Annotated in this window: 216 protein-coding genes and 6 tRNA genes (1 of these 222 cut by a window edge); 156 read left to right on the top strand and 66 right to left on the bottom strand. The window is 53.1% G+C overall.

Features of this window, described 5'->3' with window-relative positions; genetic code table 11:
- The 20 genes from rseP to rpoS form a co-directional block, all read left to right on the top strand.
- Positions 1-580, top strand: partial view of an RIP metalloprotease RseP gene (gene rseP / locus QKW35_RS01110; RefSeq protein ID WP_282350232.1) — the 3' portion only. The gene continues 776 nt to the left of window position 1, outside the view; the window shows 580 of its 1,356 coding nt (coding positions 777-1,356); its start codon lies beyond the left edge, outside the window; the stop codon is at positions 578-580.
- 51 nt (positions 581-631) lie between these two features.
- Complete coding sequence (bamA, locus tag QKW35_RS01105; protein ID WP_282350231.1) at positions 632-2,956, top strand: outer membrane protein assembly factor BamA; 2,325 nt, start codon at positions 632-634, stop codon at positions 2,954-2,956.
- 9 nt (positions 2,957-2,965) lie between these two features.
- Positions 2,966-3,463 carry an OmpH/Skp family outer membrane protein gene (locus QKW35_RS01100; RefSeq protein WP_282350230.1) on the top strand — a complete coding sequence of 166 codons (498 nt, stop codon included), beginning with the start codon at positions 2,966-2,968 and terminating at the stop codon, positions 3,461-3,463.
- The gene (gene lpxD / locus QKW35_RS01095; RefSeq protein ID WP_282350229.1) at positions 3,463-4,503 is read left to right on the top strand and encodes a UDP-3-O-(3-hydroxymyristoyl)glucosamine N-acyltransferase; all 1,041 of its coding nucleotides are present in this window, start codon (positions 3,463-3,465) and stop codon (positions 4,501-4,503) included. The genes QKW35_RS01100 and lpxD overlap by 1 nt, the downstream gene beginning before the upstream one ends.
- Positions 4,504-4,509: 6 nt before the next feature.
- Positions 4,510-4,947 (top strand): 3-hydroxyacyl-ACP dehydratase FabZ, encoded by a 438-nt coding sequence (fabZ, locus tag QKW35_RS01090; protein ID WP_282350228.1) that lies wholly within the window; start codon positions 4,510-4,512, stop codon positions 4,945-4,947.
- A gap of 2 nt (positions 4,948-4,949) precedes the next feature.
- Positions 4,950-5,720: an acyl-ACP--UDP-N-acetylglucosamine O-acyltransferase gene (gene lpxA, locus QKW35_RS01085; RefSeq protein ID WP_345774471.1), complete on the top strand. Its 771-nt coding sequence runs from the start codon at positions 4,950-4,952 to the stop codon at positions 5,718-5,720.
- A 9-nt stretch (positions 5,721-5,729) separates the two neighbouring features.
- Positions 5,730-6,887, top strand: coding sequence for a lipid-A-disaccharide synthase (gene lpxB / locus QKW35_RS01080; protein ID WP_282350227.1), 1,158 nt, complete (start codon positions 5,730-5,732; stop codon positions 6,885-6,887).
- The gene (rnhB, locus tag QKW35_RS01075) at positions 6,887-7,483 is read left to right on the top strand and encodes a ribonuclease HII (RefSeq protein WP_282350226.1); all 597 of its coding nucleotides are present in this window, start codon (positions 6,887-6,889) and stop codon (positions 7,481-7,483) included. The genes lpxB and rnhB overlap by 1 nt, the downstream gene beginning before the upstream one ends.
- A gap of 13 nt (positions 7,484-7,496) precedes the next feature.
- The gene (gene dnaE / locus QKW35_RS01070; protein WP_282350225.1) at positions 7,497-10,988 is read left to right on the top strand and encodes a DNA polymerase III subunit alpha; all 3,492 of its coding nucleotides are present in this window, start codon (positions 7,497-7,499) and stop codon (positions 10,986-10,988) included.
- Between the two features lie 145 nt (positions 10,989-11,133).
- Positions 11,134-12,096, top strand: a complete 963-nt coding sequence (accA, locus tag QKW35_RS01065) for an acetyl-CoA carboxylase carboxyl transferase subunit alpha (protein WP_282350224.1) — start codon at positions 11,134-11,136, stop codon at positions 12,094-12,096.
- Between the two features lie 20 nt (positions 12,097-12,116).
- Positions 12,117-13,427: a tRNA lysidine(34) synthetase TilS gene (gene tilS, locus QKW35_RS01060; RefSeq protein ID WP_282350223.1), complete on the top strand. Its 1,311-nt coding sequence runs from the start codon at positions 12,117-12,119 to the stop codon at positions 13,425-13,427.
- Positions 13,428-13,481: 54 nt separating this feature from the next.
- Positions 13,482-15,110, top strand: coding sequence for a CTP synthase (pyrG, locus tag QKW35_RS01055; RefSeq protein WP_282350221.1), 1,629 nt, complete (start codon positions 13,482-13,484; stop codon positions 15,108-15,110).
- A 30-nt stretch (positions 15,111-15,140) separates the two neighbouring features.
- Entirely contained in the window at positions 15,141-16,436 is a 1,296-nt protein-coding gene (gene eno, locus QKW35_RS01050) for a phosphopyruvate hydratase (RefSeq protein WP_282350219.1), read from the top strand.
- 59 nt (positions 16,437-16,495) lie between these two features.
- Entirely contained in the window at positions 16,496-16,795 is a 300-nt protein-coding gene (gene ftsB, locus QKW35_RS01045) for a cell division protein FtsB (RefSeq protein WP_425607981.1), read from the top strand.
- On the top strand, positions 16,792-17,838 hold the full coding sequence (gene truD / locus QKW35_RS01040; protein WP_282350218.1) for a tRNA pseudouridine(13) synthase TruD: 1,047 nt from the start codon (positions 16,792-16,794) through the stop codon (positions 17,836-17,838). Before ftsB ends, truD begins: the two co-directional genes overlap by 4 nt.
- On the top strand, positions 17,835-18,584 hold the full coding sequence (gene surE / locus QKW35_RS01035) for a 5'/3'-nucleotidase SurE (RefSeq protein WP_282350217.1): 750 nt from the start codon (positions 17,835-17,837) through the stop codon (positions 18,582-18,584). The genes truD and surE overlap by 4 nt, the downstream gene beginning before the upstream one ends.
- Positions 18,585-18,610: 26 nt before the next feature.
- Positions 18,611-19,246 (top strand): protein-L-isoaspartate(D-aspartate) O-methyltransferase, encoded by a 636-nt coding sequence (locus QKW35_RS01030; protein ID WP_282350216.1) that lies wholly within the window; start codon positions 18,611-18,613, stop codon positions 19,244-19,246.
- Between the two features lie 2 nt (positions 19,247-19,248).
- Positions 19,249-20,208: a polyprenyl-phosphate transporter gene (locus QKW35_RS01025; RefSeq protein ID WP_282350215.1), complete on the top strand. Its 960-nt coding sequence runs from the start codon at positions 19,249-19,251 to the stop codon at positions 20,206-20,208.
- A 3-nt stretch (positions 20,209-20,211) separates the two neighbouring features.
- Positions 20,212-21,051: a peptidoglycan DD-metalloendopeptidase family protein gene (locus QKW35_RS01020; protein ID WP_282350214.1), complete on the top strand. Its 840-nt coding sequence runs from the start codon at positions 20,212-20,214 to the stop codon at positions 21,049-21,051.
- Between the two features lie 63 nt (positions 21,052-21,114).
- Positions 21,115-22,149, top strand: a complete 1,035-nt coding sequence (rpoS, locus tag QKW35_RS01015) for an RNA polymerase sigma factor RpoS (RefSeq protein ID WP_282350213.1) — start codon at positions 21,115-21,117, stop codon at positions 22,147-22,149.
- An 85-nt stretch (positions 22,150-22,234) separates the two neighbouring features.
- Here rpoS and fdxA read toward each other — a convergent pair whose 3' ends face one another.
- The gene (fdxA, locus tag QKW35_RS01010) at positions 22,235-22,558 is read right to left on the bottom strand and encodes a ferredoxin FdxA (RefSeq protein WP_282350212.1); all 324 of its coding nucleotides are present in this window, start codon (positions 22,556-22,558) and stop codon (positions 22,235-22,237) included.
- Positions 22,559-22,646: 88 nt separating this feature from the next.
- A complete protein-coding gene (mutS, locus tag QKW35_RS01005; RefSeq protein ID WP_425607980.1) occupies positions 22,647-25,196 on the bottom strand; it encodes a DNA mismatch repair protein MutS in 2,550 nt (849 codons plus the stop codon).
- Positions 25,197-25,317: 121 nt separating this feature from the next.
- Between mutS and QKW35_RS01000 the strand changes: the two genes are divergently transcribed.
- The 14 genes from QKW35_RS01000 (at position 25,318) to QKW35_RS00935 (ending at position 37,588) form a co-directional block, all read left to right on the top strand.
- Positions 25,318-25,803, top strand: a complete 486-nt coding sequence (locus tag QKW35_RS01000) for a CinA family protein (RefSeq protein ID WP_282350209.1) — start codon at positions 25,318-25,320, stop codon at positions 25,801-25,803.
- A gap of 83 nt (positions 25,804-25,886) precedes the next feature.
- Entirely contained in the window at positions 25,887-26,930 is a 1,044-nt protein-coding gene (gene recA / locus QKW35_RS00995) for a recombinase RecA (RefSeq protein ID WP_282350207.1), read from the top strand.
- An 89-nt stretch (positions 26,931-27,019) separates the two neighbouring features.
- A complete protein-coding gene (locus QKW35_RS00990) occupies positions 27,020-27,478 on the top strand; it encodes a regulatory protein RecX (RefSeq protein WP_282350206.1) in 459 nt (152 codons plus the stop codon).
- A gap of 250 nt (positions 27,479-27,728) precedes the next feature.
- On the top strand, positions 27,729-30,323 hold the full coding sequence (alaS, locus tag QKW35_RS00985; RefSeq protein ID WP_282350396.1) for an alanine--tRNA ligase: 2,595 nt from the start codon (positions 27,729-27,731) through the stop codon (positions 30,321-30,323).
- A gap of 45 nt (positions 30,324-30,368) precedes the next feature.
- Complete coding sequence (locus tag QKW35_RS00980; RefSeq protein ID WP_282350205.1) at positions 30,369-31,604, top strand: aspartate kinase; 1,236 nt, start codon at positions 30,369-30,371, stop codon at positions 31,602-31,604.
- Between the two features lie 144 nt (positions 31,605-31,748).
- Entirely contained in the window at positions 31,749-31,937 is a 189-nt protein-coding gene (gene csrA, locus QKW35_RS00975) for a carbon storage regulator CsrA (RefSeq protein ID WP_193951617.1), read from the top strand.
- Positions 31,938-31,997: 60 nt separating this feature from the next.
- Positions 31,998-32,085 (top strand) — tRNA-Ser (locus tag QKW35_RS00970).
- Positions 32,086-32,088: 3 nt separating this feature from the next.
- Positions 32,089-32,165, top strand: a tRNA-Arg gene (locus QKW35_RS00965).
- 25 nt (positions 32,166-32,190) lie between these two features.
- Positions 32,191-32,267 (top strand) — tRNA-Arg (locus tag QKW35_RS00960).
- Between the two features lie 42 nt (positions 32,268-32,309).
- Positions 32,310-32,386, top strand: a tRNA-Arg gene (locus QKW35_RS00955).
- A gap of 76 nt (positions 32,387-32,462) precedes the next feature.
- Entirely contained in the window at positions 32,463-33,923 is a 1,461-nt protein-coding gene (gene thiI, locus QKW35_RS00950; RefSeq protein WP_282350203.1) for a tRNA uracil 4-sulfurtransferase ThiI, read from the top strand.
- Positions 33,924-34,188: 265 nt separating this feature from the next.
- Positions 34,189-34,434 carry an OadG family protein gene (locus QKW35_RS00945; RefSeq protein ID WP_282350201.1) on the top strand — a complete coding sequence of 82 codons (246 nt, stop codon included), beginning with the start codon at positions 34,189-34,191 and terminating at the stop codon, positions 34,432-34,434.
- 54 nt (positions 34,435-34,488) lie between these two features.
- Positions 34,489-36,273 (top strand): sodium-extruding oxaloacetate decarboxylase subunit alpha, encoded by a 1,785-nt coding sequence (gene oadA, locus QKW35_RS00940; RefSeq protein ID WP_282350200.1) that lies wholly within the window; start codon positions 34,489-34,491, stop codon positions 36,271-36,273.
- A 13-nt stretch (positions 36,274-36,286) separates the two neighbouring features.
- A complete protein-coding gene (locus QKW35_RS00935) occupies positions 36,287-37,588 on the top strand; it encodes a sodium ion-translocating decarboxylase subunit beta (RefSeq protein WP_282350198.1) in 1,302 nt (433 codons plus the stop codon).
- Between the two features lie 97 nt (positions 37,589-37,685).
- Here QKW35_RS00935 and QKW35_RS00930 read toward each other — a convergent pair whose 3' ends face one another.
- A complete protein-coding gene (locus QKW35_RS00930) occupies positions 37,686-38,609 on the bottom strand; it encodes a histone deacetylase family protein (protein WP_282350197.1) in 924 nt (307 codons plus the stop codon).
- A gap of 290 nt (positions 38,610-38,899) precedes the next feature.
- Here QKW35_RS00930 and QKW35_RS00925 point away from each other — a divergent pair, with 290 nt between their 5' ends.
- Positions 38,900-40,510, top strand: coding sequence for a response regulator (locus QKW35_RS00925; protein ID WP_282350196.1), 1,611 nt, complete (start codon positions 38,900-38,902; stop codon positions 40,508-40,510).
- A 12-nt stretch (positions 40,511-40,522) separates the two neighbouring features.
- Here QKW35_RS00925 and QKW35_RS00920 read toward each other — a convergent pair.
- From QKW35_RS00920 to flgA, 4 genes are all read right to left on the bottom strand, one after another.
- Positions 40,523-40,599, bottom strand: a tRNA-Arg gene (locus QKW35_RS00920).
- 74 nt (positions 40,600-40,673) lie between these two features.
- Positions 40,674-41,159, bottom strand: a complete 486-nt coding sequence (locus tag QKW35_RS00915) for a flagella synthesis protein FlgN (protein WP_282350395.1) — start codon at positions 41,157-41,159, stop codon at positions 40,674-40,676.
- Between the two features lie 9 nt (positions 41,160-41,168).
- Entirely contained in the window at positions 41,169-41,486 is a 318-nt protein-coding gene (gene flgM / locus QKW35_RS00910; RefSeq protein ID WP_282350195.1) for a flagellar biosynthesis anti-sigma factor FlgM, read from the bottom strand.
- Between the two features lie 110 nt (positions 41,487-41,596).
- Positions 41,597-42,289: a flagellar basal body P-ring formation chaperone FlgA gene (gene flgA, locus QKW35_RS00905; protein WP_282350194.1), complete on the bottom strand. Its 693-nt coding sequence runs from the start codon at positions 42,287-42,289 to the stop codon at positions 41,597-41,599.
- A gap of 64 nt (positions 42,290-42,353) precedes the next feature.
- Here flgA and QKW35_RS00900 point away from each other — a divergent pair, with 64 nt between their 5' ends.
- The 13 genes from QKW35_RS00900 (at position 42,354) to flgL (ending at position 56,816) form a co-directional block, all read left to right on the top strand.
- Entirely contained in the window at positions 42,354-43,295 is a 942-nt protein-coding gene (locus tag QKW35_RS00900) for a chemotaxis protein CheV (protein ID WP_282350193.1), read from the top strand.
- A gap of 4 nt (positions 43,296-43,299) precedes the next feature.
- Complete coding sequence (locus QKW35_RS00895) at positions 43,300-44,169, top strand: CheR family methyltransferase (protein ID WP_282350192.1); 870 nt, start codon at positions 43,300-43,302, stop codon at positions 44,167-44,169.
- Between the two features lie 158 nt (positions 44,170-44,327).
- Positions 44,328-44,726 carry a flagellar basal body rod protein FlgB gene (gene flgB / locus QKW35_RS00890; RefSeq protein WP_282350191.1) on the top strand — a complete coding sequence of 133 codons (399 nt, stop codon included), beginning with the start codon at positions 44,328-44,330 and terminating at the stop codon, positions 44,724-44,726.
- Between the two features lie 2 nt (positions 44,727-44,728).
- The gene (flgC, locus tag QKW35_RS00885) at positions 44,729-45,160 is read left to right on the top strand and encodes a flagellar basal body rod protein FlgC (RefSeq protein WP_282350190.1); all 432 of its coding nucleotides are present in this window, start codon (positions 44,729-44,731) and stop codon (positions 45,158-45,160) included.
- Between the two features lie 27 nt (positions 45,161-45,187).
- On the top strand, positions 45,188-45,874 hold the full coding sequence (locus QKW35_RS00880; protein WP_282350189.1) for a flagellar hook assembly protein FlgD: 687 nt from the start codon (positions 45,188-45,190) through the stop codon (positions 45,872-45,874).
- A 9-nt stretch (positions 45,875-45,883) separates the two neighbouring features.
- Positions 45,884-48,337: a flagellar hook-basal body complex protein gene (locus QKW35_RS00875; RefSeq protein ID WP_282350188.1), complete on the top strand. Its 2,454-nt coding sequence runs from the start codon at positions 45,884-45,886 to the stop codon at positions 48,335-48,337.
- A 110-nt stretch (positions 48,338-48,447) separates the two neighbouring features.
- Positions 48,448-49,191, top strand: coding sequence for a flagellar basal-body rod protein FlgF (gene flgF, locus QKW35_RS00870; RefSeq protein WP_282350187.1), 744 nt, complete (start codon positions 48,448-48,450; stop codon positions 49,189-49,191).
- Positions 49,192-49,219: 28 nt separating this feature from the next.
- Positions 49,220-50,005 carry a flagellar basal-body rod protein FlgG gene (flgG, locus tag QKW35_RS00865; RefSeq protein ID WP_282350186.1) on the top strand — a complete coding sequence of 262 codons (786 nt, stop codon included), beginning with the start codon at positions 49,220-49,222 and terminating at the stop codon, positions 50,003-50,005.
- Between the two features lie 25 nt (positions 50,006-50,030).
- A complete protein-coding gene (flgH, locus tag QKW35_RS00860; RefSeq protein WP_282350394.1) occupies positions 50,031-50,714 on the top strand; it encodes a flagellar basal body L-ring protein FlgH in 684 nt (227 codons plus the stop codon).
- 11 nt (positions 50,715-50,725) lie between these two features.
- Complete coding sequence (locus QKW35_RS00855) at positions 50,726-51,817, top strand: flagellar basal body P-ring protein FlgI (RefSeq protein WP_282350185.1); 1,092 nt, start codon at positions 50,726-50,728, stop codon at positions 51,815-51,817.
- Between the two features lie 2 nt (positions 51,818-51,819).
- Positions 51,820-52,902: a flagellar assembly peptidoglycan hydrolase FlgJ gene (gene flgJ, locus QKW35_RS00850; protein WP_282350184.1), complete on the top strand. Its 1,083-nt coding sequence runs from the start codon at positions 51,820-51,822 to the stop codon at positions 52,900-52,902.
- 72 nt (positions 52,903-52,974) lie between these two features.
- Positions 52,975-55,020, top strand: coding sequence for a flagellar hook-associated protein FlgK (flgK, locus tag QKW35_RS00845; protein ID WP_282350183.1), 2,046 nt, complete (start codon positions 52,975-52,977; stop codon positions 55,018-55,020).
- Positions 55,021-55,025: 5 nt separating this feature from the next.
- Positions 55,026-56,816, top strand: a complete 1,791-nt coding sequence (gene flgL, locus QKW35_RS00840; protein ID WP_282350182.1) for a flagellar hook-associated protein FlgL — start codon at positions 55,026-55,028, stop codon at positions 56,814-56,816.
- A gap of 25 nt (positions 56,817-56,841) precedes the next feature.
- Here flgL and fliT read toward each other — a convergent pair whose 3' ends face one another.
- A complete protein-coding gene (gene fliT, locus QKW35_RS00835) occupies positions 56,842-57,162 on the bottom strand; it encodes a flagellar protein FliT (RefSeq protein WP_282350181.1) in 321 nt (106 codons plus the stop codon).
- Between the two features lie 222 nt (positions 57,163-57,384).
- On the opposite strand from fliT, the gene QKW35_RS00830 reads away from it, so the two are divergent.
- The 6 genes from QKW35_RS00830 to QKW35_RS00805 all read left to right on the top strand — a co-directional run bounded on the left by QKW35_RS00830 (position 57,385) and on the right by QKW35_RS00805 (position 64,550).
- Positions 57,385-59,448 (top strand): flagellin N-terminal helical domain-containing protein, encoded by a 2,064-nt coding sequence (locus QKW35_RS00830; RefSeq protein WP_282350180.1) that lies wholly within the window; start codon positions 57,385-57,387, stop codon positions 59,446-59,448.
- A 69-nt stretch (positions 59,449-59,517) separates the two neighbouring features.
- The gene (locus QKW35_RS00825; RefSeq protein ID WP_282350179.1) at positions 59,518-59,910 is read left to right on the top strand and encodes a flagellar protein FlaG; all 393 of its coding nucleotides are present in this window, start codon (positions 59,518-59,520) and stop codon (positions 59,908-59,910) included.
- 37 nt (positions 59,911-59,947) lie between these two features.
- A complete protein-coding gene (gene fliD / locus QKW35_RS00820; RefSeq protein ID WP_282350178.1) occupies positions 59,948-61,990 on the top strand; it encodes a flagellar filament capping protein FliD in 2,043 nt (680 codons plus the stop codon).
- A 66-nt stretch (positions 61,991-62,056) separates the two neighbouring features.
- Positions 62,057-62,452: a flagellar export chaperone FliS gene (gene fliS, locus QKW35_RS00815; RefSeq protein WP_282350177.1), complete on the top strand. Its 396-nt coding sequence runs from the start codon at positions 62,057-62,059 to the stop codon at positions 62,450-62,452.
- A gap of 48 nt (positions 62,453-62,500) precedes the next feature.
- Positions 62,501-63,655, top strand: coding sequence for a polysaccharide pyruvyl transferase family protein (locus QKW35_RS00810; protein ID WP_282350176.1), 1,155 nt, complete (start codon positions 62,501-62,503; stop codon positions 63,653-63,655).
- Positions 63,656-63,833: 178 nt separating this feature from the next.
- Entirely contained in the window at positions 63,834-64,550 is a 717-nt protein-coding gene (locus tag QKW35_RS00805; protein ID WP_282350175.1) for a class I SAM-dependent methyltransferase, read from the top strand.
- Between the two features lie 61 nt (positions 64,551-64,611).
- Here the strand turns inward: QKW35_RS00805 and QKW35_RS00800 are convergent, their stop codons facing one another.
- The 3 genes from QKW35_RS00800 to QKW35_RS00790 are packed head-to-tail and all read right to left on the bottom strand — an operon-like array spanning position 64,612 to position 69,628.
- Positions 64,612-66,852: an N-acetylneuraminate synthase family protein gene (locus tag QKW35_RS00800; RefSeq protein WP_282350174.1), complete on the bottom strand. Its 2,241-nt coding sequence runs from the start codon at positions 66,850-66,852 to the stop codon at positions 64,612-64,614.
- A complete protein-coding gene (locus QKW35_RS00795) occupies positions 66,849-67,553 on the bottom strand; it encodes an acylneuraminate cytidylyltransferase family protein (protein WP_282350173.1) in 705 nt (234 codons plus the stop codon). Before QKW35_RS00795 ends, QKW35_RS00800 begins: the two co-directional genes overlap by 4 nt.
- A gap of 5 nt (positions 67,554-67,558) precedes the next feature.
- The gene (locus QKW35_RS00790) at positions 67,559-69,628 is read right to left on the bottom strand and encodes a motility associated factor glycosyltransferase family protein (protein ID WP_282350172.1); all 2,070 of its coding nucleotides are present in this window, start codon (positions 69,626-69,628) and stop codon (positions 67,559-67,561) included.
- Positions 69,629-69,864: 236 nt separating this feature from the next.
- Between QKW35_RS00790 and QKW35_RS00785 the strand changes: the two genes are divergently transcribed.
- The 5 genes from QKW35_RS00785 (at position 69,865) to QKW35_RS00765 (ending at position 77,189) form a co-directional block, all read left to right on the top strand.
- Complete coding sequence (locus QKW35_RS00785) at positions 69,865-71,304, top strand: sigma-54 interaction domain-containing protein (RefSeq protein WP_282350171.1); 1,440 nt, start codon at positions 69,865-69,867, stop codon at positions 71,302-71,304.
- 6 nt (positions 71,305-71,310) lie between these two features.
- The gene (locus QKW35_RS00780) at positions 71,311-72,402 is read left to right on the top strand and encodes a sensor histidine kinase (protein ID WP_282350169.1); all 1,092 of its coding nucleotides are present in this window, start codon (positions 71,311-71,313) and stop codon (positions 72,400-72,402) included.
- Positions 72,403-72,437: 35 nt separating this feature from the next.
- Complete coding sequence (locus QKW35_RS00775) at positions 72,438-73,814, top strand: sigma-54-dependent transcriptional regulator (protein ID WP_282350167.1); 1,377 nt, start codon at positions 72,438-72,440, stop codon at positions 73,812-73,814.
- Between the two features lie 339 nt (positions 73,815-74,153).
- The gene (acs, locus tag QKW35_RS00770; RefSeq protein ID WP_282350166.1) at positions 74,154-76,106 is read left to right on the top strand and encodes an acetate--CoA ligase; all 1,953 of its coding nucleotides are present in this window, start codon (positions 74,154-74,156) and stop codon (positions 76,104-76,106) included.
- A 417-nt stretch (positions 76,107-76,523) separates the two neighbouring features.
- On the top strand, positions 76,524-77,189 hold the full coding sequence (locus QKW35_RS00765; protein ID WP_282350165.1) for a response regulator transcription factor: 666 nt from the start codon (positions 76,524-76,526) through the stop codon (positions 77,187-77,189).
- 91 nt (positions 77,190-77,280) lie between these two features.
- Here QKW35_RS00765 and QKW35_RS00760 read toward each other — a convergent pair whose 3' ends face one another.
- On the bottom strand, positions 77,281-81,219 hold the full coding sequence (locus tag QKW35_RS00760) for a hybrid sensor histidine kinase/response regulator (RefSeq protein WP_282350164.1): 3,939 nt from the start codon (positions 81,217-81,219) through the stop codon (positions 77,281-77,283).
- Between the two features lie 446 nt (positions 81,220-81,665).
- On the opposite strand from QKW35_RS00760, the gene QKW35_RS00755 reads away from it, so the two are divergent.
- The 32 genes from QKW35_RS00755 to QKW35_RS00600 all read left to right on the top strand — a co-directional run bounded on the left by QKW35_RS00755 (position 81,666) and on the right by QKW35_RS00600 (position 113,572).
- Complete coding sequence (locus QKW35_RS00755) at positions 81,666-81,926, top strand: DUF4212 domain-containing protein (RefSeq protein ID WP_282350163.1); 261 nt, start codon at positions 81,666-81,668, stop codon at positions 81,924-81,926.
- Between the two features lie 36 nt (positions 81,927-81,962).
- Entirely contained in the window at positions 81,963-83,771 is a 1,809-nt protein-coding gene (locus QKW35_RS00750) for a sodium:solute symporter family protein (RefSeq protein ID WP_282350162.1), read from the top strand.
- Positions 83,772-83,850: 79 nt separating this feature from the next.
- On the top strand, positions 83,851-85,683 hold the full coding sequence (locus QKW35_RS00745; protein ID WP_282350161.1) for a putative nucleotidyltransferase substrate binding domain-containing protein: 1,833 nt from the start codon (positions 83,851-83,853) through the stop codon (positions 85,681-85,683).
- A 3-nt stretch (positions 85,684-85,686) separates the two neighbouring features.
- Positions 85,687-86,316: a 3'-5' exonuclease gene (locus QKW35_RS00740; protein WP_282350160.1), complete on the top strand. Its 630-nt coding sequence runs from the start codon at positions 85,687-85,689 to the stop codon at positions 86,314-86,316.
- Positions 86,317-86,497: 181 nt separating this feature from the next.
- Positions 86,498-86,851: a flagellar hook-basal body complex protein FliE gene (fliE, locus tag QKW35_RS00735; protein WP_282350159.1), complete on the top strand. Its 354-nt coding sequence runs from the start codon at positions 86,498-86,500 to the stop codon at positions 86,849-86,851.
- A gap of 25 nt (positions 86,852-86,876) precedes the next feature.
- Positions 86,877-88,553 (top strand): flagellar basal-body MS-ring/collar protein FliF, encoded by a 1,677-nt coding sequence (gene fliF / locus QKW35_RS00730; RefSeq protein ID WP_282350158.1) that lies wholly within the window; start codon positions 86,877-86,879, stop codon positions 88,551-88,553.
- Positions 88,546-89,559, top strand: coding sequence for a flagellar motor switch protein FliG (gene fliG, locus QKW35_RS00725; protein WP_282350157.1), 1,014 nt, complete (start codon positions 88,546-88,548; stop codon positions 89,557-89,559). Before fliF ends, fliG begins: the two co-directional genes overlap by 8 nt.
- Positions 89,559-90,359 (top strand): FliH/SctL family protein, encoded by an 801-nt coding sequence (locus tag QKW35_RS00720; protein WP_282350156.1) that lies wholly within the window; start codon positions 89,559-89,561, stop codon positions 90,357-90,359. Before fliG ends, QKW35_RS00720 begins: the two co-directional genes overlap by 1 nt.
- Complete coding sequence (fliI, locus tag QKW35_RS00715) at positions 90,359-91,726, top strand: flagellar protein export ATPase FliI (protein WP_282350155.1); 1,368 nt, start codon at positions 90,359-90,361, stop codon at positions 91,724-91,726. Before QKW35_RS00720 ends, fliI begins: the two co-directional genes overlap by 1 nt.
- Positions 91,727-92,170 carry a flagellar export protein FliJ gene (fliJ, locus tag QKW35_RS00710; protein ID WP_282350153.1) on the top strand — a complete coding sequence of 148 codons (444 nt, stop codon included), beginning with the start codon at positions 91,727-91,729 and terminating at the stop codon, positions 92,168-92,170. It begins immediately after the preceding gene.
- A gap of 73 nt (positions 92,171-92,243) precedes the next feature.
- Positions 92,244-94,127 (top strand): flagellar hook-length control protein FliK, encoded by a 1,884-nt coding sequence (locus QKW35_RS00705; protein ID WP_282350152.1) that lies wholly within the window; start codon positions 92,244-92,246, stop codon positions 94,125-94,127.
- A gap of 98 nt (positions 94,128-94,225) precedes the next feature.
- Complete coding sequence (locus tag QKW35_RS00700; protein WP_282350151.1) at positions 94,226-94,777, top strand: flagellar basal body-associated FliL family protein; 552 nt, start codon at positions 94,226-94,228, stop codon at positions 94,775-94,777.
- 7 nt (positions 94,778-94,784) lie between these two features.
- Positions 94,785-95,777: a flagellar motor switch protein FliM gene (fliM, locus tag QKW35_RS00695; protein WP_282350150.1), complete on the top strand. Its 993-nt coding sequence runs from the start codon at positions 94,785-94,787 to the stop codon at positions 95,775-95,777.
- Between the two features lie 27 nt (positions 95,778-95,804).
- Positions 95,805-96,221 (top strand): flagellar motor switch protein FliN, encoded by a 417-nt coding sequence (fliN, locus tag QKW35_RS00690; RefSeq protein WP_282350149.1) that lies wholly within the window; start codon positions 95,805-95,807, stop codon positions 96,219-96,221.
- A 55-nt stretch (positions 96,222-96,276) separates the two neighbouring features.
- Positions 96,277-96,693, top strand: a complete 417-nt coding sequence (gene fliO / locus QKW35_RS00685; protein ID WP_282350148.1) for a flagellar biosynthetic protein FliO — start codon at positions 96,277-96,279, stop codon at positions 96,691-96,693.
- 5 nt (positions 96,694-96,698) lie between these two features.
- A complete protein-coding gene (gene fliP, locus QKW35_RS00680; RefSeq protein ID WP_425607983.1) occupies positions 96,699-97,430 on the top strand; it encodes a flagellar type III secretion system pore protein FliP in 732 nt (243 codons plus the stop codon).
- Between the two features lie 11 nt (positions 97,431-97,441).
- Positions 97,442-97,711 (top strand): flagellar biosynthesis protein FliQ, encoded by a 270-nt coding sequence (fliQ, locus tag QKW35_RS00675; protein ID WP_282350145.1) that lies wholly within the window; start codon positions 97,442-97,444, stop codon positions 97,709-97,711.
- Between the two features lie 4 nt (positions 97,712-97,715).
- Positions 97,716-98,492, top strand: a complete 777-nt coding sequence (gene fliR, locus QKW35_RS00670) for a flagellar biosynthetic protein FliR (RefSeq protein WP_282350144.1) — start codon at positions 97,716-97,718, stop codon at positions 98,490-98,492.
- 5 nt (positions 98,493-98,497) lie between these two features.
- On the top strand, positions 98,498-99,637 hold the full coding sequence (gene flhB, locus QKW35_RS00665) for a flagellar biosynthesis protein FlhB (RefSeq protein ID WP_282350142.1): 1,140 nt from the start codon (positions 98,498-98,500) through the stop codon (positions 99,635-99,637).
- Between the two features lie 147 nt (positions 99,638-99,784).
- Entirely contained in the window at positions 99,785-101,905 is a 2,121-nt protein-coding gene (gene flhA, locus QKW35_RS00660; RefSeq protein ID WP_282350141.1) for a flagellar biosynthesis protein FlhA, read from the top strand.
- Between the two features lie 37 nt (positions 101,906-101,942).
- The gene (gene flhF / locus QKW35_RS00655; RefSeq protein WP_282350140.1) at positions 101,943-103,388 is read left to right on the top strand and encodes a flagellar biosynthesis GTPase FlhF; all 1,446 of its coding nucleotides are present in this window, start codon (positions 101,943-101,945) and stop codon (positions 103,386-103,388) included.
- A 24-nt stretch (positions 103,389-103,412) separates the two neighbouring features.
- Entirely contained in the window at positions 103,413-104,225 is an 813-nt protein-coding gene (locus QKW35_RS00650) for a MinD/ParA family protein (protein WP_282350139.1), read from the top strand.
- A gap of 24 nt (positions 104,226-104,249) precedes the next feature.
- Entirely contained in the window at positions 104,250-104,960 is a 711-nt protein-coding gene (locus tag QKW35_RS00645) for an RNA polymerase sigma factor FliA (RefSeq protein WP_282350138.1), read from the top strand.
- A gap of 112 nt (positions 104,961-105,072) precedes the next feature.
- On the top strand, positions 105,073-105,447 hold the full coding sequence (gene cheY, locus QKW35_RS00640) for a chemotaxis response regulator CheY (protein ID WP_345774472.1): 375 nt from the start codon (positions 105,073-105,075) through the stop codon (positions 105,445-105,447).
- A 53-nt stretch (positions 105,448-105,500) separates the two neighbouring features.
- A complete protein-coding gene (locus QKW35_RS00635) occupies positions 105,501-106,178 on the top strand; it encodes a protein phosphatase CheZ (RefSeq protein WP_282350136.1) in 678 nt (225 codons plus the stop codon).
- Positions 106,179-106,191: 13 nt separating this feature from the next.
- Positions 106,192-108,327 carry a chemotaxis protein CheA gene (locus QKW35_RS00630; protein WP_282350135.1) on the top strand — a complete coding sequence of 712 codons (2,136 nt, stop codon included), beginning with the start codon at positions 106,192-106,194 and terminating at the stop codon, positions 108,325-108,327.
- 20 nt (positions 108,328-108,347) lie between these two features.
- Complete coding sequence (locus tag QKW35_RS00625) at positions 108,348-109,520, top strand: protein-glutamate methylesterase/protein-glutamine glutaminase (protein ID WP_345774469.1); 1,173 nt, start codon at positions 108,348-108,350, stop codon at positions 109,518-109,520.
- On the top strand, positions 109,520-110,260 hold the full coding sequence (locus tag QKW35_RS00620) for a flagellar motor protein (protein ID WP_282350134.1): 741 nt from the start codon (positions 109,520-109,522) through the stop codon (positions 110,258-110,260). The genes QKW35_RS00625 and QKW35_RS00620 overlap by 1 nt, the downstream gene beginning before the upstream one ends.
- 3 nt (positions 110,261-110,263) lie before the next feature.
- Positions 110,264-111,205, top strand: coding sequence for a flagellar motor protein MotD (gene motD / locus QKW35_RS00615; RefSeq protein WP_282350133.1), 942 nt, complete (start codon positions 110,264-110,266; stop codon positions 111,203-111,205).
- A 6-nt stretch (positions 111,206-111,211) separates the two neighbouring features.
- The gene (locus tag QKW35_RS00610; RefSeq protein ID WP_282350132.1) at positions 111,212-112,000 is read left to right on the top strand and encodes a ParA family protein; all 789 of its coding nucleotides are present in this window, start codon (positions 111,212-111,214) and stop codon (positions 111,998-112,000) included.
- A complete protein-coding gene (locus tag QKW35_RS00605; RefSeq protein WP_282350131.1) occupies positions 111,997-113,091 on the top strand; it encodes a chemotaxis protein CheW in 1,095 nt (364 codons plus the stop codon). The genes QKW35_RS00610 and QKW35_RS00605 overlap by 4 nt, the downstream gene beginning before the upstream one ends.
- 73 nt (positions 113,092-113,164) lie before the next feature.
- Positions 113,165-113,572: a DUF2802 domain-containing protein gene (locus QKW35_RS00600; RefSeq protein ID WP_282350130.1), complete on the top strand. Its 408-nt coding sequence runs from the start codon at positions 113,165-113,167 to the stop codon at positions 113,570-113,572.
- A 36-nt stretch (positions 113,573-113,608) separates the two neighbouring features.
- Here the strand turns inward: QKW35_RS00600 and QKW35_RS00595 are convergent, their stop codons facing one another.
- Positions 113,609-113,878, bottom strand: a complete 270-nt coding sequence (locus tag QKW35_RS00595) for an EscU/YscU/HrcU family type III secretion system export apparatus switch protein (RefSeq protein WP_282350129.1) — start codon at positions 113,876-113,878, stop codon at positions 113,609-113,611.
- Entirely contained in the window at positions 113,875-115,962 is a 2,088-nt protein-coding gene (gene fliK, locus QKW35_RS00590; RefSeq protein WP_282350128.1) for a flagellar hook-length control protein FliK, read from the bottom strand. Before fliK ends, QKW35_RS00595 begins: the two co-directional genes overlap by 4 nt.
- Before the next feature lie 130 nt (positions 115,963-116,092).
- Here fliK and ccmA point away from each other — a divergent pair, with 130 nt between their 5' ends.
- Genes ccmA through QKW35_RS00525 form a run of 13 tightly spaced genes read left to right on the top strand, consistent with a single transcriptional unit; the run spans position 116,093 to position 128,227 of the window.
- Complete coding sequence (gene ccmA, locus QKW35_RS00585; protein WP_282350127.1) at positions 116,093-116,734, top strand: cytochrome c biogenesis heme-transporting ATPase CcmA; 642 nt, start codon at positions 116,093-116,095, stop codon at positions 116,732-116,734.
- The gene (gene ccmB / locus QKW35_RS00580; protein WP_425607979.1) at positions 116,731-117,450 is read left to right on the top strand and encodes a heme exporter protein CcmB; all 720 of its coding nucleotides are present in this window, start codon (positions 116,731-116,733) and stop codon (positions 117,448-117,450) included. The genes ccmA and ccmB overlap by 4 nt, the downstream gene beginning before the upstream one ends.
- 8 nt (positions 117,451-117,458) lie before the next feature.
- Positions 117,459-118,217 (top strand): heme ABC transporter permease, encoded by a 759-nt coding sequence (locus QKW35_RS00575; RefSeq protein ID WP_282350126.1) that lies wholly within the window; start codon positions 117,459-117,461, stop codon positions 118,215-118,217.
- A 7-nt stretch (positions 118,218-118,224) separates the two neighbouring features.
- Positions 118,225-118,404 carry a heme exporter protein CcmD gene (gene ccmD / locus QKW35_RS00570; protein WP_282350125.1) on the top strand — a complete coding sequence of 60 codons (180 nt, stop codon included), beginning with the start codon at positions 118,225-118,227 and terminating at the stop codon, positions 118,402-118,404.
- On the top strand, positions 118,401-118,862 hold the full coding sequence (ccmE, locus tag QKW35_RS00565; protein ID WP_282350124.1) for a cytochrome c maturation protein CcmE: 462 nt from the start codon (positions 118,401-118,403) through the stop codon (positions 118,860-118,862). The genes ccmD and ccmE overlap by 4 nt, the downstream gene beginning before the upstream one ends.
- Positions 118,859-120,838: a heme lyase CcmF/NrfE family subunit gene (locus QKW35_RS00560; protein ID WP_282350122.1), complete on the top strand. Its 1,980-nt coding sequence runs from the start codon at positions 118,859-118,861 to the stop codon at positions 120,836-120,838. Before ccmE ends, QKW35_RS00560 begins: the two co-directional genes overlap by 4 nt.
- A 12-nt stretch (positions 120,839-120,850) precedes the next feature.
- A complete protein-coding gene (locus tag QKW35_RS00555; protein ID WP_282350121.1) occupies positions 120,851-121,393 on the top strand; it encodes a DsbE family thiol:disulfide interchange protein in 543 nt (180 codons plus the stop codon).
- Positions 121,390-121,860, top strand: coding sequence for a cytochrome c-type biogenesis protein (locus QKW35_RS00550; protein ID WP_282350120.1), 471 nt, complete (start codon positions 121,390-121,392; stop codon positions 121,858-121,860). The genes QKW35_RS00555 and QKW35_RS00550 overlap by 4 nt, the downstream gene beginning before the upstream one ends.
- Positions 121,857-123,113, top strand: coding sequence for a c-type cytochrome biogenesis protein CcmI (gene ccmI / locus QKW35_RS00545; protein ID WP_282350119.1), 1,257 nt, complete (start codon positions 121,857-121,859; stop codon positions 123,111-123,113). The genes QKW35_RS00550 and ccmI overlap by 4 nt, the downstream gene beginning before the upstream one ends.
- 53 nt (positions 123,114-123,166) lie before the next feature.
- Entirely contained in the window at positions 123,167-124,873 is a 1,707-nt protein-coding gene (gene zipA, locus QKW35_RS00540; RefSeq protein WP_282350118.1) for a cell division protein ZipA, read from the top strand.
- A 60-nt stretch (positions 124,874-124,933) separates the two neighbouring features.
- Positions 124,934-127,294 (top strand): NAD-dependent DNA ligase LigA, encoded by a 2,361-nt coding sequence (gene ligA / locus QKW35_RS00535; RefSeq protein WP_282350117.1) that lies wholly within the window; start codon positions 124,934-124,936, stop codon positions 127,292-127,294.
- Positions 127,291-127,503 carry a YheU family protein gene (locus tag QKW35_RS00530; protein ID WP_282350116.1) on the top strand — a complete coding sequence of 71 codons (213 nt, stop codon included), beginning with the start codon at positions 127,291-127,293 and terminating at the stop codon, positions 127,501-127,503. Before ligA ends, QKW35_RS00530 begins: the two co-directional genes overlap by 4 nt.
- A 40-nt stretch (positions 127,504-127,543) precedes the next feature.
- Positions 127,544-128,227 (top strand): DUF4126 domain-containing protein, encoded by a 684-nt coding sequence (locus QKW35_RS00525; RefSeq protein WP_282350115.1) that lies wholly within the window; start codon positions 127,544-127,546, stop codon positions 128,225-128,227.
- Here QKW35_RS00525 and QKW35_RS00520 read toward each other — a convergent pair.
- The 11 genes from QKW35_RS00520 to rpsU form a co-directional block, all read right to left on the bottom strand.
- Entirely contained in the window at positions 128,196-128,849 is a 654-nt protein-coding gene (locus QKW35_RS00520) for a CBS domain-containing protein (protein ID WP_282350114.1), read from the bottom strand. The genes QKW35_RS00525 and QKW35_RS00520 overlap by 32 nt on opposite strands.
- Positions 128,850-128,876: 27 nt before the next feature.
- Positions 128,877-130,850 (bottom strand): bifunctional tRNA (5-methylaminomethyl-2-thiouridine)(34)-methyltransferase MnmC2/FAD-dependent 5-carboxymethylaminomethyl-2-thiouridine(34) oxidoreductase MnmC1, encoded by a 1,974-nt coding sequence (mnmC, locus tag QKW35_RS00515; protein WP_282350113.1) that lies wholly within the window; start codon positions 130,848-130,850, stop codon positions 128,877-128,879.
- Between the two features lie 121 nt (positions 130,851-130,971).
- Positions 130,972-132,240, bottom strand: a complete 1,269-nt coding sequence (locus QKW35_RS00510; protein WP_282350112.1) for a nucleotide sugar dehydrogenase — start codon at positions 132,238-132,240, stop codon at positions 130,972-130,974.
- Between the two features lie 3 nt (positions 132,241-132,243).
- A complete protein-coding gene (pgi, locus tag QKW35_RS00505) occupies positions 132,244-133,893 on the bottom strand; it encodes a glucose-6-phosphate isomerase (RefSeq protein ID WP_282350111.1) in 1,650 nt (549 codons plus the stop codon).
- 3 nt (positions 133,894-133,896) lie between these two features.
- The gene (gene galU, locus QKW35_RS00500) at positions 133,897-134,775 is read right to left on the bottom strand and encodes a UTP--glucose-1-phosphate uridylyltransferase GalU (RefSeq protein WP_282350110.1); all 879 of its coding nucleotides are present in this window, start codon (positions 134,773-134,775) and stop codon (positions 133,897-133,899) included.
- Between the two features lie 996 nt (positions 134,776-135,771).
- On the bottom strand, positions 135,772-137,118 hold the full coding sequence (locus QKW35_RS00495; RefSeq protein WP_282350109.1) for a UDP-glucose dehydrogenase family protein: 1,347 nt from the start codon (positions 137,116-137,118) through the stop codon (positions 135,772-135,774).
- Between the two features lie 552 nt (positions 137,119-137,670).
- Positions 137,671-137,747: transfer RNA gene (locus QKW35_RS00490), tRNA-Ile, on the bottom strand.
- A gap of 64 nt (positions 137,748-137,811) precedes the next feature.
- On the bottom strand, positions 137,812-139,641 hold the full coding sequence (gene rpoD / locus QKW35_RS00485; protein WP_282350108.1) for an RNA polymerase sigma factor RpoD: 1,830 nt from the start codon (positions 139,639-139,641) through the stop codon (positions 137,812-137,814).
- A 160-nt stretch (positions 139,642-139,801) separates the two neighbouring features.
- Complete coding sequence (gene dnaG, locus QKW35_RS00480) at positions 139,802-141,703, bottom strand: DNA primase (protein ID WP_282350107.1); 1,902 nt, start codon at positions 141,701-141,703, stop codon at positions 139,802-139,804.
- 32 nt (positions 141,704-141,735) lie between these two features.
- Positions 141,736-142,185, bottom strand: a complete 450-nt coding sequence (locus QKW35_RS00475; RefSeq protein WP_282350106.1) for a GatB/YqeY domain-containing protein — start codon at positions 142,183-142,185, stop codon at positions 141,736-141,738.
- Between the two features lie 47 nt (positions 142,186-142,232).
- On the bottom strand, positions 142,233-142,448 hold the full coding sequence (gene rpsU / locus QKW35_RS00470; RefSeq protein ID WP_282350104.1) for a 30S ribosomal protein S21: 216 nt from the start codon (positions 142,446-142,448) through the stop codon (positions 142,233-142,235).
- A gap of 185 nt (positions 142,449-142,633) precedes the next feature.
- Between rpsU and tsaD the strand changes: the two genes are divergently transcribed.
- Positions 142,634-143,662 carry a tRNA (adenosine(37)-N6)-threonylcarbamoyltransferase complex transferase subunit TsaD gene (tsaD, locus tag QKW35_RS00465; protein ID WP_282350103.1) on the top strand — a complete coding sequence of 343 codons (1,029 nt, stop codon included), beginning with the start codon at positions 142,634-142,636 and terminating at the stop codon, positions 143,660-143,662.
- A 17-nt stretch (positions 143,663-143,679) separates the two neighbouring features.
- Here the strand turns inward: tsaD and plsY are convergent, their stop codons facing one another.
- Positions 143,680-144,267, bottom strand: a complete 588-nt coding sequence (gene plsY / locus QKW35_RS00460) for a glycerol-3-phosphate 1-O-acyltransferase PlsY (protein ID WP_282350102.1) — start codon at positions 144,265-144,267, stop codon at positions 143,680-143,682.
- 25 nt (positions 144,268-144,292) lie between these two features.
- Here plsY and folB point away from each other — a divergent pair, with 25 nt between their 5' ends.
- Both folB and folK read left to right on the top strand, forming a co-directional pair.
- Positions 144,293-144,649 carry a dihydroneopterin aldolase gene (folB, locus tag QKW35_RS00455; protein WP_282350101.1) on the top strand — a complete coding sequence of 119 codons (357 nt, stop codon included), beginning with the start codon at positions 144,293-144,295 and terminating at the stop codon, positions 144,647-144,649.
- Positions 144,649-145,161 carry a 2-amino-4-hydroxy-6-hydroxymethyldihydropteridine diphosphokinase gene (gene folK / locus QKW35_RS00450; protein ID WP_282350100.1) on the top strand — a complete coding sequence of 171 codons (513 nt, stop codon included), beginning with the start codon at positions 144,649-144,651 and terminating at the stop codon, positions 145,159-145,161. Before folB ends, folK begins: the two co-directional genes overlap by 1 nt.
- A gap of 41 nt (positions 145,162-145,202) precedes the next feature.
- Here the strand turns inward: folK and QKW35_RS00445 are convergent, their stop codons facing one another.
- The 9 genes from QKW35_RS00445 to QKW35_RS00405 all read right to left on the bottom strand — a co-directional run bounded on the left by QKW35_RS00445 (position 145,203) and on the right by QKW35_RS00405 (position 154,357).
- Positions 145,203-145,949 (bottom strand): pteridine reductase, encoded by a 747-nt coding sequence (locus tag QKW35_RS00445; RefSeq protein WP_282350099.1) that lies wholly within the window; start codon positions 145,947-145,949, stop codon positions 145,203-145,205.
- A gap of 12 nt (positions 145,950-145,961) precedes the next feature.
- The gene (locus QKW35_RS00440) at positions 145,962-147,083 is read right to left on the bottom strand and encodes a tRNA nucleotidyltransferase/poly(A) polymerase-related protein (protein ID WP_282350098.1); all 1,122 of its coding nucleotides are present in this window, start codon (positions 147,081-147,083) and stop codon (positions 145,962-145,964) included.
- A 1-nt stretch (position 147,084) separates the two neighbouring features.
- On the bottom strand, positions 147,085-147,402 hold the full coding sequence (glpE, locus tag QKW35_RS00435) for a thiosulfate sulfurtransferase GlpE (RefSeq protein WP_282350097.1): 318 nt from the start codon (positions 147,400-147,402) through the stop codon (positions 147,085-147,087).
- Between the two features lie 34 nt (positions 147,403-147,436).
- Complete coding sequence (locus tag QKW35_RS00430) at positions 147,437-148,261, bottom strand: symmetrical bis(5'-nucleosyl)-tetraphosphatase (RefSeq protein WP_282350096.1); 825 nt, start codon at positions 148,259-148,261, stop codon at positions 147,437-147,439.
- Positions 148,262-148,357: 96 nt separating this feature from the next.
- Positions 148,358-148,744 carry a Co2+/Mg2+ efflux protein ApaG gene (gene apaG, locus QKW35_RS00425; protein ID WP_282350095.1) on the bottom strand — a complete coding sequence of 129 codons (387 nt, stop codon included), beginning with the start codon at positions 148,742-148,744 and terminating at the stop codon, positions 148,358-148,360.
- Between the two features lie 9 nt (positions 148,745-148,753).
- Entirely contained in the window at positions 148,754-149,569 is an 816-nt protein-coding gene (gene rsmA / locus QKW35_RS00420; protein WP_282350094.1) for a 16S rRNA (adenine(1518)-N(6)/adenine(1519)-N(6))-dimethyltransferase RsmA, read from the bottom strand.
- A gap of 5 nt (positions 149,570-149,574) precedes the next feature.
- Entirely contained in the window at positions 149,575-150,570 is a 996-nt protein-coding gene (pdxA, locus tag QKW35_RS00415; RefSeq protein WP_282350093.1) for a 4-hydroxythreonine-4-phosphate dehydrogenase PdxA, read from the bottom strand.
- 12 nt (positions 150,571-150,582) lie between these two features.
- The gene (locus tag QKW35_RS00410; RefSeq protein WP_282350092.1) at positions 150,583-151,881 is read right to left on the bottom strand and encodes a peptidylprolyl isomerase; all 1,299 of its coding nucleotides are present in this window, start codon (positions 151,879-151,881) and stop codon (positions 150,583-150,585) included.
- Positions 151,862-154,357, bottom strand: a complete 2,496-nt coding sequence (locus QKW35_RS00405; RefSeq protein ID WP_282350091.1) for an LPS-assembly protein LptD — start codon at positions 154,355-154,357, stop codon at positions 151,862-151,864. Before QKW35_RS00405 ends, QKW35_RS00410 begins: the two co-directional genes overlap by 20 nt.
- A gap of 32 nt (positions 154,358-154,389) precedes the next feature.
- Here QKW35_RS00405 and QKW35_RS00400 point away from each other — a divergent pair, with 32 nt between their 5' ends.
- Genes QKW35_RS00400 through djlA form a run of 3 tightly spaced genes read left to right on the top strand, consistent with a single transcriptional unit; the run spans position 154,390 to position 156,975 of the window.
- Entirely contained in the window at positions 154,390-155,448 is a 1,059-nt protein-coding gene (locus QKW35_RS00400; protein ID WP_282350090.1) for an aminoglycoside phosphotransferase family protein, read from the top strand.
- On the top strand, positions 155,448-156,149 hold the full coding sequence (gene murU / locus QKW35_RS00395; protein ID WP_282350089.1) for an N-acetylmuramate alpha-1-phosphate uridylyltransferase MurU: 702 nt from the start codon (positions 155,448-155,450) through the stop codon (positions 156,147-156,149). Before QKW35_RS00400 ends, murU begins: the two co-directional genes overlap by 1 nt.
- A complete protein-coding gene (gene djlA / locus QKW35_RS00390) occupies positions 156,139-156,975 on the top strand; it encodes a co-chaperone DjlA (protein WP_282350088.1) in 837 nt (278 codons plus the stop codon). Before murU ends, djlA begins: the two co-directional genes overlap by 11 nt.
- A 29-nt stretch (positions 156,976-157,004) precedes the next feature.
- On the opposite strand, the gene QKW35_RS00385 is transcribed toward djlA, so the two are convergent.
- Positions 157,005-158,162, bottom strand: a complete 1,158-nt coding sequence (locus tag QKW35_RS00385) for a DUF3530 family protein (RefSeq protein ID WP_282350087.1) — start codon at positions 158,160-158,162, stop codon at positions 157,005-157,007.
- A gap of 109 nt (positions 158,163-158,271) precedes the next feature.
- On the opposite strand from QKW35_RS00385, the gene rpe reads away from it, so the two are divergent.
- Both rpe and QKW35_RS00375 read left to right on the top strand, forming a co-directional pair.
- Entirely contained in the window at positions 158,272-158,946 is a 675-nt protein-coding gene (rpe, locus tag QKW35_RS00380; protein ID WP_282350086.1) for a ribulose-phosphate 3-epimerase, read from the top strand.
- Positions 158,946-159,626, top strand: a complete 681-nt coding sequence (locus QKW35_RS00375) for a phosphoglycolate phosphatase (RefSeq protein ID WP_282350084.1) — start codon at positions 158,946-158,948, stop codon at positions 159,624-159,626. The genes rpe and QKW35_RS00375 overlap by 1 nt, the downstream gene beginning before the upstream one ends.
- A 10-nt stretch (positions 159,627-159,636) precedes the next feature.
- On the opposite strand, the gene nhaR is transcribed toward QKW35_RS00375, so the two are convergent.
- Complete coding sequence (gene nhaR, locus QKW35_RS00370) at positions 159,637-160,548, bottom strand: transcriptional activator NhaR (RefSeq protein ID WP_282350083.1); 912 nt, start codon at positions 160,546-160,548, stop codon at positions 159,637-159,639.
- Between the two features lie 191 nt (positions 160,549-160,739).
- Here nhaR and nhaA point away from each other — a divergent pair, with 191 nt between their 5' ends.
- The 11 genes from nhaA (at position 160,740) to dnaB (ending at position 170,194) form a co-directional block, all read left to right on the top strand.
- Positions 160,740-161,903 (top strand): Na+/H+ antiporter NhaA, encoded by a 1,164-nt coding sequence (nhaA, locus tag QKW35_RS00365; RefSeq protein ID WP_282350082.1) that lies wholly within the window; start codon positions 160,740-160,742, stop codon positions 161,901-161,903.
- Positions 161,904-162,215: 312 nt separating this feature from the next.
- Complete coding sequence (trpE, locus tag QKW35_RS00360; protein WP_282350081.1) at positions 162,216-163,694, top strand: anthranilate synthase component I; 1,479 nt, start codon at positions 162,216-162,218, stop codon at positions 163,692-163,694.
- Positions 163,695-163,716: 22 nt separating this feature from the next.
- Positions 163,717-164,301 carry an anthranilate synthase component II gene (locus tag QKW35_RS00355; protein ID WP_282350080.1) on the top strand — a complete coding sequence of 195 codons (585 nt, stop codon included), beginning with the start codon at positions 163,717-163,719 and terminating at the stop codon, positions 164,299-164,301.
- Between the two features lie 16 nt (positions 164,302-164,317).
- Positions 164,318-165,340 (top strand): anthranilate phosphoribosyltransferase, encoded by a 1,023-nt coding sequence (gene trpD, locus QKW35_RS00350; protein WP_282350079.1) that lies wholly within the window; start codon positions 164,318-164,320, stop codon positions 165,338-165,340.
- A 3-nt stretch (positions 165,341-165,343) separates the two neighbouring features.
- A complete protein-coding gene (gene trpC / locus QKW35_RS00345; RefSeq protein ID WP_282350078.1) occupies positions 165,344-166,153 on the top strand; it encodes an indole-3-glycerol phosphate synthase TrpC in 810 nt (269 codons plus the stop codon).
- Positions 166,154-166,236: 83 nt separating this feature from the next.
- Positions 166,237-166,644 carry an OsmC family protein gene (locus QKW35_RS00340; protein ID WP_282350390.1) on the top strand — a complete coding sequence of 136 codons (408 nt, stop codon included), beginning with the start codon at positions 166,237-166,239 and terminating at the stop codon, positions 166,642-166,644.
- Between the two features lie 194 nt (positions 166,645-166,838).
- A complete protein-coding gene (locus QKW35_RS00335; protein ID WP_282350077.1) occupies positions 166,839-167,306 on the top strand; it encodes a DUF2799 domain-containing protein in 468 nt (155 codons plus the stop codon).
- A 128-nt stretch (positions 167,307-167,434) separates the two neighbouring features.
- Entirely contained in the window at positions 167,435-167,851 is a 417-nt protein-coding gene (gene rpsF / locus QKW35_RS00330; RefSeq protein WP_282350076.1) for a 30S ribosomal protein S6, read from the top strand.
- Positions 167,852-167,882: 31 nt separating this feature from the next.
- The gene (rpsR, locus tag QKW35_RS00325; RefSeq protein ID WP_193952017.1) at positions 167,883-168,110 is read left to right on the top strand and encodes a 30S ribosomal protein S18; all 228 of its coding nucleotides are present in this window, start codon (positions 167,883-167,885) and stop codon (positions 168,108-168,110) included.
- A 54-nt stretch (positions 168,111-168,164) separates the two neighbouring features.
- Complete coding sequence (rplI, locus tag QKW35_RS00320) at positions 168,165-168,611, top strand: 50S ribosomal protein L9 (protein WP_282350075.1); 447 nt, start codon at positions 168,165-168,167, stop codon at positions 168,609-168,611.
- Between the two features lie 188 nt (positions 168,612-168,799).
- Entirely contained in the window at positions 168,800-170,194 is a 1,395-nt protein-coding gene (gene dnaB / locus QKW35_RS00315) for a replicative DNA helicase (RefSeq protein WP_282350074.1), read from the top strand.
- A gap of 339 nt (positions 170,195-170,533) precedes the next feature.
- Here dnaB and QKW35_RS00310 read toward each other — a convergent pair whose 3' ends face one another.
- The gene (locus QKW35_RS00310; protein ID WP_282350073.1) at positions 170,534-170,965 is read right to left on the bottom strand and encodes an acyl-CoA thioesterase; all 432 of its coding nucleotides are present in this window, start codon (positions 170,963-170,965) and stop codon (positions 170,534-170,536) included.
- A 64-nt stretch (positions 170,966-171,029) separates the two neighbouring features.
- Here QKW35_RS00310 and QKW35_RS00305 point away from each other — a divergent pair, with 64 nt between their 5' ends.
- On the top strand, positions 171,030-171,680 hold the full coding sequence (locus QKW35_RS00305) for a class I SAM-dependent methyltransferase (RefSeq protein ID WP_282350072.1): 651 nt from the start codon (positions 171,030-171,032) through the stop codon (positions 171,678-171,680).
- Here QKW35_RS00305 and bioA read toward each other — a convergent pair.
- Together bioA and QKW35_RS00295 are read right to left on the bottom strand one after the other, a co-directional pair.
- The gene (bioA, locus tag QKW35_RS00300) at positions 171,677-172,969 is read right to left on the bottom strand and encodes an adenosylmethionine--8-amino-7-oxononanoate transaminase (protein ID WP_282350071.1); all 1,293 of its coding nucleotides are present in this window, start codon (positions 172,967-172,969) and stop codon (positions 171,677-171,679) included. The genes QKW35_RS00305 and bioA overlap by 4 nt on opposite strands.
- Before the next feature lie 80 nt (positions 172,970-173,049).
- Entirely contained in the window at positions 173,050-174,033 is a 984-nt protein-coding gene (locus QKW35_RS00295; protein WP_282350070.1) for an SLAC1 anion channel family protein, read from the bottom strand.
- A 247-nt stretch (positions 174,034-174,280) separates the two neighbouring features.
- Here QKW35_RS00295 and QKW35_RS00290 point away from each other — a divergent pair, with 247 nt between their 5' ends.
- The 4 genes from QKW35_RS00290 (at position 174,281) to QKW35_RS00275 (ending at position 177,118) form a co-directional block, all read left to right on the top strand.
- Positions 174,281-174,694, top strand: a complete 414-nt coding sequence (locus QKW35_RS00290) for an HvfA family oxazolone/thioamide-modified RiPP metallophore (RefSeq protein WP_282350069.1) — start codon at positions 174,281-174,283, stop codon at positions 174,692-174,694.
- Positions 174,695-174,771: 77 nt separating this feature from the next.
- Entirely contained in the window at positions 174,772-175,623 is an 852-nt protein-coding gene (locus tag QKW35_RS00285; protein WP_282350068.1) for an HvfB family MNIO-type RiPP peptide maturase, read from the top strand.
- Positions 175,604-176,380 (top strand): HvfC family RiPP maturation protein, encoded by a 777-nt coding sequence (locus QKW35_RS00280; RefSeq protein WP_282350066.1) that lies wholly within the window; start codon positions 175,604-175,606, stop codon positions 176,378-176,380. Before QKW35_RS00285 ends, QKW35_RS00280 begins: the two co-directional genes overlap by 20 nt.
- Positions 176,381-176,497: 117 nt before the next feature.
- Positions 176,498-177,118, top strand: a complete 621-nt coding sequence (locus QKW35_RS00275; protein WP_282350065.1) for an HvfX family Cu-binding RiPP maturation protein — start codon at positions 176,498-176,500, stop codon at positions 177,116-177,118.
- Between the two features lie 75 nt (positions 177,119-177,193).
- Here QKW35_RS00275 and QKW35_RS00270 read toward each other — a convergent pair whose 3' ends face one another.
- The 6 genes from QKW35_RS00270 to QKW35_RS00245 form a co-directional block, all read right to left on the bottom strand.
- Positions 177,194-177,562 carry a hypothetical protein gene (locus QKW35_RS00270; protein WP_282350064.1) on the bottom strand — a complete coding sequence of 123 codons (369 nt, stop codon included), beginning with the start codon at positions 177,560-177,562 and terminating at the stop codon, positions 177,194-177,196.
- Between the two features lie 96 nt (positions 177,563-177,658).
- Positions 177,659-178,918, bottom strand: a complete 1,260-nt coding sequence (locus QKW35_RS00265; protein ID WP_282350062.1) for a GGDEF domain-containing response regulator — start codon at positions 178,916-178,918, stop codon at positions 177,659-177,661.
- A gap of 85 nt (positions 178,919-179,003) precedes the next feature.
- Positions 179,004-179,720 carry a tRNA (N6-threonylcarbamoyladenosine(37)-N6)-methyltransferase TrmO gene (tsaA, locus tag QKW35_RS00260; protein ID WP_282350061.1) on the bottom strand — a complete coding sequence of 239 codons (717 nt, stop codon included), beginning with the start codon at positions 179,718-179,720 and terminating at the stop codon, positions 179,004-179,006.
- Between the two features lie 31 nt (positions 179,721-179,751).
- Positions 179,752-180,504 (bottom strand): sulfite exporter TauE/SafE family protein, encoded by a 753-nt coding sequence (locus QKW35_RS00255; protein ID WP_282350060.1) that lies wholly within the window; start codon positions 180,502-180,504, stop codon positions 179,752-179,754.
- Positions 180,505-180,588: 84 nt separating this feature from the next.
- The gene (locus QKW35_RS00250; protein ID WP_282350059.1) at positions 180,589-181,329 is read right to left on the bottom strand and encodes a sporulation protein; all 741 of its coding nucleotides are present in this window, start codon (positions 181,327-181,329) and stop codon (positions 180,589-180,591) included.
- A 33-nt stretch (positions 181,330-181,362) separates the two neighbouring features.
- Positions 181,363-181,962 carry an LOG family protein gene (locus QKW35_RS00245; protein WP_282350058.1) on the bottom strand — a complete coding sequence of 200 codons (600 nt, stop codon included), beginning with the start codon at positions 181,960-181,962 and terminating at the stop codon, positions 181,363-181,365.
- A 112-nt stretch (positions 181,963-182,074) separates the two neighbouring features.
- On the opposite strand from QKW35_RS00245, the gene QKW35_RS00240 reads away from it, so the two are divergent.
- Positions 182,075-182,326 carry a hypothetical protein gene (locus QKW35_RS00240; RefSeq protein ID WP_282350057.1) on the top strand — a complete coding sequence of 84 codons (252 nt, stop codon included), beginning with the start codon at positions 182,075-182,077 and terminating at the stop codon, positions 182,324-182,326.
- 10 nt (positions 182,327-182,336) lie between these two features.
- Here QKW35_RS00240 and QKW35_RS00235 read toward each other — a convergent pair whose 3' ends face one another.
- On the bottom strand, positions 182,337-183,032 hold the full coding sequence (locus QKW35_RS00235) for a ComFC family protein (protein ID WP_282350056.1): 696 nt from the start codon (positions 183,030-183,032) through the stop codon (positions 182,337-182,339).
- A 100-nt stretch (positions 183,033-183,132) separates the two neighbouring features.
- On the opposite strand from QKW35_RS00235, the gene bioB reads away from it, so the two are divergent.
- The 7 genes from bioB to QKW35_RS00200 all read left to right on the top strand — a co-directional run bounded on the left by bioB (position 183,133) and on the right by QKW35_RS00200 (position 188,903).
- Positions 183,133-184,176 carry a biotin synthase BioB gene (gene bioB / locus QKW35_RS00230; RefSeq protein ID WP_282350055.1) on the top strand — a complete coding sequence of 348 codons (1,044 nt, stop codon included), beginning with the start codon at positions 183,133-183,135 and terminating at the stop codon, positions 184,174-184,176.
- Between the two features lie 67 nt (positions 184,177-184,243).
- Positions 184,244-185,401, top strand: a complete 1,158-nt coding sequence (gene bioF, locus QKW35_RS00225) for an 8-amino-7-oxononanoate synthase (RefSeq protein ID WP_282350054.1) — start codon at positions 184,244-184,246, stop codon at positions 185,399-185,401.
- Positions 185,398-186,168 (top strand): pimeloyl-ACP methyl ester esterase BioH, encoded by a 771-nt coding sequence (gene bioH / locus QKW35_RS00220; protein ID WP_282350053.1) that lies wholly within the window; start codon positions 185,398-185,400, stop codon positions 186,166-186,168. Before bioF ends, bioH begins: the two co-directional genes overlap by 4 nt.
- Positions 186,165-186,962 carry a malonyl-ACP O-methyltransferase BioC gene (gene bioC, locus QKW35_RS00215; protein WP_282350052.1) on the top strand — a complete coding sequence of 266 codons (798 nt, stop codon included), beginning with the start codon at positions 186,165-186,167 and terminating at the stop codon, positions 186,960-186,962. The genes bioH and bioC overlap by 4 nt, the downstream gene beginning before the upstream one ends.
- Before the next feature lie 27 nt (positions 186,963-186,989).
- Positions 186,990-187,679 carry a dethiobiotin synthase gene (gene bioD / locus QKW35_RS00210; RefSeq protein ID WP_282350051.1) on the top strand — a complete coding sequence of 230 codons (690 nt, stop codon included), beginning with the start codon at positions 186,990-186,992 and terminating at the stop codon, positions 187,677-187,679.
- Positions 187,680-187,809: 130 nt separating this feature from the next.
- Positions 187,810-188,058: a hypothetical protein gene (locus QKW35_RS00205; RefSeq protein WP_282350050.1), complete on the top strand. Its 249-nt coding sequence runs from the start codon at positions 187,810-187,812 to the stop codon at positions 188,056-188,058.
- Between the two features lie 86 nt (positions 188,059-188,144).
- The gene (locus QKW35_RS00200; RefSeq protein WP_282350049.1) at positions 188,145-188,903 is read left to right on the top strand and encodes a putative metalloprotease CJM1_0395 family protein; all 759 of its coding nucleotides are present in this window, start codon (positions 188,145-188,147) and stop codon (positions 188,901-188,903) included.
- 53 nt (positions 188,904-188,956) lie between these two features.
- Here QKW35_RS00200 and QKW35_RS00195 read toward each other — a convergent pair whose 3' ends face one another.
- The 4 genes from QKW35_RS00195 to xseA all read right to left on the bottom strand — a co-directional run bounded on the left by QKW35_RS00195 (position 188,957) and on the right by xseA (position 192,663).
- Entirely contained in the window at positions 188,957-189,718 is a 762-nt protein-coding gene (locus QKW35_RS00195; protein WP_282350047.1) for an alpha/beta fold hydrolase, read from the bottom strand.
- An 80-nt stretch (positions 189,719-189,798) separates the two neighbouring features.
- A complete protein-coding gene (gene bamJ, locus QKW35_RS00190) occupies positions 189,799-190,425 on the bottom strand; it encodes a BamJ family beta-barrel-assembly machinery protein (protein WP_282350046.1) in 627 nt (208 codons plus the stop codon).
- A 43-nt stretch (positions 190,426-190,468) separates the two neighbouring features.
- The gene (locus QKW35_RS00185) at positions 190,469-191,311 is read right to left on the bottom strand and encodes a peptidoglycan DD-metalloendopeptidase family protein (protein WP_282350045.1); all 843 of its coding nucleotides are present in this window, start codon (positions 191,309-191,311) and stop codon (positions 190,469-190,471) included.
- The gene (gene xseA / locus QKW35_RS00180; protein WP_282350043.1) at positions 191,311-192,663 is read right to left on the bottom strand and encodes an exodeoxyribonuclease VII large subunit; all 1,353 of its coding nucleotides are present in this window, start codon (positions 192,661-192,663) and stop codon (positions 191,311-191,313) included. The genes QKW35_RS00185 and xseA overlap by 1 nt, the downstream gene beginning before the upstream one ends.
- Positions 192,664-192,863: 200 nt before the next feature.
- Here xseA and guaB point away from each other — a divergent pair, with 200 nt between their 5' ends.
- Together guaB and guaA are read left to right on the top strand one after the other, a co-directional pair.
- Positions 192,864-194,333, top strand: a complete 1,470-nt coding sequence (gene guaB / locus QKW35_RS00175) for an IMP dehydrogenase (RefSeq protein ID WP_282350042.1) — start codon at positions 192,864-192,866, stop codon at positions 194,331-194,333.
- A gap of 80 nt (positions 194,334-194,413) precedes the next feature.
- Entirely contained in the window at positions 194,414-195,994 is a 1,581-nt protein-coding gene (guaA, locus tag QKW35_RS00170; RefSeq protein ID WP_282350040.1) for a glutamine-hydrolyzing GMP synthase, read from the top strand.
- 107 nt (positions 195,995-196,101) lie between these two features.
- On the opposite strand, the gene QKW35_RS00165 is transcribed toward guaA, so the two are convergent.
- Both QKW35_RS00165 and QKW35_RS00160 read right to left on the bottom strand, forming a co-directional pair.
- A complete protein-coding gene (locus QKW35_RS00165; protein WP_282350039.1) occupies positions 196,102-196,659 on the bottom strand; it encodes a CBS domain-containing protein in 558 nt (185 codons plus the stop codon).
- A 116-nt stretch (positions 196,660-196,775) separates the two neighbouring features.
- Complete coding sequence (locus QKW35_RS00160; RefSeq protein WP_282350038.1) at positions 196,776-197,075, bottom strand: hypothetical protein; 300 nt, start codon at positions 197,073-197,075, stop codon at positions 196,776-196,778.
- Between the two features lie 231 nt (positions 197,076-197,306).
- On the opposite strand from QKW35_RS00160, the gene tadA reads away from it, so the two are divergent.
- Entirely contained in the window at positions 197,307-197,843 is a 537-nt protein-coding gene (gene tadA, locus QKW35_RS00155) for a tRNA adenosine(34) deaminase TadA (protein ID WP_282350037.1), read from the top strand.
- A gap of 5 nt (positions 197,844-197,848) precedes the next feature.
- Here the strand turns inward: tadA and mltF are convergent, their stop codons facing one another.
- On the bottom strand, positions 197,849-199,312 hold the full coding sequence (gene mltF, locus QKW35_RS00150; protein ID WP_282350035.1) for a membrane-bound lytic murein transglycosylase MltF: 1,464 nt from the start codon (positions 199,310-199,312) through the stop codon (positions 197,849-197,851).
- Between the two features lie 108 nt (positions 199,313-199,420).
- Between mltF and purL the strand changes: the two genes are divergently transcribed.
- Positions 199,421-203,323 carry a phosphoribosylformylglycinamidine synthase gene (gene purL / locus QKW35_RS00145; protein WP_282350034.1) on the top strand — a complete coding sequence of 1,301 codons (3,903 nt, stop codon included), beginning with the start codon at positions 199,421-199,423 and terminating at the stop codon, positions 203,321-203,323.
- Positions 203,324-203,422: 99 nt separating this feature from the next.
- Here purL and QKW35_RS00140 read toward each other — a convergent pair whose 3' ends face one another.
- From QKW35_RS00140 to QKW35_RS00125, 4 genes are all read right to left on the bottom strand, one after another.
- A complete protein-coding gene (locus tag QKW35_RS00140; protein ID WP_282350033.1) occupies positions 203,423-203,782 on the bottom strand; it encodes a rhodanese-like domain-containing protein in 360 nt (119 codons plus the stop codon).
- A gap of 310 nt (positions 203,783-204,092) precedes the next feature.
- Positions 204,093-204,713, bottom strand: a complete 621-nt coding sequence (locus QKW35_RS00135) for an OmpA family protein (protein ID WP_282350032.1) — start codon at positions 204,711-204,713, stop codon at positions 204,093-204,095.
- 162 nt (positions 204,714-204,875) lie between these two features.
- Positions 204,876-205,175 carry a YciI family protein gene (locus tag QKW35_RS00130; protein ID WP_282350030.1) on the bottom strand — a complete coding sequence of 100 codons (300 nt, stop codon included), beginning with the start codon at positions 205,173-205,175 and terminating at the stop codon, positions 204,876-204,878.
- A 13-nt stretch (positions 205,176-205,188) separates the two neighbouring features.
- Complete coding sequence (locus QKW35_RS00125) at positions 205,189-205,734, bottom strand: septation protein A (RefSeq protein WP_282350029.1); 546 nt, start codon at positions 205,732-205,734, stop codon at positions 205,189-205,191.
- 64 nt (positions 205,735-205,798) lie between these two features.
- Here QKW35_RS00125 and QKW35_RS00120 point away from each other — a divergent pair, with 64 nt between their 5' ends.
- The 4 genes from QKW35_RS00120 (at position 205,799) to rluB (ending at position 208,827) form a co-directional block, all read left to right on the top strand.
- Positions 205,799-206,650, top strand: a complete 852-nt coding sequence (locus QKW35_RS00120) for a PHP domain-containing protein (RefSeq protein ID WP_282350028.1) — start codon at positions 205,799-205,801, stop codon at positions 206,648-206,650.
- Between the two features lie 49 nt (positions 206,651-206,699).
- Positions 206,700-207,317, top strand: coding sequence for an L-threonylcarbamoyladenylate synthase (locus tag QKW35_RS00115; protein WP_282350026.1), 618 nt, complete (start codon positions 206,700-206,702; stop codon positions 207,315-207,317).
- A 145-nt stretch (positions 207,318-207,462) separates the two neighbouring features.
- On the top strand, positions 207,463-207,852 hold the full coding sequence (locus QKW35_RS00110; protein ID WP_282350025.1) for an H-NS histone family protein: 390 nt from the start codon (positions 207,463-207,465) through the stop codon (positions 207,850-207,852).
- A gap of 129 nt (positions 207,853-207,981) precedes the next feature.
- Entirely contained in the window at positions 207,982-208,827 is an 846-nt protein-coding gene (rluB, locus tag QKW35_RS00105) for a 23S rRNA pseudouridine(2605) synthase RluB (RefSeq protein ID WP_282350024.1), read from the top strand.
- A gap of 66 nt (positions 208,828-208,893) precedes the next feature.
- Here rluB and QKW35_RS00100 read toward each other — a convergent pair whose 3' ends face one another.
- From QKW35_RS00100 to ubiG, 3 genes are read right to left on the bottom strand one after another with little or no spacing between them, the layout of a single operon-like run.
- Entirely contained in the window at positions 208,894-209,634 is a 741-nt protein-coding gene (locus QKW35_RS00100) for a YciK family oxidoreductase (protein ID WP_282350023.1), read from the bottom strand.
- A 12-nt stretch (positions 209,635-209,646) separates the two neighbouring features.
- Complete coding sequence (locus QKW35_RS00095; RefSeq protein ID WP_282350022.1) at positions 209,647-210,324, bottom strand: HAD-IA family hydrolase; 678 nt, start codon at positions 210,322-210,324, stop codon at positions 209,647-209,649.
- Between the two features lie 6 nt (positions 210,325-210,330).
- Positions 210,331-211,059 carry a bifunctional 2-polyprenyl-6-hydroxyphenol methylase/3-demethylubiquinol 3-O-methyltransferase UbiG gene (gene ubiG / locus QKW35_RS00090; protein WP_282350021.1) on the bottom strand — a complete coding sequence of 243 codons (729 nt, stop codon included), beginning with the start codon at positions 211,057-211,059 and terminating at the stop codon, positions 210,331-210,333.
- A 270-nt stretch (positions 211,060-211,329) separates the two neighbouring features.
- Between ubiG and gyrA the strand changes: the two genes are divergently transcribed.
- The 12 genes from gyrA (at position 211,330) to QKW35_RS00030 (ending at position 225,014) form a co-directional block, all read left to right on the top strand.
- Positions 211,330-213,963 (top strand): DNA gyrase subunit A, encoded by a 2,634-nt coding sequence (gene gyrA, locus QKW35_RS00085; RefSeq protein ID WP_282350020.1) that lies wholly within the window; start codon positions 211,330-211,332, stop codon positions 213,961-213,963.
- 62 nt (positions 213,964-214,025) lie between these two features.
- Positions 214,026-215,111, top strand: coding sequence for a 3-phosphoserine/phosphohydroxythreonine transaminase (gene serC / locus QKW35_RS00080; protein ID WP_282350019.1), 1,086 nt, complete (start codon positions 214,026-214,028; stop codon positions 215,109-215,111).
- A gap of 23 nt (positions 215,112-215,134) precedes the next feature.
- Positions 215,135-216,226 (top strand): prephenate dehydratase, encoded by a 1,092-nt coding sequence (gene pheA, locus QKW35_RS00075; RefSeq protein ID WP_282350018.1) that lies wholly within the window; start codon positions 215,135-215,137, stop codon positions 216,224-216,226.
- Positions 216,227-216,239: 13 nt separating this feature from the next.
- Complete coding sequence (gene hisC, locus QKW35_RS00070) at positions 216,240-217,343, top strand: histidinol-phosphate transaminase (protein ID WP_282350017.1); 1,104 nt, start codon at positions 216,240-216,242, stop codon at positions 217,341-217,343.
- A complete protein-coding gene (locus tag QKW35_RS00065; RefSeq protein WP_282350015.1) occupies positions 217,340-219,553 on the top strand; it encodes a bifunctional prephenate dehydrogenase/3-phosphoshikimate 1-carboxyvinyltransferase in 2,214 nt (737 codons plus the stop codon). The genes hisC and QKW35_RS00065 overlap by 4 nt, the downstream gene beginning before the upstream one ends.
- A complete protein-coding gene (gene cmk, locus QKW35_RS00060; protein WP_282350014.1) occupies positions 219,553-220,248 on the top strand; it encodes a (d)CMP kinase in 696 nt (231 codons plus the stop codon). Before QKW35_RS00065 ends, cmk begins: the two co-directional genes overlap by 1 nt.
- A gap of 30 nt (positions 220,249-220,278) precedes the next feature.
- Complete coding sequence (rpsA, locus tag QKW35_RS00055) at positions 220,279-221,961, top strand: 30S ribosomal protein S1 (protein WP_282350013.1); 1,683 nt, start codon at positions 220,279-220,281, stop codon at positions 221,959-221,961.
- Positions 221,962-222,063: 102 nt separating this feature from the next.
- The gene (gene ihfB / locus QKW35_RS00050) at positions 222,064-222,360 is read left to right on the top strand and encodes an integration host factor subunit beta (protein ID WP_282350011.1); all 297 of its coding nucleotides are present in this window, start codon (positions 222,064-222,066) and stop codon (positions 222,358-222,360) included.
- Between the two features lie 36 nt (positions 222,361-222,396).
- Positions 222,397-222,702, top strand: coding sequence for a LapA family protein (locus QKW35_RS00045; RefSeq protein WP_282350010.1), 306 nt, complete (start codon positions 222,397-222,399; stop codon positions 222,700-222,702).
- The gene (gene lapB, locus QKW35_RS00040) at positions 222,692-223,885 is read left to right on the top strand and encodes a lipopolysaccharide assembly protein LapB (protein ID WP_282350009.1); all 1,194 of its coding nucleotides are present in this window, start codon (positions 222,692-222,694) and stop codon (positions 223,883-223,885) included. Before QKW35_RS00045 ends, lapB begins: the two co-directional genes overlap by 11 nt.
- Positions 223,886-223,905: 20 nt before the next feature.
- A complete protein-coding gene (gene pyrF / locus QKW35_RS00035; RefSeq protein WP_282350006.1) occupies positions 223,906-224,616 on the top strand; it encodes an orotidine-5'-phosphate decarboxylase in 711 nt (236 codons plus the stop codon).
- A 92-nt stretch (positions 224,617-224,708) separates the two neighbouring features.
- Entirely contained in the window at positions 224,709-225,014 is a 306-nt protein-coding gene (locus tag QKW35_RS00030; RefSeq protein WP_282350005.1) for a ComEA family DNA-binding protein, read from the top strand.
- On the opposite strand, the gene QKW35_RS00025 is transcribed toward QKW35_RS00030, so the two are convergent.
- The 5 genes from QKW35_RS00025 to QKW35_RS00005 form a co-directional block, all read right to left on the bottom strand.
- A complete protein-coding gene (locus QKW35_RS00025; protein WP_282350004.1) occupies positions 225,004-225,915 on the bottom strand; it encodes an ROK family protein in 912 nt (303 codons plus the stop codon). The genes QKW35_RS00030 and QKW35_RS00025 overlap by 11 nt on opposite strands.
- A gap of 3 nt (positions 225,916-225,918) precedes the next feature.
- Positions 225,919-226,812 (bottom strand): AEC family transporter, encoded by an 894-nt coding sequence (locus QKW35_RS00020; RefSeq protein WP_282350003.1) that lies wholly within the window; start codon positions 226,810-226,812, stop codon positions 225,919-225,921.
- A gap of 27 nt (positions 226,813-226,839) precedes the next feature.
- Positions 226,840-227,328 carry a universal stress protein gene (locus tag QKW35_RS00015; protein ID WP_282350002.1) on the bottom strand — a complete coding sequence of 163 codons (489 nt, stop codon included), beginning with the start codon at positions 227,326-227,328 and terminating at the stop codon, positions 226,840-226,842.
- Positions 227,329-227,350: 22 nt separating this feature from the next.
- On the bottom strand, positions 227,351-230,224 hold the full coding sequence (locus QKW35_RS00010) for an FAD-binding and (Fe-S)-binding domain-containing protein (RefSeq protein WP_282350001.1): 2,874 nt from the start codon (positions 230,222-230,224) through the stop codon (positions 227,351-227,353).
- Positions 230,225-230,347: 123 nt separating this feature from the next.
- Positions 230,348-230,686, bottom strand: a 339-nt coding sequence (locus QKW35_RS00005; RefSeq protein ID WP_282350000.1) for a TRAP transporter large permease subunit, incomplete at its 5' end; no start/stop codon positions are given.

Genomic DNA, 230,686 nt, shown 5'->3' with positions numbered 1-230,686 from the left:
CGCACTGGTTGAATATGTGCAGCGTTCACCGGGCGAGAACCTGGCTCTGCTTGTTGATCGGGATGGTCATGAGCTGATTATCAATGTGCGTCCAATGGTTCGCCAAACCGGTGATGCAACGATCGGCTACATCGGTGCTGGCGTGGCTGAGGTGGCGTGGCCGCCTGAGCAGCAGCGTGTGATTAGTTTTGGAGTCCTGGAATCGCTGGGTAAAGGCATCGGGAAAACCTGGCAGATGATTACGCTGATTCTGGATTCCATCTGGAAGATGCTTGAAGGTGTCATTTCAGTAAAAAACTTGAGTGGTCCGATTACCATTGCTAAAGTGGCCGGTGCTTCAGCGGAGTCCGGTATGGAAGAGTTTATCGGATTCCTTGCCTATCTCAGTATCAGTTTGGGTGTATTGAACCTGTTGCCGATTCCTATGCTGGATGGTGGCCATCTGTTCTACTACACCGTTGAGCTCCTGCGCGGTAAACCGGTCAGTGAGCGGATCCAGATGGCGGGACTTCGCTTGGGCATGGCAATTATCTTTACGCTGATGAGCATTGCGATCATCAACGACGTCATGCGACTTTGAACTGGGCCGGGAAGGGTCCGTAATACCAATCTACTGTTAAAGAAGTACTTCATGAAACAAGGATACAGGCTGTTTGCCGCAGTTATCGTCTTTCTGGCGAGCACGTTCAGCAGTGCACAAGGCGCCTTTGAAGTAACCGATATTCGATTAGAGGGACTGCAACGGGTTGCACCTGGTCTGGTATTTCGACACTTTCCAATCAGCAATGGCGAACAGGTTGATGAACAACGTTTGTCAACGGCTGTGCGTAAACTGTTTGCGTCTGGATACTTTGATGATGTGAAGTTGGCGCGTGAAAATGGTGTACTGATTCTCAAACTGCGCGAACGTCCTTCGATTGCGCTGATTCGCCTTGAAGGTAACAAAGCGCTCAAGAAAGAGCAGCTCCTTGAAGGTCTGAAACAGGGTGGCCTGAAAGAAGGGGACGTGTTTAAAAGGGCTACGTTGGAACAGATCCAGCAGGATCTGGTGCGTATCTATGCCGCTCAAGGACGTTACGGAGCTCAGGTGGATGCAGAGGTCGAGAACCTGCCGGGTAATCGCGTAGCCCTGAATATCGAAATTAAGGAAGGCAAAGTTGCCAGCATTCAGCATATCAATATTGTAGGTAATGAGCTGTTTGATGATGAAACCCTCAAAAAGCAGTTTGAACTGCAGTTGCCAGGTTTCTGGTCTTTCTATACCGACGATGATCGCTATGCACGTGAAAAGTTGGCGGGTGACCTCGAACGTTTGCGCAGTTTCTACATGGACCAGGGCTATATCAAGTTTTCCATCGACTCTACCCAGGTTTCTATCACCCCGGACAAAAAGCACGTTTATATTACTGTAAACATCACGGAGGGTGAAAAATACAGTGTTCGAGACGTCAACCTTGCTGGTGAAATGGTGGTGCCGGAAGAAGAGTTGATGCAGGTGATCACCGTAAAAGCTGGCGATACCTTCTCCCGCAATCGCATGGTTAAGTCACAGGAAGCCCTGAACCGTAAGTTGGGCAACGTGGGTTATATGTTTGCGAACGTAGCGCCTTCCCCAGAAATTCATGACGACAACACGGTTACGCTGAACTACTTCCTAGATCCGGGTAAGCGTACATATGTGCGACGCATCGTTATCCGCGGTAATACCCGTACATCAGATGAAGTCATTCGCCGTGAAATGCGTCAGATGGAAGCGGGTGTTGCGTCGACCAAAAATATTGATGCCTCCAAACTTCGCCTTGAGCGCACGGGCTTCTTCTCCACGGTAAACGTTGAAACTATCCCCGTTCCAGGTACATCCGACCAGGTCGATCTGGAATACACGGTGGTTGAGCAGCAATCGGGTTCTTTCTCTGCAAGTGTAGGTTTCTCTCAGGGTTCAGGTCTGATCCTTGGTTTGAGTGTGGAACAGGACAACTTCCTGGGGAGTGGTCGTAAAGTTGCGTTTGGTATTACAAATTCCGACTCCACGACTGAGTATCGATTCAGTAGTAACGACCCGTATTACACCGTTGATGGGGTGAGCCGTGGTTACAAGCTTTATTATCGGGAACGTGATTTTGATGAAGATGATGTGTCTTCCTACGAGACTGATGAGCTGGGTGCGGGGGTAAACTTTGGTTACCCTATTGATGAATTCCAGCGTTTAAACTTCGGCGCGACACTTGAACAGACAGGTCTTAAAACGAACAGTACGACTCCTCAGGAGATCATCGACTTTGTAGCCGATGAAGGTGATGACTATCTTGGACTGGTCGGTAATGTCAGTTGGAGTGATAACCACCTGAACCGGGGTGTCTTTCCGACTGATGGTTATGTGCAGAACGCGTCTCTTGAACTGGGCTTGCCAGGCAGTGACTTGACTTACTACAAGGCCCGCTACTCGTTGCGTATGTACCAACCGCTGACAGAGTCTGAGCGCTGGGTTGGTAAGGTTTGGACCCGTATTGGTTACGCCGATGACTTGGGTGGTAACCAGTATCCGTTCTTCAAACACTTCTTTGCGGGTGGTATTCGATCTGTACGTGGCTTTGAAGCGAACTCTCTTGGGCCTAAAGACACACCACGTAACGGTGCCAGCGCGGATCCGTTTGGCGGCAATATTCTGCTGACCGGTGGCTTGGAACTGATTGTCCCTACGCCATTTGCAGAAGGTAACAGCACCCGTACATCTCTATTTTTGGATGCGGGTAACGTGTTTGATACTAGTTGTGGTGCCTCAGCGACAAACTGTGAAGAGGGTATCGAGTTTGATGAAATTCGTTACACCACAGGTCTGGCGTTCAGCTGGATCACCCCAATGGGGCCGCTCACATTTGTGTTGGCGACGCCGCTCAACGAAGAGAGTGGCGATGATACCGAGCTGTTCCAATTCTCGTTTGGCCGGACGTTCTAAGGAGAGGATATGAAGTTGTTAAAAATCACCGGAATTCTGCTGGCCGCGTTATTGAGTGGCCAAGTGATGGCGGAAAAGGTTGTTGTGCTGGATGCGATGCAGGCTTTGCGCGCGACCGAGGCAGCAAAACAGTTTGATGCGGGTCTGAAAGAAGAGCTGGCCGATAAGCAGGTGCAACTCCTTGATCTGGAGAAGCAGGCTAAAGCAGCGAAGGAAAAGCTGGATGCTAACCGTGGACTTGCGTCGCCTGAGCAGCTTAAACAGCTTCAGGAACAGTTCAAGAAGGCATTTGCCGAGTACCAGCGCCGTGGCAAAGAGATGCAACAGGAGGGTCTGCAGCGTCAACAGGCGTTTATGAATGAGATGCGACCCAAAGTGGATAAGGTGGTAAACGACCTTATCCAGCAGGAAGGTTACGATATTATTCTCAATCGTTCGGCTATCTCCTATGCTAAACCGGAGTTGGATATCACCGCTAAAGTCGTGGACCTTCTGAACAAGCAGTAATGTCTACGACAGTCCGCTCTTTCCGTCTTGATGAACTGGCAACACTTCTCGGTGCTGAGCTGAGAGGAGATCCGGCCTGCGTGGTTGGAGGTCTGGCGACGCTGGATGACGCGGTATCCGGGCAGCTTTCTTTTTTTGCCAACCCACGTTATCTCGATAGCCTGCGTAACACGCAGGCCAGTGCAGTGCTGGTAGCGCAGGAACATGCCGATAACGCGCCTTGCTCTGCATTGGTTATGAGCAATCCATATCTGGGTTATGCCACTGTCAGTCAGTATTTTGAGCGTCGGGGAGCGTTTAACGCCGGAATCGCGCATGGCGTTCAAATAGATCCCAGTGCAAAAGTGTCTGAATCAGCCCAGCTCTGTGCGAATGTTGTTGTGGGCGCAGAGAGTGTTATCGGTAAAGATGTATATCTTGGTCCCAATACGGTTGTGGGCGCGCGCTGCCAGATCGATGAGGGCGTGCGAATTAATGCCAACGTAACACTATATGATGATATTAAGGTGGGTGCTCACTCACTTATCCACAGTGGTGCAGTAATTGGCGCTGATGGCTTTGGCTTTGCCCCGGATAACGGTAAATGGGTCAAGATCAGTCAATTGGGCGGTGTGAGTATCGGAGAAAATGTTGAAGTTGGTGCCGGTACTACGATTGATCGTGGTGCGCTTGCAGATACGGTTATTGCTGATGGCGTCAAGCTCGATAATCAGATTCAGATCGCTCACAACGTGATTATCGGTGAAGATAGTGCAATTGCAGGATGTACTGCGGTTGCCGGAAGTACTAAAATCGGCGCCCGCTGTACGGTAGCGGGTGGTGCAGGTATTACCGGTCATCTGGATATAGCAGATGGTACCCATATCACGGCGATGTCACTGGTTACTAAGTCTGTTACCAAGGCTGGTGCCTATTCGTCAGGAACCGGTTTGATGCCCCATAAACAATGGAAGCGGAGTGTGGTGAGGTTTCGTCAGTTAGATGAACTTGCCAAACGATTGAAATCTCTGGAAGAAAAACTTGATAGGTCTAAAGGTTAAGCGACAATGATGGATGTGAACGAAATACGCGAATACTTGCCACATCGATACCCGTTTCTGCTCGTTGATCGGGTATTGGAGCTGGAGAAAGGTGATTCCATCGTTGCGATTAAGAATGTGACAGTGAACGAGCCGTTCTTTAATGGTCACTTTCCAGATCACCCTGTTATGCCAGGTGTATTGATCGTGGAAGCGATGGCGCAGGCAGCGGGTATTCTGGGCTTCAAAACTATGGACAAGAAGCCACAGGATGGGTCAATCTATTACTTTGTTGGCTCTGACAAGCTGCGTTTCAAGCGTCCAGTGGTGCCTGGTGACCAGTTGAAGCTGGAAGCTAAAGTAATTTCCGAGCGTCGTGGCATCTGGAAGTTTGACGTGCAAGCAACGGTTGAGGGCGACATGGTAAGTTCCGCCACCATTCTTTGTGCTGATAGGAAGGTCTGATTTTGATTGACGCCCGTGCCATTATCGATCCGTCTGCAACTATTGCTGATGATGTCGAGGTAGGCCCCTGGAGTATAGTGGGGCCGAATGTGGAGATCGGTGCTGGAACGGTTATTGGCCCGCATGTAGTCATCAAGGGGCCGACTACAATCGGCAAAAATAACCGTATCTTCCAGTTCGCCTCCGTGGGCGAGGACTGCCAGGATAAGAAGTACGCCGGTGAACCCACAACGCTGGTAATCGGTGATAACAACACAATCCGTGAAGGTGTAACCATTCATCGGGGCACGGTTCAGGATAAAGGCGAAACGATCATCGGTAGCCATAACCTGTTTATGGCCAATGCTCATGTAGCCCACGATTGTGTGGTCGGCGATAACGTTATTATGGCGAATAATGTAGCAGTGGCCGGACATGTGCATGTCGGTGATTGGGCTATTTTGGGCGGATTTTCAGCCGTTCACCAGTTCTGTCATATCGGCTCACATGTGATGTGTGGCGCCGGAACGGTGGTGCTGAAAGATGTACCAGATTATGTTATGACGACCGGTAACCCAGCGAAGCCTCATGGTATTAACGCCGAAGGTCTTAAGCGCAGAGGCTTCTCTGTTGACGCACTGCGAGAGCTGCGCCGTGCCTATAAAGTGATTTACCGCCAGAAGCTTACCGTCGAGCAAGCTTTGGATGCACTTCAGGAAATGGCCTTGAAGACACCTGAGGTTGCTCCGTTGATCTCCTTCCTGAAGAACTCTCCACGCGGCATTATCCGATAGGGTACTGCCGTGTCTAAATCAATTCGTATTGGCATCGTCGCCGGAGAAGCGTCCGGCGATATTCTCGGCTCCGGACTGATCAACGCGCTGAAAAAACGCTTCCCTGAGGCAGAGTTTGAGGGAATTGGCGGTGAATTGATGTTGGCCGCAGGTTGCCGCTCGCATGTTTCAATGGAACGTCTTTCTGTTATGGGGCTGGTTGAAGTACTGAGTCGGTTGCCTGAATTGCTGAAAGTGCGCTGGAAGCTTAGAGATCATTTTTTGGCTAACCCCCCAGATCTGTTTGTGGGTGTGGATGCGCCAGATTTTAATCTTAAGCTTGAAGGCTGGCTTAAAGATGCAGGTATACCAACGGTTCACTACGTAAGTCCATCAGTTTGGGCATGGAAGCAAAAACGTATCTATAAGATCAAGAAGACCACTGATCTTGTGTTAAGCCTGTTCCCGTTTGAAGCCCAGCACTACGCCCCTACGCAGCAGAGCGTGGCATTTGTAGGGCACCCTCTGGCCACTAAGATTCCGGCAAGTGTCAATGTTGTAGAGGCACGTAAGCGTTTTGCTGTTAAGGATGGTGAAACGATCATTGCCATTTTACCGGGTAGTCGTGGCAGTGAGTTAAAGTATCTGTCTGAACCGTTTCTGGAAACGGCACGCTGGTTGTCTGAGCGTATCGAACATGTCCGCTTTGTGATTCCTGCTGCCAACGCGCATCGGCACGATCAGTTGCATCAGCTGATAAATGAAAGGTTTTCCGATCTGAACGTACAGCTGGTGATGAAAAACTCCCGTGCAGTGATGGCTATCTCCGATGCGATTTTGATCGCATCCGGTACCGCTACGCTGGAAGCAACGTTGCTACAAAAGCCGATGGTTGTGGCTTATAAGATGGCCGGGCTAACCTATTCGATCTATTCGCGCATGGTGAAAAGCCGCTTTATCTCTCTGCCAAATCTGTTGGCGGATGAGGCGCTGGTGCCGGAAATCCTACAGGATGAAGTTAAACCCGACGTGCTTGGGCCTGCTGTCCTGAAAGCACTGCAGGATGAATCCTATCGCGCGCATCTCGCGGTGCGCTTTGCAGAGATACACGAACAACTGAATATGGATGCGGATGAAAAGGCTGCAGATGCGATTGTTCACCTTTTGCAGTCAAGGGGCGTGCTTTGATGCAAAGTATGGGATTTGACTTTGCGGCGCAGCAGTTGATTGCAGGCGTTGACGAAGTCGGGCGAGGCCCTCTTGTGGGTAACGTGGTGACCGCTGCTGTCATTCTTGATCCAGCCAGACCGATTGAAGGCTTGGCGGACTCGAAAAAACTATCGGAAAAAAAACGTGAGTTTCTTTACGATGAAATCGTAGAGAAAGCGTTGGCCTGGTGTGTGGCTTCAGCGACACCGGCTGAGATCGATGAATTGAACATACTGCATGCCACTATGCTAGCGATGCAGAGAGCTGTATTGGGCCTGTCAGTGCAGCCGGAGTTCGTTTACGTGGATGGTAATCGCTGCCCTGAATTGCCTTGCCCATCCGAGCCGGTGGTGAAGGGTGATTCCAAAATCAAAGAGATATCGGCTGCTTCTATTCTGGCAAAGGTTGTGCGCGATCGGGAGATGAAGGCACTTGATGCCCGTTTTCCAGAATACGGTTTTGCGAAGCACAAAGGTTATCCTACGCCAGCACATTTTGATGCTCTGAAAAAACACGGCCCGCTGGCCGAGCACCGCCGAAGCTTTCGTCCGGTGCGTGAACTGATTGCAGAATAACGGCATACCGCTTATGGCTGATCCAAAATTTGTACACCTGCGGGTGCATACCGAATTTTCTCTGGTCGATGGACTGGTTCGAGTTAAAGAGCTGGTTAAGGCTGCGAAATCCAATGCGATGCCTGCCGTCGCTATGACCGATCAGGTAAACCTGTTCGCACTGGTTAAATTCTACAAAGCCGCGGTGGGTGCTGGCGTTAAGCCGATCTGTGGCAGTGATATTTGGGTTTACGATCCGGAGCAGCCGGAGGTGCCGCCGAGCCGGTTGACCCTGTTGGTCAATAACGGCAAAGGTTATCGCAACCTGATGGAGTTGATTTCGCTGGCCTACGAACAGGGGCAGAATTATGTTCTGGATAAGGCCGTCGTTACCAAAGAATGGATCATAGAAAAGTCGGAAGGGTTGATAGCGCTGTCGGGCGCGAAAGACGGTGATATCGGACGTGCAATCCTGGCTGACAATGGCAGCGCGCAGTCGTTGCTGGAAAGTTGGATGCAGATCTTTCCCAACCGCTTCTATTTGGAGCTGCAGCGTACAGGGCGTGTGGGAGAAGAGCAGGTTGTGCACGGCAGTGTAGAGCTCGCCCATGCGACGGGTTGCCCGGTTGTGGCCACCAACGATGTGATGTTCGTTAAACCCGACGATTTTGAAGCCCACGAGGTGCGTGTCTGCATCAACCAGGGACGGACGCTGGAAGATCCAACCCGTCCGCGCAATTACAGCGAGCAGCAATACTTCCGTAGCGCGGAAGAGATGGCTGAGCTGTTTGAGGATATTCCGAGCGCGCTAGAGAACACAGTAGAGATCGCCAAGCGCTGTAACATCGATATAGAGCTAGGGACCTACTACCTGCCGAAGTACCCAATCCCGGAAGGGATGTTGATGGATGACTTCTTCCGTAAGGTGTCCTACGAGGGGCTTGATGAGCGTCTCGAGATTCTTCTCGATAGGGATGATCCGGACTACGACGCCAAGAAGAAAGAGTATTACGACCGCCTGGAGTTTGAGCTGGACATCATTATCCAGATGGGTTTCCCAGGCTACTTCCTGATCGTAATGGACTTTATCAAGTGGGGTAAGGAAAACGGTGTACCTGTAGGGCCAGGGCGAGGCTCCGGTGCGGGTTCTCTGGTGGCCTATGCGCAGAAAATTACCGACCTGGATCCGCTGGAATACGACCTGCTGTTCGAACGATTCCTGAACCCGGAACGTGTATCCATGCCTGACTTCGATATCGACTTCTGCATGGATAACCGCGATAAGGTAATCGACTACGTAGCCCGCACCTACGGAAGAGATGCGGTGTCCCAGATCGTGACGTTCGGAACCATGGCCGCAAAAGCGGTAGTGCGTGACGTGGCGCGGGTGCAGGGCAAGCCGTTTGGTCTGGCCGACAAACTCTCCAAGCTGATTCCGTTTGAGGTGGGGATCACCCTCCAAAAGGCGATGGATCAGGAGCCGCTCCTGAGTGACTTCGTTGCAAGCAGCGAAGAGGCTCAGGAGATCATGGATATGGCCTACAAGCTGGAAGGTGTCACCCGTGGCACCGGTAAGCACGCGGGTGGTGTGGTAATCGCGCCGACCAAACTTACCGACTTTGCCGCTACCCTTTGTGATGAAGAGGGTAATGGCCTGGTTACCCAGTTTGATAAAAACGATGTGGAAGAAGCCGGTCTCGTTAAGTTCGACTTCCTGGGGCTTAGGACTCTGACCATCATTGACTGGGCATTGCGGACGATTAACGGTAAAAAGGCGAAGCTGGGTGAAGAGCCACTCGATATCGCCCTGATCGATCTGGAAGACAAAAAGACCTTCGATCTGTTGCAGGCAGCCGAGACCACTGCGGTGTTCCAGCTGGAATCCAGCGGTATGAAGGATTTGGTACGCCGTCTGTTGCCGTCTCGCTTTGAAGACATCGTCGCACTGGTGGCGCTGTTCCGTCCGGGCCCATTGCAGTCGGGCATGGTAGACGACTTTATTAACCGTAAGCACGGTCGTGCCGAGATGGCATGGCCGCACCCGGATTACCAGCTCGAGAGTCTACAGCCAGTTCTGGAACCGACCTACGGCATCATCCTGTATCAGGAACAGGTAATGCAGATCGCCCAGGTGATGGCCGGTTATACCCTTGGTGGGGCAGATATGCTGCGTCGTGCGATGGGTAAGAAAAAACCGGAGGAGATGGCGAAGCAGCGGGCATCCTTCCTTGATGGTTCTGTTGAAAACGGCATCGACAAAGACCTGGCCGGGAATATCTTCGACCTGGTAGAGAAATTCGCAGGTTACGGTTTTAACAAATCCCACTCTGCAGCTTATGCACTGGTCTCCTATCAGACGGCTTGGCTGAAGGCGCATTACCCGGCACCGTTTATGGCGGCAGTAATGTCCTCCGATATGCAGAACACCGACAAAGTGGTGATCTTCATTGAGGAATGCCGCCAGATGGGTATTCCGCCAGCGCTGCCGGACGTGAACAGCGGTGAGTATATGTTCACCGTGAATGACGAAGGCGTCATTATCTACGGCCTGGGTGCGATCAAGGGGGTCGGTGAAGGCCCGATTGAAGCCATTGTGTCGGCCCGTGCGGAAGGTGGTCCATTTAAGGATCTGTTCGATTTCTGTGAGCGTGTAGGTGCCAAGAAGCTGAACAAGCGAGTTTTGGAGGCCTTGGTGCGTTCTGGTGCGCTGGACAATATGGGGGCGCATCGAGCGGTGTTGTGGGAGGCGATCCCGGATGCCTTGAAGGCAGCGGATCAAAATGCCCGCAACCAGGATGCCGGTATGTTCGACCTGTTTGGTGCGGCGGAAGAGGAATCCGAGAGCGATCCGTATGAGAAATACCAGCGGGTACGCGAGTGGACCGACAAGGAGCGTCTGCAAGGTGAAAAAGATACCCTGGGGCTCTACCTGACCGGTCACCCGATCGATGAGTACGAATCCGAGCTGCGTAACTTTATCAGCAAGAAGATTGTGGAAGTTCAGCCGGTGCGTGGCTCCACTCAGAAAATGGCAGGTTTAGTCGTAGATCTGCGCCTGAAGAAAACCAAGAAAGGCGACCCGATCTGCTTTGTGACTCTGGATGATCGCAGTGCTCGTATCGACGTCACCTTGTATGGCGAAACCTACGAGCAGGCGCGCAACATGATCAACAAAGATGCCGTGTTGATTGTGGAAGGGGAAGTGGCTGAGGATAACTTCTCCGGCGGGATCAAGGTTAAGGGCAGTAAAGTGCTCGATATTCCACAGGCCCGTGCCCAGTATGCCAACAGCGTCGAGATCAGTTGTGATGCCAGTCACCTCGCCGGGCGTCGTCTGAAAGAACTATCAGATATTTTGCAATCTTATCGCGGGAACGGGTCGCTTCCCGTGACGCTGCGCTTTCGTCGGGAAGATGCGTCGGCAACGCTGAAATTGGGTTCCAGCTGGGCAGTACAGGCCAACGATGAACTGATTATTAAGTTGATGGATAAATTTGGCGGTGATGCGGTCAGACTGCGTTACTGATCTATCTCCTGCCGGAATGCAGAAAGCGCAGAGATTGATGCATGAGTGACCTATCCAGTCTGGTCCTTAAAGGGGCAAGCAGGTACACTTAGTGCAATTTTTTGATCCGATCAAAGTAACGAATTTTTGATAAGAACGGGACAGCATGAATCCGAATTACCTGGATTTTGAGCAGCCGATCGCTGAGCTGCAGGCAAAAATCGATGAACTACGTTTGGTCAGCGATGACAACGACGGTCTGAATATCTCCGAAGAACTGGAAAAGCTGGAAGAGAAAAGCCGTACGCTGACCGCGTCCATCTTCTCTGACCTGTCTGCGTGGCAGATCTCCCAGTTGGCACGTCATCCGCAACGTCCATATACCCTGGACTACGTTAAGCACATCTTTGATGACTTTGACGAGTTACACGGCGACCGACACTTTTCCGATGACCAGGCAATCGTAGGTGGCATAGCACGTATCGAAGGCAAGCCGGTGATGGTGATCGGTCATCAGAAAGGCCGCGAAGTTAAAGAGAAGGTGTCACGTAACTTCGGGATGCCACGTCCTGAAGGTTACCGTAAAGCACTGCGTCTGATGGAGATGGCTGAGCGCTTTAAGCTGCCCGTGATGACATTCATCGACACACCAGGGGCCTACCCGGGTATCGACGCAGAAGAGCGTGGTCAGTCCGAAGCGATTGCATTCAACCTGCTGAAATTGTCCAGCCTGAAAACCCCGGTTATCTCTACCGTGATTGGTGAAGGTGGTTCCGGTGGTGCGCTGGCGATTGGTGTGTGTGACGAGTTGCTGATGCTGCAATACGGCACCTATTCCGTGATTTCCCCTGAAGGCTGTGCATCCATTCTGTGGAAGAGCGCTGAGCGTGCATCTGATGCCGCAAAGGCGATGGGGATTACGGCCGATCGTCTGTTCGAACTGGGCTTGGTTGATCAGGTGGTGAGCGAGCCGCTGGGTGGTGCACACCGTGATCAGGCGCTGATGGCTGCGAACCTGAAAAAACACCTGCTGGAAACGTTGGTGAAACTGGAAGGTTTCTCAGAAGATGAGCTGCTGGAGCGTCGTTACGAGCGCCTGATGGCTTACGGAATCAATTCCGAACAGTAAGTGAAAGCTTACTTCTCCTGATGTCTGCTGTAATTGAACAACGCTTTAAAGCACAGTTGCAGCAGATGCCCGAGCCCAAGCGCTGGTTAATCGGCCATAGCGGTGGGCTCGATTCACAGGTGCTTTTGCATCTGGCTAGCAAAATCCTGCCCCCTGATCGCCTTCTGGTTGTTCATATCAACCACCACCTGCAGCAACCGGCTGATAGTTGGGCTGCCTTCTCCCTATCGCAAGCTGAGCTGCTTGGGTTGAAGCATACCACTCTTGATGTCTACCCTAAGTCGGACTCAGAAGATGACGCGCGACGCGCACGCTATGCTGCCTTTGATTCGATCATGACCGGCGGCGATTGTTTGCTGTTGGCGCATCACGGTGATGATCAGGTAGAAACGTTGCTCTTTCGTTTGCTGCGTGGTGCTGGTCTGAAGGGATTGTCCGGTATTCCGAAACACCGTGATTTGGCGTCGGGTAAGTTGTACCGCCCACTCTTGGCGACGACCCGTCAGGAGCTTGAGGCGTATGCCGAGCAGCACGGTTTGCAGTGGGTCAGCGATCCTAGTAACCAATCGGACCTTTATGACCGTAACTTTTTGCGACTTAAGATTGTGCCGCTACTTGAACAGCGTTGGCCCGGCTTTCGTCAGCAAGGCTTGGCAACGGTAGAGCAACTTCGTGCATCACATCGGTTGCTGGACGAATACCTGGATCGGGATCTTGCCGCATTAATCGGCGCTATGGGGGAGTTGCAGATCGTACCTATGGCGGGATTCTCAGAGGAGCGGCAGCATCATCTGCTGCGGCGCTGGGTTGAGTTGGGTGGTGGTCTGTTGTTAAACAAGACACAGTTGTTGGAAATTCAGAAAACGCTGATTGCGGCCAGGGTTGATGCACAACCGCAGCTTAGGCTGGGAGATCTGGTGGTCCGTCGCTATCAGCAGGCACTTTACCTGACTGAACGTGAAACCCTCGAACCGCTCAACTTGAGTGAGTTGAGTCTTGGTGAGCATGTACTTGGGGATGGCTGTTTGTTGGTCGAGTCTGAAGAAACGGGGCTCAAAACACTGGACGGCATCTATCTTGAGCGCCGCAAGGGGGGCGAGCGTTGCCGCCCCGTTGGGCGAAGCGGAAGCTGTACAGTGAAAAAGCTGCTGCAGGAAGCAGGAATACCGCCTTGGTTAAAAGCCCATTGGCCGTTGTTAAAATCGGATGATGAAGTCGTCGCGGTGCCCGGGATCTGTGTTTGTGAAAATTGGGACACGAAAAACGGTGGTTTTAACGTATCGTGGCATAGCTTCGCATTGTCCCGCACGCGTTCGTTTGGTATCCTGTAGCCCCATCTTTGATAACGTTTTTCCCTCGTTTTAATCACGAATTACAGGTTCTGCATGACGCGATATATCTTCGTCACTGGCGGTGTTGTGTCCTCTTTGGGCAAAGGCATCGCATCTGCCTCTTTGGCTGCTATTCTGGAAGCCCGAGGTCTTAAAGTAACCATGCTGAAGCTGGATCCTTACATTAACGTAGATCCAGGCACAATGAGTCCATTTCAGCATGGTGAGGTGTTCGTTACGGAAGATGGAGCGGAAACGGACCTGGACTTGGGTCACTATGAACGTTTCATCCGTACCACCATGTCCAAGCGCAACAACTTCACGTCTGGTCGTATTTACCAGCACGTGCTGCGAAAAGAGCGCCGTGGTGACTACCTGGGTGGAACCGTACAGGTTATTCCTCACATCACCGACGAGATCAAACGTCGCGTGATCGAGGGGGCCGGCGATGCGGATGTCGCACTGGTCGAGATCGGTGGTACCGTCGGTGATATCGAATCCCTGCCGTTCCTGGAAGCTGTGCGTCAGCTGAAAGCCGAGCTGGGCTTCTCCCGTGCGATGTTCATGCACCTGACACTGGTGCCATACATTGCCACTGCCGGTGAAACCAAAACCAAGCCTTCTCAGCATTCTGTTAAAGAGCTGCGTTCCATCGGTATTCAGCCAGACATTCTGGTATGCCGTTCCGAACGCCCGCTGCCGGATTCTTCCCGTCGTAAACTGTCTTTGTTTACCAACGTTGAAGAGCGTGCAGTTATCTCCCTGCCGGATGCCGATACTATCTATAACATTCCTCAGATGCTGGCAGATCAGCACCTGGATGACATCGTGGTTGAGCGTTTCCACCTGGAATGCGCTGAACCCGACCTGCACGAATGGAACGCTGTTGCGGATGCACACCTGAACCCTGAGGGTGAAGTGACCATCGCAATGGTGGGTAAGTACATGGAACTGCTGGATGCCTACAAGTCCCTGATCGAAGCGATCAGCCATGCGGGTATCGCGCTGAAACGCAAAGTACGCATCGAGTACATCGACTCCGAGCGCGTTGAGCGTGAAGGCGTTGAGATCCTGAAAGACATGAGCGCGATCCTGGTGCCAGGTGGTTTCGGTGAGCGTGGCGTGGAAGGCAAGATCCAGGCGGTTAAGTATGCCCGTGAGAACAAGGTGCCTTACCTGGGGATCTGTCTGGGTATGCAGGTGGCGGTTATTGAATTTGCTCGTCACGTTGCAGGTATCGAAGGTGCAACCTCCTCTGAATTTAAAGCTGATGCAGAGCATCCGGTTATTGGTCTGATCACCGAGTGGACCACCTCTGAAGGTGATGTTGAAACGCGTGGTGAGCAGGACGATCTGGGCGGTACCATGCGTCTGGGCGCGCAGGTTTGCCATCTGGCGGAAGGATCTACCGCAGCAGCTGCATACGGCTCTACTGAAGTTACCGAGCGTCACCGTCACCGCTACGAAGTGAACAACAATTACGTAGCCAAGCTGGAAGAAGCGGGTCTGCGTATCTCCGGTCGCTCCGTTGACGGCGAGCTGGTAGAAGTGGTTGAAGTACCGGATCACCCATGGTTCGTTGCTTGTCAGTTCCACCCCGAATTCACTTCTACCCCGCGTGATGGCCACGGTCTGTTTACCGGCTTTATTAAAGCCGCGCTGGACCATCAGGCGAAGCAGTAAAAGATTTAATTAATTTCTGGAGTTAATCGAATGGCACAGATTGCTGATATCAAGGCGCGCGAAGTTCTGGATTCTCGCGGTAACCCAACTGTAGAAGCTGACGTAATCCTGGCGTCTGGTGTGGTAGGTTCTGCTTGCGCACCATCCGGCGCATCCACCGGCTCCCGCGAAGCGCTGGAACTGCGTGACGGTGACAAAAGCCGCTACCTGGGTAAGGGCGTACAGAAAGCAGTTGCGGCTGTAAATGGTGCTATTCGCGACGCTTTGGTTGGAATGGACGCGACTGATCAGCGTGCTCTGGATAACAAAATGCTGGAGCTGGACGGTACTGAAAACAAAGAGAAGCTGGGTGCGAACGCTATCCTGGCGGTTTCTCTGGCAGCGGCGAAAGCAGCAGCAACCGAAAAAGGTCTGCCGCTGTATGCGCACATCGCTGAGATCAACGGTACTGCGGGTCAGTTCTCTCTGCCTGTGCCAATGATGAACATCCTGAACGGTGGTGAACACGCGGATAACAACGTGGACATCCAGGAATTCATGGTTCAGCCGGTTAACTTCGACAAGTTCTCTGAAGGTCTGCGTTGCGGTGCAGAGATCTTCCACGCCCTGAAAGCGGTTCTGAAGGCGAAAGGCCTGAACACTGCAGTGGGTGACGAAGGTGGTTTCGCGCCTAACCTGGCGTCCAACGAAGAAGCGCTGGTTGTAATCAAAGAAGCAATCTCCAACGCGGGTTACGAGCTGGGTAAAGACGTAACACTGGCGCTGGACTGCGCGGCTTCCGAATTCTACAAAGATGGCAAGTACGACCTGGCAGGTGAAGGTAAAGTCTTTGACGCGGAAGGTTTCAGTGACTACCTGGCTAACCTGACCGAAAATTATCCGATCGTTTCCATCGAAGACGGTCTGGATGAGTCCGATTGGGATGGCTGGGCATACCTGACCAAGAAGATCGGTGACAAGGTTCAACTGGTAGGTGACGACCTGTTCGTAACCAACACCAAGATCCTGGCGCGTGGTATTGAGCAGAGTATCGGTAACTCCATCCTGATCAAGTTCAACCAGATCGGCTCCCTGTCCGAAACACTGGACGCGATCAAGATGGCAAAAGATGCAGGCTTTACCGCAGTGATCTCTCACCGCTCCGGTGAAACTGAAGACACCTTTATTGCAGATCTGGCTGTAGGTACAGCTGCAGGCCAGATTAAGACCGGTTCCCTGTGCCGTTCCGACCGTGTAGCTAAGTACAACCGCCTGCTGCGCATTGAGGAAGAGTTGGGTGCTGAGGCTGTTTACAACGGCTTGTCTGAAATTAAAGGTCAGGCTTAATTGTCTGAATCGTAAAAGATTAAAAGGGGGCGTTTAGCCCCCTTTTTTGACTTAAGACTATGATGTTTCGCTGGTTATTGATTACGCTTTTGGTTTTGTTGGCTGCGTTGCAGTACCGACTCTGGTTTGGTGAGGCAAACCTGCGCCAGGTATGGTCTCTGGAGCAGGAAATTGAGCAGCAACAGGCAGAAAATCAGGCGCTTAGCCAACGCAACAAACAGCTGGAAGCTGAAGTGCAGGATCTCAAAAATGGGTTATCTGCACTTGAGGAGCGCGCCCGCAGCGAACTGGGAATGATTCGTGAGGGCGAGACGTTTTTTCAACTGGTTGAACCTGGACGGAGTACACCCCAAGAGTGAGCAGTTTTCCCACCCAATACAGCTACCTGTACGGTAAACCCGAAGGCAGTGCGCTGATCCGCAGTTGTAACGAAGATTTCCAGGTTATTGAGCAGTTGGGATTTGAGCCCGAAGGCGAAGGTGAACACCTGTTTCTCTATATCCGTAAGACTGGTGAAAATACCGATTGGGTTGCCCGGCAGTTGGCGCGCTTTTGCCAGATCAGTCCACGCGATGTGGGCTATGCGGGCAAGAAGGACCGTCATGCGGTTACCGAACAGTGGTTTAGTGTGGCATTGCCGCAACATCGCGTGCTTAACTGGAACTTGTTTGGTGGTGATACCATTGAGGTCCTGAAAACGGTACGCCACCCGCGCAAGTTGCGCTTGGGGGCATTGCAGGGCAACCGCTTTCGCCTGTGCCTGCGGGATGTCAGTCATCCTGAAGAGCTGCTTGCCCGGTTGGAACTGATCAAGCAAGGTGTCCCTAACTACTTTGGGGAGCAGCGCTTTGGCCAGGATGGCGGTAACTTGCAGAAAGGTCTGGAGCTGCTGCGCGGTGAACGCAAAGAGCGTCAGCGCGCAAAGAAAGGGATGTATATATCAGCAGTTCGTTCTTGGTGCTTTAATCACCTGTTGTCCCAGCGTATTGATCAGAAATTGTGGGATACACTGCTGATTGGTGATGCGTTGATGCTGACTGGGTCGAAGAGTACCTTTGTTGCAGAAGTGATTGATCCGGAAACAGTGCAACGTCTTGCGGACGGTGATGTTAATCTGACCGGTGCCATGTGGGGGCGCGGAGAACCTTTGAATATTGCTGACTCCCGCCAATGGGAAGCTGAGCAGTTGCAGCCCTGGTCGGAAGTGTTGGAGCGGCTTGAGCACCTGGGATTGCGTCAGGAGCGACGATCTCTGCGTTTGCAGCCGTTGGGTCTTGAAGCTGAGGCCGAGTCTGAACGACAATGGTGGCTGCAATTTGAACTGCCATCGGGCGCTTTTGCAACAAGTGTATTGCGCGAGTTGGTCGAGGCTAAAACTGCGGAACAGAATACGGGCGAATGAAGGTACTAATCTCTAACGATGACGGTGTGTTTGCACCAGGTTTGGCAACACTGGCAAAAGTCCTGCGTCAGGACTGTGAGATTGAGGTGGTTGCCCCGGACCGCAACCGCAGTGGCGCCAGTAACTCACTGACGCTGGATCGGCCTTTAGAGGCCTTCCGTCATGAGAATGGTTTCGTTGGGGTGAATGGGACGCCAACGGACTGTGTTCATCTGGGTACCTCAGGAGTCTTCGATTTTGAACCGGATATTGTTGTCTCCGGTATCAATGCCGGGGCGAATATGGGGGATGATGTGCTGTACTCCGGTACTGTCGCGGCCGCAACCGAAGGGCGTCATCGTAAGTTTCCGCCGATTGCCGTATCTGTTGCAAACCATCATCCGCAGTACTTTGAAACGGCAGCGGAGATTGTCTGTCTGATGGTCGCGGGTATAGCAAAGGTGAACCTGGCACCACGTACTGTGTTGAATGTAAACGTGCCCGATCTGCCGATGGATCAGATTCAGGGCGTACATGTTACCCGCCTTGGGCACCGCAGCCTGGCGGATAAGCCCGTTAAGGTTAAAGATCCGCGGGGGTGCGAGCGTTACTGGATCGCAGGTGTCGGTGAAGTGCTTGATCGTGAGCCTGGAACCGACTTCTTCGCAATAGAACAGGGTTATGTATCGATTACACCGCTGCAGATCGACATGACTCAGTACGAAGCTATGGATAATTTGGGCAGTTGGCTTGAGGGCATTCTGTGACCCATCTAAACCTTGAAGGAATAGGCATGACCTCGCGCCGCACTCGCGACCGGCTGATTGCGCGGTTGCGTGAGCAGGGGGTTGAGGATGATCGCGTGCTGGATGTTGTGCGTGATACGCCGCGCCATATTTTTATCGATGAGGCGCTGTCGCACCGTGCCTATGAAGATACGGCATTGCCGATTGGCTTTAATCAAACCATCTCACAACCCTACAGTGTGGCCCGAATGACCGAGCTGTTGCTGGCAGAGGGGCCGCTGCATAATGTGCTGGAAGTGGGGACCGGTTCTGGTTATCAAACCGCGGTGCTGGCGCAGTTGGTCGATCAGGTATTCAGTGTCGAGCGCATTAAGCCGTTGCAGGATAAGGCACGCAAACGCCTGCAATTGCTGAAGTTGCGTAATGTGCAATTGATGCATAGTGACGGAGGTATGGGCTGGCCGGCAAAAGCCCCCTTTGATGGTATTCTGGTGACAGCGGCGCCGGAAGAGGTACCAGCAGAGCTGCTGGCCCAGCTGACTGTCGGTGGGCGTTTGATTATCCCGGTGGGCGCCCGTCAGCAGGAATTAAAGCTGATTGTGCGTACCGGTGAGGACAGCTTCGACACGCGTGTTGTCGAAGCAGCCAAGTTTGTACCTTTGCTAAGTGGAACTGTGCGTTAACAATGGATAACTGGGAAAACCAGCGCCGGGATTGGCGTGATTATCTGATTTTGTCCGGTAAAGGTGTGATGATGGGCGCTGCCGATGCGGTCCCTGGCGTATCCGGTGGCACGATCGCATTTATGACGGGGATCTACGAAGAGCTTATCGGCTCGCTTAAACGTTGTGGCCCCGAGGCGGTACAAGTCCTGTTTAAGGAGGGGATTGGTCCCACATGGCGGTATGTGAACGGCCCCTTCCTGCTCACCCTGTTGCTGGGGATCCTATTCAGCGTCACCACCTTTGCGCGCGGGGTGCTGTTCCTGCTGGCTAATTACCCTGAGATGCTCTGGTCCTTTTTCTTTGGCCTCATTCTGGCCTCCAGTTGGCTGGTGGCGCGGCAGATTGAAGATTGGCGGGGAAATGCATTTACGGCTTTTCTGACGGGTACGGTGCTGGCCTATATGGTGACCTCCATTGCTCCAGCTGCGGTAGAACCTACATCCTTGATGGTGTTCTTTTCCGGCATGATTGCCATCTGTGCAATGATTCTGCCGGGGATTTCAGGTAGTTTTATTCTACTGTTGCTGGGTATGTATGCGCCAATTCTCGGCGCTGTAAAGTCCATGGATATCCCGGTGCTAGCGTTGTTTGCCGTCGGTTGTGTGATTGGTTTGCTGAGCTTCTCACGGGTGTTGAACTGGATGTTTGCTTCCTACCGTGTAACCACGCTCGCGCTGCTGGGGGGCTTCATGCTGGGCTCGCTGAACAAGGTGTGGCCTTGGAAATACACCACAGCCTATACCATCAATCGGCATGGCGAAGAGGTGCCTCTGGTTCAGGAAAATATTCTTCCCGGCAGTTATGAAATCATGACCGGTCAGAACGCGTATCTCTCTATATCCTTGGCGCTGATGGTGCTCGGAGCGATCTTGGTCATTGTGCTGGCCCGTTCCGCAGGGACCAAGCCGAGTCAGGGGTGATGGGTGGTAAAGGGTGCAGTTTGGCTGATTTCCGCGCTTGTTGCGGTGTTGATCACCGGTTGCGCCGCTCCGCATAGTGTCCCGGTACAGGACCGATCGCGAACGAAGGTTGTACGCCAGGCGCCCTCTGTCTCCTCCTCATCTGTGTACGTCGTGCGTAAAGGCGACACGCTCTATTCAATCGCATTCCGCCACGGTCTTAGTTACCGCACGGTGGCGCGGCTAAACAATATCAGTGGCGATTACCAGATCTATCCAGGGCAACGCCTCGTATTGAAACCCAGCGCCCAAAAAATTGTCCGAGACAGTAGCGCACAAGCGAAAAGCACTTCAGCCAAGTCGTCGACTGTCAGCAAAACCGATAAAAAACCGGTAAAGAAGCAGATCAAGCCGCCGAAAACAGTTGAAAAGCGTACCAATTCAACTGCATCGGCCAACAGGCCTAAGAAGACGGCGTCCGCGGCAGGTCGAATTCATTGGCAGTGGCCAAGTAAAGGACGGTTGATCACGTCCTTCAAGACCAAGGGGCAAGTCAATAAAGGCTTAAACCTTGCAGGACGTAAAGGAGATCCTGTATTTGCGGCAGCGTCAGGAACAGTGGTCTATGCAGGAAACGGACTGTTGGGGTATGGTAATCTTATTATCATTGATCATAACCAGAATTTTTTAAGTGCATATGCGCATAACAGTCGCGTTCTGGTTAGAGAAAGTGATAAGGTTACAGCTGGTGATAAAATCGCCGAAATGGGGCGTAGCGGCGCAGAGCGCGTGATGCTTCATTTTGAAATCAGACGCGATGGTGTGCCGGTAAATCCGTTAAGATATCTGCCCAAAAAACAATAAGTTGTTTCCAGACTATAACTAGAATAGGGTGGCTTTTGATAAAGGACACCAAAGGGGTTGGCAATGGAAAAAGTAGATAAGGACTACGAGCAGAGTAACGCATCCAAAGACCTTGAGGTTGATGGTGGTACCGATGAGTCAACTGCTGACATTTCGGAAGATGTCGCTGAAGAAAGTGAGCAGGAAGACGAAGAAAAGGTTCCTGAGATCATTGCCAGTGGTCGTGGTCGGGGTAGCCTTGCTCATAACGATTTGCTTAACGCAAAGACTCTGGATGCAACGCAGCTTTACCTGAACGAAATCGGTTTCTCGCCGCTGCTTACAGCAGAGGAAGAGGTCTACTATTCACGCCGTGCACTGAAAGGTGATGAGGCTTCACGCCAGCGCATGATCGAAAGTAACCTGCGCCTGGTGGTTAAAATCGCTCGCCGTTACATCAATCGTGGGCTTACCCTTCTGGACCTGATCGAAGAAGGTAACCTGGGTCTTATTCGTGCGGTAGAGAAATTTGATCCGGAACGTGGTTTCCGATTCTCTACGTACGCAACCTGGTGGATCCGCCAGACCATCGAGCGTGCGATCATGAACCAGACGCGCACGATCCGTTTGCCTATTCATGTTGTTAAGGAGCTGAACGTATATCTGCGTGCGGCCCGCGAGCTGGCTCAAAAACTGGACCATGAGCCATCTGCGGAAGAGATCGCAGAGCTGGTTAACAAGCCGGTTGAAAACGTTGAGCGTATGCTGGGACTGAACGAGCGTGTAAGTTCCGTGGATACGCCGATGGGGCAGGATTCCGACAAGTCGCTGTTGGATACCATCCCTGATCAGGACAGTTCCGATCCGGAAACCCTGTTGCAGAAAACCAACATCAGCGGCAACCTCGACAAATGGCTGACCATGCTACCTGAGAAGCACTCTGAAGTATTGGCTCGCCGGTTTGGCCTGCGTGGTTACGAGATGAGTACACTGGAAGAGGTGGGTAGCGAGATTGGCCTGACGCGTGAGCGTGTTCGTCAGATTCAGGTTGAAGCGCTACGCAAGCTGCGAGAGATCGTTGAGAAAAACGGTCTGAGTGGTGAGGACCTGCTGCAGTAAGGTCGAAATTGCCAGAAGCGCTGATTAAAACTCCTTCAAGCCCCGGTGAGAGAGATCTCATCGGGGTTTTTAGTTTATGACGTGGTTACTTCTCTAGCAGGTGGCGCTTTTCTTTCACGTCCTTCCATTCATCGGCGTCCGGTGGTGCATCTTTTACCTGATAAATATTTGGCCAGCGCTCGGCCATCTCCTCGTTGATCTGAAGAAAGTCCAACTGATCCTCGGGTAGTTCATCCTCATGCATGATGGCTTTGACCGGGCATTCCGGTTCGCACAGGCCGCAGTCTATGCACTCATCCGGGTGAATAACCAGCATGTTGGGGCCTTCGTAGAAACAATCCACTGGGCAGACGTCAACGCAGTCGGTGTACTTGCAGCGGATACAGCTCTCCGTGACAACATATGTCATGGGGTAGGCCTCGATTGGGGTGTTGGTTGCAGTATAGAAGAGGTTTAAACAGGGCGACGCAGGTGTCGCCCTGTGGATAAATGCCGGATTAGCTAAGTTTTTGTTTCAGCTGGTAAAGAAGCTCAAGTGCCTGACGTGGTGTCAGATCATCGAGGGAGACAGCTTCAAGTTCGGTGACCACTGGGTGTGGTGCACTATTAAACATATCGTTTTGCATCGGAGGCGGCGGTGGCGGCGTGCTGACCGTCATGGTTTGAGGATTGCCGCTGGCATCCTGTTCCAGGTGCACCAGTTTCTCGCGCGCATACTGGATAACGTTTTGTGGAACCCCGGCCAGCTGTGCCACTTGCAGTCCGTAACTCTGACTGGCGGGTCCTTCCTGAACTTCATGCATAAACACGATGTGGTCGTTATGTTCCACAGCGGTCAGGTGCACGTTGTGTACGCCGGGAAGTTGGTCGGGCAGGGTGGTGAGCTCAAAGTAGTGGGTGGCAAAAAGGGTAAAGGCTTTTACTTGCTGTGCCAGGTATTCTGCACAGGACCAGGCCAGGGAGAGGCCGTCAAAGGTACTGGTGCCACGGCCGACCTCATCCATCAGGACAAGGCTGCGCTCGGTGGCGTTATGCAGGATGTTGGCGGTTTCCGTCATCTCAACCATGAAGGTGGAGCGGCCGCCAGCAAGGTCATCGGAGGAACCCATGCGAGTAAAGATACGATCGACTATCCCGATGGTTGCACTGTCTGCAGGCACGTAGCTACCAATGTGCGCCAGCAAAGTGATTAGCGCAGCCTGGCGCATGTAGGTGGATTTACCACCCATGTTTGGACCGGTAATGATCAGCATGTGGCGGGACTCGTCCAGCGCCAGCTGATTGGAGACAAAAGGTTCGTCCAGCACGCTTTCCACGACTGGGTGGCGGCCGCCCTGGATCTGCAGTTGCGCTTCTTCGGTCAATACCGGCGCACAGTAATTCAGGGTGTCGGCACGTTCCGTCAGGTTGCTCAGTACGTCCAGTTCAGATAGGGCTGCTGCACTGTCCTGCAGGGCTGGCAGTTGCTCTGCAATAGTCTCCACCAGGGTTTCGTAAAGCGCTTTTTCTCGTGCCAGGGCACGGCTCTTGGCGGACAGCGCCTTGTCTTCAAACTCTTTCAGCTCTGGGGTAATAAAGCGTTCCGCATTCTTAAGGGTCTGGCGGCGGATGTATTCAGCAGGTGCCTGATCGGAGTTAGCGCGGCCAATTTCGATGTAATAACCGTGCACGCGGTTGTAGCCGACCTTGAGTGTGGCGATGCCCGTACGTTCGCGCTCACGGGTTTCCAGATCCATCAGGTAGTTGCCGGCGTTTTCGGACAGGCCGCGCAGTTCGTCAAGTTCTGCATCGTAGCCTTCGGCAATCACGCCCCCGTCTCGCACCACGACCGGTGGGTTTTCGGTCACCGCACGTTGCAGCAGCTCGGCCAGCTGTGGGAACTCGCTGATCATCGTCGCCAGCTCTTGGCTACGGACCGAATCGGTGTGGGATAACACGATCTGAAGTTCCGGCAGGATTGCCAGCGAGTTCTTGAGGCGTTCCAGGTCTCGCGGACGGGCAGAGCGCAGGGCGATGCGTGCCAGAATACGCTCGAGGTCACCAATATGACGCAGTAAGCTCTGGAGGGTTTCAAAGCGGTACTGCTCGCGTTGCCAGCGGATAACATCCTGACGGGCCAGCAAAACAGAACGATTGCGCAGCGGGCGGTTCAGCCAGCGGCGCAGCAGGCGGCTACCCATCGGGGTTTTGCAGCGATCCAGCACCGATGCGAGTGTATTGTCCTTACCACCGCTGAGGTTGATATCCAGTTCCAGGTTTTTGCGGGTGGCGGCATCCAGCACCACGCTGTCGCTGCGGGTTTCCACCTGGATGCGCCGGATGTGGGGCAGCTCGGTGCGCTGGGTTTCCTTGGCGTATTGCAGCAGGCAACCCGCGGCGCAGATAGCAATTTCCAGATGATCGCAGCCAAAGCCGCCCAGGTCCTGCACGCTGAACTGTTTACACAGGAGGCGTAGAGCGGTTTCCTCTTCGAAATGCCACGGTGCTTGAGGACGCAATCCACGCTTGTCGGCCAGCAGGAGCCCAAGTGATCCCTCTTCGCTGAACAGGAGTTCGGACGGACGCAGGCGTTCTATCTCGCTCAATAACGGTTCTTCACCTTCAACCTCCAGCAGGCTGAAGCGGCCGGAGCTGATATCTACAATGGCAAGGCCGTATTTGTCCTGTTGTTGGTGTACCGCTACCAGCAGGTTATCGCTTTGTTCGTCCAGCAGCGCTTCATCACTGACGGTGCCCGGCGTTACGATACGGGCGACTGCACGCTCAACAGGTCCTTTACTGGTGGCCGGATCGCCCACCTGTTCGCAGATCACTACGGATTCACCAGCGCGAACGATTTTGGCCACATAGCCTTCTGCGGCGTGGTAAGGGATGCCAGCCATTGGGATCGGCTCGCCGGCTGATTTGCCGCGGGCGGTCAGGGAGATATCGAGCAGTTGTGCCGCTTTTTTAGCGTCGTCGTAGAAGAGCTCATAGAAGTCCCCCATGCGGTAGAAAACCAGTTGGTCCGGATGCTGCGCTTTTATGCGCAGATACTGCTGCATCATTGGGGTATGATTTTTAAACGCGGGAGATTGGCTTGTCATAATCAGGCTAAAATCAGTGGTCTTGAATCGGCTAATCGGTCGATTGTACGTGAATTAAAAAGGGATGCGTAGCGGAGGTAATATGCAGAGTTCTATCGCGGAAAAAGTGGCCAGACTGGCGGATGCTTTGCAACAGCGTGGCTGGACGGTGACAGCGGCTGAATCCTGTACGGGGGGGGCTGTGGCGATGAATCTGACGGAGTTGGCGGGCTCCTCGGCCTGGTTTAACGGTAGCTTTGTGACCTACAGCAACGAATTAAAGGAAAAGATGCTTGGAGTAGCCCCGGAAACATTGCTGACATATGGGGCGGTATCTGAGCAGGTTGTTGATGAAATGTGCGAAGGGGCGCGCGTAAAAGCAGGTGCTGATCTCGCAATTGCCATTAGCGGCATCGCCGGGCCAGGTGGTGGTAGTACAGAAAAGCCTGTGGGGACTGTGTGTTTTGGTGTCGCTGTGGAGGGTGAGCCTGCAGTTACCGAAACCCGTTTGTTTAAAGGAGACCGTCATCAGGTACGTGAGCAGGCAGTAGATTATGCCTTGGCAATGTTGTTGGATAAATTGAACTGAAGTCGCTTGCATTCCGAAAAAGTTGTGAAATAATACTGTCCAAACATACAGTATTTTTTTCAACGCAACGGGTTAGGTTGAAGATGGACGCAAATCGTAAAAAGGCGCTTGATGCTGCGCTTTCTCAGATTGAAAGACAGTTTGGTAAAGGTGCAGTGATGCGTATGGGTGAGCAGCCGCGTGAGGCGATCCCAGCTGTTTCCACTGGCTCTCTGACACTGGATATCGCACTGGGTATTGGTGGTCTGCCATACGGCCGTATCGTTGAGATCTACGGTCCGGAATCTTCCGGTAAAACCACGTTGACGCTGCAGGTTATCGCGGAAGCGCAGAAGCAGGGTAAAACCTGTGCCTTTGTCGATGCGGAACACGCGCTTGACCCAATCTATGCTGAGAAGCTCGGCGTTGATGTTGATGGTCTGCTGGTGTCCCAGCCGGATACCGGTGAACAGGCACTGGAAATTACCGACATGCTGGTACGTTCCAACGCGGTAGACGTGATTATCGTTGACTCCGTAGCGGCGCTGACACCTAAGGCTGAGATCGAAGGTGATATGGGTGATTCCCACGTGGGTCTGCAGGCGCGTTTGATGTCTCAGGCACTGCGTAAGCTGACCGGTAGCGTGAAACAGGCGAACTGTCTGCTGGTGTTCATCAACCAGATCCGTATGAAGATTGGTGTGATGTTCGGTAACCCGGAAACCACAACCGGTGGTAACGCGCTGAAATTCTACTCCTCTGTCCGTCTGGATATTCGCCGTACCGGTGCGATCAAGCAGGGCGACGAAGTGGTCGGTAACGAAACCCGCGTTAAGGTTGTGAAGAACAAAGTATCGCCACCGTTCAAGCAGGCAGAGTTCCAGATCATGTACGGCCAGGGTATTTACCACATGGGTGAAGTGATCGATCTGGGGGTTAAGCAGGGCCTGATCGACAAGTCCGGTGCATGGTATGCCTATCAGGGCAACAAGATCGGTCAGGGTAAGGCGAATGCTGCCAACTATCTGGAAGAGCATCCAGAAGTGGCGCAAGAGATCGAGTCCGAGATTCGCAACCAGTTGCTGACGTCTGCACCGGTGGCGAAAGAGGAAGAAAAAGAGTCCAGTGAACAGCTGGATCTGAACTGATCCTTGTGGGGAACATAGCTCCACTTATCTTTTGCAAAGGCCTCGTATGAGGCCTTTTCTGTTTATGGCGCATTTCATTGGGAGGCACTATGGAAGATAAACAACAGGAGATAAAAAACGCTGTGTTGCGTTTGCTGGCACGGCGTGAATACTGCCGCCAGGAGCTGGAGCAGAAGTATGCCCGCAAATATGCGTCAAATGACGTGGAGCAGGTGCTGGATGAGATGGAGGAGGCCGGTTATCTCAGTGACGAGCGGTTTGTTGAGGTATTTGTACGCAACAAAATCTCCCAATGCTATGGGCTGATGCGCATCAGCTTTGACCTGAAGCAGAAAAAGATTCCGGAGCATTTGCTGCACAAGGCGCTGGACGAGCTGGAGCCGGACTGGTTTGAGTTGGCGCGAGAAGCCTGGGGGCGCCGTTTCCGCGAGCCTCCTGCCGGTGACTACAAGGTATTTGGTAAACAGATGCGTTATCTATTGCAGCGAGGATTCTCTATGGATGAGGCGAGGGCTGCTATCGATTACAACGGTGAAAATGACGAGTAAGTCGTCATTATTACCTTCCCACAAGACATTCTCTCTTTTTCTTCCTTCCATTGCGCTGCCACGGGCGTTGGCTAAGGGGTTGGGCGCTGCTGGGCGTTCAAAAATAGTCGTACAATTTTCACTCACGTTATATACTGTTCCGCCATTTTTGGTGAGTGGGCAAGTCCTGTATGCAGCAATTTAACACTGCTGCTTTATTATCTAGTTGCCCAAACAGAACGGACACGCATACGGTTTCCCTATGAAATACATGACAAGCGCTGAAATTCGCCAGGCTTTCCTGGACTACTTTGCACAGAACGGCCATCAGGTTGTATCCAGCAGCCCGTTGATCCCTGGAAACGATCCGACGCTGATGTTTACCAACGCCGGTATGGTTCAGTTTAAGGATGTTTTCCTGGGTGATGAGAAGCGTGCCTACACCCGAGCGACCACCTCACAGCGCTGTGTACGTGCGGGCGGTAAGCACAACGACCTGGAAAACGTAGGTTACACCGCGCGTCACCACACGTTCTTCGAAATGCTGGGTAACTTCTCCTTCGGTGACTACTTCAAGCGCGAAGCGATCGGTTTTGCCTGGGGCTTTCTGACTGAAACACTGGGTCTGCCAAAAGAGCGCCTCTGGATTACCGTGCACCACTCTGATGACGAAGCAGAGAAGATCTGGAAAGAGGAGATCGGTGTCGATCCTGAGCGCTTCTCTAAATTGGATGAAGATAACTTCTGGTCCATGGGCGATACCGGTCCGTGTGGCCCATGTACCGAAATTTTCTTTGACCACGGTGAAGAGGTTGCGGGTGGTCCTCCGGGTAGTCCAGATGAAGACGGCGACCGTTACATTGAGATCTGGAACGTTGTATTCATGCAGTACAACCGTTCTGCAGACGGCGAGATGACACCACTGCCGAAACCGTCTGTAGATACGGGAATGGGTCTGGAGCGTATAGCTGCCGTAATGCAGAACGTGCATTCCAACTACGAAATCGACCTGTTCCAGAACCTGCTGAAAGCAACGGCTGCGGCGGTTGGTTCCAGCGATATGGATAACAAGTCCCTGCGCGTTATCGCAGACCACATCCGTTCCTGCTCCTTCCTGATTACCGACGGTGTGCTACCGTCCAATGAAGGCCGTGGTTATGTTCTGCGTCGTATCATTCGTCGTGCGATCCGTCACGGCAACAAGCTGGGTGCAAAAGGTCCATTCTTCAACCAGTTGGTGGCTGCGCTGGTGGCCGAGATGGGTGAAGCATACCCAGAGCTGGTTAAAGCTCAGGATCAGATCGAACGTGTGCTGCTGAAAGAAGAGCAGCAGTTCGCGAAGACGCTGGACAACGGCATGAGCCTGTTGAAAGAAGCGATGGATAACCTGGAAGGTAAAGTTATCTCCGGCGACACCGTATTCAAACTGTATGACACCTACGGTTTCCCGGTTGACCTGACAGCAGACGTTGCTCGTGAAAACGAACTGACCATCGATATGGAAGGTTTCGAGGCAGCGATGGAGGCACAACGCGAGCGCGCCCGTGCATCCGGTACCTTCAGCGTTGATTACAACGACAAGCTGGACCTGGAGGGCGAAACCCAGTTCAACGGTTACGACGCACTGGAAGATTCCTCTAAGGTTATTGCCCTGTTTAAAGAGGGTGAAGCGGTTAATCAACTGTCCGCCGGTGAGTCCGGTGTGGTGGTTCTGGAAAACACCGCATTTTACGCTGAGTCCGGTGGTCAGGTCGGCGATACCGGTGTGCTGCGTTGGGATCGCGGTCAGTTCGACGTTACCAACTGCACCAAAGAATCCAAGAACCACCTGCACCACGGTCAGGTATCTGAAGGTGTGCTGAAGGTCGGTGATACTGTTGCCGGTGAAGTAAATAAGGCGAAGCGTCAGGCGACTGCGCTGAACCACTCCGCGACCCACCTGCTGCATGAGGCGTTGCGTATTGTTCTCGGTGACCACGTGCAGCAGAAAGGTTCCCTGAACGACCCTGAACGTCTGCGTTTCGACTTCTCCCACTTTGAAGCGGTCACTGGTGAGCAGTTGCAGCAGGTAGAAGCGATCGTCAACGAACAGATCCGCCTGAACAGTGAAACCGTTACCGAGATCATGCCGATTGAGGAGGCGAAGTCTAAAGGTGCGGCAGCCCTGTTTGGCGAGAAGTACGACGACGTTGTGCGTGTACTGTCTATGGGTGGCAAATTTTCCGTGGAGCTGTGTGGTGGTACCCACGTTAAGCGTAGCGGTGATATCGGCCTGTTTAAGATCACTTCTGAAGGCGGTATTTCCGCCGGTGTACGTCGTATCGAAGCGGTGACAGGTGAAGCAGCGGCAGCTTGGGCCGATGAGGCTGACCGTAAGCTGGCGCAGATCTCTGCGCTACTGAAAGGCTCCCGTGAGAATGTTGTGGATAAAGTTGAAGATCTGGCTGAGCGTAACCGTCAGCTGGAGAAAGAGCTGGCACAGCTGAAATCTAAACTGGCTGCAGCACAGGGTTCCGACCTGTTAAGCAATGCGGTTGACGTTAAAGGCGCTAAGGTTCTGGCCGCTAAGCTGGACGGTGTTGAGCCGAAGGCACTGCGCGATACCATCGATCAGCTGAAGAATAAGCTGGGCAACGGTGTTGTTGTATTGGCGACCGAGGCTGACGGCAAGATCAGCCTCGCTGCGGGTGTAACCAAGGACCTGAGTAAGCAGGTTAAGGCCGGTGATCTGGTGCGTGAGCTGACAGCTAAGCTGGGCGGTAAAGGTGGCGGTCGTCCTGACTTTGCTCAGGGTGGTGGTACCGACGTCGCTGCACTGCCTGCAGCGCTCGAATCTGTAAGCGGATTGGTGGACGCTGCTCTGTGAGCAGCTGACCGGCTACAGGCAGACGCCTGAGAGGAAACGTACACTATGGCACTCTATGTACAAAAGTACGGCGGTACCTCGGTAGGTAGCGTCGAGCGCATCGAGGCGGTCGCCGATAAAGTGGCCCGTTTTCGAGCGGAAGGACACGACATCGTCGTGGTGGTGTCCGCAATGAGTGGTGAGACCAACCGTCTGATCGGTCTGGCAAAAGATATTCAGGAAACACCTAACCCGCGTGAGATGGATGTGTTGGTGTCTACCGGCGAGCAGGTGACGATCGCCCTGCTCAGTATGGCATTGAGCAAGCGTGGTATTGCGGCGCGTTCCTACACCGGTAGTCAGGTTAAGATCCTGACTGACAGTGCGCACACCAAAGCGCGAATCCAGGACATTGAAGTGGAATCCATGCGCGATGACCTCAATGCTGGACGTGTGGTTGTGGTTGCCGGCTTCCAGGGGATCGACGGTAACGGCAATATCACCACGTTGGGGCGCGGTGGTTCCGATACGACGGGGGTCGCGCTGGCAGCAGCGCTGCGTGCGGATGAATGTCAGATCTACACCGATGTAGATGGCGTATACACCACGGACCCGCGTGTAGTGGATGCCGCGCAACGTTTGGACAAGATCACCTTTGAAGAGATGTTGGAGATGGCCAGTCTGGGTTCAAAGGTGTTGCAGATTCGTGCCGTCGAATTTGCTGGTAAGTACAAGGTGCCCCTCAGGGTGCTGTCCAGTTTTCAGGACGGCCCGGGAACCCTGATTAGCATAGAGGATGAAGATACTGTGGAAAAACCAGTTATCTCTGGCATCGCATTTAACCGTGACGAAGCCAAACTGACTGTCGTGGGTGTGCCGGATGTGCCGGGCGTCGCCTCGCGCATTCTGGGGCCTGTCAGCCGTGAGAATATCGAAGTGGACATCATCGTCCAGAACGTTGCGGCTGATAAGACAACCGATTTTACCTTTACCGTGCACCGTAACGACTATCAGGCGGCTGAGGCTGTGTTGCAGAAAGTGGCAGCAGAGCTGGGCGCGCGGGAAGTGGTCGGTGACAGTAAGATCGCAAAAGTTTCGATTGTTGGTGTGGGCATGCGTTCGCATGCGGGTGTCGCCAGCAAAATGTTTGATGCCCTGGCAGCGGAAAACATCAATATTCAGATGATCTCGACGTCCGAGATTAAAGTATCCGTGGTAATCGCGGAGAAATATCTGGAGCTTGCAGTCCGCGCTTTGCACTCTACCTTTGATCTGGATAAGGCGGATGTTGTAAGCGAATAAGATGTTGCTGGTCTATATTTAGATGCAGCAACTCCTCTACTAGGTGTTCGTGTGGCAAGGAGTTGGACGAGATGTCACTCGAATTCCTATCAGGACTCGTACCCGGAGCCCTGAGAAACAGGATGATTTAAGGAGATTCTACACATGTTAATTCTTACCCGTCGCGTCGGCGAAACCCTCATGGTTGGTGACGAAGTTACCGTTACTGTTCTCGGTGTTAAAGGCAACCAGGTTCGCATTGGTGTGAATGCACCTAAGGATGTATCCGTTCATCGCGAAGAAATCTATCAGCGCATCCAGCGCGAAAAAGCCGATGAAGGAAACAAAGAATAATTTTTTCAAAAAAAGCTTTCCTTTTAAAAATCAGCAAGGTATAGTTCGCGCCGTTGTTTAGGTGAGCTGGCCGAGTGGCTGAAGGCGCGCCCCTGCTAAGGGCGTATACCGCAAGGTATCGAGGGTTCGAATCCCTCGCTCACCGCCATTTGCGCCCGTAGCTCAGCTGGATAGAGTACCTGGCTACGAACCAGGCGGTCAGAGGTTCGAATCCTCTCGGGCGCGCCACTTAAAACAACACACTTTAGGGTATGCGCCCGTAGCTCAGCTGGATAGAGTACCTGGCTACGAACCAGGCGGTCAGAGGTTCGAATCCTCTCGGGCGCGCCACCTTAAAGATCAGCACAATGTAATTTACTAAGTGCACACTGCGCGCCCGTAGCTCAGCTGGATAGAGTACCTGGCTACGAACCAGGCGGTCAGAGGTTCGAATCCTCTCGGGCGCGCCACTCCTCTTCTGTATTCCCCTGCTCGAACACTTTATAATCCCGCATCTGATTTTTTACCTCGTTGGGCATTACATCGATGAAGTTCATTGCGAAACTCTTTCCTGAGATCACCATTAAAAGCCGTCCTGTCCGTAAGCGGATGATTCAACGGCTGCAATCCAATATTCACAATATCCTGAAGCGCACCAGTGAAGAGATTCGTGTGCAGGGCTTCTGGGATAAGGTCGAGATTTCTCTGGATGACAACAGTGCAGAGATGCGTGATCTGATCATCGACGAACTGAAACGTACGCCGGGCGTTGCGCACTTCATCGAAGTACAGGAGTTCCCGCTGGGCGACTTCGACAATGTCTTCCAGCTGACGCGTGACGCCTATGCAGATCGTATCAAAGGCAAAACCTTCAAGGTGCGTGTTAAGCGTTCCGGTACGCATGACTTTAAATCCCCTGAGTTGGAGCGGTACGTCGGTGGTGGCCTGCGTGAGCACACCGAAGCAGCGGGCGTTGATGTCCACAACCCTGACGTTTGGGTGGATCTGGAGATCAAAGACCAGAAGCTGTTTATCGTTCAGGAAACCTTTAAAGGTTTGGGTGGCTACCCGCTGGGCAGTCAACAAGAAGTACTGTCACTGATCTCCGGCGGCTTTGATTCCGTGGTTGCCAGTTATATGACCATGCGTCGCGGCTGCAAAACGCATTTCCTGTTTTTTAACCTCGGCGGCGCGGCTCACGAGATTGGTGTGAAACAGGTCGCGCTATACCTGTGGCAGAAGTTCGGGTCCTCTTCTCGCGTGAAGTTTGTCACCGTGCCGTTTGAGGAGGTTGTCGGTGAGATTCTGCAGAGCGTGCATCACTCGCACATGGGGGTGGTGCTCAAGCGTATGATGATGCGTGCCGGTGAGCAGGTTGCCAATCGCATGAAGATCGAGGCGCTGGTTACGGGCGAGAGTATCGCGCAGGTGTCCAGCCAGACCCTGCCCAACCTGGCGTTGATTGACGCGGCGACGGATAAGTTGGTGGTGCGTCCACTGGTTGTGATGGATAAGCAGGACATTATCGATGTGGCGATGGATATCGGTACCTACGATTTCGCCAAATGCATGCCGGAGTACTGCGGTGTGATCTCTGACCGTCCGACTACACACGCCAAGATCGATCGCGTGGAGGAAGAGGAAGCCAACTTCGACGATGAGGTGTTGGAGAAGGCACTGCAGGCGGCTCAGATTATCTCTATCCATGACATTGTCGAAGATGTGAATAGTCACGCGAAAGTTGAGGCGCTAAGCAAGGTGTCTGAAAACCAGGTGATTATTGATATCCGTGCGCCACATGAGCAGGAGAAGAAGCCGCTTAATATGCCAGGCTGTGAAGTGTTGGCAATTCCATTCTATAGCCTGGGTTCTAAAGTTGAATCCCTGGCCTCCGACAAAGAATACCTGTTGTATTGTGAGAAGGGTGTGATGAGTCAAATGCACGCCCAGCAGCTACAGGACAGCGGTTACCAGAATATTAAGGTGTTCCGCCCGGTTGTGCAGTAATGGTGCAGGCCGAAGGGTATCTCCTTTTACAACTTGTGGACAAAGGTCAAGATTTTTCCAGAAAATGTCGCTAATGCGCTGAAAAGTTGCGATCTTTTGTCTACAATGGCCCCCCGTTTTGGTTGCCTGCATTATACTTTTCGGGTTTAATTGTGGTCCATTTGCAACCAGTTTAAGCGCTGTTTGTAGGGCCTCCGGGATGATCTTTCGGAGGGAAAAATAACCTGCATAGCGTGGGTTTCGTTAAACAAAGGAGCACCCTTAGATGGATAACCTCGTCTCAGAAGGCCTCAACCTGATGGTCTTCGGTATGGGATTCGTAGCTGTTTTCCTGACGCTGCTGGTTTTCGCCGTTAGTGTGATGACCAAAGTGCTTGCCAAAGTTGCGCCTGAACAGCCGCCTAAGCCGGCAAAGGCGAAAGCAAAAGCAGCTCCTGCTGCTGGCGCAAGCAACAATGACGAGCTGATCGCAGTTATGACCGCTGCGGTTCACAAACACCGTTCAAACTAATAAGAGCGGCTTAATAAAGAATAACCTGCATTAATCGACAGAAGGCCATTACCCATGTCCGACGCAAAGAAACCTCTTGGCATTACCGATGTAGTACTACGTGACGCCCATCAGTCTCTGTTTGCTACTCGTATGCGAGTTGAAGACATGCTGCCGATCGCGGAAAAGCTGGATAAAGTAGGCTACTGGTCCCTCGAAAGTTGGGGCGGTGCGACTTTTGACTCCTGCATCCGTTTTATCGGTGAAGACCCGTGGGAGCGTATTCGTCTGCTGAAACAGGCGATGCCAAACACCAAACAGCAGATGCTGCTGCGTGGTCAGAACCTGCTGGGTTACCGTCACTACGCTGATGACGTTGTAAACAAGTTCTGTGAACGTGCTGCAACCAACGGTGTTGACGTTTTCCGTATCTTCGACGCAATGAATGACCCGCGAAACCTGGAAACTGCAATCAAAGCAGTGAAGGGTACCGGTAAGCACGCCCAGGGTACTATCTCTTACACCAAGAGCCCTGTACACACCAATGATACCTGGGTTGCATACGCAAAAACCCTGGAAGATATGGGCGCTGACTCCATCGTAATTAAGGACATGTCCGGTATCCTGACGCCTTACGATGGCTTCGACCTGATCTCCCGTCTGAAAGCTCAGACCGACCTGGAAGTTCAGCTGCATGCACACGCGACTTCCGGCTTGTCTGACATGACTATCCTGAAGGCGGTAGAAGCGGGTATCGACCGCGTTGACACTGCAATCTCCTCCATGTCTATGACTTACGGCCACACTGCAACTGAGTCTGTAGTGGCTGCGCTGGCTGGCACCGATCGTGACACCGGCCTGGATCTGCTGGCACTGGAAGAGATCGCGGCTTACTTCCGTGAAGTACGTAAGAAATATGCGAAGTTTGAAGGTTCTCTGCGTGGTACAGACTCCCGCATCCTGGTTGCCCAGGTGCCAGGTGGGATGCTGACCAACATGGAAAACCAGTTGCGCGAACAGAACGCATCCGACAAGTTCGATGACGTACTGGCTGAGATCCCACGTGTGCGTGAAGATCTGGGTATGATCCCACTGGTAACGCCAACATCTCAGATCGTGGGTACCCAAGCGGTAATCAACGTTCTGATGGGCGAGCGCTACAAAACTATCTCTAAAGAAGTTCAGGGTGTTCTGAAAGGTGAGTACGGTGCTGCTCCTGCGCCATACAACGCCGAGCTGCAGGCGCGTGTACTGGACGGTGGTGAAGCGATCACCTGTCGTCCGGCAGACCTGCTGGAACCAGAACTGGACAAACTGGTAGAGGAACTGAAGGGTCTGGCTTCCGAGAAAGGTATCAGCCTGACCACTGGTGAGAACGAGATTGACGACGTTCTGACTTATGCCCTGTTCCCACAGGTAGGTCTGAAATTCCTTGAAAACCGCGGTAATCCTGACGCATTTGAACCGGCACCGACACTAGAGGACGCACAAGCAATGGCTGCACCTAAGAAATCCGGACCAGAAGTTTACACCATCACTGTTAACGGCCAGAACTACGTAGTACAGGTAGCAGAGGGTGGCGATATCACCGCTGTTGCTCCTGCTGCGGCACCAGCGGCTGCGCCGGCTGCAGCGCCAGCAGGTGACGCAGAATCTGTTCCAGCACCGCTGGCGGGTAATATCTGGAAAGTTCAGGTATCTGCAGGTCAGGCAGTACAGGAAGGCGATGTTCTTGTGATCCTGGAAGCGATGAAGATGGAAACTGAAGTCCGTGCAGCACGCGCTGGTACAGTCGTTTCTGTTGATGTTAAAGAAGGCGATGCTATACAGGTTGGCGATAGCCTGCTGACACTGGCGTAAGGGTTACGAATACATGGAAAAGCTAATCGAACTGCTGACAGCCTCCGGCATATATAACATTTCCGGTGGTCAGTTCGTAATGATTCTGGTCGGTCTGTTACTTCTGTTTCTGGCTATCCGGAAGAATTTCGAACCGCTGCTGCTCGTTCCGATCGGTTTTGGCGGTATCATGGCAAACATTCCTGAAGCGGGGCTTGCGTACTCTGCAGTGGAAAACGCCGTGCACTTTGCTAAACCTGAAGTAATGCAGACACTGGCACAGGCTCTGTCTATCACCAGCACCGACCCTCACGACCTTCTGCATGCCTATCATAATGCGACGGCCGCTGCACACACGGATGCGGTTAATGCAGCCTTGGATGGTGGGTATGGCAACGGTATGCTGTACAACTTCTACACCGTTGCGATTGCTTCAGGCGCGGCACCTCTACTCATCTTTATGGGTGTTGGTGCGATGACCGACTTTGGTCCTCTGTTGGCAAACCCTAAGACATTGTTCCTGGGGGCCGCTGCTCAGTTTGGCATCTTCGCTACTGTACTTGGTGCTGTAGGTCTGTCCGCTATTGGCGTGATGGATTTCAACATCCAGGAAGCAGCGGCGATCGGTATCATTGGTGGTGCTGACGGTCCAACTGCGATCTATGTGACCAGCTTGCTGGCGCCTCATCTGTTGGGGGCGATTGCAGTGGCGGCATACTCATACATGGCGCTTGTTCCGCTGATTCAGCCGCCTATTATGAAGGCGTTGACCACCGATGCTGAGCGTAAGATCGCAATGCATCAGCTGCGTCATGTACCTAAGGTTGAGAAGATCATGTTCCCAATCGTGTTGTTGATTCTGGTTGCTCTGTTGCTGCCAGATGCGGCGCCACTGCTGGGTATGTTCTGCTTCGGTAACCTGATGCGTGAGTGTGGTGTGGTGGATCGTCTGAGCGATACTGCTCAGAATGCACTGATCAACATCGTAACCATCTTCCTTGGTTTGTCAGTCGGTTCCAAGCTGTCCGCTGACAAGTTCCTGGATATGCAGACTTTGGGTATCCTGTTGCTGGGTGTTGTTGCGTTTGGTATTGGTACAGCGTGTGGTGTACTGATGGCGAAACTGATGAACAAGCTGGCTGGTGGTAATTCCATCAACCCGCTGATCGGTTCTGCTGGTGTATCCGCGGTACCTATGGCGGCGCGTGTGTCCAACAAGATTGGTCTTGAAGCAAATGCTCAGAACTTCCTGTTGATGCATGCAATGGGTCCAAACGTTGCCGGTGTTATTGGCTCCGCAGTTGCTGCAGGTGTAATGATCAAGTTTGTAAGCTGATCTTTCCGACGCATCTGTAAACAAAAAAAGCTGCCCTTGGGCAGCTTTTTTTGTGCATGTTCGGCGGGTTTGGCTTTGCCGTGCTAAAGTCTAGGCCTTAGTAGCCAGCCAGTACCTCAAGGTGGGCCTGTACACTGAATGCCAGTGAAACCGGGTTATAACCGCCTTCGAGCATGGATACGATACGGTTCTGTGAATATGTACGGGCGCTGTCGGCCAACAAGCTGGTTACCCAGCGATAATCTTCCTCGTCGAGTTTGATGTCGGCCATCGGATCTTCGTGGTGTGCGTCGAAGCCTGCGGAGATAAAGATCATGTCGGGCTTGTGCGCCTGGATGGCTGGTAGCCATTTCCCCTCAACCAGATTGCGGAACACCAGGCTGCCGGAATGAGCTTCCATAGGGCAGTTGATGATGTGGTCGCGTGTAATTTCGCTATAGCGCTCCGGATAAAACGGGTGTTGAAAACTTGAGCAGACCAGGACTTCAGGCCGGTCCTTGAAGATGTCCACTGTGCCGTTACCGTGATGTACATCGAAGTCTACGATTGCCACGCGCTCAATACCCGGTTGTTGCAGCGCATGTATCGCGGCAATGGCGATATTGTTGTAGAAGCAAAATCCCATCGGGATATTATGCTCTGCGTGGTGGCCAGGGGGGCGGACCGAGCAAAACGCATTTCGAGCTTTGCCCTCAAGCACCCTATTAACGGCGAGGATGCCAGAGCCCGCGGCAAGGCTTGCTGCATGAAGTGAATCCGGGCATAGCGCTGTATCTTCATCTGCCCAGAAAATACCTTGTTCCGGCAGTTTCATTTCAAGGCGTTTCTGATGCAGTTCGGCATGGGCCAATTTGACCTGCTCGGCTGTAACATGGACCGACTGGTGTTGATCCAGTTCTTCAATCAAACCGGTTTTTTCCAGTACCTTGCGGATCGCGAGTAAGCGTACCGGTGCTTCGGGATGTTCCGGGCCCATGTTGTGCAGCCCACAATCCTCGTGGGAGATAAATGCAGTGGTCATTGTCTTTCTTTTTTTGCTCTTTTTCTTCAGTTTAAAGAAAAGGGTAGCTGGCTGTCCTTATCCAAACGTCTTAATTTACGGGTAGTGTTGGAATGCTGTGCTTTTTTTGACCTATATCATTAGATTTTGGCGGCTTAATCGTTAGCATAGTTTTTACAGCATAGAACTGTCTTGGCACCGCGCGTTTCACCCTACGTACGGTGCTTTTTTTTTCTAAGCTGATACACTTTTCCCTATACTTCCAGTCACTTACTGAGGCTGGGAGCCCGTCGATAACATAGGTGTTGAGTGTGGCAACAGTTGATTATTCGGATAAGCGTGTTCTGCTCGTAGAGAGCAGTGGCAATATGCGTGCGTCCATCTTCTATATGCTGCGCTCCGTGGGTATTTCCAATATCAGGGCCACCACCGTCAGTAACCGAGTCCTTGCTGAGATCGCTGAGCATAGTTACGACATCATTCTGCTTGGTCACAATGTCAGTGATTCATTTGCCGGTATCCAGCTACTGGAGGAAGCGCGTTATCGTGGCTATATGAAGCCCAGCGCATGCTGGGTCTTTATGACCAGTGATGCATCGCAGGAAGCGGTTTTGCATGCAATCGAGAGTAAGCCGGATATCCTGATTACCAAGCCGTTTACCATCGATAAGCTGAAAGGTCGTCTCGATGCTCTGATGATCCGACGTCAGCGATTCATGGATATTGATCGTGCGCTCGAGTCCGGAGATGAAGAGGCTGCTCTGCGTCTTTGTCTCACGCGCTTCACCTCAAGTGATCCTGATTTTGATGAAGCTCAGTTGATTGCCTGTCAGATTCTGAGTCAGATAATGCGTTATGAGGAATTGCAGCAGTTATCGGAGGAATTGTATTGGCGGACACGGGGTAAAGAGGCAGGGCTTTATTGGGCTGAATCGCTTATGTATCAGGGGATGGAAGCTGAATCGATAAGCTTGTTGCAGGACGTGATCGCTGCTAACCCGCTTTACCTGGCTGCTTACGATCTGTTGGCGCGTGCTCATGAATACCAAGGCGACTTGGATGAGGCGCGAGAGATTGTTAAGTTGGCGACCTCTAAATCCCCTATGGGTATTCCAAGGCAGATGGAGTTGGGGCGTTTGGCGACACAAACCAGCAAGTTGGATGTGGCACAGGGGGCCTATAAGAGGTCCATCACACTGGGGCAGAAAAGTTGTTACAAGTCGGCAGAGCCCTATCTTAAGCTCGCGAACGTATTGCGTTTGAATGTAGATCCGGATTCGGAGAATCAAGTGTTAGATACTGAGCGGCAATTTGATGCATTGCTTGCTCAGGCATCATCACAATTTAAAGAGGACGAGACACTTAAGGTAAAGTCTGCATTGTTGCGGGCCGAGTTGGCGCGGACCCTTGATCGTGAAGATGAGATCGATAAATACACCCAGGAAGCGAAGCGTGAAAACAGTCAGTTGGGCAATCCGCTTGATCTGGGAAAGGAGATCGCACGCTTCAGTGGGGAGGTGATCTCGAAACCTGCGCTTTCTGCGTCTGCTACTTCGAAAGGTGAAGTAAAGGCAAAGACGAAACGAGATCCGGAAATGAGTATGAAGGTGAACCGCCAGGGTGTGCGCCACTATGCCAATGGCCGTTTGTCGCAGGCATTAAGACATTTTGGTCTCGCATTGGAATACGACCACATGAACGGCAGTGCGTTGTGTAATCTGGCGCAGTTGTATCTGGAGCTGGCTCGCGATGATAAGCCCAAGCGAGATGCGCGTTTGATCATGTTTGATCGTAATATGCACTTGGCTGGAAAAATTAGGTTGGCGGGTGAGGTGAGGCAGAAGTGCGAGCAGTTGATGGCGCTGCGTCAAAAGGATATCGATGAGTTGCCAGATGGGCCGCTAGGGGTGCTGCTACGTTAAGTGGGGGTAAAATGGCGTCCCAGAGAGGATTCGAACCCCTGGCCTGTCCCTTAGGAGGGGACCGCTCTATCCACCTGAGCTACTGGGACGCTGTTCGGATAATCTGGCGGCGATTCTAACGCTAATCTACGGAAGAGTCATCTTCTAGATGTGGTGCTTTCGATCAGGCTTTGCCGATTCGGCTTTGAGCTCGATAGTGTCCCGCTGAGCCCTTCTGATTATAAAGGCGGTCCTTTGCGCTGCGTCCGCTCATGATAGAGAGGAGCTGCTCGACGTTTTTCAGGTTGCGGGAGCTGATCAGGCCGTTAACTTTATTTCGCTCTTGCAGTACCTCGAGCTTTTCCTGAAGCTTGCGCCAGGATTCGGTAAGTACCGGTTGAGCTACTGCTGGCGCGTTTTCGATCAGCTTTTCAACGCCTTCGTTGTTTGCGGTCAGGCCAAGAGACTCAAGAAGGGAGGTGCGCTCCTTGTTGATTTCAAGGTAGCGGTTAATCAACCCCTGCTTCTCGGTGATGCTGTCCTGGATCTGGTCCAGCTCCCGGTTGCTGAGCGCTTCCCGCTCTCGCTCCAACAGCTTTTCCAGTTGCTCTAAAACAGAAATGCCCTGCATAAGCTGGGCATTAAAGAGTTTTAATTGTTCGGCCTTCATCGGTTTCAATTAACTCAGCAATCCTTCGAAGCGCATGATCCCTTCCGCTACTTTCTGGCTGTTTACCTGGTAGCTGCCGCTTTCTATTTCTGCTCGTAGCTTTTCAACACGTTCACTGTCCACGTCAGGGGAACTATTAAGTGTCTGCTCAGAACGCAACAGCGTTTTGGCAGTACTGCTCAGCTTGACGGTGTCACCTGCGTTGGACGGTGTCGCGTTGCCAGCACTGTTCTGGTTACCGTTAACGGTAGTACCAGCAGGCTGCGCCGCTTTGCCACGAGCGCTAATAGTCTGTGAAGACGTTAAGCCCGGGTAGTCGATTACCATTCGTCCAATCCTCAGTACATGTTATGCCTTAGCTATCGGCATCTGAATTTAGAACTTGAGAAAGTTTTTTAAGTTTTTGCCATTATAGCAGGCTGATCATAAAGCGGCCATTACGGAGTGCGTACTAACCCGGGAGCTATTACAAACGCTTTTATAACGCGTCCGGACTTGTTGTTGCGTACGGCTATTTGCTGACCTTCTTTGCCGCTGTTGAGGGCGGTCCCCGCGGTGCGAATTGTGAGAGCCCCCCGGCCGGCTTCGATAATTACGGCGTCGTCTTTACGGATCAGAATGGCATCGGCCAGCATGCTGCTGTTAATGACCTTGCCCGAGCCGAGGTTGTACTTCGCAGCTTTGCCAATCACTGAGTCCAAATGTGTAAAAAACTGGTTCCTTAAGGTCGTGATGTCGGTGTCGCGCAGGCTGAGGTCCTGGGCCTGAATGATCTGATTTTTAATGATCGCGTGATTTGTGACTAAAACGGGTTTAGTAATCTGAACTTTGGCCGTCATATATATTTGCCAGCGCGGCTGTGAACAGCTTGCGCGCAGGCTGACGCGACTGCTTCCGGTTCGGCTTGGCTTGAACTGGACAGGTTGCTTGCACGTTACTAGCTTTACCCGGGTGCTGATTGGGTTGAGCGCAATGTGGACGCGAGAATCTGGATAGGTTTGCTGAAGGTGTTGGAGCAGAAATGTATGTGCTTCATTCTCCAGCGCTTTGTTGTCACTGGCTTCAACTACGGAAAGTGATAGGAAAGTGGTGGTCAGCAGTAAAAGTCGTGTTAAATTACGTTTAATCAAAGCGGTGTCCGAATCGGGCGAGCTGTAACGATTGGCTTATTAATTTCCACGGGATAAAGAGATCATGTCAGGTATCCTAGATAGTGTAAACCTGAGAACCCAGATGGTTGGTCAGAACCGGATGGAGTTACTGTTGTTCGGTTTGGAAACGGACCAGCGCTTTGGAATTAACGTTTTTAAAGTGCGGGAAGTGCTGCAATGCCCGGAGTTGACCGAGGTGCCGCGGCAGACCTCCGCCATCAAGGGGATGGCCCATATCCGTGGCGAAACCATTCCGGTACTGGATTTGTCTGAAGCGATTGGTCGTCAGGCTGTTCCGCATGAAGAGCGTGAGCGTTGCTTCCTGATTGTGGTGGAGTATAACCGTCGTATTCTAGCGTTCTTGGTGCGCCGCGTGGATCGCATCCTGAACACCCAGTGGGACCAGATCAGCGCGCCTCCGGCGGAGATTGGTGTGGAAAACTACCTGACGGCGATTCTGGAATACGAAGGCAAGTTGATTGAAATCATCGATGTGGAGCAGATTCTGGCGGATCTGTATCCGACATCTACCGAAGTCAGCCACGATGTGGCGGACGAGAAGGTGCGTGAGCAAGCCAAGCAGCATCACATCCTGATTGTTGATGATTCCTCCGTGGCCCGAAATCAGATGCGCCGTAGTTTGGAAGGGCTTGGTCTCAAAGTGACCTCTGCCAACAACGGCCGTATCGCTTGGGGGGTGCTGGAAGGCATGGTCAACAAAGGTATGGACCCCAATGAAACCTTCCTGATGGTGATCTCTGATATTGAGATGCCAGAGATGGACGGTTATACGTTGACTTCTATGATCCGTGAGGACGAGCGTACCCGAGACCTTCACGTTGTATTGCATACCTCACTGTCCGGCGGCTTTAACGTGTCCATGGTGAAGAAGGTCGGTGCGAATGGTTTCTTGGCCAAGTTTGATCCGAACGAATTGGCGGAAGTGGTTGTAAGGCGTATCCGACAGGTAGAAGGTGGTATCTGAGCCTGTGGAAAAGGATAGCCTTCTGACTCCGCTTAGTCGGCGTCAGTTTAAGATCAGCGATCAGGAGTTCACGCGTTTCAGCCGTTTTCTGGAAGACAGCTGTGGAATCTTGCTGGCTGGTCATAAGCAATATCTGGTTCAGAGTCGCTTGGGCAAGATTATGCAGGATCAGGGCTGTGAAACCCTGAATCAGTTGGTAGATCGTCTCTCGTCTCCTGGTGGCGCCTCGTTGAAAGAAGGGGTTATTGATGCGATGACCACTAATGAAACCTTGTGGTTTCGCGATGCACATCCCTTCGATATCCTGCGCGATAAAATTCTGCCGGAGTGGAATGAAAAGAGTTCGGCCGGACGATTAAGGGTCTGGTCGGCGGCTTGTTCAACAGGTCAGGAGCCGTACTCGATCAGTATGGTGCTGGATGAGTACAAGCAGCTCAACCCTGGCCAGCTCAAGGCGGGTGCAGAGATCGTTGCAACCGATATCTCCAGTAATGTGCTGTCCCGTGCCCGCGGAGGCGTCTACGAGATGCTTGCCATTGGCCGTGGCCTGTCAAAAGAGCGCTTGCATCGCTATTTCTCTGATCACGGGGATGGTTGCTGGGCGGTGAAGCCGGAGATAAAGGCACGTGTGCGTTTTAACAGCCTTAATCTGCTCGGCTCATATGCTGGATTGGGGCAGTTTGACGTTGTGTTCTGTCGTAACGTGCTGATCTATTTTTCCACCGAACGCAAAGTTGAAATCTTGCGGAAGATCCATAAAACACTTAAGCCGGGTGGCTATCTCCTTTTGGGGGCGTCCGAATCCCTATCCGGCTTGAATGACTGCTACAAAATGATCCATTGCCGCCCCGGCATAATCTATCAGGCGATCTGATCCTCTCGTTTGCCGGTAGCGGCAAACGGGCGGTATCTCTTTGCCGCATTTTCCTCTCCCTGTTTCGTTAATATTTCTTAATCTGCCATGATTTCGGGCTTTTCGTAAGTTGGCATTTAAATTGCTTTATTCTCTGCATCCAGTTTAGAGGCAAGGCAATGGCAATCTCTTTCGACAATGCACTTGGTATTCATGACGACGCGCTGATGGTGCGAGCGCGTCGTGCTGAAGTAATCGCTAACAACATAGCGAACGCGGATACCCCAAACTATCTGGCGCGTGATATCGACTTCAAAAGCATTCTTGCGGGTGTCTCCAGCGAGCAGAAGCTGACGATGGCACAAACCGATGAAGGGCATGCGTCTGGTTTTCTTGATCCCGATATGGCAGCTGATTTGATGTATCGAATCCCTTCTCAGGCGTCCGTAGATGGTAATACCGTTGAAGTGCAGGAAGAGATGGCAAGCTACACTGAGAATGCGTTGGCATACCAAGGGTCCTTTACCTTCCTGGATAAAAAATTCAAAGGTCTGATGACCGCCATCAAGGGTGAGTAAGCATGTCGCTGAATAATGTTTTTGGTATTGCCGGCTCTGCGATGAATGCGCAGACCGTCCGTCTGAATACCACGGCGAGTAACCTGGCAAACGCAGAGAGCATAAGTTCCAGTCTGGATGAGACCTACCGTGCCAGGAAACCAGTGTTCTCGCTTAAGGCGGCAGACCTTGAGGCTCCATTCGCCCAGAACGATGTAGTGCAGGCGCAGGGTGTTGAAGTGTTGGGTATTGTTGAAAGCGAAGCGCCGCTGCGACAGGAGTATAACCCCAACCACCCGATGGCCGACGAAGAAGGGTACGTTTACTACCCGAATGTGAATGTGGTGGAAGAGATGGCAGATATGATCTCGGCATCGCGCTCATTCCAGATCAATGCAGAGATTATGAATACTGCCAAGCAGATGGTGCAGCGTACGCTGTCGCTGGGTCAGTAATGCAGTCCGTAACTGAGGGTACAAGCCATGGCTGACATAAATGGCGTAAATCAATCAAGCAGTATATTTGAGCAAATCAGTACGCAGAACAAGCAAAATTCAACGGCGTCCGGCACATCGCAAACGCAGGACACCAGCGAGATGTTTATGCAGCTGATGATTGCTCAGCTGAAGAACCAAAGTCCGACCAGCCCGGCAGAAACCACCGACTTTATGCAGCAGATTGCCAGCATGAGTTCTGTCGAGAGCATTGCCAACCTGAACACCTCCGTGGAACAGCTAAGTAACTCGCTGATGACGAGCCAGACTGCGTTGCAGGCGTCCTCTATGGTTGGTCAGAAAGCCTTTATCAGTACGGATAAAGGGATGCTGAGTGAAGGCGGCAGCGTCGAAGGTGTGGTGTCCCTGCCTGCCAGTGCGTCTGATGTGCGGGTTTCTGTTTACGATAAGGCGGGTACGTTAGTTGACCGGCTTAATCTCGGACCGAAGGTGTCCGGTGACCATGATTTTGAATGGGCGGGAACTGACTATCCGCCAGGTGAATATCGCATCGTTGCAGAGGCGAAAGTTGGTGATGAGTTTGAAACTGCTCAAAGCTACATCGGTTACACCGTGAATAGTGTCACTCTTGGCCAAAACGGCATTGGCACAACCATTAATACCGATGCCGGTTCCGTTGGCATCAACGACGTTAAACAGCTCGGTAAGGCGTAGGAGAGAATAATGGCGGGTTTTAACACGGCTGTTACAGGTATCAAGGCGGCTCAAACGGATCTGGATGTTACCGGTAACAATATCGCGAACTCCAGTACCATTGGCTTTAAAGGGTCTCGAACCGAATTTGGCGATATCTACGCGACTGCAGTGGTGGGCGCGGGTGCTGCTAACGTTGCTGGTTCTGGCGTGACAATTACGGATATTGCGCAGGACTTCCGGGCGGGCACCATTGAATTCACCAACAATAACCTGGACCTGGCGATCAATGGTTCAGGTTTCTTTCAGTTGGATGATGGTCAGGGTGGTGTTACTTATACCCGGGCGGGTTCTTTTGAGCTGAATAAGGATGGCAATATAGTGTCAAAAACCGGCAAGTTTTTGCAGGGGTTTGGCCTGGACGCACAAGGTAACCAGTTGCCGATTGGTGATTTGGCCGTAACTCAGACAGAAAGTCCGCCAAAGGCAACGGAAGATATCGATCTTTCCTTTAACATAGACAGCCGTGATGATGCTTCAACGCTATCGCAGCCGTACAGCAAGGACGATCCTAACTCTCTGACCTACAGTACGACTGTTCGGACCTTTGACAGCCTGGGTAACGAGCATACGATCAAATACGATTTCGTCGAGCAGCCTGCGCACCGTGAAGTGCAAACTATTTCATTCCTGGGAACTGACTTCGCTACAACCGCAGATGCGGATAGCGATGGTCGAGCGGATGCCAATATCAGTATCTCCAGCGCGACAGTGAACCTGACGGTGTTGCAGAAGTCGATTGGAGTGCAGCCTGAGTTTGGTAATATCGGTGAGGTAAAGGGCGTTACCATCGCAGGACTTGAAGCAAACAGTACTTCGGCTGCCGAGTCTCTAACGTTAGATTTTGCGGTAGGCAGCGTTACTATTTCAGACATTGATAACTCCGGTGGTGCATATACCACACCGGCAGGGTCTGTTAACTTGGCTGCGCTTCTGGCGGGTTCAGAAGAGTCGTCGATTGTCAGTCAGTATAACAGTCTGGCGGCTGTTACCGCCGGTACTGCGCCTAAGCTGCTTGGGGTGGCGGTTGACCCTCAGGATAGCAGTACACTGATTTTCCAGTTTGATAATACTGCGAGCGCCCCCGCTGCGGTCACTATTACCGACAATGACGATGACGGTGGCGTAACTCAGACTGCAACAGTGATTTCCTCCTCTCCTGTGGGTAGTGTGACCGGTTGGGAGTTGGGTGACACGATAGACGTTGGTGCTGAAGTCGACGAGCTTTTGACCACTGATCCGCGTATCGCACAGGTTCGATTTGTGGATGGTGCGCCGAATGACCTGGTGGTGCGTTTTAATGCGGATGCCACCGATGTTGAAGACTTGCAGGTGCGTAGCGCTGCTGACAACTCTTTGCGTACTGATATCACAATCACCTCCACCACGTTGGCGGCGAATGAGGTTCACACCTACACGTTCAATGCGGATGACACCAGTGTCTTTGATGCTAACGGACTGGTGTCGGATTATGCGATTAAAATTGGCGGTGTATCGATACCACTTAACCAGTTCTCTTCAACCAGTGATATTCAAGATACGATCGCCTCTTATCAGCAGGTGATTTTGGATGCCAACCCTAGCCTCGAGCAGGTGAGTTTTAACAATAGCGGTCAGCTTGAGTTGACGTTTAAGGCTGAGCTGGGCGATGTCAACGATGAAACCGAGCTTGAAATCGATTTCGGAAGTCCTGATCTGATGGATCGTACCGCTATCGTTGAAGGGGATGGAGGTTATCAGGGGGTTTACCGGATGTATGCCTACCTGAATGGCACTGAACTGCTGGATGTTGGCAAAGACGTAAATCCGGGCTCGCCAAACTTTCTGTCATTTGGAGATGAGTCGAACCCGTCTGAGCCAGGTCCGATTCTGATTAAATTTAACTCGACCAACGGATTGTTGTCCGAGATTAACGGCGAGACAGTCGTTCCAAATGCAACGGCGCCGGTGATTAGTATCACAGGAGCGGATCCAGCTAACCCGACTACAACAATTGAACTGGATCTGACTGGCACGACGCAGTTTGCATCGGCATCCATTGTTAAATCCAGTGCACAGGATGGTTACACCAAAGGTGATTTGGTCGGTGTGACGTTCAGTGAAACAGGTGAAATGGTGGCCAGCTTCTCCAATGGGCAGCAGCAGGCGCTGGGGATTGTGGCTGTCGCTAGCTTTGAAAACCAGGCAGGTCTCACACCGTCCGGTGACACAGAGTGGATTGCGACACTGGCGTCCGGGGATGCAACGGTAAACCCACCGGGGACCGGTCTCAACGGTACGCTTCGCTCGGCTGCATTGGAGCAGTCTAACGTTGACTTGTCTGAAGAATTGGTGCGTCTGATTGAAGCGCAGCGTAACTATCAGGCTAACTCTAAGACCTTGGAAACGTTAAATGCGGTAACGCAGTCCATCTTGCAGATCTGATATTTTTACCTTGTTCTCGAATTTTAAAAGGAGCCCTTTGGGCTCCTTTTTTTTGGCATGTTCATTGCTTGTTTATGTATGCGGCAAAGCTGACACAATGGGAATAGGTGATGGATAAAGTACTTTATATCGGCATGAGTGGCGCGCGGGAGAATATGCTCTCGCAGCAGGCGCATGCCAACAACCTTGCCAACGCCACAACGACGGGCTTTAAGTCAGATCTGGCGCAGGCTCGCGCAATGCAGGTGTTTGGTGAAGGTCATCCATCCCGTGTTTACGCTATGAGTGAACGGCCTGCGACAAATCTTGAATCTGGGACCTTAATTGAGACGGGTCGCCAGTTGGACGTGGCAATTCAAGGGGAAGGTTGGATTGCCGTGCAAGCACCTGACGGTTCCGAAGGTTATACCCGTGCAGGAGAACTGCAGATTGATTCCCTTGGGCGGGTAGTCACCGGCAGTGGTTTGCCGGTTATCGGCAATGGCGGTGAACCGATTGTTTTGCCGCCAATTGAGCAGATTGAAATTGCCAACGACGGCAATATCACTGTGCGTGAGCAGGGTGAAGGTGCCAACGAGCTGATTTTGGTCGACAGTATCAAGATGGTAAAGCCCGAGCCTGGTACGTTATTCAAAGGTGTCGATGGGTTGATGCGTACGGCGAATCTGCAGCCATTGCCTCCTTCATTGGACGTTGAGATCCGCTCGGGTTATCTGGAGTCCAGTAATGTCAATGGGGTACATGAGCTGACCAGCATGATTTCGCTTGCGCGCCAGTTTGAGATGCACATCAAGATGATGAAAACCGCAGAAGAGAATTCAACCGCTGCAACCAAAATTTTGCAGCTGAGCTGATGTAGAAACGGATACCGGAGAATAAAAGATGCATGGTGCTTTATTCGTAGCAAAAACAGGTTTGAGTGCGCAGGATACATCGCTCAAGGTAATTTCCAACAACCTGGCAAACGTTTCTACCGTTGGCTTTAAAAAAGATCGGGCCGTCTTTGAGGACTTGCTTTATCAGATTCGACGTCAGCCAGGGGCTCAGTCAGCAGAAGCGTCACAGTTGCCTTCAGGTTTACAGGTGGGTAGTGGTGTCAAGGTCGTGGGCACGCAGAAGTTGTTCAGTACAGGTGACCTGGAGATCACCGAACAGAGCTTCGATCTGGCGATTAACGGACGTGGTTTTTTTCAGGTTACTTTGCCATCCGGTGAAATCGGTTATACCCGCAACGGACAGTTTCACCTTAATGCGGACAATGAGCTGGTTACTGCGGAGGGGTACCTGCTGGAACCTGCGATCACGTTACCGGCTGAGGTGACCAACTTCACCGTCGGTGTTGATGGAGTAGTCACCGCGACTACCGCCGGTAGTGCTGCGGCAACACAAATTGGCCAAATCCAAGTGGCTGACTTTGTGAATCCGGCGGGCTTACAAGCGATGGGGCAGAACCTGTTTCTGGAAACGGCGGCCAGTGGTGCTCCGGCAATCAATAATCCAGGCGATGCGGGTTCCGGTATTTTACGCCAAGGGGTATTGGAGACCTCTAACGTCAACGCCGTCGAAGAGTTGGTGACCATGATTACCACCCAGCGAGCGTATGAAATGAACTCCAAAGTCATTTCCACAGCGGATGAAATGCTCTCCTTCGTGAGTCAGCAGCTCTAATAAATGACGGAGACAGGTGCGGATGATGAATACGTTGGCTAAGGTCGTTTTGGGATCCATGCTGGTTGCTTCACTAACTGGTTGTGTTCAGAAGGTGGCTAAACCGAATAATCCCTACTATGCGCCGGTGCAGCCTCAAGCGTTGCAGCAGGTGAGACCAGTAACCGGATCGATATACAGTGCCGCAACCAGTCGTGATATCTACGGCGACGGACGGGCGACCCGCATAGGGGACATTATCACGGTGGTGTTGACGGAAAGTACCCAGTCTTCGAAAAGTGCCAAGACATCGCTGGATAAATCCAATGAGTTCAATCTGCCGCAGCCAACCCTGTTCGGTCATGGGGTGAGTGCATTTGGTAATCCGATCAGTGCTGCCCAAGCAGAAGCATCGACTGAGTTTGAGGGTGAAGGCAAGTCGGATATGAGCAATAGCCTGAGCGGTAATATCACCGTTACAGTTCATGATGTGCTGCCAAATGGGAGTTTGATCGTGCGTGGTGAGAAATGGCTCACTCTCAATCAGGGTGAGGAATATATCCGCGTTAGTGGCTTGGTAAGGCCACAGGATGTCAGTCAGGACAACACTGTACCGTCTACCAAGCTGGCAGATGCACGTATTGAATATGCCGGGAATGGAGCGGTAAGTGACACCAATGCTACAGGTTGGTTGGCCCGCTTCTTTATCAATCCGCTCTGGCCATTCTGAGGAGAAGGGTAATGAAACACCTTGTCACTCTGTTTCTGTTGTTGAACCTCATATCCGCACCGGTAATGGCCGATCGCCTGAAAGATATGGTGAGTATTGCTGGTGTGCGAAGTAACCAATTGGTGGGGTACGGGTTGGTCGTTGGTTTGGATGGTACAGGTGACAAAACCAGTTTCACCTCTCAGACATTTCGAAACATGTTGAACAACTTTGGATTAGTTTTGCCACCGGGTACTGATCCCAAATCCAAGAATATTGCTGCTGTTGCCGTTCATGCAGAACTGCCACCGTTTTCTAAGCCTGGCCAAACTATCGATGTAACCGTTTCAGCCTTGGGTAACTCAAAAAGCCTGCGTGGTGGTACGTTGCTGATGAGTACGCTGAAAGGTGCAGATGGGCAGGTGTATGCGGTGGCCCAGGGCAATCTGGTGGTTTCAGGTTTCGGTGTCCAGGGAGCCGATGGATCCAAACTCTCGCTGAACGTACCAAGCGTTGGGCGTATTCCGAATGGTGCCACTGTAGAGCGCGCCGTGCCAAACGCATTTAGTCAGGGGGACAGCATGGTGCTTAACCTGAACTACCCCGACTTCACTACCGCGCGTCGTGTTGCTGAGCAGATCAATGGTCTATTGGGAGATGGCGTTGCGCATGCGCTAGATGCAACCTCTATCCGCGTGCGTGCACCACGCGATCCGGCACAGCGTGTATCTTTTGTGTCCGTGTTGGAAAACCTCCAGGTCACTCCCGCCCAAGAGGTGGCAAAGGTAATCATCAACTCCCGTACCGGCACCATCGTCATTGGGCAAAACGTGCGCGTATCTCCGGTGGCAATTACCCATGGTGGTCTGACTGTATCGATTACCGAAGAGCAGGACGTGAATCAGCCCAATCCGTTGGCGGGAGGTCAGACTGTGGTCACGCCACGTAGTGGAATTCAAGTGGATGAGGGCTCTGGCCACATGTTCGAGTTTTCACCGGGTACAAACCTGCAGGACATTGTTGAGGCTGTTAATCAGGTGGGGGCCGCACCGGGCGACCTGATGGCGATCCTGGAGGCTCTGAAGCAGACCGGCGCGCTTAAAGCTGAACTGATAGTGATCTGACCATGAATATCAAACCGACCGGTGGTAGTGGTAACCACAACGCACTTTATACCGAGCTGAACGAGCTGAACAAAATCAGCCGGCTGGCCAAGGATGATAATGAAGCCGCGTTGAAACAGGTTGCGCAGCAGTTTGAGCAGGTCTTCATGTCCATGCTGATGAAAAGTATGCGTGAGGCCAACGAGAGTTTTGGTGAAGACAACTTTCTCAACAGTAGTCAGACCCAATTCTATGAGGGGATGCTGGATCAGCAGATGACGATGGAGTTGGCGCAGAATGGCGGCATGGGGCTGGCGGATGTGCTCGTAAAGCAGCTCTCTCGTCAGTTGGATATCCCGGTGAAGAGCGACAGCGATTCTTCTGGCAAGGATAAGGATTTTCAGCTGTCCAAAGCAGAACGAATGTTGAATCGCGCTTTTGACACCACTGGGAATATTGCCGCCTCAACCATGCTGAGTGATGCGGTGACTGAAGGCGGCGAGCAAAGACCCCAAGTGCCAACGGAGCTAAAAGCGGCATTAAGCCCTGCTTATCCTGTTGCCGAAGAAGACGCACAATCACCAACAAATATAGCCGGAGCGCAGTATCCGCTGCGTTTCGATTCGCCGGCAGAGTTTGTCAAAACCCTCATGCCACTGGCGGAATCGGTAGCCGATGAGATCGGCGTCGATCCCAAGGTCTTGTTGGCGCAGGCGGCGTTGGAGACTGGTTGGGGTAAGCATCTCATTCAGCGTGCAGAGGGGGGGAGTAGTTATAACCTCTTTAATATCAAGGCAGACAACCGCTGGAGCGGGGATCGGGTTACGACCTCAACGTTGGAGTTCCGTGACGGAGTGGCCCAGCGTGAGCGCGCCAACTTCAGGGCCTATCAGGATTACGAGCAGAGTTTTCGTGACTATATCGGCTTTTTGAAGGGGAGTCCGCGTTATCAGGTGGCATTGCAGTCTGCAGCAGATCCTTATGCATACCTGAGTCAGTTGCAGCAGGCGGGGTATGCGACCGACCCGAATTATGCGGAAAAAATATCCAGCATATTGGACGGTGATCTGTTGGCGTATGCAGCATCCGGCAGTAAAGAAGGTTAAGTGTTGATTGTTACCAAGACGTCCGGTTGAGGTGTGTACCTCATGCGAGGCAGTTTTGGTGGGAGATAATTTATGTCTTTTGGTCTTCTCAATTTAGGTATTCAGGCGGCGCAGGCAAATAAAACTGCGTTATCCGTAATTGGCCAGAATATCTCCAACGTTAACACGCCGGGGTATAACCGACAGGTTGCCAATTTGGCGACGCTGCCGGACCAGCGCGGGGTGGAGGTTGATAGTATCAGCCGCATCACCGACGACTTCCTTACTCGGCAATTGTGGGCCGATACGGCAACCTTTAGCAGTAGCGATATTTTCGAAAGTATGGCCAGTGAGCTGGATAATCTGCTGGCCTCTGGTACGACTAGCATTTCCACCGCCATGGACGACTACTTTAAGGCGCTGCAGAATGTGGTAGACGACCCGACATCGCTTCCTAACCGAGAGCTTTTTGTTGCAGAGTCCGAAGCATTGGCGAGACGCTTTAATGAACTCAATACCGTTGTCGTGCGTCAGAACGAAAGGATCAACCAAAATATCTCCAGTCTGTCGCAACAGGTAACGACTATCGGCAACAATATTGCCGACCTGAACGACAAAATCCGTTTGGAAACTGTAGCGGGTAAATCGGGAAATGAACTGAAAGACCAACGGGATCAGTTAATTGAGCAATTGTCCGAGCTCGTTGATGTGCGGGTTGTGGCGCAGGATTCAGGTGAATATTCCGTTTTTGTTGCCAATGGGCAACCGTTGGTCGTAGGCATTACCTCAAATGAGATGGTTCCGATACTGGGGGATCCCGATTCTACTAAGGATGGTGTTGCCTTGGTTATCGCTGGCAATGAAGTAGAGGTTACCAGTGGTATCAGCGGCGGTAAGATTGGGGGGCTCCTGCAGTACCGTGACAATATTCTTGATCCTGCAAGGAATGAATTAGGGCGTATCGCCGTCGCGTTTGCCGAAACCATGAATCAGCAGCATCAGCAGGGGATTGATCTGGACGGAAATCTGGGTGGATTGCTGTTCAATGACGTGAATGATGCAAGTGCGATGGCTAATCGCGTACTGGCTAACAAACAAAATGTCTCCAGTCTTGAATCCAGCTACGTCAAAATTGTCGATGTTGAAAACCTGATAGCTAGTGACTACGAAGTGCATGTGGGGGTTGATAACGCAATCACCATTGAACGTCTGAGTGATGGTACTCGCATCACCTTGGATGATATGACGGCGGTTGCCGCCTCAGGTTCTAATCCAACTAAGCCAGAAAGTGCGTTGACAGAGGATAGAACGTATTTCTTTCATCCCGACTCGGGTACGTTGCACATCTCCCTGGATGGTTTTACCGCGGAGCTGAATGTCGCTGGGCGCTTTGTAGAGAACGATCGCTATTTGCTTCAGCCAACGCTGAATGGCGCCGCTGAGTTTGGTACCGTTTTAACGTCGGGGCGCCAGTTGGCGATGGCGTCGCCGGTAAGGATAAGTGCATCACCGGATAACCAGGGTACCGGGGCTGTCGAGGTCGGTATAACTGATATTAATTCGCCAACCTTTCAGTCCACTAAAGGTGCGCTAAATCCGCCGATAGATATTGTATTCAACAGCGGTAGTCCGACAACGTTTACCGTTTTCGATATGAGTACCCCTTCCGCGCCGGTGCCCTTAGAGCTAGAAAGTACCGGTCCATTGGAAAACCAGATTTATACTGCGGGGCAGCCCATCGAACTGGATGGTTACCAGATCACTATTGTCAATCAGCCGGTCGCGGGGGATCGCTTCAGTTTCAGCTACAACACCGGAGGGGTATCCGATAATCGCAATGCCTTGCTGATGTCGAATCTCCAGTTGGAAGACACCCTGGAGGGCGGGTCTTATCAGGACATCTATGGCCGTCTTATCGAACGTGTCGGAACGGAAACCAGTGTTGCAACGGTCAGTCGTCAAGCGGCGGAGTCTGTGCTGACATCCACTCAAGAGAGCAAGGCATCTTTGAGTGGTGTGAATCTGGACGAGGAAGCTGCAAAGTTGGTGCAGTTTCAGCAAGCGTATCAGGCGTCTGCCCAATTAATCAGTACGTCACAGACACTGTTTGACACTCTGCTGAACAGCGTGAGGGCTTAATAGATATGCGTATCTCTACACGGCAAACATTTCTTAACTCGATCAGCAACATGCAGAACTCCCAGTCCAAGTTGGCGGATCTGCAGAACCAGTTGTCCACCGGGAAGAAGCTGAATAAGCCCTCTGACGACCCTGTGGCGGCAGCACAGGTGGTGAAGCTTAACCGAGAGTTGGCTCAGACCGAAAAGTTTCAGGATAATATCGATGTTACACAGCGTCGACTGGAGCTGGAAGAAACGGTGTTGGAGGATCTTAACAACGCCACGATTCGTATCCGAGAACTGACTATCCAGGCGGGTAACGGCACCTTGAGTGATGCGGATCGAAAAACTATCGCAACGGAAATTCGCGGGCTGGTGGAATACAGTGCCAGCTTAATGAATACCCAGGATGCTCAAGGGGAGTATTTGTTTGCAGGTAGTCGTGGTTTTGATCAGCCATACGTACTTGGCCCAAACGGTTCCTATAACTATGTTGGTGATGATGGTCAGAGACTTATACAAGTCGCGCCGGAGCTGCTCGTGCCGTCGAATGACTCGGGAGAGTTCCTTTTCGAGGCTGCGAGCGAAACGCTTGCTGTTGATTTGATACCGAGTGGCCAGGGATTTATTTCCAGTTTGGAAGTGGTGAATGAAGAGGTCTTTGCGTCATACGCTGCTGGCAAAGGGGACCTGGCACTGGAGGTACAGCTGGATACAACCAGTGCTACGCCAGCGTGGCAGTATCAATTTAAGGATAGTTCCGGAGCGGTTATTGAAGGGCCTGTGGCATTGCCAGATATCGCAACAGGTGAGCTCGTAGAGTTAAACGGTTTGCAGTTCACGTTATCGGAGCCTTCGTCGTCAGATCTTGTGATTCAGCAACAGGTGTCAGGTATTAAGGAGCTTACCGTTGCCGATCCTGTTGCGGCGACGGCGTTGTATAACCAGGTTGGTGATATCACGCTTACCTTTGATGCAACAAACAATCAATTCAGCCTCACGGATGGTGATGGGGCCGCAGTCAGTGTCGATGGACAATCTAACCCGTTTAGTTACACCGAAGATAGTGATCTGGTGATTGGTGGTTTTCGTCTGGACATCGGAACCCCTGAGGATGGCGAGACGCTAACATTTGGATTGCCCCTCGCTGATCTGTCTCCAGTGAACGATATCGCGGTAACAGACATCACCGAATACGCCTCAGCTGCTAACAGTTATGGCGAGCTAGAAGTTCAGTTTACCTCGGCAACCACATACGACTTGGTTGATTCCAGCGGTACTACGATTTTGTCAGGCGGTGACTTTTCGGCAACCCCAACCAGTGTGTCACTGGAGGCGCCCGCAGGGACCTCTTTGGGAATCACGTTGACGGTAGACAGTCCGGTTGCCGGCGATGTCGTGAAGCTTAAAATTCCTGCCGGAACAGAGACAACACTGCGTCCCGAAGAGCAAAAACAGAATGTTTTGGATGTGGCATTGGAACTGGCCGAAGTGCTGGAACAGCCCCTGGTGGGAGGGGAGCAACACACAGCTCTGAAAGACGCGTTGAGCAGCGCGTTGGATAAACTAAAGCAGGTTGAAGAGCGTAACCTTGAAGCGCGCACAACCATTGGTTCCAGGGTTAATTCTCTGGAGAGCACCAAAACGTCCAATAACGAGTTTAAGCTATTTACGAAAACGGCCTTGTCGGCGATTGAAGATGTGGATTTCGCTGAAGCGATTAGCGAACTTCAGCTTGAAGAGGCGATACTGCAGGCGGCTCAAGCGAGCTTTGTTCGTATTCAGGAGCTGAGTTTGTTTAACTTTATCCGATAAAAAAGCCTGATTAAATCGAAGGAGCCTAGCGGTGTTTTCTATAGGCTCCGTAGGCTTTTTGCATGGCCTTTCCTTTTGATACTTTACGATGCTCTGAGGTTAAAATATCCCTTCCCGCCTCGGCTAACCGTCTACAGCGTCGTTCAAGCTCTCTGCTTTGAATTATCAGCGTTGAGAATTCCGCACTCTGCGTCTGGTTCAGAGATGAGAGGTCAAAAGCGTCCAGTTCTTTGATAAGCGCCTCCCGTTTTGCTTGTATCTCGGCAAGTTTTTGCCAATCTTTCTGCTCCGCCAGAGTCAGCATTTCTTGGCTTAATGTTAAAAGTTTCTGTGCCAGATCAAGCATTTAACCAGTCCGTATTAGGTTGTTGGTAAACCATAGTCTGCGCTTGCCGATAGAGAATAGCAACGACCTTGCATAACCCCTCCGAAAAAAACTAAAAAAGTGCTAAAGCGCAGTAAAGGGTGGTCGATAACTTACATAAGTTTTCGTTGGGTGCACGAAATTCACCCATTAAGGAATTCAAAACAGCCGGTCAGACTAGGCTGATAATGAGGAGTAAATCTCATGGCAATGGTAATCAATTCAAACATCATGTCGCTGAATGCTCAGCGTAACTTGGAATCTGCTCAGAACCAGCAGAACCAGGCTATGGAACGTCTGACCAGCGGTAAGCGCATCAACTCCGCTGCCGACGACGCTGCCGGCCTGGGCATCGCAAGCCGCATGACCTCTCAGATCAACGGTCTGAATCAGGCAGTTCGTAACGCCAACGACGGTATCTCCATGATCCAGACCGCAGAGGGTGCGCTGGATGAATCCACCAATATTCTGCAGCGTATGCGTGAACTGTCTGTACAGTCTGCCAACGGTACCTACACAGAAGGTAACCGTAGCACTCTGAATGCAGAGGTACAGCAGCTGGTGGCTGAACTGGACCGTATCGCTGAAACTACCAGCTTCAACGGGCAGAACATTCTGGATGGTTCCTCCGGTAAAACCAGCCTCCAGGTGGGTTCTGAATCTAATCAGACTATCAGCTTTGAAATCGAAGCGATGGATGCAAAAACCCTGGGTCTGGGATCTACTAGCTCCGATGTGCTGGGTGCTGAAATGGCCGCTACTGTTGCGGGTACTGCAGCTTCTTACACATTGTCGGATGGTGATATTCAGATCAACGGTCAGAATATCGGTGAGTTTGATGGCTCCACTGATGACCTGGAAGATCTGGTGGACAGCATCAATACCAACGTAAACGGTGTAACTGCAGGTACCTATATCGAAGCCGGCGCGACTGATGTTGGTGATGGTATCCTCGAAGGTACTGAGTCCATGACTATCTCTTACGACCGTACAGATGGCACCACTGCTTCTATTGAAGTGTCCGATACTCAGAATCTGGATGAGCTGGTTGATAAGATCAATGAACAGGGCCGTGGTGAAATCGCTGCCTCCCTGGATGATGATGGTCAACTGGTAATCTCTTCCAACGTAGCCCAGGAGATCCGTGTTACTGATGCTGCGGGTGCTGGTGGTGCTGGCCTGAACGGTTCTACCACTTATGCGCAGCTGACACTGTCTTCCGATAACGGCGACCCAATCGAGATCACCCGTGGTACTACTGGTACCCTGGCTGATCTGAATGCCCTGGGCTTCCGTGAGTCCAACGAACAGGGTGAGATTGAAGGTGCACAGATCGAGAGTGCAGCGGCCGCGACTGCTTGGGGTGTCGGCGATGTAACCATCAACGGTGTGCAGATCGACGAAACCGACACTGACAGCCTGACCGGTAAAATCGATGCCATTAACGCATCTTCCGACGAGACCGGTGTTGTCGCGAATGCATTTGCTACAGCGACTCTGGAGCTGGGTGATGTTAACATCACCAGTGCATTTGCCGCTGCAGGCTCTGATTTTGAAATCAACGGTGTGACTGTAGAAGTCTCCGGTGCGACCGATGTTGAATCGCTGGCGACTGCGATTAACGCGCAGCAGAGCAAAACCGGTGTGGTTGCAACTGCCAACGGCAATACCATTATTCTGGAATCTGATCAGGGCGCGATCGATTTTGAGATCGCCACTGCTTCTGCTGTAACCGGTCTGGAAGATGCAAACCTGGTTGAGTTCAACGCAGATGGCACTACAGATACAACTGCGCTGGGTTCTGCGGGTACTGCAACAGATCTTACTGTTGACGCAGGGATCAAGCTGACTTCCACTAACGGTAACCCAATCAGCGTTGAACTGGGTGACAATGCAACTGCCGCCGAGATTGGCCTGCTGGAATCCAACACTACGTCTGCAGGGCGCTTTGGTCAGGCGGTGAACTCCATCGATATCTCCACTGCCAATGGTGCGCAGAAAGCGATTGATATCATCGACAATGCACTGGAGCAGGTGAACGATACTCGAAGCGAGCTGGGTGCGGTAAACAACCGTCTGGACTTCACTATCAATAACCTGTCCAATGTTGCAGAGAACGCATCTGCAGCGCGGTCTCGAATCGAAGACGCTGACTTCGCGGCAGAATCCGCAAACCTGAGTCGTGCGCAGGTGCTGCAGCAGGCAGGTACTGCAATGCTGGCACAGGCTAACGCTGCACCGCAGCAGGTACTGTCTCTGCTGCAATAATCTTTTCAGCCTAACTAAAACTGCCCTGTATTTATGCGGGGCAGTTTTTCCATCTAAAGGGGGTGCATTATGGCTATAGAATCCGCGAGTGGTGCCAACACCGTAGTCTCCTCAATTCAGCAAGCCTCACAGCAACAAAATGTTCAGGCGCAGCAGGCTCAGCAGGTGGAGCAGGCGAATCCGACTGAACAGAACAAGGATCGGGTTCAAGCCACTATCCAGGAAAACGAGCAGGTTTCTGCAGAAGACTTGGAAGCAGCTATTGAGCGCTTGAATGAGCTGATGAAAGACGGTCAGCGGTCACTGAATTTCAGTGTTGATAAAGAGCTCGAAGAAGTTGTTATTAAGGTGACAGACACTGAAACCGAAGAGCTCATTCGTCAAATACCAAATGAGGAAGCATTAAAGTTTGCCAAGAACCTTGAAGGCGTTCTTGGTGTGATTTTTAATGACCGTGCTTAACACATAAATTACCAGCAGAGCGGGTCAGGAGATAGCCATGGGTAGCAATATAATTTCCTCTCTGAACGCGGGTTCAGGGATTGATACAAAGAGCCTGGTTGAAGGCTTGGTGAACGCGGAAAAAGCCCCCAAAGAGCAGCTACTAACCTCCCGCCAGACTAAACTGGAAACCCAAATCTCAGCTTATGGTACTTTGAAAAGTAGCCTTAGTACTTTTCAAAGCGCTTTGGAGCCCCTTTCTAATTCCGATACCTTCAACGCACGTTCTGTCGCTTTTCCCGATAGCGATATCATTACTCCGACGGAGTTAAGTGCGAATGCGCAGAGCGGCAGTTACCAGATTGAAGTACTGGAGATCGCCCAGTCCCAAAGCCTGGCTTCAGGCGCCATCGCAGATGCTGACGCAGCGCTGGGCGCGGGAGAGCTGACGTTCCGCTTTGGCTCATGGGACAGTTATACAGCCGATGACCCGGTAGGCTTCACATTGAATGCCGATCAGGACGCGTTGACGATTGAGCTTGATGCCGATGACTCACTGAATGATCTTGTCGATAAGATCAATGCTGCGGATAGCGGCCTTCAGGCGAGTGTCATTGTTAACGATGGACAATCGCAACTGCTGCTAACAACACCTTCGGGAAAAAACAATGCAGTAGAAATTACCGCAGATGCAGCCTTGTCTCAGTTCTCCTTTAATGAGACTTCCAGCAGCCTGACTCAGACTCAGTCTGGTCAGGATGCATCGTTGAAGGTTAACGGGTTAGAGGTATCCCGGGAGTCAAACGACATCGACGATGTTGTACAGGGTTTGGAGTTTACCCTGAACAAAGCAAGCGTCGGAGAAACGGTCAATTTCACTATCTCGGAAGATAAGTCAACCGGTGAGCAGGCGATTCGTGATTTCGTAGAGGCGTACAACCTGCTTTATGACACCATGAAAAACCTGACGGGTCTCACTTCTGCCGGTGAAGACGACGAAGACCAGACGTTGGGTGCATTGTCGTCGGACGGCTCTGCAAAAAGCATGGTCTCGCAGTTGAGGCAGGTATTGACTGCTTCCGTTGCTGGTACATCCGACAGTGATTTCAGTGCGCTAACTAACCTGGGAATTCGTACCCAGATAGACGGTAAGCTAGAGATTATTGAAGACGATTTTGAGGCTGCGATCGAAGATAATTTTGATAAGATTGGTGAGCTGTTTGCACCCAACTACGCTGCCAGCAACTCCGCCATCTCTGTTACGCCGGGATCATATGTCAACAAGGCAATTTCCGGTACCTATGATGTTGAGATAACCACTGAGCCTGCTAAAGGTTACATCTACGGAGGTACCTTTGATGAAGGCATTCAATTCCCGCTTAATACAGGAAGTGGGGATTCGTATAGTTTTACGATTAGTGTAAACGGTACTGAATCGAATAGCATTACGCTACCAAATGATACGGACTACACGTCGGCGGACGATTTGGCTGCAGAGCTGCAGTCCCTGATCAATGGCGATAGCAACTTAAAAGGCGCTAACATTGCACTGGATGTCGCGTTTAACAGCACCGACGGACAGTTTGAGTTTACATCACGGGAGTATGGTTCTTCCTCTAAGGTGAGCTTCACTGCTGCTAGTGCGAATATGGCGAATATTGGTATTAGTGATGCGTTATCTGGTGTTGATGGTATAGACGTAGTCGGCACTATTGATGGAAAATCTGGATTTGGTGCAGGGAACGTATTGCTTCCCGAGGTGGACAGTGATCCATACGGACTCAACCTGACAGTGGGGGCAGGGAGCCTGGGCAGCAGCACCATCACCTTTGGTAGAGGTCTAGCCGGGGAGCTGTCGCTTCTAATCGATAACCTGTTAAGTGGTGATGGCGGCATTTCTTCCCGGGAAGAGTCTCTGAACGATCAGATCGAAGGGATAGAGGAAGACAAGGAGGCGTTGGATGCCCGTATGCTTAAGGTTGAAGCGCGTTTGCAAAGCCAGTTTCAAGCGATGGAAGCCATCCTGAATTCCCTGCAAACCACAGGCAGTTCATTAGATGGAATCATAGACCGACTGCCGTTCACTGCGCAGCGTAGTTAATTCCTAGAGTAATGTGAGGTGTGATCCTCACGCTTTAATTTTCATAACTTAGTTGGATCGGTATCAATGAGTGTTAATCTGAATGCATTGAAGCAGTATCAAAATGTCGATCTGCGTGCGACAGCTGAGACCGCCTCGCCACATAAATTGATTGAAATGTTGATTGATGGTGCTCTTGGCGCAATGGCGAAAGCGAAAGGTGCAATCGAGCGCGGCGTAGTCGAAGATCGTACTCGGCATTTCAACAAGGCAAACGAGATTATCGTCGGTTTACGAGGCTCTTTGGATTTCGAAAAAGGCGGGGAGGTTGCGGCCAACCTGGAATCATTGTACGACTATATGAATCGCACACTCCTGCTTGCAAACCGAGAGAATAGCGCCGAAAAAGTTCAGGAAGTTATGAACCTTCTGCTCCAGATTAAACAGGGCTGGAGTGGCATGCCTGACGAGCATAAAAATTAAGTCACCTTGCTGTAATTAGCCCTCAGTTATTTGCGTGTGAGATAAATTGTGAAAATTCTCCATGTGGCTAGTTTTGTCGGTAATGTTGGCGACAATGCAAATCATCAAGGGCTTCGGGCCTGCTTGGCGCAGGCCTTTCCTCTTCCCCATGAGATTACCGAACTCGAGATTCGTAAGTGTTATCGAATCTACACGGGGCACGACCGTTGGCGGTTCGATGACGACTTTGCAAGCTTGGCAAATGAGCATGACTTGGTTGTTATCGGCGGCGGAAATTTCTTTGAACCATGGCTAACGGAATCTTCCACCGGTACGACGATTGATCTGGCAGATGCGGTGCTGGAAAAGATTCAATCCCCGGTTGTATTTTTTGGCGTTGGCTTTGACACGTATAAGCCCTGTCCCGACATCTGTCTGGAACGCTTCCTGAGGTTTAGTGAGCGACTGCAGAAACGCCCAGGTACGCTGATGACATTCAGAAACGATGGTTCTTTCCAGAACTATCTGGCCTGTTATGGTAATCAATCGGCAGACCGTATTCTGGTGGTCCCGGACGGCGCCTTTTTCTATCGCCCTCAGAGTTCATTGAATCTGCTTGAGGCAAAGCACGATGTTACTTACTGGGGAATAAACGTCGCTTCAGATATGAAGGACGTACGCTTCCCTGAAGATAGTGATAATTCACTGAGCTGGAGCGGTTTTCTGCAACGCTACGCTGCATTTTTGTCGCTGGAGTTGGAGAGGTCCGCGCACCTTCAATTGGTACTGTTTCCTCATATCTATAAAGATCTTTCAGCCATCGGTGAGTTGCTGGAGTATATGGATGATCGCCTTTGTCGCGACAGAATTACCGTCGCGCCTTATCTGCATGGATGGCAGGGGGCGGATCAGCTCTTTAGCTTGTACCAGAAGTGCTCGCTTGTGATGGGGATGCGATTTCACACTAATGTGTGCGCCATGGCTATGGGTGTGCCTACGATTGGCTTATCAAGCTCACCTAAAATTGCAGACCTGTATAAGGAATTGGGTTTGTGCCGGCGCTCAGTGGATGTAAAACGACCTGATTTCGTGCAGCATATTGAGAGTTTGGTGGAAAGTTTCAAGTCGGATTCTAATCGTGTCATTCAGGAGAATATCGAGCTTAGGGAGTTGCTCGACCGTCAGATGGCGCAGTTCATCACCGTATTGAAGGGGATGTTGTAGTGCAAAAGGGCAGCTTGATAATCAACAATCCTATCTTCGCGCTGTTTTGTGACTATGGGCTATGTGACTACGAACAGCTCGAGAAGATACATGATCGTACGCGTGATAACGAAAATATTTCTGTTTATCGATGTTTAAAAACAGGAATGATTTTTTGTCAGATACCGGGCATATGGATATGTCCCATTACGATCAGAAGCCTCCCACCCATCGCTATGGTATGGATAAGCGTGCCATCGTTAATACCAACGATGATAGCTTACGGCGTCGCGATCGGTTCACGAATCTTATACGGGGCAAGTCTTGGCTTGATGTTGGTGCCGGATCCGGGGCGATGTTAGACCTGTTGGCCCCCTTGGCGAAACGCGCAGCTGCAGTGGAGCCACAGGAGAATGCATCCAGCACGCTCAAGCAGCTGGGATACGAGACCTTCAGGCGTCTGGAAGAGGTGGATGTTGATGGTGTTGACGTCATAACGTTGTTTCACGTACTGGAGCACATCGAATACCCGGAAGAGGTACTCAAGCAGTGCTTTGATCGATTAACAGCAGGTGGGCGTCTTGTCGTCGAAGTGCCTCACGCATCTGATGTGTTGATCAGGCAATTTGATCTGCCGGCATTTAAAGACTTTACATTCTGGAGTGAGCATCTTGTGCTGTACACGCGATACACGCTTGAAACCCTGGTGCGAAAAGTTGGATTTTCCAATATTGTGGTTGAAGGTGTGCAGCGTTATCCGGTTGCCAACCACCTGAACTGGCTGGCAAACGGAACGCCTGGTGGGCATATCACTTTAGACTTTATGAGAGACGCACCACTCGACAGCGCATACGAGGCGATGTTGCGGAAACTAGATATGACGGATACGTTGGTGCTGAGCGCCGTAAAACGCTAGCGAATCAGCGCGCCAGGCGTGAATGAGTCTGACGCGCCGATTTCCATAGGTGGGGCTTAACTTAAAAGTACTTTTCAAGAAAGTGTAGGGCTTGCCAGAATCCTTCGCCGTTATTCTTGTGGCCTTGCCAGACCTCAGGGATAAACATAGCGTGTGGTGCACATTGTTGCAGGGTTTCTGACAGTGCTCTGAAATCCACATCCCCCTGACCAATCTGAATACCTTCACCGTCCACGCCTTTGGCATCAACAATGTGGCAGTATGCGATGCATGAACCGATCGCTTTTGTGAACTCGATCAGGTCCCAGTCGTAGTAGTTACAGGCCATCATTGAGTGTGATACGTCAAAACAAACGCGTACATTGTGCTTTGTGCAGAATTCGCGAATTTCATCAGGTGATACGAATAGGTTGTGATAGCTTTGGCCTCCAAAATGCCACGGGAATGGCGGCATCGTCTGGATGATGACTTCTACACCCTCTTGGTCCACCTTGCGCAACGCCTCGGCTACGCGGTCATACATGGCTGGTAGCTTATCTTTAGGCAGGAAACCAGCGCTGTTGAAGCCGCCCGCATTAATGATGATAAATGGGCGTTGGCTTTGGGGAAAAATTGATTTTAACGAGCGGGCGATGTTAATTACGCGTTGCAGTTCATTGATCGAATGTCGCCAATAGTCCGTGTCTGTACTGGATAGATCCATGATGTGATCGCCCTTGAACAATTCGGGCGCATGTACCGCAAAGCCGTGTCCGTCTTCCCGTAAGGGTAGAATCGAATGGGCATCCACATCCATGTCCTGATAACTCAGGTGGAACTCTACAAAGTCCATGTTTGATTTTTCAATGAGCTTACCGTAGTCGTGATAACGGACGGGAATCCCAAAGGGGCGGCTGAAGGAGAATGCTTTAGGTGAAAGGTCTGCGCTGATCAGGTCAGAATCATAAAAGTAGTCTCCGGGCTCCATGTCGCGTTTGCAACTCAGACCGACCAACTGTTCCAGATAGCAAGGTTGTAGGCCTTGCCCCGGACTTTTGATATCCAGCATGTCCCGATTGATCGTCATACCCTTCCTGATCGGTTGCTTGGCGATCAGGCTTTTGGCAAGAATTTCCCGGTTCATCATTTCGCCTTGAGACATAGAACGGGTATTGTCGCTGCCTAACGCTGATTCCAGCTCACGTATTTGTGACACCATGCACGCAAACTCATCTGGGAGTAACGACACTTTGTGGTCATTGCCTTCCATCTCTTTGTCGATCGTAAAGTGCTTTTCAATTATCTTCGCGCCCATTGCGACGGCAGCGACTGGAATAGCGATGCCTCGCTCATGACCTGAGTAGCCGATGATTGAGCCTGAAATCTCTTTCAGTCTTTTCAGATAGTTGAGGTTGATATCTTTAAATGGTGTTGGGTATGTGGAATTACAGTGCAGGATGGCAAATTCTGATCCGCTGTTGCGCAGCAGGTCGATTGCATGTTGAATTTCTGACTCTTTCGACATACCTGTTGAGCAGATGAGGGGCTTTCCGGTTGCTGCAAGTTCTTTTAATAGTTTGTCATTCGTAAGGTCTGCGGAAGCTACTTTATAGGCTTCCATGCCGTATGCTTCCAGCTTGCGTAGAGATTCGCTATCCCATGGGGTGCAAAGGGGCATCATACCCAGCGATTTGCAGTACTCGAACGCGTCGAACAGCTCTTCGTCAGAGAGTTGAAAGCGTTTAAGCAGGTCTAGTGTGTACTCGGCGCCAAGGTCGGATGAGCCGCTGGCGGATGGTTTATAGAGCGATTCCATGCTGCGCATCTGGAACTTCACACAATCTGCTCCAGCTTCACTGGCAAGGCGTACCAAGCGCTTCGCCAGTTCCAAGTCGCCGTTATGGTTGTTACCTATTTCCGCAATGATGAATGCAGGGCTGGTTTCGTGTATGTGGTGTTCCCCGAACGAGATCCCTTTTTTGCCTTTCAGCGCTATCGCTACAGGCCTTCCAGAATCGTCCAGCAAAGGCAGAACGGAGATCGGACCCGTAAAGCTCTGCTCGATCTGGGTGCGGGGGGAATCGACCGGCAGGCTGTGAACGGTATCGTGAACCAGCGGACTTATCTCTTGTTTAAGATCAAACTCCTCTGTGTTGATCAGCCAGCGTCGGAAGTCACCATCTGTGAACGATCCTACGAGTTGTCCAGAGCTGGAAACGACAAAAACAATGCGATTCTTGTTCTGGTTGATCTTCTCAAGCGCACGAAATACGGATTCATATTCGTAGACGATAAAATCGGAAATTTTGCGCAGAATGATCAAGAGTACTGCTCCCGCATATTGGTGAGTATTGCTTCGTTAACGTACCAGTCTACTGGCGTGTCTATCTCGTAGCTTTCTTCTTCGCTCATGATAAACATGCCAATATTGCCGCCAAGCCGATTGTTTTGGCTACGGTAAATCTCTGTTTTCGTGATGTAGATTGAACCATTCTCACGGTACTTAATGTCGGTAGCCGGAATATCTTGTCTGCGAGGACGATTCTGATAGTTGTAAAGGGCCTTGGGGTGCTGTTCATCTCGCCACAAGAAATGCCAGAATGGAGCTGTGCTAACCATCGAGTCATACCCGCCCTCCAGAAAGGATTGGATAGCTGTTGCTAACGCATTGGCCTGCCTGATGGGTGATGTGCATTGGAGCAGCACTACCAGGTCCGGAATATAACCCTCTTCACTTTTGAGCCAGTCAAGCGCATGAATAATCACAGGCTCTGTAGCCGTTGTGTCTTCCGCCAAGACCGAGGGGCGGATAAATGGGATTTCTGCTCCAAACTCTCGTGCAACGCTGGCAATTTCGTGGCTGTCTGTGGAAACGATAGTTCGGTTAATCAGAGGGCATCGAGTAGCGTGTTCGATTGTCCAGCCAATCAAAGGTTTTCCTGCCATGGATTTAACGTTTTTGTGAGGAATTCCTTTGGAGCCACCACGGGCAGGAATAATTGCCAGAATGCTTGGCTGGAGCATATCTCTTACCTTTTTACTTTTTGATCCAGGTTGCGGGTTTTGGCATCCAGGGTGAGCAGTTCGTTATCAGCCTTATCTTGGCAGAGTGTTACGAACTCAAGAAACAGTTCTCGCACGTTGTTGTAATATCCCAATGCTTCCGTTTTGTTGTTTCCATAATACAGAGCGCGTTGCAGGAAAATGTTAAAGCCGTAGATGCTGCCTTTGATCAAGGTGTAACAGTATTGGGAGTCATTATTAAGCCCAAGTGAAAGCAAAAGCTTGTGCAATGTGTTGATGGATAGCTGTGCTTGGTCCCAGTTCGACTGGGGCGTTTGCAGCAGTGCCTTCATGGCGTTAAGGGCTTTGGTTAGCGGCTTGAACATTGCGCAGACTGTCGCATTGTTTTCCATCGGTCTAATGCCGTCTGTGTAAAAGTGCTGTTGGTAGAGCGCCTTAATCAGCCCGTTTTTGTCTTTTATGACCTGATCCAGATTGATCTCTTCCAGAGGGGTCGGTGTTGCGCCTTCGATCCAAATACCGTTGCTGGAATTGTGGCAGTTGAGATTAGGGATTGCCCGGATCTGTCGTTCAAATGAACCTTTCGCTGCAAGGTAAACGTGCGTGGTGACGACAGAACCACCGAAATTACCGGGTGCAATGCTGTTGCCATCGTCTTTAGCGGAATATAGATGAAGGCCTTTTTGGTGTTTTTCATCCATATTGTAATGGGTGCTGAGCTGGGAGTGGTGTTGCTCTCCAGAGCTGAAGCCCAGATCAAGGCCAAACATGTAGATGTTTTTAAAGCCCAGCGCAACGCTGAAAGCCATACCGGCGTTGCCTACGGTGGGGTTGCAGAATGCCAGATTGATCGCGCTATTTCCCTCGGCAATATAGCGACTGAAGAAGTGAGTCCCGAGGTCATTTGCTTTCATTCCCATGCCGCGGATATCGAACATGTCGAATACCTGAGGATGAACCGTATTCAGTGCCAAAAGCAATATGCCCTTACGGTATTCCTCATCGGTTGCTGCCGAAATCCACTCGACGACCGGGCGCGTGCGCTCCATTTCAATGTGTATGTCAGGTTTAATGCCCATCTTTTTCAATGAGCCAAGCGTTGTACCGCAGGAAACAATAATTGCTTTGTCCTGATTCTCGATCAATACCTCCTTGGCCTCATCCAGAGATGGACCGTTGCCAACGAGGAATACCGGTGTATCGAGGTATTTATTGTTGAGGGGGGAGTACTCTCTTAATGGAGGTATTTGTGAGCGCCAGTTATGCACTGTATGAGCAAGACTAACCTGTTCGTCATCGAAATAGCCATTGGGTAGGAAATCCAATCGGGCGCTTTCGATGAAACGGGATATGATATCTTGCATCTCTTTACTGCTGAGATGTTCTATATGGTAAGCATTGATCAGGTGGTGCGGGCCGATGCGGTAGAAGTGCTTGCGCAGCTCATCCATGCTGTTGCGAGGTGTTTGCCCTACGATCAGCTTGATAGAGTGGTCTGGTTGTTCAAAGTGAGCAAATACCTGTTCCCAGTCCAGAATATGCAAAGACGCATGAAAAATATCATCGTGTGGTTCAAGGATGATCAGATTCCGAATGTCCGTGACGTCAAGTAGCTGCGGAATCAGGTATCCCATGCCGATCCCGTTAAGGATCATTGTGTTGGTTGTGTCTTCCAGGGGTAGCGCTTTTAGGCGGTCTGGTAATTTGCCTAACAAGGCGTGACAACGGTTGGCAATGGAAACATAAGTGACGTTTTCTTCGTCCAGAATGTTCTTTGCTTTGAAGTTGATCTTATAGGTGCGAGGCGTTTTGGCAAACTGATCAACATAATCTTGGCAAAACTGCTGTGGATCGTATGCGTAAACCGGCTTGTTATTCAGCGTGCTATTGACCAGATTCAGATATCCATCCGTCGTGAGGTGGAGTCTGATCTTCTGTGCGTTATGCTTCTGGAAGCGGTTTGCTAATTCTGGTGCTTTGGATTGAAAAAAACGGATGTTCTTCATAAACAGCGATTGTATTTGCTGCTGTAATTGTTGAGCGAGGACTTGAAAGGTTTTTTCGTCAATATTCATTATTTAACCTGATGAATAGGTAAATCCAAAGCCACGAGACCTTGCACATTTGTTGGTCTCGCTCATGCTCACATGTCTCGGGATGCTAACACAGTTATCCGAGACGCTTCTCTATCGATACTAGGGATATCGGCGGAAATGGGAAAGCCTTTATCGATAAGTGCGCCAAAAAGTTGACATTCTTCCCGTTCCTGAAATACTTCCTTCAATGGTTTTTTTGACGCTTTTGTTCTGAGATGACGCCAACAACGTTCAATCTGGTCTTTGTTGATGACGGTGGGGATAACTACCTGCCGACCTGTGTGAGCTTTCTGAAGCTTCCCCTGAGAATGTTTGACTATCCTCAGTGGCTGCAGAGTTCAGGTCAACTGAAGAATATTGATTTTCCCCTGCTGATCCTCGGTAAGTGCCAGACGCCGATCGCGGTTGATCGAATGTTGGTGCAGCTGGCGGAGGATAACGCAGGGCTTCCGGTTGTGCTCTGTGGACTATCAAGGGATGAGGTGGGGGCTCTGCCGAAAGAGCACAAAAAGATGATCATTGGTGAGTTATCCCCTGAGTTTAGCCACGGGGAATTGACCAACCTTCTTCACAAAGCGCAGGTGTACTGCCAGCAGTATACTGTGCCACACAACACAAACCTTAAAGATAGCAGTGTGCTCGGTATATCCAACGCCGTGGTTCAAGTACGCGCTATGATCAACAAAGTTGCCATGCGGGATGTCAGCGTCCTGATTACCGGCGAGTCGGGGACCGGTAAAGAGGTTGTCGCAAGGGATCTACATGATCACTCTGCTCGTCGGAATGGGCCGTTTGTGCCTATTAATTGTGGCGCGATCCCGGCGGAGTTGCTTGAAAGTGAACTGTTCGGGCACGAAAAAGGGGCATTTACCGGCGCTGTAAGTAGTCGTCCAGGACGTTTTGAGCTTGCGCAGGGGGGCACGCTGTTTCTGGATGAGATTGGTGATATGCCACTCAATATGCAGGTGAAAATCCTGCGCGTGATTCAGGAGCGCAAGTACGAACGTGTCGGCGGCACGAAAACATTGGATGCCGATGTGCGCATCATTGCTGCGACCCATAAGAACCTTGAGGCGATGATCGAATCTAACGAGTTTCGGGAGGACCTCTATTTTCGCCTGAATGTTTTCCCTATCGAAATGACGCCGCTACGGGAGCGTATCGAAGATATTCCTGTCCTGCTCGAGGAGATGGTGCGCCGTACAGACGAGCAAGGTCTGGGAAAGGTCATTTTCCATACCAGCGCCATTAAATCGTTGCAGCTGCACCCATGGCCGGGCAATGTGCGGGAGCTCTCCAATCTGGTCGAACGGCTGGTGATTATGTACCCCGATGGCGTGGTGGGTGTATCCGAACTGCCGGCTAAATTTCAGCATATCGAAGAACCCGATCCGGCGCGTTATCAGGCGGATGCGCAGGCTGCTGTGGACTTCGGATCACCTCCGGTACAGGCCGTGGTGGCCAGCTCAGATGGGTGTGTGTTGCCCGAGAGTGGCATCAATTTAAAAGAGTATCTTGAGCAGCAGGAACGCGCTTTGATTGATCAGGCGCTTTCCAGTTGTGAAGGGGTTGTCGCCAGAGCCGCTGACAAGTTACAGGTACGCCGTACGACGCTGGTGGAAAAAATGCGCAAGTACGGTATGCAACGGAAGTAATAAGTAATGGATAAGTTAGCCGCGTCACAGGCGCGAGTGGCTGAGCTTGAGCAGGAAGTGTGTCGACTCAAGGCACAGTTAGCTGCTGAACAGCAGGCCGAGTCGGACGAGTCTAATCGTCTGGCGTCAAAAATGAGGCAGTTGCTGGATCTGCTGCCCGCAGGTGTGATCCAGATCGGTGGTGACGGTGTGATCTCTGATTGCAACCCTGCGGCACTGGAACTGCTGGGTTCGCCGCTGAAAGGCGAAAGCTGGCTGGCAGTGATCCAGCGTAGTTTCGCTCCTCGCAGTGACGACGGCCATGAAGTTTCCCTGAAAGATGGACGTCGTGTCAGTCTGGCGACAAGGGCGATGGACAAAGAGCCTGGGCAACTGGTCCTGCTGAGCAATATGACCGAAACCCGCCTTCTGCAGGAACGCCTGTCCCATTATCAGCGCTTGTCCGAGATGGGGCGGATGATGGCCTCGCTTGCGCATCAGATTCGTACACCGCTTTCTGCGGCGTTGCTTTACACGGACCATTTGTCACGCACAGACCTGTCGCTTGAGCAGCGCTCAAAATTCACAGCTAAAGTGAAGTCCCGGCTCACGCATCTGGAAAAGCAGGTGCGTGACATGCTGGTGTTTGCACGCGCTGAAACACGTCTGGACGACCAACTGAGCGCTGAGCAGCTACTCAGTGAGATTGAAGATCAACTTGATGTGCCGCTGACCTCCTTTGATGCGGATTGCGATTGCACCAACAACGCGGCGGGGGTGCAGATTCAGTGCAATAAAGACGCGCTGCTAGGCGCGCTGGTCAACCTTGTGGATAACGCGCTGCAGGCCTGTGGCGAAGGTGCTGAGTTGGTACTGACGCTGGACCGGGTAGCGAATGATCTTTGTATTCGGGTGCAGGATCAGGGGCCGGGAATGGACCCGGCGACTCTGCAGCGGGCGATGGAGCCGTTTTACACCACCAAATCGCATGGCACCGGTCTTGGTCTGGCCGTCGCTCAGGTTGTTGCAATGGCGCACCACGGCCGGTTTGAACTGCAGTCTGAGCTGGGCAGGGGCACAACCGCATCCATCAGTATGCCGATCAGAACGGCGAATTAATCCACCACGTGTTTTTTAGGTAGTACGGAAAAGGTATGACGGCTCGAATTCTGATCGTTGAAGATGACAATGCGTTGCGCGAAGCGCTGTGCGACACGCTGGAGCTGGCAGGTTTTGACTATGTCGCTGCCGAGAGTGGCGAGGCCGCGCTCAAGCTGCTGGCCGATACCCATGTCGAGATGGTCGTGACCGACGTCAACATGCCAGGGATTGACGGTCATGAGCTGCTGGAGCGCATTAAACAACAGCAACCGGGATTGCCCGTTATGCTGATTACCGCGTTTGGTCAGGTGCATAAAGCGGTGGATGCGATCCGTGCCGGGGCTGTGGATTATCTGATGAAGCCTTTTGAGGCGCAGGCGCTGGTTGAAGCGGTGCGCCGTTATGCACAAGGTGCACTCCGTGCAGACGAGGCTGAGGAGCCGGTGGCCGAAGAAACCAGCAGTAAGCAGCTGTTCCAGTTGGCACGCCGTGTGGCTGCTAGCGACTCGACCGTGATGATCACCGGTGAGTCCGGTACTGGTAAAGAGGTACTGGCGCAATACATCCACCGGCACTCCTCGCGTCTCAGTGCACCGTTCGTGGCAATCAACTGTGCTGCAATTCCGGAAAACATGTTGGAGGCCACGCTGTTCGGTTATGAAAAAGGGGCATTCACCGGCGCCTATGCGGCAACACCGGGCAAGTTTGAGCAGGCCAATGGTGGCACCCTATTGCTGGATGAGATCAGCGAGATGGATCAGGGATTGCAGGCGAAACTGCTGCGTGTGCTGCAGGAGCAGGAGGTGGAGCGCCTGGGTAGCCGTAAGCTGATCAAGTTGGATGTGCGTGTCCTCGCAACCAGTAACCGCAAGCTGGAAACCTACGTCGCCGACGGTAAGTTCCGCGAAGACCTGTATTACCGCCTCAATGTATTTCCATTGCAGTGGAAACCGTTGCGTGAACGCCGCGCTGACATTGTGCCGCTGGCTGAACGTTTGTTGGCGAAATACTGTTCTAAAATGAATCGACCGCCCGCGCTGTTTAGCCCGGATGCCAAAGACGCGCTGAGTCAGCACGGTTGGCCGGGTAATGTGCGTGAATTGGATAACGTTGTACAGCGCGCCCTGATCATGCAGGCGGGAACGGCGATCAGTGCAGCAGACCTGTTGCTCAACCCAGATACCATGGCGACGGATCTTTGTGATCAGATCGATCCGGTGGCTCCCGCCGTCGAGGCCGAAGACGCCAGTCAGCTGGAGACAGGGATGCAGCAGCATGAGTTCCAGCTGATTATCGATGCATTGAAAGCCACCGGCGGCAGTCGTAAAACCGCTGCTGAGAATCTGGGGATTAGTCCACGTACATTACGTTACAAACTGGCGAAGATGAGAGAGGCTGGTCTGGATCTGGAAGCCTTGTTGCGAAAATAGGCGTGAATATCGGTGCGATAGTGTTGCCTTTAGATGCACCCGTTAAAATTGTCAGATATATCGTTTAAGCCGTCTTTTCGTTGCATGATCAGCGCTGTTCGCAGACCTTGCACCAGAGGGAAACAGCAGTGTAAAAATCCACCCAAGACCAATGTCTTAGGTCGGATAGACCAATGTCTAATTCAGACGTTGAGTGCCGGGCGGGTATAAAACTTACCAGTTAACGGACACACGAAACGCCTCCCAATAAGAAGTATAAGGACCTGACAGTTTTGATCAGGTCCAATCAGGGCGAACGGATTCCAAGAATTAAAACAATATACAGCTAAGGGCATCACGATGAGTGAAGAAAAGGTATATCCAGTTTCTCCTGAACTGGCTGCGGAAGCTCACATCAACAACGAAAAATATTTGGCGATGTACGAGCAATCCATCAACGACCCGGATGCATTCTGGGGCGAAGCGGGTAAGCGACTGGATTGGTTCAAACCGTACACCAAGGTTAAAAACACCTCTTTTGACCCGCACAACGTTGATATTCGCTGGTACGAAGACGGTACGTTGAATGCGTCCTACAACTGTCTGGACCGTCATCTGGAAACCCGTGGTGACCAAGTTGCAATCATCTGGGAAGGTGATGACCCAAGCGAATCTGAAAATATCACTTACCGAGACCTGTACGAGCGCGTATGTAAGTTTGCCAATGCGTTGAAAGCACAGGGCGTTGAAAAGGGTGATGTGGTTACGCTTTACATGCCGATGATCCCTGAAGCAGCTGTGGCGATGCTGGCATGTACCCGTATCGGTGCAGTTCACTCTATCGTATTTGGTGGTTTCTCTCCTGAAGCACTGGCCGCGCGTATCGAAGGCGCGAAGTCTAAGGTTGTTGTCACCTCCAACTACTCGCTGCGTGCAGGTAAGTCTGTACCGCTGAAAGCGAACGTAGACAAGGCGCTGACTCACGAAGCTGCGAAAGCATGTGTAGACAGCGTAATTGTTGTTAAGCGTGTAGAAGACGAAGTTGAATGGAACAGCGACGTTGACGTCTGGTACGAAGATATCGTTGCTGAAGCTTCTGCTGAGTGTGCTCCTGAAGAGATGGAAGCAGAAGCACCGATGTTTATCCTGTACACCTCCGGTTCTACTGGCGCGCCAAAAGGCCTGAAGCACACCACCGGTGGTTACATGGTGTATGCATCCATGACCCACGAATACGCGTTCGACTATAAAGACGGTGACATCTACTGGTGTACTGCGGACGTAGGTTGGGTAACCGGCCACAGCTACATCGTATACGGTCCGCTGGCAAACGGTGCGACCTCCCTGATGTTCGAAGGTGTACCAAGCTACCCGGACAACAGCCGCTTCGGTCGCGTAATTGAAAAACACAAAGTTAACCAGTTCTACACTGCGCCAACTGCAATCCGCGCGCTGATGCAGCAGGGCGAAGATGTTCTGGGAGATTCTGATCTGTCCTCTCTGCGTATCCTGGGTTCTGTCGGTGAGCCGATCAACCCGGAAGCATGGGAATGGTACCACCGCGTAGTTGGCCAGGGGCGCTGCCCGATCGTTGATACCTGGTGGCAGACAGAAACAGGCGGCATGATGATCCTGCCTTTGCCTGGTGCAACGGATGCCAAGCCAGGTTCTGCAACCCGTCCGTTTTTCGGTGTACAGCCAGCGCTGCTGGATGCGGAAGGTAACGAACTGGAAGGTGCGACCGACGGTAACCTGGTCCTGAAAGACTCCTGGCCGGGTCAGAGCCGTTCAATCTGGGGTGACCACGAGCGCTTTATCCAGACTTACTTCTCTACTTACAAAGGTGTGTACACCACCGGTGACGGCGCGCGTCGTGACGAAGATGGATACTACTGGATCACTGGTCGTGTCGACGACGTAATCAACGTATCCGGTCACCGCATGGGTACGGCGGAGATTGAATCTGCACTGGTTGCTCATCCAGCAGTGGCTGAGTCGGCAGTAGTTGGTTATCCACACGATGTGAAAGGTCAGGGTATCTATGTGTACGTGACCCTGCAGGCTGGCTACGAGCAGTCCGATGAGCTGCTGAAAGAGCTGCGCACTTGGGTACGCAGCGAGATCGGTCCAATCGCATCGCCAGACCTGATTCAGTTTGCGCCAGGCATGCCGAAGACCCGGTCCGGTAAGATCATGCGCCGAATCCTGCGCAAGATCGCTGAGGATGACTTTGGTTCTCTGGGTGATACCTCCACTCTGGCAGATCCATCCGTGGTTGACGATCTGATCGAAAACCGCATGAACCGTAAGTAATATCCGGCAAGTTCTGCTAGCCTGATAAAGGAAGGTACGAATAAGTCCTGTTTGTGCTCTGCAAGCCCTTAAGTCTGTAGATGCAAGGTGCAGTTTGCCGTTAATGGCCAAGTCCTTAACAAAAACTGCAACACCGCAGATGCGGGCTTAAGGGCTTGCCCTGCGGGGCTTTCGGGAAGATCCACACTCGGTGTCAGCACTTTTTGCAAGGTTACAACCTTACTGCAAAGTGCTTCCTTGATTGTGAACCTTCCCGAAAGCCAGAGTGCTAACAGGACTTGTTCGCACCTTCCTAATGCTCCCGCCGGGTTTTGCCTGGTGGGAGTTTTTGTATTATCGGTGGTATGATTGAGCCAGGATTAGGTTGCAGTACAGGAACTTGCACCTTAACTGGTGTGAGAGGGGGGTAGTGAACGCATGCAGCTCGCACAAAAAATTATTATTGCTGACGATCATCCGCTGTTTCGTGCAGCGCTGAAGCAGGCAGTGGCACAGGCGGTGCCGGGTGTTGCAACTGTAGAGGCCGACTCTCTGGCGGCAGTGCAGGAAGCAGTAGATCAGAATCCTGATGCAGATCTGGTGTTGTTGGATATCCACATGCCAGGTACCAATGGTTTCTCCGGCTTGGTATTCCTGCGTGGTCAAAACCCGGGGATTCCGGTTGTTGTGGTGTCCGGTAGCGAAGAGCCGCATGTGATGAAACGTGCGATCGATTACGGTGCGTCAGGCTTTATTCCTAAGTCCGCACCGCTGGAAACCATCTCCGACGCAATTAAAGCTGTACTCGAAGGTGAAGAGTGGTTGCCGCAGGAGGTTGCTGACAATCTGGGTGACGTGAGCGAAGAGGATCAGAAGTTTGCCGCTGCGCTGGCTGCTTTAACGCCTCAGCAGTTCCGTGTTCTGACCATGCTGACCGAAGGTCTGCTTAACAAGCAGATTGCCTACGAGTTGAATGTCTCCGAAGCGACAATTAAAGCGCATGTGACCGCAATCCTGCGTAAGCTGGGCGTTCACAGCCGTACCCAGGCGGTGATTGCAGCGCAGCGTCTCGGCGTTGAACCACCCAAGACCGACGTAGAATAAGTCTGAGGCTGAATTCACTCGAAAGGGGTGAGAGTCATCGATTAATAAAAAAGGTGCCAGTGGCACCTTTTTTATTGTCTGTATTTCCGACTTATTCGGTGGCCATTGCGCGGGCGTTGGCAATCATCTTGTTGATAATAGCGCGCAGTGCAGCCGGTCTAATGGGCTTGGTCAGCAGCTGTGCGCCGCAGGCTTCGATCTCGGCTTTTACCTCTTCCGTGCGGTCGGCGGTGATCACAACAGCGGGAATGTCACGTTCGGTCAGCGTGCGAATCTCTGCAAGTGCTCGTACACCGGTATCGGTCTCTGAGAGGTGATAGTCGGCCAGGATGATATCCGGTTCGAAGTGCGCCTCCTGGATCCGGGCGATGGCTTCGTTACCAGAGATCGCCACTGCAACCTCACAAGACCAACCGCCGAGCAGGGCGCTCATGCCTTCCAGGATCTTTGGTTCGTTATCGATCACCAGTACCCGGACGCCGTTCAGGCCTTTGCTGCGGATCCAGCCGCGGTTCTCCGGTTTCTGCTTCACGGCCTGTTTGGCTTCACCTAGTGGTACTTCAACGCTGAAGACTGTGCCTTTGGTTGGCCACGAACGGACTTGCAGACGATGCTCCAGCATGCGGGCGATACGTTCGGTGATCGCCAGCCCCAGCCCCAGCCCTTGCACCTGAGAGTGTTTGGGGTTATCGATGCGGCGGAACTCCTCAAACACCTCTTTCAACTTGTTTTGCGGGATTCCAACACCGGTATCCCAGACCTCAAAACGCAACTTGTTGCCTCGCTTGCGGCAACCCAGCAAGATACCGCCCTGCTGAGTGTACCGAATCGCGTTCGAAAGGAAGTTTTGCAGTATGCGGCGCAGCAATTTCTGATCGGAGCGCACCACCAGATTGCAGGGGTGGCAGCGGAATTTGAGCGACTTGTCCGAGGCCATCGCGGTGAACTCGGTGCTCAGGTTGCTGAACAGGTCATCCACCGAGAAATCGGTAATGGACGGTTCCAGTGCGCCGGCATCCAGTTTGGAGATATCCAGAATGGCGGTAATCAGCTCTTCGGCAGCTTTAAGGGAGCCGTCCAGGTTGTCAACTAATTGACGGGTCTCGTCGCTGTGGCTCTGTTGAGCCAGGGCTGATGAGAACAGGCGGGCGGCGTTCAGGGGTTGCAGCAGGTCATGACTGGCTGCCGCAAGGAAGCGTGTTTTGCCCAGGTTGGCCGCGTCCGCATCGGATTTTGCTTGGCGAAGCTCATCTTCCATCAGGGCGCGGATGGTGTTTTCCTTGCGCAACTCTTTGTTTACCACCGACAGGGCGTGGGTTCGCTCTTTGACGCGCTGCTCCAGTGTTTCGTTGGTTTCCTGCAGGGCCTGCTCGGCCAGGCGGCGTTCAGTAATGTCCTGGTAGAGGGTGAAGTAACCCAGAACGTCACCGTATTCGCCGATATGCGGTATGTAGGTCACTTCGGCATAACGGATGCTGTCGTCCTTGGTGGGGAGCATGGTTTCAAAGCGCTGACGCTTGCCACTGAGGACTTCCCTGATGTACGGGGTGCGCAACTCGTATTCGTCGTCAGGCAATACTTTGTAGCAGGGTTGGCCGGAGATATTGTGCCGGTCCAGACCAAAGGTGCGGGCGTACGCCTTGTTGACGAATAGGTAACGCCGGTTGGGGTCCAGATAGGCGATCAGTACCGGAACGTTGTCGGTATAGATACGGATATTCTGCTCACTCTCACGCAGCGCTTCTTCAATCTGTTTATGGTCGGTGATGTCCATGTAGGTGTTAACGTAACCCCCGTTTGGCATCGGGTTGCCGCGTACATCGAGCACGGTGCCATCCGGGCGAAAACGCTCGTAGCTGTGCGGCTGGCTGGAGCGCAGCACTTCCAGGCGTTTTTTTACCTGGGTCTCGATATCCCCGGGGCCGTATTCGCCCTTGATTGCGTTGTGACGGAATACCTCCTCGATCGGGCGCCCGACACAGATCAGGCCTTCGGGGTAGTCGAACATCTCCACGTATGGTCGGTTCCAGGCGACAAGGCGCATCTGCTGGTCCACTACGCTTATGCCCAGGCTGATGTTCTCGATGGTGGATTGCAGCAGGGAGCGGTTAAAGCGCAGTGCCTGCGAAGCTTCGTCTACGATGGTTACCACGTCCCCAATCTGCATATCCCGCCCCTGCAGGATAGAGGCGAGGACGATGCGGGCAGAGGATGCACCAATCACACCGGCGAGCAGGCGCTCGGTGAATTGGATCAGTTCCGGGGTGGCCTTGTCGCCGGATAGGGGCGGTTCTTCGCCCCGTTGCAGGGCAAAGCCGGTAAAAGAGTGCTGGGTACGACTGATACCGAGGAAGCGCTCGGTCAGCATCTGCAGGTCACCCACGGTCACGTGCTCGTAATGGCGTGACGTTTCCGGCAGGGCCTTGTTGTAGATATCCACAAAGGCGCTGGCCTGGATGCGATCTACCAGGCGGCGGGAGCTGTAACGCGACACCAGAATGTAGAGCGCGATGTTGGCAGAGAGGCTCCAAAACACACCGTGGGTCAACGGATCAAGGTGATCCAGGCCAAACAGGGCAGTTGGTTTCAGCCAGCTCACGGACAGTAAGCCGTTTTCGAGGAAGTGATCGCCGATCAGCCCACCTTCCATCAGGGTTGGGATCACCAAGGTGTACAGCCACAGCAGGAAACCTGTGCTCATGCCGATGAACACACCGTTGCGTGAGCCGGTTTTCCAGTACAGGCCGCCAATAATCGCAGGCAGGAACTGGATTGCTGCAACAAAGGCCAGCAGACCAAAGGATGCCAGTGAGCCTTGGTCGCCGAGAATACGGTAGTAGAAGTAAGCCAGCAGCATCAGGCACATGATGGTGACGCGACGGACTTTGAGCAGCAGTGCGCCGAGGTCTTTGCTCTGGGAAAGGTTTAGCCAGGAGATGCGGAACAGCATCGGCATAATGATGTCGTTGCACACCATGGTTGCCAAGGCGATAGCGGCTACGATAACCATGCTGGTTGCGGCGGACAGCCCGCCGATAAAGGCAAAGGTGGCCAGGTTAAACTGGCCCTCGGCTAACGGCAGCATCAGTACAAAGGTATCAGCGTCCACTGCGCTGTATTCATCGAAGTAGGAGAGGCCCGCGGTGGAGATCGGTAATACGAAGAATGCCAACAGGGCCATATAGAGCGGAAACAGCCAGCGAGCCAGCTTGAGGTTGTCGATGTCGGTGGTCTCTACGATGGTGACCTGAAACTGCCGTGGCAGGCAGATGACGGCAGCACAGGCGAGTATCGTCTCGACCAGGAAACTGTCCTGCAGTAATGACTGGAAATTCTGGTTCTGATCCAGCTGCTCACCAATGCTTGTTATCAACGGGGCCGGTCCGTCGAAGATCTCGTAGGTCACAAAGACGCCCACCGCGATAAAGGCGGTCAGCTTGATGATCGATTCAAAGGCGACCGCTAATACAAGGCCTTCATGGTGTTCGGTGGCATCGATATGGCGGGTACCAAACAGAATGGCGAACACGGCCATCAGCATAGCGACAAACAGTGCGGTATCACTGCCTTTTCCGAGTGAGGTTTCGCTTCCTGCCGTGATTGCGCTGAAGCTGATGGCGACCGCTTTAAGCTGCATCGCAATATAAGGAATCGTGCCCAGTACCGCTATTAGGGTTACCAGGACCGCGAGCAACTGGCTCTTACCGTAGCGGGACGAGATAAAGTCCGAGATGGAGGTGATGTTTTGCTGTTTGCTGATCAGGACGATCTTCTCGATCACCTGCCAGCCGAACATAAATACCAGGATTGGACCCAGATAGGTGGCGAGGAACTCCCAGCCGCTGGTGGAGGCACGTCCAACCGCACCATAAAACGTCCAGGAAGAGCAGTAAACGGCAAGTGACAGCGAGTAGATAACCTGCTTGCCAATTCTGTTCGGAGTAGGGGCTTTATCTCCATAATAGGCGATGGCGAACAGTAGCCCGACGTAAGCGAGCGAAATCATGATAACCGTCCAGCCTGACAACATGGCGTGCCTGCTCCTTGAAATGTCCAGGAAAGATAGGAAGGTGTGAATAAGCCCTGTGGGGATATCGGGAAACTTCACACTCGGTATCAGCGCTTTTTGCAAGGTTGCAACATTCCTGCAAAGCGCTTCCTTGATTGTGAACCTTCCCGAAAGCCAGTACCCAACGGGCATGCTAAGTGCCTACAGGAATTGTTCGCACCTTCCGTAGTGTACTCCTTCTGTTAAATAAGCCCAATCTCGTCTTATACCTTTGTATAGAGCGTTGAACGCAAAGGTGTTTTTAGATTTGGCTGTAGCCCTTGAATTTAGCGGGGTGGCCGATAAATTGCTTTAGGAATCAAGCATTCCTATCAGACCAAAGTCGGGCTTTGAACTGGGCAACGCTCTGCTAGTCTCTATCCTGTCTTTAGTTCCACCTAATTCATAAAAAAAATAAGGATGGTGCAATGTCTATCAGCCCTGAACAGGCGCAAGCGTATTGGAAAGAAAACTTGCGCATAATCGTCTCCTATCTTTCCGTTTGGTTCGTAGTCTCCTACGGCTGCGGTATCCTTTTTGCTGATCAGTTGGATGCTATCCAGTTCTTCGGATTCCCACTGGGTTTCTGGTTTGGTCAGCAGGGTTCTATCTTCGTCTTCGTTATCTTGATCTGGATGTACGTTTCGTCCATGAACAAGCTCGACGAAAAATATGACGTTCACGAATAACAAAAATAAAAATAATTTATTAAGGACGGCATTGTTATGAGTCTCGATTTACTTACTTACCTCTTCATTGGTGGATCATTCGCGCTTTATATCGGTATTGCGATCTGGGCGCGCGCAGGATCTACCAAAGAATTCTACGTTGCAGGCGGTGGTGTACCTCCCATTGCGAACGGTATGGCGACCGCAGCAGACTGGATGTCTGCAGCATCCTTTATCTCCCTGGCGGGTCTGATCTCTTTCATCGGCCGTGATGGTTCCGCTTACCTGATGGGCTGGACCGGTGGATACGTACTGCTGGCGCTGCTGTTGGCTCCTTACCTGCGTAAATTCGGTAAGTTCACCGTGCCTGATTTCGTGGGCGACCGTTACGGTTCAAACCTTGCGCGTACCATCGCAGTCGTTTGTACGATCGTAATCTCCTTCACTTACGTAGCTGGTCAGATGCGTGGTGTTGGTATCGTATTCTCCCGATACCTGCACGTTGACATCAACACCGGTGTAGTCGTAGGTATGGCGATTGTATTCTTCTACGCTGTGCTGGGTGGTATGAAAGGTATTACCTACACTCAGGTTGCACAGTACTGTGTACTGATCCTGGCGTTTACCGTTCCAGCATTCTTCCTGTCTGCACAGATTACCGGTCACTTCCTGCCTCAGCTGGGTCTGGGTGCAACACTGGAAAGCGGTCAGTCTGTACTGGCGACGCTTGACCAGCTGTCGATTGATCTGGGCTTCTCTCAGTACACCGCAGGTAAGAAATCCACCGTGGATATCTTCTTCTTGACCGTTGCACTGATGTGCGGTACCGCAGGTCTGCCACACGTAATTGTACGTTTCTTCACAGTACCTCGTGTAAAAGATGCGCGTACTACCGGTGGTTGGGCGCTGATCTTCATCGCGCTGCTGTACACTGCAGTTCCTGGTGTTGCTGGTTTCGGTCGTGTAAACCTGATCCAGGAAGTAAACGGTCCGGATAACGCCGGTACTGCTTACGCTGAGATGCCGGGTTGGTTCAAGAACTGGGAAAATGCGGGTCTGCTGGCGTGGAACGATCGCAATGGCGACGGCAAAGTACAGTACGCTGCAGGTGCTGCGTTTGATGGTGCGAAAGGCAAGCCGGCGTTCATCGAAGAGCGTGGCGAAGAGGGTCAGCGTATGACCTCCAACGCTAAGACTGATGCTTCTTTCGACGCAAGCAAACAGCCATTCGCCAACGAAGTATATGTTGACCGTGACATCATGGTACTGGCTAACCCAGAGATCGCGAATCTGCCTGCATGGGTAATCGCTCTGGTGGCTGCAGGTGCGGTTGCAGCAGCATTGTCTACTGCGGCGGGTCTGCTGCTGGTAATCTCCACAGCGATCTCGCATGACTTGATGAAGAAGACAATCAACCCGAATATTTCTGATAAGCAGGAGTTGATGTACGCACGTCTGGCGGCAATCGTAGCGATCTGTATCGCTGGTTACTTCGGTATCAACCCTCCAGGCTTCGTAGCTCAGGTGGTTGCGTTGGCATTCGGTATCGCATGTGCGTCCGTATTCCCGACTCTGATGCTGGGTATCTTCTACAAGCGCATGAACACTCAGGGTGCGATCGCAGGTATGCTGGTAGGTCTGATCTCTACTGTTGGCTACATGTGGTACTTCGTATTCGGTGGCGGCAGCTCCGCAGACTACTTCATGGGTATCTCCCCAGGTGGTTTCGGTACTGTTGGTATGATCCTGCACTTCATCGTAGCGGTAGTCGTTGCTCAAGTGACTCCTCCGCCATCCGAAGAGATGCAGAGTATCGTAGAAGATCTGCGTATCCCTCGCGGCGCAGGTACTGCTCACGCTCACTAATAGCCTGAGTTAGTCACTTCGTAAGGCGCATCAACGCGAGTTGGTGTGCCTTTTTTTATTTTTGGTTGGGAGAAAGGATATGCCTTCATCTTTTAATATGGAGAACATGCCATTCAGCTTGTTGGATGAGCGTGAGCGTGACCTGCTTCGTCAGAATCTGGATATCGGCTATTACCAGAAAGGTGAAAAGTTGTTAGAGGCTGGGTCTGAACCGGAAGGGGTGTTCATCATTCTGAAAGGTTTGGTCAGCGAAAGTGAAGCCGCTGACAGCGGAGAGTCAGATCAGCAGTTGCATGTGTTTGTGCATTACACCAATGAAGATTACTTTGGTGCCTGGTCTGCTATTCGTGGTACCGCGATTCACAACTTCATAGCGGAAGAGGAAACAATCTGTCATATCCTGCCAACCAAGATTCTGCTGGATCTGATGTCCTCGAACAGCCTGTTTGCGGACTACTTTCAGCAAAATCTTTCTGCCAAGTCCGAAATCGTCGCCCAGCACGGTGGTGATCAGGATATGGCGGAGTTTATGCTCGCTAAGGTATCCAGTGGGGTAATCCGTGAGCCGCTGATCATCCTGGAAGGCACCAGTATCGATGAAGCGACCCGTCTGATGCGTGAGCAGAAGGCGGACTGTATGATGGTCAAGCGCGGCAACCGTTACGGTATTGTCACCGGTACCGACCTGCTGGATGCGATCATTATCAACAAGATGCCTCTGCATAAAGATATCGCCGAGGTGGCCAGTTATCGTCTGATCACGATAGATCCCGAAGACTACCTCTTCAATGCTCTGATCATCATGACGCAGCAGCGTATCGAACGTGTTGTGGTGATGAGTGGCGCTCAGCTGGAAGGCATTATCGAGCTGACCGATGTGCTGAGTTATTTCTCCAGTCACTCCCATGTTATCGGCTTGCGTATTGAGCGAGCACAGACCGTGGAAGACCTGCATGAGGCGGCTTCCGGTCTGGATGATCTGATCAAGGCTTTGGTCTCCCATGGCGTAAAAACCCGTTTCGCGATGGACCTGCTGGCGGCCATGAATGGTCGTATCATGGCCAAGCTGTTCGATATCATGATTCCGGCGGATATGCAGCCACACGTATGCCTGGTGGTGATGGGCTCTGAAGGCCGTGGCGAGCAGATCATGAAGACCGATCAGGACAACGCAATTATCCATCGCGATGGCCTAGTATGGCCGGAGATGCAGGAACGCCTGAATGAGTTCAGCAAAACGCTGATTGAGTTTGGTTTCCCGCCATGCCCGGGCAACATTATGGTATCCAACCCCGACTGGGTTAAATCCTTGGGTGACTGGACGCAGATGCTAAGTGACTGGGCGGAAACCTGCGATGGTGAAGCCTTGATGAATCTGGCAATCGCTGTTGACGCCAAGCCGGTAGCGGGTAACCCAGCGATCTTTAAGGCAAGTCGCAATTGGTTTATGCGTTACCTGCGCAACAATGATGTGTTCTTCTCTCACTTCGCCCGTGCGTCCATTGAGTTTGATACGCCGCTGACATTCTTTGGAAACCTGAAGGAGAAAGGTGAGCTGGATATCAAGAAGGGAGGGATTTTCCCAATCGTGCACGGTGTCAGAACTTTGGCGCTTGAGCATCGTATCAAGGTGACCAACACCTTCAAGCGAATTGAAGCGCTGGTTGCCGCCGGGCAAATACAGGAAAAACATGGCCGTGAGATGAGCGAGGCGCTGAGCTTGTTTATTCAGTTGCGTTTGCGTCAGCAGATCAAGCGTATGGAGCAGTCCGAGAGCGGCGTAGACCAAACGCCTAATATCATTGAGCTGGCGGGTTTGGATAAAATGGAGCGTGACCTGTTGCGAGATGCGCTGCATATCGTGAAAGGCTTTAAGAAACACCTGACATTACGCTACCACCTTGGGAGCTAGGCGATGATTATCCCAAGAACAATAAGAAGATTAAAAGAAAAGTACAATCACAAGAACGGTCCTCATGCCCACCTTTTTGAGGCGTATGACGGGGATGAAGTTGTGTCACTGGACTGTGAGACAACCAGTCTGGATGTCAAAAAGGGCGAGATCCTTTCCATTGGCGCTGTGCGCATCAAAGGCAACCGCGTGATGACCAGTGACCGACTGGACATCAAGTTAAAGGCACCTGAGTCCCTAACCGGCGATTCGATCAAGATTCATAAAATCCGCGCCAGTGATTTGACTGAGGGGATTGAGTTGGACGACGCGCTGGAGCAGGTGCTGGAGTTTGTGGGTAACCGGCCCATCCTGGGTTATTACGTCAACTACGATATCCGCATGCTTGATAAGTTTATCCGTCCCAAATACGGCTTTAGCCTACCAAACAAGGCGGTAGAGTTGTCCCATGTTTATCACGACATCATTAAATGGCGTTCTGTGGGCGGTAATGTGGATCTGCGCTTTGATACCATCTCAAAATCCTTGGATATCCCGATGCTAGAAAGGCATACGGCACTGGGTGATGCAATCACTGTGGCGCTGATGTATGTGCGTTTGAAGCACGGCGAGCCCCCTGCTGTTAACTGCTAAACACAATCTCATTAGGTTTAAATCTAAGCGGGCATATGGCCCGCTTTTTGCATTTATACTTCGCATTGGTCCTTGAAACGACTATTTACGCCAATAAATTGTCATAATTTTGGCGTTAGTGATTGAAGGGCGTTTTTTGTTACTTATAATGTCAATATATTGCCGAAGTGCGGAGTAAGAGATGGTCGAGCGAGCTGATATCAACAGTGTGCTGATGCAGATGCGGACGATACAGTCTCAAGTCCAGAGCGGTGCCGGTATATCTGGCCCGTCGCCGATAGCATCCAACCAGGCGGAACTAAAGACAGACCGCACCGGGTTTGGTGACCTGCTGAAAAATGCTGTCGACAGTGTCAATGAAGTTCAGGGTACCGCCAAAAAACTGGCAACCGCTTATGAGAAGGGTGATCCAACCGTGGATCTGCCCCAAGTGATGATTGCTGCACAGAAAGCGTCTGTATCTTTCCAGGCGATGACTCAGGTGCGAAACCGTCTGGTGAGCGCCTATGAAGACATCATGAAGATGCCTATTTAATAAGCCCTCTGGGGGCAAGTAAGTTATGGCTGAAGGTTTAACTGCGAGCGGAATGGAAAAGGGTAGTACAGTTCTGGGCTTTAATCGCCTGAGCATTTTCCGTCAGATCGGTCTGATGGTCGGGCTCGCGGCGACGATTGCTATTGGCTTCGCAGTGGTGCTCTGGTCGCAGGCGCCGGACTATCGCGTGCTGTTCAGTAATCTGGGGTATGCGGATGCCAACCAGGTGATCGAACAGCTGCGTCTGTATAATGTCCCATACAAGTTTGATTCCGACGGCCGTGCGATTCTGGTACCCGAAGAACATGTGCACCAGGCACGTCTGAAACTGGCTGCCGAAGGCTTTACTGCCGATAAAACCGTGGGCTTTGAGCTGCTTGATAAGGACCAAGGGATCGGCAGCAGTCAATTCATGGAAACCACCCGTTACCGTCGAGGTCTCGAGGGTGAGTTGTCCCGTACGATTGCCAGTATGATTGCGGTGCGTAATGCGCGTGTGCACCTGGCGATACCAAAAGATTCTGTGTTTATCCGCGACGAACGTAAACCGTCCGCATCTGTATTTATTGAGCTGTTTGCCGGCAGAAAGCTGGAACGTGACCAGGTGTCTGCGATCGCCAATCTGGTGGCATCCAGTATCCCTGAATTGAAGTTTGAAGACGTGACGGTGGTGGATCAGCGCGGCCGTTTGCTCAACAGTCGGGAGATGGATACGGACTCTGTACTGGCGGCAAAACAGCTGGAGTACACACAAAAGGTTGAAGAGCGCCTGCTGAACCGTGTCAACAGCATCCTGCTACCGGTGGTCGGCACGGACCGGTTCCGAGCGGAGGTGTCTGCAGATATCGACTTCACTGCCGTTGAACAGACCGATGAGATCTACAATCCGGATCTGCCGGCATTGCGTAGTGAACAGACTAACGAGGAGACCCGTGTCGGCGCGTTGGCTGCCATGGGAATTCCGGGTGCGCTGTCTAACCAGCCGCCGGGGCCAACGGCGGTGCCGGAAGAGGCAGCCGGTGAAGGTGTTGTTAATCGAAACGCCCAGCAGCCAGGCAGTAGCCGAAATCAGGCTACGCGAAACTACGAGTTGGATCGCTCGATCAGCTATACGCGTCATCAGCAGGGGCGGGTACGCCGCTTGAGTGTTGCGGTAGTGGTTGATGATCTGGCGGTGATTGATCCGGCTACCGGCAAACCAAGCCGTAGCCCGTGGAGCGAAAACGAGCTGGAGCGTCTACGTCTTCTGGTTCAGGATGCGGTGGGTTTCTCTGCCCGTCGTGGTGACAGTGTCAACGTGATCAACTCACCCTTTGTCGCGGCTGATAAGTTTGAGACCGAAGAGGTGCCAATCTGGAAGCAGGACTGGGTCTGGGAGATCGTAAAGCAAGTTCTGGCAGCGCTGTTTGTACTGTTGTTGGTGTTTGGTATTTTGCGGCCGATACTGCGTAATTTAGCGGATACGGGTTCTGCCAGTACGGTTGCAGGTTTAGGTGCGGCCGGTGAAGTGGCTGCTGAGCTGGAGGGGCTGGATGCCGCCGGTATGGCAGGGGATCAGGTGACCTTTGGTTCAGACGATGAGCTTTTGCCAACGCCAAATGAAAGCTTTGATTATCAGGTGAACGCCATTCGTAGTATGGTGGCGGAAGACCCGGCCAAAGTAGCGCAGGCGGTAAGACAGTGGATCGCGGAAGATGAGTGAAGAAAATGACGGCGAGCTGACGAATCTGGACAAAGCGGCGATCCTGCTGATCAGTCTGGGGGAATCGGATGCTGCAGAGATTCTAAAACACCTGGGGCCGAAGCAGGTGCAGCGTATCGGTCAGGCGATGGCTGCGCTCGATAATATTCCGCAAAGCAAGGTTGAGTCCGTCGTGGGCGATTTTCTTGGGATGCTGGGTGATCAGACTGGTATTGGTATCAACAACGACGCCTATATCCGCGCTATGCTGAACGAAGCGCTGGGCGAAGAGAAAGCGAAGACTCTGCTTGATCGTATCCTGATCAGTAAGAATACCTCTGGATTGGATACGTTGCGCTGGATGGATCCACGACAGATTGCGGAAATTATCCACTACGAACACCCCCAGATTCAGGCGGTGATCATCTCCTACCTCGAGCCCGATGTGGCGGCGGCCGTGCTGTCTTATTTTGATGAGAAAGTACGTCTGGATATTGTGATGCGTGTCGCATCCCTCGACAGTATCCAGCCTGTCGCACTGCAGGAACTGAATGATATTCTTGAGCGTCAACTTACAGGCGGTGGCGGTACCAACAGCGTTTCCAATCTGGGGGGGATCGAAGCTGCCGCTGGCATCATGAACTTCATCGACAGTAATATCGAAGCTGAGGTGATGGAAGGCATCAAAGAGGTTGATGAGCTCATGGCAGGCAAAATCGCCGACAAGATGTTCGTGTTCGACAACCTTATTGACGTGGAAGATCGTGGTATTCAGGCGATTTTGCGAGAGGTGTCTACCGATGTGTTGGTGTTGGCATTGAAAGGTGCCGATACATCCCTGCAGGAAAAGATATTCCGCAATATGTCCAAGCGTGCTGCTGAGCTGCTGCGTGACGACCTTGAGGCTAAAGGTCCGGTGCGTGTCAGCGAAGTGGAGGAAGCGCAGCGTGATGTTCTGTCCACGGCACGTCGCTTGGCCGATGAGGGTGAAATTATCCTCGGCGGTGGCGGAGAAGAGATGCTCTGATGAGTGGCAAGCAAGATGGTGATGATATCCGCATCCGATCCGTGGATGCCGCCAGCCTGGCAACATGGTCGTTGCCTGAAGTTAGCGGCTCGCATCTGGTAGCGCTTGAAACCAAGAAGCAGCCCAGAAAAAAGCAACCGCTGCCGCTGGATGATCTGCCGAGTGTTGGTTTGGCGTTACAACCTGAAAAACCGAAAGACGTTGTCACCGTTGATGAGGCCGAATCCATCCGTGAAGCGGCGTATCAGGAGGGATTGCTGCAGGGGCTTGTTGAGGGGCGGGAGCAGGGTTACCCCGAGGGTCTTGAGAAAGGTTTGGCCGAAGGGCGAGAAAAAGGATATCAGGAAGCGCTGACGCAAGGGCAAGCTGAGATAGCACAGATCCAGGCTAACCTGGCGCAGATGCTGACGGCTCTGCAACGACCTATTGCCGATCAGGAAGCGCAGCTGGAAGGGGTTTTGACTGGCCTGGTGGTGAAGCTGGCCAGTGCTGTTGTGGATGCAGAATTGCGTTCCCGTCCCGAGTTGATCCAGTCGGCTATCCGTGATGCCTTGCAGCAGCTGCCACAAGGCGGAAGCGCCCTCACGATTGAAGTTTCACCGGCAGATCATCCGCACATAGAGCCGATCGCCAGTCGGTTGTCATTTCCCGTGACAGTGGTGGCGGAAGGGACCATTTCTCCGGGAAGTTTCCGTCTCCAGACCAGCGACAGCCTGATCGAATCCGATATTCAGCAGCAGTTCCGGGCTCTGGCCGAGCAGTTGTTCGGAGCACTCGCACCACAAGAACCGGAGGCGTAATGTCTCAGCTTATTGCCCGACTATCCCGTTGTGGCGAAACGCCACTCAAGCGTCAAAAAATCGTCGCTGAAGGGCGTATCACCCGTATGATCGGTTTGACCCTGGAGGCTGTGGGTATTCAGGCCGCTGTGGGCGATTGCTGCCGTATTGTGTTGTCGGATACCAGTGTGGTTGAAGCCGAGGTGGTGGGTTTTTCCGGTGACCGTCTTTACCTGATGCCGCTCTATCCTATTGAGGGACTTAAGCAGGGGGCAAAGGTGTATCCGCTGGCAGATTCCGGCCAGGTTCCGGTTGGCGAGTCCCTGCTGGGACGGGTTATCAACGGAATCGGCAACCCAATTGATGGATTGGGTGAGCTGCAGGGGGTTGCCGAAGTATCCCTGGCTGGCGACATCATTAACCCTCTTTCCCGTGACCCGATCAAAGAAACGCTGGACGTAGGTATCCGTGCCATCAACTCACTGCTGACCGTTGGCCGAGGGCAGCGTTTGGGTCTGTTTGCCGGCAGTGGCGTGGGTAAGTCAGTATTGCTGGGTATGATGACCCGTTTTACCGAAGCTGAAATCGTGGTTGTTGGCCTGGTCGGTGAGCGAGGCCGGGAAGTAAAAGAGTTTATCGAGCACAGTCTGGGATCCGAAGGTTTGAAGCGATCCGTGGTTGTGGCTTCGCCTGCGGATGACTCGCCTTTAATGCGTTTGCGGGCCGCACAGCTCACCACCCGGATTGCAGAATATTTCCGCGATCAGGGTAAAAACGTGCTGCTGTTAATGGATTCTCTAACGCGGTATGCCCAGGCACAGCGTGAGATAGCCCTGGCTGTCGGTGAGCCACCGGCGACCAAGGGGTATCCGCCATCGGTATTTGCCAAGATCCCCAAGCTGGTGGAGCGTGCCGGTAATGGCTTGCCGGGTGAAGGTTCCATCACTGCTTTCTATACCGTATTAACCGAAGGGGACGATCAGCAGGATCCGGTTGCTGACTCTGCACGTGCGATTCTGGATGGTCACGTGGTGCTTTCCCGGCGTTTGGCCGAGCAGGGGCACTATCCAGCCATCGATATTGAGGCCTCCATCAGCCGTGCGATGCCACAGATTATCTCGCCAGAGCATTTGCAAACGGCTTTGCGATTTAAGCAGCTATATTCTAAATATCGGCAGAGTGAAGATCTGATATCTGTGGGGGCTTACGTGAAGGGCAGTGATCCCGATACGGACTTTGCCATGGAGCGAATGCCGGTGATGAACGAAATGTTGCGGCAATCGATGACCGATCCGATGCCGCTCCAGCAATGTGTTCAGCAATTGGCGATGGTGCTGACACCGATGCCGCGTAATAACCCGAATAAAACTTCTGCTGTGGTGCAGTAAATGGCAAAACGCTCCCAGCGTCTAAAAGTTGTGCTTGATCTCGCGGAGCGCAAGAAGAAACAGGCTGATCAGCTGTTGGCTGCCAGTCGCGTGCGCGTGGAGAAAGATCTGCAGGCGATTGAGCAACTGAAAGCGTTTTTAGCGGACTATCAGCGTCAGTACGAAGATGCCGGGCGGCAGGGGGTTGGCATTGCCCGCCTGGAGGTTTACCAGTCATTTATCCGAAAGATCTCTGCCGCACTTCAGCAGCAGGAAAAAGCGCTGGAGATGAACCGGAACGAACTAAAAATTGTCGAGCGTCACTGGACCCAGTGTTACGGCCAGGCGGTGGCGATGGACAAGCTTGTCGATAAGGCGCGAACCCAAGAGCAGCAGGCGGAAGACAAAAAGCTTCAGCAGCAACTGGATGAGCGCTCGCAACTGATCAAAACCAACTTTATCTGAGTTGGCCTCACTTTTGCTTATCCGTAAGCAATATTTCAAAAGTACTCGGGCTTTTTCCGACCGGGAGTGATAGATGAGTGAGCAACTGACCAACACCGGTGTTTCCGGGCTGCTTGCTATGCTGGGTGCTGCGCCTGCTGCCACCGGGCAGAGTGGAGCTGCGCCAGCGGGCGGCGTATTGCCGTTTGGTGCGATTATGCAAGCGCAGGGAGCCGGTTTTAATCCCGTTCCGTTGGATGCAAACGGCCAGTCATTGCCGCAATCAGGCGGTATTTTGCCTCCATCAGCCGAGATGCTGGCACAGATGCAAGCGCAGATCGATGCTAAAGCCCGCGCACCGGAGTTGTCGCAGTTGCTTGCAGAATCCTCTGATCCTGATCTGCGGGCGATGTTGTTGACGGAAAACCAGTCGTTGCGCGATGGCGTAGTGATGGAGCCTCAGTGGCCGGGTGTATTGCCGGAATCATCCGAGCTGTCACTGGATTCGCCCGAGATTGTGGCCTTGATGCAGCGTGCGTTTGAAGGTCATGATGATGCGCAGCAGCGATTAAGTGAAGCGATGGGGGCAATGCAGCCGCCCGCTCCCTTAGCGGTTGACGAAAGCGTTGCTTCATTGGCGTCGGCGTCCGGACAAGGTCCAATTGCCTTGGTGCCTGATAAAAGCCCTGCTCCGTTAAATGAAAATCTCTCGCCGGAGGTTCCTGAAACCATGGGGGATGTGGCGGTAGTGCTGCCGGACCATTTGCAGACTCCAGATGGCGAAGCGTTGCTGGCAGCTGTTGCTGATGAGTATCACACGCCTGAGCAGATGCCGGGACCGCTGGTTAATTCGGAAACGGAAGCTAAAGCGCTCCAGCAGGACGACGAGGTTATGAATGCGATGGCACCTGCGCGGGTAGCGCAAAATCCAATGGCTCCGGCAGAGCTATCGCCAGAGTCCGAGCGTCCTGAGTTGGTTGGATTGCCGGAAGGGCGCAAGTCGACCCAGCGTGACCCCTTAGTCAATGCATCTCAATCAGCCGATGAACAGGTGGTGTTACAGGAAGATCTGAGCATCAAGCGAACGGCAGTGCAGGCCGCTATGACACAATCTGCAGGGGAAAGCCCGATAGTTGATAGTCAGGGTGCCGCTGCTGCTGTTATGCGGACAAACCAGCCGGCCAGAAAGGCTGATAGCGCACAGGGTGCGGCGGCATCGGATACGGTAGCGGGATCGGCGTCCGCTAAAGATGCGTCTAATTTGGGTGCGGCAGTCACGCCTTTAAACACGCCGGGACAAGTGCAGGCCTCGCCTGCGACGATGCAGGCCCCACCCGGGCAGACTTTGATGCAGGATAGTGTGCAACCGGAAAGTCGATCCAGTACAGCGGCAGATGCAACGGCGGCTCGTCAGGAGTCCGTCGACAGTGAAGCGGCGTTGGGTGCTGAAGATGACGCTGAGGGGTGGCAGCGGGCTGAAACGGGTGTGGCAAGACAAGCGAATGCTGCTGTGGATAACCTGTCGCGCATGACACCGTCCCAGGCTGCTTTCACGTTGGCGGGGAAAGGGCAGATGGGATCACCGGCCTGGAACCAGGCGCTGAATGAGCGGGTGATGGTGATGACAGCCCAAAACAATCAGATCGCCGAGATCCAGCTTGATCCGCCAGAACTGGGTTCATTGAAAGTGCGCCTGCATGTCGGTCAGGATCAGGTCAGCGTAAGCTTTACTTCGCCACATGCTTCAGTGCGTGACGCGGTTGAGCAGGGCATGCCGCGACTGCGCGAAATGATGGAGCAGCAGGGGCTGAATCTGGGCGAATCCTCGGTGAATGATCAGTCCTCTGAATCCGGTGAAGATGGCGGACGTCAGCGTTTTGCTTCGCAAAATGATGCAGAAGGTCCTGTTGGTTCTGAGGAGGCTGTTTCCGCTCCGGTAAGCGGAGAGGCCTTGTCGCTTGTGGATTACTACGCCTGAGTAGCTTCAGCCTGAAAATCAGTGTGTTATAGTTAGCGCTGAAGTCACCGGGGCGAGCCCGGATTAACCTTTCGGTACCTTGGCGCAGGAGACTGATAATGGCTGATGATCAGGCAGCAGAAGCGGAAAACAGTGAAGAAGAGGGCGGAAAGAAGAAGTCCAAACTCAAACTTATTATTATCGCGGTCGTTGCTCTGTTGATTCTTGGTGGCGGTGGTGCCGCAGGGTATTTCTTTTTCCTAGCCGATCCTCCGGCTGAGGAAGTTGCAGAAGAGGCTGAGCCGGTTGAACCTGCGCGTGGTCCCGCTATTTACGTCAAGGTGCGTTCTCTGGAAGGGCGACCTATGTTTGTCGTACCACTACGCAGTAAAGAGAAAATGCGGGCCGGGCGTGGTCATTACATGCAGGCATATGTAGAAGCCAAGACTCGAGACCCAGAAGTGGAAGCGGCGCTGAAGCTGCATATGCCCGTGGTTGTATCCCGACTGAACAAGATGTTCTCTTCGCAGGAGTTTGAAGTCCTGCAGACTAAAGAGGGACGCAGCGCGCTGCGACAGAACGCGGTTGATGAGGTGCGTGAGGTGATGATGGAAAAAATTGGAAGACCTGGTGTAGAAACGGTTCTCTTTACCAATTTTGTGATGCAGTGATTACTGAATGTCGGTAAAAGATCTTCTCTCACAGGACGAAATCGATGCGTTGCTGCATGGTGTTGATGATGGCGACGTAGAGACATCGGAGGACGTCGAGGCGGAATCCGATGAGGAAGTTCGTCCGTATGATCTGGCGAGCCACGACCGTGTTGTTCGTGGTCGCATGCCTACGCTCGAGATGATCAACGAGCGTTTTGCCCGTCACACCCGCTTAAGTCTGTTTAACCTGTTACGGCGTACCGCTGATGTTGCGGTGGGTGGTATTCAGGTGATGAAATACAGCGACTACGTTCATACCCTTTATGTTCCGACCAGTATAAACCTTGTACGTATCAAACCTTTGCGTGGTACTGCGTTGTTTATTATGGATGCCAAACTGGTGTTCAAGCTGGTGGATAACTTTTTTGGTGGTGATGGCCGTCATGCCAAAATTGAGGGACGCGAGTTTACGCCGACTGAAACCAGGTTGGTGCACAAGGTTATTGCCCAGTTTTTCCATGATCTGCGAGATGCCTGGACGCCGGTGATGGATATCGACTTTGAATATGTCGGTCATGAAGTGAACCCGGCGATGGCAAACGTGATCAATCCCGGCGATGTGATCGTGATCAGCAGCTTTCAGGTCGATATGGATAATGGCAGCGGGGAGTTTCACGTCGCCATGCCTTACTCCATGTTAGAGCCGATCCGCGATAAACTGGTAGCGGGCGTACAGAATGCTGAGGACCACTCCGACGAGCGATGGCAGATAGCGATGCAGCGTGACATCATGATGGCGCGTTTGAATCTGCAGATTACTCTGGCAGAAAAGAAGCTGACACTGCGTGATGTGCTGGAGCTGGAGGCAGGCGATGTGATCCCGGTGGAGATTCCGGAAAATCTGCGTCTGAAAGTGAATAAAGTACCCGTGTTCGAAGGTAAGCTGGGGGTATCGCGGGGTAACCTGGCGATTAAGCTTACCGGACAAGTTAAAGAAGAACTGCGTCTGGATAAGTAACGGATTGTGGTTGGAGAGCGTGATTAAATGAGCGATGAGAACCAGGTAGACCAACAAGCAATGGCTGATGAGTGGGCGGCCGCGATGGAGGAGCAGTTAACCTCTGAAGCGGATGAGGGTGCTCCTGCGGCTGGCGAGTCGGTAGAGTTGGATGAGTTGCGAGATGAAGCGGTTCCGGTCGATGATCCTAAACTGGATGTGATCCTGGATATTCCGGTGACCCTGTCCATGGAAGTGGGTGAAACCGATATCGCTATCCGCAACCTGCTGCAGCTCAATCAGGGCTCGGTTATCGAGCTGAACCGTGTGGCCGGTGAACCGCTGGATGTCAAGGTAAACGGCACTCTGATCGCACACGGTGAGGTCGTTGTCGTGAACGATCGATACGGAATCCGTCTGACGGATGTCATCAGTCCGCAGGAGCGCATCAAGCGCCTGAAATAAGGTGGTTATGACCAGCCGTATCACATACTTTTTTTGTGCCCTGCTCGCCGGTTTAATGTCTTTGAATGCAGTGGCGGCCGAAGATGTGGCGGCTGCTGTACCCGTCGCAGCGGTGCCCACCGCTGCTGCCCCTGTCTCTGACCCCTTCTCAACTGAAGCGGTGCTTCAGCTCGTACTGGTCCTGTTTTTTATCATTGCGCTGATTCTGGCTTTGGCGTGGTTTGCACGCCGTACCATGGGGGCTGCCCAAGGGGGGCAACATATGCGGGTGGTTGCCGGTCTGCCATTGGGGGCGCGGGAGAAGGTGGTGCTGGTTGAAGTAGGCAAAGAGCAGATGTTGCTGGGCGTCGCGCCGGGGCGTGTGAACCTTATTACCCGTTTTGATGAACCGGTGGTCGATAGCAGTTCGCAGCCTAATAACGTGTTTGGGCAGCGTTTGGCGGAAGTGCTGCAAAGGGGCGCGGAAAAGTGAGAATTCTGCTTACGCTTCTGGTCTTGTTGGGCTGGGCGGCTCCTGTTTTCGCCGCTGATGTGGGAATACCGGCGGTCAGTGTGACCACCGGTGAGGGTGGAGCTGAAAACTACAGTGTAACGCTACAGATCCTCATCCTGATGACCATGCTGACATTCCTGCCAGCGATGGTCATGATGATGACGTCCTTTACCCGCATTATCGTCGTGTTTGCGATACTGCGTCAGGCGTTGGGCTTGCAACAAACGCCGTCCAATCAGGTGATGGTGGGGCTGGCAATGTTTCTTAGTCTGTTTATTATGATGCCGGTGCTGGAGAAGGTGAATCAGCAGGCTGTTCAGCCCTATCTCGATGAGCAGATCGGTGTGGTGCAGGCGTTGGAAACAGCCAGTGGACCGTTTCGCGAGTTTATGCTGAAGCAAACCCGTGAGACCGATCTGGAAATGTTTATGAAGATCTCTAAAACGCCCAAGGTGAGTGGTGCGGAGGAGATTCCGTTTACGGTGTTGGTGCCTGCCTTTGTGACCAGTGAACTGAAAACAGCATTCCAGATCGGGTTTATGCTGTTTATCCCGTTTCTGGTAATTGATATGGTGGTAGCCAGTGTCCTGATGGCGATGGGTATGATGATGCTGTCGCCGGTGATTATCTCGCTGCCGTTTAAGATCATGCTGTTTGTATTGGCTGATGGCTGGGCCATGGTGGTGGGTACACTCGCAGCTAGCTTCGGAATATAGAGGGCTTCGTTATGTCGACCGACGTGGTGCTCGATGTTTACGGTGAAGCGTTTATGCTCATCGTGACTCTGGTGGGTGTGATCATTACGCCCAGTCTGATTGTGGGTTTGATCATCTCCATGTTTCAGGCGGCTACCCAGATCAACGAACAGACCCTCTCCTTTTTGCCGCGTCTGATTATCACGTTGCTGGTCATTATGGCGATGGGGCCCTGGATTGTCGGCAAGATCAAAGATCTCTTCTCCTTCCTGTTTCACAACATCCCCTACCTCATAGGGTAATCCGGTGCTGGAACTGGATCCTGCGCAGTTGGAACGGATGGTCTCATCCTTTCTTTGGCCGTTCTTTCGTATTGCGTCGTTTTTTATGGCGATTCCGATGATTGGTTCGCAGATGGTGCCGATCCGTATCCGCCTTGGTTTGGCGATCGCGGTGGTTGTACTGCTGCTGCCGGTGGTCCCGGAAATGCCGCTCTACGACGGATTGTCATTTGCCAATGTGAAGGTCATCGGGCAGCAGATCCTGATAGGTGCGGTGATGGGGTTTATTGTTCACGTGTTGTTTCAGGTATTCGCCTTGGGCGCCCAGATTACAGCAATGCAGATGGGTCTGGGTTTTGCGTCGACCTCCGATCCGGCAAACGGTGTCTCGGTGGTGATACTGGGACAGTACTATCTGATGATTGTGATGATGCTGTTCCTGGCATCCAATGCTCATTTGATCATGATTGAGGTGATGGCGGAGAGCTTTGCCTTGATTCCGGTAGGGACTCCCATCGCGATGGACTCCTTCTGGAAGATGGCACTGACGGGGAGTTGGATGTTTTCAGGTGCCATGATGATCGCGTTGCCCGCCGTAACGGCGCTGCTGGTCGTGAACTTCGCCTTTGGTGTGATGACCCGTGCAGCGCCACAGCTGAACATCTTTGCGATCGGTTTCCCGTTTACCATGCTGATGGGGTTGCTGATTGTGTGGGTATCTATGAGTGACCTGTTGGGCCACTACTACAACATGACCGAGTTCGCGCTGGAATACCTGCGTGGCTTAATGGTGACGGAGTAACTGCGATGGCAGAAGAATCCGGTCAGGAAAAAACCGAAGAACCCACGGCCAAACGATTAAGTGAGGCGCGGGAAAAGGGCGACGTTCCCCGATCGCGAGAACTGGTTACCATGGCGGTGCTGCTGGCATCGTCCGCGGCGGCTTTGATGTTTGGCGGCATCCTGGCTGAGCATATGATGAATGTCATCAAGTTCAGTTACGAGTTGGAGCGGGATGTGATCTTTGACGTGAATCAGATGGCTATCTTCCTGGGGGTGGCTCTGTTTGATTCATTTAACGGGTTAATCGGTTTCTTTGCGCTGGTGATGTTGGCTGCGCTGGTGGGGCCGATTGCGCTGGGGGGGTGGAACTTCAGTTCGCAGGCGTTTGCTCCGAAGGGGAGTCGCCTGAATCCGCTGTCGGGTATCAAGCGTATGTTCTCCATGAACGCGTTGGTGGAGCTCATAAAAGCGCTGGGCAAGTTCTCGGTGGTTGCGGCGGTGGCGATCGGTGTGCTTTGGAGTATCAAGGCAGACTTGCTGGCGCTGGGGCACGGAACGCCTCAAACGGCCGCGTCTGATGCCGTTGAGCTGGTGATTTGGGTATTCCTGATGCTCAGTGCCAGCCTGATCATCATCGCCGCGATCGATGTCCCCTTTCAGATGTACTCCTACTCCAAGAAGTTGAAGATGACGATGCAGGAGATCAAGGATGAGATGAAAAACACTGAGGGTAAGCCCGAGGTAAAAGGTCGCATCCGTCAGTTGCAGCGTGAGATCGCTCAGCGGCAGATGATGAAGGAAGTTCCTGCTGCCGATGTGGTGATCACCAACCCGACTCACTTCTCTGTTGCGCTTAAGTACGACGAAGAGCGCGGTGGGGCACCGTATGTAGTGGCTATGGGGGCAGATTTTGTTGCGCTGAAAATACGTGAGATTGCGCGTGAAAATGATATTCCGCTTGTCGCTGCGGCGCCTCTTGCGCGAGCCCTCTATTATGCTTCAGAAGTTAATGAGGAGATTCCGGCGGGGCTCTATACCGCAGTGGCCCAGGTACTGGCATACGTGTATCAGTTGCGGAACTACAAAATCTATCAGGCCCAGAAACCCTATCCCCCGTCAGAAAAAGATCTGCAGATTCCTGATGAGTACCGGCGCGACGAATAATCTGGCGTATTAATTGCAGGGTTATTGGCTGCGCCCGTGCGGATCGTCAAAATATTGTCTTTATCGGTTTGTTAGTATCGCTTTTTGTTAAAGTGCAGGGGCGTGTGTTGTTTATAAGGTGTCATAATATTGACGTTGGTAGGTTGAGTGGATAGAACGGAAATCCTGACAAATCTTCGCAGTCTCGGTCAGGGGAATCTGGGGGTTCCTTTCCTGCTGCTGATCATCCTGGCAATGGTTACGTTGCCGATGCCGCCTTTCCTGCTGGACGTGCTCTTTACGTTTAATATTGCACTGTCGATCGTGGTGTTGCTGGTAAGCGTGTATGCGATGCGACCGCTCGAGTTTGCAGTGTTTCCGAGCATTCTGCTGGTGGCTACGCTGATGAGGCTGGCGCTGAATGTGGCCTCTACCCGTGTGGTGTTGTTGTATGGTCATGAAGGTGGTGACGCTGCGGGTAAAGTGATCGAAGCCTTCGGTGCCGTGGTGATCGGCGGCAACTACGTTGTCGGTCTGGTGGTGTTCCTGATTCTGGTTATCATCAACTTTGTAGTGGTGACCAAAGGCGCCGGGCGTATTTCGGAAGTAAGTGCTCGCTTTACTCTGGATGCTATGCCGGGTAAGCAGATGGCAATCGATGCGGACCTGAATGCCGGTTTGATCGATCAGGATACAGCGCGTTCCCGTCGTGAAGAGGTTACGCAAGAAGCCGACTTTTACGGTTCGATGGATGGTGCTTCAAAGTTTGTTCGGGGTGATGCGGTTGCAGGTATCCTGATTCTGGTGATCAACATTCTGGGTGGATTTTCGGTCGGTATTCTGCAGCACGACTTGGACGCGTCGGTTGCGGTGGAATACTACACGTTGTTGACCATCGGTGATGGTTTGGTGGCTCAGATTCCATCGTTGCTGCTGTCAACAGCCGCGGCGATCATGGTAACCCGTCAGAACGCGTCTCATGATATGGGGCGGCAGGTGGTGGGGCAGTTATTTGCATCGCCCAAGTCTCTTGCTGTGACTGCAACCATCCTTGGGGTGATGGGAATCGTGCCGGGGATGCCGCATTTTGCATTCTTGTCTTTGGCGATCGCTGCGGGTGTAGGTGCATGGTATATCTACAAGCATCAACAAAAACAGGAACAAGAGGAGGTGCAGCGCGCTGAGGAGAGTCAGAAATCTGACATGGATGCAGTGGATGCCGCAGAAGAGCAGAAAGAGCTCGATTGGGATGATGTGATGCCCGTGGATATGGTCGGTCTTGAGGTTGGTTACCGCCTTATCCCAATGGTGGATAAGATGCAGGGTGGTCAGCTATTGAGCCGTATCAAGGGGGTGCGCAAAAAACTTTCTCAGGACCTGGGCTTTCTGGTGCCCTCGGTGCATATCCGGGATAACCTGGATCTATTGCCCGGCGCTTATCGGATCACGCTGATGGGCGTTGTTGTCGGTGAGGCAGAAATCTACCCAGACCGCGAGCTGGCGATTGATCCGGGGCAGGTATTTGGTCCGTTGCAGGGGATCGAGGTCAAGGATCCGGCCTTTGGTCTGGATGCGGTGTGGATTGAACCGACGCAGAAAGAGCATGCCCAGTCGCTGGGTTATACCGTGGTAGATGCGTCCACGGTGGTGGCGACACATCTCAACCAGCTGTTACAAAACAATGCCCACGAACTACTGGGGCATGAAGAGGTGCAACAGCTACTGGATATGCTGTCCAAAGGATCGCCGAAGTTGGTTGAGGAGTTGATACCGGCTAAATTGTCGGTCAGCGTACTACTGAAAGTGCTGCAGAATCTGCTGATGGAGCAGGTTCCGCTGAAAGATTTCCGCACAATTGCCGAAACATTAGCAGATGCCACTGGCAGAACGCAGGATCCGGTTGCGCTGACCGCCGCCGTGCGTGTATCGCTGGCCAAGCTGATTGTGCAGACAATCAACGGAGCGGAGCTGGAACTGCCGGTGATTACGCTCGATTCCCAGCTTGAGCAGTTGTTGCTGTCATCGGTACAGCAGCAGGGCGAAGATGGTGGCCTGGTGCTTGAGCCGGGTATGGCCGAGCGTTTGCAGGCGTCGCTGGCTGCTACGGCGGCGCAGCAAGAGATGAACGGTCGTCCATCGATCCTGTTGGTTGCGGCGCCGGTAAGGCCGCTGATGGCGAAGTTTGTTCGCTATGGAGATCACCATATTCATGTGCTGTCGTATCAGGAGGTCCCGGAAAATAAACGGGTGACGATTGTGGCGACGGTAGGAGGGCAGCAAGGTGCTTAGGCTAAATCGCTAAGCGCAGCTGTACGAAAGGTGGGTTATGAAAGTTAAACGATTTTTTGCACCCGATATGCGTCAGGCGATGGCGCGGGTACGTGAGGAGATAGGTCCGGATGCGGTAATCGTGTCTAACCGTCGCGTCGCCGGTGGTGTAGAGGTCGTTGCCGCCCACGAACACGAATATGAAGCAGCTCAGGCGGAGTTTAAGCGTGAGCGTGCACGCAAGAAACGCCGTGACGAACAGATCCGCCTTCTGACTGGAAAAGGCGGTGTGCCTGTCTCTGGTCATTTGGCTGAAGAGAAAGAGAGGGCGCGCGCCCGTATCGCCGAAGCACAACGGGACGATGAAGTGCCTTCAGCCATTACTGGTAATCGAAACCAGCAGATTGAAGCGGATGATGATCTGGAGACCATTCTGGCGTCGCTGAAACAGCGTCAGCGTGCTCGCGCTCAAGTCCCTCCGCAATCCGCACCGCCACAGGCAGATCCCGAGTCTTCGTTCTCCGGCTATGAACCGGAGTATACGTCCCGTCCTGAGCCCGTTATAGCGCCAGGTCCTGCGCCGGAGCGCGGTGCGCTGCAGGAGATGCAGCAGGAGATCCATCAGCTGAAAGCGATGCTGCAGCAACAATCGCAGCTGTCTGCACAGATGGAGCAGCCCGCATCACCGTTGGAACGCAAGCTGAATGCATTGGGGTTAAGTCCGCGTTTGCAAAAGCATCTAATGGCGGGGGTAGAGCTGGGTACGGCACCGGATAAGGCTTGGCAGAATGTTTTGGCCCGCCTCGCGGAATCGGTGCCGGTGATGGGGGAGGAGTTTACCGATCGGGGCGGCATGATCGCCTTTGTGGGACCAACCGGGGTGGGGAAGACCACTACCATCGGTAAGCTGGCCGCCCGCTACGTACTGAAGTACGGCAGTTCCAGTGTCGCGCTGGTAACTACCGATACCTACCGTATTGCCGCGCATGAGCAGCTTAAAACCTTTGGTCGAATTCTGGATGTGCCGGTGCGCGTGGTAGACGACAGCAACAGTCTGGAGCAGGTTTTACAGTCGCTGCGCAATAAACGTTTGGTACTGATCGATACCGCCGGTCTGAGTGATAAAGACCCCCATAGCCGACAACAACTGGAGATGCTGGAAAGTGTCACTGTGCGGATGAAAAAGCTGTTGGTTGTCTCCTGTTCCAGTCAGCGTCAGGTGATCGAAAAAGGTTACGAGGCGTACAAAGGGCTCGGGCTTAATGGCTGTGTGCTGAGCAAGATGGATGAATCCGGCAGTCTGGGTGAGGCTCTCTCGTTTGTGGTCGAGAAAAATTTGTCAGTTGCCTACGCGGCTGACGGTCAGCGCATCCCGGATGATATCGGAGTGGGTAATAAGCGTGATCTCGTAAGTCGGGCGGTGTTGACTGCCCAGGAGTCACAGTCTGAAGCAACCTTGGGGGGACGAAACGATAATGTTGCCCCTCTGTTTAATGCAGGCTGAGAGTTGAAGTTAGGATGATTGGATATGAGTGCTAGGCCTGTAAAAGTTATTGCTGTAACAGGGGGGAAAGGTGGCGTTGGTAAAACGAACGTTTCTGTGAACCTTGCGTTGGCACTCAGCAAGCTGGAGCGCCGCGTTGTTCTGATGGATGCGGACCTGGGTCTGGCTAATGTGGATGTCATGATGGGGCTCAGTCCCAAGATGAATATCGCGGATGTGTTGGCGGGAAATTGTGGATTGCGTGATGTTTTGATTCCGGTCAACGAATACTTTGGCATAGTGCCGGCATCATCCGGCACCCAGGAAATGACCACGCTGAGTGTGCATGAGCACGCCGAGCTGATTCATGCCTTTAGCGAATTTGCAGATGATATCGATGTGCTGGTGATTGATACGGCGGCAGGTATCTCTGAATCGGTGGTGAGCTTTGTACGTGCGGCTCAGGAAGTGCTGGTGGTGGTGTGCGATGAACCAACCTCCATCACGGATGCGTATGCGCTGATCAAGCTTTTGAATCGAGATTACCATACGACGCGCTTCCGTGTGCTGGCAAATATGGTAAGGTCAGAACAGGAAGGCCGGAATATGTTTTCCAAGCTGCAAACCGTCACCGATAGGTTTCTCGAGGTAACACTTCAATATGTGGGGGCAATACCTTATGATGAATCGGTGCGCAAAGCAGTACAGCGGCAAGCTGCTGTTTTAGAAGCATTTCCGAAGAGTAAGGCAGCTCTTGCGTATCGTCAGTTGGCTGCGAAAGTGGAAGCCTGGCCGGTGTTGAATACGCCGCGTGGCCATCTTGAGTTTTTTGTTGAGCGTCTGGTGCGCGGAAATTAGCCATTGAGTTAATTAAGGGGTGGCATGTATAACCAGCTTCAATTCACGTCAAGTGAAGAGTTGATACAGCAGTATGCACCACTGGTTAAACGCATTGCGCATCACCTCATGGCTCGACTTCCCTCTACTGTCGTACTGGATGATCTGATCCAGTCTGGCATGATCGGCTTGCTGGAAGCGGCCTCCAAATACGATCCCTCCAAAGGTGCAAGCTTCGAAACGTACGCGGGTATTCGCATCCGTGGTTCGATTATTGATGAAGTTCGACGTGGCGATTGGACCCCAAGATCCGTTCACCGAAACGGCAGGCGAGTGTCTGAAGCTATTCAACAGGTCGAAGCTCGAACCGGTCGTGATGCGTCCGATGCAGAAGTTGCTAAAGAAATGGGCGTATCGATCGATGAATATCATAGTTTGTTAAAAGATTCCGTGGATAGTCGCCTTTTCAGTCTGGACGAACTATTGAATCCGGACGACGAGTATCCGGGTGAGCAGGTTGTCGCTGCCGGAGAGGGACCGAATGCCCGGGTTGAAGAGCAGGCATTTGTTTCTGCCCTGGTAACAGAGATCGATAATTTGCCCGAAAGGGAAAAGCTTGTGCTTGCGCTTTATTATGATGAAGAGCTGAATCTCAAGGAGATAGGACAAGTACTGGGTGTTAGTGAATCTCGCGTAAGTCAGATTCACAGCCAGGCGGCACTGCGATTGCGGTCTCGTTTGGGTGAGTGGCGATAAAAAGCCGGGGCTACAATTTCTTGTTGACCAAGCACGTCTAAATTTGCAGTAATTGGCATTCGGCTCGAATGCGATGCAAGTATGTCATGGGAGAATGGTGTTGAAAAAAGACATCAAAATACTCGTTGTAGACGATTTTTCTACAATGAGGCGCATTATCAAAAACCTGTTGAAAGAGCTGGGTTTAACAAATGTTATTGAGGCTGACGACGGTGCCACTGCGCTTCCTATTCTGAAGCAGGGTGGGATCGAGTTCCTCATCACTGACTGGAATATGCCGAATATGAGCGGTATTGACCTGCTCAAGCATGTCCGCTCTGATCCTAACCTAAGCAGCATTCCTGTGTTGATGGTAACTGCAGAAGCTAAGCGAGAGCAGATTATCGCGGCAGCGCAGGCTGGCGTTAACGGGTATGTTGTTAAGCCATTTACGGCCGTAACGCTGAAAGAGAAAATCGACAAGATTTTCGAGCGTCTCGAAGGCTGATTTTACAAAGGTAGGTTATGGCCGGTGCAGAAAATCTCCACGGAATTGAACATTTGGAAAGCCTGCTGAAACAGAAGGCTGACAAACTGGTCGACGTGTTACAGCAGGGAGATATTCCCTCCGCACTGGACCAGATCCAGGACCTTTATGAGTTCCGCCATCAGATGTTCTATCAGGAAGTGGGTACCCTGACCCGCGGTCTCCACGAAGCCCTGAAAGCGTTTGGTAAAGATGTTCAGGATTCTATCCATACCGAAGGCGAACATCTGGACCTCACCGATGCGTCTGCAAGCCTTGACCATGTTGTCGGGCTAACAGAAAAGAATGCTCATCAGACCCTTGACCGGGTTGATCGTGCCCTCTCTATTCTTGTTGAGTTGGAAGAGGAAGGTCAGAGCGATAGCGCACTAAAAAACGTCGCGAACCTGCGCTTGGAATTGACCGAGATTATGGTGGCCCAGGAATATCAGGATGTCGCCGGTCAATTGATTCGTAAGGTTATGATGTTGCTCAGTAATGTCGAGATGCACCTGGTGCAACTGATGGATACGGCGGCAACGGTAGAGCGACTGGGTGGCGCATCCAAGGTGGCACAGACAAACTTGTCTGACGAACAGGCTAAAGAAAAAGCCATCGCCGCCGAAGGACCTCAGATCAGAGCTAAAGATTCCCCCGATGTTGTGACTGAACAGGACGATGTTGACGAGCTACTGTCCAGTCTCGGGTTTTAATTAGGAGCGCTTCATGAGTTTAGATGTTGATCAGGAAATTCTGGAAGACTTTCTTGTAGAAGCCGGAGAGATTCTTGAGCTGCTATCTGAACAGCTAGTGGATCTCGAGCAGCGTCCGGATGACCGTGACCTTCTTAATGCGATTTTTCGCGGTTTTCACACGGTTAAAGGCGGTGCAGGTTTTCTGCAGCTGGAGGCAATGGTTGAGTGTTGCCATAAGGCGGAAAACCTGTTTGACCAGCTGCGAAACGGCGAACTCGCTATCTCCCCTGAACTCATGGACGTGGTTCTTCAGGCACTGGATGCGGTTAACGTCATGTTCGAGGCTGTGCGAGAGGGCTTGACCCCTGAACCCGCTGATCCTGGGTTGATTAACCAGTTGATCGCGTATACCAGCGGCACAGCACCTGCACCAGCTGCAGCACCCGCATCCGCATCCGCACCAGTACCGGCTTCGCTAACGCCGCAACCGGCGCCTGTCGCAGCGGCAGCGGTAGCCGCTTCACCAGCGCCCGAAGCACAAGATGCTTCAGATGCCGAGTTTGAGCTGTTGCTGAATGCGTTGGATGAGTCCAATGCCGCCAGCGAAGCAGCTGCCCCAACTTCAGCTCCCGCTTCTGCTGGTGATGAGCTGATTACCGACGATGAATTTGAAGCGTTGCTGGACGAGCTGCAATCAAAAGGTGAAGGTGCTTTCTCACAGGCCAATGCCGCAACGCCTCCTGCACAACCTAACGCACCTGTTGCGAAAACGGACGATGGTCTGATTACCGACGATGAATTTGAGGCCCTGTTGGATGACTTGCAGGCGAAGGGTGAAGGTGCATTCTCGGCCAATTCTCCGGCGGAAGCCCCAACAACACCTGCCGCGGCCGTAGCGCCTCCCGTGGCAACAGTTGCAGCACCGCAGCCTGCGGCGACTCCTGCAGCCGCAGCTAAAGTGGCTGACAATAAACCAGCCCCTGCCGCTCAGCATAAGCCAGCGGCCGAGAGTAACGTGCGTGTTGATACCCGCTTGCTCGACAAGATCATGAATATGGTGGGTGAGCTGGTACTGGTGCGTAATCGTCTCGTGCGCCTGGGGGTATCTCAGGAAGACGAGGAGATGGGTAAAGCGCTGGCTACGCTGGACATGGTCACTGCAGATCTGCAGATGTCGGTGATGAAAACCCGCATGCAGCCGGTGAAAAAAGTATTTGGCCGCTTCCCTCGCCTGATTCGCGATCTCTCCCGCAGCCTCAAAAAAGAGGTGAATCTGGAGTTGCGTGGTGAGGAGACCGATCTGGATAAAAACCTGGTGGAGGCATTGGCCGATCCACTGATCCACTTGGTGCGCAACGCGGTCGACCATGGTATCGAGTCTCCCGAAGAGCGCGAGCGCCTGGGTAAACCGCGCGAAGGTAATGTATTGCTGTCGGCGGAACAGGAGGGTGATCACATCCTGCTGATCATTCAGGACGACGGTGCCGGTATGGACGCTGACAAGCTGCGTAACCTTGCGGTGCAGCGCGGTATGCTTGACCAGGAAGCGGCAAGCCGCCTGACCGAACAGGAATGTTACAACCTGATCTTCCAGGCCGGTTTCTCCACCAAAACCGAGATATCTGATGTATCCGGTCGTGGTGTGGGCATGGACGTCGTGAAAACCAAGATTACCCAGCTGAACGGTACGCTGAGCATTGACTCCGTTATCGGTCAGGGTAGCCGTATCGCAATTCAGGTGCCGCTGACACTGGCGATTATGCCAACCCTGATGGTTATTCTGGAAGGACAAGCCTTTGCGCTGCCGTTGGTGAATGTAAACGAGATCTTTAACCTGGATCTGACCAAGACCAATATCGTTGACGGACAGCAGGTGATTATAGTACGTGACCAGGCGTTGCCACTGTTCCACCTGAAACGTTGGTTGATTGGCGGTAAGCACGACGAGAGCCTGCCAGAGCAGGGGCATGTGGTTATCGTAACGGTGGGCACACAGCGTGTAGGTTTTGTCGTTGACCAACTGGTGGGTCAGGAAGAGGTGGTAATCAAGCCGTTGGGTACCATTCTGCATGGTACGCCGGGGCTGTCCGGTGCAACCATCACCGGCGATGGCCGCATTGCTCTGATCATTGATATTCCGAATCTGCTGAAGCGTTACGCGCGCTGATCATTGGTGGACTGAAGTGAATGTCTATGCCGGTTAAGGTGCTGATAGTTGACGATTCCAGCTTCTTTCGAAATCGAATCGCAGACCTGTTGGAGGGTGATGCCCGCATAAAAGTGGTGGGTACCGCCGCCAACGGCCGCGAGGCTATTGAGCAGGTCAAGCTGCAGCGCCCTGACGTTGTTACCATGGACGTTGAAATGCCGGAAATGAATGGCATTGATGCGCTGCGTACAATCATGCAGCAGTCACCGGTCCACGTCATTATGCTCTCGTCCCTCACCCATGAAGGGGCCCGTATTTCGATGCAGGCACTGGAGGCGGGTGCTGCCGATTGTATCCCTAAGGATCTGCGTCAATGGATGGGCAGCTCGTCTGATATTCAAAGTCAGCTCCGCGAACAAGTGGTTGCGCTGGGTAAAAGTCAGCGACCACGTACCTTTAACGGTTCCTCGTCTCTGGAGCGTAATCGTTCCCCCCTGCGTCGCACGGAACGCAAGGACGCACCTCTTGCAAGCGACCCCGGTGCGGCGCTGGCAGCATTGCGTCAGCGTGCTGAGGCCGCGAATACGGCGACCCGGCGGCCGGAAGTTTCACATCGGGTGAGTTCGGGGGCTAAGGTTCCCGACTGCAAGGTTGTGGTTATCGGTTCTTCGACCGGTGGACCCGCTGCACTGCAGAAGATCTTGACCCGTTTGCCGGCGGCGTTTCCATATCCGATTATGCTGGTCCAGCATATGCCTTCCACGTTCACTCCCGTGTTTGCAGAGCGCTTGAATCAACAGTGCAATATCAATGTGAAAGAGGCGGAAGACGGTGACCGTATGGTCGCGGGTACTGCCTATCTGGCGCCGGGCGGCAAGCAGTTGATTATTGATCCTAAGCAAAGCGATCGCCTGAAAGTGATGCCGGGCGATGAGCGTCTGACCTATAAGCCCAGCGTTGATGTTTCTTATGCCTCGGCGGCAAAAAGTTTCGGTGATAAAGTGTTGGCTGTGATTCTGACCGGCATGGGCAGTGACGGTACCGATGGGGCGCGCCTGCTCAAGCGTAGTGGTGCCACAGTGTGGGCACAGGATGAGAACAGTTCAACCATTTATGGCATGCCGAAATCGGTGATTGAAGCCAACCTGGCAGACTCGGTACTGGATCTGGATGAGATCGGTACGCTGCTGAGCAGGCGCGGGGAGCGTTAATGGATCCAATGACGATACTGGGGGTGCTGGTTGCACTCGGTGTAGTAGTGGGTGGTCACTATCTGGATGGTGGCCTGGTGCACCAGTTGGTGAACCTGCCTGCGGCCCTTATCGTATTTGGTGGTACGTTTGCAGCCGCTGCGGTGCAGTCTCCGAAAGAGGAGTTCGGGCGTGCTATTCGTTTGTTGGGCTGGGCTTTTGGTGGTCAGCGCTATGACTTCCGCGAGGGGATCAACGAACTCGTGGCCTGGTGCGGGATGGTTCGTCGTGACGGTATCCTTACCCTGGAGAAAGAGCTTGAACGTACGCGGGATCCGCTGGTGATGAACGGTCTGCAGATGCTGGTGGATGGCAAGAGTTCTGAAGCGATCCGTAATAGTCTGGGCACCGAGCTGGTGACACTGGAGCAAAACGACCTACGCGGTGCCAAGGTGATTGAAAGCATGGGTGGCTACGCGCCGACCTTAGGTATCATTGGTGCCGTACTGGGCTTGATCCACGTGATGGGAAACCTAAAAAGCCCGGACGAGTTGGGTTCCGGTATCGCCCTGGCGTTTGTGGCAACCGTTTACGGTGTGGGTATTGCTAACCTTCTGCTGATCCCGATCGCAAACAAAATCAAGGGGCTGATCCTGACCCGTTACAACTATCAGGAAATGATGCTGGAAGGAATGGCGTCGATTGCGCAGGGGCAAAACCCCCATGTGGTCCGCCAGCGCCTGCAGGGCTACCTGAGATAAGTTATGCCAAGACGTAATCCACCTGAAGATTATGTGCACAACGATCGGTGGGTGATCTCCTACGCCGACTTCATTACGCTGTTGTTCGCGTTCTTCGTGGTGATGTACTCCCTCTCCAGCGTTAATGAAGAGAAGTACAAAGAGCTCTCTAAAGCGCTGACCGGCGCGTTTGATGGGGCAGGGCTTGAAGCGGCGATTATCGGCTCCGGCCAGGGGGCGATTATCGGCATCGGAGAAGAGCCCGCGATGCCGGATACACCAAAAGAAGCTGCGCCAGACCTGGATGCGCCGGATGAGACGGAAAGCGATCAGCTTCGTACTATTCGTCAGCGACTTGAGCAGCGTATTCAACCGAATGTATCCGCCCAGGATCTGAAGCTTGTCAGCAACGAATTATGGTTATCGATTGAGCTGCGTTCAGGGATGTTGTTCCGTTCCGGTCAGGCTACGCCGACACCGGAAGCGGATGAGTTGTTGCAACGCTTGGCCGTGGTATTAAGGCCCTACGACAATCCGATCCATGTTGAAGGTTTTACCGATGACCAGTTGATCGAAACCGCACAGTTTCCATCGAACTGGGAGCTTTCGGCGGCGCGTGCGGCAGCCGTCGTCCGGGTTCTGACCTATTATGGCGTCGATCCGGCGCGTATGGCCGCTGTGGGTTATGGTGAACATCAACCGGCTTACAGCAACCGCACGGAAGAGGGGCGCCAGCTCAACCGCCGTGTGGTGATTGTGGTTTCGCGTGATGAAAAAGTCAGACGTACGCTGTCGGCGTTTGGCAGTCAGCAGGTGAGTAAAGATGCCGTGTCTACGGTGATTGCTACAGACCCGAGTGAACCAAAAAGTTCGCCGGTGATTGAGCAGGTTCAGACCGCCACAGGCGGCAAGCTGTTCCGGCAGGTAGTACCTGAACCGGATTCTGAATCGCAGGAAGATGAGTGAGTACATATGCAGGTATGGACCGTCGCAAACCAAAAGGGTGGCGTAGGTAAAACCACCACTGTTGTCAGTCTGGCCGGGCTCCTGGCGGAAGTAGGCTATCGGGTGCTGTTGGTTGATCTTGATCCACACGGCTCCCTGACCAGCTATTTTGGCTACGATCCCGACGAGCTGGAATTCAGCGTATTTGACCTGTTTGAAGGCAGCAACCCGATCAGTAATGGAACCGTGCAACGAATGTTGCTGGAAACATCCCATGAGCGTCTTGAGTTGATGCCGGCGTCGACGGCCTTGGCTACGCTGGAACGACGCGCCGTTGGTCAAGAAGGTATGGGGCTGCAGATCGCAAGAGCCCTGCTGACTGTGCGTGAAGAATATGATTATGTCATCATTGATACGCCGCCGATTTTGGGGGTGTTGATGGTGAATGCGCTGGCGGCCTGTCAGCATCTTCTGGTGCCAGTACAGACCGAATTCCTGGCGCTGAAAGGCTTGGAGCGGATGGTACGTACAATCGGTATGATTAACCAGGCCCGCAAGAACAAGCTGAACTACACCATTATTCCCACGTTTTACGATCGCCGGGCGCATGCGTCCGTCACTAGTTTACGTGAGCTGCACAATCGATACCCGGACCGCATTTCCAGCGCGATCGTGCCGGTTGATCCTGAGTTACGTAACGCAAGTATTAAGGGGCTTGTGCCTTCATCCGTAGATTCCAGCAGTCGTGGTGTGCATGCCTATGCCCGCATACTGCGCACTTTGGTAGAGTCTCAGAAACAGGAGGCGACTGTATGAGCAAAACGGAACAGGATAACGAATTCTACGCCCCAAAGACCGGCAATCAGCAGGTCGTCTTTGATTACCTCGAGTCACTGTTAGAAGACCCGGACACCTTGGCACATGACACCATGGAAGAGCTGAAAGCAATTGGTGCGCTGGAGCGCACTAAGCCTGCAGCTTTGCAAGAGTCTGTACTTGGTGCAACCGCGCCTCGAGAAGCTGTATCGGAAGCTCTAGTATTAGATGAGCCTGCTGTTGTAGAGGAAGGGTTTGCTCAAGCCGATGCATCTGGGATCGAGGATCTGGTAGAAGATGATGAGCCTGAGCTGGTTGTGGCCGATGATCAGGCAGAATCAGAGGTGTTTTCTGAAACAGAACTCTTTTTTGGGGAATCTGAGTTGCTTGCTGCACCTGAGGAGCTGATCAATGAAATGGAAGACGTTGCAACCTATTCTCATCAGGTCGGTTTTGAGCCGGAGCTACAGCTTGAACCGGTATCAGAAGAGCCGGACCTGTTCGCAGCACCGGCAGTGTCGCAATCTGTAATAGAAAACGAGCCACCTGCAGGCGCTGAGCCGACCCGGTCAGCGCCAGAAATAACCCCGGAGCCCACTCCAGACGTTGTGTTGTCGGCCGCTCCTGCCGCTGATAACTCATTCAAGCCCGCCCTGCATGTAGCTGATAATGTGCTTAATTGTATCCTCTTTCAGCTACAAGGGTTGACGTTGGCTATCCCTGTAGACGATGTGGAGGGCGCGGTTTCCATGGAACGCCTGACTTTACATCTCGATCTGGAGCATGAATGGGTATTGGGTTTCTTTAATGCGATGGGCAAAGAGACCAGTGTTGTTGATACCGGGCAATGGTTGTTGTCAGGCCGGTTTGATGCGGCTAAGGCTAACTACGAAGAGGTGCTGATCCTCAAGGGGCGCCGTTGGGCGTTGGCATGTGACACCTTGGTTAAGTCTATTCGGATGTCCCATAGCGATATTGTGTGGGCAGGTGAAAACAAATCACGCCCCTGGTTACTGGGCACGAATATGACAGAACGCTGTGCAATCCTTGATGTGGATAAGCTGCAGATGTTGCTGAACCAGCAAGCGTAATGTTTCGCAGGCTGTATAAAGCAGGAATGCTTTAGTATCCTTAAGCCTGTACCTCTCAGTTTCGGAGCTCGCCGTGGCGGATTTTTCCATCTGGACACCTATTTTTGCACTTCTCAGCTTGCTGGCATTGGTAAGCTGTTTTGTGCTGCTCAGACGGGTGCGCGAGCATGAACGTCGCCAACAGGCGCTGATTGGATTGCTACGTAACGAGATCCAGGCCATCACCAACTCATCCATAGGCATGGGGCGTCGTGTGATTGAGATTGAGCAAAAGCTTAACACGACTGCGGAAAAGCAACTGGAGCTTGAAAACCGTGATCCGGGCGCAATGGCCTTCAATCAGGCGGCACGGTTGATGGAGATGGGGGCTAACGTTGACGACCTGGTTGAAAGCTGTGGTATTGGTCGTCCTGAGGCGGAGCTGATGGCCCTGTTGCATCAGGAGCTTAAGGCCACCGAAGCGCTCAATCACCAAAAATAACCACCGGCGTAATCCGCGCTTTAATTCAGTGTGCGCTCAGTTCTGGCTCTTCAGGCTGTACGCAAACGCAATCACTTCTGCAATCGCCCTGTACAGGATTTCTGGGATTTCATCCCCCACATGCAGGCGAACCAGCACCTCCACAAGTTCCGGGCTCTCGTGGATATGAACACCACTTTCCTCGGCAAGGGCGATGATCTGCTCCGCAATCAGTCCCTGGCCTTTGGCTGCCACGGTAGGAGCGGACTGTTCGCCCAGCTTGTATTTTAATGCGACGGCCTGTTGGCGCTTTTCGATATCAGTCATGTGTGGATATCCACCAAATGTTTCTGGATCAGATCACCTTCTCGGTTGGGTGAGTGACCGTGGTAACAGTTGAGCTCAGGTTCGGCAAATCCCTTCTGTTGAAGGAGCTGGCCGAAATCCTGTAGCTGTTTCTGGATATGTCTTTGTGTCGTCTTCTCGTCACACCAGAACTGCACCTGGATTTGTTCGTCACCGGTGAGTTTTATCTCGGCATCGACGGCGCCAAATTCCTCCAGATCAAAGTGAAGTCGTGCCCGCCAGAGAGTGGCAAGTTCGTAATCACTTTGCCCACCGCGCTCCTGGCTAATGCGCAGTTCTAAATTATCGGTGCGGTTGTTACCGATGATTGGGATGTCGAGCTGAATGACACGTTCAAAGCTGCCATCGGGGGCTTCTTTCCACTGTTGCAGCGAGGAGACCTGGTTATGGGTAATTCTCGACTGCATATTCTGAATCAGTTGCTCAATCCGTTGCCTTTGTTCAACGGGCAGATCTGTGCTCGCTTGCTGCAATTGCCGTAACAGACTTTTGAGGTCGTTTTTCTCCGGCACTTTACCGGATGCCAGATTGAACTCGGTCTGCATGCCGCCGGATTGAACGTTGCGTTGCAGTGCTTGTGGTGCTTCGGGTGTGCCCGGACGTACACCAAACAGCTGCAGCATGGAACGCACCAAGCCGGATACCTCGGGTTTAGCGGTTTGGGTTTGTGCGGCTGAATTCTGTAACTGTGCCAGTACTTCGCCCACCGGTTGCTGGTTGGGAAGGGCGTTGCGCAGGGCGTCCTGGATCGCACTCTGTTCCCGTTGCACGCTATCGATATTGGGTGTTTGTGGCTGAATGCGGGCTGATATTTGGCCCTCTGCATCCCGAGAGATCAGCAACTGAGTATTGGGTTGCAGAGCCGTGCTGGCCTGTAGCGATGTGGATTGACCGCTTGTCAGCCGTATATCGATGTTGAAAGCGGGGCTGGTTGTTCCTTGTGGTTGCGTTGGCGTGGGTGGTGCTGCCTGAACCACAGGTGTCGGTTTACTTGCTGTTGCGTTCCCCGTGGCTTGGTTGCTGGGTGCTGCTGGCATTGCGGGTGCTGGCGCGTTGGTGCCTGAGGCTGCTTGTGGCGGTGCAGTGGTGGGCGGCAATGATGTTCCTTGAGGGGAGGGGACCGCCTGGCTAGATGTCTGCGTCGTCACCGGAGTGGACGGTATTGTGGCTGTTTGAGAGAGAGTTGCTGGTGACTGGGCTGGGGGCGCAGTTCCGGTCCGAGTCGTCGCAGCAGATGGCTGACTTGGTACAGTGCCCGTCTGCGGTGTTGGTGTTTGAGCTGTGGGGCTAGTTTGTCTAGCCGTGGTGCCTGCATTGCCTGTCTCTGATGGTGGCGCAGGGGGGGCAGGTTGTGCCGGTTGCTGTGCGACCACTTTGGTGACAGTTGCAGAAGCCGGTGGCTGTGGCGCTACGGGCACTGATGCAGGCTGTTGTGCTGGGGCCGGTGTGCTCGAGTTTGCACCTTGGAACGCCATACTTCCGGGGATCGGTCGGGAATAGGTTGCTCCACTTGGGGCGGTTGGATTTGCGCTGCCGCTGTTTATCGGAGCAGGTGTAAGTGGTGTGCTTTTAATCACCGTGCCTTCTATGGTTGTGCCTTTGTTGATCGGGATCAGTTCCGAGCTGGCTTTGAGGCTGATAACCTGCGCCGCGACCTTCGCTTGTGCCGGTATCTGTGTTTGAGGCTGAGTCTGGATCTGGCTCGGAGCTTGTTGGGGCGCGGGCGTTTGTAACAAAGGGTTGCCAGGTGTGGGGGTAACAGTGGAAGCCGCTGGCGCTTGTTGCAGCAGGATCTTGCCGTCGCTGGTGAGGCTGATTTTCAGCAAACTGCCGCTTTGCAGCGGCTGCTGGGTGAGCAGTTGTACCGTCTTTCCGTTGACCTCCAGTGTGATGCGTGCACTGCCGTTACCGCCGGGTTCGGCAGTGGACCTGAGTACCCTGGCATCCTGGGGGGTATCCTGGTTTAACACCTGACTGAGCGTGCGCTGGGTTTCCGGCGGACTCTCACGTAGGGCTAAAGACAGGGTGGAAATTTGCGGAAACAATACTTTTCTCCATAGTGACGGCTGCTGCACAGGTCGTGAATTCGTATATAATGAGCCGCTGAATTATTGTGTCGGCCATGCCGCTTTAAAGTATAGAAATAAGCCGGGGTTTCGGCTTGGGGTGGGTGTTTTGTCCGAGCCGCTGTTAACGGTAGAACGGCTTTTCTGTGAACGGGACGACCGTATTCTCTTTGATAACCTGTCTTTCGATGTGAAACAAGGTGAAGTTGTTCAGATCGAAGGTCAGAACGGAAGTGGTAAAACCACGTTGCTGCGTATTTTGAGTGGATTGTCCCGCAACTTTGAAGGGGGTATCTACTGGAAAGGTGAACCCATTTCCGATGTCGCGGAAGATTTTCGACTCTCGCTGCTGTACTTCGGTCACCAGCCGGGTGTTAAAGCGATTCTTACCCCCGAAGAAAACCTTAACTGGTATGCCGCAATGCATCCTTCTTCCATCGATCAGTCGCGTATCTATGATGCGTTGGAGCAGGTGGGACTGAAAGGCTATGAAGATGTGCCTTGTCATATGCTATCGGCGGGCCAAAATCGCCGTGTCAGCCTCGCGCGCCTGTACCTGAGTGATGCACAGTTGTGGATTCTGGATGAACCCTTTACGGCGATCGACAAACGCGGTGTGGCAGAAAAAGAAGCTCTTATTGCTCGCCACGCTGAAAATGGCGGAAGTGTGATTCTGACAACCCATCATGAGCTGAATATGGGCGATCGGGTGCGTCGAATCAATCTTGATAAACTGGCCGGAACTTCATGAGCGAAATGCTGACTAAAGAGCCGGTGCGAACCGGGGAGCAGTCTATTGGCGGGTTATTCCTGGCTGTTTTGAAGCGAGATCTGCTGTTGTCCTATCGTCGCCGCAGTGACCTGGTCAACCCTCTGATCTTTTTCCTGATGGTAGCCACACTTTTTCCGCTGGGGGTGAGCCCCGAGCCGGATTTCCTGGCGCAGGTGGCGCCAGGTGTAGTATGGGTGGCTGCTTTGCTGGCTACCCTGCTATCGATGGACAGTGTCTTCCGGTCTGACTACGAAGACGGCACGCTTGAACAGACTTTGTTGAGCCCGCAGCCCCTGTTTGTGGTGGTGTTGGGTAAGATTACGGCGCATTGGATGCTGACCGGCTTACCATTGGCGGTACTGGCTCCTTTGCTAGGGGTAATGCTCTTCCTGCCGGAAGGTGGGATGGGCGGACTGATGCTCAGTTTGCTGCTAGGGACACCGACGTTGAGCTTGGTTGGAGCCATTGGCGCGGCACTGACGGTGGGATTGCGTAAGGGGGGGGTGTTGATCTCCCTGCTGGTATTACCTCTCTATATTCCCGTGCTGATCTTCGGTACCAGTGCGGTGCAGGCCGCAGTGACTGGCTTACCGCTGGATGGCTACATTGCCCTGTTGGGTGCAATGCTGGCACTGGGTATTGGGCTAGCGCCGTTGGCTGTGGGTGCAGCTTTAAGAATTTCCGTGAGCGGATAAGGGTTAAAATGGCAGAGAACAAAAAATGGATGCCACGCTGGTTTTACCAGATGGCGTCACCTCGCTGGAGCTATGAGATCATGGGTAAGTTGATGCCCTGGTTTGCGATCCCTGCAGCGGTTTTGTTGGTTTTGGGTATTGCCTGGGCGCTGGCATTTGCGCCGCAGGATTATCAGCAAGGTAACAGTTTCCGCATCATCTATATTCATGTGCCTTCGGCGATTCTTGCTCAGTCCTGCTACATGTTGATGGCGGTGGCAGGTGCAATCGGCCTGATATGGAAAATGAAAGTGGCCGATATGGTGGCCAAGTCCTGTGCACCGATCGGTGCGACCATGGCGATTCTGGCGCTAGCAACCGGTGCGATCTGGGGCAAGCCGACCTGGGGCTCCTGGTGGGTGTGGGATGCACGCCTCACCTCCATGCTGATTCTGCTGTTCCTGTACCTGGGGGTGATCGCCCTCCACTCTGCCTTTGAAAGCGAAGCCACTGCAGCCCAGGCGACCGCCGTTCTGGCACTGGTCGGCTTGGTGAATATCCCGATTATCAAGTACTCCGTTGAGTGGTGGAACACGCTGCACCAGCCTGCAACCTTTACGTTAACCGAACGTCCGGCCATGCCCGCAGAGATGTGGGTGCCCCTGCTTATCATGGTCATAGGGTTCTACTGTTTCTTTGCCGTTTCCCTGATGATGCGCACCCGTAACGAGATTATTCATCGTGAACGCCGTGCCAGCTGGGTACGCGAACTGATCGAAAAGCAGTGAGGTGAGTGTGAGTTTCGACAGTTTTTCCGAGTTTCTGGCCATGGATGGACATGGCCAATACGTATGGTTGAGCTACGCCATTGCGTTGGTTCTGTTTGTTGTCAATCTGGTGAGTCCGCTGCTACGTAAAAAACAGCTGATAGCCGAGCTAAAACGTCGTCTGCGCAGGGAGAAAAGTACCTCATGAATCCAAAACGAAAACAACGATTGATCATTGTTTTGTTCATCGTCTTCGGCGTAGGGATTGCGGTGGGGCTGACTATGTTTGCGCTGAGTCAGAATATCAATCTGTTCTACTCCCCAACACAGATTGTAAACGGTGAGGCGCCTGAACATACGCGTATTCGAGCTGGCGGTATGGTGGTTGAGGGTAGCGTTACGCGCGATCCAAACAGCCTGAAAGTGAGCTTTGGTATGACCGATTACGCTGAAAGCGTCACCGTTGAATACACCGGTATTCTGCCCGATCTGTTCCGCGAGGGGCAGGGTATCGTGGCACAGGGCGTGATGGATGAAGCAGGGATTTTCCAGGCCAGCGAAGTCCTGGCCAAGCACGACGAAAACTATATGCCGCCGGAAGTGGCGGAAGCTCTGGAAAAAGCGGGCAACATGCCTAAGCCAGAGGCCGAGGAGTTTAATAAATGATCCCTGAACTTGGCCAATATGCGCTGATTCTTGCGCTGTGCCTGGCAGCGCTGCTGTCGGTTGTTCCGCTGGTAGGCGCTTCCACAGGTAATCAGTTGTGGATGGGGTATGCCCGTCCACTGTCCAAGGGTATGTGTCTGTTTCTGGTCATCAGTATCTTCTGCCTGGGTTATGCCTTTGTCGTTGATGACTTCTCTGTGGCGTATGTAGCCGCCAACTCCAATACCGCACTACCGGTCTACTACAAGATCAGCGCGATCTGGGGAGGCCATGAAGGCTCCCTGCTGTTGTGGGTGGTGATTCTCGGTGGGTGGATCTACGCCGTTGCGGTTAAAAGCCGCAACCTGCCGCAGGACATTGTTGCACGCGTGCTGTCAGTGATGGGGATCATCGCCGTTGGCTTTATCCTGTTTACACTGTTGACCTCCAGCCCGTTTGAGCGTCACCTGCCGATGTATCCTCAGGAAGGTGGTGACCTGAACCCATTGTTGCAGGATATCGGCCTGATCATCCATCCGCCGATGCTGTACATGGGGTATGTAGGGTTCTCTGTTGCCTTCGCGTTTGCCATCGCTGCGCTGATGAGCGGTCAATTGGATGCGGCGTGGGCCCGTTGGTCCCGTCCCTGGACAAATATTGCCTGGGCCTTTCTGACGCTGGGGATCGCACTGGGCAGCTGGTGGGCGTACTACGAGCTTGGCTGGGGCGGCTGGTGGTTCTGGGATCCGGTGGAGAACGCATCCTTTATGCCGTGGCTGGTGGGGACTGCCCTGATCCACAGTCTGGCGGTAACGGAAAAGCGTGGTGTCTTCAAAAGCTGGACTGTGTTACTGGCGATCTTTGCGTTCTCTCTGAGCCTGCTGGGCACCTTCCTGGTACGTTCCGGCGTGTTGACCTCGGTACACGCATTCGCGTCTGACCCAGAGCGTGGTTACTTTATTCTGGCGTTGCTGGCGATCACCATCGGTGGCTCGCTGTTGCTTTATGCGATCAAGGCGGCGCACGTAAAAGCCGAATCCTCCTTTGAGTTGATTTCACGTGAATCCTTCCTGTTGCTGAACAACATCGTACTGGTTGTTGTGGCGTTTATGGTCCTGCTGGGCACTTTGTATCCGCTGCTGCTGGACGCGCTGCAGATGGGCAAGATCTCTGTAGGTGCGCCGTACTTTAACGCCATGTTCATTCCACTGATGTCGGTGTTGGTGGTGCTGATGGGCATCGGTGCGATTGCCCGCTGGAAAGTCACCAAGGGTGAGTTTCTGATCAAGCAGCTCTGGTTGCCGGGCGCGCTGGCCTTGGTTGCGGGCGTGCTGATCTCATTGTTTGGCGGCATCGACTACGACTGGCGCGCCATGGGAAGCCTGATTCTGTGCTTCTGGATTGTGTTCTCCGGGATACGGGATATGTACAACCGTGTATCCCATAAAGCGTCGCCAATTAAAGCGCTGGGTAACTTCTCCCTGAGTTACTACGGCATGGTGCTGGCGCATGTGGGTGTGGCTGTATGTATCGTAGGGATCACGATGGTATCACTCTACAGCGAAGAGCGTGATATGCGCATGGCACCGGGCGATCGTTTGGCGTTTAAGCATTATGAGTTTGTGTTTGAAGGTTCACGTCGTGTAACCGGACCTAACTACAGTTCAGATATGGGCCGTATCGTGGTACTTAAAGACGGCGAACCGTACTCCCTTATGAATCCGGAAAAACGTCTTTACAATGCGCGAGGCAACATGATGACCGAGGCCGCGATTGACCCTGGGTTGTTCCGCGATCTGTATGTTGCGTTGGGTGAGCCGCTGGAAGGTGGTGCCTGGGCGGTACGTATGCAGTACAAGCCCTTTGTTCGCTGGATCTGGCTGGGTGGCCTGATGATGACGTTTGGCGGCATGCTGGCAGCGGCAGACAAGCGTTACCGAAAGCAGGCGAAGCGCCGTCAGTCCAAGCCTGTAGCGACTGAACCTGAGTTTGCGTGAGGAAGAGTTAAGATGCGCCGTTTTTTCCTGTTTGTACCGTTAGCTGTTTTCTTTGTAATGGGTATCTTTCTCTATCGAGGCCTGCAGCTTGATCCAACCGAGCTGCCGTCTGCGCTGATCGATAAGCCGTTGCCTGAGTTTAGTATGAGCTCGCTGTACGACGAGCAGCGTCAGGTCACACCGGCAGACCTGAAAGGCAAACCTGCGTTGCTGAACGTATGGGCGACCTGGTGCCCGTCCTGTAAGGAGGAGCACGCCCAGCTCAATAAGATCAAAGAAGAGGGGTACACCATCTATGGTGTGAACTACAAGGACGACCGCGGCAAAGCAAAAGAGTGGTTGCGCCGCTATCTGGATCCGTATGCAGAGAATATCTTCGACGACAAAGGTGCCCTGGGCCTGGATCTGGGGGTATACGGTGCGCCTGAGACGTACGTGATAGATGCCAACGGAGTGATCCGTTACAAGCATGTGGGCGTGGTTGATCAGCGTGTTTGGGACCAGATTCGCCCTTTGATGGATAAGTTGGCCTCCGGGGAGGTGGCAGGTCAATGATTCGCTGGTTCACTACGCTCCTGTTAATGGTCTCGGTGCATGCTACGGCAGCGATCGATACCTACGAATTCAAAGATGACGAAACCCGACAGCGGTTCCAGCATTTGACGGAAGAGCTTCGTTGTCCGAAGTGTCAGAACCAGAACCTGGCGGATTCCAACTCTCCGATCGCGAAAGACCTGCGTCACGAGGTGTATCGTATGTTGGGCGAAGGGGAAACCGATCAGCAGATCGCCGATTTTATGGTGGCCCGTTACGGCGAGTTTGTGTTGTACAAACCGCGCAAGGATCTTTCTACTTACCTGTTGTGGTATGGCCCGTTTGCGCTGCTTCTGGTTGGTGTCGTGGTGGTGTTTGTGATGACGCGTCGCACGTCGTCAGGCAACAAGACGGATGATAAACCAGAGCTTGATGAATCCCAGCGTCAGCAGCTTAACTCTCTACTTGATCAGGATACCGACAAATGACGGGTTTATGGGGTGGTATTGCAGTACTGACACTGCTGGCAGTCGGTTTCGTGTTCTGGCCGCTGTTCCGTGCCAGGAAGCTTCAGCAGGTTGAGCAGGCAGAAGATCGTAAACACCAGAATATCGACATCTTCCGTGAACGCGTTGAAGAGCTGGAAGCAGAGCTGAACAGCGGTAGTCTGGAGCTGGCTGAATTTGACGAGCTCAAACTCGAGCTTGAAAAAAACCTGCTGAACGATGCAGCAGTGGAAGAGGAGCAGGTGGCGCCACTGAAGCTAACCAGCGGCACTGCAGTGACGGTTACCCTGATAGCGATGATCATGACAACCGCTGCGTTTGGCCTGTATGGCAAACTGGGGCGCTCTGTGGATCTCGAGCTGGCCCTGAATGCAGAACAGGGTTTGCAGCAGAACCAGCAACCGTCCATCGAGGATGCCCTGGCGATGCTGGAAGCGGAGCTGAAACAGCGTCCGGATAACGCTGAGGGGTGGTACATGCTCGGTACCACCTATGTCGGCATGAAGCGTTATGACGAAGGTTTGGCCGCATTGCGCAAGTCGATTGAACTGCTGCCGGAAGACGCACCGCAATATGCCGGGGTGATGGGGCAGTATGCACAGGCACTGTACTTCGCCAGTGGTAACAAAGTCACGCAGGAGGTACGGGACCAGATCGACCGTACGTTGGCACTTGAGCCGTTTGAGATCACAACGCTGGGGCTGCTGGGTATCGACGCCTTCGAACAGCAGAACTACCAGGGGGCTATCGATTACTGGAGCAAGGCCCTGGTTAATGCCGATGGTGACGCCGCGAAATCTCTCAAGTCCGGAATTCAGACTGCGCGTGGGCGCCTCGAGGCACGGGGTGTGGCAGCATCAGAAGCAGAGGTTACAGCCGATGCTGCAGCGGCCCAGATCCGAGTTCAGTTGAGTATTGATGAGTCACTTAAAGCGCAGGTGAACCCTGAGCATGTCGTATTTGTCTTTGCCCGCCCGGTGGGTGGTCGCATGCCGTTAGCCGCCGTGCGCTTGCAGGTGTCCCAGCTGCCACTCGAAGTGGTGCTGGACGATTCCACTGCAATGTCGCCTCAGGCGAAACTGTCGCAGCAGACCGAGGTCGAAGTTACGGCACGCGTATCATTGAGTGGTCAGCCTCAGGCATCTTCGGGTGATCTGTATGGTACGCTTAGTCCCGTTCAGGTTGGTGCTGACAACAATGAACTTACGTTGGTTATTGATCGAGTTGTCGACTAATTTTATAGTCTGAAAAATTACAGTACTAAAGAATACGAGGGCGCGATTTATTTATGGATATCGGTTTGCGTGAATGGCTAGTGATCGGGGGCGTTATCCTGATCGGCCTAATCATCCTTGATGGCTGGCGTCGGATGAATGGAAACCGCAACCGTCTGCGCATGGATATTGACCCCAATGTAGCGGATCTGCCGGATGAGCCTGTTCGTACTCACAATCCTGAACTGCCGAACGGTGGCGCTCGCCTGGTAGGCGAAGATCCGCTATTTGCTGAACTTGAGCAAAAGCGCGAAAGTCATAACGGCCACGATCATGCTGAATCTGATCCGCTCTTTGACAGGCCGGATATCGAACCTGATGGCCGTATCGAACCCGCCTTTGGTGATGAAATTGATCGGCGAGGCACTGAGGACGCAGCCTTTGCTTCCCATCGGGTAAATGAAGAGCCGGAAGAACATGCAGTTGAGCCGCAAGTTGCTGATAATGCAGATTTCGATGAATTGCTGGGGCCTGCGCGTGTAGCCTCAGCAGAACCTGAACAACAGCCCTCTGCAGAGCACTACGAATCTGAATCTGCTGAATCCCCTGTGCCCGAATCTCTGGAAGCGGTCTCCGCTTATATGGACGGTGCGCCTGCCGACCGGGAACCAGACATTGAGCCGATGCGTTTCGAGGCGGATACCCGGCCTGAACAAGATCCCGAACCACTGTTTCCTTCACTGGACGGTTACGATGAGCCAGAGATCGCGCGTGATCCGGAAACCGTTGTGGCTGTTACTCCGGATATGCCAGATGTGGCAATGGATGAAGGCATTATTTCCAAAGCACGCATCGTCGAGACTCGTCCTGAACCAATTGTTGAGCACGAATCGGTAGCTTATGTTCAGCCAGAACCGGAATCCTTTGTGGAAGCAGAAGAACCGGCCCGAGAACCGGAACCGCTGTTTCACCGTTCAGTGGACAATAATCCGGAGACTGACGTCGTGTCAGACACCGTGGCTGAAAGTGCACCGCCGGCTGAACCTGTTAAGCCTCAGGTAGCCGCTGTTAGCGGTGAGCCCGAGTTGGATCTGGACAAGCCAATTACGCTGTTGCTGGATGATAACGGACCGGAGGCTGAGGCTGTGGAAGCTGCGCCCTTGTTCGCCGATGATCCGATTTTACCCGAGGTAGCAGAACCGGTGGTGGTTTCTGCGCCGAAGCCGAAGTCGACTGTGAAGCCTGCTTCACGTAAAAAAGCTGTGTTTGACAAAGAATCCGCTGAGCCGGTTCCGGAAACCAAGGATCTGTTTGCCGAGCGTCCGTCACTGGAGAAAACACCGGCGCCGGAAAGTGTATTGGCGATCACCGTGCTTGCCGCCGAGAATCTGGCGATTCCGGGCGCCAAACTGCTGCCATTGGTGAGCGCCTGTGGTATGCGCTTTGGTGATATGGATATTTTCCACCGCTTTGAAGATGGCCTCGAAGAAGGTGCTGTGCAGTTCAGTATGGCCAATGCGATTAAGCCGGGCACCTTCGATATCGATAACATGGATGAACTGGAAACCCGTGGTTTGACCTTCTTTATGTCAATGGAGGAGCCGCGGGATGTGATGAATGCCTTCGAATGCATGCTGGCAACCGCAGAGACCGTAGCTAAACATATGGGTGCGGAGCTACTGGATGAAAATCGCTCTGTGTTGCGACCTCAAACCAAAGAACATTATCGCCAGCGCATCCGTGATTTCGGAATGCGTAACCTGGCCCGACGTGCGCATTAAGCGCACGTTTTCCCTTCGCTTTAAATCTTATCTCTCTCGAAACTTTAATAGGGTTCTACTGTGTCTGTTGAGCAGGAAGTTCTGGCGCTGCGTGAGCAGCTGAATCACCATAACTATTGTTATTACGTGCTGGATAATCCGGAAGTTCCGGATGCCGAATATGACCGCCTGTATCAGCAGCTCAAGGGGCTGGAAAAAGAACATCCCCAGTTGGTAACCGCTGACTCACCGACCCAACGTGTAGGGGGGGCACCGCTCGGTGCGTTTAAGCAAGTAAAGCATGAGATGCCGATGTTGTCGTTGGACAACGCCTTCAATGAAGAGGATATGCAATCGTTTAACCGCCGCGTTGTTGAGCGTCTGGATGCGCCGGCCGGAGAGGTTATCGAATATGCCTGCGAGCCAAAACTGGATGGTATCGCGATCAGTCTGCTTTACGAAGAAGGTGTGCTGGTGCGCGGCGCAACCCGGGGCGACGGGGTCAGCGGCGAAGACATCACGCTGAATGTACGGACGATCCCAACTATCCCGCTAAAGCTTACCGGAGAAGGCTATCCCGTGCGCCTGGAGGTACGCGGTGAGATCTTTATGCCGAAGCAGGGCTTTGAGGCGTTGAACGCACGTATGCGTGCGGAGGGGGGGAAGCCGTTTGTGAACCCGCGTAACGCAGCAGCCGGCAGTCTGCGCCAGCTCGATCCCCGTTTGACTGCTCAACGTCCTCTGGAGCTGTGCAGCTACAGTGTGGGTATTGTTGAAGGTGGTGAAATGCCGGCAAAACATGCCGATGTTCTGCGTCAGTTAAAAGCCTGGGGCTTCAAACTTAATGCGCTGCTGGATGTAGTGGAGGGCGTTGAAGGCTGTATCAACTACTACCAGCGTATTCTGGAGCAACGTGACTCTCTGCCGTATGAAATTGACGGTGTCGTCTTTAAGGTCAACGACCTGCAGCAACAGAAAAGACTGGGCTTTATCTCCCGTGCGCCGCGCTGGGCGATTGCGCACAAATTCCCGGCGCAGGAAGAGATCACTGTGGTACGTGATGTCGAGTTTCAGGTCGGGCGTACCGGTGCAGTAACGCCGGTAGCGAGGCTGGAGCCGGTGTTTGTCGGCGGGGTGACGGTGTCTAATGCGACTCTGCACAACATGGATGAGATTGCCCGTCTGGACCTGCGAATTGGCGACAGCGTGGTTATTCGCCGTGCCGGGGATGTCATCCCACAGGTAGTGAAAGTGGTGACCGAACGTCGCCCGGAGGGGGCGGAACCGGTTGAGATTCCTCATCGCTGCCCGGTATGTGGTTCCGACGTGGAGCGGGTGCAGATCGTCAAGCGGACCAAGTCCGGTGAGCAGGCAACAGAAGGGGCTGCCTATCGTTGTGTCGGGCGCCTGGCCTGTCAGGCTCAGGTTCAGCAAGCCATCATCCACTATGCATCACGCAAGGCGCTGGAGATTGATGGGCTAGGCGAGAAGATTGTCGAGCAGTTGGTCGAGTTGAAGCTGATAACCTCCCCGGCAGATCTGTACCGCTTACAGCCGGAACAGCTGATCGGGCTGGAAGGTTTCGCTGAGATCTCCGCCAATAAACTGTGTGAGTCGATTGCCGCGCGGCGTCAGGTCTCGCTGGCGCGCTTTATCTACGGTCTGGGCATCCCGGATGTGGGCGAGGAGACAGCACGTGTTTTAGCCTCCAAACTGGGTACGCTGGCACGTATCCGTGTGGTGCTGCCGGAGATTCTGACATGGTTGCCGGATATCGGTCGCGAAGTAGCTGGTGAGATCAGTCACTTCTTTGAGGACGAGCACAACGCCAAGGTACTGGATGATCTGCTGGCACAGGGTATCGAGTTTGCCGATGAGGGCGAGCTGGCACCTGATCTGGCCGGGGCGATCACACTGGCTGAATTAATCGACCGTATGGGAATCAGTGGTGTCGCGAAAGTGGGCGCACAACGGATCGCCGATTACTTCGGTGATCTTGAATCGCTGCTGGCGGCGGACCTGCAGACGCTGGATCAGGTGCCTAAACTTTCTGCTAAGGCCATTAACGGTGTGCTGGATTGCCTGGACGATGCCCAGTGGGTTGAGCGTATCCGCCTGATCGAAGCGCAGTTGCTCGCGTTTGGTTTGCACTGGAGCTGTGAAGTTGAACAAGGTGAACAACAGGCAGCGCCTCTGGAAGGCAAAACCTATGTGCTTACGGGTACACTGGAACAGATGGCGCGTAGCAAGGCGAAAGCAGCGTTACAGCAGCTGGGCGCGAAGGTGAGTGGCAGCGTTTCCAAGAAAACCGACTGCGTTGTCGCAGGTCCTGGAGCGGGTTCTAAACTGGCCAAGGCCAACGAGCTTGGTATTCCGGTGCTGGATGAAGACCAGTTTATCGAGTTGCTGCGCGAGCATAGTATTGATCCGGATAGCCTATGATTATCCCCCACAACCAGCTCAGTTCTGATGCCCTGGACGGCCTGATTGAAGAGTATGTTACCCGTGACGGCACCGACTACGGCGAACAGGAGATGACACTTGCGGAGCGTGTGGCGCAGGTCAAGCGTCTGCTCGCCAGCGGCGAGGCGGTGATATTGTTCAGCGAGGGTAAAGGCGAATGCAATATAGTATCCAGTAGCCTGCTGTAGTAGATCTGCAGCTAACATTGACGTGTCAGTGGAGTTGCTTATGGATCAGTTAGACCAGATAGTGAGCCTGATCGCCCTTACGATGGGCGTGGGTTGGGCCAGTGGTATCAATCTGTACGCTACCGTGCTGATGTTGGGGGTGCTCTCCAACATGGGCCATATCAGCTTGCCGGCCGAGTTGATGGTGGTGGCCGATCCATTGGTACTGATGGCCGCCGGTTTTATGTACTGTGTGGAATTTTTTGCCGATAAAGTGCCTGGCGTCGATACCGGCTGGGATGGCCTGCATACCTTTATCCGAATCCCCGCTGGGGCTGCGCTGGCTTCTGCGGCAGTCGGCGATATTAGCCCGGCCGTGGAAGTCGCCGCTGCTCTCGTCGGCGGCAGTCTGGCTGCTGCCAGTCATGCCACCAAGGCGGGTAGTCGGGTACTGATCAATACCTCACCCGAACCGGTAACGAACTGGACAGCGTCTTTCACCGAAGATGTGTTGGTGCTTGCTGGCCTGTGGACCGCACTGAATCACCCAGTCTCTTTCCTGATTGCGCTGGCGCTGTTTATCGTACTGATTGCGTGGTTGCTGCCGAAGTTGTGGCGTGGAATCAAAAAGGTATTCAGTTGGCTGGGAGGGTTGTTTCGAGGTTCGGAGTCCATTCCTTCGGCCCCGCAACTTACAGATAAGGGGAGCGAGGTTAGGCCCAGCGCTCCAGATTCGGACCGCTGACAAGCAGGTGAAGCATATCAGTACGGGTGACAACGCCTACAGCGCTACCCCCGGCATCTACAATCGGAATCGAGTTTATGTTGTACTCCACCATAATCTGGGCGGCTTGGCGTACCCGGGTATCCGGCGAGGCGGCCACGACCTTCTTGGTATAGATGGTATCGATGGAGTCTGGTGAGTTTCTGCCCACCCGCAGAATATCGCGCTCCGACAGCATACCCAGCAGTTGCAGGGATTCGTTAACGACCACCAGATGACGGATATTCAGGTCCACCATTTTGCGCGAAGCAGCAAAGATGGTCGCCCCCGGTGTGATTGTCTGAACCGGCGAACTCATAATATGCGAGATAGCAAGCGTACGTCGATCCGGCAGGCTGATCGCCTTTTCTTCGGTGTCTACATAGGCTTGGGTCGCCGCAGAGGCGGGCGGTAGCCCTTTCTTTTTGCGCTCAGGCTGCAGAATTTGGATAAATTTTTCACCATCGGCATGCAGGCGATCTTCGGTATCTGCTGAGCGATGGGTTGCTTTCAGCTCTTCCAGCTTGTCGACGCCGCTTGGTGGGAATTCCGATTTAGTTGGCGTCTGTATTCGATAACCGTGGTCGTATATAACCAGTGCCATAACTCTGCTCCAGCCGTTGCTTAGTCTTTATATCGACTTCCTGATCAAATTCTTAATAATAAAACGTGCAGGGTTTACGGCATCTACCAGGGATTTCTCCACTGGGAATGGCTCGCCGAGCATGCTCGCTGCAACAATTTCACCACAAATTGGACCGGTGATAAGTCCTTTTGATCCATGGCCAATGTTGATAAACAGGCCTTCCAGGTGCTTTGGTTGGCTGTCGGCGAATTTCCATTTCCTGTCTATACGAAGTTTGGCATAGTCGCTTAGAAATGCCTCATAGTCGGGGGCCGGACCGGCGATAGGCAGATAGTCAGCGGTGCTGCAGCGATATGCCGCACGGCCTGTCAGCTCTTCGGTTGCAAGGCTGTTTGCGATTTCCGGTAACACGGCATGCAACTTGCCGAGGTTAGCATGATGGTCCTCTTCACGGATATCCAGGTCGAGGTCATGCAGGTCGAAAGTCGCGCCAAAACAGTAGGTTGCTTCACGGGCAGGGGAAATATACCCATCTCCACATACAACCGTTTTTAGGGCAGGGCGTCCACTGGCTGATGCTATTGAGGTTTGGCCCCGGATGGGTTTGATCGGAAGGTGGACAAACTGCGTTAGCTGCTTGGCTTCCGCGGCTGTACAGATCACCAGATAGCCGGTTTCGAGCGTGCTTCCGCCCTTTACGCTGATGCTCCAGTGCTTGGTTTCCGGGTTTTGGGTCACTCCGCTGACCTGGGTATGGGTTTGTACTGAAATCAGAGGATGATCAACGAGGCGCAAGCACAAGTCTTGCGGGCTGACCCAGCCGCCGTATTCCATAAAAACACCCGGGTGACTGACAGTCGAACCTGCCAGCCTGGAGGCTTCCTCGGCAGATACTTCGCGGATTATGTTGCCGTCAAATTGGGTTCTCGCGAGCATGTTTTGCTGGCGTTTATGCTCTTTTTCATTGGTTGCGAGTTGTAGTAACCCGCTGTCACCCCAGATCTTGGATTGTGGATCGAGCTGTTTGAGCTGACGTCGGGTGTGCATCAGGCCACTCAGATGCAGTTGTCCCTGAGCATTGTGATCCACAGGCAACTTCGCGTAGAGAGCCCCCTGACGGTTGCCCGATCCTGCCTGAGCGATCTGCTCACTGCGTTCCAGTAACGTGACCGCGATACCCCGTTGTGCCAGCGCGTAGGCTGTTGCGCAGCCGGCGATACCTGCGCCAATGATTACGACAGCGTTGGGGCGCGGTTGTGTTTTCGTATGTTCAAACCAAGGTGCTTTGACATGAGATCGGGATGGGGCGAGGCTAAAGCGGGCGCTTATCATCTCCCGCTTGCGCCCAAAGCCCGGTACCTTTTCAATATCAAAGCCGACCTCTTGTAACCCTCTGCGAACAAAACCCGCCGCGGTAAAGGTGGCCAGGGTGGTAGTTTCTTTACTAAGCCGTCCGAGCTGGCTGAAGAGCCGTTCGTTCCACATCTCCGGGTTCTTGGAGGGAGCAAAGCCGTCCAGAAACCAGGCATCGACCCGGGCTTCCAGTTGGCTGTAGGCATCAAGCGCGTCCATTAGCATCAATGTCAGCTGTATCCGTCCCCCATCCAGGGAAAGACGGTGAAAGCCGGGAACTGGCTGTGGATAAAGCCGGATCAGTTGAGATGCACCATCTTTTAGCTCTGGCCAGTGCTTGAGCGCCTGAGTCAGATCGTCCTGGCTTAGGGGAAATTTCTCTACGCTGATAAAGTGCAGGCAGGCGTTTTCCGGTGCATGTTCTAGCCAAAGCTGCCGTGCCGCCAGAAAGTTCAGTCCGGTACCGAATCCTGTTTCGGCGATAACAAACTGTGAGGCCTTCAGGTTGGTGAATCGCTCTTTTAGGTTGTTTCCGTTGAGAAAAACATGCTCGCACTCTGCCAGTCCGGCCTGAATGTTGAAATACATATCGTCAAATTCAGTCGATACCGGGGTATCTTCTTTCCAGGTGATAGCGGCGTTGCGGATCGGGGCAGAGTGAGGCATTGGAATTCTGTGTACAAGGCTTGATTTGAACGCATATTATATTGCGCTTTGCCCAGGAACATGAAATTTCCGCCACCCTAAATGAAAAAGGCCACATATTGTGGCCTGCTCAAAGAGGGGATTAGACGGCCTTGCGCCCAATGCCGTGGTAGTGAAAGCCGTAATCTTTCATCTCGCCAGGGTCGTAGACATTACGACCGTCCAACAGCAACGGGCGGCGCATGTTGCTGACGATACGGTTAAAGTCACGCATGCCGTATTCAGGCCATTCGGTTACCAGCAGCAAGGCATCAGCGCCGTCGGCGGCCTGTTCAGGTGTGCTGCATAACACTAGATTTTCTGCGTGGCGGTAGTATTCCGCCAGGTTCTGCAGTGCCAGAGGATCGTGCACCCGCACTTCCACGCCTTGTGCCATGCAGGCATCAATGGTCGCCAGGCTTGGTGCATTGTGGATGTCCGCACTGCCGGGCTTATAAGACGCTCCCCAAATTGCTACTTTGCAGCCTTTGAGGTTCCCTTGGAAGTGGCGCCACAGTTTTCGAAATAAGGTTTCCTTTTGTTGCTCGTTAATATCGATAACGGTACGTAGCAACGAAGAGCGGCGTTTCTCCTTCAGGAAGTCGGAGAACAGCAGCAGGTGGTCGGAGAATTTCTCGCCACCGAATCCGCATCCTGGGTTTAGGAAGTGTTTGCCTATTCTGTTATCTCCCGCAATCGTGTCGCGTACAGTCTCAATATCGATCTCCATGCTGTCAGCAAGGTTCGCGAGCTCGTTGATATAGCTTAGGCGCATCGCGAGCATTCCGTTGAGGGCCAGCGTGGCAAACTCAGCTTCCTGAGACGACATGATACGAATACGCTGATTGGGCCCCATCAGAACACGTGCCATAGCGGTAATACGGGCGATTGCCCACTGGGAGTCACTGCCGATGACCAGTTGGTCGGGTTTCATTAGTGTCTCAAGAGCTTGGCCGCCCCGTAGTGAATCGGGTATGTAAACTACGGTTCTCTGATCATCATTGCCCAGAATGGCATTTAACCGAGAGGTCGAGCCGATACCAAAAATACTCTGGTTGATAAATAAAATCGGCCCTTCCTTGAGAGAGGCGATGTTCGCAACTATAGCGGCAGCCTGGTCATAAGACTGAGACTCCAGATTCAGCCAATGGATGTCTGAATCACTCGGTGGGTGATTGGGGTCGTAACTGCGAAGACGCCCGGAGTCAAACTGGCTTTGCAGGAGGCCTCTCAAGCCCGGTTCTGTGACGGAGATTCGGCGGCTGTCCAGATCATGTGAGGAAATCGGCAGATAGACGACGTTGCCACTGCGGGCAAGTACGGCCGCAACTCCCATTGCGGACATGTTATTGCCATAAATGGTTATTTTCATCGCTTATACATCCTGCAGCTCAAGGGTTTGCTTTATTAGTGCCAAGGTGGACGTATCCATCTGCTCTGAGTGAGTTGTGTCCCCATTCAATGCGGCCAATGTCTCGTTTGCCATAACTTTACCTAGCTCCACCCCCCATTGATCAAACGGATTGATATTCCAAATGACGGATTGGGTAAACACTTTGTGTTCATAGAGGCTAATTAACTGGCCCAGAGCAAAGGGCGTCAGCTCGTCTAGTAAGATTGTTGTGCTTGGCTGGTTGCCGTGATACCGCTTATAAAAAGGAACTTCTCCCTTATTGCTAATTGCGTGATCTCCGAATGCCAGAATTCGGGATTGGGCAAAGCAGTTAGACAGCGCGAGGATATGCTGCTTGCGGAGAATTTCGCTGCCTTTTTGGTCGTCGAAATCGTTATATCGGCGAGCTGGGGCAATGAAGTCGCACATTACCTTTTCAGTGCCCTGATGTAATAGCTGGTAGAAGGCATGTTGTGCGTTTGGACCGATCTCTCCCCATATTATTGGACAGGTAGAGTAATCCACGTTCTTCAGATCAAGTGTTGTGTGCTTACCGTTACTTTCCATTTCGAGCTGCTCAAGATAAGCAGGTAAGCGAGCAAGGCGTCCGTCATAAGGAAGTACGGCATGTGCATGAATATCCAGGAAGTTGATATTCCAGATGCCAATAAGTGCCATCAGTACCGGTATATTCGATTCCAATGGCGCCGAGCGGAAGTGCTCATCCATACAATGTGCTCCCGCCAGCAGATCGCGGAAACGGTGCATGCCTATCTGTAAAGCGATCGGGAAGCCAATGCAGGACCACATAGAGTAACGGCCACCGACCCAATCCCAGAAAAGTAACTGGTTATCTTCACGGATGCCGAAGCGGGTCATCTTGTCAGGGTTGGCGGAGATACCCACGAAGTGGTGCTGCAGGATCATGCGCTCCTCAACGTTACTGCGTTCCATGATCCAGTCTTTGGCGGTTTCTGCGTTGGCCAGCGTATCCAGTGTTGTAAAGGATTTCGAGGCGATAACAAACAGGGTTTCCGAAGGTTCGAGCTTGCGCAGTAGTAGTGAAAGCTGACTGCCATCCATAGAGGATACAAAGAAGACTTCAAGCGGATGGCTGGCCGGGCATGGGTAGTCACACAACGCGCGGTTGGTCATGAGTGGACCCAGGTCGGACCCCCCCACACCAATATGGACAACGTTACGTATCGGGCGTCCACTGTATCCACGTGCCTGCGCACTATGCAGACGCTCTACCAAGCGTTCCATTTTGCTCAGTTGCGCGTGGATATCAATAACAACGTCGTTGCCATCAACGTCTAAACTGCGGTAGTTGGGTAGGCGTAACGCAGAGTGCAGAGCAGGGCGGCTCTCAAAGGAATTTACCTTTTTACCGCTGAACAAGTCTTCAATCCGCCCTTCAAGGTTGTTCGCGCGGGCAAGATCTGTCAGTAGTCCAAGTGTATCCGCTACAATGCGCTGTTTGGAAAAATCGATGTGAAGATCCTGATTGCGAAAGGTAAATCGCTCCTGTCGTGCCGGGTCGTCCCGGAACAGGTCATTCAGGTGGCTTTTCTCGATTGTTGTTGAGTGTTCCTTCAGGCTTTGCCACTCGGCACTCTGTGTTAGGTCCATAGGTTAAACGCTTAGCTTCTTTATCAGGGCACGGGTGTGCTCTTTGGTTTCCGGATGCTTCAGTGCGTAGTTCAGTACAGCTTCTACATAGCCTGCTTTGTTTCCGCAGTCGAAGGTCTGGCCTGACATACGGTAAACATTCATCTGCTGTTCCTTCAACAGGGTGTCCATCGCATCGGTCAGCTGGACTTCGTCACCTGCGCCTGGAGGCGTGTCTTTCAGCAGCTCCATAATGCGCGCAGGGAAGACATAGCGCCCTACAACCGCCAGGTTGGAAGGTGCTTCTTCCGCCGTAGGTTTCTCGATAAAACCATTCACTGACGCACTGGAGCCTGCAGCGGGGCCTTCGCTGCAGTCGGCGATGCCATATTTGCTGATATCTTCATCCGCAACGTGCTCCACCATAACCTGGGTTGCGTTGTTGGCATTAAAGTTGGTGATCATCTGGCTCAGATCGTGGGTTTCGCTGTCGTCGCAATCAACCAGCACATCCGGCAGGAGTACGGCGAATGGTTCATTTCCTACCGCTGCGGCCGCGCAGAGTACTGCGTGCCCCAGACCTTTGGCTTCTGGCTGACGGATCGCCATCAGGGTGACGTCGGACGGCAGAATATCCTGCACGGATTCAAGAATGGTCGTTTTTCCTTTGCGGGCCAGTTCTGCTTCGATCTCGTAGTGCTTGTCGAAGTGGTTTTCGATAGCTTCTTTTCCGCTACGGGTAACCAGGACGATCTCTTTGATTCCCGCTTGAATTGCTTCTTCGACAACCAGCTGGATAGCGGGCTTGTCGACAACCGGGAGCATCTCCTTAGGAATTGCCTTGCTGGCTGGTAATACTCGAGTACCGAGTCCCGCGACGGGAATCACTGCTTTCCGGACCATATAAAATTACTCCATTCATTTGCGGTGCGGGGCCTAGTATGCGTTGTTACGACCGCTTTTAAGAGGGGATTATACACTAAATGAATTTTGATCTGAGATACTGTAGCAGTAGCCTAATTGCCGTTTTTAGAGGGTTGTAGTGGTTCAAGCTACCATGGCAGTAGTTGTCAGTGCTATGGAGAGGATATCAGGTTGATGTTACCAGATCATGGATAACCTAATTCATTATACGGTACTGCCAAAAATAGGAGGAATCTGTTGGGGTAGCCTTAAATTAACTAACTTATTTGGGATATTCCTGTGTTTATAGGCCTGGGTTCAAAAGTGTTTTTAACGTGTAAATTGAAGTATCCCCTTGTCTGTACTCTATTTATTTATAGTTTACTGAATAAATGAGATTCAGTTTTTTGAAAGCCGTCTTTTAAAGGGGGAGGGCTTGGTACGCCTATTGGACTCTGCGTTACACAATATGAACTATGTTGAAATGTGACCTGTTAATGGCAATCATTTGACTCCCTTTTGTAAGTACGTGATCTATTACGTGGGCTCTGTCGTGCGCCCCCCGCAATCATGAGGTATCGCTCCAATGTTCTTGTAGCAGGCGAAAATTTGGCCGTGAGCAGGTGCATCAAGGAAAAATAGGATGTCGGTTGACAGGGATAGAGAATCAAAAGGAAGCTGCTGATCTTGAGTTCGCGAATATTGATCTAACAGTGATCTGAAGTAGTGTATGCCTGCTTTAACAGCTGCCGCTTTGTAGTAACAAACGCAATTATCGATATGCTTATCATTCAGCGGCCCCGGAATCTGTTGCCTGACCCATCTGTGTGGTTAAGTCTGCTTATTGCTTGGTGATTACGTATGTCGCCTGTATCAAGAATGAGGGTTACTTTTACTTTTGATTAATGTTGGTTGTATTTACCGTCAATCAAAGTCTGCAACCCTCTCCACTTTGGGGGCTAAGCCTGATTTGGATTGAGCTCGTTCAGGCGATAGTTATGACGAATAGTCCGATATGCTCTTTCCGCGGCCAATACCATAATAAGTGAGGCCTAACGCATCCATTCGCAACGGATCGTAAAGGTTACGCCCGTCAAAGATGGTCGCGGCGCTAAGGCTTTCTTTAAGAAGCTTAAAGTCGGGTGTATAGAACTCTTTCCATTCAGTGCATATTACCAGTGCGTCAGCTCCCTGCAGTGCTGCCTCCTTCGTGCCTGCCAGCATTAAATCACTTCGGTTGCCATAGATACGCTGAGCTTCGTTCATAGCTTCCGGGTCATAGGCCTGAACCTTGGCACCTGCTTCCCATAACGCTTCCATCAGCACGCGACTGGTCGCCTCACGCATATCGTCCGTATTGGGCTTAAAAGACAATCCCCAAACTGCAAAAGTTTTGTCTTTTAGATTCGTGCCGAAGTGCTTCAAAATATTACGGAACAGTTTGGTTTTCTGGTCATAATTGACCGCTTCGACCGCCTCCAGCAATCGGGGTTGGTAGTCAACGCCGTGAGCGGTACGAACTAATGCCTGTACATCTTTCGGGAAACAGGATCCACCATACCCTGCACCCGGGTATATAAAACTATATCCAATGCGTGAATCTGAACCGATCCCTATACGAACCTTTTCTATATCAGCGCCGAGTAATTCTGCGAGGTTGGAAAGCTCATTTATAAATGAAATTTTGGTCGCCAGCATGCAGTTTGCTGCATATTTTGTCAGTTCCGCAGAGCGAATATCCATAAAGATCATTCGGTTGTGGCTGCGGTTGAACGGGTTGTATAGCTCCTGCATTACGGCTTCAACATCAGGATTGTCTGTTCCAATCACGATGCGATCTGGTTTCAGGCAGTCTTCAATTGCGGAGCCTTCTTTGAGGAACTCAGGATTTGATACCACATCGAATGTAAGGTCAGAATCCCTCTCCTTCAAGGTATCCTGCAGCTGTGCCGCGACGCGATCAGCGGTACCTACTGGAACCGTTGACTTATCAACGATGATGCGGTGTTCCTGCATGTGGGTGGCAATTGTTTTCGCCACCGCCAATACGTATTTTAAATCTGCTGAGCCGTCTTCATCGGGCGGTGTGCCTACTGCTATAAACTGAACGTTTCCGTGCTCAACGCCCTCTTTGGCATCAGTAGTAAAGCGTAGGCGTCCAGCTGCGAAGTTCTTCTCAACCAGTGGCGTCAGTCCCGGTTCATAGATAGGTATAATACCTTGCTTCAAGTTGCTAATTTTGGCCTCATCCACATCAACACATACAACTTCGTGCCCCGTTTCTGCGAAAATAGTGGCCTGAACCAAACCGACATATCCAATACCAAAAACTGTAACTTTCATTCGGGTTCCTTAACAACCAACTTCTAAGGCCTGACGGCGACACAGCTCATATATCAATATGAATAATATTCAGTTTTGAGTAGGAGCTCTGTTTTATTTCAAGACTGACTTATACATAATCTTCTAATGAAGCGTTTCGATCTGCAAGTGCGAACCGTTGAAACATTGATCCAGCGTAGCATTTCACTTTACTTGCTGCATGTTTAAATTCTATTTCACACAGTATGACAAGCAGTGAAAGTATTAATTAAATTAATGTCTTTTAAAATTCTGCATGAATTTGTAGTGCGTTTATAAACGGTTATTTGTAAGGGGGGTAATAACCCAGGATATTCAACTAGGTATTAAATATAAATATATCGGGCTGTAAAGATGTAAATGCTATGCTTTTTAATAGTGGCTTTGTGGTTTTTAAGTTTATTGGGTGTGCCGATTGCAAGTGGTCTAGGGGGGAATATGGCTTGAGGTAGATGGGCCTGCCAATAATATCTGATGGGGAGCTTTGAGCATGTGCCCTTAGGGAGTCAAGAGCTTGAAAGTGAAAGGCAAGGGTGGTGGGCCCAGCAGGACTTGAACCTGCGACCAACGGATTATGAGTCCGCTGCTCTAACCAACTGAGCTATAGGCCCGAAGAGGGAGGCCAATGATACCCTGAGAGATATCATTGGCGCAATACACTGAAATAAAAGGAGATTACTCGTCGAGGAAGCTGCGCAGGTGCTCTGAGCGGCTTGGGTGGCGCAGCTTACGAAGTGCCTTGGCTTCGATCTGACGGATACGTTCGCGGGTCACGTCAAACTGCTTACCAACCTCTTCCAGAGTGTGGTCGGTGTTCATATCGATACCAAAACGCATGCGCAGGACTTTCGATTCACGTGCGGTAAGGCCGGAAAGAACCTCTTTGGTCGCTTCGCGCAGGCCTTCGCCGGTTGCGGAATCTACCGGAGAGTCGATGGTTACGTCTTCGATAAAGTCACCCAGGCTGGAATCTTCATCGTCACCGATTGGTGTTTCCATGGAGATCGGCTCTTTGGCAATCTTCAGAACCTTACGGATCTTGTCTTCCGGCATATCCATACGCTCAGCCAGTTCTTCAGGCGTAGCTTCGCGGCCCATCTCCTGCAGCATCTGGCGGGAGATTCGGTTTAGCTTGTTGATCGTTTCGATCATGTGAACCGGAATACGGATAGTACGTGCCTGGTCGGCAATGGAGCGTGTGATCGCCTGACGGATCCACCAAGTCGCATAAGTGGAGAACTTGTAACCACGGCGGTATTCAAACTTATCCACAGCTTTCATCAGGCCGATGTTACCTTCCTGAATCAGGTCCAGGAACTGCAGACCACGGTTGGTGTACTTCTTCGCGATAGAGATAACCAGACGCAGGTTGGCTTCCACCATCTCTTTCTTCGCACGGCGAGCACGGGCTTCCCCGATCGACATGCGACGGTTTACCTCTTTGATCTCTGCCAGTGTCAGTCCGGTGTTCTGTTCGAGCTGGATCAGTTTCTTCTGCGCACGTTTCAGTTCGATCAGGTTGCGTTTTATCGCGGTAGAGTAATCTGCGCCGGATTCGATCAGGCTATTGAACCACTCTGTGTTGATTTCATTGCCCGGGAATTCGTTGATGAATTCGCGACGTGGCATACGACAGCGTTGGGTACAGATACGCATGATGGTGCGTTCCTGTACCCGGATGTTTGCAATGGCGGAACGTACGCGTTCTACCAGTGTGTCATAGTAGCGCGGGGACAGCTTGATTGGTGCAAAAGCGCCGCCCAGCTCGGCCATAGCGTCTGAAGCGGCTTTAGACTCGATACCGTCGTTTTCAATGGCAGACAGGTATTTTTCGAAACATTCGCGGATCAGGCCAAAGCGCTGAGCTGCTTCTTCTGGATCTGGGCCTCGATCTTTTTCTTCATCGTCGTCGCTGTCTTCATCTTCAGCATCCTCGACATCTTCATCATCTGTCGCAGGTGTAGCAGGGCTGGTTGCGTAGCTTGTATCGTCAGCATCGATATAACCGCTGAAGATGTCGCTCAAACGACCGCCGTCTTCCTGTAGGGTTTCATCGTAGGCATCCAGCACGATGTTAACAGAACCTGGAAACGCCGCCAGGGCGGTCATCACTTCACGAATGCCTTCCTCGATACGTTTCGCGATGTCGATTTCGCCTTCACGGGTCAGCAGCTCCACTGTACCCATTTCACGCATGTACATGCGGACCGGATCGGTGGTGCGACCAGCATCGGACTCTACGGCAGCAAGCGCGGCAACAGCTTCGTCGTCGGCATCGTCGGCAGAATCGCCCTCTGTCATCAACAGGGTCTCGGCATCCGGAGTATCTTCGGATACTTTGATACCCATATCGTTGATCATGCGGATGATATCTTCGACCTGATCCGGATCGGCTATATCTTCCGGTAGGTGGTCGTTGACTTCAGCGTAAGTAAGGTAGCCTTGTTCTTTACCACGGGCGATCAATTCCTTGAGGCGCGACTGCTGCTGAGAAGTATCGGACATGTGACCCTGACTTAGATATGAATGATGAAAAATTAGCAGGCAATTATAGCCATTAATGGGCGTTTTTTCTACAAAAGAAGGGGCTAATAATTGATGCTGATGATTAAAAAATAGACCAGATTTGAAGTGCTTGCGATTATTTGAGCCGTGCTGGTGCTGGTCAGCCGTTCAGGCGCTTCATCAGGAGCTGGTTTAGTTCTCTCTTTTCTTCTTCGTTGCGGCTGATCTTGCGCTTCAGTTCGTCGAGGCGCAGGTCATCAATGCGACGTTCCAGTTTTGGTAGTGCGTCCTGAAGAATCTGTTCAGCCTGCTGAATGTCATTTACCGGATCGGCATAGGTGATCCCATTGAGTGTCATCAGATACCCACTGAGGGTTGGGTCTTCCTGCCAATCTACGTATAGGGTACCAAGTGTGGCGCGGGGATGACTTTTCAGATAATCAACCAATGCACAAAGCAGCGGGATGTTTGGTTCAGGTAGCTGTTCCAGTTTTGCAGGCAGTTCGCACAAACGCGCCAGCGTTGGAAAGTGAAGTAGCAGTGAGATGATGCGTTCACTCAGCTCAATCTGAACCGAACTACGTGTTTTGCTGCGTTCTCTGTTTGCGCTAAACCGTGGTTGACGTGGTTCATTGTGTGTCTCATCCGGATAGTAGTCCAATTCAGCGTAGCTATCACCCGCATCATAGTAGTCAGTGGGGTAGTGCTCGGCTTGGGATTGAGGCTCAGGTTCGGGCTCGGCTGGTTTGGTAGCGCTGTGCAGGTTTACAACGCTTTCAAGCTGGTCCTGTGATAGCCCCGTCAGCTCGCTGACGCGATCCAGCATCATCTGCTTCAGGATGCCGGGTTTCATGCTCTGGATTAGGGGGAGAGCGGCACTGCTGAATCGGGCGCGCCCATCCATGCTGTTAAGGTCCATCTCTTCCGACTGGCTTTTGAAGAAGAATTCCGCCAGTGGCAGGGCTTCATCCAGACGTTTACTGAAATCATCGGAGCCCTCTTTGCGTACCAGGCTGTCCGGATCTTCGCCTTCGGGTAGAAACAGAAAGCGGGCTTCTTGACCATCTTTGATGACCGGCAGGGTGGTGCTTAATGCGCGTTTTGCCGCAGTGCGGCCAGCTTCGTCGCCATCAAAGCAGAAAATGACTTCCGGTACGATCTTGAAAATACGTTCCAGGTGCTGGGCGGTGGTGGCGGTGCCCAGCGTTGCAACGGCATAATGAATGCCGTACTGCGCCAGTCCTACCACGTCCATGTAGCCTTCCACAATCAACAGACGCTCAAGCTTGTGGTTGTGCTTGCGGGCTTCGTAGAGTCCGTACAGCTCACGGCTTTTGTGGAAGGTTTCGGTTTCCGGAGAGTTCAGGTACTTGGGTTTGTCGTCGCCTAAAACGCGACCGCCAAACGCAATGACCCGGCCGCGTTGGTCGCGGATCGGAAACATGATGCGGTTACGAAAACGGTCGTAATCGCTGTTGCGTTCTTCATTGTGGATAAGTAGGCCAGCTTTTTCCAGGAGCTTACGGTTTTCGCCGCTGTTGCCTACATGGTTCAGCAGATTGTCCCACCCTGGTGGTGCGAATCCGATCTCGAATGCTTTGGCTGCTTGGCCGGACAGCCCTCGGGATTTGAGGTAGCTAACCGCCTGCTGTCGGCTGGTATGGCTGCGTAGCTGCTGGGCATAAAACTCTGATGCCTGAGTCAGCAGGTCATAGAGCGATTTAAGGTGCTGTTGCTGCTGCCGATTCTGTTGCGACTCTTCCTTGGGTACCTCCATGCCGACCAGCTTCGCCAGTTCCTCTACTGCCTGTGGGAAGTCGAGGTGGTCGTAGTCCATCAGGAAACCCAATGCGTTGCCGCCTGCGCCGCAGCCAAAACAGTAATAGAACTGCTTTTCTTGATTCGCAGTAAAAGAAGGGGTTTTCTCTTTGTGGAAAGGGCAGAGGCCAGAGTAGTTTTTGCCAGTGCGCTTTAGCTTCTGAACACGGCCATCCAGCACGTCGATGATGTTAACGCGTGCAAGAAGATCGTCAATGAAGTGCTGGGGGATTCGTCCGGCCATGTAGTTGCTGCAGCTGAATGATCAGCGGCAGTTTAGCTGGACAGACGCTGTTTTACGAGCTTGGATGTCTCACCTACATCGGCGCGGCCCTGGATCTGGGGTTTCAACACACCCATTACCTTGCCCATGTCCTGCATGGACTGTGCGCCACTGGTGGAAATTGCCTGTTCGATCAGTTCGCTGATCTCTTCTTCGTTTAGCGGTTGCGGCAGGAAAGTTTTAATCACCTCCATCTCCCGTCGCTCTACATCCGCCAGATCTTGGCGGTTCGCTGCTTCATATTGCGAGATCGAGTCGCGACGCTGTTTGGACATTTTGTCCAGCGTCGCCAAGACTCGTGCATCATCCAGCTCCACGCGCTCGTCAACTTCGATGCGTTTCAGCTCGGCAAGGATCATACGGATCGTACCCAGGCGCTCCTTATCTTTGGCGCGCATGGCAGCTTTCATCTCAGTGGTGATCTGCTGCTTGAGTTCGGACATCGTATTACCTGCCTCTAATTTAAGCTGGTGAGGATCTATCTCGTGGATTAGTACAGACGTACGCGACGAGCGTTTTCGCGAGAAACTTTCTTCGCGTGACGCTTAACTGCTGCAGCTGCTTTACGCTTACGAACAGACGTTGGCTTCTCGTAGAATTCGCGACGGCGAACTTCTGCCAGAATGCCTGCTTTTTCGCAAGAACGTTTGAAGCGACGCAGAGCTACGTCAAATGGCTCGTTATCTTTAACTTTTACCGCTGGCATGTGTATACAAACCTTAAATTGATTGAGTTAATCCACTAGTCTCGTCATGCTGCGTTTTGGACGCAATTATGGCGAGGGCCGAAATTCTAATGGCGGGTATGGCGGATGTAAAGAGCAATACGGTGAAATTTTTCTCGGATTGCTGGATAATGGCGCCCCCGATCATTAATTACAGTTTAGACAAGATGCGTGTATTAGGAATCGAGACCTCCTGTGACGAAACCGGCGTAGCGATCTACGACAGTGAACAAGGCCTGCTGGGTGATACCCTGTATAGCCAGGTAAAGATGCATGCCGAATATGGCGGTGTAGTGCCGGAGCTGGCATCGCGTGACCATGTACGTAAACTGATTCCTTTGATTCGGGAAACCTTCAAGCAGGCCAATCTGAAACACGGCGATGTAGATGCGATTGCCTACACAGCCGGTCCGGGTCTGATCGGTGCCTTGATGGTGGGCGCGTCAACCGGGCGGGCACTGGCATTGGCATGGGACAAACCAGCCATTGCCGTACACCACATGGAAGGTCACCTGTTGGCGCCGATGCTGGAAGAGCAGCCGCCTGAATTCCCATTTGTGGCGCTGCTGGTATCTGGTGGTCACACGCAGCTGGTACGTGTTGATGGTATTGGTCAGTATGAACTGCTGGGCGAGTCCCTGGACGATGCCGCCGGTGAAGCCTTTGATAAAGCGGCGAAGATGCTGGGGCTTGATTATCCGGGTGGGCCCGAGATAGCGCGTCTTGCTGAGCAGGGAGATATAACCCGCTTTAAATTCCCGCGTCCGATGACTGACCGTCCAGGGCTGGATATGAGCTTCTCTGGTCTGAAGACCTTCACCCTAAATACGGCCAATAGTCACCGTGATGAAGACGGCAATCTGGATGACCAGACCATCGCGGATATTGCCTGTGCCTTTGAGCAGGCAGTGGTCGATACGCTGGCGATTAAGTGCCGCCGTGCTCTGCAACAGACGGGGATGAAGCAGCTGATTATTGCCGGTGGCGTGAGTGCCAATAAACGTTTGCGGGTTCGTCTGGAAGAGATGGTGAAAAAGGAACGTGCAGGCTTGTTTTACGCACGTCCTCGTTTCTGCACCGATAACGGCGCAATGATCGCCTTTGCAGGTTGTCAGCGTCTGCTGGCCGGGCAGTCCAGTGATCTGACGATTCTGGCGCAACCTCGCTGGCCAATGCACACCCTGGATGCAATCTAACTCGTTCGTTTGGCGGCTTAGAAACGGCTTTCAGCACCATTGACGAGCCGCCGAATATTATCCCGGTGGGTGTACAGCAGCAATAGTGAGATCAGCAACACGGGCATCATCAGGTTCGGTTGTACCAGCCAGGCCGCCAAAGGTGAGATCAACGCACAGCCGATCGATGCCAGTGAAGCAATACGGCCAATACTGATTAACATACCCCACAGCACCATCTGAATAATCCCCAACGGAATCGATAGCGCCAGGCAGATACCCACAGCGGTTGCGACACCTTTGCCACCGTTGAAGCGTGCGAATATCGGGAACAGATGACCCAGCAGAACCGCCAGCGCACACCAGTTGGCGACGTTATTCTCCAGATCTATCCATTGCGGCAGTGAGACCGCACACCATCCTTTGCCGATATCTCCAATGAGCGTAAAGAAAGCCGCTTTGCGATTGCCGATGCGCAAAACGTTACTGGCACCTGGATTACGGGAGCCCTGTTGACGAGGATCGGCGATGCCCATACAGTGGCACACCAAGATAGCGCTCGGCACTGAACCCAGCAGGTAAGCGGTTGCTACCATAAGTGCACTCAGTAATTCGGGCTCGGGCATCGCACCATCCTATAGGTTTGTAAGCATGGATATAGTGTACATACGTGAATTAGAAGTAGAAACGATCATCGGCATCTATGACTGGGAGCGCGAGATTCGCCAGAAAGTCAGTCTGGATCTGGAGATGGGGACTGATATCCGCAAAGCGGCGGAGACAGAAGTAGTGGACAATACCCTTAACTACAAGTCCGTTTCCGAGAAACTGATTGATTTTGTTGAAGCCAGCGAGTTCCAATTAGTGGAAACCATGGCGGAAGAGATCGCGAGCCTGATCATGACCACCTTTGGTGTACGTTGGATTCGTGTTCGTGTAGGTAAACCGGGCGCGGTGCCAGCGGCACAGGATGTAGGCGTTATCATCGAACGTGGAGAGCGCTTCTGATGGCGCAGGTGTATGTCAGCATCGGCAGTAACCAGGATCGCACCCGTTATATCCGCGCCTCGCTGGATGCGCTGGTTGAGCGTTTCGGTTTGTTACAGCTTTCGTCTGTGTATGAAAGTGAGGCTGTAGGCTTTGATGGGGACAACTTTTACAATCTGGTTGCGGGCTTCAGCACCGACCTGCCAGTAGGTGAGTTATCCCGGCTGCTGAAAAGAATCGAAGATGATAACGGCCGTTGTCGAAAAGGGCCCAAGTTCAGCGGACGTACACTGGATATCGACATTCTGACCTACGACGAGCTGATTGGTGATCACGATGGAGTGCAACTGCCACGTGATGAAATCCTGAAGAATGCGTTTGTATTGCTGCCGCTGGCAGAGGTCGCGCCTGAGGTCAAACATCCGGAAGTGGGGCAGAGCTATCAGGCGCTATGGGATGGTTACGAAGGAGGGCAGAAGCTCTGGACTGTTGGTTTCGAATGGCGTGGCCAGACTATCTCTTCGGCTCATTAACCACTTGAGTTATCAGAGGCGTTTCAGCTGAAATCTGTGCTTCAGCTAAATAAGGAGCGCCCACCATCCACTGCGAGTACTTGTCCGGTAATAAACGGGGCATGTGCCAGGAAGTACACCGCATCCGCAATATCTTTAGGAGTGCCACTCCTGCGCAACGGTGTCTTTTGCATGATATCCTCTTTCGCTGCATCCGACAGTGCTGCTTCCGCTTCCGGCCACAGGATCGGGCCGGGGGATACGCCGTTGATCCGCACATTCGGTGCCAGATCTTTCGCCAGTACTTTTACCATCATCTCTACACCTGCCTTGGCGATTGAGTAGATCGGGTAGTCCGGCAGTCCGCGTTGAGAGTGAATGTCCACCAGATTGATGACGGCACCGTTGTTGCGTATCAAGCCGGGACTTAGAGACTGTGTCAGGAAATAGGCCGCACGCAGGTTACTGTTGATCAGATCGTCCCACTGTTGTTGGCTGGAGGCGCCAAGGGTAGTAGGGTAAAAGCTGGACGCATTGTTAACCAACAGGTGAATATCGCCAAAGTCTGCAATGATTTCCTCGGCCAGTGCGGAAACCTGAGTCATATCGGTCAAGTCTGCCTGAACCAGAAAGGCGGAACTCGCTCGCAGGTTGTTGAGCGATGAAACCAGGGCTTCCCCTTCATCACGAGAATGGCGGCAGTGAATGATGACACTATAGCCTTGGCTATGGATGCGGCGGGCGATTTCCGCACCGATGCGGCGGGCCGAGCCGGTAATCAGTGCGGTAGGGGAATTGGATTGAGGCATTGGATATTCCTGCTAAATCTGGTCACAGATCTGTGCACGCCGACGGTTAAGTTCATCACCGAGCGCTTTACCTTTAAACCCCTCTGCTATAAGCTCTCCTGCCTGTAGCTGGTTAAGTGCCGTTAGTAGCTGCTGCATACGTTCAAGCAATGTGCCGTTGAGCTCATGCAATGCGGCGCAGCACTCAAAAACACCGTCCAGACGCTGCGGGCGCCGTAACAGGTCCAGGGATTGAACGATCTCAAATCGCTGCGCACCGCTCAGACTTTCAATGTCAGCAATTGCTTTGTGCCATTGGCGCACTTGCTGAGCCTGTTGTAGCCAGGCTTTTGGTGTACGCAGTCTTTCGCATATCTCTGCTATCAGCTTTAGCGCCGCATCGTCAGGTTGTTGCGTTGTAGCCGAGGTCATCAAACAGCTGAATACGTTTTGCCCGAAGCGTTTGTTGCGCTGCAGTCGGTTTAGTACGGTACGTACGTGCTGTTCGTTCTCGATTAGGCATTGCCACTCTGGAAACAGAACTGGTAAAGCCTGACAACGTTCCAGTAGTTCGATATAGGCGAACGGAGTCTCTTCGGCCAGGGCGCGTTCGGTTTCCTTCCATACGCGCTCAGCGGTCAGATGGATCAGCTCATCGCTTGTGGATAACTGGATCATCAGGTCGACCGTTTCTTCGGCAACGTCAAAGCCGAGATGGGCATAACGGGCGTAAAATCGTGCAACGCGCAAAACGCGCAACGGGTCTTCTGCAAAAGCGGGGGATACATGACGCAGAATATGGTTATTAAGATCCTGCTGACCTTGGTAGGGATCGATGATCTCACCATTGTCAGCTTGAGCCATTGCGTTGATGGTCAGGTCGCGCCTGATCAGGTCTTCCTCCAGCGTAACGTCCGGTGAAGCGAAGTACTGAAACCCGGTATAGCCCTTGCCAGATTTGCGCTCTGTACGCGCAAGCGCATATTCCTCGCCGGTTTTAGGGTGAATAAAGACCGGGAAATCTTTGCCCACAGGCTGAAACCCTTGTTCCAGCATTTCATCCACAGTAGCACCAACAACCACCCAATCCTTATCGTAAACCGGGTAGTTGAGTAGCTGATCGCGGACTGCACCGCCAACGAGGTAGACCTGCATCTTAGCGCTCACATCTGTCCGGATAATCAATACGCCAGGACTCGTAGCCGCCGTTTACGCTGTAAACCTCGTCAAACCCCTGGTGTGCCAGAAATTGGGCGGCGGACTGGCTGGAGATGCCGTGATAGCAACACACCAGTAGAGGTTTATCCATATCGGTATCGTGCAGGAAGTCCTGCAGGTTGTCGTTATTGACGTTGATTGCACCTGGCATGTGGCCCGCGGCAAAACTCTGCTCATCGCGAATGTCGGCTACGGTGGCGTTGTTGTCCAGCAGCTCCAACGCCTGAGCTGTGGATATACAGCTGTACTGTTCCATAATCGGCTACCTGTGGTTTTGTTGGGTCGTATTATTATGATTCTGACCGGCGCAGTACTGCACAGTCGCAGCTGTATCGCGTGCGATCTTCAAGCCGCATCGCGGTTAGCTGGTTGCCCCAGACACAACCGGTGTCCAGGGCAAATACGTTGTCGTGTACCGCATAGCCTTCCAGGGCTGCCCAGTGGCCAAACAGGATTGGCATATCGGTGGCTTTGCGAGGCTGCGAGAACCAAGGCTTGAAGCCTGCCGGTTGTGTATCCAGGTTGCCCTTGGTTTTCAGTTCCAGTGTGCCTTGTTTATCGCAGAAACGCATGCGGGTGAGGTAATTGGTGATCACCCGCAGGCGGTCCCAGCCTTCCAGTTCCTTGTGCCAGCGGTCGGGCTGATTGCCGTACATGTTCTCAAAAAACAGTTCGGCATCGTCGCCTCGCAGTACCTCCTCCACTTCGGCGGCACGCTTGCGGGCATATTTCAGTGACCACTCCGGCGGAATACCGGCATGAGCCATCGCATAACCCAGTGTTTCATCCACAACAAGCAGTGGCTGCATACGTAGCCAGTTCATCAGTTCATCGCGATCCGGGGCGTCCAGGATCTCCTGCAGCGTATCACTGCGGCGTTGGTGGGTCTTGCCATAATGAACTGCCAGCAGGTGAAGATCATGGTTGCCGAGTACCGCGGTGACACGGGTGTCCAGTGATTTCAGAAAGCGTAGCGTCTCCAGAGATTTGGGACCACGATTGACCAGGTCACCAGCAATCCAAAGCGAATCGTTTTCACTGAAGTTGATCTTCTCCAGTAGCTGTATGAGTTGATCATAACAGCCCTGAATATCACCCAAGGCGTAGGTGGACATTACAAACGGGTCTCCTGACGGGTTGGCTGGAGGCGGAATTTTAGCAGATGGTGAACGGGACCTGCAGGTCCCGTTGCGGATAGGGTGCTGAATTGATCAGTGCAGGGCGTTAGGGGTTGCTAGCGTGAAAGGCTGTATCGGTGCGTTGAACACGTTGCCATCATCACTGCGCATTTCGTAGTGCCCCTGCATGCTGCCAACACTGGTCGCCAGCACGGTACCGCTGGTGTAACTGTAGCTGGCCTCTGGCGCAATGATCGGCTGTTCGCCTACAACGCCTTCACCTTCAACCTCCTGGGAATGCTCATTGCCATCAATGATCAGCCAGCGGCGGCTTAACAGCTGAACGGGCTGGTCCAGTTTGTTGGTGATGGTGATGTGGTACGAGAACACATAACGCTTGCTGTCGGGATCCGACTGCTCGGCGAGGTAGTTGGTTTCTACCTGAATGTTGATGCTCTCTTCCGGATTCTGGATCTGCATAGACTGTGACTAACCGTTCTGATTCTTTTGTTCGTAGAGGTAATCGGCGATTCGGACAAACTGTTCCAGCGTGATGCGCTCGGGACGTTCGCCGGGGTTGATCTCCAGTGCTTCCAGGATCTCTGCGCTTACCAGGCCTTTGAGGTTGTTGCGTAGTGTCTTACGTCGCATAGTAAAGGCGGTACGCACCACATTCTGCAAAATCTCGACGTCTTTTGCCTCGAAAGGCAGTGTCTCATAAGGTGTCAGGCGAATGATAGCGGAATCGACCTTAGGAGCTGGGTTGAAAGCGCCTGGTGGTACCACAAACAAAGGCTCTACCTGGCAGTAGTACTGGGTCATGATGCCCAATCGACCGTAGTTGTTTTCGCCAGGGCCAGCTGCCATGCGATCAACCACCTCCTTCTGCAGCATAAAGTGCATATCCTGAATCACGCCTGCGTGGCTCAGAAGATGGAAGATCAGTTGCGTGGAGATGTTGTAAGGCAGGTTGCCCACAACGCGCAGGGGGCGCTCGTCCGCCTGCAGCGATGCAAAGTCAAACTTCATCGCATCGGTTTCGAAGATGCGGAACTTGTCACCGTAACGGAAAAACTTGGTGCGCAAGATTGGTGGCAGGTCGCGGTCCAGTTCGATCGCATCCAGTGCACCGGCCTCGGCAAGCAGTTCTTCTGTCAGTGCGCCCAGGCCCGGTCCAATCTCTACCAGGTGGTCTGACTCGTGTGGAGCAATTGAACGGATGATGCGGCGAATGATGCCGTGATCATGCAGGAAGTTTTGCCCGAAGCGTTTGCGGGCTTTGTGCATTGCTGGTTTTTTGCTCATGGAAATCAGTTGGTAGATTGACGATGTGCGGCCATCTCGGCAGCGTAGTCGATAGCAGTCAGAAGGCTGCCGCTGTCGGCCTGCCCAGTGCCAGCCAGGTCGAGTGCAGTACCGTGGTCCACGGAGGTGCGGATAATCGGCATACCCAGTGTAACATTAACGGCACGCCCGAAGCCCTTATATTTGAGGACTGGAAGCCCTTGGTCGTGGTACATCGCCAGGGCCGCATCGGCAGTTGCCAGGTACTTTTCGGTAAACAGCGTATCGGCAGGCAGGGGGCCGGTCAGGTTCATACCACGCGCACGCAGTTTCTCCAGCGTCGGTTCAATGACATTGATCTCTTCCATCCCCAGGTGACCACCTTCTCCTGCATGTGGATTCAGGCCAGCCACGAGAATGTGCGGATCCCCCAAACCAAATGAGTTCTTGAGATCGTGATGCAGGACTTCGATCACTTCCGCCAGCAGTTCAGGTGTGATGGCATCCGAGATTTCACGCAGCGGCAGGTGGGTGGTGACAAGCGCCACACGCAAACCTTCAGTGGCCAGCATCATCACCACTTTTGAAGTGTGAGTCAGCTCTTCAAGGAATTCAGTGTGGCCACTAAATGGGATGCCGGCATCGTTGATGATGCCCTTGTGCACAGGCGCCGTTACCAGTCCGTGGAAAGTACCATCCAGGCAACCCAAGGCCGCAACACGCAATGTCTCCAACACGTATCGGCTGTTTGCGCTGTTCAGTTCACCTGCAACAGCAACGGTGTTCAGCGCGACCGGATAGACCGTAAGTGTACCGGCTGGTGTTGGTGTTGCCGGTTGTTCAGCGTCGAATGCGCGTATTGTCAGAGGGAGCTGCAGTTGCTTTGCCCGCTGTTCCAGAAGATTCGGATCAGCGATCACAACCAGTTCATGGGGATGACCATGCTGAGCAATCTGAATGCAGAGGTCGGGGCCGATACCCGCAGGTTCACCTGCGGTCACGGCCAGTCGGAGGGTGTTCAAGTGTCTGAACCCTTACTCTTTGATTTCAATGTAGGCTTGGGAGTGTATCTCGCGTAGCCAGTTTTCAAGTTCTTCGTTGAAACGGCGTTTGCGAATGGAGTTACGGGCCTGGTTTTCGATGACCTTTTCTCCAACATCCTGAGTGCGGCGACCTTCTACCTGAAGGATGTGCCAACCGAATTGGGTCCGGAAAGGCTCCGAAAGTTCACCCACCGGGGTGGCGTTCATGGTTTGTTCGAATTCAGGCACCATTTGGCCATCCTGGGTCCAGCCGAGACTGCCACCTTCAGAGCCACTGCCCGGGTCGTCACTGTATTCGCGCGCCAATTGTGCAAAGTCTTCGCCCTGACGCAGTCGTTCCGCCAATTCGTAGATCTTCAGGCGACTCTGTTCGGCGTTACGGATCTCGGTTGGCTTCAGTAGAATGTGGCGAACCTTGGTTTGTTCAATCAGAACGGTGTCGCCACCCCGTTTACCATTCACTTTAAGGATATGGAAACCACCAGGTGTGCGGATTGGTGGTGTAAGTGTGCCAACTGGCTGGTTTTTCAGCGCGTTGCTGAGTTGAACCGGCAATTCGTTGATCTTACGCCAGCCGAGTTCGCCGCCTTTCAGGGCGTTGGGTGCGTTGGAATAGCTGATCGCTGCCTGAGCGAAGTCTTCACCGGCTTTCAGGTCTTCATAAAGTTGCGCTGCTTTTTGCTGAGCATCCTGGATCATGGCAGGGGTGGCTTGCGTTGGAACCGCCAGCAGGATATTGCTCAGGTTGTACTCTGCGTTTGAACTGGCTTTGCCTTCCTCTGATTCCAGGTAGTTGCGCAGGTCCTGTTCCGTTACGCGAATTCGGCTGTTCACAACACTGCGCTGAACTTGAGTAATCATCAGTTCACGACGGATCTGCTCGCGGAAAGTGTCAAAGTTCTGGCCTTCTGCAATTACCGCCTCACGAAACTGGTCCAGCGTCAGGTTGTTCTGGCGCGCAATGTTTTCCAATGCCATCGCCAACTGACGGTCGGAAACACGGATGCCGCGCTGTTCGGCCAATTGCAATTGTAGGCTGTCAAGGATTAGGCGTTCCAAAACCTGTTTGCGCAGAATGTCGTACTGTGGCATCTGGGTGCTGCGCTGTTGAAGCTGATCACGCACTAAGTTGATCCGGGTGTTCAGCTCGCTTTGCAAGACGATGCCATCGTTAACAATGGCAACGACGCGGTCGAGGGGAATCTCCTGTGCCGAAACAGACAGGGAGAGTAGGGTGCCTGCCAGGGTGGCTGCGGCCCGTTTGCCGAGCTTAAAAATCATCTTGCTCATCTCGTTCTTCAAAACCAGTAATATCTTCCAGGAAGCCTACGCTGCTGCTATTGATCGACCCCAGTCCTTTCAGGATAAAGCGCAGATAGATCCCGTCATCGAATTCGTTGTTAGTGGTTGTCAGGTAACGTCGCCCGTAGAGCTGAACCTTCCAACAACAGCTTTCGTATTCAAGCCCCAGAGTCGTCTCCAGATCCTGTTGCGCTTCCAGATCATGCTGCCAGCGGCCAATCGCCGTAAAGCGTTGGGACATTGGCCAGATAAAATGGAAATCGGTCTGATCGCGCACGTCCTCTTCAAAGCGGTAACTGAAATACAGGCGCTGATTGCTATTGGCCATGTATCTCAGTCGGATGTTGGTCTCTTCAGCATTCAGGTCATCGTAGGCTAACACATTGTCTAACGTGATGCGCATTTGACGGCTGTAGTTCCATGTCGCCTGGGTGGCAATATTGGATTGACTGGCGGTATCAACGCTTCCGCCATTCAGAATGACATCACGGTCATCAAAATAGAACGCTTGGCCCACACTGAAGTTGAACGATTCGTAGCCGGTGTCGTCCAGGAAGCGGGTGGTGACCCCCAGCGATAATTGCTGCGCATCACCGAGACGGTCTCGACCACTGAATCGGTTGTATCGAAACAGGGACTGGTAATCAAAATCCAGCAGGGATGTATCGAAATCGGGGGCGTCGCTCTGATCTTTGTCGGGTACGTATAATGCAAACAAGCGTGGTTCCAGGGTTTGAATCCCACCGGAGTCCAGATTCCGATCGAAGAATAGACCACTGTCGATACTGGTTACTGGGATGCTGTACGTTGGTGAATTATCTAATCCTGATACCTGATCCTGCAGTTCATATTGTGTATTCCACAGGCGAAGGCTTGGTGTTACGTAACCATAACTGCGGCTGAATCGTTGGCTGATGGATGGGGCGAAGTGTATACGGCTGCCGGTTGTCAGGTCATTGCCCGTTAAACCTGTAGTATCCCGGTCGAAGTAGACATACTCAGTTAAATACTGCAGTTCAGTTTCATTCCAGTCGTAATCCCCCCTGAGTTGTACCTGGGGCAAACGACGATAGGGGGCGGTACCTGAGACCAATGTCTGGTAGCTGTGAAGGCGAATCAGCGCGTTCCAGTCGGCAGCGTGATATCTGACTTCGCCGCGGCGGTCTAGATTAGACTCTCGTTGCACTTTCAGGTTGGTCGTCAGATCCTCAAAATAGTTTTTATCGCTGACTGCGGTGTAATCGACATAGGAACGCCAGCCTGGTGCAAAATTGCCTTTTTGTTTGACGTTGAATAGCCAACGATCATCGTTTGCCAACTTGTCATCTGGTAGATATGACGTACCTATCACCGTTTCACTGCGTTCATTCAGGTGGCGGAATTCATTTTCCAGCATCACTCCGCGTTCGGTAATCCAGCGTGGTGTCAGCGTGTCATCGTAGTTTGGCGCCAGGTTAAAGTAATAGGGAGCGGCCAGATCTATGCCATCCGATTCGCTGTACCCTATGTGCGGGTACAGGAATCCACTCTTACGCCGATCATCAATTGGAAAAGTCAGTGTCGGTGCGTAGAAAATAGGCACCGAGCCTACTTTCAACCTGGCGTGTGTTGCGGTACCGAAGCCTGATTCCTGATCAAGTTCGACTTTGCTCGCACTGAGCTTCCAATCTTCATTGCCCGGAGGACAGAAGGTATAGTCGCCGTCAACCAACGTGATTAAGGTGTCTGAATTGCGTTGAATCTCGGCTGCTTGGCCGCGCATGTGGTCTTGGTGAGATACAAATCGTGCGTTTTTGAACTTGCCCTGCTGGGTATCAAGGTCGACCTCGGCTTCGGAGGCAATCACCAGCATACCGGGCTCGCGATAGACCACATCGTCTTTGAAATACGCTTCCCGCTTCTCCTGATCCACGTCTGCCGTTTCAGCAGACAGTCGGCGTGAACCCTGGCGCAGATTTACACCATCACGCAGTTTGGTAAAGCCACCCAGTTCAGACTGGGATTTGCCGGCATCCAGATAGACCGGCGCATTAGGGTCGTCTTCGTCACCCTGAGGTTGGAAAGTCGGCTCCAGGTACACACCCTGGCAAACCTGATCTGGGCGATGAACCTTTACCCAATCCAGTGTCTTATAGCTGGGCAGTTCTTTGGCGCTGGTCGCCACAGGCCCTTTGGCTGACTCGGCGCTTGCGTTGGAGGACGTTGCCAGGCCGGTGGATGGCGCAGGTTTGCGGTCGCAATCCCAGCTGCCGCTGGTGCTTGCTTTACAGTCCCAGATCTCGCCGGAGTTATTGGCGAAACTCTGCTGCGGGTACGCAATAGAAGCTACGGCAAGCGCAACAAAGTAAGATAAGGGTTTGATTGAGGGCATATCAACGTGTTCCTTGTGGCTGAATACCGGGCCGCCCGGTTTCTCGCCGACCCCCTGTCGCGTAAGATACGTCAGGCCGTGAATAATAAACATTCGAGCAAATATGTTCTAGAGGATCAGGCTGAATGGATCCACGTTTAAGTGAATTGAAAAGCTGGTCGGTACAGCAAATGGACCAGCTAGGTGAAAACCTCAGCAGCGAATGGCGCTGTGACGTTGTAGCGGGTGATGCCAGTTTCAGACGCTATTTTCGCATTGTCGATGGTGGCAACAGCTGGATCATCGTGGACGCCCCACCGGAAAAAGAGGATAGCGCGCCGTTTGTCGCCGTTGCCAGGCAGTGGCAGAGCTATGGGGTGAGTGTGCCTGAAGTGCTGGCAGAAGATCTGGAACTGGGTTTTATGCTGCTGGAAGATTTTGGCGATGAGCAGCTACTGCCACGGTTGAATCCAGGCAGTGCTGATACGCTCTATAGTCAGGCCTGCGACGAGCTGATGAAGATTCAGCGTTGTGAACAGCAGACTGGGCGAACCTTTCCTCCCTACGACATCGCTCTGCTGCAGCGGGAAGTGGAGCTATTCCGGGACTGGTTTCTCGGTGAACTGCTTGTTTTGACGTTAGATGCTGAGCAGCAGGCACTGCTTGATAATTTATTTGCTGGCCTGATCGGCTCCGCGCTTCAGCAACCTCAGGTGTGCGTACATCGGGACTTCCATTCACGTAACCTGATGTTGTGTGATGATGGCCGCGTCGGCGTCATCGATTTCCAGGATGCCGTCTGGGGGCCTGTGACATATGACCTCGTGTCTTTACTGCGTGATTGCTATATCGCCTGGCCGGAGGCCGATATCGACCGCTGGTTACAACATTATTGGCAGTCGCTTGAAGCTGAACGGCCAGAGCTGATCAACGGTACTAATATTGAGCAGTTTCGTGTCTGGTTCGACCTGATGGGGATGCAGCGTCATCTGAAAGCGGTGGGTATCTTCGCGCGTCTCAAAATTCGGGATGGCAAAGAGGGCTACCTGCAAGACATTCCTCGTACTTTAAGTTACCTGATCAATGTGGGCGCACGTTATCCACAGTTCGCTTCTGTCGTAACCTGGTTGCGCAGTGATGTTGTACCGACCATGCGCGCATCCGGTATTTTCAACGATGATGCGATGCAGAGGTGGTTGACCTGATGCGCGCGATGATTTTGGCTGCCGGGCTCGGGACACGCATGCGTCCCCTAACCCTTGAAACACCAAAACCACTGTTGAAAATTGCTGGCCGGTCCATGATCGAACATCACATCCTGCGTTTGCGTGCAGCTGGTATTACCGAGCTGGTGATCAATCACGCATGGCTGGGTGAGCAAATCGAAAACCATCTGGGGGATGGCGACCGCTTGGGCGTATCGATTAGCTATTCAGCCGAACCGGAACCGCTGGAGACGGCTGGCGGCATCGCTAAGGCGTTGCCGCTATTATCACCTGATCAGGAGACACCGTTTCTGGTGGTAAACGGTGACATCTACTGTGAATACTCTTTCGAACAATTACCCGCGCAGCTGTCCGAAAATACAGTGGCGCACCTGCTGCTGGTGGATAATCCTGAACACAATCCGGACGGGGACTTTGTCCTGCAGGGGCAGGAGATTGTGACAAAAAAAATGGATACCAGCGCTAGTCAACTTACCTTCAGCGGCATCAGCGTATTGTCACCGCGATTGTTTGCGGGAATCCAGGCTGGCGAGAAAGCCCCGCTTGCGCCGTTGTTGCGTCAGGCAATCGCCGATGGGCAGGTCACCGGAGAACGTTATTGCGGTTACTGGGTGGATGTGGGAACACCGCAGCGCTTGGCTGAAGTGGATAAAGCAGTGAGGACTCAACATGGCATTTGATCCGGAAGCGGCGGGGCGCAATCTGGCCGAATCACTTAAACGTTACCGCACAGGCATCCTACTGGGCTGTGTGGTGGGTCTGTTTACAGGTGGTCCTGCCGGTCTGATTATGGGCGGTTTGTTTGGTTACTTTGGAAGCCGCTTCCTGACCGGCGCCGTCAAGGCATTTCACCCCCAGCAAGCTTTGTTTCGTGCCACCTTCACGGTGATGGGCAAAGTCGCCAAAGCAGACGGACGCGTGAGCGAGAACGAGATCGCCTTTGCTTCCGCCCTGATGAATCAGATGCGCTTGGCGGGTGAAAAGCGCCAGGAAGCAATTGACTACTTCAACGCAGGTAAAGACCCTGAATGTGACATTGGTGAAGTTCTCAAACCTTTGGCTGTCTTCCTGCGCAATCGTGCGAATATCAGGATCTTTTTTGTCGAAGTTCAGCTGCAGGCTGCACTGGCAGACGGTGAGGTGAGTCGTCCAGAACTTGAGGTGATTCAGGAAGTGTGTGCCCACCTGCAGATGACCGAGCAGGAAGTGGAAATGCTGGTGGCCCGGATGCGGGCACAGCAGTCTTTCCATCAGCAGGGGCAGCATGGATTCAGTGGTGTGCAGAGCGCACAGATGCTGGATGCGGCGTATAAGGTGCTGGGGGTTGAATCCAGCGCCAGCGATTCCGAAGTGAAAAAAGCGTACCGTCGTTTAATGAGTCAGCATCACCCGGACAAACTTGTTGCCAAAGGATTGCCGGAAGAGATGGTGCAGATGGCAAAAGAGAAATCTCAGGAGATCCAGGCAGCCTACGAGCAGATACGCCGCGCACGTAAGGCGGCCTGATTGAAAGCTTGTAAACCGACCTTTTCTGCTTAGATCGGATTAGGTCGGTTCGGTGTGATGCGGCCCGGGCCCTGTTCTGTTTTCGCGTCGTCCTGCACCATTTCCTCCTCCACTTCGGTTTCCTGCAGTGGTTCCAGAATATGGCGGCGAATCAGACCGTCCACCTGCTGGCTTAACCAACGCTCCTGCTTTTCCCAATCTGCGTACCGAGGGCTGAGACGCCGTTGCATATAATGGCCAAGTTTATTGCGGCGAGCCCAGCGTAGGCGCTGCTTGGGTTCTGCTTCAAACGCGCTGGTGGCTGAAGGGCGTCCTTGGTAGATATCCACAATAGGCACGTTTAGTTCGGGAATCAGGTTTGCCAGCACCGGTGAGACCTCGGTGGTCGGATCAGTCGGCTCGATAATGATCAGTCCGAGCGAATCGATATTGTCCTGTTGATCCTTTACAAATTGGCTGGCCCACACCGCACCGCTGCCTACGCCGATCACAATGATCCTGTTCGCTCCCCGTTGTGTCAGTGCTTGTAGTGCGCTATCCGCGAGAAGCTGGATGCGCTCTGCATAGGGGCGCTCGGGTCTCCGATCAGTTTCATCAGCTGGTGACTGGGGCTGTGGCTCGGGTATCGGCTCCGTTACTGTCGCGGGCGCCTGTGTTGCTGCGGCTGTTTCCGAAGTTGTCGCTTCGGTTGCTTTGTCTTCAGTGCTGCCGGAGCCATTCCCTGACAACAACTGCAGCACCGGCAGCGTACGTTCAGGTGGCCGCAGAGACGGGGGGGGTGGCAGTTGTACTGAAAGGGTCTGCCAGCCATGGTCGCTCAGGTGAAGCCGAAGGGGGTGTGCATAGTCTGGCCAGTCCGCATGAGTTCCTTCGCTGGGAAAGATGATGATGCCTCCCAATGCTTCCGGAATCGATTGCGGGTGATACAGACCGATGGTGCGATCTTCGCTGCTTTCCAGCCAGAGGATCTCTGTTTCCGGACTATTGCCTTTGACGAGCTCCTGGAGTCGGCTCAGATCCGGCGAAGGTTCGGTGCGTGGCGGAATAACCAGAGGCTCGCCTGATGCGGCTGGAGCCGCTTCTGTGGTGTTATCCGCTACTGTCGGCGACGCCTCATCCTCCGCCTTTAACGGGGTGGAAAGAATCAGGCTCAACAGCAGACAGGTCGGGAAAATTGATCGGCTCATGGGCTTGATTATCAACAAGCTACATCAACGAGGCAAGAAAGCTTTATCCATCGCTTCGCTCAGGTACAATAGCGGCTAATTTTTACTCAGCATTATTTAAGAGACCCATATGTCTGATTTCAAAATCGCCCCATCTATTCTGTCTGCTGACTTCGCTCGTCTGGGTGAAGAGGTTGAAAGCGTGCTGGCCGCCGGCGCGGACTACGTGCACTTTGATGTGATGGACAACCACTATGTGCCGAATCTCACAATCGGGCCGATGGTGTGTAAGGCGCTGCGTAACTACGGTATCGAAGCACCGATTGATGTACATCTGATGGTGAAGCCGGTTGACCGTATTATCGGCGATTTTGTGGACGCGGGTGCTTCCATCATCACCTTCCACCCGGAGGCCTCTGAGCATATCGATCGCTCCCTGGCGATGATCCGTGAGGGCGGTTGCCAGTCTGGTCTGGTATTTAACCCGGCTACGCCGCTGAGCTACCTGGAATACGTGATGGACAAGGTGGATATGGTGCTGCTGATGTCTGTAAACCCGGGGTTTGGTGGTCAGAAGTTTATCCCGGGTACGCTGGATAAACTGCGTCAGGCGCGCGAAATGATTGAGCGCAGCGGTCGTGATATCCGTCTGGAGATCGACGGTGGTGTAGGTATCGGCAATATCCGCGAGATCGCCGAGGCGGGCGCAGATACCTTTGTGGCAGGTTCTGCGATCTTCAATACCGATGATTACAAGGCAACCATCGATAACATGCGTGCCGAGTTGGCTAAAGTAGGCAGCTGATGCGCGAGCTGTTTAACGGTCAGGACCCGAAACTGGTCCTGTTTGACCTGGACGGTACGCTGATCGACAGCGTGCCGGATCTGGCGGCGGCTGTAGATGTGATGTTGATCGAGCTGGGGCGATCGGTCGCAGGTATCGAGAGGGTCCGTCACTGGGTGGGGAACGGCGCTCAGGTTCTGGTGCAGCGAGCCCTGACCGGTGAGCAGTATCCTGACACCGAGACAATCGATCCGATCCTGTTTGACCGGGCGTTCAGTCTGTTTATGACGGCCTACGGTAACAGTGCCTCCCATACCAGTACCCTTTATCCGGGTGTGATGAAGTGCCTTGAAGGTCTGCAGGTACGTGGCATCAAGCTGGGTGTTGTGACCAACAAGCCGATCCAGTTTACCCACCCCTTGCTGGAAGAGTTTGGGATAGCGCCGTTCTTCTCTGTGGTGCTGGGCGGTGATAGCCTGCCACAGAAGAAACCGGCACCGGAGCCGCTGTTGCATGCGATGAAACTGATGGCGTGCACACCGCAGGAAACCCTGATGGTAGGAGACTCCAAAAGCGATATTGGTGCTGCCCGTGCGGCGGGTTGCCCGGTGGTGGCTGTGCCGTATGGCTACAACCACGGTGAGCCGGTATCCAGTTACAATCCTGATCTGGAAGTGCTGCAGCTGGATCAACTCCTCTGATCGTTTCGGTTTATTCCTGTTGATCGTCAAACAGTATCCGGCGGGCGCTGTTGGTTACGGCCAGCACCGCCGGGTGTCGGATTCGGCGCTCCAATGAGATCGCGTAGAAACGTTCGCGAATTTCTTCAATGCGTCCAATGCTTTCCACCGAGAACTGACGTTCAATCTGTTGCTCCAGTACGCTGGGGCCACAGAACACCCCTTTCCCTGCTTGGCCAAAGGTCCCCAGCAATGCATGGTCCACGCACTCAACAACAACGTTGGGGCGGATATCATGCCGGTCACACCATTTTTGCAGGCTAGAGCCGATCATGGTGTCCCCGGTGGGCATCAGGAGCGGTGCACCCTGTAGTGAGTTGGGGAAATTCTCACGGTATTGCTGCGCCAGCTCCGGCGCCGCAAACAGCGACATGCTGCAGTCGCCCAGCAAGTGGTTATAGGCGCGGATGTTAAATCCCGCATCCACGGGGCGATCGGTGAGTACCATATCCACCCTGTGGGTCGCCAGATCCGCCAGCAGGGTTTCCATGCTGCCTTCGCGACATTCCAGTCGCACCGGTTCATCCAGTTCCAAGGCGGGTTCCAGCAAGCGGTAGGCGGCCAGTTTCGGTAGCACATCCGCAATCCCCACGCTGAACAGGCGTACTGGCAGGCCCGGGTTGCGGAGATGTTCCTGCAGGGCCTCGCCCATGGAGAAGATCTGCTCAGCGTAGTCCAGTGCCTGCTTGCCGGCTTCGGTGAGGATCAGTTTGCGCCCCTCTTTTTGCAGTAGCTCTACACCCAATGTGTGTTCTAGCTGCTTCAGTTGGCCGGAGATAGTCTGTGGTGTCAGGTTTAGCTTTTCGCAGGCGCGAACGATGGAACCCTCTTGGGCAACAACCATGAAATAGCGTAAGTGCTTGAAATTAAGGTGATGAATCATAGTTCGAAAAAAGCGAAGTAAATTTGTATTAATTTCGAATTTTTTTGTTTATTTGGCTGAGTATACTGGAATCATTAAATGAGTTCTCCCCCCGATAGTCTGGCTGCTGGGACTGAAAATGACAGCAGGCTCTTATCACAATGCTAAAATTATATACCCCGGCTAGCCGGGGTTTTTTTTTAGGGGTGACTATGCAAATTGTGGAACGCTTCCTCAAGCTGGAGTCCGCAAGTGGCATTCTGCTGATAGGCGCGATGGGGTTGGCCATGGTAATGGCGAATAGCCCCCTGGACTCATACTACCAGGCAATCCTGGACCTGCCGGTTGAGGTACGGGTGGGACCATTGCAGCTGGATAAGCCGCTTTTGCTGTGGATAAACGATGGCCTGATGGCGATCTTCTTTATGTTGGTCGGGCTTGAGGTCAAAAGGGAGATCCTCGTTGGGCGTTTATCCGAAACCAGTAACGTTGTATTACCCGTCGTTGCTGCTTTAGGGGGGATGCTGGTTCCAGCGCTCTGTTTTACTTATTTTAATTGGGGCGATGATATTGCGATGCGCGGTTGGGCAATACCCACTGCGACGGATATTGCTTTTGCACTGGGTGTGCTGTCGCTGCTGGGGAGTCGGGTGCCCACCGCCCTCAAACTCTTTCTGATGACCCTGGCGATCATCGATGACCTTGGGGCTATCCTGATCATCGCGCTGTTTTATACCACCGAATTGTCTGCTCTTTCCCTGTACGTTGCCGAAGTGACAATCGCACTGCTGTTTATTATGAACCGTATGGGGGTAATGCGCATTGCAGCTTACATGATCGTGGGGATGGTGCTGTGGGTTAGTGTGCTTAAGTCAGGTGTGCATGCAACGTTGTCGGGCGTCGTGCTGGCGTTTGCGATTCCTTTAACCAATCCCGACAAGCCAACGTTTTCGCCGCTTACGTGGCTGGAACAGCAGTTGCATCCCTGGGTCGCATTCGCAATCCTGCCGTTCTTTGCCTTTGCGAACGCAGGTGTGTCATTAAATGCCATCTCACTGGATCTTTTATTTGCCTCCGCTCCGCTTGGCATAATGGCGGGGCTTTTTTTGGGTAAGCAGGTGGGTGTCTTTCTGTTTACGTGGTTGGCAATCATAAGTGGGATTGCGAAAAAACCTCAGGGAGCGCACTGGAGATCAATTTATGGTGTGTCGTTACTTACTGGTATCGGATTTACCATGAGTCTGTTTGTAGACTCTCTGGCCTACGAAGGTATGGCGGACCTTTATGGTGGTGCTGATCGCCTGGCGATCCTTCTAGGCTCACTTTTATCGGCTGTTTCCGGCTATTGGCTGTTAAAAACTACCCTGAAAGACTAACAGGTCCAATTGGCGGTTGATTCGGAAGGATTGCTGCTATAAGGTCTCGTTATTGATTTATTTTGCTGACATTAAGCGATCTACCGTGAATTCATACGAATCTCTGCAGAACTTTGGTGCGCTGCCCCGTTTGCCGTATATCGGTGAGCGATGGCGATGGTGTGCCTGAACGAGTTTTGTCTTACTCGTTGCAGAGATCGCTGAACTACACACCCTTTCCAGACGACGCTCGTTTACCAGTCGTCTTACCACTGTTTCAGTGCATCCTGCATCGATCTCACACCCGTACCCGTTTTCGTCTGAGAGATAAGCATGACACCTGAACTGTTTGCCGAACTGGCAGCCCAGAATTACAACCGTATTCCCGTCGTTCGCGAAGTGCTCGCGGATCTGGATACCCCCCTATCCACCTACACCAAATTGGCCAATGCACCTTACAGTTATCTGCTGGAGTCTGTAGAAGGTGGTGAGAAATGGGGGCGTTACTCCATCATTGGTTTGCCATGTCGTACCGTACTGAAAGTGTCCGGTTTTGATGTAACCGTAGAGACCGACGGTGCCGTGGTTGAGCGCCACCACGTGCAAGACCCGCTGGCATTTGTCGAAGAGTTCCAGAAGCGCTACCGCGTGCCGGACCTGCCGGACCTACCGCGCTTTAACGGTGGCTTGGTGGGCTACTTTGGTTACGACTGTGTGCGCTACGTGGAAAAGCGTCTGCAGAAAAACGTACCGGAAGATGTGATCGGTACCCCGGATATCCTACTGATGGTATCCGACGAGGTCGTGGTATTCGACAACCTCAGCGGCAAGCTGGTGTTGATCTGCCTGGCCAACCCGGAATACGACGGTGCTTACGAACTGGCGCAACAGCGTCTGGATGCGCTGGTTAACCGCTTACGTTTCAGTGTGCCACTCGAACGCCAGCGTAAAGGTCGGGAGGTGGATGAAAACGAGTTCAAATCCAGCTTCGGCGAGCAGGAGTTCATGGATTCTGTAGATCGCATTAAGGAGTACATTCTCTCCGGTGATGTGATGCAGACGGTGATCTCACAGCGTATGTCGATCCCGTTTGAAAGCCGTCCGTTGGATCTCTACCGCGCGTTGCGCAGCCTGAACCCATCCCCGTATATGTACGTGCTGCACCTGGATGATTTCCACGTCGTGGGCTCCTCGCCGGAGATTCTGGCCCGTGTCGAAGACGGTACCGTCAGCGTTCGTCCGATTGCCGGAACCCGTCGTCGTGGTAAGACCGAAGAGGAAGACAAGGCGCTGGAAGCGGAACTGCTGGCGGATCCAAAAGAGATCGCCGAGCACCTGATGCTTATCGACCTGGGGCGCAATGATGTAGGTCGTGTTGCCGAGATCGGTGGCGTTGAGCTGACCGCCAAAATGGTGATCGAACGCTACTCCCACGTAATGCACATCGTCTCCAACGTGAACGGTAAACTGAAGCCGGATGTGAGTGCGATGGACGTGCTGCGTGCGACGTTGCCGGCCGGTACCCTCAGTGGTGCGCCGAAAGTGCGTGCCATGGAGATCATCGACGAACTGGAACCGGTGAAACGTGGCGTCTATGGCGGCGCTGTAGGTTATCTCTCCTGGAATGGCAACATGGACACTGCAATTGCAATCCGTACCGCCGTGATCAAGGACAACACCCTGCACATCCAGGCTGGCGCCGGTGTTGTGGCGGATTCCGTTCCACGTCTGGAGTGGAAGGAAACCATGAATAAAGGCCGTGCGATCTTCCGCGCGGTGGCGATGGTTGAAAAAGGTCTGGATAATCTCTGAGTCTCAGCACAGGTAAAAAACAATGTTATTAATGATCGATAACTACGACTCTTTCACCTACAACGTGGTGCAGTATCTGGGTGAGCTGGGTGCTGAGGTTGAGGTGCATCGGAATGACGAAATCACCATCGAAGAGATCGAGGCGAAACAGCCGGAACATCTGGTGATCTCCCCAGGACCCTGTACGCCGAATGAAGCGGGTATCTCCGTGGAGGCGATCAACCACTTCGGCGGCAAGCTGCCGCTGTTTGGTATCTGTCTGGGGCACCAAAGTATCGGCCAGGCGTTTGGCGGTAAAATAGTGCGTGCTAAAGAGGTGATGCACGGCAAAACCTCTCCGGTGTACCACAACAACACCGGAGTGTTCGAAGGGCTGGCCAATCCCGTTGAGGTAACCCGCTACCACTCGCTGGTAATTGACCAGGAAACCCTGCCGGAGTGTCTGGAGATTACTGCCTGGACCCAGAATGAAGATGGCAGCATCGACGAGATTATGGGTGTGCGTCATAAGGAACTGGACATTGAAGGTGTGCAGTTCCACCCGGAATCAATCCTCACCGAGCAGGGGCATGACCTGCTGGCGAACTTCCTGAAACGAAAAAAATAACAGGTTGGTAAGTTGCATGGATATTAAACAAGCTTTGGCTGCGGCGGTTGAACGTCGTGACCTGACTTCTGACGAGATGAAAGCGGTAATGCGTCAGATCATGACCGGTGAAGCGACCGAAGCGCAGATCGGCGGTTTCCTGATCGCCATGCGTATGAAAGGCGAGACCGTTGACGAGATCAGCGCGGCGGCTGCTGTAATGCGTGAACTGGCGGTACCGGTATCGATCCAGAGCGAAAACGCGGTGGATATCGTGGGTACCGGCGGTGACGGATCCAACCTGTTTAACGTCTCCAGCGCGTCATCTTTTGTGGTCGCGGCTGCGGGCGGCAACGTGGCGAAACACGGCAACCGTTCCGTATCTTCCAGCTCCGGCGCGGCCGACCTGCTGGAAACCGCAGGCGTGAACCTGGAACTGAATCCTGAGCAGGTAGCGCGTTGCATCGATGAGATCGGTGTCGGCTTTATGTTTGCACCCCAGCACCACAGTGCGATGAAGTACGCGATAGGTCCACGTAAAGAGATGGCGCTGCGCACGTTGTTTAATGTGCTGGGACCACTGACCAACCCTGCCGGTGCTAAACACTACCTGCTGGGTGTGTTTGACGGTGCATTGTGCCGTCCGTTGGCGGAAGCACTGAAAGCGTTAGGTGCGAAACATGCGCTGGTGGTTCATGCCGAGGACGGTCTGGATGAGATCAGTCTGGCGGGTCATACCCAAGTGGCTGAACTGAAAGACGGTGAAGTGACTGAATACACGCTGACCCCGGAAGATGCGGGCATCGACCGTCAGAGCCTGGAGGGTCTGACGGTACATAGCTCAGACGAGAGCCTTGCGGTGATCCGTGCGGCGTTTGCCGGTGAAAATGCCAAAGCGATCGATATGATCTCTCTGAACGCGGGCGCGGCGATCTACGCGGCTGATCTGGCGGACAGTCTGAAAGCGGGTGTGGCCAAAGCGAAAGAAACAATCCTCTCCGGCGCCGCTGCGGCGAAAGTAGAGGAGCTGGCGCAGTTCAGCCAGGGATTTAAAGGTTAAGTGATGTCTGATACACCAACGATTCTGAAGAAGATTCTGGCGCGCAAGGCGGAAGAGGTTGCTGAGCGTTCTGCCAAGGTTTCCATCGACGATCTGAAAGCGCAGATCGAAGCGCAGAAGGGCGGCGACACGGACCCGCGTGGTTTTGTCGATAGCATGGCTCGCGCCATTGCTGAAGGCCGTTCTGCCGTGATTGCGGAAGCGAAAAAAGCGAGCCCGTCGAAGGGCGTGATCCGCGAAAATTTCGTACCTGCGGAGATCGCTCAGTCCTACGAAGCAGGTGGTGCCAGCTGTCTGTCCGTGCTGACCGATGCGGATTACTTCCAGGGCTGCGAAGACTACCTGCAGCAGGCGCGCGCAGCCTGCTCTCTACCGGTGATCCGCAAAGACTTCATCGTCGATCCGTATCAGGTGTACGAAGCCCGTGCGATCGGTGCGGACTGTATCCTGTTGATTGTGGCGGCGTTGGAAGACCAGCAGATGACTCATCTGAACACGCTGGCTCACGAGCTGGGTATGGATGTGCTGGTGGAAGTGCACAACGGCGAAGAGCTGGAGCGTGCGCTGCCGCTGGGTAACCGTCTGATTGGTATTAACAACCGCGACCTGCACACCTTCAACCTGTCGCTGGATCACACCTTTGAACTGCTGGATCGCATTCCGGAAGACACCATTGTGGTGACCGAGAGTGGTATACACACCAAAGATGATGTGGCAGCGATGCGTGAACGGGATGTACACAGCTTCCTGGTGGGTGAAGCGTTTATGCGTGCTGAAGACCCGGGCAGCAAGCTCAAAGAGCTGTTTGAATAAGATAATAAAGATAGCGATTCAGGCCTGCACTGCCAGGCCGGTTCTTCGCTGGATGGCTAATGTCGGAGATAAGCAACGTGGATATGAGTGCAAAAGTTAAGTGGGACAGTGATGTGCGTTTTCAGGGCACAACCGGTTCCGGTTTCGATGTAATGATCGACGGCGAGCTGAAACAGGGGCCACGTCCGATGGAGCTGATGCTGTTGGGTCTGGGCGGATGCACCAGCTACGACGTGGTAGGGATTCTGAAAAAGACCCGTCAGGACGTGGTGGACTGTGTGGCGGAGATCGATGCCAAGCGTGCCGATGAGGTTCCTGCAGTCTTCACTGATATCCACATTAAGTTTGTGGTGAGCGGCCGTAATCTGAAAGAGAATCACGTTGCACGCGCAGTGAAGCTGTCCGCTGACGAGTATTGCTCTGCATCTCTGATGCTGGAGCGCGGTGGTGTGAAGATCACCCACAGCTACGAGATCGTTGAAGTCGAATAATCGACGCACCTCTGATCTGTTATCAATTAAAACGGGCTGTCCTTAAATGGGTGGCCCGTTTTTCGTTTTGAACCCTCCGAGTCTCCTCACAGTCTGATAGATCAGGAGCGTATTGCCTTATGGAGTCTGTATCCCCGTCACCGGGGTGTCGTTGAACCCGGCTGCCCCGGCCTCAAATCAGAGGAGGCGCTGCAATGAACAGAGCTTTGGGTCTGTGCCTGATAAGTCTGGGGTTGGTTGGCTGTGCGTCAATCAGCAAAGACAGTTGTGTTGCTGGAAACTGGTATGATATCGGCCTGCGGGACGGTGCTAACGGTTTCTCCGCCGAGCGGCGTTTCGAACATGAAAAGTCCTGTGATAAACACGGTGTGCCCGTTCAGGTTCAGGTGGATGAATACCTCAAAGGACGAGAGGCGGGTGTCCGACTCTACTGCACGCCTGCAAACGGCTATCAGTTGGGATTGCAGATCGATTACTACCAAGATGTCTGCCCAGCGGATATGAAGGGTGCCTTCGTGCGAGCCTATAACCTCGGGCGGCAAAAAGCACGGCTGCGTTGCCTGTGGGATTTTCATCACCATTCCGCATACCACCGATATGGCGATCATCACCACCATCACTGGTGGCCATACTACCGTCATTCCGCACTGGATTGCTTCTGAACTAACGGCAGGCTGGTTGATGTTAGCCGTAACTGAGCGTATAATGCCGCGTCCTTAAATATTAACCTCCTTGCTTTCGGGGCCATTTAGGCAGTCACCCGAAGGCTATTAACCCGTAAGGAGCTGAAATGCGTCATTACGAAATCGTATTCCTGGTTCACCCGAACCAGAGCGAACAGGTTCCGGCAATGATCGAGCGTTACACTGGTGTTATCACTGGTGCTGACGGTCAGATTCACCGTCTGGAAGACTGGGGCCGTCGTCACCTGGCTTACCCAATCAACAACGCTCACAAAGCACACTACGTTCTGATGAACGTTGAGTGTTCTCAGGAAGCGCTGGACGAACTGGAAAACCTGTTCCGTTACAACGATGCTGTGCTGCGTAGCATGGTTATTCGTCGTAAAGAAGCCATCACTGAAGTGTCTCCAATCAAAGCTGCAGAAGCTCGTGAAGAGCGCAAGCCTCGTCGTGACGAGAAGCCTGCTGAAGCTAAACAGGAAGCACCAGCTGAAGCTAAATCTGAAGAAGCTTCTGCTGAGTAATCACCTGACATCATTCTGAGGAGAGACCAAAATGGCTCGTTTTTTCCGTCGTCGTAAGTTCTGTCGTTTCACCGCTGAAGGTGTTCAGGAGATCGATTACAAAGATCTGGACACCCTGAAAGGTTACGTTACCGAAACTGGTAAAATCGTACCTAGCCGTATCACTGGCACTAAAGCTCGCTACCAGCGTCAGCTGGCTACTGCGATCAAGCGCGCGCGTTTCATCGCTCTGCTGCCATACACTGACGGCCACAAGTAAGCTGTGAAATAAACTGCCAGTGATTGGCAGAGAACTGAAAAAGAGGTTTCCGAGATGGAAGTAATCCTGCTCGAAAAAATTGGTAAGCTGGGTAACCTGGGTGACAAGGTTGCTGTAAAAGCTGGTTACGGCCGTAACTTCCTGGTTCCACAGGGTAAAGCTGTTCCTGCTACCGAAGCGAACGTTGCTAAATTCGAAGAGCGTCGTGCTGAGCTGGAAGCTGCTGCTGCAGAAGCTCTGGCAGCTGCTAATGCTCGTGCTGAAGCACTGAACGAGAAAGAAGTTACTATCGTTTCCAAAGCTGGTGACGAAGGTAAGCTGTTCGGTTCTATCGGTACTAAAGACATCGCTGATGCGATCACTGCTGCTGGTGCAGAAGTTGAGAAGAGCGAAGTACGTCTGCCAGAAGGCGCTCTGCGTCACACTGGTGAGTTCGAAGTAGCTATCCAGCTGCACCCGGAAGTAACCGCAACTATCAAGCTGACTATCGTCGCTGAATAATTGCTGTTAACGTTCTGTTGAAAAAGCACCGTATGGGTTCGCACCCGACGGTGCTTTTTTTGTTTTCATAGAGTCCGTAAAATTGGCTGCAACGGGCTGCATCAGTCCCTCTTTTCAGCCATACTGGGCTGAATCTTCCGTTTGTACCAACTGAGTTATCCTCACCGAGTTTCCTTTACCGAGAGTCTATGGATTACGCTGAACAGAGCCAGGACGAACTGGCAGAGATTAAAGTCCCGCCACACTCGATAGAAGCCGAGCAATCCGTCTTGGGCGGCCTGATGCTGGATAACAATGCTTGGGATACGGTGGCGGAGACTGTAGTAGAAGATAACTTCTACCGCCATGATCACCGTCTGGTGTTCCGCACCATGACCAAGCTGATGAACAACGGGCAGCCACTCGACGTGGTGACGTTGTCGGAAGAGCTGGACCGGATAGGTGAGCTGGATAACGCCGGTGGCCTGGAATACCTTGTCGACCTAGCGCGCAACACACCAAGTGCATCCAACATTCGTGCGTACGGCGAAATTGTGCGCGATCGCGCGTTGCTGCGAAAGATGATCGGCGCGGCAAATGAGATCGCCGAGAGCGCTTTTAATCCGGAAGGGCGTGCGTCCGACGAAATCCTGAACGAGGCAGAAGCCAAGATCTTCCAGATTGCGGAAGATCGCCCAACTGAGGGCGGCCCGCTGGATATCAATCCACTGCTGAAAAAAGCAGTGGACCGTATCGATTACCTGTTTAACAACGACAGCGATATGACCGGTGTGACCACCGGCTTTGACGACCTGGACGGTAAGACGGCAGGCTTGCAGCCGTCCGACCTGATTATCGTGGCGGCCCGTCCGTCGATGGGTAAGACCACCTTTGCCATGAACCTGGTGGAGAACGCCCTGATGGCGACCAACCGTCCGGTTTTGGTATTCAGTTTGGAGATGCCCGCGGACCAGCTGGTTACACGTATGTTGTCCTCCCTTGGGCGTATCGACCAGACCCGTATCCGTACCGGTAAACTGGAAGATGAGGACTGGCCTAAGCTGACTACAGCGGTGAATATCATGCGTGACAAGCCGCTGTTTATAGACGACACCGCCGGTATCAGCCCGAACGAGATGCGTACCCGCGCCCGCCGTATCGTGCGTGAGCACGGCGACATCGCCATGATCATGGTCGACTATCTGCAGCTGATGCGCATCAAGACCGGTAACATCGAAGGTCGTACTGCTGAGATCTCCGAGATCTCACGCTCTCTTAAAGCGCTGGCGAAGGAGCTGGAATGTCCGGTGGTCGCCTTGTCGCAGCTAAACCGTTCCCTGGAGCAACGTCCCAACAAACGCCCGGTAAACTCCGACCTCCGTGAATCCGGTGCGATCGAGCAGGACGCCGACGTGATCATGTTTATCTACCGTGATGAGGTCTATAACGAAGACTCACCGGATAAAGGTGTCGCTGAGATCATTATCGGTAAGCAGCGTAACGGTCCAATCGGTACCAGCCGTCTGGCGTTTATCGGTAAGTACACCAAGTTTGAGAACCTGGCGCCGGATGTGTATGCCCAATACGCGGGCATGGACGACTAACAGGTCACACACAAAAAAGGCTGCTCTGGGAGCAGCCTTTTTTCTATCCACTGTCCTGTCCTGAATAATGTTGACACTTTTCGAGAAACAAATCGGAGAGTGTTATGAAATCAAGCACTAAGCGTACTCAGCGTGACTATTCCCTCGCTTTTAAATTATCGGTTGTCGACCAAGTAGAAGCTGGCGAGCGCCGTTGTTGGTTTCTTCGCTCGCATAATGAATCTCGCTGACCGAGCGGCTGAACTGTCCGGATTTATCGGGGCGCAGGGTCTTTGAACGCAAGTTATAAACAAAAAGGCCGCAGTATGTGCTGCGGCCTTTGGGGTTTTACAGATTTAATCAGGCTTCCTTTTCCATTTTGGCGCGGAAACCTTCCGGAACGGTAATCACCTTGCGCTGGTCATAATCAAAGAACACGATGCCGGTTTTGGCGTGCGCCACTTCGACGGCAGTCTTTTTGTTAGAGAGTAGATAGAAAATATCGCAGCCGTATTTGTTGAAGTCGCCGACGGTGACACTGATTTGGACGTTATCGCCGTAAAAACCTTCTGACTTATACACAATGGCGGAGTCGGTCATGATAATGCCCGCACCTTCCACATCCAGTTCGTTGTAGTGGTAGTTGGCCAGAAAGCGCACACGGGCTTCGTGCACCATCGACAATACGGCATCGTTGCTGAGGTGGCCGCCGTAGTTGATGTCGCTGATACGGATCGGCAGGTCCGTGGTAAAGGTGTAATGCTCTGGCATATCGATCTTAATGCGTGCCATGATAATTCCCTGTTAAAACAAACATCAGTGCTATTGATGTTATTCGAAGAGACGGTGTGGGTAAATGAATCCCTACAGGCAATGGATCTTTCCGTGCTTGCTGGATTGGGCATCCGGCAAGATGGACAAGGAACGTACCGAACTTATTGCCCTGGCCTGTGGGCAGGTACTGGAGTTGGGGGCTGGGACAGGGGCCAATTTTCGGTTCTATTCTGAGAAACTGGATACCCTTTGGGCTCTGGAACCTGACCTTCCGGTGATGGCCCGGGCTGAGCGTGTTCGCCAACAACTTCCGACAGCGCAAGCAGATAAAATCCAGCTGATCTGTGCAGATGGCCATCATCTGCCGTTGGCTGATAACAGCTTGGATACGGTGATCTGTTGTCTGGTGCTGTGTACGGTGCCTGATCCCGGGCGGGTGCTGGCCGAGGTTCATCGCGTAATCAAGCCCGAAGGTCAGTTGCTGGTGTTCGAGCACGTGGCTGCAAACTCGGATTCACCGCGCCTGCAGGACTGGCAACGCCGTCTGAATCCGATCTGGCGAACATTCGCCTGTGGCTGTGAACTGAACCGACCGACCCGTGAAACCATCGAACAGGCCGGATTTCGGTTTGAACAGATTCGGGATGAGCGCCACCCGGATTTTCCGCGTATTGTATCGCCGATTATCCTGGGGGTGGCTCATCTTATCCCGTTGGAGGGGGTTGAAGGTTAACCACGGTATTCGTGAATGCCCTCCACCATGCCGGAGGTCAGCAGGTCCAGGTCGGCATCACTCATCACGTACGGTGGCATGACGTAAACCAGCTTGCCGAACGGGCGGATCCAAAGGCCCCGTTCGATAAACAGCTTCTGGATCTCGATAGTTACAACCGGCTCTTTCATCTCAATCACCCCAATCGCGCCCAGACAGCGCACATCGGCCACGCTCTGCAGTTCCTTGGCGGGGGCGAGGCCGGACTTCAGGGCCGCTTCGATGCGATCGACCTCGCTTTGCCAATCCATCGCCTGCAACAGGCCGAGACTGGCATTTGCCACCGAGCATGCCAGCGGGTTGCCCATAAACGTGGGGCCGTGCATAAAGCAGCCGGCGCCACCCTTGGAGATGGTTTCGCCGATGTGGGAGGTGGTCAGTGTCGCGGCCAGCGTCATGTAGCCACCGGTGATCGCTTTACCCAGGCAGAGGATATCCGGCACGATACCGGCGTGCTCACAGGCGAACAGCTTGCCGCTGCGGCCAAAGCCAGTGGCGATCTCATCGGCAATCAGCAGTACATCGTACTGGTCGCACAGTGTACGGGCGCGCTTCAGATACTCAGGAGAGTAAAAACGCATGCCGCCTGCGCCCTGAACCACGGGCTCCAGTATCAGTGCTGCAATCTCGTTGTGATGCTGCTCCAGCAGTTGTGCCAGCTCGGCAATATCTTTGTCATCCCACGACTCATCAAATCCGATCTGCGGTGCCGGGGCAAAGAAGTGCTGGGGCAGCACACCGGTGAAAATCTCATGCATGCCGTTCACCGGATCACAGACCGACATCGCACCGAAGGTGTCACCGTGATACCCGTTGCGGATAGTAATCAGCTTGTGTTTACTGGCCTGGCCACGGGCGTGCCAGTACTGGATCGCCATCTTCAGCGCCACTTCCACCGAGACGGAACCTGAGTCGGCGATGAAGACCTTATCCAGCGGTTCCGGTGTCATCTCAACCAGCTTACGGCTCAGCTCGATTGCTGGTTCGTGAGTGAGGCCACCAAACATCACATGCGACATTTTGTCGATCTGGTTATGCGCCGCCTCATTCAGAACCGGATTGTTGTAGCCGTGTATCACCGACCACCAGGACGCCATACCGTCGATCAACTCCCGGCCATCGCTGAGTGTCAAACGCACACCTTCCGCTGATACCACTGGATACATTGGCGGTGGATTTACCATGGAGGAGTAGGGATGCCAGATATGCTGCTGGTCGAACGCCAGCTGTTCAGGAGTGATCTCGGACATAAGGTACGGAATTCTCAAAGCTGAATAAAATACGGGCCCCCATTAGAGCCCGCTTTTCTCAGGTCTTCAAGCGATCTGCATCAATCCGGCTGGAACACGCCACCGCTGTGCACTGCCTTAAAGGTTTTGAACAGCAGCAGAGCAATCACCAGACTGACAACCATAAGGGAGACCCAGGAGAGCAAACCCAAAAAGCTGGAGCCGGTTTTTTGATACATCGTCTGGATTGCGATAGAGGAGGCTGCCAGAGGGAACGAGTACGCCCACCAGGACAGAAAGAACGGAATACGACGAAAGCGTTCTAGCTGAGTAATCAGCAACAAAACCAGGAACATCGCGGAATAGAACAGAATACGCGCGAAACCATCGATCTCACCGCCGTTCAACTTGGTGTAGGAGATAAACCCTACTGCCGGTGGGGCGATCAGGATAAACAGGGTTGGTAGCAGTTTCTCCGGCAGCGGGTCGTGAAAGAGCATGCGGTTGAAGATCAGCGTCTTTAAAACCAACCAGTACACCAGTCCAATACTAAAGAAGAACCAGCTCAGTTCTGTGAAACCGTGGGTAACACCTGCAATTGGTACGATGATGTTGCCCACCACAGGGATAAACCATGCCGGTGTACTGTGTTGAATCTGAAATTTTGGATGATGGATCCATTGGGTGATCACATACAAGGTGAAACCCAGATGCATAACACAGCCCAACGCCCACAGAAACAAGGATAGATCTGCCGAAACTTGTAGTGTCGCCACACTCAGCAAAAGCAGCGAAATGGAAAATGCAGGAAAAAAGCTAATTTTGATCGGATGATGAAATTCTTTCAGGCTCATTTCAGGAAAGCGCAGTATCTTGAGCGCATACCCAAGGCAGACGACCAGAAAGAGACAGGTAACCAGAATCAACATGACCTGACTCACCAGTGCCGGAAGTTGCAATACCTCTGTAGCTTTCTGCCAGGCCAGCGTAAGGCCGGAGGTTCCCATAATCATTGCAAAGAATGCGATAGGGAAATGTGGAAGCTTTGCTGAAACAGGAGAGGATGAAGTGGCAGTATCAGCCATTTAAGGTCTCCAATGTAAATTAGGATTGCCTAATATAATAATTTAGTCAAAGCGCAAGGCCAAGGGGAAAAAGAATTAAATTCATCTACCCGGACAATCCGGATGGGTGACAGGAGATCGGAAAAGCGGGTAGATGATGTCAGCGCATTTTCCAATGCCAGCCACAGGATGTGATCGGCACTTTGAATACGAAACGAAACCATAAATTTTAAAAAATTTTGCTACGAGAAGAATGAGGGTGAAAACAATGGCTACTACTAAATCTACTCTGAAACCTGTTGTTGCTGCTGTTGGTCTGGCGCTGGTTGCGAGTGTTGCAACGGCTACAACAGCAAACGCGGCTGCTAACCCATTCGCGGCTTCCGAACTGGACTCCGGTTACGCTCAGGTGCAGCTGGCCGATAACCACGGTCACAAGAAAACCGAAGAAGGCAAGTGTGGTGAAGGCAAGTGCGGCGGCGAGAAAAAGACTTCCGAAGGCAAGTGCGGTGAAGGCAAGTGCGGCGGCGAGAAAAAGACTGCCGAAGGCAAGTGTGGCGAAGGTAAGTGCGGCGGCGAGAAAAAGACTGCCGAAGGCAAGTGCGGTGAAGGCAAGTGCGGCGGTGAGAAAAAGACTGCTGAAGGCAAGTGTGGTGAAGGCAAATGCGGTGGTAAAAGCTGATCAGCGCTTCTACCTGTAAAACCCCAGGGCTTCGGAATTCGAAGCCCTGTTTATAGCAAGGTGAGAGGAAAGGACAGATGAGAGAACAGGGTTATCCGGTAAAGGGTGCAGGCATTGGTTATCGCCGATGCATGGCAGATACGCTACCAGAAGTGGATCCAGCACGGATCGATTTTCTGGAAGTGGCTCCGGAAAACTGGATTGGCCTGGGCGGTCGCTTTGGTAAGAAGTTCCGCGAAACGGCAGAGCGTTACCCGGTAATGACCCACGGTTTATCCCTCTCGTTGGGCGGCCCGTCTCCCCTTGATCTGGATTTCCTGAACCGCCTGAAAGTGTTCATGAAGGAACACAGTATCCGTGGGTACTCAGAGCACCTGAGTTACTGCACTGATGACGGACATCTGTACGATCTGATGCCAATCCCGTTTACCGAGGAGGCCGTGCGCTACGTGGCGCAGCGTATCCGGCAGACTCAGGACGTACTGGAGCAGAAGATTGCGGTTGAAAACGTCTCCTTTTACGCAGCGCCAAGCCATGAAATGACCGAACTGGAGTTTCTACTGGCGGTACTGGATGAGGCCGACTGTGACTTGTTGCTGGATGTGAACAACATCTACGTCAACAGCATCAACCATAAATACAACGCTGAAGAATTTCTGGCAGCAATGCCGGCTGATCGCATCATGTATATCCATGTTGCGGGTCACTACAACGAAGCGGAAGACCTGATTGTCGATACTCACGGTGCCGACGTGGTCGATCCGGTTTGGAAACTGCTGCAGCAGGCATACGACCAATTTGGAACCGTGCCGACTTTGCTGGAACGTGACTTCAACATCCCTCCGATGGCGGAGTTGTTACAGGAAGTGGATCAGATTCGTGGTTATCAACAGGCCTGGAGGAAGCGAAATGACCGCACCGTTGCATAACAAAGACGACTTCCAGGCGCTGCAGTACGGCTTTGCCGCCCATATCCGCAATCCGGAAGCGAACGCAGCACCGGCGGGTATCGAAGAGCGCCGTATGCAGATCTACCGTGAGCTGTTTTACAACAATGTGGAAGGTTTTCTGGCAGGCAACTTCCCGGTGTATAAGGCGATCTCCAGTGACGCATACTGGCATCGCACGGTGCGTGACTTTTTTGACAAGCACCGCTGCCACACGCCGTATTTCCTTGAGATTGGCGAGGAATTTATCGAATACGTCAATGGCGACCGTGCGCCGGACGAAGAGGATCAGCCCTTTATGCAGGAGCTGCTCCATTACGAATGGGTTGAGCTGGCGCTCGATAGCTCCGAAGTGGAACTGCCTGTTGAAGGGGTAGATCCGAATGGGGATCTATTGGCGGGCCACCCGGTTCAGTCTCCTCTGGCATGGTCTCTGGCGTATCAGTATCGCGTGCACTGTATATGTAGTGACTACAGGCCACAGGAGCCGGGCGACCAGCCAACCTACCTGATTGCCTACCGCAATCGGGAGGATGCGGTGCAGTTTATGGAGATCAATCCCGTGACTGCCCGTTTGCTCTACCTGCTAGCCGAATCTGAAGACCTGACCGGTCAACAGGCGCTGGTGCAGATAGCGCAAGAATTGCAGCACCCACAGCCGGAACAGGTTGTGGCCGGTGGACTGCAAACATTAGAACAATTGCGTGTCAACGGGGTCATCCTCGGTACGCTGGTCTGAGCATTATTGACCTTAAGCTTGAGTATGGCCGAGCTTGGGGCCATCAGGGTGAACTAAAGCTGTATCAGTTATTGATCGGCGGCAAGAATAAGAGTGAAGGATTTGAGGAGCTGACACATGGCTAACGCACTTATAAATACCTATAACAAAGTGCACGACGTGCTGGACTATACCCGTCAAATGGACGGCCTGGCGCCACTGTTGCTGCGCTTATATCTGGCACCGGTATTGATGCAAGCGGGTTACAACAAGTTGTCCCACTTTGAAGATACGGCGGCCTGGTTTGGTAATCCGGAATGGGGTTTGGGCTTGCCAATGCCGGAAGTAATGGCTGCTCTGGCGGCCGGTACCGAGTTCTTTGGTGGTCTGGCTCTGGTCATTGGTTTTGCAACCCGCTGGATCTCTATCCCGCTGATGGTAACCATGCTGGTGGCGGCACTGGCCGTGCACTGGGAAAATGGTTGGTTGGCGATCTCTGATGCAAGCAGCTGGTTGGCAAACGATCGTGTCATGGAAGCCGCTGAGCGTCTGGATCGTGTCAAAGATATTCTGCGTGAAAACGGCAATTACAGCTGGCTGACCGGCCGGGGTTCCGTGGTGATTTTGAACAACGGCATCGAGTTTGCGGTGACCTACTTTATCATGTTGCTGGCACTGTTCTTCACCGGTGGAGGTCGCTACTTCAGCGTGGATTACTGGCTGGCGAAGAGGTTCCGTCCACAGGCTGTAGAATCCTGACCGCTGATAGACCGGGTTGAAAGGAGAAGGGTGCTTTGAGGGCACCCTTTTTTGTGTGTGTTGAAAAGACAGGAGTTATAAGCTGCGTTCCAGATCCTGCAACTGTTGGCGTAATGCATCAGCCTCAGCATCGTCCTTCTTCAGGGCTTCGACCATCTCTTCAATAATCGGTGCGCAGTTGTGGCTCGCGCCGAGCAGTTGCTGCAAGAGCTTTTCCAGGTCGGAGTCCGGTTCTTCACGCAGGTTTTTTTCGTCCTGCAGGCACTGCAGGTAGTTGTTCAGATAAGTACCGCTGACTGCGCCTTTTTCCAGCAGCTTCTGCGACAACTCGCCGATCCAGCGCTCGGTTTCATTCGGTTGTGGCTCACTTTCCGCCAGGGCAGTTGAAGTGTTCAGGACGGTCGCCAAGGAGAAAACCAACAGGGTGTGAGACAGTATGCGCACGGGAAGTACCTTCGTCATAGCAATAGTAGGCAGGTTAACCGGGTTTGACTGAACCTGCCATGAATCGTTTGCGAGTGATGCCGATGTCTGCCTGAATCAAGCCATCGCGTAACCGCCCTTGTTATGCTCTTTTCCCTTGTAGAGAGCTTTGTCGGCCCGTGCGATCAGCGTTTCCAGGGTGTCACCCGGTTTCATCTGACTCAGACCGATGGTGCAGCGAACCCGATCGCTACGTTGTTGCAAGCGTGCACGGATGCGTTTGGCGATTGTTGTGGCGCCTTTCAGGTCGCAGTACGGCAGGAATAGCAGGAACTCATCGCCGCCCCAGCGACCGGCGATATCATCATCACGCACAATATCGTTCAGGGTCTGGCCGACCAGGCGCAGCACAGAGTCGCCAAACGGGTGACCAAAGGTATCGTTCAGCTCTTTGAAGTGGTCCAGGTCGATCACCAACATTACGCCGGGGATCTCGTGACGGTGGCAGTTGGCGATACGTTTGCGCATCAGTTCGCTCAGGCCGTGGCGGTTGTATACCTTGGTGAGTGCATCAAACAGAGCCATCTCGGTCAGTTGGGCTTCGCGTTTCTGCAGCTGGGTCACCAGCTTATGACGGCTCAGAACACGGTCGATACGTACCAGCAGTTCCTCTTCTGAGAATGGTTTGCTGACGAAGTCATCGGCACCGAGGTGGAAGGCGAGCAAACGCCGCGATGGATCGTTAAAACCGGTCAGCGCAATCACCGGTAGATTGTTGATCTCTGGGCGTGTGTGGTGACGGATGTTGTGTAACAACTCCAGACCGGTGTGTTTCTCATCCAGCAACAGGTCGGTAATGATCAGATCAAACTCTTTGTATTCCAGTACATCCAGCGCATCCGAGTAGGTCTGGTGCCATTCCACCGTCATGCCCCGCTGTTCCAACATGGAGGTGACCAACTGGCCGTTGGTCGGGCTGTCTTCAACCAGCAGTACGTTATCGGCAAAGCGGTAATCACTCTTGCGCAGCAGGCGGATAATGCCGTTCACCAGCTGTTCGGGCTGGTGGCGGTCCAAGACATCGGTGATACCCTGGGAGACCGCTTCTTTTACGAAGTTGAAGTCATAATCGTAGGCGACCAGCAGTATCGGTGTGAACTGATACTTGGGCAAGGCGCGGATATGTTTAAGTAGCGGGAGATAGTCGTCAGGCTGGATGTAGCGGGCCAGGGTGATCAGATCGTACTGGTGTTTTTCCAGTGCCTTGAGTGTTTCGTATCCATTGGTGCAGCTATCGAGTTCACAGCCGATGGGCTGGATCTGGCTTTTCAACAGTTGGTGGAATGCGCGGTTGGGGTCTACTGCTAGGATACGCATCTACTCGCTTCCTATGTGACTGTTTGAGTATCGGTCCTTCTTGTTGCTCCGCGAGGACGTCTAATAAAGACCATGGATCTTTTGGCTAGGTTCCCGTGCTGATGATCGATTCAACGTATATGTGATCGTTCGTTATTTGCCAGCGTATATCGAAGTTATGAAGTTTTACACCATAAATGCGTTCTGAATCATTTTTCTTGTACGCCGGACGTGGGTCACAGCTGAGAATATCGCAAATCTGCTCGGTTAGGGATGATCCGCTATTCTGCTCATACAGCTGACACACGGTCTTGGCCTCGGGGGAAAACACCACGGGCAGATCGAGCTTTTCGATTTTGTCGGCCACGGCAAACTCCGCATTGTCGATCACGTCGGAGTAGGGCAGGTAGGGTTTGATGTCCAGAATAGGGGTGCCGTCCAGCAGGTCGGCGCCACGCACGTCCAGAAACACTTTATTGCCTTCTACCCGCACTGCTTCCAGTTTTACCGGTGACAGGCCCAACGGATTGGGGCGGAAAGGCGAGCGGGTGGCAAATACGCCCAACTTTTTGTTACCGCCCAGGCGCGGTGGGCGCACCAGCGTACTCCAGCCTTTATCGACACACTCACTAAACACAAAGATCAGCCAGATATGACTGGCCTGTTCCAGGCCCCTTACTGCTTCAGCAGAACTAAACTCCGGCAGCAGCTCAATGGTGGAGATAATGCTGTTGGCCAGACCGGGCTGACGGGGGATGCCAAATTTTTCTTTGAACGCGCTGCGGACAACGGCAATCGGCTGCAGGTGAAGTGAGTCGATCACGAAGATTTCCTGTGAGTTATTGAACCGTTGATTATATCAAACCACTGATGCCATCGATCAATAGCTTGGTACCCGCCAGCGCCAGCAGTCCGTAACAGAACTTGTAGAACCAGCGTTCGTCTATGCGGTGGTGCAGAAAGCTGCCTATATACACACCCAGCGGCGCGAGCGGCGCCAGTACCAATGCTGTTAGCAGAGTATCGGTCGTGAACTGGCCCAGCCAGAAATAGGGCACCAGTTTGATGTAATTGACGGTGGTGAAGAAGATCACCGTGGTGCCGACAAACGCTGCTTTATCCAGCTTCAGGGGCAGCAGGTAGATATTAAGTGGTGCGCCCCCGGCATGAACACCAAAGCTAGTAAATCCGCCTATTACGCCCCAAAAGCTGCCACGCCATACACTGCGCGGTTTTGCTTCATCCTGGCCTTTACCGCGCAGGTGGTTAACCACAAAAGCCATGGCCACCGTACCGATCATCAGCTTGATCTGTGCTTCGTCCAGGTAATGGAAACTGAAGGTGCCCAGCAGGATGCCAAGCAGGGCGGCCGGTAGCAGAATAGACAGGTGGCTCCAATCGGCAAACTTTCGAAAACGGATTACCCCAAAGATATCCATCAGGCAGAGGATCGGCAGCATGATAGCCGCTGCCTGGACCGGTGAAATCACAAAGGACATCATCGGCACTGCCAGCAAGCCCAGCCCTCCACCAAAACCGCCCTTGGAGATACCGGTAATCATCACAGCAGGGATGGCGAACAGATAAAACAGTGGGATATCGATCACGGGGCGAAACATCCTTGGTCATAAAAACTCCGATCTTTGCGGATCAGAGGTTGATTCTGTAGATCCGGCAGGTGTAGGTGCTTCTTACAGTACCTGACGCAGCTGTTTTTCAAGTGCGACCGGATTCAGATCTCTGTGTTCCAGGGTGAACGACATGAAACCGTCACCACGGAAGGCGCGATCCAGTTCCAGCAGCACGTGGGTGCGATTCGTTTCCGGTACAAAGGATACCTCAATCTCCTTGGTGCCGAAGAAACCACCGCTCTCCGGGCGGAATTCCAGCTCCTGATACGCGCCGCAGGTGGAGACAAAGCCATCACCGCGCAGCAAGCCTTTTTCCACATCGGCACTGTGCAGGTAGTAACCGCAGTTTTCCAGGGCGCCAACAAATGCACGCATTGCGTCGGTTGGCACGATGTTCAGTGGATCTTTATCGGAGGCGTCCAGCGCCAGATCGATCTCCAGGCCAGTGGCAATCCAGACATGACAGCGGTTGTCGTGACAGTTCAGTGCGGTAATTGGCGTTTCATGGTGCAGTACGCCTTCAAACGGCACGGAGAGGGTCTGGCCCGGCTGCAGGCTGACATTGTTCTTGATCTGCCATTTTTGCAGTTTGACGTTTTCGGTGTGTTCGCCATCGTCCGTTTCCACTTCGGCGCGAGTAACCAGCGCCAGCTCAATGCCGGAGATATCCTGTTCAACATCGCCTGCGGTGATCTCGATGGAGGCGCGGAACGGTTGACCCGGCATCAGGGTGTCAGTTTCCAGAATGGTATCTACTTTTGCTGCGCCAATCCCTATGCTGGCCAATAACTTCTTAAACATCAGATCATCCGTCTGTTACTTCGTGGGGTGAATTCAATTATCTTGGGCGCCAGGCTTGAGGACGCTGCGATTGCGCCATTTATCGGCGGGTGGTTGGTAGTCGTGAAACGCCTGCAGGATCTCATCCGGGCGTTCTCCCACAACCAGCATGCGGCTGTACTCTTCCCGGATGAACTGTTGTGACTGGGCGTGGTGGATAAATTCGATCAGTTTGTCGTAGAAACCGGCGACGTTATACAGGGCACAGGGTTTGTGGTGAAGTCCTAACTGAGCCCAGCACCACACCTCGAACAGTTCTTCCATGGTGCCGCAGCCGCCAGGCAGCGCGATAAAACCGTCAGCCAGTTCGGCCATCATTGCTTTTCGCTCATGCATGTCCTGCACCGGAATCAGTTCGCTCAGGCCTTTGTGAGCCAGCTCCTTTTGGGTCAGCAGGCTTGGCATGACCCCGGTTACTTTACCGCCTTCGGACAGGGCCCCGTCCGCGACAGCCCCCATGAGGCCAACGGTGGCGCCGCCGTAGATCAGTTCAACGTCGCTACGGGCCAGGATTTGTCCCAGCTCGTAGGCGGTTTGCATATACACAGAACCTTCAGGGCCGGGTGAAGACCCGCAATATACAGCAACTTTCATGGTTCTCGCTTCGCAGACAGTTGGACTGCGCTCATAGTATCGGCTTCCGTACAAGGACACCATGTTAGACTACAGGGCACGTCCTTTAACTTTCTGATGTGCTGTCTGTTGCATGGCTAAACCCAACCCCAAGGGGCCGGTGAAAACCGTCGATATCGTCTGTGCCCGTTGTAAAACCAAGCTGTACCGCTACCGCAAGGGCGGTAAAGGCGCATTGGTGAAGTGCTTCAAGGAACGCATCAGCGAAGACTTCACTGAGACTCCCTGTACCTGTCCGGGCTGTGGACAGGTTTTTGCCCGCGAAGCCCTGATTCGTGGCACGCCTGCGTATAAGGTGATCGGCGGCAAGGTGCTGATGAAGTAATGTCGGGCGTTCAGCGATCTTCCGCAGTACGCACCAGCACCCACACATCAATCGTCTGTCCCGGCGACTGCCGTAACACCTGACAGATCTCGGATACGGTGGTGCCGGTGGTCATCACGTCATCGATCAATGCAACGTGTTGGGCTTCGAAGGGTCTGCAGCTGAAGGCACCACGTAGGTTTTTTTGTCGCTCATTGCGATGGAGAGCCATCTGCTGAGCTGTTGCCTGATGTTTGCTGAGCAACTCGCAGTTGACTGGGATACCGAGTAGCTTCCCCAGCAGTCGCGCCAAAATCTCAGCCTGATTGTAGCCGCGCTGACGCAGGCGTTTTTTGTGCATCGGTACAGGGATCAGCAGATCAGGTTTGCGTTCTGGCTTTATATAGCGCAGATGGCGCGCCATCATTTCGGCCAGTGCCGCCATATATACCGGTTTATCGTGGTACTTGATCTGCGCAATCAGCTCGTTGATGGGAAACTGATAGTCAAAGAGGGCGTGTACCTGTCTGAACGGTGCCTGTGCTTTACGGCATTGTGGGCACAGGTAGCTGTGTGTCTGTGGCAGGGCACAGCGTGGGCAACAGGTATCGATCCAGGGGAGGTCACGCTGGCAATCGGGGCAGATACCACGCGGGTGTTTGGTGTGGGATCTGCATAAAATGCACTGACTAAAAAATAACCAGTAGTTATCCGTGGGTGTTCTCATTGGTTGACAGTTCCTTCTGTCCCTATATTATTGGTCCAATGTGAGCGCGTGGCCATCACGGGCCCGCTTATCAAAGGATTTTCCAGGGGAAAGAAATACGATGCAAGATAAAACCGCTATCCGTCACGACTGGACCGAAGCAGAGGTGCGCGCTCTATTTGAGCTGCCGTTTAACGATCTGATGTTCCAGGCGCAGACTGTGCATCGTCAGTACTTCAACCCGAACGAAGTACAGGTGAGTACGTTGCTGTCGATCAAGACAGGTGCGTGCCCGGAAGACTGTAAATATTGCCCACAGAGTGCCCACTACAGTACCGGCCTTGAAAAAGAGCGCCTGCTGGAAGTGGAACGTGTGGTTGAGAAAGCCAAACAGGCAAAAGCCTCCGGCTCTTCCCGTTTCTGCATGGGCGCGGCGTGGAAGCATCCGCACGAGCGTGATATGCCTTACGTTCTGGACATGGTGCGCCAGGTTAAAGAGTTGGGTCTGGAAACCTGCATGACCCTGGGTATGCTGGATCAGGACAAAGCGGACCGTCTGGCAGATGCAGGCCTGGATTACTACAACCACAACCTGGACACCTCGCCTGAGTACTACGACAAAATTATCACTACCCGTACTTATCAGGACCGTCTGGATACCCTGCAGCACGTACGTGATTCCGGTATGAAGATCTGCTCCGGGGGGATTCTGGGGATGGGTGAAACCGCAACCGACCGCATTGGCCTGCTGCGCCAGCTCGCCAACATGCCGGTACAGCCGGAAAGTGTACCGATCAACATGCTGGTTAAAGTAGAAGGTACCCCTCTGGAGAATGCTGAAGATCTGGATAACCTGGATTTCCTGCGTAGCATCGCTGTGGCACGTATCATGATGCCGGCGTCTCACGTGCGCCTGTCTGCGGGTCGTGAATCCATGAGCGATGAGATGCAGGCGATGGCCTTTATGGCCGGTGCCAACTCCATCTTCTACGGCGAGTGCCTGCTGACCACGCCGAACCCGGAAACACACCGTGACCTGAAACTGTTCAAACGTCTGGGCATCAAACCGGAGCAGCGTATCTCCGAAAACGATGAAACCCAGGAGCAGGCGATCATGAGCGACCTGCAGAAGCAGGCCGACAGCCAGCACTTCTACGAAGCCTGATCGAGTTTTTTCCGCAGGTCCTGTTCCCCTGGGGCCTGCGGCCTTCCTTTATTGATCGGATCTGTCTATGTCATTTGATCAGTTACGGGATGAACTGACCGCCCGTAAAGACCAGTCTCTCTATCGCCAGCGTCGTATGCTGGAGAGCCCACAGGCACCGGAAGTGCAGGTGGACGGCAAAAACTACCTGGCATTCTGCTCCAACGATTACCTGGGGCTGGCCAACCACCCTGACGTGATCAAAGCACTGAAAAACGGTGCTGATCGATACGGTGTGGGTGGTGGGGCCTCCCACTTGGTAAATGGCCACAGTCAGGCTCACCACGAACTGGAAGAGGCACTGGCCGAGTTTACCGGCCGTCCCCGTGCGCTGCTGTTTTCTACCGGTTACACGGCGAACCTGGGGGCGGTCAACGCACTGCTGGATAAGCGCGATGCCGTTTTTGAAGATCGTATTAACCACGCCTCTCTTTTGGATGCCGGTCTTCTGAGTGGCGCGCGTTTCCAACGCTACCTGCACAACGACGCCCAGAGTCTCGAACAGAAACTGAGCCGCAGCGAAGCCCGCCGTAAGCTGGTGGTTACCGACGGTGTCTTCAGCATGGACGGCGACATTGCCGAGTTACCAGAGATCTGTGGTACAGCGAAAAAGCACGATGCCTGGGTGATGGTGGACGATGCCCACGGTTTTGGCTGTGTGGGCAAAGGTGGTCGAGGTTGCGTCGAGCACTTTGGTCTTGGGCAGGAGGATGTACAGGTATTGGTGGGTACCCTGGGTAAAGCCTTTGGTACTTCCGGTGCGTTTGTCGCCGGCAGCGAAGAGCTGATCGAGATCCTGGTGCAGCACGCACGGACCTATATTTACACCACCAGTATGCCGCCGGCAGTGGCGATGGCGACCCTGGCAAGCCTGAAGATCCTGCGCGACGAAGAGTGGCGCCGGGAGAAACTGGCCGCTCTGATCAAGCAGTTCCGCGACGGCTGCGAGCAACTCGGCTTGGAGTTGATGGATTCTCCGACACCAATCCAGCCGATCATGGTGGGGGATTCAGCCGAAGCGATGCGCATGAGCGCCGCAATCGAAGCTGAAGGGATCTTTATCGGTGCGATCCGTCCGCCAACCGTTCCGCAGGGTAGTGCCCGTTTGCGTGTCACCTTCAGTGCCAGTCACACCGAAGCACAGGTGACCCGTCTGTTGGAAGTTTTGGAGAAGGTCAGCCGATGATTCAGTTGTACACCGAACAGCACGGTAATCCCGCGAATCCGGCACTGGTGATGCTGCACGGATGGGGTATGAACTCCTCCATCTGGTTGAATGTTTTGCCAGCGCTGGAAGAGCACTTCAGCATCACGCTGATCGACCTGCCCGGGTTGGGGCAATCGCCAGCCTTGGATCGCTTGACCTTTGATGCCGCCGTTGATGCTCTGTTGGCTGCGGCGCCTAAGCGTGCCCACTGGCTGGGTTGGTCTCTGGGGGGGCAACTGGCAGTGGCGGCTGCGGCGAAAGCGCCTGGGCGCGTAAGTGCGCTGGTGATGGTTGCGTCCAACCCATGTTTTGTTGCCCGTGATGACTGGGTCAGCGCGATGGATACAGAGACCTACCAGGGCTTTAAAGGGTCACTGGCAGACAATCCAGCCAAAACACTGACCCGTTTTATCATGCTGCAAACCCAGGGAGCAGAAGCGGGACGCGACAGCCTCAAAATGCTAAAGCAACTGCTGAAAGAGGATCGGCCATCCGCGTTGGCGCCTGCACTAACCCTGCTGGAAACCGATGCCCGTGATGCCTTGGTTGAGTTGGAGATACCTGTGTTGCTGCAGTTTGGAGAAAAAGATCTGCTGGTGCCAGTGAGTGCTGTAGAAGGCTGTGCAGCGCTGAATGCCGAAGCGAAAACCGCAGTCTACGAAGGCGCAGGGCATCTGCCCTTTATCTCTCACACCTCGCGCTGGTGCGACGATGTGATCGCGTTTCTGTCTGGGGCCCATGTATGAGTCCGGCATCCTTTGATAAAAAGCGCGTGGCCGACTCCTTTAGTCGTGCAGCCTGTTCCTACGATTCCGTGGCCGAGCTGCAACGTGGCGTCGGGCATGAACTGCTCGAGCGCCTGCCGGACACCAACCCTCCGGTGGTAATGGACTTGGGCAGTGGTACCGGGTACTTCACGCCACTGCTGAAACAGCGTTATCCACAGGCGTATATTGTCAGCCTGGACTTGGCGGAAGGGATGCTCAACTATGCCCGTGAAAAGCGCCCACTGGATGATACCGTATGGTTGTGTGGTGATGCGGAGTCCCTGCCGCTGGCGGACAACAGCGTTGATCTGATCTTTACCAGCCTGGCGATTCAGTGGTGCGAGCAAACCGACAGGCTGTTCGCCGAGATTGGGCGTGTGCTGAAATCCAGTGGTCAGTTTGTGTTTAGTACACTGGGACCGGAGACCCTGCATGAACTGCGCACAGCCTGGGCGCAGGTGGATGACCAAGTGCATGTGAACCGGTTTATCGATTGGAATGATCTGCAGGCAGACCTGCCGGACATGTTGCAAGTGGATAGATTCGAAACCGAATACCGGGTGTGCCGCTATGCGCGTTTACGTGATCTGACCAACGAACTCAAAGGCATCGGCGCCCACAACATGAATGCAGGCCAGCCATCCGGCCTGACAGGTCGGGCGCGGATCAAGGCGTTCAGCGAAGCCTACGAATCGCAGCGTCATTCTGAAGGCTATCTGCCGGCAACCTATCATGTATATTACGGCGTACTTTCCAAGCGCCAGACCAATTAAGCCAACCTCTATACAGCGACGAATAAGATGGCAAAGCGTAGTTTCTTTATCACCGGAACCGACACCGATGCGGGAAAAACCATTGTAACGGCCGGACTGCTGGCTGCAGGGAACAAAGCGGGTAAACGCACGATTGGCCTGAAGCCCGTGTCGGCGGGTTGCGAAAAGACCGACGACGGGCTGCGCAATTCTGATGCGGTTATCTTGCAGAATACCGCAAGCGTTAAGCTGAGCTATGAGCAGGTGAATCCAATCGCCTTCGAGCCGCCTATCGCACCGCATATCGCTGCAATGAACGAAGGGCGGATGCTCTCTGGTGAGCGTATTGCGGCTTTCTGTCGGGGGGCCATGATGCAACCTGCAGATTTGGTGCTGGTGGAAGGGGCAGGTGGCTGGCGAGTACCGTTGAGTTACCGCGAAACCATGGCGCAGATTCCCAAGTCATTACAGGTGCCGGTGATTATGGTGGTTGGTATGAAACTCGGATGTATTAACCACGCATTGCTGACGGCAGAGAGCATTACCCGTGACGGTGTACCGTTGGCGGGCTGGATCGCCAACAAAGTTGATCCTGATATGAATAGCTACGACGAAAACCGGGATACCATTGCTAATATGTTGCGCGCACCGCTATTGGCCGAGATCCCGCACCTGGACGATCCAACACCGGAAAACATCGCCGAGTATATCGATATCGATCGGCTGTTGGCTGGCTAAATCGTGACCAGTCGCTGAAACTGGTCTACACTGTCTTGCTGGAAGTCGTATTTGTTGTAGCGCCTGTGTGTCGTTTGGGGGACCGGGGTGTTGCAGCTGATGATCAAATGGAAGGTAAAGGGGTGGTCCTATGAACGTCACCAACGCATTGCAATCCGGCGTAATCGGACAGAACAGAACCCTGGATAATGTCGCTAAAGCATCCGGGGACCTGCATGGCAGCGGTAAACCAGACCATGCTGAGGAAGCGACAGGTCGTGAACCTGCCAGTGTTAGTGCAGTAAAAGACACGACTGTGCAGGAAACTGAAGCAGCAACCAGCAAGGTAGTCACCGCAGCGTCTGAAACCGTAGGCGGCAACATCAACATTCGCGTCTGATATTTGCCATGGAACTGCACGCCGCCAGCGCACTTTCTCCACCGCTTTTATCATCGCCCACGGTTCGACCGGCGGGTGAAACACCCGTGCAGCCTGAAAAAACTCAGGCTGTATCCGCATCTGCAGATCTTGAACATTCGGCTAAGCCTGTTGAAAAAACGGAAAGTGGATCTGGCGACTCCACCCCTACCACCGCCTCTGACGAGAAAAAATCGACCGCAACGGCAGGGTCTGAGCTGACCGGAGAGGAGTTGCAGCTAGTTGAGGAGCTGGAGGCGCGTGACAGGGAGGTACGCCAGCATGAGCAGGCCCATGCCAATGTCGGCGGACAGTACACCGGTGCGCCTGAGCTGGAATACACCCGTGGTCCTGACGGGCGTATGTATGCAGCCAGCGGTGAGGTCAGCGTTGATACCTCGGCAATCCCCGATGATCCGGAAGCCACTATCGAGAAGATGCGTACTGTCATCGCTGCAGCATTAGCACCGGCTGAACCCTCCACGCAGGATCGTCAGGTGGCGGCAAAAGCGCAGGCGCTGATGGCTGAAGCCTTGGCCGAGCTGGCAAATCAGGAACCAGACGAGACTGGTGACGAAGGTGAAACCGGCGGGTCTGAAGCGGTATCTGAGCCGGGAATGACGCCTGCAAGCGCATCACCGCAGGAAGGTGGAGATGAGTCGGAAAACACCGCGCCCAGTGGTGGCTTTGAAAGCTTGAGCGAGACGGAACGGGACGGGGTGAAAACCCTGGATGAAACCCGTTTGGAGATGGAGCGCCGTCTGGTAGAAACTGGCGTGTTTACCAAAGTCTTCCCTGCAGGCAGTATTATCGAGCAGCAGGTTTGAGCGTTACGCTCACGGTCCCGACCTACTGCTTCCCTTCTTAAGAACCTGCTAAATCAATCCAGTAAGAATCCCAGCACGATTTTGCCGAAGATCGATGGCTTCTCTGCGTGTGGCCAGTGGCCAGCACCCTGCATCAGTTTGTAGCTTGTGTTAGGGAACAGGGTCAGTACCTGATTGCGGTGTTCGGGTAGCAGGTAGTGGGAGTTTTCGCCCTTGATAAACAGGGTTTTGCCCTGAAACGGTGTGCCGGACGGTGCCGCACCAATGTGGGCGTATTCGTCGCGCAGTACATCAAGGTTCATGCGCCAGCGGAACTGTTTGTTTTCATCACGATAAAGGTTTTTCAGCAGGAAGGCACGGACACCCAGTTCACCCACATGGGTTGCCAGTTGCTTGTCGGCATCGCCCCGGGATTTAAGCTGATCCAGCTGTATGGAGTACAAACCGGTAAATACTTCGTCATGGTGAGGGGGGTATGCCACCGGGGCGATATCCACCACAATCAGTTTTCGCAGCCGATTGGGGTAATTCAACGCCAGCTGCATGGCGGCTTTGCCCCCCATAGAGTGGCCAAGGATATTTGCACTCGCCAGACCCAAGTCATCCATCAACTCGACAATATCTGCAGCCATCGCCGGATAGTCCATCACCGAATCGTGATCGGAACGGCCGTGGTTACGCATATCCACAGCAATTACCTGAAAATACTCGGACAGCGCTTTGATCTGCGTTCCCCAGTTTTCGTAGGTGCCAAACAGACCATGCATGATGATCAGCGGATCGCCTTCACCATATACCTGATGGAAGAGTTTCACGGATTGTATCTCCGGGTTGTGGATAAAGTGGGGGAGGTGAGCCAGCCGGTACGAGTGACCGGCTGGACAGGCAGGGCTGCTTACAGGATGTCCAGCAACTCTACATCAAATACCAGTGCGGAGTACGGAGGGATACCGCCTGGAGAACCCTGCGCACCGTATGCCAGGTTGTAAGGGATGTACAGGCGCCATTTAGCACCCTTAGTCATCAGCTGCAGTGCTTCAGTCCAGCCAGCGATTACGCCGCCAACAGGGAATTCAGCAGGCTGGCCACGATCGTAGGAGCTGTCGAAGACTTTGCCGTCGATGAATGTACCGTGGTAGTGGGTGCGTACTTTAGAGCTGGCAGATGGTTTTTCACCGTTTTCTTCGCCTGCTTCAACGATTTCGTACTGAAGACCGGATTCCAGCGTCACAACACCTTCGCGTTTTGCGTTTTCAACCAGGAACTCTTCGCCCGCTTTAACGAACTCTTCTGCCTGCTTCTTCTGTGCTTCCTGGATACGCTCGTTGATTACGTTGAATGCGTCCTGAATTTCGTTAACTTCGATAGCCAGTGCTTCGCCGTTAAAAGAGTCACGGATGCCTGCTGCCAGAGCGTCCAGGTCTACGCCTTCAAAGCTGTTTGCGGCCAGCTGATCGCCCATCTGACGACCGATGCCGTAGCTCGCTTTCTGTTCGATGGTTTCCAGTTTCAGTTCGGACATGTGTCTTTCCAAAGATAGAGTTGGGGGCGGGTTGCCCGCCAAATTAGTTGTCGAGGAATAATATTGGGTCGACCCGTACATTATTCAAGCTTACGCTCCAATGCAGGTGTGGACCGGTGACGCGACCCGTTTTTCCGATGGCGCCGAGTGGATCGCCGGTTTGCAGTTTGTCCCCGGGTTTTACGTCGATACGGCTCATATGGCAGTACATGGTGGTCAGGCCTTGACCGTGGTCCATGATCACGGTTTTGCCGTTAAAGAAGTAGTCTCCCACTGTGAGCACAGTGCCTGCTGCCGGCGCGGTGATCGGTGCGCCCTGAGGCGCGGCAATATCCAGACCACTGTGCGGATTGCGGGGTTGTTTGTTGTAGAAGCGCTTCAAGCCAAATGGACTGCTAAACGGTCCTTTAGCGGGCAGCTCAAATTTCACCGGAGGCTGTTCGATCGATTCCCAATGTTTGAAGGCGGCGACCATCTCGGTTTTCTCCCGGCGCCATCGCTTCACCTGTTCCGGATCCGGGTTGACGTGCTTCTTGTTTTTGATGGTCAGGTACTGCGCTTTGTACTCTTTGTTCTGGATGGTGAGCGGATACTTTTCACCACCGGCGGAGATCACCAGTTGTTGATCTGATTTGGCTTTTAGCGGGATACCCACAATGGCGAGCCAGCGGGTCTGGTTTTCATATTCCGTACCCTGTGCGCTGACGACCATCACGCGGTTACCGCGGAAGTCGGCCTGTGGGGCTTTGGAGGAGGTCAGGCCAGGAAGTGGTACAACTGCGATGCCACCCGGTACGCGGGATTCTTTCGGCAGGTCTGCCGCTTGCAGCAATGTGCTTGCAACCAGTAAAGCCGCTGGGGGGAGCAGTGAAGTGAGCAAACGCATTAACAATTCTCCGTAATTATCTGGTCAACGGTACACTGCAGTCGTCCTTTCTGCAGGCGTGTCTGAATCTGTTCGCCCACCTTTACCTGCTGGCTGTCCTGCAGCACTTTTCCGTTTTCGTCCTGCACGATGGCATAACCTCGATCCAAAGTAGCGAGAGGGCTTACCGCATGGAGACGCTCGGCCTGGGCTTTAAGTTCCATTCGGGCTTGCCTCAACCGCGCCTGGAGCAGTTGCTGTAGCTGGTGCTGATATTGAACCACTTGCTGGCGATAGCGACGGATCTGCTGACTCGGTTGTTGGTTCTGCAGGCGCTGTTGTAAGTGCTGCAGGCGGGTTTGACGGTCGCTGAGTTTACGCAGCATTGCCCGTTGCATGCGTTGTTCCAGGTCGTCCAGTCGTTGGGCCTGCTGGCGTAGCTGGTCGCCAGGATGGCGCAGACGGGCGCGCAGTGCCACTAGCCGTTCCCGACGGAAATAGAGCTGGCGCTTGAGTTGCGATGCCAGGCGCTGTTTCGCCTGATTCAGGCGCAGCTGCAATGTGTGCTGGTCAGGACTCACCATCTCGGCCGCAGCGGATGGGGTCGGTGCGCGCACATCGGCGATAAAATCGGTTATGACCACATCTACTTCGTGACCCACGGCACTGATCACCGGAATCCGGCTGTTGAATACTGCGCGGGCAACGCGCTCTTCGTTGAAGGCCCACAGATCTTCCAGTGAGCCGCCACCACGGCCAACGATTAACACATCGCAGATGTTGTGGCGGTTAGCCAGTTCAATTGCGCGTTCTATCTGTGTAATCGCTTCTTCACCCTGCACCGCGGTGGGGTACAGTGTGACAGGAAGGCCTGGGAAGCGACGCTTCACTACTGTGAGGATATCGTGGATGGCGGCCCCGGTGGGGGAGGTGATAATCCCGATATGCGCCGGGTGGCTCGGCAGCGGTTTTTTATGCTGGTTGTCGAACAGGCCTTCGCGGTGCAGCCGGGCTTTTAGTTCTTCGTAGGCCTGTTGCAGACGACCGGAACCACTTTCTTCCATGTAATCGCAGATCAACTGGAAGTCGCCGCGTCCCTCGTACAGACTGACCTTGGCCCGCACGAGTACACGATCGCCGTTCTTGGGCTGGTATTTCAGGAACTGGCTGCGGTTGCGGAACATGGCGCAGCGTACCTGGGCCTTGTCGTCTTTCAAGGTGAAATACCAGTGGCCGGAGCTGGGGCGGACGAAATTTGAAAGCTCCCCCTCTACACTGATCATCAGGAAGGAGCGCTCCAGCAGCGAACGAGCCTGCTTGTTTAGTTCGGAAACGGAGATGGCGCGAGTGGTGTTGGGATTATCGTTATACATAGCGCCCATCTTAAACCAACTTTGATGCCGCTTCAGCGCCTGAGATTTTCTTTCAATCGTTATACTGCTGTCATCGAATGAGCGCAGCATACAGATCGTGAATTTATCGTTGCGGATTGGTCAGGATTGATTGAGCAAAAAGTCTAATGGCTGTATAATTCCGCTCTTAATTTTTTCAACGAAATACAGGTTGGCTGCGAATGTTGCGAATCGCTGAAGACGCACTTACTTTTGACGATGTGTTGCTGGTCCCGGGCTACTCCGAAGTACTGCCTAAGGACGTTTCCCTGAAAACCCGTCTGACCAAGGGTATCGAACTGAATATCCCATTGGTGTCTGCGGCGATGGATACTGTGACTGAATCTCGTCTGGCGATTGCAATGGCTCAGGAGGGCGGTATCGGTATCGTTCATAAGAACCTGACCATTGAACAGCAGGCAGACGAAGTTCGCCGCGTTAAGAAATATGAATCAGGTGTTGTAAATGACCCTGTCACCTGTACTTCCGACATGACCGTCGGTGAGCTGCAAAAGCTGGCTGACCAGATGGGCTTCTCCGGTTTCCCTGTTGTGGATGATGGTGAGCTGGTGGGTATTGTGACCAGCCGCGACATGCGTTTCGAAAATCATCTGGATGCGAACGTTGCCTCTATCATGACGCCAAAGGATCGCCTGGTAACCGTTGAAGAAGGTGTGGATAAAGATAAGGTTCGCAACCTGCTGCGTAAACACCGTATCGAGCGCATCCTGGTTGTAGATGAAGAGGGGAAACTTCGCGGCATGATGACCGTGAAGGACATGAACAAAGCTAAGGCTTACCCAAATGCAGCAAAAGATAGCCAGGGTCGTCTGATCGTCGGCGCTGCAGTGGGTACTGGCCCAGAAACCCCGGATCGTGTAGCAGCACTGGTTGCTGCAGGTGTTGACGTAATCATCGTTGATACCGCACACGGCCACTCTAAAGGTGTTATCGACCGTGTCGCTTGGGTTAAGGACAACTTCCCTCAGGTGCAGGTAATCGGCGGTAACATCGCAACTGCAGAAGCAGCGATTGCGCTGGCTGAAGCGGGTGCTGACGGTGTGAAAGTGGGTATCGGCCCGGGTTCCATCTGTACTACTCGTATTGTTGCTGGTGTAGGTGTGCCACAGATCAGTGCCGTAGCGAACGTTGCTACCGCGATGGAAAAATACGGTGTGCCGGTTGTTGCTGACGGTGGTATCCGTTTCTCCGGTGACCTGTCCAAAGCGATCGTCGCAGGTGCATCCGCGGTGATGGTGGGTTCCATGCTGGCGGGTACTGACGAAGCACCGGGCGAGGTGGAATTGTTCCAGGGGCGTGCCTTCAAATCATACCGTGGCATGGGCTCTCTGGGGGCGATGGGTCAGGGCAACGGTTCCTCCGACCGTTACTTCCAGGACGCGAAAGCGGGTGTGGAAAAACTGGTACCGGAAGGCATCGAAGGCCGCGTGCCGTGTAAAGGTCCAATGGCCGGTGTGGTACACCAGCTGATGGGTGGTGTGCGTGCGTCGATGGGTTATACCGGCAGCGCAGATATCACCACCATGCGTACCGTGCCGCAGTTCGTACGCATCACCAACGCGGGTATGGCGGAGAGCCACGTTCACGACGTGAGCATCACCAAAGAAGCGCCTAACTATCGCGTCGGCTAAATAATTATCCATTATGATCAATGGGGTGGTGTAAAACCGCCCCATTTTCGTTTTTAGATACTCCACTGGAGTGACAGTAGATGACACAAGATATTCATGCTCAACGCATTCTGATTCTGGATTTTGGTTCCCAGTACACTCAGCTGATTGCGCGCCGTGTACGTGAGATTGGTGTTTATTGTGAGATTTACGCCTGGGACCTGGATGAACAGGAGATTCGTGATTTTAATCCGAAAGGTATCATCCTGGCGGGTGGCCCTGAGTCTGTAACAGAGGGTGAGTCTCCTCGCGCGCCTGAGGTGGTATTTGAGCTGGGTGTTCCGGTACTGGGTATCTGCTACGGCATGCAGACCATGGCGGCGCAGATGGGCGGTAAGGTAGAAACCTCCAACAAGCGTGAATTCGGTTACGCGCAGGTGCGCCTGAGCGACAGCCCAAGCCGTTTGCTGGAAGGTATTGAAGATCACTTGGCGAACAACGGCTCCCTGCTGCTGGATGTATGGATGAGCCACGGTGACAAGGTCACCGAGCTGCCGGAAGGTTTCGGTATCATCGCGTCTACTGACTCTGCTCCAATCGCAGCGATGTGTCATCCGGAGAAAAACTTCTACGGTGTACAGTTCCACCCGGAAGTGACTCACACCAAACAAGGTGGTCGTATTCTGGAGCGTTTCGTACGTGATATCTGTGCAACCGAAGCACTGTGGAACCCGGCAAATATCATCGCTGATCTGATCGAAAAAGTGCGTGAGCAGGTGGGTAATCAGAAGGTGCTGCTGGGTCTGTCCGGCGGTGTGGATTCCTCCGTTGTTGCAGCACTGCTGCACAAGGCGATCGGTGACCAACTGACCTGTGTGTTTGTAGACAATGGCCTGCTGCGTAAGAACGAAGGTGATCAGGTGATGGACATGTTCGCTAAGAACATGGGCGTTCGCGTGGTCCGTGCTGATGCGGAAGAGCTGTTCCTGGGACGCCTGGGTGGTGAAAATGACCCTGAGAAGAAGCGTAAGATCATCGGTAACACTTTCATCGAAGTGTTTGATGACGAAGCCGGTAAGCTGCAAGACGTTAACTTCCTGGCTCAGGGTACTATCTACCCGGATGTGATCGAATCTGCTGCGGCGAAGACCGGTAAGGCACACGTGATCAAGTCTCACCACAACGTAGGTGGTTTGCCGGAAGATATGGCGTTTGAACTGGTTGAGCCGCTGCGCGAACTGTTCAAAGATGAAGTGCGTAAGATCGGTCTGGAACTGGGTCTGCCGTACGATATGGTTTACCGTCACCCATTCCCGGGTCCGGGCCTGGGCGTGCGTATCCTGGGTGAAGTGAAGAAAGAGTACGCGGATATCCTGCGTGAAGCGGATGCGATCTTCATCGAAGAGCTGCACAACGCTGATTGGTATCACAAAACCAGCCAGGCATTTGCTGTATTCCTGCCGGTTAAGTCCGTAGGTGTTGTGGGCGATGGTCGTCGTTACGAGTACGTAATTGCACTGCGTGCCGTAGAAACCATCGACTTCATGACCGCGCGTTGGGCGCACCTGCCATACGAGCTGCTGGAAACTGTATCCAGTCGCATCATCAATGAGATTCCACACGTATCCCGTGTGACTTACGATGTGAGCTCTAAGCCACCTGCAACGATTGAGTGGGAGTGATCGGGCGTCTGATCTAGCAGATACCGATCCCTAGAGTTGAAAAAAAACCCATTGGAAACAATGGGTTTTTTTTGAAAAGCGGGCGGCAACACCCGCTTGTGTGGACGTTAGTGTTTTGCCAGAAAAACGTTATAGAAACTCGGTGGTCCTTGAATATCAATAGGTAAGCGTAGCTTACGGGATATGTCACTGGCGGAGAAAATGCCCCGGATATGGTGTGTGGTCTGGTCGATTACCAAACAGTGTTGTTCACCCCAGTCTTTCAGTGTCTCGACCACCTCACGAATCGTTGCGCGGGAGACCTCGTCGTAGTCGAGTGCCTTTAGATCAGTTTTTAAAACCATAAGTTCTGATACGGAAATCTCTTCTCGCTTAAGCCCCTCCGAGATTTTTTGTACCAATCGGCGTTCACTCAAATGATCGCTGCTGATGACACCAAGAAATTGGTCATCTGCATTTACCACGAGTTTCATGCGTACATGTGCTTTTTGCATCATCCATTGAACATCAACTGCCGCGGTGGTGTCTTCGATGACTTGAGGTGTTGTTGATGCGAAATCTGTGAAGAATGCCAGTGCGGGCGAGTCTAGAGTAAGCTCCTGGCTTTCGGAGGGTGTTGCCAGCTTGTCGATGTCGGTGGTCTGGTAGAGGTTGAGGTTTTTCATGGTTAAATCCCCTGATACGTTGTACCAAAATTTAGCTGTAGAAGTTGCTGATATGGTGTGTGATTGGTGCCGTTTGCAAGTGTCAAAATGGATGTAGCTTGCTTGGCATAATCCGATCAAATCAGGGATTCCGGTGGGGCGCGGATGGGGTGGAGACTTAATGTTTGGGCATGGAGCCTGCGGTGCAAAACGAGAGAGACCCATGGCGTTGGGTGCTGATGCCAAGGTGTGAATCCCGATTTGAGAAACCAGTGGTCAGGTATGTCACTATCATCGTCGGTGTCTACATTGGTGATCGATGAATCCGGCGCCATATCACCACTAAGATACAAAGGTGGATGGCTGTTAGTGGTGCTGACAGGGAGGCTTACAGCGGCCAGAAACAACAGGCTTGTCGTGACGAGAATCTTGAACATCAGAGACTCCGAGTGGGTTTCGTATCTAAGTATTGGATTGGCCGTTTGGTTTTGCAACCGTATGGTTAAGCTTTTTCTAAAGTATTGTGGGCAATGATGTGTGCGGGAAGGTCTGCTGTGGTTGATGGAATAGGGCTGGAAGACGGTGCATCTATGCATAACTCAGCACGTGATTTGTCATAATATGTGCTCAATGTAGGCGGCAATGTCTGGTTGATTTAGGCGGTTTTGATGGAAACAAATAGAGTTGAGGTGCAGCGACAGTTGGATGAGCATTGGATGCGTCGTGCGCTTGTGTTGGCTGAAAGTGCTGCTGAGGTGGGAGAGGTGCCCGTGGGGGCGGTAGTTGTGCTGGATGGTGAAGTGATAGGTGAGGGCTGGAATCACCCGATCAGTGGTCATGACCCGACCGCCCACGCGGAGATCATGGCGCTACGTACGGCGGCACAGAAAGTGGAGAACTACCGCTTGGTGGATGCTGATCTCTACGTAACGATAGAGCCCTGTACCATGTGCGCAGGTGCAATCATTCATGCCCGCATTCGCAGGGTGGTCTACGGTGCGACCGAGCCTAAGTCCGGTGCGGTGTGCAGTAACGGGCAGGTGTTTGAGCAGCCCTGGATGAATCACCGTGTCGAAGCGGTTGGTGGAGTGCTGGCCGAGTGCTGCAGCGAACGCATCAGCCGCTTTTTTCAGCAGCGCCGTGCAGAGAAAAAAGCAGCGAAGCAGGCGGCACGGGAAAACGCGGAAAAAAATCCCGCCTCTTAAGTGGCCTAGAGTGTGAGTGGGGCTTCCTTGATTGAGCTGGCGCTTTGGCTGCTATCCGGCAAGGGGCCTTGTTTGCTGGCCTCGCGCATTTGGCGTAGTTGAAATTCCCAGCGAATCAGATCTAGGTAACGTTGGATATTTTTTACGTAGATGACGGGCTCATAACCACGTGCATACCCGCGTTTAACCGTCTTGTAGTAGCGGGGTTTGGTGAGAAGAGGTAGGAATTCACGTACATCTTTCCATTTATCCGGATTCTTGCCGGCGCGTTGGGTCAGGATGCGGGCGTCTTCCAGATGGCCGTAACCCACGTTGTAGCTGGCCAATCCAAACCAGATACGGTCCTCTCCTTGAATACGCTCCGGTATCTTTGCGATCACCTTCTTTAAATAACGTGCGCCGCCACGAATGCTTTGTTCCGCATTGGTCCTGTTCTTAATGCCCATCTCTTTTGCGGTCGCCCGGGTTAGCATCATGATGCCGCGTACGCCGGTTGGGGACACCGCTTTGCGGTTCCAGTGGGATTCCTGATACGCGATGGCGGCTAACAGTTGCCAGTTGATGCCGGTTTCGGCCTCCGCGTCATGGAAGTAGGCTTCCAGCTTGGGGAAACGGGTTTCCATCTGATTGCGGAAGGTGATGGTGTCGAAGAAATTGAGGCGGTTTTCTCTCTGAAAGTACTTGGTCTTAAGCTGCTCAATCAGCGCCAACGTACTCTCTTTGGCAAAGAAGCGCTCGAGTGCGTGTTTCAGTGAGTCATCGGGATGCGGGGAGTACATCCAGGCCAGCGGCTGAGGTTTGTTTAGCAGCATGCTTTTATTTACGCCCGGGAAATAGGAACTCTGCGAGTTATAGGTGACTTCGTCCATCACGGTGAAGTCCACCTTGCGCTCGTGCACCTGTTCCAGTAGGTCGATGGCGGGTTCATCGCTTTCCTGCCAGGTCAGCTCCGGATTCTCGGCCTTGAGCTTCTTAAGAACGTCGATGTGGCTGCTGTTGGTGGGGACAACGATGGTTTGACCGATCACCGATTCCAGCTTTTTCGGGGCCGGACTGCCTTGCTTGATCCGGTAGATCAGCGCAGAGCTGGTATGCAGGTAGGAGGGCGAAAACGCGAAGCTTTCCTGGCGTTGCGGTGTAATGGTCAGGTTGGCGCCAGCGATATCGGCATCGCGGTTTTTAACCAGGGTGAACAGGTCGCTGAAACTGGGGGCGACAATGATTTCCAGCGAAACGCCGATGTGATCGGCAAAGGCCTTGGCGAGTTCATATTCGAAACCTGCTGGTTGGCCTTTCTCCAGGAAGTAAGTGCTGGGTGTGTTGAGGGTTACCAGCTTCAGGCTGCCGGATTCACGGATCGCTTGCAGCTCGGTTTTGCTGTTATAGCCAATGAGCGCCGGAATGATCAGCAGGATCAGTATGCCGATCAGATCAATGATGTCCTTCTTGCGTTTAAAGTCATACAACATAAGCGCGCTATTTCTGGTATCCCTAGGGGTCTTTCGGGTAAAATTACCGCCTAATTTTCTCCTGTAACCACGGCTTGCCCGGCAACCTTCAAGAGGCTTGTAAAAAACATGCTAGCATTGCGTGGAGCACCTGCTCTTTCTGCTTTCCGTCACGAAAAGCTGCTGTCTGCTCTCCAGTCCAAAGTTCCTGCTGTTACAGCACTGTACAGCGAGTTCATGCACTTTGCGGATTTGGAGCAGGACCTATCAGCAGACGAACAACAGGTATTGGACCGCATCCTGCGCTACGGACCAAAAGCTGACGTTGAAGAACCTGCCGGCCAGCTATTCCTGGTTGTTCCCCGCCCGGGCACTATCTCTCCTTGGTCTTCCAAAGCAACTGACATCGCCCACAACTGTGGCCTGAGCAGTGTAAAGCGTCTCGAGCGCGGCGTGGCGTACTATATTCAGGCATCCGGCGATCTGGATCAAGCCGCACAGGATGCAATTGTTGCTGAGCTGTATGACCGTATGGTTGAAGCGGTTCTGCCAGGCATCGACGCGGCATCTGCCCTGTTTGTGGAGGAATCTCCGGCACCGCTGACCACTGTGGATATTCTGGGCGGTGGCCGTGCTGCACTGGAAACAGCGAATACTGCGCTGGGTCTGGCGCTGGCGGAAGACGAGATCGATTACCTGGTAGCCAGCTTTAACGAGCTGGGGCGTAATCCAACCGACGTTGAATTGATGATGTTTGCGCAGGCTAACTCCGAGCACTGCCGCCACAAGATCTTCAACGCCTCTTGGGATATCGATGGGGAAGCACAGGAGAAGTCCCTGTTCGGTATGATCAAGAACACCTACGAGCAGGGCGGTGACAACGTTCTGTCCGCGTACAAGGACAACGCATCCGTAATTGTGGGTGCCAAAGCGGGTCGTTTCTTCCCTAATTCGGAAACCAAGCAGTACGGCTACAACGAAGAAGATATCCACATTCTGATGAAGGTGGAGACCCATAACCACCCAACCGCGATCGCTCCGCACTCGGGTGCAGCGACCGGTTCCGGTGGTGAGATCCGTGATGAAGGTGCGACCGGTAAAGGTTCCAAACCAAAAGCGGGTCTGACCGGTTTCACCGTATCCGATCTGAATATCCCGGGCTTTGAGCAGCCATGGGAGTCCAAGTACGGCAAACCAGACCGTATCGTCAGCGCACTGGACATCATGATCGAAGGTCCGATCGGTGGTGCGGCATTTAACAACGAATTTGGTCGTCCGGCGCTGACCGGTTACTTCCGTACCTTCGAACAGAAGGTGAACGGTGCGGCTGGCGAAGAGGTGCGTGGTTACCACAAGCCGATCATGATCGCTGGTGGTCTGGGTAACATCCGTGGCGAGCACGTAGAAAAAGGTGATATCGCTGTTGGTGCCAAACTGATCTGTCTGGGTGGTCCTGCAATGCAGATCGGCCTGGGTGGTGGTGCGGCGTCTTCCATGTCCTCCGGTACCTCCTCTGCAGACCTGGATTTTGCCTCTGTACAGCGTGACAACCCGGAACTGGAGCGTCGCTGTCAGGAAGTGATCGACCAGTGCTGGCAGCAGGGTGATGAGAACCCAATTGCCTTTATCCACGACGTGGGCGCGGGTGGTCTGTCCAACGCGTTCCCTGAGCTGGTAAAAGACGGCAACCGTGGCGGTAACTTCGAGCTGCGTAATGTCAATAACGACGAGCCGGGCATGTCCCCGCTGGCGATCTGGTGTAACGAAGCGCAGGAACGCTACGTTATGGCGGTTGAGCCCAAGGATCTGGCGCGTTTCGAAGCGATCTGTGCCCGTGAACGTTGCCCATACGCGATTGTGGGTGAAGCAACCGAAGAGCATCACCTGACCCTGGGTGACACTCATTTTGAGAACAAGCCGGTTGACCTGCCGATGAGCGTACTGTTCGGCAAGCCACCAAAAATGCACCGTTCCGTAGAACGTAAGACCTACGAAGTGCCAGCATTTGACGCGTCTGCAATCGATCTGAAAGATGCGGCAGAGCGTGTAATGAAGCTGCCTGCAGTAGCATCCAAGTCCTTCCTGATCACCATCGGTGACCGCTCCATTACCGGTACCGTTGCCCGCGACCAGATGGTTGGTCCATGGCAGGTGCCTGTAGCGAACTGCGCCGTCACAACGTCTTCTTACGATACTTACGCCGGTGAAGCGATGGCGATGGGTGAGCGTACCCCACTGGCGCTGGTGGACTCCCCTGCGTCCGGTCGTATGGCGATTGGTGAAACCATCACCAACCTGGCATCTGCGCCGATCAAGCAGATCAACGACATCAAACTGTCGGCAAACTGGATGTGTGCAGCCGGACACCCGGGCGAAGACGAAAAACTGTACGACACCGTTAAAGCGGTGGGTATGGAACTCTGTCCACAGCTGGGTATCACCATCCCGGTCGGTAAGGACTCCATGTCCATGCGTACCGTGTGGAACGACAACGGTGAAGACAAGTCTGTAACTGCGCCGATGTCCCTGATCATCTCCGGTTTCGCGCCGGTGACCGATGCACGTAAGACACTGACGCCGCAGCTGCGTACCGACCTGGGTGAAACCGACCTGATCCTGCTGGATCTCGGTAGCGGCCAGAACCGTCTGGGTCTGTCTGCGCTGGCTCAGGTATACAACGAAGTGGGCCAGGATGTGCCGGATGTGGATAGCCCTGAACAGCTGGCGGCATTCTTTGCTGCGGTTCAGGAACTGAACACACAGGATCTGCTGCTGGCTTACCACGACCGTGCCGACGGTGGTCTGTTCACCACGGTGGCGGAGATGGCATTTGCCGGTCGCACCGGTATTGATCTGAACCTGGATATGCTGGCTGCTGACAGCAGCGAATTCGCGGCAGCCCTGTACGCAGAAGAGCTGGGTGCAGTGGTGCAGGTGAAACGTGAAAACACCGAACAGGTCCTGACAGAGCTGAACGCAGCGGGGCTGGGTGAGATCGCGAAAGTGATTGGTTCCCCGAACGAAGACGATCAGATCTGTGTTCACTTCGACGACGAAGAGATCTACGCGGAGAGCCGTGTACAGTTGCAACGCTGGTGGGCGGAAACCTCCTACCAGATCCAGGCGATGCGTGATAACTCTGAGTGTGCGAAGCAGGAGTTTGACGCGCTGCTGGATGTAGAAAATCCGGGGTTACACGCAGAGCTGAGCTACGACATTAACGAGGATGTGGCAGCGCCGTTTATCCAGACCGGCAGCCGTCCGAAGATGGCAATCGTGCGTGAACAGGGTGTTAACGGTCAGATCGAGATGGCCGCGGCATTTGATCGCGCAGGTTTCGATGCGGTTGACGTGCACATGAGTGACATTCTGGAAGGTCGTCGCGAGCTGGACGAATTCAAAGGTCTTGTGGCGTGTGGTGGCTTCTCCTACGGCGACGTACTGGGGGCGGGTGAAGGCTGGGCGAAGTCCATCCTGTTCAACAGCCGCGCACGTGACCAGTTCCAGAGTTTCTTCAACCGTGAAGACACTTTCGCACTGGGTATCTGTAACGGCTGTCAGATGCTGTCCAACCTGCATGAGCTGATTCCGGGTACCGACCTGTGGCCACACTTCGTACGTAACCAGTCAGAGCAGTTCGAAGCTCGTGTAGCGATGGTTGAAGTACAGGAGAGTAACTCCATCTTCCTGCAGGGGATGCAGGGCTCGCGCATGCCGATTGCGGTAGCACACGGTGAAGGTCGTGCGGAGTTTAAAGACGAAGCGCACCTGGCAGGTCTGCAGGGCAGCGGTGCGGTTGCACTGCGCTATGTGGATAACTACGGCAAGGTAACCACAACCTACCCTGCTAACCCGAATGGCTCTCCGGACGGTATCAGCGGTGTGACCTCTGCGGATGGTCGTGTGACCATCATGATGCCGCACCCAGAGCGTGTCTTCCGTGCCCTGCAGAATTCCTGGGCGCCGGACGCATGGGATGAGGACGGTGCATGGATGCGTATGTTCCGTAATGCACGCGTTTGGGTTGGTTAAGTCAGCCAATCTGGTGCACTAAGAAAGGCGACCTTCGGGTCGCCTTTTTTGTGGACAGATTTTGCTGTATCGGGAGGCACCGGCGATAGCAATGATCGCTTAACTTTTTTCGGTTGGCAGGTCCAAGCGCCACCAGTTCAGCATGCCGCCTTTGAGTTCGTAGGCTTCGATACCTGCGCGGCGTAGTTTGCGTACCGCCGGTGTACTGCGGTGGGCGCTGAGGCAGATACAGATCACGGGCTTGTTGATCGTATCCAGATCCAGAGAGGGTAAGGAGAAGCGGTGCAGCGGTACATTGATGCTGCCGCGAATGCGGCTTTGCGACCATTCAGCGTAGGTGCGTACGTCAAGTAGGTAGAAATGTTCTGCCAGTGCGTTGGCGGGGCAAGGCGGCTTTGCAGGATCGATTGCCTCAACTCGGCCCAGAGGGATCCACTCCAGCCAGCGGGGTAATTTCATGGGCCTAGGTAGAAGTAGTTTTTTTGTTGCAAAGCGGGGGCGGAGAGCAGGCTAGTCATAATAGCGTCTTCCTTTTCCCTTTCGTACAGAGTATCCCACCGGCAGGATTGCTGAGATTCACCATAGTCTCGGCTATGCAGGCTCTCTCCATGATGCAATTGATACACACTATTTGTTCCCGGTAGTTGTTTACAATCAATGGGGCCTCAAGCTCAATAGCAGAAATAATGCCGTGAACACGGAGCTGAGGGGGCTTCATAAGTGCGTATCTAATAAGAGATAGAGGGGCGCGAGGCCCCTCCGAAACAGATTACTGCTGAACCTGTTTTACGCCGTTGATGGTGACTTCTACACGACGGTTTTCCGCCAGACAGGTTTTGGTGTCTTTGGCACAGGCTTTAACAGGCTTGGTTTCGCCCTGGTAATCAGTAGTGATCAGGCCGCGATCAACACCACCCTCTACCAGTGCGTCAGCGACAGCGTTGACACGTTTGCGAGACAGCGCCAGGTTGTACTCGCTCGCGCCCAGTTTGTCCGCGTGACCGCTCAGAGTGATGCCTTCCAGTTTAGTCAAGCCAGCAACGTAAGAGGTGATCTCTGCAACGCTTTTGACTTCAGTGCTGTCGAAGTCGAAGTATACGATGTGTTGTTCGGTCACCTGAATGTTTTTAACAACAGGTTTTGGAGCTGGGGCTGGTGCCGGTGCGGGTGCAGGCTCAGCAACGACAGGCTTTTGGTAGCCGTCACAGCCTTCAATAGCGTGCATTGCATCCTCTTCTTTCCAGAAGCCGTTACGCCAGCATTCGCCAAAACCTGTGCGCCAGATAGTATCGTTTGTTTGAGTTACGTAGCCTTCGTGTTCTGGGTGAGCCTGAGCAGTCATTGCAGCGGCTGCCAGAAGAATGCCTGAAGCGATTGCGATCTTTTTCATGTTTCTTTCCTTGTACTTGGCGGATGAATAAATTGCAGTATGCGAAGTACACCTTCACCGCGCTTAACTCAAACTGAACAGTGGGTTTGAGTACTCCTAATTAAGCAGGTTCTTATGTAGTGCTACTGCTAACTGAGCGGTTACTGAAACTCTTCTTTGGTTTCAGGGCAGAACTTTTTTATACGGCTTTACGGTTACCTTTTTATATACGCCAGCGGCGAAATATGGATCGGCGTCGGCCCAGGCTTGCGCCGCATCCAGTGAATCAAACTCAGCAATAACCAAACTGCCGGTAAAGCCTGCTTCGCCGGGATCTTCAGAATCGATGGCAGGCAGCGGGCCGGCGGCAAACAAACGGCCCTGCTGCTTGAGCTCTTCAAGGCGCTCCAGATGGGCCGGGCGAGACTTCAGGCGGTTCTCAAGGCTGTTTTCTACATCTTCGGCAAAAATAACGTAATACACAGTCGTGCTCCGATTAGTCTTGGTTATCGGTGTTTTGGATATGACGCGATAGGTACAGTCCTTGCGCCAGAATAAATATCAATGTCAGGCCAAGCATGCCAAACAGCTTAAAGTTTACCCAAGTCTCCTCGCTGAAGTTGTAGGCAACGATGAGATTAAGGATGCCCATGGCAATAAAAAACACGACCCAAGCGTAGTTTAGGTTACGCCACGCAAAAGTGGGTAGTTCCAGATTGCTTTCCATGATTCGCTGTACAATCGGTTTCGAGCCGATAAATTGGCTGCCGAGAAAAGCCAGACCGAACAGCCAGTTTACGACGGTTGGCTTCCATTGGATAAAGGTCTTGTCCTGCAGCAGTACTGTCGCACCGCCCAAGATAACCACAAGTACCAGTGTTACCAACTGCATCTTTTCGATCGTGTGGGTACGAATCCAGGTATAGAGCATCTGCAGCAGTGTCGCGGGAATCAGCACTGCAGTGGCTATGATGATGTCATCCGTGGCTTTATATACGGCAAAGAAGATGATGACCGGAAGAAAATCGAGGAGTAGTTTCATAGCGCCTGCTGAATATCTGGTAAAGTCTAGAGTATAAGGTTGCCAAGGTCAGTTATAAACAGTCATGTCTACTCTATTCCCAAAATATGATCTCCATTGTCACAGTACCGCATCTGACGGTAGCTTACCGCCCGAAGAGCTTTTGCAGAGAGCGCTTGATAGAAGGGTCGAGGTGTTGTCCCTTACTGATCATGACACACTGAACGGTGTGAAGAAGATTATTGAGCAAAAGAATGAACTGCTTAAGTTCATTCCGGGGCTTGAACTAACGGCAAACTGGAATAACCGCATGCTTCATATCGTGGGGCTGGGTGTAGATCCGGCTGATTGCAATTTAAACAGTTATCTCCGGAGGCTAAATGAACTACGTCAGAAACGCGCAGATAAGATATGTGAACGTCTGATTAAAGCCGGAATATCACGAGAGGCACTTTGCGCGGCGGTTAAAATACACGCGGCTGATGCAATTATCGGTCGCCCGCATATAGCTAAAGCGTTGGTTGATATAGGTGCGGTTAACAGTGAGCAGGCTGCGTTTAAGCAATATCTGGGTGCCGGTAAAACTGGCGATGTAAAAATGGACTGGCCGGGTTTTGAGGAAGCAATTGCAGTCATTAAAGGTGCTGGTGGTGAGGCGGTGCTCGCTCATCCGACTAAATACAAGATGACATTCACAAAAATACGATCTGTTGTAACTGACTTTGTATCAGAAGGTGGAACTGCCATAGAGGCTTCATATACTGGAATCTCACCAAACCACCAGGCAGAGCTGGAACGTTTAGCGCGTAAAATGGACATTATGATCTCTGCGGGCAGTGATTTTCACTCGCCATCCTATGGATGGACCGATATTGGTAAATTTCCTCCGGTTCTGGATGATTCCAATCACGTGTTGGCAAAGTTGCTTCAGGCGTAGGCAAGAACAGGGTAAACTGGCGCTAATATAACTGACGTGGATAGCAGCTGTGAGCCAGTTCTTTCAGATTCATCCGGAAAACCCGCAGAAACGACTTATTAAACAAGCGGTTGAGATCATTAATAGTGGTGGTGTGATTGTTTACCCGACCGACAGTGCGTATGCCCTGGGGTGTCATCTAGGTGATAAAAATGCACTAGAAAGAATCAAGCGCATACGTCAGTTAGATGATAAACATAACTTTACCCTGGTATGCCGCGATCTGAGCGAGATTGGTACCTACGCAAAGGTAGGTAACCAGTCCTACCGTATACTTAAATCTCATACGCCGGGTGCTTATACCTTTATATTGAAAGCGACCTCAGAAGTGCCTCGTCGGCTATTACATCCTAAACGCCGTACGATTGGCTTGCGTATCCCTGAAAATGAAATAGCACTTGAGTTGATGCGGGAACTGGGTGAACCCATTATGAGTACATCGTTAATATTGCCGGGTGAAGCTGATCCTATGATGGATCCTTATGAAATTCGTGATGTACTGCAACATCAGGTGGATCTGGTTATTGATGGTGGTTATTGTGGTATAGAGCCAACCACAGTTGTAAACCTGGTCGATGATACGCCGGAAGTTATCCGAGAGGGTGCGGGCTCGCTTGAAGGGCTGTAATTTTATTAAATTTCTGCTGTATTTTTAGCGAAATACAAAAAAGCGAAAAAAATGAATTTTTTTTCGCTTTTTTTTTGGATTTTTTCTAATCTATTAACTATAAAGTTATCCACGTATTTACATTGAATTATTGGTGAACAGAAAAATGTCCGATTTCCTAAAAACGCTGACTCGTAAGAACTCTCTGCGTAAGCAATGCGCTGACCTGTCTGTAGAAGAAATTGAAAAAGTACTGGCAGATTTGAAAGAGATTGCTGACGACAAGCGCGCGGAAGAGGAAGCAGCTGAAGCTGCAAGACAGGCTCGTGAAGAGAAAATCGATGTAATCCGCCAAACTATGAAGGACGCGGGTATCGATCTGGAGGATCTTTTGGGTGCCATAGACGTTGCGCCGAAGAAAAAAGTCCAGCCGAAATACCGTATTACGGACGACGAAGGTGTTACGCACGAATGGTCCGGCCGCGGCCGTACACCTGTCGCTTTTCAGAAGTTCTTTGATAAAGGCAACACAAAAGAAGATTGCCTGATCAAATAATTTGCGCTTCGTTCTGGTAGAATAGAGAAGCTCGCGGGGATGTTCCCTGCGGGCTTTTTTTGTTTATTGAGGCGTGGGCATGCCGGCCCTCGCTGATCTCATTATCAATGATATGTTGGAGCGTCTGACATGGCTGATGAAAAGCTGCATAAAGTTTTGGCGCGCTCTGGAATTGGCTCACGTCGTGAGATGGAGCGTTGGATACAAGACGGTCGTGTTATCGTAAATAACGAAAAAGCGACTTTGGGTGACCGCATCGGACCGCAGGATGTGGTTAAGGTCGATGGTCACGAAGTAAAGCTGGTGTTTGGCAAAGATGCCACGCGCCGAGTGCTGATTTACAACAAACCGGTGGGTGAGATCTGCACCCGTCATGATCCTGAAGGACGGGCAACGGTATTCCGTCACCTGCCGCCACTTAAAGAGGGGCGCTGGATTGCTATAGGTCGTCTGGATATTAATACCTCCGGCTTGCTGCTGTTTACCACTGACGGTGAACTGGCAAACGCCCTGATGCACCCATCGGCCAATATCGACCGTGAATATGCGGTACGCATTTTGGGTGAAGTGGAAGACAATACCTTGCAGACCCTGACCGAGGGGGTGCTGCTGGAAGACGGTATGGCACGCTTTACCGATGTGCGGTACTTCGACGGCGAAGGTGCGAACAAGTGGTTCCATTGTGTAGTCATGGAAGGGCGTAACCGTGAAGTGCGTCGCCTTTGGGAATCACAAGGGCTGCAGGTTAGCCGTCTGAAACGTGTGCGTTATGGCCCGGTTTTCCTGCCGAGTGATGTACGTGCAGGCACCTGGCGTGAGATGACGCCAAAAGAGGTGAAGGAGCTGAGCAAGATGATGGAGGTGGCGCCGAAGAAGTCACGTTCCTTGTCGATTGCTGAGAAAGAGCAGATGAAGCGTCGCTATAAGCGTCAGCGCACCCGCCGCTCTGAGGATCGTAAGCGTCGTCAGGACTGATTGTTCTGAATGTCGTCCAATAAAAAAAGCAGCCTTATGGCTGCTTTTTTGTGTCTGGTGCTGAGATTACTGGGCGTTCAGTGACTGGCCGTTAACCTCTTTGCTGTCTTCCCCCATCAGATAGAGGTAGACCGGCATGATCTCTTCCGGTGTCGGGTTGGTCTGAGGCGGTTCACCTGGATACGCTGTGACCCGCATTTGAGTGCGGGTGGCACCCGGGTTGATGCAGTTCACACGGATGGGGCTGGTGTTTTCCAGCTCGTCAGCCATGACCTGCATCAGGCCTTCAGTGGCAAACTTGGATACTGCATACGCGCCCCAATATGCACGACCTTTACGGCCCACGCCGGAGGACGTGAACACAATGGAGGCGTCATCGGATTCCTGCAGCAGTGGCAGCAGGGCTTGGGTCAGCATAAAAGATGCGTTGACATTAACCTGCATCACCTGATTCCAGATGGTTGGGTCGTAAGTTTCAATGGACGTGCGAACACCCAGCGATCCGGCGTTGTTCAGCAGGCCGTCCAGGCGACCGAACTCCTGCTCCAGCGTATTGGCCAGCTCCATGTACTCGTGCTCGGTCGCGCTTTCCAGATTCAATGGGACAATCGCAGGCTGTGGATAACCGGCTGCTTCAATCTCATCGTAAAGGCTTTCGAGTTTTTCTAACGTGCGGCCTAGCAATACAACGGTGGCGCCGTGAGCGGCATAGGTTTTGGCCGCAGCGCGGCCAATGCCGTCGCCTGCGCCGGTGACCAGAATGATGCGGCCCTCGAGGAGTTGTTCAGGAGCTTGGTAATCAAACATGGGTCCCGTTCCTTAATTTAAAGCGTAGATTGATTGTAGCAGGGGCTTAATTTCCGATGCACAGTCCACGTAGTGATCAGCTTCCCAGTCCAGGGTATTGGTATCGGCGTCGATATAGCCATAGCACGCAGCGATGGTGTGCATTCCGGCGCGGCGGCCGCTCTCAATATCACGGATATGATCACCTACGTAGAGCGTGTTCTCAGGTGTGCAGCCGATTTGGGTGCACGCCAGAAATAGTGGCTCCGGATGGGGTTTGCGCTCGGTGACATGATCCGGGCAGATAATGCTGCCAGCGCGGTCGTGCAAGTTCAGTCCTCGCATAACCGGTAGCGTATAGAGTTCCGGTTTGTTAGTCACGATGCCCCATGGGATCTGTTGTTGGTCGAGCCAGTTGAGCAGGTCGCTGATGCCATTGAAGGGCGCCGTGTGCACATCCAGATGCTGCAGGTAGAGATCCAGCATGCGCTGGTGCAGCTCGCCAAAACGGTCGTTGTCGATCTCGATTTCGAAGGCGGCGCAGACCATCGCTCGGGCACCGTTGGAAACATGCTGGCGCAGAAACTCCAACGATATCGGTGAGCGGTTCTCTTCCTGTAGTAACTTATTGATCACCCAGTGAAAATCAGGTGCCGTATCCAGCAGGGTACCGTCCAGGTCGAACAGTACCGCTTCCAGTGGCTGGTTCATCTGTGTTTACTCCGCCGGTTTGCGGGTAGCGATCATGTAGTTTACGTCTACATCACGCGGATTCAGACGGTACGCTTTGGTGAGCGGGTTGTAAACCAAGCCGGTTATCTCCAGACTCTGAAGGCCGCTCTGGCGAATCCAGGTGCCCAGCTCGGACGGGCGGATGAATTTCTTGAAGTCGTGGGTACCCTTTGGCACCAGCTTCAAGATCTGTTCTGCACCCATTATGGCAAACAGATAGGCCTTGGGGTTGCGGTTCAGGGTGGAGAAGAATACGTAACCGCCTGGTTTAACCAGCTGTGAGCAGGCACGGACAATGGAGGATGGGTCGGGTACGTGTTCCAGCATTTCCATGCAGGTGACAACGTCAAAGGATTCCGGCTGCTGTGCTGCCAGCTCTTCGACCGGAATCTGCTTGTAGCTGACCTTTACACCACTCTCCAGGCCATGCAGTTTGGCAACTTTCAGGGGGGCTTCGCCCATGTCGATGCCGGTTACGGTTGCACCGCGCTGGGCCATTGATTCGGACAGGATACCTCCGCCGCAACCGACGTCCAGTACCTCTTTGCCTGCCAGGCGTGCGATCTGGTCGATAAAGCCCACGCGTAAGGGGTTGATGTCGTGCAGGGGTTTAAACTCACTATTGCGGTCCCACCACTTGCTGGCCAGTTGTTCAAACTTGGCAATCTCTTCGTGGTCGACATTCAGATTTTCGGCTTGGCTATTCGTGCTCATGGTTACAGCAGATCTCCCTTGGTGAACGGTCATTTTACCACTGGTGCGGAGGAGCGCATAGCGGGGAAAATCGTCCAACTTTTGCACAGCTAAAAATGATTGAATGCCTCTGAGAGCTTTTCTAAGGCCGCAGGAGCGTTTTTTGTACTTTCAACTATCTGTACCTAATGTCTTCATTTTACAGGCATTGTGATTCTGATGTGGTATACTCGTCCGGTTATAGAGAACCGGCGGATTCAGTCGCCGGATGAGCTGATCGAAGGATAGTGAATGGGTGAACTAGCCAAAGAGATTTTGCCAGTCAATATTGAGGATGAACTCAAACAGTCCTACCTGGACTACGCCATGAGTGTCATCGTGGGCCGAGCACTTCCTGATGTTCGTGACGGCCTCAAGCCGGTTCACCGTCGTGTGTTGTTCGCGATGAATGAACTGAGCAACGACTGGAACAAGCCGTATAAAAAATCTGCGCGTGTGGTGGGTGACGTAATCGGTAAATACCACCCCCATGGTGACAGTGCTGTATATGACACCATCGTTCGTATGGCGCAGGATTTTGCCATGCGCTACACCCTTGTCGATGGTCAGGGTAACTTCGGTTCGGTTGACGGTGACTCCGCTGCGGCGATGCGTTACACCGAGATCCGCATGGACAAGATCTCCCACGAGTTGCTGGCAGATCTGGAAAAAGAGACCGTCGATTTCGTAGATAACTACGACGGCACCGAGAAGATCCCTGAAGTATTGCCGACCCGTGTACCGAACCTCTTGGTCAACGGGTCTGCGGGTATCGCGGTGGGTATGGCAACCAACATCCCGCCCCACAACCTGACGGAAGTGGTGAAAGGCTGTATCGCCCTGATCGAAAACGGTGATCTGACCGTTGACGAGCTGATGGAATACATCCCCGGGCCAGACTTCCCGACCGGCGGTATTATCAACGGTCGTGCCGGTATTCTGATGGCGTACCGTACCGGACGTGGTCGAATCTACGTGCGTGCCAAGCACCATGTGGAAGAAGACGCCCGTGGTAAAGCGTCCATCATCGTGACTGAGATTCCATACCAGCTGAACAAAGCTCGTCTGATCGAAAAGATCGCCGAGCTGGTTAAAGAGAAGAAGCTGGAAGGTATCACCGAGCTGCGTGACGAGTCCGATAAGGACGGTATGCGTATCGTGATCGAGCTGCGTCGAGGCGAAGTACCAGAGGTTATCGTGAATAACCTCTTCGCACAGACCCAGATGGAAAGCGTGTTCGGTATCAACGTGGTCGCACTGGTGGATGGTCAGCCACGTACGCTGGATTTGAAGTCTTTGCTGGAAAACTTCATCCGTCACCGCCGTGAAGTGGTAACCCGTCGTACCGTATTCGAGCTGCGTAAAGCGCGTGAGCGTGGTCACATTCTGGAAGGTCTGGCAATTGCCTTGGCGAACATCGATCCAGTGATTGAGCTGATCAAGAGCTCGCCGACCCCCGCGGAAGCGAAAGAACGTCTGATTGCTGAGGCGTGGGCGCCAGGTGACGTGGTATCTATGCTGGAACGTGCAGGTGAAGATGCCTGCCGTCCGGAAGATTTGGAAGATCAGTACGGCTTGCGTGATGGTCACTACCACCTGTCACCTGTACAGGCACAGGCAATTCTGGAACTGCGCTTGCACCGTCTGACCGGTCTGGAACACGAAAAGCTGATCGCCGAATACCAGGAACTGCTGGAGCGTATTGCCGAGCTGCTGGAAATTCTGGGTTCCCACGAACGCCTGATGGAAGTGATCCGTGAAGAGCTGGAAGCGGTTCTGGAAGAGTACGGTGATGAGCGTCGTACCGAGATCATTGCATCCCGTCAGGATCTGACCGTGGCTGACCTGATCACCGAAGAGGACATGGTTGTGACCATCTCCCACGGTGGTTACGCCAAGACCCAGCCGATCACTGATTACCAGGCGCAGCGCCGCGGTGGCAAAGGTAAGTCTGCGACCGCAGTGAAAGATGAGGACTTCATCGAGCACCTGCTGGTGGCCAATACCCATGACACGATTCTCTGTTTCACCAGTCGGGGTAAGGTGTACTGGCTGAAAGTGTACGAGATTCCTCAGGCCAGCCGCACGGCGCGTGGCCGCCCTATCGTCAACATTCTGCCGCTGGAAGAGGGTGAGCGTATCACCACCATCCTGCCGGTTAACGAATACAGCGATGATCGTTTTGTCTTCATGGCAACCGAATTGGGTACCGTTAAGAAAGTAACCTTGAGTGCGTTCTCTCGTCAGCGTACGTCTGGTTTGATTGCACTGGATCTGAACGAAGGCGACCGCCTGATAGGTGCAGCAATCACCAACGGTAACGACGATGTGATGCTGATGAGCAGCGCCGGTAAGGCGATGCGTTTCCATGAGGATGATGTACGTCCGATGGGGCGTACCGCACGCGGTGTGCGTGGTATCCGTATGGCGGATGGAACCCGCGTTATCGCACTGATCATTCCTCAGGAGAACGGCGTAATCCTGACGGCCTCCGTCAACGGTTACGGTAAGCGCACCGCTATCGATGAGTTCCCGGTGAAAGGCCGTGGTGGTCAGGGTGTGATTGCTCAGCAGTGGTCCGAGCGTAATGGTGATCTGGCAGGGGCTGTCCAGGTCTTCGAAGGCGACGACGTAATGCTGATCAGCGACCAGGGAACATTGGTGCGTACCCGCACCGAGGAGATTTCAGAGCTGGGACGTAACACCCAGGGTGTTACTCTGATCCGTGTAGCTGAGGATGAAAGTCTGGTGGGCCTGGCCCGCATTGAAGAACCGGAAGAAAGCGAGGACGACGAGGCGCAGGCGCCTGACGATACCCACGCTGAGCAGCCAGTTGCCGAGCCGGCAGATGCTGCTGAAACCCCGGAAGCGTCAGACGACGCATAAACCAAAAGTGCGGCTATTGCCGCACTTTTTACCTGCACACTGATGGTTTATTTAAGGCGACTATGACACGTAAGCACAACTTTAGCGCTGGCCCGGCGGCACTGCCGGAAGCTGTACTGGAAATCGCACAGAAAGAACTGCTCGATTGGCACGGTAACGGTCTCTCCATTATGGAGATGAGCCACCGCAGCAAGGAGTTTGTCTCCGTAGCGGAAACAGCCGAGCAGGATCTGCGTGATCTGCTGGTGATTCCTGACAACTACAAGGTGATCTTCCTGCAGGGGGGCGCTACCGCTCAGTTCGGTATGATTCCTCTCAACCTGCTGGGTGATAAGTCTAAAGCGGACTACATCAACACCGGCGTTTGGTCGAAGAAAGCGATCCAGGAAGCGCAGCGATACTGTGAGGTCAACATCGCGGCCACTACCGAAGCAACCAACTTCACCACGATTCCTGCGCAGGAAGAGTTGCAGCTGGACCCGGAAGCGGCATACGTGCACTACACACCAAACGAAACCATCGGTGGTCTGGAATTCGATTACATCCCAGATACGGGGGATGTGCCGCTGGTGGCTGATCTGTCCTCCACCATCCTGTCCCGTCCGCTGGACGTAAGCAAGTTTGGCATGATCTACGCGGGTGCGCAGAAAAACATCGGTCCTGCAGGCCTGGTTGTCGTTATCATCCGTGAAGACCTGCTGGGGCATTGCGCTGAAACTGCGCCAACCATGATGAACTATACCGTGCATGCGGAAAATGGTTCCATGCTCAACACGCCTCCAACCTTCGGCTGGTATCTGGCGGGTTTAGTGTTCAAGTGGCTGAAAGAGCAGGGTGGCCTGGAAGCGATGGCTGAGGTTAATCAGCGCAAGGCTGACAAACTGTATGCCTTTATCGATAACAGCAGTTTCTACAACAACCCGGTGGCGATTAACGGACGTTCCTGGATGAATGTCCCTTTCACACTGGCGGATGACAGCCTGGACAAGGCCTTCCTGAACGCAGCTGAGGAAGCGGGTCTTCTTAACCTGAAAGGTCACCGTTCAGTGGGCGGTATGCGTGCCAGCATCTATAACGCTGTGCCTGAAAGTTCCGTGGATGCATTGATTGCATTCATGCAACAGTTTGCAGAACAACATACCGCTTAATGAGTAAGTAAGAAGAGTTTGTTATGAGTGATCAGGAAAAGGAATTAGGCGTCCTGCGTCAGCAGATCGACTCCATCGATAAGCAGATTCACGAACTGCTGAACAAGCGCGCTTCATGTGCTCAGCAGGTTGCCGAGGTAAAACTGAAGCACCAGGGTGATGAAGAGGTGGTGTTTTATCGACCTGAGCGCGAAGCACAGGTGCTGCGTCGCGTGATGGAGCGCAACGCAGGCCCTTTGCCGGATAAAGACGTGGCTCGTCTGTTCCGTGAAGTGATGTCAGTGTGTTTGGCACTTGAAGAGCCGATGCGCGTGGCATTTCTGGGGCCAGCCGGTACCTTCACTCAACAGGCGGCACTCAAACACTTTGGTCACTCAGCAGTGAGCGTGCCGCTGAATTCCGTGAGCGAAGTGTTCCGTGAAGTGCAGTCCGGTAATGCGCATTACGGTGTAGTGCCGATCGAAAACTCTTCTGAAGGTATTGTTAATCATACCCTGGACTTGTTTAAGCGTTACGACGTTACCATCTGTGGTGAAGTTGAGCTGCCGGTGCATCAGCATCTGCTGCTGAAAAACGGCGCGGAGCTGTCTGGCATTACCCGCGTGGTTGCTCACCACCAGTCTTTGGCGCAGTGCCGTGTCTGGCTTGATAGCCACTTACCGGATGCCGAACGTGTGGCCGTGATGTCCAATGGCGAAGCGGCGCGCATGATCGCGGACTGCGACGGCACAATGGCGGCGATTGCCGGTGATATGGCTGCAGAACTGTACGAACTGGAGATCGGTGCTCGCAACATCGAAGATCAGCCGGATAACCGCACTCGTTTCCTGATTGTGGGTAACCAGGTTGTGGATTCCAGCGGTGTGGATAAAACATCGATTCTGGTGTCCACCAAGAACAAACCGGGTGCCTTGTACCAGTTGCTGGAGCCGTTCTATCGTCATCAGATCAGTCTGACTCGTGTCGAGACTCGCGCCCTCAGCAACGGCTGCATGTTCTACATTGATTTTGAAGGCCACAGCTCCGATGAGGCGGTGAAGAAAGTATTGGCGGAAGTCACAGCCGGCAGCGATGAGCTGAAACTGTTGGGCTCTTACCCTTGCGCGGTACTGTAAGGAGTGCTGTGGGATGAGCTGTGACTTTAAGGCATTAGCAACACCGGGCGTGCAGGGTTTGCATCCGTACCTGCCGGGTAAACCGGTAGAGGAGCTTGAGCGGGAGCTGGGGATCAGCGATATCGTCAAGCTGGCCAGCAATGAAAACCCGCGCGGTCCGGGCGAACAGGTCCGTCAGGCGGTGAGTCATGTCATTACCGATCTGAGCCGATATCCCGACAGCAACGGCTTTGAGCTGAAACGTGCTCTGAGCCAAAAGTTTGATATTGCCGAAAACTGCATCACCCTGGGCAACGGCTCAAATGATGTACTTGATCTGCTGGGGCGTACCTTTATTCGCGCCGGTGATGAGGTGATCTACTCTGAATACGGCTTCCTGGTATATGCCCTGGTGACTCAGGCGGCTGAAGCCAGCGCTGTGGTCACGCCGGCCAAAAACTATGGCCACGATCTTGAGGCGATGGCTGCGGCTATCACCGAACGTACTCGCATGATCTTTGTTGCCAACCCCAATAATCCAACCGGAACCTGGTTGGGTGAGGCCGAGCTGCGTGCTTTTCTGGAAAAGGTCCCGTCACATATCATCGTTGTGCTCGACGAAGCGTATACCGAATACGTGGCATTGAAGGATTTTCCTGACGGTTTGAAATTGTTGGGTGAATACCCAAATCTGGTGGTGACACGTACCTTTTCCAAGGCTTATGGCCTCGCGGCTATGCGTGTTGGTTTTGCCGTGGCCAATGAAGCCATTACCGATCTGCTGAACCGTATCCGTCAGCCGTTTAACGTGAATGCCATTGCACTGGCTGCGGCGGTCGCGGCGCTTAATGACGAGGCTTACCTGACTGAATCGGTGCGCCTTAACCGTGAAGGGATGGTTCAGCTCGAGCAGGGGTTGGCCAAGCTTGGCTTGGAGTGGATCCCCTCAGCAGGCAACTTCCTGACGGTAGATATGCAGCAGGATGCCGGGCCGCTGTATCAGGCATTGTTACATGAAGGGGTGATTGTCAGGCCCGTAGCTAACTACGGATTGCCAAATCATCTGCGAATTAGTATTGGTCTGCCGAATGAGAACCAGCGTTGTCTGGATGCTCTGGCTAAGGTGTTGTCTGCGTGAGTAGTTGGGTGAACAGAGTCCTGGTCATTGGTTTAGGACTGATCGGAGGCTCGCTGGCGAAAGCCTTGCGGGAACGGAGCACTAGCGCCTGTATCGTTGGCTATGATCGTGATGAGAAAGAGATGCAAACCGGTTTGCGTCTGGGTGTCATCGATGAAATGGCAACGGGGCTTGCGGAAGAGGTCTCCCGTGCTGATCTGATTGTGCTGGCGGTACCGGTGAAAGCGACCGAGGCGGTGCTGGAACAGATTAAGCCGCACCTGACTGACGGTACTATTCTGACCGATGTGGGCAGCACCAAAGGTAACGTGGTGGAAGCGGCGGAGCGCGTCTTCGGTACAGTACCCAATACCTTTATCCCGGGCCACCCGATTGCCGGTTCAGAAAAGAGTGGAGTTGCCGCGGCGGATTCACAACTTTTTAACGGATATAAGGTGATAATCACACCCCTCCCGGATTCTGACCCTGATGCAACCGCTAAGGTTGATCAGATGTGGCGTTATACGGGGGCAGAAGTCCTTAGCATGGGTGTCGCACGTCACGATGAAGTGCTGGCGGCGACCAGTCACCTGCCGCACATGTTGGCCTTCTCGCTGGTGGATACGCTGGCGCGCGAAGAGGAAAACCTGGATATTTTTCGTTATGCCGCCGGTGGCTTCAGAGACTTTACACGTATCGCAGGCAGCGACCCCACCATGTGGCACGATGTCTGTCTGGCGAATAAAGAGCCGCTTTTAAGACAGCTTGATCGTTTTACCACGGGGTTGGCCCGATTACGAAAAGCGATCGAAGAGGGCGATGGCGATATGATGCTGGGCACGTTTACCCGTGCGAAAGCCGCCCGAGAACATTTTTCCCGAATTCTTTCAGATACTGCATCTTCAAATAATATGAATAATGAAAACGTAATTTTCCGCGCGCAGCCAGGTGGCTCCGTTGCAGGGACCATCCGTGTGCCGGGTGATAAATCGATCTCTCACCGTTCCATTATGCTGGGGTCCCTGGCGGAAGGTATCACTGAAGTGAGTGGCTTTCTGGAAGGCGAAGATGCATTGGCAACCCTGCAGGCGTTTCGTGATATGGGTGTTGTTATCGAAGGGCCAAATCAAGGTAAGGTCCGCATTCACGGCGTGGGCCTAAACGGATTACAGGCTCCGCCGGGGCCAATCTATGTGGGTAACTCCGGTACCACCATCCGTCTGCTGTCCGGTCTGCTGTCTGCACAGCAGTTTGATACGGAGTTGAGTGGTGATGAGTCCCTGGCAAAACGCCCTATGGAACGTGTTGCTAAACCGCTTCGTCTCATGGGAGCAGAGATCGAAACCGGCGAAGGCGGTCGTCCACCGTTGAAAATTAAAGGTGGCCAGCCACTGAAGGCAATCCATTACGATATGCCGATGGCGAGTGCGCAGGTTAAATCCTGCCTGATGCTGGCGGGCCTCTATGCAGACGGCACAACCTCGGTAACTGAACCTGCACCAACCCGTGACCACACCGAACGTATGCTGCAGGGCTTCGGTTACGAAGTTGATGTTGACGGTAGTACTGTCTCTGTGCGCAACGGCGGCAAGCTGACGGCAACTGAGATTGACGTACCGGCGGATATCTCCTCTGCAACTTTCTTCCTGGTCGCGGCTGCAATTACCCCGGGATCCGATCTGACCCTGGAGCATGTGGGTATCAACCCAACGCGTGTGGGCGTAATCAATATCCTGAAGCTGATGGGTGCTGATCTGGAACTGCTGAACGAGCGCGAAGTGGGTGGAGAGCCGGTGGCTGACATCCGTATTCGTTACGCGCAGTTGAAAGGTATCCGCGTACCTGAAGATCAGGTACCACTGGCCATCGACGAGTTCCCGGCCCTGTTTATCGCGGCGGCGTGTGCGGAAGGCGAAACAGTGGTGACCGGTGCTGAAGAGCTGCGTGTGAAAGAAAGTGACCGAATCCAGGTTATGGTGGATGGTCTGAAGGCGTTGGGCGCCGATATTGAAGGTACTCCAGATGGCGCGATCATTCGGGGAGGCGAGCTGCATGGCGGCGAAGTCTTTGCGCACGGTGACCACCGTATTGCGATGTCCTTCACCATTGCGGCGCTGCGTTCCAGTGGTGAAATTAAGATCAACGATTGCGCGAACGTGGCGACATCATTCCCAACCTTTATTGAACTGGCACAGGAAGTGGGACTAAACGTGATTAAGGGAGACAGCTGATGTCTGAGGGAAATGAATTAGCTGCGGTAATTACCGTTGATGGGCCTAGTGGTTCCGGCAAGGGGACGCTTTGCCAGCTGCTGGCTCAGGAGCTGGGCTGGAACCTGCTGGACAGCGGTGCGTTGTATCGTCTGGTTGCATTGGCTGCACACCACCATGGCGTTGCACTGGAAGATAAAGAAGCGCTGACAGTGCTGGCCGAACACCTGGATGTGCAGTTCAGCGCCGAAGAGGGTAGCGATGGCGTCCGCATCGTATTGGAAGGTGAAGAGGTGACTGACACCATCCGTACCGAGAAAGTCGGAGGTGATGCTTCCGTTGTTGCCTCTATTCCGGAGGTGCGCGAAGCGCTGCTGAGCCGTCAGCGTGAGTTTGCCACCGAGCCGGGACTGATCGCTGACGGTCGTGATATGGGGACCGTCGTTTTCCCCGATGCGCCGCTGAAAATCTATCTGGATGCCAGTGCAGAAGAGCGAGCCAATCGACGCTATAACCAGTTGATTAACAAGGGGGTGGGTGCTAGTCTTCAAGCTATATTAGAGGACATTCAAGCCCGTGACGCGCGTGATATGAACCGCTCTGTGGCACCTCTGAAACCAGCGCAGGACGCGATCATTCTTGATTCGACCAAGCTCTCTATCGATGAGGTGCTGGCCGCTGTACTGGAAGAGGTACGACACAAAGGGCTCCGCTAACTCTGTTTAGATGGTGAGGATCGTACAGCTATGAGCGAAAGTTTTGCAGAACTTTTCGAGGAGAGCCTCCAGGATCTGGATATGGCTCCCGGTTCTATTGTCACCGGCGTTGTTGTCGCAATCGATAGTGATTTCGTGGTTGTTAATGCGGGACTCAAGTCTGAAGGGGTGATCCCCAAAGCGCAGTTTTTTGATGACAAAGGAGAGCTGACCATCACCGTCGGTGACGAGGTTCAGGTGTCCCTTGAAGCGGTAGAGGATGGCTTTGGATCAACGGTCCTCTCCCGCGAAAAAGCCAAACGTGCCGAAGCCTGGAAAGAGCTGGAAAAAGCCTTTGAACAGGATGAAATCATTACCGGTGCCATTACCGGTAAAGTACGGGGTGGCTTCACGGTCAACGTGAATAGCATCCAGGCTTTCCTGCCAGGCTCTCTTGTTGATGTGCGCCCGATGCGCGATACGACCCATCTCGAAGGGCAGGATCTCGAATTTAAACTGGTCAAACTGGACGCCAAGCGCAACAACATTGTTGTGTCTCGCCGTGCGGTCCTTGAAGCAGCGTACAACATTGAACGGGAGAAACTGCTCGAGCAGCTGGAAGAGGGCAGTGTGGTTAAAGGTCTGGTTAAAAACCTCACCGACTACGGTGCGTTTATCGACCTGGGTGGTGTGGATGGCCTGCTGCACATTACGGACATTGCCTGGAAGCGTGTTAAACATCCAAGCGAAGTGTTGAAGATCGGCGAAGAGATTGATGTAAAGGTGCTGCGCTTTGATCGCGAGCGCAACCGTGTATCGCTCGGTCTGAAACAGCTGGCGGACGATCCTTGGACGCAGTTGAAGAAAACTTGCGATGTAGGTAGTCGCGTCAAGGCGAAGGTCACCAATTTGACCGATTATGGTTGCTTCGCTGAGATTGAATCCGGCATTGAAGGTCTGGTGCATGTCTCCGAAATGGACTGGACCAACAAAAACGTTCACCCTTCCAAAGTTGTACAGATCGGCGACGAAATTGAGGTCATGATCCTCGATATCGATGAAGAGCGCCGCCGTATCTCTCTCGGCATGAAACAGTGTCAGCCGAACCCTTGGGAGCAGTTTGCGGCGACCCATAAGAAAGGTGACCGCCTCAGTGGTAAGATCAAATCCATCACGGACTTCGGTGTGTTTATCGGTCTGGATGGCGGTATCGATGGCTTGGTTCATCTGTCCGATCTTTCATGGGACGAGCCGGGTGAGGTCGCCGTGAAAAACTTCAGCAAAGGTGATGAAGTTGAAGCGCAGGTGCTTTCGGTGGATCCCGAGCGTGAGCGTATCGCGTTGGGCCTCAAGCAGCTGGCGAACGATCCATTTGCGGAATATGTAAACCAGTTTGGTAAAGGCAGTATTGTCAGCGGTGTTATCCGCGAAGTAGAAGCAAAACAGGCGCGTGTTGAACTGGCTGAAGGGGTCGAAGCGCTGTTGAAAGCATCCGACGCAAGTCGTGATGCGCTTGCTGATATGACAACTGCTTTCCATGTGGGTGATGAAGTTCAAGCGATGATCAGTAGTGTGGATCGTCGTAATCGACTGATCAATCTCTCGGTTAAACAGGCAGAGATGCAGTCGGATAAAGCTGCGATGAAGTCTGTGAATCAGCAATCTGTAGATGTGTCCGGTCCGACCACCATCGGTGATTTGATCAAGGCGCAGATGAATAAAGATAAGTCCTGATTCATGGAGGAGAGCGTAGCTCTCCTCTTTCGTTTGTAGGGATTCTGCTGTCGCGGACCATAGGCGACTCAAGAAATAAAAACGAAAATCCAGAGGCTAGCCATGACCAAATCAGAATTAATAGAACGTTTGGTTGATCGACATGACCAGTTGTCGGTAAAGGATGTAGAATTGGCGGTGAAGGCGATGCTCGATCAGATGACCGAGGCGTTGTCTCAAGGTGACCGGATTGAGATTCGTGGTTTCGGTAGTTTTAGCCTGCACTACCGTGCCCCGCGTGTCGGACGAAATCCAAAGACGGGTGAGTCAGTGGAGCTGGACGCGAAACACGTTCCACATTTCAAACCAGGTAAGGAGCTGCGAGAACAGGTAAACTCCAGCCTGGAGCAGGGGTACTGATACCCGGTAACTGTTCAACACAAGAGGTTTAGATAAGTGCGTTGGATTAAAGGTGCAATCCTCGGGTTGCTGTGTTTGTTGTTTCTGTTTGTGGGTGTAATGTTCACAATCAACAACACCGAAATGGTGGCGGTCGATCTGGTTCTGGTCAAACTGCCGGAAGCAAGCTTGTCCTTATGGCTGGTGGCAACTTTTATCCTGGGTGGCATCCTGGGGATGGCTATCAGCGTCGTGAGCATCTTGCTGTTGCGCACCCGCCTGCGTGCTGAACGTCGCCGTGTTTCCAATGCACAGAAGGAGTTGGATCAGCTGAGAACAGCTGGTTTGAAGAATGCCGCCTGAGTTAGAAAACTACCTGCTGATCGTTCCGCTTTTTCTGGCGATAGCCGCAGGTTGGTGGCTAGGACGCAGGGAACGCAATAAGGCGCAGTATCAGCGCCTTTCCAACAATATGAGTCGGGACTACTTTGCCGGACTCGATTATCTATTGAACGAGCGTACCGATGAAGCGATCGAAAGCTTTATCCGTGCGCTCGAAGTCAATTCTGATACCATTCCCGCCCATCTGGCACTGGCAAAACTCTTTCGTCGCAAGGGGGACGTGGAGCGAGCGATCCAGATCCACCAGAATCTGTTAGCGCGCCCGGATCTTGATCGCAGCGAGTTCCTGCGTGTGCAGATGGCGTTGGCACGAGATTACTACGCCATTGGCCTGTTGGACCGTGCCGAGAATCTGCTGCTGGAAATAATCCGCCAACGTCCGGTACGTGAAACACTGGTGAAAGCCCAACGCCTGTTGATCTCTCTCTACGAAAAAGAGGCTGAGTGGGAAAAGGCGTTGTCGGCAGCAGATCAGTTGCCGATGGACGAACGCAAGAAACTGAGCTGTGAACTGGCCCACTATTGCTGTGAGATGGCTGAGGCACTGATCCAGCGACACCAGTATCGTGATGCACAGTCCTACCTGCGTCGGAGTGAAATTTACGATCCGCAGGGAGTGCGAAGTTGCCTGCTTCATGCCCGTATTGCGATGGACCAGAGTGAATGGCGCCAGGCGATCAAGTATCTAAAGCTGGTGGCGGATCGGGATCCGGTGTTTGTGAGCGAAACTCTGGACATGCTGCGTACCTGTTATGGTCATCTGCGTAACGAAAAAGAGCTGAATGCATATTTGAAACAGTGCATGTCCAAGGCGCCGTCAACCAGTGTCACTTTGGCGGTGGCTGAGCAGGTTAAAGACGAGCAGGGCCTGTATGTCGCGGGCAGTTTTATCACCGAAGAGCTGAAAAAACGTCCATCCGTAAAAGGGTTTAACCGCCTGATCGATATGCATATCGAACACGGTGCTGAAAGTGCACGCGACAGCCTGCGTGTATTGCGTGGTCTGACCGGCCAGTTGGAGCTGTCTAAGCCGATCTACCGCTGCATCAGCTGTGGTTTTTCCGGCAAGACACTGCATTGGCAGTGTCCATCCTGTAAAAAATGGAGCACGACCAGGCCTATTCAGGGGCTGGAAGGCGAATAACTTAACTTGAGAGAGCTTTAATGATCAAAGATTCCAAGCGTATTATCGTTGCACTCGACTACCCAAGCCAGGCTGAAGCATTGGCGATGGCGCAGCGTCTTGACCCGACACGGTGTCGGGTGAAAGTGGGGAAGGAGTTATTTACCCGCAGTGGACCAGCGGTGGTAGAAGCTCTGCATGCGCTGGGTTTTGAAGTGTTTCTGGATCTGAAGTTCCATGATATCCCAAATACCACAGCCAAAGCCGTACGTGCTGCAGCAGAACTGGGCGTGTGGATGGTCAACGTACACGCCAGCGGTGGCCGTCGCATGATGGAAGCGGCACGTAACGAGCTGGAACAGGTCAACGGCAGCAATACCCTGCTGATCGGTGTAACGGTGCTGACCAGTATGGAGCGGCAGGACCTGGCCGATATCGGTCTGGATATTGAGCCGTTGGAGCATGTAAAACGTCTGGCGAAGCTGACTGAAGAGAGTGGATTGCACGGTATCGTATGTTCCGCGCAGGAAGTACAGCCTCTGCGTGAAATTATCTCTCCAGAGTTCCAGTTGGTAACCCCGGGTATTCGTCCAGCTAACGCCGCAGTAGGTGACCAGAAGCGTATTATGACACCGGCACAGGCATTGGAAGCCGGCAGCACCTATCTGGTGATCGGTCGCCCTATCACACAGGCTGACGAACCGGTGCAAGCGTTGGCTGACATCGAGAAGGAAATAGCCCCGCTGGTTTAAAGTGTATTGCCCCAAGCTAGGGTATTTGATACAAAGAAAGGGCTGGTTATGGATTAACCGGCCTTTTTTATCAATGACACGGAGATAGTTGTATGACCCTGCTTAGTTCAGTGCGGGCGCTGCTCGCTGTTCTTTTTCTTTCCTTCTCACTTTCTTCAATCGCGGCTCAGCCCGAGCCAATCGATTTGAACACCGCCAGTGTTCAGGAGATCGCTAAAAACCTTGCCGGTATCGGCAAAAAGAAAGCCTTGGCCATTGTGGACTATCGCAGTGCGAACGGACCGTTTATGAATGTGGACGATCTGGCCAAAGTGAAGGGGATCGGCAAAGCGACAGTGGAGAAAAACCGCCATCTGATCATTGTAGGCAAACCGGCCGTAGCGGAGGTTAAGCCTTAACCGGCGTCTGTGGCCATAACCAGGCGGCGCCGCGTACACCACTGGCGTCGCCGAACTGTGCGGGCACCAAACGGGTTGCTACGCTATCCGAAAATACGTATTCCCCCCACAAGGACGGTACTGCTTCATACAGCGAGCTTTCGTTGGACAGCCCCCCACCCAGTACAATCACCTCCGGATCGATAATATTGATAACCGAAGCTAAGCTTTTCGCCAGGCGGCGGTAGTACTGCTGGCTGATCGCCTGTGCCAGCGGATCATTGTCACGCACCAGCTTCCAGATCTGATCTGCACTGAGATCCAGGCCGCTGAGTTTCAGGTATTGCCGACTGAGTGCCGGACCGCTCAGCCAGGTCTCGATACAACCGGTCTGGCCGCAATAACAGGGTACGATAGAGATTTCGCTGTTGTTGGGCCAGGGTAGAGGGTTGTGTCCCCATTCGCCGGTGATAGAGTTCGGTCCGCACACGATCTGGCCGTTGATCACCAGTCCGCCGCCGACACCCGTGCCCAGGATGACGCCAAAGACTGAATTGGCCCCTGCAGCCGCGCCGTCGGAGGCTTCGGACAGGGCAAAGCAGTTGGCGTCGTTGGCGCAACGTACAGGTCGGTCGAGGCGTTCGCTTAGGTCCTGATCGAGCGGATTGCCGATAAGGCAGACGGAGTTAGCGTTCTTAACCCGGCCGGTTGAGGGGGAGATGGTACCAGGGATGCCGACACCCACTGAGCCGCGCCTTCCCAGAACCTGATCGGCTTCCCGCACCAGCTCACAGATACAGTCCAAGGTTCCAACGTAATCACCTTGTGGAGTGCTTACCCGTTTTCGAAACAGGGTCTCGCCGCATTGATCCAGCGCCACTGCTTCAATTTTAGTGCCACCCAGATCAATACCAATTCGCATCGTCTACAACACAAAAGCCAGGGTTAATGGGATTGCTATCAGACTTCCCATATTACCGAGTAATACGATGGAGGCAACTTGTTCCGGCTCCTGGTTGTAACGCTCGGCGACCATATAGTTCAGTACGGCAGGCGGCAGAGCGCCAAACAGGATCAGGTAACCAAACTGCATCTCACTCAGTTGCAGCACCGGTTGCAGCGCCAGCGCAATCGCGACACCGCTGAGTGGGCATAGTAATGCGCCCAGAAGGCCAATGCGCCATTTGCTGAAATCCACGCTGATCATCCTGACGCCAAGGGCAAAGAGCATCAGTGGAATCGAGATCTGGCCAAGCATGCCGATGAACGTGCCAACCGCCTCAGGCAGCGGCAGCTTGAACGTGCCCCAGAGGATGCCCAGGACGGACGCTTGGATCATTGGTATGCGGAATAGGGCCAGCGGATGGGTACGGTGATCCAGAAGATATACGCCTACCGAGAAATGCAGGGTGTTCTCGATCAGGAACAGCAGTACCGCAACCGGCAGGGCTTCTTCGCCAAACGCCAGTACGATCAGCGGCAGGCCGAGGTTGCCGCTGTTGCTGAACATCATCGGTGGTAGAAAGGTTTTTGCCTTTACGCCAATCAGGCGACACAGGGGCCAGAGCAGCAAGCCGGAACCGAGTACGACGATTGCGGCACCAATGGCGAGGTTTTGGTAGGTCCCCGGGTCAAACGACTTGGACGAGAGCACCGAGAAGATCAGGGCTGGGCAGAACAGGTCCATGTTGATCTGGTTGGCGGTGCTCATGTCGGGCTTACGGACACGCCCGTAAAAGAAGCCGACCGAAACGACCGCCACCAGAGGGAACACCGTAAGGAAGATGCGTTCGATCAGGGCGAGTGAAGTGTCTTCCATTGCAGTGTCCTAGGGCCTAGTGATAAATCAGGCGTATTTTTTACCGGTTGGCACCACAAGTACAGGCACCTTTGCGCTTTTAACGACTTGCTGGGTGGTGTGGCTGTGGTGGCCGAAGGTGTTTTCCGAGCCGATTACGATCATATCTGCATTAATTGCGTTTGCTTCGCGCAGGATGGAATCGGTGTGGTTACCCTCGATGACCACGTGCTCGATGTCCAGATCGAACGGTTCCGGCAGGCTCTGCAGCTCATCTGCACAGAATGCTGCAACACGCTCGCGCATCTGGTCCTTAATGGCGTTGATGCCCTCATCATGCATCTTCTTCACCAGGGACTCATCGAGGTAGTTTTGGATGAGCGCATGGCCCAGTTCACCGATAGGTTCAACCACGTGCAGCATGATGATTTTAGCGTTGAACTGATGCGCCAGGTTAACCGCATGACGGAAAACCGGGCGGGTGTGCTTGCCCAGGGAAGTGGTGTACAGGATGGTGTTCATCGCTGGAAGTGCCATCGTTATTTCCTCTGCTATCGGATCAGACCGAGGTGGCCTGAATACGTTGGTTTTCGTCGGTACTTGCCGTGGCACTCAATTTGGGCTGAGTGACACGGTCGACCAGATACACGATCGATTTGTAATCGATACCGCTGTGATGGCTGAGGCCAATCTCACAGGTACGGCTGGTGGAGTAACCGGTTTTACAGCTGCTTACACTGTCTTTCAGCGTGCGCAGTGCCGATGCGTTCAACTCCGGCGTACTAAAGCCTTTGTCCCCGGCGAAGCCACAGCAGGTGATCTGATCCGGAATCACAACTTCGCTGGAGCAAGCATTCATGATGCGCTTCAGTTTGTCGGCCTGGCCCATGCGGGTCGCGCTGCAGGTAATGTGCAGTGCCACCGGCTCGTTGATTGGTTCGAACACCAAACGGTCGAGCAGGAACTGGTCGATAAAATCGACGGTGTCATACAGCTTTATCCGTTCGCTGATGTTCTCGCGCAGCCGCAAGGTGCACGGACTGGTGTCCGAATATACCGGCAACTCGCCGTTGTTGGTCGCCTGCATCAGGATCCGTTCGACTTCACTCGACTTGGAGTCCGCAGCCTCAAACATTCCCTTGGACTGAAACGGCATACCGCAGCACAGCTTGTCCATATCGTCTGGATAGATCACCTCAAAACCCGCTTTACGTAGCAGGGCTTCGGTTTTATCTGCCAAAGAGGTGCGGTCTTCATCGCCACGGGCGGGACCCATGGTACGGCTGGCACAGCTAGGCAGATAAACCACCTTCGGTGCATTTGGATCAGTGATTGGTTTGTGGGTGTCGATCTTAGGTGCTGCCGTCGGCATGGACGGTGTCCATTGCTGCACTGTGCCACCGCTGGCTTTGCGGGCAAAGCCAGTCACTGCTGACATTATTTTGGTGCCCAGTACAGCATGGGTCGCATCGGCGATCTTGAAGGCTGCTTTGGTGGTTTTGGTGATGCCACCGTAGTGGTCAGCCACCCACTGCGCCAACTTGGTGTGGTTTTCGTTGTTGCGGCTGCGGATAGAGCGGGTCAGGTTGCCGGTGTTGATACCGACCGGGCAGGTGGTTGAACACAGACCACAAGCCGCACACGTGTCGGTCCCCTGGTATTGATACTCTTTCCGCAGTTCGGCCAGACGCTCTGCATCTTCGCCGGTTGCTTCAAGGCGCGCAATTTCACGCCAGAGGACAATGCGCTGGCGTGGGCTCAGGGTCAGATCGCGTGACGGGCAGGTCGGTTCACAGAAACCGCACTCGATGCACTTATCCACAATCTCGTCGGCGGCAGGCATCGGTTTCAGGTTTTCCAGATGCACCTGCTTGTTGCGGTTGAGGATAACGCCCGGGTTAAGGATCTCTTTCGGGTCGAGTAGCTCTTTCAGCTCCCACATCAACGCGTAGGCATCGGTACCCCATTCCATCTCAACGTATGGGGCCATGTTACGGCCGGTACCGTGTTCTGCTTTCAGAGAGCCGTCGTATTTTTCCACGACCATCTTGCCAACGTCGTCCATCAGGCCTTCGTAACGGGCCAGCTCTTCATCGTTGTCGAATGCCTGGGTAAATACGAAATGAAGGTTCCCCTCCAGTGCGTGACCAAAGATCAGGGCTTCGTCGTAGTGGTACTTTTCAAAGATCTGGTGCAGGTCGTGAACGGCATCCGCAAGTTGCTCAACCGGGAAGGCCACGTCTTCAATGATCACCGTGGTACCGGTCATTCGGACGGCTCCTACCGCCGGGAACAGACCTTTACGGATCGCCCAGTACTTGGCGTACTCTTCCGGGTTGGTGGTGAACTCAACCGGTTTAGAGGTTTGCAGGTGCGCAATTGATGCTTTGATCTGCTCTACCTGATCAGCCAGCAGGCCTGCTTCTGGCGCACGGGTTTCAACCAGCAGGGCGGCCGCATCTTCCGGGAGTTCGCGGATGAAGTCTGGCATGCCCTCTTTGTTTTCCACCGAGCGCAGGCCGGCACGGTCCATCAGCTCTACGGCAGACACCGGCGTGCTCTTCAGAATGGCCACTGCTTCACAGGTGGTGCGAACGGTGTCGAAGAAGATCAGGGCGGAGGCTTTGTCCGGGAATTCATCCACCGTGTGATAGGTGATCTCGGACATAAAGCCCAGTGTACCTTCGGACCCGATCATCAGGTGCTGCAGGATATCGATCGGATCTTCGTAATCGACCAGGGCGTTCAGCGAGTAGCCGGTGGTGTTTTTCAGGCGGTATTTATGGTTAATACGCTGACGCAGCGCGTCGTTCTCACGGGTCTGGCGTGCCAGGGCATCCAATGCATCCAGCAATCCTTTGTGGGACTCACGGAATGCAACAAGAGATTGATCGCTACCGGTATCCAGCTGGGTGCCGTCAGACAGCACCAGTTTCATGCTTTTCAGCGTACGGTAGCTGTTCTGGGCTGTACCACAACACATGCCGCTGGCGTTGTTGGCAGCAATACCGCCAATCTTGGCCGCATTGATCGAAGCCGGGTCGGGACCGATTTTTTTGTTAAACGGAGCCAGGTATTTGTTGGCATGGCCACCGATCACACCCGGTTGCAGTTTGATGCTGCTGGCATCGTCGGAAATCTCGTAACCTTTCCAGCCATCACCCAATTGGATCAGCACGGAATCGGTGATCGCCTGCCCGGACAGACTGGTACCGGCCGCGCGGAAGGTCACAGGAATCTGGCTGTCGGATGCCAGTTTTACGATACGGGATACTTCATCGGCAGATTCAACGCGCACTACGATCTGCGGTATAAGACGGTAAAAGCTGGCATCGGTACCGTATGCCAGTGTTCTCAGCGGATCGCTGATCAGACGTGTGTCTGGAATAAAGGATTTCAACTGATCATGAAACGCCTGATACTGCTGTTTCATAGCCCATTAACCTCACCAACGCTCTTCTGCCTGTTATTCGACAGTTATTCTTATGTGTTTTTCTTATGGGGAAAAAGGCCACCACTACGCGGGCGGTAGTGGCGGCCAAGGGATTGGCCGTGTTTAGCCGTAAGCCGTTGCTGGCAGCCACAGGACGAGTTGTGGCCAGAACACCAGAATGAGCAGGCCAAGTAACTGCAGCAAGATAAACGGGATCACCCCTTTGTAGATGTCGGACAGCTTGACGTTCGGTGGGCATACACCCTTCAGGTAGAACAGCGCGAATCCGACCGGTGGTGTAAGGAACGATGTCTGCAAGGCCATCGCCACCAACATCACAAACCACACCAGCTCAGGGTTATCCACAACACCGTAGCCGTTGATATCCAGGCCCAGGGCGGAGACTACCGGTGCCAGCAGCGGCAGGATAATCAGCGTGATCTCGATCCAGTCCAGGAAGAA

This window comes from Pontibacterium granulatum (genome assembly GCF_029961155.1).
In the GTDB taxonomy this organism is placed as follows: Bacteria; Pseudomonadota; Gammaproteobacteria; order Pseudomonadales; family Balneatricaceae; genus Pontibacterium; species Pontibacterium granulatum.
The sequence above is the reverse complement of the archived record's forward strand: the minus strand, read 5'-3'. Positions and strand labels throughout refer to the sequence as shown.

What these genes read in the sequence shown, in the direction of transcription:
- QKW35_RS00245 (WP_282350058.1), bottom strand. Translation starts at nt 181,962, where the DNA reads ATGAAAGTTGCTGTATATTGCGGGTCTTCACCCGGCCCTGAAGGTTCT.
- QKW35_RS00980 (WP_282350205.1), top strand. Translation starts at nt 30,369, where the DNA reads ATGGCACTCTATGTACAAAAGTACGGCGGTACCTCGGTAGGTAGCGTC.
- QKW35_RS00620 (WP_282350134.1), top strand. Translation starts at nt 109,520, where the DNA reads ATGGATCCAATGACGATACTGGGGGTGCTGGTTGCACTCGGTGTAGTA.
- accA (WP_282350224.1), top strand. Translation starts at nt 11,134, where the DNA reads ATGAATCCGAATTACCTGGATTTTGAGCAGCCGATCGCTGAGCTGCAG.
- QKW35_RS00760 (WP_282350164.1), bottom strand. Translation starts at nt 81,219, where the DNA reads ATGTTGTCAGGCTGGACGGTTATCATGATTTCGCTCGCTTACGTCGGG.
- QKW35_RS00775 (WP_282350167.1), top strand. Translation starts at nt 72,438, where the DNA reads ATGACGGCTCGAATTCTGATCGTTGAAGATGACAATGCGTTGCGCGAA.
- eno (WP_282350219.1), top strand. Translation starts at nt 15,141, where the DNA reads ATGGCACAGATTGCTGATATCAAGGCGCGCGAAGTTCTGGATTCTCGC.
- fliD (WP_282350178.1), top strand. Translation starts at nt 59,948, where the DNA reads ATGGGTAGCAATATAATTTCCTCTCTGAACGCGGGTTCAGGGATTGAT.
- QKW35_RS00790 (WP_282350172.1), bottom strand. Translation starts at nt 69,628, where the DNA reads ATGAATATTGACGAAAAAACCTTTCAAGTCCTCGCTCAACAATTACAG.
- QKW35_RS00185 (WP_282350045.1), bottom strand. Translation starts at nt 191,311, where the DNA reads ATGCGTTTGCTCACTTCACTGCTCCCCCCAGCGGCTTTACTGGTTGCA.
- QKW35_RS00945 (WP_282350201.1), top strand. Translation starts at nt 34,189, where the DNA reads ATGGATAACCTCGTCTCAGAAGGCCTCAACCTGATGGTCTTCGGTATG.
- csrA (WP_193951617.1), top strand. Translation starts at nt 31,749, where the DNA reads ATGTTAATTCTTACCCGTCGCGTCGGCGAAACCCTCATGGTTGGTGAC.
- tadA (WP_282350037.1), top strand. Translation starts at nt 197,307, where the DNA reads ATGGAAACAAATAGAGTTGAGGTGCAGCGACAGTTGGATGAGCATTGG.
- QKW35_RS00410 (WP_282350092.1), bottom strand. Translation starts at nt 151,881, where the DNA reads ATGAGCAAGATGATTTTTAAGCTCGGCAAACGGGCCGCAGCCACCCTG.
- QKW35_RS00610 (WP_282350132.1), top strand. Translation starts at nt 111,212, where the DNA reads ATGCAGGTATGGACCGTCGCAAACCAAAAGGGTGGCGTAGGTAAAACC.
- QKW35_RS00445 (WP_282350099.1), bottom strand. Translation starts at nt 145,949, where the DNA reads ATGCCTCAATCCAATTCCCCTACCGCACTGATTACCGGCTCGGCCCGC.
- lapB (WP_282350009.1), top strand. Translation starts at nt 222,692, where the DNA reads ATGCCGCCTGAGTTAGAAAACTACCTGCTGATCGTTCCGCTTTTTCTG.
- tilS (WP_282350223.1), top strand. Translation starts at nt 12,117, where the DNA reads ATGTCTGCTGTAATTGAACAACGCTTTAAAGCACAGTTGCAGCAGATG.
- QKW35_RS00880 (WP_282350189.1), top strand. Translation starts at nt 45,188, where the DNA reads ATGGCTGACATAAATGGCGTAAATCAATCAAGCAGTATATTTGAGCAA.
- trpE (WP_282350081.1), top strand. Translation starts at nt 162,216, where the DNA reads ATGACACCTGAACTGTTTGCCGAACTGGCAGCCCAGAATTACAACCGT.
- QKW35_RS00915 (WP_282350395.1), bottom strand. Translation starts at nt 41,159, where the DNA reads ATGAAGGCCGAACAATTAAAACTCTTTAATGCCCAGCTTATGCAGGGC.
- QKW35_RS01025 (WP_282350215.1), top strand. Translation starts at nt 19,249, where the DNA reads ATGGATAACTGGGAAAACCAGCGCCGGGATTGGCGTGATTATCTGATT.
- QKW35_RS00720 (WP_282350156.1), top strand. Translation starts at nt 89,559, where the DNA reads ATGAGTGGCAAGCAAGATGGTGATGATATCCGCATCCGATCCGTGGAT.
- pyrG (WP_282350221.1), top strand. Translation starts at nt 13,482, where the DNA reads ATGACGCGATATATCTTCGTCACTGGCGGTGTTGTGTCCTCTTTGGGC.
- QKW35_RS00240 (WP_282350057.1), top strand. Translation starts at nt 182,075, where the DNA reads ATGGCTAAACCCAACCCCAAGGGGCCGGTGAAAACCGTCGATATCGTC.
- QKW35_RS00015 (WP_282350002.1), bottom strand. Translation starts at nt 227,328, where the DNA reads ATGGCACTTCCAGCGATGAACACCATCCTGTACACCACTTCCCTGGGC.
- pgi (WP_282350111.1), bottom strand. Translation starts at nt 133,893, where the DNA reads ATGGACCTAACACAGAGTGCCGAGTGGCAAAGCCTGAAGGAACACTCA.
- rpsU (WP_282350104.1), bottom strand. Translation starts at nt 142,448, where the DNA reads ATGCCAGCGGTAAAAGTTAAAGATAACGAGCCATTTGACGTAGCTCTG.
- dnaB (WP_282350074.1), top strand. Translation starts at nt 168,800, where the DNA reads ATGGATTACGCTGAACAGAGCCAGGACGAACTGGCAGAGATTAAAGTC.
- QKW35_RS00405 (WP_282350091.1), bottom strand. Translation starts at nt 154,357, where the DNA reads ATGTTTATTATTCACGGCCTGACGTATCTTACGCGACAGGGGGTCGGC.
- fliF (WP_282350158.1), top strand. Translation starts at nt 86,877, where the DNA reads ATGGCTGAAGGTTTAACTGCGAGCGGAATGGAAAAGGGTAGTACAGTT.
- ubiG (WP_282350021.1), bottom strand. Translation starts at nt 211,059, where the DNA reads ATGAGCACGAATAGCCAAGCCGAAAATCTGAATGTCGACCACGAAGAG.
- flgJ (WP_282350184.1), top strand. Translation starts at nt 51,820, where the DNA reads ATGAATATCAAACCGACCGGTGGTAGTGGTAACCACAACGCACTTTAT.
- cmk (WP_282350014.1), top strand. Translation starts at nt 219,553, where the DNA reads ATGTCTGAGGGAAATGAATTAGCTGCGGTAATTACCGTTGATGGGCCT.
- plsY (WP_282350102.1), bottom strand. Translation starts at nt 144,267, where the DNA reads ATGCCCGAGCCCGAATTACTGAGTGCACTTATGGTAGCAACCGCTTAC.
- hisC (WP_282350017.1), top strand. Translation starts at nt 216,240, where the DNA reads ATGAGCTGTGACTTTAAGGCATTAGCAACACCGGGCGTGCAGGGTTTG.
- QKW35_RS00030 (WP_282350005.1), top strand. Translation starts at nt 224,709, where the DNA reads ATGACCCTGCTTAGTTCAGTGCGGGCGCTGCTCGCTGTTCTTTTTCTT.
- QKW35_RS00135 (WP_282350032.1), bottom strand. Translation starts at nt 204,713, where the DNA reads ATGAAAAAGATCGCAATCGCTTCAGGCATTCTTCTGGCAGCCGCTGCA.
- QKW35_RS00705 (WP_282350152.1), top strand. Translation starts at nt 92,244, where the DNA reads ATGAGTGAGCAACTGACCAACACCGGTGTTTCCGGGCTGCTTGCTATG.
- fdxA (WP_282350212.1), bottom strand. Translation starts at nt 22,558, where the DNA reads ATGACATATGTTGTCACGGAGAGCTGTATCCGCTGCAAGTACACCGAC.
- rpe (WP_282350086.1), top strand. Translation starts at nt 158,272, where the DNA reads ATGTCTGATTTCAAAATCGCCCCATCTATTCTGTCTGCTGACTTCGCT.
- QKW35_RS00855 (WP_282350185.1), top strand. Translation starts at nt 50,726, where the DNA reads ATGAAACACCTTGTCACTCTGTTTCTGTTGTTGAACCTCATATCCGCA.
- QKW35_RS00630 (WP_282350135.1), top strand. Translation starts at nt 106,192, where the DNA reads ATGAGTTTAGATGTTGATCAGGAAATTCTGGAAGACTTTCTTGTAGAA.
- ccmI (WP_282350119.1), top strand. Translation starts at nt 121,857, where the DNA reads ATGACGGGTTTATGGGGTGGTATTGCAGTACTGACACTGCTGGCAGTC.
- murU (WP_282350089.1), top strand. Translation starts at nt 155,448, where the DNA reads ATGCGCGCGATGATTTTGGCTGCCGGGCTCGGGACACGCATGCGTCCC.
- ccmE (WP_282350124.1), top strand. Translation starts at nt 118,401, where the DNA reads ATGAATCCAAAACGAAAACAACGATTGATCATTGTTTTGTTCATCGTC.
- folB (WP_282350101.1), top strand. Translation starts at nt 144,293, where the DNA reads ATGGATATAGTGTACATACGTGAATTAGAAGTAGAAACGATCATCGGC.
- QKW35_RS00400 (WP_282350090.1), top strand. Translation starts at nt 154,390, where the DNA reads ATGGATCCACGTTTAAGTGAATTGAAAAGCTGGTCGGTACAGCAAATG.
- QKW35_RS00335 (WP_282350077.1), top strand. Translation starts at nt 166,839, where the DNA reads ATGAACAGAGCTTTGGGTCTGTGCCTGATAAGTCTGGGGTTGGTTGGC.
- QKW35_RS00740 (WP_282350160.1), top strand. Translation starts at nt 85,687, where the DNA reads ATGATTATCCCAAGAACAATAAGAAGATTAAAAGAAAAGTACAATCAC.
- QKW35_RS00605 (WP_282350131.1), top strand. Translation starts at nt 111,997, where the DNA reads ATGAGCAAAACGGAACAGGATAACGAATTCTACGCCCCAAAGACCGGC.
- rsmA (WP_282350094.1), bottom strand. Translation starts at nt 149,569, where the DNA reads ATGAGCAAAAAACCAGCAATGCACAAAGCCCGCAAACGCTTCGGGCAA.
- bioD (WP_282350051.1), top strand. Translation starts at nt 186,990, where the DNA reads ATGGCAAAGCGTAGTTTCTTTATCACCGGAACCGACACCGATGCGGGA.
- QKW35_RS00520 (WP_282350114.1), bottom strand. Translation starts at nt 128,849, where the DNA reads ATGGCACTGGTTATATACGACCACGGTTATCGAATACAGACGCCAACT.
- QKW35_RS00555 (WP_282350121.1), top strand. Translation starts at nt 120,851, where the DNA reads ATGCGCCGTTTTTTCCTGTTTGTACCGTTAGCTGTTTTCTTTGTAATG.
- pyrF (WP_282350006.1), top strand. Translation starts at nt 223,906, where the DNA reads ATGATCAAAGATTCCAAGCGTATTATCGTTGCACTCGACTACCCAAGC.
- rnhB (WP_282350226.1), top strand. Translation starts at nt 6,887, where the DNA reads ATGCAAAGTATGGGATTTGACTTTGCGGCGCAGCAGTTGATTGCAGGC.
- mltF (WP_282350035.1), bottom strand. Translation starts at nt 199,312, where the DNA reads ATGTTGTATGACTTTAAACGCAAGAAGGACATCATTGATCTGATCGGC.
- bioH (WP_282350053.1), top strand. Translation starts at nt 185,398, where the DNA reads ATGATTCAGTTGTACACCGAACAGCACGGTAATCCCGCGAATCCGGCA.
- dnaG (WP_282350107.1), bottom strand. Translation starts at nt 141,703, where the DNA reads ATGGCCGGACGAATCCCCCAGCACTTCATTGACGATCTTCTTGCACGC.
- QKW35_RS00160 (WP_282350038.1), bottom strand. Translation starts at nt 197,075, where the DNA reads ATGTTCAAGATTCTCGTCACGACAAGCCTGTTGTTTCTGGCCGCTGTA.
- QKW35_RS00310 (WP_282350073.1), bottom strand. Translation starts at nt 170,965, where the DNA reads ATGGCACGCATTAAGATCGATATGCCAGAGCATTACACCTTTACCACG.
- ftsB (WP_425607981.1), top strand. Translation starts at nt 16,496, where the DNA reads ATGATGTTTCGCTGGTTATTGATTACGCTTTTGGTTTTGTTGGCTGCG.
- bamJ (WP_282350046.1), bottom strand. Translation starts at nt 190,425, where the DNA reads ATGTCCGAACTGAAACTGGAAACCATCGAACAGAAAGCGAGCTACGGC.
- QKW35_RS00795 (WP_282350173.1), bottom strand. Translation starts at nt 67,553, where the DNA reads ATGCTCCAGCCAAGCATTCTGGCAATTATTCCTGCCCGTGGTGGCTCC.
- alaS (WP_282350396.1), top strand. Translation starts at nt 27,729, where the DNA reads ATGACAAGCGCTGAAATTCGCCAGGCTTTCCTGGACTACTTTGCACAG.
- QKW35_RS00745 (WP_282350161.1), top strand. Translation starts at nt 83,851, where the DNA reads ATGCCTTCATCTTTTAATATGGAGAACATGCCATTCAGCTTGTTGGAT.
- QKW35_RS01000 (WP_282350209.1), top strand. Translation starts at nt 25,318, where the DNA reads ATGCAGAGTTCTATCGCGGAAAAAGTGGCCAGACTGGCGGATGCTTTG.
- fliO (WP_282350148.1), top strand. Translation starts at nt 96,277, where the DNA reads ATGTCTTTGAATGCAGTGGCGGCCGAAGATGTGGCGGCTGCTGTACCC.
- bioC (WP_282350052.1), top strand. Translation starts at nt 186,165, where the DNA reads ATGAGTCCGGCATCCTTTGATAAAAAGCGCGTGGCCGACTCCTTTAGT.
- QKW35_RS00250 (WP_282350059.1), bottom strand. Translation starts at nt 181,329, where the DNA reads ATGTTTAAGAAGTTATTGGCCAGCATAGGGATTGGCGCAGCAAAAGTA.
- QKW35_RS00780 (WP_282350169.1), top strand. Translation starts at nt 71,311, where the DNA reads ATGGATAAGTTAGCCGCGTCACAGGCGCGAGTGGCTGAGCTTGAGCAG.
- flgF (WP_282350187.1), top strand. Translation starts at nt 48,448, where the DNA reads ATGGATAAAGTACTTTATATCGGCATGAGTGGCGCGCGGGAGAATATG.
- galU (WP_282350110.1), bottom strand. Translation starts at nt 134,775, where the DNA reads ATGGTCCGGAAAGCAGTGATTCCCGTCGCGGGACTCGGTACTCGAGTA.
- fliG (WP_282350157.1), top strand. Translation starts at nt 88,546, where the DNA reads ATGAGTGAAGAAAATGACGGCGAGCTGACGAATCTGGACAAAGCGGCG.
- tsaD (WP_282350103.1), top strand. Translation starts at nt 142,634, where the DNA reads ATGCGTGTATTAGGAATCGAGACCTCCTGTGACGAAACCGGCGTAGCG.
- xseA (WP_282350043.1), bottom strand. Translation starts at nt 192,663, where the DNA reads ATGTATAACGATAATCCCAACACCACTCGCGCCATCTCCGTTTCCGAA.
- rplI (WP_282350075.1), top strand. Translation starts at nt 168,165, where the DNA reads ATGGAAGTAATCCTGCTCGAAAAAATTGGTAAGCTGGGTAACCTGGGT.
- rpsF (WP_282350076.1), top strand. Translation starts at nt 167,435, where the DNA reads ATGCGTCATTACGAAATCGTATTCCTGGTTCACCCGAACCAGAGCGAA.
- QKW35_RS00595 (WP_282350129.1), bottom strand. Translation starts at nt 113,878, where the DNA reads ATGACTGATATCGAAAAGCGCCAACAGGCCGTCGCATTAAAATACAAG.
- fabZ (WP_282350228.1), top strand. Translation starts at nt 4,510, where the DNA reads ATGATGGATGTGAACGAAATACGCGAATACTTGCCACATCGATACCCG.
- serC (WP_282350019.1), top strand. Translation starts at nt 214,026, where the DNA reads ATGACACGTAAGCACAACTTTAGCGCTGGCCCGGCGGCACTGCCGGAA.
- QKW35_RS00125 (WP_282350029.1), bottom strand. Translation starts at nt 205,734, where the DNA reads ATGAAACTACTCCTCGATTTTCTTCCGGTCATCATCTTCTTTGCCGTA.
- flgK (WP_282350183.1), top strand. Translation starts at nt 52,975, where the DNA reads ATGTCTTTTGGTCTTCTCAATTTAGGTATTCAGGCGGCGCAGGCAAAT.
- QKW35_RS00525 (WP_282350115.1), top strand. Translation starts at nt 127,544, where the DNA reads ATGGATCAGTTAGACCAGATAGTGAGCCTGATCGCCCTTACGATGGGC.
- QKW35_RS00510 (WP_282350112.1), bottom strand. Translation starts at nt 132,240, where the DNA reads ATGAAAATAACCATTTATGGCAATAACATGTCCGCAATGGGAGTTGCG.
- flhF (WP_282350140.1), top strand. Translation starts at nt 101,943, where the DNA reads ATGAAAGTTAAACGATTTTTTGCACCCGATATGCGTCAGGCGATGGCG.
- flgG (WP_282350186.1), top strand. Translation starts at nt 49,220, where the DNA reads ATGCATGGTGCTTTATTCGTAGCAAAAACAGGTTTGAGTGCGCAGGAT.
- flgC (WP_282350190.1), top strand. Translation starts at nt 44,729, where the DNA reads ATGTCGCTGAATAATGTTTTTGGTATTGCCGGCTCTGCGATGAATGCG.
- flgB (WP_282350191.1), top strand. Translation starts at nt 44,328, where the DNA reads ATGGCAATCTCTTTCGACAATGCACTTGGTATTCATGACGACGCGCTG.
- QKW35_RS00430 (WP_282350096.1), bottom strand. Translation starts at nt 148,261, where the DNA reads ATGTCCACCTACGCCTTGGGTGATATTCAGGGCTGTTATGATCAACTC.
- QKW35_RS00750 (WP_282350162.1), top strand. Translation starts at nt 81,963, where the DNA reads ATGAGTCTCGATTTACTTACTTACCTCTTCATTGGTGGATCATTCGCG.
- oadA (WP_282350200.1), top strand. Translation starts at nt 34,489, where the DNA reads ATGTCCGACGCAAAGAAACCTCTTGGCATTACCGATGTAGTACTACGT.
- fliE (WP_282350159.1), top strand. Translation starts at nt 86,498, where the DNA reads ATGGTCGAGCGAGCTGATATCAACAGTGTGCTGATGCAGATGCGGACG.
- mnmC (WP_282350113.1), bottom strand. Translation starts at nt 130,850, where the DNA reads ATGCCTCACTCTGCCCCGATCCGCAACGCCGCTATCACCTGGAAAGAA.
- QKW35_RS00530 (WP_282350116.1), top strand. Translation starts at nt 127,291, where the DNA reads ATGATTATCCCCCACAACCAGCTCAGTTCTGATGCCCTGGACGGCCTG.
- QKW35_RS00275 (WP_282350065.1), top strand. Translation starts at nt 176,498, where the DNA reads ATGGCTAACGCACTTATAAATACCTATAACAAAGTGCACGACGTGCTG.
- QKW35_RS00340 (WP_282350390.1), top strand. Translation starts at nt 166,237, where the DNA reads ATGAGTGCAAAAGTTAAGTGGGACAGTGATGTGCGTTTTCAGGGCACA.
- fliQ (WP_282350145.1), top strand. Translation starts at nt 97,442, where the DNA reads ATGTCGACCGACGTGGTGCTCGATGTTTACGGTGAAGCGTTTATGCTC.
- glpE (WP_282350097.1), bottom strand. Translation starts at nt 147,402, where the DNA reads ATGGAACAGTACAGCTGTATATCCACAGCTCAGGCGTTGGAGCTGCTG.
- QKW35_RS00700 (WP_282350151.1), top strand. Translation starts at nt 94,226, where the DNA reads ATGGCTGATGATCAGGCAGCAGAAGCGGAAAACAGTGAAGAAGAGGGC.
- ccmB (WP_425607979.1), top strand. Translation starts at nt 116,731, where the DNA reads ATGAGCGAAATGCTGACTAAAGAGCCGGTGCGAACCGGGGAGCAGTCT.
- trpD (WP_282350079.1), top strand. Translation starts at nt 164,318, where the DNA reads ATGGATATTAAACAAGCTTTGGCTGCGGCGGTTGAACGTCGTGACCTG.
- QKW35_RS01030 (WP_282350216.1), top strand. Translation starts at nt 18,611, where the DNA reads ATGACCTCGCGCCGCACTCGCGACCGGCTGATTGCGCGGTTGCGTGAG.
- bioF (WP_282350054.1), top strand. Translation starts at nt 184,244, where the DNA reads ATGTCATTTGATCAGTTACGGGATGAACTGACCGCCCGTAAAGACCAG.
- folK (WP_282350100.1), top strand. Translation starts at nt 144,649, where the DNA reads ATGGCGCAGGTGTATGTCAGCATCGGCAGTAACCAGGATCGCACCCGT.
- QKW35_RS00650 (WP_282350139.1), top strand. Translation starts at nt 103,413, where the DNA reads ATGAGTGCTAGGCCTGTAAAAGTTATTGCTGTAACAGGGGGGAAAGGT.
- QKW35_RS00830 (WP_282350180.1), top strand. Translation starts at nt 57,385, where the DNA reads ATGGCAATGGTAATCAATTCAAACATCATGTCGCTGAATGCTCAGCGT.
- lpxD (WP_282350229.1), top strand. Translation starts at nt 3,463, where the DNA reads ATGTCTACGACAGTCCGCTCTTTCCGTCTTGATGAACTGGCAACACTT.
- QKW35_RS00875 (WP_282350188.1), top strand. Translation starts at nt 45,884, where the DNA reads ATGGCGGGTTTTAACACGGCTGTTACAGGTATCAAGGCGGCTCAAACG.
- motD (WP_282350133.1), top strand. Translation starts at nt 110,264, where the DNA reads ATGCCAAGACGTAATCCACCTGAAGATTATGTGCACAACGATCGGTGG.
- QKW35_RS00375 (WP_282350084.1), top strand. Translation starts at nt 158,946, where the DNA reads ATGCGCGAGCTGTTTAACGGTCAGGACCCGAAACTGGTCCTGTTTGAC.
- QKW35_RS00825 (WP_282350179.1), top strand. Translation starts at nt 59,518, where the DNA reads ATGGCTATAGAATCCGCGAGTGGTGCCAACACCGTAGTCTCCTCAATT.
- QKW35_RS00010 (WP_282350001.1), bottom strand. Translation starts at nt 230,224, where the DNA reads ATGAAACAGCAGTATCAGGCGTTTCATGATCAGTTGAAATCCTTTATT.
- QKW35_RS00355 (WP_282350080.1), top strand. Translation starts at nt 163,717, where the DNA reads ATGTTATTAATGATCGATAACTACGACTCTTTCACCTACAACGTGGTG.
- QKW35_RS00785 (WP_282350171.1), top strand. Translation starts at nt 69,865, where the DNA reads ATGACGCCAACAACGTTCAATCTGGTCTTTGTTGATGACGGTGGGGAT.
- fliT (WP_282350181.1), bottom strand. Translation starts at nt 57,162, where the DNA reads ATGCTTGATCTGGCACAGAAACTTTTAACATTAAGCCAAGAAATGCTG.
- QKW35_RS00625 (WP_345774469.1), top strand. Translation starts at nt 108,348, where the DNA reads ATGTCTATGCCGGTTAAGGTGCTGATAGTTGACGATTCCAGCTTCTTT.
- QKW35_RS00290 (WP_282350069.1), top strand. Translation starts at nt 174,281, where the DNA reads ATGGCTACTACTAAATCTACTCTGAAACCTGTTGTTGCTGCTGTTGGT.
- acs (WP_282350166.1), top strand. Translation starts at nt 74,154, where the DNA reads ATGAGTGAAGAAAAGGTATATCCAGTTTCTCCTGAACTGGCTGCGGAA.
- QKW35_RS00805 (WP_282350175.1), top strand. Translation starts at nt 63,834, where the DNA reads ATGTCCCATTACGATCAGAAGCCTCCCACCCATCGCTATGGTATGGAT.
- QKW35_RS00560 (WP_282350122.1), top strand. Translation starts at nt 118,859, where the DNA reads ATGATCCCTGAACTTGGCCAATATGCGCTGATTCTTGCGCTGTGCCTG.
- recA (WP_282350207.1), top strand. Translation starts at nt 25,887, where the DNA reads ATGGACGCAAATCGTAAAAAGGCGCTTGATGCTGCGCTTTCTCAGATT.
- fliJ (WP_282350153.1), top strand. Translation starts at nt 91,727, where the DNA reads ATGGCAAAACGCTCCCAGCGTCTAAAAGTTGTGCTTGATCTCGCGGAG.
- guaB (WP_282350042.1), top strand. Translation starts at nt 192,864, where the DNA reads ATGTTGCGAATCGCTGAAGACGCACTTACTTTTGACGATGTGTTGCTG.
- djlA (WP_282350088.1), top strand. Translation starts at nt 156,139, where the DNA reads ATGGCATTTGATCCGGAAGCGGCGGGGCGCAATCTGGCCGAATCACTT.
- pheA (WP_282350018.1), top strand. Translation starts at nt 215,135, where the DNA reads ATGAGTGATCAGGAAAAGGAATTAGGCGTCCTGCGTCAGCAGATCGAC.
- QKW35_RS00280 (WP_282350066.1), top strand. Translation starts at nt 175,604, where the DNA reads ATGACCGCACCGTTGCATAACAAAGACGACTTCCAGGCGCTGCAGTAC.
- rluB (WP_282350024.1), top strand. Translation starts at nt 207,982, where the DNA reads ATGGCTGATGAAAAGCTGCATAAAGTTTTGGCGCGCTCTGGAATTGGC.
- QKW35_RS00305 (WP_282350072.1), top strand. Translation starts at nt 171,030, where the DNA reads ATGAATCCCTACAGGCAATGGATCTTTCCGTGCTTGCTGGATTGGGCA.
- QKW35_RS00120 (WP_282350028.1), top strand. Translation starts at nt 205,799, where the DNA reads ATGTCTACTCTATTCCCAAAATATGATCTCCATTGTCACAGTACCGCA.
- fliS (WP_282350177.1), top strand. Translation starts at nt 62,057, where the DNA reads ATGAGTGTTAATCTGAATGCATTGAAGCAGTATCAAAATGTCGATCTG.
- flgL (WP_282350182.1), top strand. Translation starts at nt 55,026, where the DNA reads ATGCGTATCTCTACACGGCAAACATTTCTTAACTCGATCAGCAACATG.
- flhB (WP_282350142.1), top strand. Translation starts at nt 98,498, where the DNA reads ATGGCAGAAGAATCCGGTCAGGAAAAAACCGAAGAACCCACGGCCAAA.
- nhaR (WP_282350083.1), bottom strand. Translation starts at nt 160,548, where the DNA reads ATGATTCATCACCTTAATTTCAAGCACTTACGCTATTTCATGGTTGTT.
- QKW35_RS00110 (WP_282350025.1), top strand. Translation starts at nt 207,463, where the DNA reads ATGTCCGATTTCCTAAAAACGCTGACTCGTAAGAACTCTCTGCGTAAG.
- rpoS (WP_282350213.1), top strand. Translation starts at nt 21,115, where the DNA reads ATGGAAAAAGTAGATAAGGACTACGAGCAGAGTAACGCATCCAAAGAC.
- bamA (WP_282350231.1), top strand. Translation starts at nt 632, where the DNA reads ATGAAACAAGGATACAGGCTGTTTGCCGCAGTTATCGTCTTTCTGGCG.
- QKW35_RS00140 (WP_282350033.1), bottom strand. Translation starts at nt 203,782, where the DNA reads ATGAAATTACCCCGCTGGCTGGAGTGGATCCCTCTGGGCCGAGTTGAG.
- QKW35_RS00020 (WP_282350003.1), bottom strand. Translation starts at nt 226,812, where the DNA reads ATGGAAGACACTTCACTCGCCCTGATCGAACGCATCTTCCTTACGGTG.
- thiI (WP_282350203.1), top strand. Translation starts at nt 32,463, where the DNA reads ATGAAGTTCATTGCGAAACTCTTTCCTGAGATCACCATTAAAAGCCGT.
- guaA (WP_282350040.1), top strand. Translation starts at nt 194,414, where the DNA reads ATGACACAAGATATTCATGCTCAACGCATTCTGATTCTGGATTTTGGT.
- bioA (WP_282350071.1), bottom strand. Translation starts at nt 172,969, where the DNA reads ATGTCCGAGATCACTCCTGAACAGCTGGCGTTCGACCAGCAGCATATC.
- QKW35_RS00755 (WP_282350163.1), top strand. Translation starts at nt 81,666, where the DNA reads ATGTCTATCAGCCCTGAACAGGCGCAAGCGTATTGGAAAGAAAACTTG.
- zipA (WP_282350118.1), top strand. Translation starts at nt 123,167, where the DNA reads ATGGATATCGGTTTGCGTGAATGGCTAGTGATCGGGGGCGTTATCCTG.
- fliI (WP_282350155.1), top strand. Translation starts at nt 90,359, where the DNA reads ATGTCTCAGCTTATTGCCCGACTATCCCGTTGTGGCGAAACGCCACTC.
- QKW35_RS00235 (WP_282350056.1), bottom strand. Translation starts at nt 183,032, where the DNA reads ATGAGAACACCCACGGATAACTACTGGTTATTTTTTAGTCAGTGCATT.
- flgM (WP_282350195.1), bottom strand. Translation starts at nt 41,486, where the DNA reads ATGGTAATCGACTACCCGGGCTTAACGTCTTCACAGACTATTAGCGCT.
- QKW35_RS00285 (WP_282350068.1), top strand. Translation starts at nt 174,772, where the DNA reads ATGAGAGAACAGGGTTATCCGGTAAAGGGTGCAGGCATTGGTTATCGC.
- QKW35_RS00935 (WP_282350198.1), top strand. Translation starts at nt 36,287, where the DNA reads ATGGAAAAGCTAATCGAACTGCTGACAGCCTCCGGCATATATAACATT.
- fliM (WP_282350150.1), top strand. Translation starts at nt 94,785, where the DNA reads ATGTCGGTAAAAGATCTTCTCTCACAGGACGAAATCGATGCGTTGCTG.
- QKW35_RS00205 (WP_282350050.1), top strand. Translation starts at nt 187,810, where the DNA reads ATGAACGTCACCAACGCATTGCAATCCGGCGTAATCGGACAGAACAGA.
- QKW35_RS00095 (WP_282350022.1), bottom strand. Translation starts at nt 210,324, where the DNA reads ATGAACCAGCCACTGGAAGCGGTACTGTTCGACCTGGACGGTACCCTG.
- QKW35_RS00495 (WP_282350109.1), bottom strand. Translation starts at nt 137,118, where the DNA reads ATGAAAGTTACAGTTTTTGGTATTGGATATGTCGGTTTGGTTCAGGCC.
- QKW35_RS00025 (WP_282350004.1), bottom strand. Translation starts at nt 225,915, where the DNA reads ATGCGAATTGGTATTGATCTGGGTGGCACTAAAATTGAAGCAGTGGCG.
- QKW35_RS00645 (WP_282350138.1), top strand. Translation starts at nt 104,250, where the DNA reads ATGTATAACCAGCTTCAATTCACGTCAAGTGAAGAGTTGATACAGCAG.
- rpoD (WP_282350108.1), bottom strand. Translation starts at nt 139,641, where the DNA reads ATGTCCGATACTTCTCAGCAGCAGTCGCGCCTCAAGGAATTGATCGCC.
- rpsA (WP_282350013.1), top strand. Translation starts at nt 220,279, where the DNA reads ATGAGCGAAAGTTTTGCAGAACTTTTCGAGGAGAGCCTCCAGGATCTG.
- bioB (WP_282350055.1), top strand. Translation starts at nt 183,133, where the DNA reads ATGCAAGATAAAACCGCTATCCGTCACGACTGGACCGAAGCAGAGGTG.
- dnaE (WP_282350225.1), top strand. Translation starts at nt 7,497, where the DNA reads ATGGCTGATCCAAAATTTGTACACCTGCGGGTGCATACCGAATTTTCT.
- rpsR (WP_193952017.1), top strand. Translation starts at nt 167,883, where the DNA reads ATGGCTCGTTTTTTCCGTCGTCGTAAGTTCTGTCGTTTCACCGCTGAA.
- apaG (WP_282350095.1), bottom strand. Translation starts at nt 148,744, where the DNA reads ATGCAGATCCAGAATCCGGAAGAGAGCATCAACATTCAGGTAGAAACC.
- QKW35_RS00575 (WP_282350126.1), top strand. Translation starts at nt 117,459, where the DNA reads ATGGCAGAGAACAAAAAATGGATGCCACGCTGGTTTTACCAGATGGCG.
- QKW35_RS00385 (WP_282350087.1), bottom strand. Translation starts at nt 158,162, where the DNA reads ATGAGCCGATCAATTTTCCCGACCTGTCTGCTGTTGAGCCTGATTCTT.
- QKW35_RS01100 (WP_282350230.1), top strand. Translation starts at nt 2,966, where the DNA reads ATGAAGTTGTTAAAAATCACCGGAATTCTGCTGGCCGCGTTATTGAGT.
- QKW35_RS00440 (WP_282350098.1), bottom strand. Translation starts at nt 147,083, where the DNA reads ATGCAGGTCTACCTCGTTGGCGGTGCAGTCCGCGATCAGCTACTCAAC.
- nhaA (WP_282350082.1), top strand. Translation starts at nt 160,740, where the DNA reads ATGCAAATTGTGGAACGCTTCCTCAAGCTGGAGTCCGCAAGTGGCATT.
- QKW35_RS00165 (WP_282350039.1), bottom strand. Translation starts at nt 196,659, where the DNA reads ATGAAAAACCTCAACCTCTACCAGACCACCGACATCGACAAGCTGGCA.
- QKW35_RS00295 (WP_282350070.1), bottom strand. Translation starts at nt 174,033, where the DNA reads ATGGCTGATACTGCCACTTCATCCTCTCCTGTTTCAGCAAAGCTTCCA.
- gyrA (WP_282350020.1), top strand. Translation starts at nt 211,330, where the DNA reads ATGGGTGAACTAGCCAAAGAGATTTTGCCAGTCAATATTGAGGATGAA.
- QKW35_RS00475 (WP_282350106.1), bottom strand. Translation starts at nt 142,185, where the DNA reads ATGTCCGAACTCAAGCAGCAGATCACCACTGAGATGAAAGCTGCCATG.
- QKW35_RS00990 (WP_282350206.1), top strand. Translation starts at nt 27,020, where the DNA reads ATGGAAGATAAACAACAGGAGATAAAAAACGCTGTGTTGCGTTTGCTG.
- QKW35_RS00900 (WP_282350193.1), top strand. Translation starts at nt 42,354, where the DNA reads ATGTCAGGTATCCTAGATAGTGTAAACCTGAGAACCCAGATGGTTGGT.
- purL (WP_282350034.1), top strand. Translation starts at nt 199,421, where the DNA reads ATGCTAGCATTGCGTGGAGCACCTGCTCTTTCTGCTTTCCGTCACGAA.
- QKW35_RS00100 (WP_282350023.1), bottom strand. Translation starts at nt 209,634, where the DNA reads ATGTTTGATTACCAAGCTCCTGAACAACTCCTCGAGGGCCGCATCATT.
- flgH (WP_282350394.1), top strand. Translation starts at nt 50,031, where the DNA reads ATGAATACGTTGGCTAAGGTCGTTTTGGGATCCATGCTGGTTGCTTCA.
- surE (WP_282350217.1), top strand. Translation starts at nt 17,835, where the DNA reads ATGAAGGTACTAATCTCTAACGATGACGGTGTGTTTGCACCAGGTTTG.
- mutS (WP_425607980.1), bottom strand. Translation starts at nt 25,196, where the DNA reads ATGATGCAGCAGTATCTGCGCATAAAAGCGCAGCATCCGGACCAACTG.
- QKW35_RS00930 (WP_282350197.1), bottom strand. Translation starts at nt 38,609, where the DNA reads ATGACCACTGCATTTATCTCCCACGAGGATTGTGGGCTGCACAACATG.
- trpC (WP_282350078.1), top strand. Translation starts at nt 165,344, where the DNA reads ATGTCTGATACACCAACGATTCTGAAGAAGATTCTGGCGCGCAAGGCG.
- fliN (WP_282350149.1), top strand. Translation starts at nt 95,805, where the DNA reads ATGAGCGATGAGAACCAGGTAGACCAACAAGCAATGGCTGATGAGTGG.
- ihfB (WP_282350011.1), top strand. Translation starts at nt 222,064, where the DNA reads ATGACCAAATCAGAATTAATAGAACGTTTGGTTGATCGACATGACCAG.
- QKW35_RS00265 (WP_282350062.1), bottom strand. Translation starts at nt 178,918, where the DNA reads ATGCGTATCCTAGCAGTAGACCCCAACCGCGCATTCCACCAACTGTTG.
- QKW35_RS00765 (WP_282350165.1), top strand. Translation starts at nt 76,524, where the DNA reads ATGCAGCTCGCACAAAAAATTATTATTGCTGACGATCATCCGCTGTTT.
- QKW35_RS00550 (WP_282350120.1), top strand. Translation starts at nt 121,390, where the DNA reads ATGATTCGCTGGTTCACTACGCTCCTGTTAATGGTCTCGGTGCATGCT.